This is a genomic window from Pantoea sp. X-Soil-ISGK-259, from assembly GCF_059730705.1.
Genome location: NZ_AP035986.1, coordinates 3,669,595 through 3,900,280 on the forward strand (window position 1 = coordinate 3,669,595; position 230,686 = coordinate 3,900,280).

The window sequence follows — 230,686 nt, forward strand, 5'->3', positions numbered from 1 at the left end:
CCAGCTCAGCAATGGTTTTACCGGTCACGCCTGACAGAATATCCAGCAGGTTAGACACGCCCGCTTTTTCTTTGATGTCGTAGCGCACCACTGGCGGCTCTTCAGAATCAGTAACGGCACGTTTGATCTTCTTCACGACCGCTTTCGGATCTTCCAGCAGGCCGATAACGTTATTGCGGTTATCGTCGGACTTGGACATTTTTTTGGTCGGTTCCAGCAGCGACATGACGCGCGCACCCGATTTCGGAATGAACGGCTCTGGCACTCTGAATATGTCGCCATAGATCGCATTGAAGCGATGTGCGATATCACGGCTCAGCTCCAGATGCTGCTTCTGATCTTCACCCACCGGCACCTGATTGGTCTGATAAAGCAGAATGTCCGCCGCCATCAGCACCGGATAATCGAACAGACCAGCGTTGATGTTCTCTTCGTAACGCGCTGATTTATCTTTGAACTGCGTCATGCGGCTCAGTTCACCGAAGTAGGCGTAGCAGTTCAGGATCCAGCTCAGCTGCGTGTGTTCTGGCACATGCGACTGAACAAAGATGGTGCTTTTTTCCGGGTCGATACCACAGGCCAGATAAAGCGCCAGCGTGTCCAGCGTCGCTTTGCGCAGTGCTGCAGGATCCTGACGCACGGTGATTGCGTGCAGATCAACGATGCAGTAAATGCAGTGAAAATCATCCTGCATCTGCACCCACTGACGCAGCGCTCCCATATAGTTGCCAATGGTCAGTTCGCCGGACGGCTGTGCGCCGCTGAAAACGATGGGTTTCATACTTAAGTCCTGATATTTACAGCCCCAGAGCGGGCAAAAGTTCGTCGAAAGAGTCGAGGGTTAAATCGGGCTGGCTGGTCACAATCGGCTCGCCATAATTATAACCAAAGGTCATACCCACATTCGGTACGCCTGCCGCCTGCGCCGCCTGAATATCATTGCGAGAGTCGCCAACAAACAGCAACTCATTCTGCAATACGCCGAAGGTGCCCAGCACCATAAAGATCGCTGCAGGGTGCGGTTTTTTAACCGGCACATCGTCGCCACCAATAATCAGCGAAAACGCATCGGCAATGCCCAGCGATTCCAGCAACGGTGCCACAAACGGCGTCGGCTTGTTCGTCACAATCGCCATCGGCAATCCGGAAGCCTTTAATGCCTCCAGCGTCTGTTTTACCTGTGGAAACAGCGTGCTACCCGCCTCTACCGTATCGGCGTAGTGCCGGTCAAACAACGCCCGCGCATCACGCTGCTCTTCAGGCTGCGGTTCGCGACCCAGCGCGAAGGTCAGCGCGCGGGCCATCATGATATCGGCACCGTTGCCGATCCAGGTGGAGACCCGCTCAAGGCCCGCCTGCGGCAGGCGGAGATCGCTCAGCGTGCGGTCGATCGCATCAGCAAGACCTGGCGCGCTATCCACCAGCGTGCCATCGAGATCAAACGCCAGCGCACGAATCTCAGTGAAATGAGCCATTGGCTTTCTCCAGTTCATTGCGCATGTCGTCGATCACTTTTTTATAGTCAGGATGACCGAAGATGGCAGAACCGGCGACAAACATGTCAGCACCGGCAGCCGCTATCTCGCGGATATTGTCGATCTTCACGCCGCCATCCACTTCAAGGCGAATGTTGTAACCGCTCTGATCGATACGTCTGCGCGCTTCACGCAGTTTATCCAGGGTGCCGGGAATAAATGACTGACCGCCAAAACCAGGGTTCACTGACATCAGCAGAATGATATCCAGCTTATCCATGACGTAATCCAGATAGCTAAGCGGGGTCGCCGGGTTAAACACCAGACCTGCTTTACAGCCATGCTCTTTAATCAATTGCAGGGTGCGGTCAACATGTTCGCTGGCTTCGGGATGAAAGGTGATGTAAGTGGCGCCGGCTTTGGCGAACTCAGGGATCAGCGCATCTACCGGCTTCACCATCAGATGCACATCGATGGGAGCGGTGATGCCATAGTCCCGCAGTGCTTTTAGCACCATCGGACCCATGGTCAGATTAGGGACGTAGTGGTTATCCATCACGTCGAAGTGCACCACGTCACCTCCGGCCGCCAGCGCTTTGGCTGTGTCTTCGCCCAGACGGGCAAAGTCCGCCGAAAGGATTGAAGGGGCCAGCAAATATTGTTTCATCCGATTCTCCCACTGTTGTGCGCCAGCCCGGAGGCTGGCGTGATGCGTTGGTCGCGGACGAAACAGACTAGCGATAAAGTGCCAGCAGTTCGTCGACCTTGGTGCGACCCGTTATGCTTCGGCTGATAGAACGCCGGGCTTTGACCACATGTAACACTGCATCCTGATACCACAAACGCGTCAGTGCAGTGTCGTGGTTAGAAATCAGAACCGGAATACGGTTCTCCGACGAAGCGAGCTGTGCCGCTAACGCCGCCAGATTCTCCTGCTCACGCAGACTGAAGCTGTTGGTGTGATAAGCCGTGAAATTAGCCGTTGCCGACAGCGGTGCATAAGGCGGATCGCAATAGACCACAGAGCCCTTGCCAGCATTGGTCAGCGTAACATCGTACGATTCACAGACAAACGTCGCTTTTTGCGCGCGCTCGGCAAACCATAACAGTTCTGCTTCCGGAAAGTAGGGTTTGCGATAGCGGCCAAACGGCACGTTGAACTCACCACGCAGGTTATAGCGACAGAGGCCGTTGTAACAGTGACGGTTCAGATAGAGGAACAGCAGCGCACGCTGGTAGGCGTCGGTGCTGGTGTTGAATTCGGTGCGCCGCTGGTAATAACAGATCTCGTTGTTACCTTCCGGCGTAAACAGCAGCTGCGCGTCACGAATGAAATCCGCCGTGCGCGTTTTAACAATGTTGTAGAGATTAATCAGGTCACTGTTGATATCTGCAAGATGGTAGCGATCAAACTCCGTGTTCAGAAACACTGAACCTGCACCCACAAAGGGCTCGACCAGACAGTCGCCTTGCGGCAGGTGACGATGGATCTCTTCTACTAAGGGAAATTTTCCCCCTGCCCATTTCAGGAAAGCGCGATTTTTTTTCATGCTGTCGTGGTTATTACATCTTATTGTGAGGCTGTGGCTTTACCGACAGCAGATCTGCGCTTAAAACGGGGCCAGAACATGGCCCCACATCCGCTATTGGCTGGCTTCTTTCTTCACCTGGCTAACGGGTTTTACCCAGGGATTTTTTGCACGTACTTCCGCAGGCAGCGACGCGACAGCGCGTTTGGCATCCGCCGGTGTGGCATAAGATCCACTCACTAGCACATACCACGGCTGACCGTTACGGGTGGTTTTGTAGACGTGATACCCGCTCAGATTCTGTTGTTTAGCCCAGGCATTCAGGCTTTCCGCCTTCGATGCACCGCTCAGCTGCAGCGTATAGCTGCCGCCTGGCACGGATTTGCTGGCTGAACTGCTGCCGGTGGACGCAGTGGCCGGAGCAGAACTGGCTGGGGAATGCGCTGGCGTGGTATGCGTTTTGCTGTCACGGGTTGCAGGTTTCGACGCCGTTTTATGCGATGAATCATGCGCCGGACGTGCAGAAGCACTGGATTTGTTGGGCGTCTGACGTGAAGGTGCGGCGACAGGATTGGCTGCCGTTCCTGCATTACCGCTGACCGTCGCGGGCGCCGTCGGCAGTGAACTGCCACCCTGCGTTCCCATCGCAGCGTTATCGACCTGCTGCTGCTGATTCGTCAGCGCGCTGTTCAGATCGCCTGGCAGCGTGACGCGCTGCTGATTTGCTGGCGCGTCAACCGGCGCGGCCTGGGTAGGCGTTGACGCCACAGGCGGCATGGAAACGTCACGCTGAGGAGCAGAGGCACCCTCACCGCTGGTCGATGCGTTATTTGCGTCAGGCGCTGGCGTGGTTTGACCTGACGGAGGAGTCTGCCCGGCTGACATGGAAGAGGAGCCGCCCAGATCGATATTCTTCTCGCTACCGGAACCGCCACTGGCGGCAGGAGTCGTGCCCGCAGTCGCTGGCTTTTTCTCATCCGGGCCATTCAGCGCTGAACCAATACCCAGTACCAGTAACAGCAGAACCAGAATCCCGACACCCATCATGATGCGCTGGCGCGACGCCGGTACTTTGGCTGCGGCAGACGGCTTACGCGGGCGCGAGGGACGGCGGTCGCTGGCGTCAGGTTTTAACTCGTCTTCCGGTTTAAACTCATCCATTTTGCCTCCTCCGTAAAGCGGCATTCCGCACTGCGCACCCTGCGCGCCGCGTCACCACTCAACTGCTTAATCTCAGGGTTGCTGACAATCATTAATCGCAGCCAGCACCATATCATGTGCCACGCCACCACGCACTTCAGAGCGACCAATCGACAGCGGGAGTATCAGCCGCAGTTCGCCCGCCAGAACTTTTTTATCGCGCATCATGTGCGGCAGATACATCTCCGCACTCATCGCCTGCGGCCCATGCACCGGTAAACCGGCACGGCGGAACAGCGCAATAATGCGGTCGGTCTCCTGCGCCTGGAACTGCCCCAGACGTTCAGCCGTTCGTGCTGCCATCACCATGCCTGCCGCAATGGCTTCACCATGCAGCCAGTTGCCATAGCCCATATGTGCTTCAATCGCATGACCAAAAGTATGGCCCAGATTAAGCAACGCCCGCTGACCGTTTTCACGCTCATCGGCCGAAACAACCTCGGCTTTCAGCTCACAGCAGCGACGAATGCAGTACGCCAGCGCCTGTTCATCCAGCGCCAGCAGAGCATCAAGATTCTGCTCCAGCCACTCAAAAAATGTCCCGTCGAGAATGATGCCGTACTTAATGACTTCCGCCAGACCCGACGCCAGTTCGCGCGCGGGCAGTGTCTTCAGACAGGCCGTATCAATCACCACCGACGCGGGTTGATAAAACGCGCCGATCATGTTTTTGCCCAGCGGATGGTTAACGGCCGTTTTACCGCCAACCGAAGAATCAACCTGCGACAGTAAGGTGGTCGGTACCTGAATAAAGCGTACGCCACGCTGATAACTGGCCGCAGCAAAACCGGTAAGATCGCCAATGACGCCACCGCCTAAGGCGATAAGCGTCGTATCACGACCGTGCGGCTTTTGCAGAAGTGCGGTAAAAACCTGATCCATTACGGCCAGCGTCTTGTATTGCTCGCCGTCGGGTAAGATCACCTGATCCACTTTTACACCAGCCGCCTTCAGCAGCGCTGTAAGCGGGTCAAGATAAAGCGGAGCCAGCGTCTGGTTTGTCACCACCATGGCGTTTTCGCCCGCGCGTAGCGGCCAAAAAGAAGCCGGATCGTTAAACAGTCCGGCGGCGATAGTGATGGGGTAACTGCGTTCCCCTAGTGAGACGGTGATCTTCTCCATGATGCTCGATACCTGTTAAAGAGCCTTCGAACGTTGGATCAACTTTTTTCCAACATGTGGATAATCTGATTCGCCACCACTTTCGCACTCTGATCATCTGTGCGAATGGTTACATCGGCGATCTCTTCGTAGAGCGGGTTACGTTCGCCAGCCAGCGCTTCGAGCACTTCACGCGGCGGTGAATCCACCTGCAGCAACGGACGTTTTTTGTCACGTTGGGTGCGCGCCAGTTGCTTCTCGATGGTGGTTTCAAGATAAACCACAACACCGCGAGCGGAGAGCCGATTACGCGTTTCCCGGGATTTGACGGAACCCCCGCCTGTCGCCAGGACGATGCCTTGCTTCTCGGTCAGTTCGTTGATGATTTTTTCTTCGCGATCGCGAAAGCCAGCTTCGCCTTCGACATCAAAAACCCAGCCCACATCCGCTCCGGTGCGTCGCTCAATTTCCTGATCGGAATCGAAGAACTCCATGTTGAGTTGCTGAGCCAACTGACGGCCAATAGTGCTTTTGCCGGCACCCATCGGCCCAACCAGAAAGATATTGCGTTTCTCTGCCATTTTGTCGGTATTACTAAGAATTCGTTAATGATACCCCGCGTTCAGCATTCGCTGGCGGGACAGGAACTGAGACCTCATGAGCGTTAGCAAGAGTCAGATGAAAAATTATCTCAACACTCAAGGCTGTTTGGCAACCGATTATATTGCCTTCAGCACATCCATTTCTGAATTGGCCTGTGTTCGCGAAACTGTAACGCGCCAGCGCTGCGTCTTTTACAACGCTGCTTACAGAGAAGTTTTCTGATCTGTTTGCCGGGATTTACCCAGCCTAGACGGTTACACCGTATTGAAAATCGCTAAACCTTGTAAGCTAATTCCTCTCCTGCGTCAACGCAGATGGCCTTAAGGGACGCATTTTCCGTTTTATCCAGCCGTAAGCGCTGCTTCCCTGACCAATCGTGGCGTAATGAAGATCACCAGCTCTCTTTTTTTGCGCTGCTCAGATTGCTGGCGAAATAACCCGCCAATCAGCGGCACATTTCCCAGTAGCGGCACCTTATTCTCGCCACGACTACGCTGCTGCTGAAAGATACCCCCTAACGCCAGTGTTTGCCCGTCACTGACCGTGACCTGAGTCTCAATTTCCTGTTTATCAATGGATAATATGTTGCTGTCACCGGTTCTGATGCTGCGACCCGGCATATTCTGGCTGATACGAATTTTCAGCTGGATGCGGCCATTACCGGAAAGGGTCGGTGTCACCTCCATGCCCAGCACCGCTTCTTTAAACTCAATACTGGTTGCCCCGCTGTTTCCTGCTGACACTTCATAAGGAATCTCCGTGCCCTGCTTAATCGATGCGGTCTGCTGATGTGAGGTAAAGAGGCGCGGACTGGCGATGATTTCAATCTGGTTTTCCTGTTCCAGCGCGCTTAACTCCAGATCCAGAAGCTGGCCGCCTATACGCGCCAGCGCCATCCCCACGCTGATGCCGGGTGAACTCAACGCCAGCGGGATATCCAGACGGGGATGGTGCAGAATGTCAGTCACTGCGGCGTCACCCGCCTGCAATCCCCACTTCACCCCCAACTCCTGCAAATGCTCTTCGCTGATGGTAACGATATGCGCTGAGAGCTCAATCTGCTCCAGTTGCAGATCCAGCGCCCGTATCCAGCGTTCTGTCTCTTTTAAAGCCGCTGCGGTATCGCGCAGTAACAGCGCATTGGTCCGTTTATCGACTGTCACGCTGCCGCGCGCCGTCATCAGCGACTGCCGCTCACTCAGCAGACTGGCATGCACCTCGCTGGCGCTGGCATAACGCAATGTGACCGCGCGCTGCTGTAAAGGGACCTGCTGCAACTGCGCCTGCTGCTCAGCCGCACGAGCCTGCTGTTGCGCCTGTTGCCAGCTTTCCGGATAGACCAGCAGGACATTATCCTGTTCAATCAGCGTCAGCTTTGCCATGCGCGCCACCAGCTCCAGCGCCTGATGCCACGGCAGGTTATCCAGCCGCAGCGATAACGAACCTTCCACCTCTGGCGCAATCATCAGATTGATCTGCTGATAATCAGCCAGCGCCTGCAAAATACGCTCTACCGGTGCATTATCAAATGTCAGGCTGAGCGGTTCCTCATCAGCGGCGTAAACCGGCAGCAGGCAGCTGATGACCAGCAGCAGAGTGGCTATCCAAACCATACGAACGTCCTTTTAAATAGAATGTAGTCTGTTGTGCGGTGCAGCTGTTTTGCACCGCTAAGGTGATGCTGCGGCGGGTCATGTCAGTGAGTTGCCAGGGCGCTACAGGAAAAGGTTTGCCGATGCGGGCGATGACAATCTCTTTATGCGGACCAATCAGCCAGGCATGGAAATGCGCCTCCCGGCCAATAATCCCCTGCAGACGCCAGCCAGTGAGCGGTTCCACTGACGCTTCACACACTGAACCGGCAACCGGCCTGAACGGATCACGCGCCACCACACTGCTACAGCACAGCAGTAAAATCAGCAGGCTATGGCGCATCGTCAGATTCCAGCCAGAGTTGAGCGATCAGGAACTGCGGCTGCGCCAGCAGCAGGAAATGCACCGGAAACGGTGCGGAGGCATCGGCAAGCTCGGCAAAAAGCGACTGGAATGCCGGCCACTGCAGATGCAGCGTCAGCACGCGGGAGGGTGCATCCGGCTGCCACTCTTCCAGTTGGTTACGACGTGCCGCCAGAATCGCTTCCAGTGCCAGGCCTGATGTGCCAGATACAGACCGGGCACGCTGAATTTCCGCCAGTTGCACCTGCAACACCTCATTATCAGGATGCTGACGCCACTGCTGCTGGCGCTGCTGCAGGGTACGGGTCAACTGCAACAGCGCCACCTTTTCAGTTGTCAGCGCCTGCTGCTGTGGCCGCAGCCAGAGAATCCACGAGAGCAGGAGCAGGCAGAATGCGAGGGCGGCGAGCAAGCCGTAACGCGGAAGCGCGGCCATCTGCCACCACCGCTCCCACCACTCATTCATCAGCCACCGCCTGGACCGTTGCCCGCAGTGAAAAACGATAACTGCCATCGGCCTGCCGCTTTACACCGCCCTGCTTAACCTGATCCAGCAGGGCGACCGTAGTTAACTGCTGGCGGAATTGCCGGACCGAGGCCATATCCTGCGCCTGGCCCTCCAGAGTCAGATGATTGTCACGCTTCTCCAGACGGGTCAGCCAGGCGGAATCGGGCATCAACACGGGTAAATTGAGCCAGAACTGCTGCCAGGCAGCCAGTTGCACGGCCTGCTGACGCTGCTTTGCCTGCTGTTTTTGTACGACGGCGAGCCGGGCGAGTAACTGCTTTTGCTGCGCGAGTTGTTGTCCCAGAGCGTCCAGCGCCTGCTGCTGTAAACTGCGCGTCTGCGCCACCTGCTGACGCGCCTGATGGATCTGCCAGGTTTGTTGCACAACAACCAGAAACAACGTACCCAGCATCAGTAACAGCATCACCAGACTCTGCCGCTGCTGCTGTTGCCGACGGTGCTGCCGCCAGGGCAGCAGATTAACCGCCACCATTATTCATCTCCATCACGTAGCGCCAGCCCGGCCGCCAGCGCAAAGGCTCCCGGGTTTTCCGGCAAAGGAGGTTGCTTATAGCGAAAGAGATCAAAAGGGGAAAAGCGGGTGGCTTCGGCGGGCAGTACACCCGGCTCTGCGGCGCACCAGGCAACAAAACTGGCGTCGGGGAAAGCCTGCTGCCGCAGGGCCGCCAGTGTGGCGACTTCGCCGATGTCAGCCGCTGAGTGCGCATCGCTCCAGAGCCAGCGGTTATCCTGCTGCAGAACCAGTACCGCGCCGGATTTCAGTGCTGCCTGCCGGGCTAATCGCTTCAACGCATTAGTGGTCAGTTCAAACACCTGCGGCTTTAATCCTGACTGTAACAGTGGCGCTGCCCACTGATCGATAATCTCCAGCCGCGCGGCCGTGACGCAGAGTTGATCACGCTTTGCATCCGGCCGGTAATCCAGCGCCAGCGCAGTGGGCTCCAGAGGAAAGAGACGGCGCGCGGCCGCCTGCACGTAATGCCCCAGCGCGGGTTCGTTCAGCGCCTGCGCAGGCAGGGGAAGCTGGCGCTGTAACACCAGCCGGGCGGGCAGTGCGACACGCAGCGAATAACGACGCGGCAACCGCTGACGCCATGCCGTTAAGGCCGCCAGTAATTCAGGCGAAGATTGCAGCACGCCGTTTCTTAACGTATCTTGCGGCAGCCGCTGCTGCCACCAGTGGCGTAGCTGCCAGCCATCACGACGAGGCTGGAGGGCAAGGGCACAAATCTGCCTATTCTGAATATCCAGCCCAATTTGCCAGGTATGAAAAGCCATGCGCGCGATCTCCTTATCGTCCGGGAAAATGGACATATCAAAGCGTCTGGCTTGCCTTTATACTACCGCGCGGTTGTTTATAAACTGCTCAAACGACAACAGATGGGAAATTCCAGGTGAAGTTCGTAAAGTATTTATTAATCCTTACAGTGTGTTGCATCCTGTTGGGAGCTGGCTCGATTTATGGTTTATACAAATATATAGAGCCACAGCTGCCCGACGTGAACACGCTGAAAGATGTGCGTCTGCAAACCCCTATGCAGGTTTACAGCGCCGATGGCGACCTGATCGCCCAGTATGGCGAAATGCGCCGTATCCCTTTGACTCTGCAGCAAGTGCCACCTGTCATGGTGAAAGCGTTTATTGCGACCGAGGACAGCCGTTTTTATGAGCACCATGGTGTTGATCCGGTGGGTATTTTCCGTGCGGCCAGCATTGCACTGGTCTCCGGTCATGCTTCACAGGGTGCAAGTACCATCACTCAACAGCTGGCCCGTAACTTCTTCCTGAGTCCGGAACGCACCCTGATGCGTAAAATAAAGGAAGCGTTCCTGGCGATCCGCATTGAGCAGTTGCTGAATAAAGATGAAATCCTTGAGCTCTACCTGAATAAGATCTACCTGGGCTATCGCGCTTATGGCGTCGGTGCAGCCTCACAGGTCTATTTCGGTAAGCCCGTTGACCAGCTGTCGCTGAGTGAGATGGCGATGATTGCCGGTCTGCCGAAAGCGCCGTCTACCTTTAACCCGCTTTACTCGCCGAGCCGCGCCCTGTCGCGCCGCAACGTGGTACTGGCGCGTATGCTGGATCAGCATTACATCACGCAGCAGCAATATGACGAGGCCCGTAATACACCGCTGGTGGCGAAGTATCATGGCCCGGAAATCGCCTTCTCTGCCCCTTATCTCAGCGAGATGGTGCGTCAGGAGATGGTGAAACGCTACGGCAATAATGCCTACACCGACGGTTACAAGGTTTACACCACCGTGACTCGTCGTCTGCAGGAAGCCGCGCAGACCTCGGTGCGCAATAACGTCATGGCCTACGATATGCGTCATGGTTATCGCGGACCGACCAGCGTGCTGTGGAAAGTGGGTGAACCGGCCTGGGATCAGACGAAGATCGAGAAAGCGCTGAAGGTGCTGCCGGTTTATGGCCCGCTCCACCCGGCCGTCGTAACGGAAGCACGCAGCGATGAAGCGACCGTTATGATGCAGGATGGCAGCAATGTGTCGCTGTCATTAGCCGGTGTGCGCTGGGCGCGTGCTTATAAGTCTGACACCGTGCAGGGCCCGACGCCGAAAAGCGTGACGCAGGTCCTGCAGGCTGGCCAGCAGATTTGGGTGCGTAAAGTGGGTGACGACTGGTGGCTGGGTCAGGTGCCGGATGTGAACTCGGCACTGGTCTCACTGGATCCGAATGATGGTGCGGTGCGCGCGCTGGTAGGTGGTTTTGCCTTTAACCAGAGCATGTTTAACCGTGCGACCCAGGCACTGCGCCAGGTCGGCTCTAACATCAAGCCTTTCCTTTATACCGCCGCCATGGATCGCGGGTTGACGCTCGCCTCCATCCTGAACGATGTGCCGATTTCACGCTGGGATGCAGGTGCCGGTGCAGACTGGCGTCCGAAAAACTCACCGCCAACTTACGATGGTCCGATTCGTCTGCGTCAGGGATTAGGTCAGTCGAAAAACGTCGTGATGGTGCGTGCGATGCGTGCGATGGGCGTGGATTATGCCGCAGAGTATCTGCAGCGCTTTGGTTTCCCGGCGCAGAACATTGTTCACACCGAGTCGCTGGCACTGGGTGCGGCCTCATTCACCCCATTACAGGTGGTGCGTGGCTACTCCGTGATGGCGAATGGCGGCTTCCTGGTTGATCCTTACTTCATTACGAAGATTGAGAACGAACAGGGCGGCACCGTCTTTGAAGAGAAACCGAAGATCGCCTGTCCGCAGTGCAATCTGCCGGTGATCTATGGTGAGACCAAAAAAGCGCTGGCGCTGAATGAAGAGAGTGTTGAGAACGTTGCTGCCTCAAATAACAACCAGAATCAGGCAGTTCCTCAGCCTGAACTGGAGCAGGTTCCTGCTCAGGCTCAGCAGGGCGATCAGCAATATGCACCTCACGTGATCAATACGCCGCTCAGCTTCCTCATCAGGAGCGCGCTGAACAGTAATATCTTTGGCGAACCGGGCTGGATGGGAACGGGCTGGCGTGCCGGACGTGACCTTAAACGTAATGATATCGGCGGGAAAACCGGTACCACCAACAGCTCGAAAGATGCCTGGTTCTCGGGTTACGGCCCTGGCGTAGTGACCTCCGTATGGATCGGTTTTGATGATGCGCGCCGTAATCTGGGCCGCAGTACGCTTTCCGGCGCGATTCCCGATCAGATATCGGGCTATGAAGGTGGCGCGAAGAGTGCGCAACCGGCATGGGATGAGTTCATGAAGAGCGCGCTGGACGGTGTACCGGTGCAGCCATTGACACCGCCGGATGGCGTCGTCACGGTGACAATCGATCGCAGTACCGGCAAGCTGGCAAATGGCGGCGGTAACACGCGTCAGGAGTACTTCATCAATGGTACCCAGCCGACCGAATATTCGGTTCACGATGTGGGTACCACTATTATGGATAACGGCGAGAGTCACGAACTGTTCTGATGTGATCCCTGTTATTGCACGATAAAAAAGCCGACATCTGTCGGCTTTTTTATTCATTAAAGCATCCTGTTCAGTAACGCAGCCGTCCCTGTTTCACCAGCCATTCGCGCGCCATAAACAGTGCACTGACATTACGCGCCTCGCGGAAATCGGGTTCGTCCAGCAGCGACAGCATATCGCTGAGCGGCCAGCGGTGGATAATCAGCGGCTCCGGCTCATCACCCTCCAGCTTTTCAGCATAGAGACCTTCCGCGATCACAATATTCATTTTGCTGGAAAAGTAAGAAGGTGCCATGGTGAGCTTGCCCAGCGTGGTCAGCTGATCTGCACCAAAGCCGACTTCTTCTTTCAGTTCGCGCACCGCCGCTTCATTCACGGTTTCGCCTGCATCGATCAGCCCTTTCGGGAAGCCGAGTTCGTAGGTTTCCAGTCCGACGGCGTACTCCTGAATCAGGATCAGATGATCATCAATAATCGGCACAATCATCACCGCTTCGCGCTCTGAAGGCTTCATCCGCTCATAGACGCGATGTGCACCATTGCTGAAAGCCAGATCAACCGACTCGATAGTGAATAACCGTGAACGTGCCACGGCGGTGATATTGAGGATGTCAGGTTTTTTTGGAATTTTCATATCAGCCTCAAATTATTCTGCGCCGGCTATCAGTAGCGAATTAGCATACCTAACCGCAGGCAATTGTGCGACAGTCAGACAGTGACGTTATCGTTGCACAGATTCAGTCGGTTGAATAACAGGCTTTAGTTATCAGTTAAGACTAAATTTGCATTAGTCAATATGCTGCGATAAGTTTCAGATAATACCGATATTTAATCCAGTCTGTGCCGGTTACCATTCGGACAAGGCAGGGTTTAACAAATGCCAATCAGATATACGCTGGCACTATTTCATCGGGTGTCTGACTCCTCAGGGTTATATAATCTTTCGGAATGTCTCTTTTATAGTGAGCATAACCGGGAGCGAAAGTTTAAAGTGAAGGCAGCATTTTGGCTGAATTGAGCAGAGCATGAGCACAATCTTGATGATCCTGGCCATAGTGCTGACCTGTTCAATCCTGGCAGGCATGGGGTTTTGGTACGCTATGCGGCATCGTCCGCCGTTGGCGAAACCACTGCCATTCATCAGTCCGCCCTGCCGTAAGCTCTCTCCGCAGGAACGTGAGGCTGTCGATAAGTATGTCGCCGCGCTGGAAAAACAACTCAGTACGCCTGTCACTACCCATAAGCGAAGCGCGTCTGAACGGCTGACGCTGACAGCGCAGAGCAACAATGTCTATCCGGTTACCCGCGCAATTACCCGTTACGGCCTCTCTACAGACGATCCCCATAAATGGCGCTATTACCTGGATGAGGTTGAAGTTCATCTGCCGCCGCTGTGGGAACAGTACATTACCGACGAAAACTATGTGGAGTTAATCCGCACCCAATCTATTCCGCTGGTGATCTCGCTGAACGGCCACTCGCTGGTTGATTACGCTGTGGATCAGCAATCGCTGCCTGTGCTCATGCGTCCTGTGTCCACCAACGCCTCAATCCGCAAAGCAGAAACAGAAAATGTTGAGCTGCTGCAGGTGCGTAAAGAGACGCCAGAAGAGTATCGTCTGTCGCGGCCAGACGGCACGCGTGAAGCGGTGACGATCTCTCTGGCCTTCTTACTGTTCTTCTTCAGCCTGTTAGTGCCTGCCACGCTGATGATCTGGCTGGTGTTGACGGGGACATTAATGATTGGCGCCAGCCTCTGGCTGCTTTATCGCATTCCCGGCGAGCGCGGGCTGCGTGATATACACTGCCTGCGCGGCGCACCAAAACGCTGGGGTCTGTTCAGTGAATCGAACCAGGAGCAGAGCAATATCACGCTGGGCATTATTGACCTTGCCTATCCGCCACATTGGCAGCCTTACGTCGCACACGATCTCGGTCAGGTAACGGATGTCGAGATCTACCTTAATCGTCAGGTGGTGCGTCAGGGTCGCTTCCTGTCGCTACAGGATGAGGTCAAAAACTTCCCTATCCAGCGCTGGCGGAAAAACGTGGTGCTGGCGTGTGGTTCACTGTTGGTGCTGACTATGCTGGTCACCTGGATCCCGCTCACGATGCCGATTAAACTGAGTCTGGCCTGGGCAAGAGGCACCGACAGCCTGGAGGTCAGCAGCGTTGATAAGCTCAGCAACGTGGCACTGAACATTGGCGATAACCTCAAAGTGAGTGGCACCGGTATGTGTTCAGTGCCGGACAACTATCAGAGCAACCGCAGCTACGCCTACATGCCGTTCGACTGTTCGGCGATCTACTGGAATAACGCGACGCCACTGCCGCAGCCGCAATCGGACATTATTGATAAAGCGGCGGCGCTGCTGGAGACCACCACAAAGCAGCTGCATCCCGAAACCAATACTGACCCTAAACTGAACCCACAGCTGGCTTCCGCGATTCAAAAGTCCGGAATGATTCTGCTGGATGACTTCTCAGATCTGGTGATGAAAACGCAGGATCTCTGCAATCAGCCGCAGGATTGTATGCGGCTGAAAAACGCCCTGGTAAACCTTGGCAATGCCAAAGACTGGGAAGCTTTGATGCGTCGGGCAGATTCCGGTCAGTTAAACGGCATGAATGTGCTGCTGCGCCCGGTGAGTGCGGAAGCGCTGGAAAACCTGGTTAATACCGCTACATCCACCTTCTTTTTCCGCGAAACCCGTCGGGCGGCAGAAAATCTTAACAGCCCGCCGCCAGGGGGATTCCTGATCGTCAGCGACGAAGGTCGCCAGTTAGTGAATCAGCCGCAGCCCACCGTATCGCTGTTTGATCTCGACCCGCCTTCTCAGTGGCGTGAGCTGCAACGACTCTCCACCGTACTGCTGCATACACCTTTCAGCGCCAGCGGCATCATCACCAGCATTTCAACGGATGCCAACGGCACGCGTCACATTGTCCTGCACAATGAACCGGATGCCATGGCGCAGTGGCGCTATCTCGGCACCGTATTGCTGCTTCTGATGCTGCTGACCTGTGGGATAATTAACGGCTTACTGGCGCTTCGCCGCATGCACCGTAATCGCCAGCGCATGATCGATATCCAGCAGTATTATGAAAAGTGTTTCAACCATAACCTTGGCACTTTGCAGGGTGTGCGCTCGATATTCTGAGTCCTGCCCTTCTGTGCTACCCTGTCGCCCGGTTTTTTCACAGGGTGAACCTGGATGCTCAACTGGTCTGAGATTGATACCGTGCTGCTCGACATGGATGGCACGCTGCTGGATTTGGCGTTTGATCGTCACTTCTGGCTGGAGCATGTGCCTGAACAGCTCAGCCAGCAACGCGGCATCAGCCGGGCGGAAGCCGACGCGATCATTGCGGAAAAATATCAGGCCGTCGCCCATACGCTAAACTGGTATTGTCTGGATTACTGGGCAGACGCGCTGAAGCTTGATATCCGTGCCATGACGCTGGCGATGCGTAGCCTAATTGCCCTGCGTGACGATACGCTGCCTTTTTTGCAGGCGCTGCGTCGCGCGGGCAAGTCCACCATCCTGCTGACCAACGCGCATCCTTACAATCTGGACGTCAAACTGGCGCAGACAGGTTTAGCGCCGCACCTTGATTTATTACTTTCCACCCATACCTTTGGGTATCCGAAAGAAGACCAACGTTTATGGCAGGCGGTACAACAGCACACCGGCTTTTCTGCGGCGCGCACGCTGTTTATCGATGACAACGAAGTGATTCTGGATGCTGCAACGTTATGGGGCATCGGCTGGTGCTTAGGCGTGAAGAACCCTGATTCGGGTCGTCCTGAGCAAATCTTTCAGCGTCACCGGGCCACTGGCGATTACCGAACGCTGATCTGAGTCAGGAGCAGCAATGAAAGAGAAAAGCAGCGAAGAGGTCCGCCTCGACAAGTGGCTGTGGGCCGCGCGCTTCTACAAAACCCGGGCGATTGCGCGGGAGATGATTGAAGGCGGCAAAGTCCATTACAACGGCCAGCGCAGCAAACCCGGCAAAGTGGTGGAACTGAATGCGGAACTGACACTGCGTCAGGGCAACGATGAACGCACCGTGATCGTGGCGGACATCAGCGCCCAGCGCCGTCCCGCCAGTGAGGCCCAGCAGCTCTATCGCGAAACCGATGCCAGTATTGAAAAACGCGAAAAAATGGCGCAGGCGCGCAAACTGAATGCGCTGACTATGCCCCATCCCGATCGGCGACCTGACAAAAAAGAGCGTCGCGATTTGATGAAGTTTAAATTATCGGGCGATGAATAACGCCGTCTTCGCTGACGCACCGTCGCCCCGTTCCAGTGAGAGAAAAAATATGTCAGTCCAGGATCAACTGCACCGTTATCTGTTTGAAAATGCCGCCGTGCGCGGCGAGCTGGTGAACGTCTCTGACACCTGGCGTGAAACCGTGAAAAATCACGACTATCCGGCACCGGTTAAAACGCTGCTGGGTGAGATGCTGGTGGCGACCAGCTTACTGACCGCCACACTGAAGTTTGATGGCGAAATCACCGTACAGCTGCAGGGTGACGGTCCGCTGTCGCTGGCCGTGATCAACGGCAACAACAATCAGGAGCTGCGTGGCGTTGCGCGCATCAAAGGCGATATCCCGGACGACAGCACCCTGAAAAGCATGGTGGGCAACGGTTATCTGGTGATCACGATTTCGCCTGAAAAGGGTGAACGTTACCAGGGTGTAGTGGGGCTGGAAGGTGAAACCCTGGCAGCGTGCCTGGAAGATTACTTCATGCGCTCAGAGCAGCTGCCAACGCGTCTGTTTATCCGCACCAGCGACAAAGGCGCCGCCGGTATTCTGCTGCAGGTGCTGCCCGCGCAGGACACAGAGAAAGAGGTCTTCGAGCACCTTGCGACGCTGACCGAAACCATTAAAACAGAAGAGCTGATCGATCTGCCTGCCAATGAAGCGCTCTGGCGTCTCTATCATCAGGAAGAGGTTACCCTCTACGATCCGCAGCCGGTAATCTACAAATGCACCTGCTCGCGTGAACGTTGCGGCGAAGTGCTGACTACGCTGCCACAGGAAGAAGTGGACGAGATCATCGCGGAAGATGGCAAAATCGACATGCACTGTGACTATTGCGGTTCAAACTACGTGTTTGATGCTGTCGATATCGCCGGTATTCGCAGCCACTCCCTTGAGAATGATGACCGTCTGCATTGATTTGATTGTTCGGGCGGCGTCTGCCGCCCCTTCTCCTCTCCCCCTTTCCTATCCCCATAATTTTCCAGACAAATTATCTTTTTTTACTTTCATAACATCTTTTAAACGTTCGAAACATAGCCTTAACGCGCCCTGAGTCGCATTTTTAGATCACTGCCCTTTTTCCCGTAACGCAGAAGAGTAAACTGCGCGCGATCGTGCAAACGCCCGGAAGCCAGAGGCAGATGCCCTGAAAAGTCCGGTTCTCTTTGCAGGCTGTCGTGACGAAGCGCAGTGGACTGTCAGTGATTCGCCGCACCTGATGCAACAGCCGGTTGGCACGATCCCAACCTATCTCTGCTTTGCAGAACAGACACCGATTTAAGGAGCAGTAAAATGCGCGTTAACGGCCTGACCTCGCAAGACCTTGCCGCTTTGGGCATCGTGGATACCACGGAAGTGGTTTACAACCCTGATTACGACACACTATTTCAGGAAGAGACGCGCCCGGACCTCGAAGGTTTTGCTCGTGGCACCCTGACGCAGAGCGGCGCGATTGCAGTAGACACCGGGATTTTCACCGGGCGATCGCCTAAGGATAAGTACATTGTGCGTGATGACACCACGCGCGATACCCTGTGGTGGAACGACCAGGGCACCGGCAAAAACGACAATCAGCCTCTGTCGCAGGAGACCTGGAACGCACTGAAAAGCTGCGTCACCCGCCAGCTTTCCGGCAAGCGTCTGTTTGTTGTGGATGCGTTCTGCGGGGCCAATGCCGATTCACGTCTGAGCGTACGTTTCGTCACCGAGGTCGCCTGGCAGGCGCACTTCGTGAAGAATATGTTCATCCAGCCTGACGATGCTGAGCTGGCCGACTTCAAACCTGACTTTGTGGTGATGAACGGAGCTAAATGCACCAATCCTGACTGGCAGGCGCAGGGTCTTAACTCAGAGAACTTTGTCGCTTTCAATCTGACTGAGCGTATGCAGCTGATTGGCGGAACCTGGTACGGCGGCGAGATGAAGAAAGGTCTGTTCGCCATCATGAACTACCTGCTGCCGCTGAAAGGCATCGCCTCCATGCACTGCTCTGCTAACGTGGGTAAAGCAGGTGATGTGGCGGTCTTCTTTGGCCTTTCGGGTACCGGCAAAACCACCCTATCCACCGATCCTGATCGCCAGCTGATTGGCGATGATGAACACGGCTGGGACGATGATGGCGTGTTTAACTTTGAAGGCGGTTGCTACGCCAAAACCATCAACCTCTCTGAGCAGGCTGAGCCGGAGATCTACCGCGCCATTCGCCGCAACGCGCTGCTGGAAAATGTGGTGGTACGCGAAGATGGCAGCATTGATTACGCAGATGGCAGCAAAACGGAAAACACCCGCGTCTCCTATCCGATCAATCACATCGACAATATCGTGCAGCCGGTCTCAAAAGCGGGCCACGCGAAGAAAGTGATTTTCCTGACCGCCGATGCGTTTGGCGTGTTGCCACCGGTTTCACGTCTGACGCCGGAGCAGACACAGTATCATTTCCTGTCAGGATTTACGGCCAAACTGGCCGGTACCGAGCGTGGCGTGACGGCACCCACCCCAACCTTCTCCGCCTGTTTCGGCGCGGCATTTCTGACGCTGCATCCGACGCAGTACGCTGAAGTGCTGGTGAAGCGAATGGAAGCGTCCGGTGCGCAGGCTTACCTGGTGAACACTGGCTGGAACGGCAGCGGCAAACGCATCTCACTGAAGAATACCCGCGCCATCATCAATGCGATCCTGGCGGGTGAGCTGGATGATGCGCCAACGGAAACGCTGCCGATCTTTAATCTGCAGATGCCGGTTGCGCTGGGCGAGCTGGATAGTGACACGCTGGATCCGCGTCGTAGCTGGGAAAGTGAAGAGAAGTGGACCGCTGCTGCCGAGGGTCTGGCACAGCGCTTTATTGATAACTTCGACAAGTACACCGATAACGCCGCAGGTGCTGCGCTGGTGAAAGCGGGCCCGCAACGCTAAAAGAACCGGCGCGGCAATAACAGTGCCGCGCCGTTTTTTTATCCCGACACGCTGTTGCTGCCGTTGTTGTGGCTCAGCGCCATGCTTTCCACTAACGGCAACCAGGCACGAATACGCAAACCTCCGCGCTCGCTCTCGCCAATCTCCAGCGAGCCCTGATGAGCATCGATAATACGCTGTACAATCGCCAGACCGAGACCGGTACCGCTGGTGCTGCGGGCACTGTCGCCCCGCACAAACGGCTGGAACAGATGCGCCAGCTGATCCGGCTTGATGCCAGGGCCATCATCTTCTACCTGAAACCACGCTCGATGCAGTTCCCGTCCGCTGCTGACCTTGATCCAGCCATTGCCATATCGCGCGGCATTAACCACCAGGTTAGCCAGCGCCCGTTTAATCGACAGCGGGTTGATATCCAGCATAAGCTCTTCTGGCATCACTGCATTTTCGATTTCACGTTCATAGCCACTTTCAGCCGCCACCACTTCGCCCAGCACGCTGTTCAGGTCCGCGCGCTCGGTCTGCATCTCCTGACCAGTGCGCAGATAGTCGATGAACTGCTCAATGATGGCGTTGCACTCTTCGATATCTTTATTAATCGATTCGGCAAGATAGCCATCCTGCTCGCTCATCATCTCGGTGGCGAGGCGAATACGGGTCAGCGGCGTTCGCAAATCGTGGCTGACGCCCGCCATTAACAGCGTGCGGTCATCCGCCAGCTGCTTCACCCCCGCTGCCATCTGGTTAAAGGCACGGGTCACCGATCGCACTTCTGACGCGCCATACTCGCGCAGCGGCGGCGGAATAATCCCGCGCCCGACCTGCAGGGCGGCGTGCTCCAGATCCACCAGGGGTCGGTTCTGGATACGGATAAACAGCCAGGCACCGCCTATCGCCAGTAGCATAATCGCCAGGGTATAGCGGAACAGCGGGGAGAAGTCGCCCTGATGAATCTCAGTCAGCGGCACCCGCACCCAGATGTCGGGCGACAGCCAGGTTTTCAGCCAGACCACCGGCGAGTTTTTGTTAACCTCAACCCGGACATCGGTCGGACCGCCAAGCTGCTGTCCCATCTGCTCGCTCAGGAATTCATAATGCTGCGCCCAGCGCAATCCGCTCTCCTCTGCTGCTGCATTGGTGTAGAGCGAGATCCCCAGTTCGCGATAGATTTCCCGGCGAAACGCCGGTGGCACTTCCAGCTGCGTGCCATCCTCCAGCTGCAACCGGTCGGTCATCAGCATACGAACTTCGTAAGCGAGCACCTTATTGAACTGTTGCAGACTGGGAAGAATGGCGAAGTTCAGCACCACCAGATAGGTCGTTACCAGGCTGACGAACAGCAGGGTAACGATCAGCAGCAGGGTGCGGGCAAACGAACTCCGTGGCGAGAAGCGCAGTCGCTTCATGCTTTACTGCCGTCCGGCACAAAGACGTAGCCCAGACCCCAGACGGTCTGAATATAACGCGGATGCGCAGGATCCTCTTCCACCATACGGCGCAGGCGGGAGATCTGAACGTCAATCGAACGTTCCATGGCGCTGTATTCACGGCCACGCGCCAGGTTCATCAGCTTGTCGCGAGACAGCGGCTCACGCGGGTGGCTTACCAGTGCTTTCAGCACGGCAAACTCACCGCTGGTCAGCGGCATCGGCTCATCTTCACGGAACATCTCGCGAGTGCCGAGGTTCAGTTTGAATTTGCCAAAGGCAATAATCGCCTCTTCCTGCGAAGGTGCGCCTGGCAGTTCATTGGCCTGACGACGCAGTACCGCCCGGATACGCGCCAGCAGCTCACGCGGGTTAAACGGTTTGGGAATATAGTCGTCAGCGCCGATCTCCAGCCCCACGATACGATCCACTTCTTCACCCTTAGCCGTCACCATAATGATCGGCATCGGGTTGCTCTGGCTGCGCAGACGACGGCAGATAGAGAGGCCATCTTCACCTGGCAACATCAGGTCGAGCACCATCAGATGGAAGGATTCACGGGTTAACAGGCGATCCATCTGCTCGGCATTAGCGACACTGCGCACCTGAAAGCCCTGCTCGGTGAGATAGCGTTCAAGCAGTGCACGCAGACGCATATCGTCATCGACGACCAGAATTTTGTAGTTCTCTTGCATTTTCAACTCCCAAAGGCGCTATTGCCTGAACCAACATTGTTAAAAAAAGATGCCTTATAGTGACAGTCATTATTGGTTTATATTCTAGCCAAAATTGTTACAAAGCATATTAAACAGGGGCTTATATTTGATTTAAGGCGTTTCAGGGTCAGTTTTAGCGCTTTTAACCCCGCCCGACAGCCGATACGGCAAATCTGAAAAAACGGCCTTGTTTCTTTGAATCGCTGGCGTTGGAAGCGTGCCAGCTTTTAATCAATGTATTAATTCAGTGAGTTAGCAGATAATTTGACTTAATGATCAGCCATCACTGTGAATATGCTCCAGATAATCTACCTCAACCGCTGTCAGGGAGCATAATATTCCAGCAACCCCGCATAATGCCCGACGCTCCTCTCGGATTAGTTTCAGTCGTGCCATCAGCAAGGCCAGTTGTAATTAAAGTCCTTTAAATCAATCAGTAAAGCCAACTTTTCGCCTTCCCCGTTTTAAACCAGACTGCTCAGGCAACATTCGATGTCTCAACGGGGATTACATACAATGAAAAAAACAATTTTACTGCTGAGCGCGCTGGCATTAGGCAGCGTCAGCCCAGGTTATGCAGCCACTGCAACCGGTGAAGCGGCCGGCGCAGCAGCGACAACAACAGCACAAGGTAACTCTAACGCCATCGGTGTTGGCGCAGTCGCAGCCCTGCTGGGCGTAGCACTGGCCACCATGGGCGGCGGCGGCGGTGACGGTCACAGCACCGGCACATCGACCACCACGGCGACCCACGCCGGAAAATAAGTTTACGCACGCTTTTTCGCCGGCTTCAGATGACTGGCTCTATTTCAATCACAGCACCAACCCTTTCGCCGCCGGGGAAATCAACGTGGGTTTTTAACCTTTAAAAACCCTTTCCCCGACTCTTTTTTGCCGCGCCCTCTTTGCCTTACACTGTCGCTCTTTAGATCTCTCTGGCCGGTATAGCATGAAAACCCGACTCATTACCCGCGAAGGCTTCGACAAACTGAAAGCGGAACTCGACTATTTATGGCGTGAAGAGCGACCGGAAGTGACAAAGAAAGTCACCTGGGCTGCCAGCCTTGGCGATCGCAGTGAAAATGCAGACTACCAGTACAACAAAAAACGGCTGCGTGAAATTGATCGCCGCGTACGCTATCTGACCAAAAGCCTTGAGCAGCTGCGAATCGTTGATTACTCACCCCAGCAGGATGGCAAAGTATTCTTTGGTGCCTGGGTGGAAATTGAAAACGATGAGGGCGACCTCAAACGCTTCCGCATTGTGGGCTACGACGAGATTTTTGGCCGCAAAGATTACATTTCCATCGACTCACCTATGGCGCGGGCGCTGCTGAAAAAAGAGGTCGGTGATGCCGCCACTGTTGAGACACCCGTGGGTCCGGCGCTGTGGTATGTCAACGCCATTGACTACCCGCAATAACGATTCAGATTATCGCTGAAAGCCGCCCGCTTCTCTGGCAATTTTAACCATCAATCCGTATAACTGTCGGCTATTTCTCAACCCGGAAAGCAAGACAGTCCTGATGATGAAAGTTCTGAGCCAGATAATTGCCAGTGAGCTACAGGCGCGACCAGAGCAGGTTGACGCCGCCGTTCGCCTGTTAGATGAAGGGAATACCGTGCCGTTTATCGCACGCTATCGTAAAGAGGTAACCGGCGGGCTGGATGACACCCAACTGCGTCAGCTGGAAACCCGTCTCAGCTATCTGCGCGAACTTGAAGATCGACGCCAGTCGATTCTGAAGTCGATTGACGATCAGGGAAAACTCACTGACGACCTCGCCCGCGCCATCAACACCACCCTCAGCAAAACCGAGCTTGAAGACCTCTACCTGCCCTACAAACAGAAACGCCGGACGCGTGGACAGATCGCTATTGAAGCCGGTCTGGAACCGCTGGCGGACACGCTCTGGCAGGAGCCCTCTCACATCCCTGAGCAACTTGCTGAACAGTATGTCGATGCGGACAAAGGCGTTGCTGACGTCCGTGCCGCGCTGGATGGTGCCCGCTATATTCTGATGGAGCGTTTCGCCGAGGATGCCGCGCTGCTGGCCAAAGTGCGTAACTATCTGTGGAAAAATGCCCATCTGGTGTCACGTGTGGTGGAAGGCAAAGAGGAAGCGGGCGCGAAGTTCCGTGACTACTTTGACCACCACGAAGCGCTGAGCAGTGTGCCATCACACCGTGCGCTGGCGATGCTGCGTGGCCGTAACGAAGGCGTACTGCAACTGTCGCTGAATGCTGACCCGCAGTTTGATGAAGCACCACGTGAAAGCCACGGCGAAACGCTGATCGCTGAACACCTGAATCTGCGCCTGAACAACGCGCCAGCCGACAGCTGGCGTAAAGCGGTGGTGAGCTGGACGTGGCGCATCAAGGTGATGCTGCATCTGGAAACGGAGTTGATGGGTACAGTGCGCGAACGCGCAGAAGATGAAGCCATTAACGTCTTTGCCCGCAACCTGCACGATTTGCTGATGGCGGCGCCGGCGGGCATGCGCGCCACTATGGGACTGGATCCCGGCCTGCGCACCGGCGTTAAAGTCGCGGTGGTCGATGCCACCGGTAAAGTCGTGGCGACCGATACCGTCTATCCGCACACCGGCCAGACCGCCAAAGCCGCCGCTGCCGTCGCCGCGCTCTGCATTAAGCATCAGGTTGAGCTGGTGGCGATTGGCAACGGAACCGCCTCACGTGAAACCGAGCGCTTCTTCCTGGATCTGCAGCAGCAGTTCCCGCAGGTGACGGCGCAGAAAGTGATTGTCAGTGAAGCCGGCGCCTCCGTTTACTCGGCCTCTGAACTGGCGGCGCTGGAGTTCCCGGATCTCGATGTTTCACTACGTGGCGCGGTGTCTATCGCACGACGTCTGCAGGATCCGCTGGCTGAGCTGGTGAAAATCGACCCGAAATCCATCGGTGTCGGTCAGTACCAGCATGACGTCAGTCAGAGCCAGCTGGCGAAGAAACTCGACGCCGTGGTAGAGGATTGCGTGAACGCCGTCGGCGTTGACCTCAACACCGCCTCGGTGCCGCTGCTGACCCGCGTCGCGGGCCTGACGCGCATGATGGCGCAGAACATTGTCGGCTGGCGTGACGAGAATGGCCGCTTCCAGAACCGCCAGCAGTTGCTGAAAGTGAGTCGTCTTGGGCCAAAAGCCTTTGAACAGTGTGCGGGCTTCCTGCGCATCAACCACGGTGATAACCCGCTGGATGCCTCAACGGTTCACCCGGAAGCGTATCCGGTCGTCGAACGTATTCTGGCCGCCACCGAGCAGGCCCTCAGCGATCTGATGGGTAATGCTGGCAGCCTGCGTAACCTCAGCCCGCGCGATTTTATTGATGAGCGTTTTGGTCTGCCGACCGTTACCGACATCATGAAAGAGCTGGAGAAACCGGGTCGCGATCCGCGTCCTGAGTTTAAGACTGCGAAGTTTGCGGAAGGCGTTGAAACACTGAACGATCTGACGCCGGGCATGATCCTTGAAGGTGCCGTCACCAACGTCACTAACTTCGGTGCGTTTGTGGATATCGGCGTGCATCAGGATGGCCTGGTGCATATCTCGTCGCTTTCTGATCGCTTCGTGGAAGATCCCCATCAGGTGGTGAAAGCCGGCGATATCGTCAAAGTGAAAGTGATGGAAGTCGATCTCCAGCGTAAACGTATCGCCCTCACCATGCGTCTTGATGAGCAGCCAGGCGAAGGCAATGCACGGGGTGGCGCGAAGAATGCCGCGCCGCGCGAAGAGAAACGTCCGGCTGCAGGTAAAGGCCGTCCGCGTCCAGCCAGCGCATCCGCAGGCAACAGTGCAATGGGTGATGCACTGGCTGCGGCATTCGGTAAAAAACGCTAAGCTTTTCAGGGGGCCACATCAGGCCCCCTCTTCACACGCTTTCCCCCGGTTGAAAATCCCCATCATCGCGCTACGCTAAAAAGAAGCCTGTCATAAAAACAACACCTGCTGTGGCACCCAATTCACGATGGAAACGATCACCGATCTGATTGATAAGATTTATGCTGGCACATTTCCGGAGGCGACCTTAGCGCGCCTTAAGGCTGACATTGCCACAGCCCGCGAGGCGATTAAGCTGCCGCGCAAGGCCCACTGGGATGAGCAGGATGTGGTGCTCATCACCTACGCCGACCAGTTTCGTGAAACCGATAAACCCACGCTCAACACCTTTTCCCGTTTCTATCAGCAGCACCTGCAATCCACCTTTCCGTTGGTTCACCTGCTACCTTTTTTCCCCTGGTCGTCCGACGACGGATTTTCGGTGATTAATTACCACGAGGTCGATCCGGTGTGCGGCGACTGGCAGGATATTTCGCGTTTGCATCAGGAAACCCGCCTGATGTTCGACTTCGTCTGCAACCATATGTCGGCAAAAAGCGCCTGGTTCAGCCACTTTCTGGCGCAGGATCCCGGCTGGGACGATTTCTTTATCAGCATGCCACCTGCCACGGATCTCAGCGCCGTGACGCGCCCACGTACCTCGCCGCTGCTGACACCGTTTAAGATGGCGGATGGTGATACCCGCTTCATCTGGACCACCTTCAGTGCCGACCAGATTGATCTTAACTTTGCCAATCCTGAGGTATTGTTGCGCATGGTCAACGTGTTGCTCGACTACCTGGTCCGTGGCGCCGACTATGTGCGCCTTGATGCGGTCGGCTATATGTGGAAAACGCCAGGCACGCGCTGTATTCATCTGGAAAAGACCCATCAACTGGTAAAGCTGTTCCGCGCGATTGCCAACCATGTCGCGCCAGGTACGGTGATTATTACCGAGACTAACGTGCCGCATCAGGACAACATCAGCTACCTGGGCAACGGGCACGATGAAGCGCAGATGGTTTATCAGTTTTCGCTGCCGCCACTGGTGCTGCATGCCATTCACACCGGCTCGGCGCGCGCGTTGCGGCAGTGGGCCAGCTCACTGGATCTCAGTAGTAATGACACCACTTTCTTCAACTTCCTGGCGTCACACGATGGTATCGGGCTGAATCCGGCGCGCGGCATCCTGTCTGAAGTGGAGATTGTGTCGCTGGTGCGCGACCTGGCGCTGGAGGGCGCGCTGGTCTCCTATAAAAATAACCCTGACGGTAGCACCAGCCCCTATGAAATTAATGTCACGTTTCTGGATGCGCTGAACCGTGAAGCGGATGATGATGCCACGCGGCTGAAACGCTTCCTGCTGGCCCATGCGATTCTGCTGGTCTTTCCTGGCGTGCCGGCCATCTATGTCCAGAGCATTCTGGGCGGTCGTAACCATTATGATGGCGTGCGGGCCGCCGGACATAACCGGGCGATTAACCGTCAGAAGTATGATTTACAGCAGATTGAAGCGGCCCTGGTGGGTGGTGACTGGCTGCGTCAGCAGATTTATACCCGACTCAGCCAGTTGATCCAGCTGCGTCGTCGTCAGCCCGCATTCCATCCCGATAATCCGATGACGATCTACGACAGCGAAAACGCCCTGCTGGTGCTCAGCCGTCATCAGCCAGAAAGCGGCGGCGGATTGCTATGCGTGTTTAATCTGAGTGGCCGGTCAGTGGAAACGCGATTGCCGGTGGCGCATACGTTGCAGGATGTGGTGAGCGGAGAGAAGATTGATGGCACCCAGCCGGTTAAGCTGGATGCCTGGCAGTTCATGTGGCTGCGTTAATTACTTGTAGACTTCAGCCGTTGCACTGAATTTACCGTGTTCGCGACCGGCGATCACCAGGTAGTATTTCCCGCCTTTTTCGTCAGCGAGCTTAGACAGTACTTTTTTAGCATCCATTGGCGAGGTGGTTTCCGCTGTGGTGTTAACGGTGCCAATTTTCTGCAGGTTCATTGTCTTAACTTCTTCTTTGGTGACTTCCTTCGCTGCCATCGCAGAAAATGAAATCGCGCCCATCATCATTGAAGCCACAACCCATTTAAAAACCTTCATTATGTTTACCCTCATTCATGATCCATTGTGAGATGTAAGCAGCCGCTAAACGCGTAAGGCAGTATGGAACGGCATAGTCATTTCCGTGACTAATCACATAAAATTGCAGCGGCCTTGCTCACAAAGAGAAGTATTGATGCTGTTAACGATTTTTGCCAACCCGTAGCACGACTATCCCTCTAAACTGCTGATAAAATTAATAATGTGCTGACAAAACATCTCTGGATGAGAAATAAAAGGTGCATGTGCTGCTTTTTCGATAATCACAGAGGGCGAGGCTGGCAACATTTCATCAATCTCAGCAGCAATCCGACGCGGCACCAGACCATCCAATGCCCCGTAGAGTCGCAAAAACGGCAATGTGATCTGCGGTAACGCGTCGCGCAGGTCGACCTGACGCAGAATGTCGAGCCCGCCATCCAGCACCGCCACCGCCGGCACGGGTTGTGACAGTACCACCTCTTTCAGCTGTCGCGCATCGGCACGCGCCGTTTCGGTGCCCAGCGTCTGCAGCGCCAGAAAGCGCTCCACCGTGCGCTGAAAATCATTACTGAGCATCTGCTGAAAGTTCTGCAGCGTTTCCGGTTTAATGCCGGGCCAGTGCTCTGTGGCGGTGAAACAGGGTGATGATGCAACGGTAATCAGGGCGTCCAGCTTTTCTGGCGCGGTCAGCGCAAGCTGCGTCGCGACCAGTCCGCCCAGCGACCAGCCCACCACAATGGCCTGCGGTGGCAGGAAAGGCATTATCTGCTCAGCCATCTGCTCCAGTGTCAGCGCGTCAACGTTCTGGCTGCGACCATAACCGGGCAGGTCGACCAGATGCAGACGGTAATGCGCGCTGAGTCGCGGAATAATGCTTTGCCAGACTTCGGCATTCAGTCCCCATCCGTGCAGCAGCACAAGATCGCGTTTTCCTTCTCCGCAGGTGTGCCAGTAGAGCGACGTCATCAGTTACTATCCCGAAAATGATAAGGAGGTCGCTATGCTAGCAATGCCCGCCCTGTGTTGGCTATGCCGGATGCCGTTACGGATAGCCCGGCACGGTATTTGCAGCTTATGTTTACGCAAATTACCGCCATTACCGCGGCTCTGCCCACGCTGTGGGTTACCGGCAGGATCAGAAAAGGTCGCCTGTGGCCGCTGCCAGCTTAAACCGCCCGCCTGGCAGGCGCTGGTCTGCGTTAATGACTATTGTCTGCCGTTCAGCCAGTGGGTTAATCAGCTTAAATTTTCTCACATAACCGCACTCAGGGTGATGCTGGCGCGGCTGATTTTGCTAAGCTGGCTTAATGTTTACCGACGCGGTGATGTGCCGCGTCCTGATCTGCTGCTGCCGGTTCCGCTGCACCAGCGACGACGCTGGCAGCGCGGCTTCAACCAGACTGTCCTGCTGGCCGCACCGCTGGCGCACTGGCTGGGATGTGAATGGCGTGAAGGGCTTTCCCGCACGCGCAGAGGCGCATTACAGCATCAGCTCAGCGCCCGCCAGCGCCGCACTAACTTACGCGGTGCTTTCCGCCTTGAAATGGCGGTGCAGGGACGCCATATCGCTTTGCTGGATGACGTCATTACCACCGGCAGTACCGTAGATGAAATCAGTCGTCTTTTACTGGCGCAGGGTGCTGCCAGCGTGCAGGTCTGGTGTCTGTGCCGTACCTTGTAGCGCGTCATTGATGGGCGTATTATAACCAACTAAATTAGTCAACTATTGAGCAATCGACATGATCCGAATTACTGACTCTGCCCAGGAACATTTTTCTAAACTGCTATCCAAACAAGAAGATGGCACCCAGATTCGCGTATTCGTGATTAACCCGGGTACGCCAACAGCCGAGTGTGGCGTCTCTTACTGTCCGCCCGATGCTGTTGAAGCCACCGATACTGAACTGAAGTTCGAGAAGCTCTCAGCGTATGTTGATGAACTGAGCAAACCTTATCTGGAAGAAGCGGAAATCGACTTCGTGACTGACAATCTGGGTTCTCAGCTGACGCTGAAAGCGCCGAATGCCAAGATGCGCAAAGTCTCTGATGATGCGCCAATGGTTGAGCGTGTTGAGTACCTGCTGCAGGCGCAGATCAACCCACAGCTCGCTGGCCACGGCGGTCGCGTATCGCTGATGGAGATCACCGAAGATGGCTACGCCATTCTGCAGTTTGGCGGCGGCTGTAACGGCTGTTCGATGATCGACGTGACCCTGAAAGATGGTATCGAGAAAGAGCTGCTGGCTGCCTTCCCGGAACTGAAAGGCGTGCGGGATATTACCGAGCATCAGCGTGGCGAACACTCGTTCTACTGATGATAAAGCGCGGCAACCTGACTGCCGCGCTATTTTTATTGCCCTTTCTGTCCTGACTGACGCTGCTCACTGACCACCTTCAGCAGCGTATTCACCTCCTTGTCCGCAAAGATCGCCTCCAGCGTTTTGCTCAGCTTGCGTCGCCAGTTAGGGTACTGATCTACCGTGCCCGGCACGTTGACCGGCGTGGTCATACCGAGCCAGTCCTCAGGCTGCAGGCCAAGCAGCGCACTGTCGGTATCCGCCAGGAAGCGATGGATGGCCCGGTTCAGCGCAGGTGTCATGTTCAGCTTCTCCGCCTTCTTCTGACTGCGGGCCGGTAAGGCACCTGCCTGATGCAGCGCATCCAGCAGCGCCTGTTTCTGCGCGGCACGCTGTTGATGCAGCGCTTTCACTGCATCGCCCGGATAAAGGCCCAGCTTCTCACCCAGATCCAGGTCGCCCTGCTCCCAGAAACCGGTCAGCGTCGGCAGATCATGGGTACTGGCGCTGGCGATAGACTGGCGTGGATAGTCCTGCGGCGCGCGATAACGCTGATCTTTCTCCTGCTCAAACCAGAGCACCTTCCATGAAAAGACACCGCTTTTACGCAGCAGGCTGATAATTTCCTGAGGCACGGTGCCCAGGTCTTCACCAATCACCATGCAGCGCAGCCGGTGGCTCTCCAGCGCCAGGATGCCCAGCAGGTCATTGACCGGATAGGCGACATAGGCGCCTTTATCCGCCGTCTCTCCGGCGGGTACCCACCACAGACGCAGTAGAGACATCACATGGTCGATACGCAATGCCCCGCAGTCGCGCATGTTGGCGCGCAGCATGTCGATGAACGGCTGATAGCCCCGCGCCTGCATCACATGCGGGTCCATCGGCGGCAAGCCCCAGTTTTGTCCCAGCGGACCCAGACGATCGGGTGGCGCGCCCACTGAGGCTTTAAGGCGATAAAGCTCCGGGTCGTGCCAGGTTTCCGCACTGCCCTCTGCTACGCCCACCGCCAGATCACGATAAAGCCCCACACTCATGCCCAGCGCCTGACTGTGCGTCCAGCAGGCCGAGAACTGCTGCTGTGCCAGCCATTGTAGCCACTGCCAGAACGCGATCTCCTCTTCATGCTGCTCACACCACTGCTGCACCTCGGGCAACTGGCTGTTACGCCACGCTTCCGGCCACGCAGGCCAGCCGCCCTGCTGCGTCTTGTCCGCCTGCCGCTCCAGCTGGATACCGTCGTAGGCCGCCTGATAACGCAGGCTGTCGCCGCCTTGACGTACAAAAGCTGCCCAGGATTGATGCTCTTCGCTCTGGTGATCACGCGCCTGGAAATGGGCCCAGGCGTGCCGCAGCGCAGTGAGCTTAAGCGCCATCACGGCCTCGTAGTCTACCCACTCTGCCTCTCGCGCTTTGGTCAGCGCCTTCTGGGTTTTGGCACTTTTCCACCACTTCTGTGCTGCCGCGCTTTGCTGAAAATCGGCGACCTGACTGACGTCGATATAAATCACATTCAGCCAGCGGCGGGATGACGGACTGTATGGACTGGCGAAACCGGCGCTGGCGGGATAGAGCGCATGCAGCGGATTCAGCCCGACAAAATCGCCGCCGCGCTCAGCCAGTTGCACCAGCAGCTGGTCAAGGTCGCCGAAGTCGCCAATGCCCCAGTTCTGTTCAGATCGCACCGTGTAGAGCTGCACCAGCGCGCCCCAGCGTTTCTCTCCGGCCTCCAGCGCTGGTGGCAGATAGCAGCGGCGCGGCGCGACAATAATCCGCGTCTGCCAGCGCTTCTTTCCTTTAGTGAGCGTGAGCTGGTGATAACCCTGTGTCAGCGGCCCCGGCAGCGAAAAAGGCTCTCCGGCGGTTAACTCGCCACTGAACTGCTTGCCCTTTTCGGTCTGCAACTGCCAGCTGTAGACGCCGCTGCCCTGTGGCGTTAATTGCCGTTTGCCACTGCCGCTGAACACCGCGACCGGCGGCAGCGGTGATTTTTTGGCATCCTGCGGATCGTCCATTACCGCCAGCAGCGCGCGTTTGGTCTCATCGCTGATCGCCGCTTTCTCGCCGTTAACGTTGATGTAATCCAGTGAAATTCCCGCGGCACGGGCGGCCTGATCGAGTGCATTTTGCTTCATTGCTGCTCCTTAGCGCGGTGCCTGCCAGATACGTTGCTGATAGTCACGAATGGAACGGTCCGAACTGAACATGCCGGTTCGGGCCGTATTGAGGATAGCGGCGCGGGTCCAGCCTTCCGGGTCACGCCACAGGGCTTCCACCCGTTGCTGTGCCTCGACATAGGCCTGAAAATCAGCCAGCACCAGCCAGGGATCGCCATTTTTGGTCAGGCTCTCCAGCATCAGGTCAAACGCATGTTTATCCCCGCCGCTGAATTTGCCTTTCTCCAGCGATTTCAGTAAATCGTCCAGCGGCTTGTTATGCTTACGCACCTTTTTCGGGTTGTAGCCTTTCGCTTTGAGCGCCTTCACCTCATCCACGGTGTGACCGAAGATAAAGATATTCTCCTCACCCACCTGTTCAGCAATTTCGACATTCGCACCATCCAGCGTGCCAATGGTCAGCGCGCCATTCAGCGCCAGCTTCATGTTGCCAGTGCCGGAGGCTTCATAACCGGCTGTAGAGATCTGCTCGGAGAGATCGGCCGCCGGGATCATCAGTTCAGCCACGGTGATGCGGTAGTCCGGGATAAACACCACTTTGAGCCTGTCACCCACCCGCGGGTCGTTGTTCACCACCTCCGCAACCTTGTTAATGGCGTAGATAATATTTTTTGCCAGGTAGTAACCCGGCGCGGCTTTGGCCCCGAACAGGAACACCCGCGGCGTGAAGGTGACATCTTCCGGGTTGTTCAGAAGCTTCTGATAGCAGTAGAGGATATGCAGCAGGCTGAGGTGCTGGCGCTTGTACTCATGCAGACGTTTGATCTGCACATCGAACAGCGCCGCCGGGTTCACGATGATGCCGGTATGGCGGGCGATATACTCTGTGAGCTGCGCTTTGTTCTGCTGTTTGATGCTGCGATAGCGCTGACGAAACGCCTGATCGTCGGCATACGGCTCCAGACCGGTTAACGCATCAAGGTTATTGGCCCACTCCGTTTTCAGCGTCTCATCAATCAGTGCCGCCAGCGCCGGATTACACTGCTTCAGCCAGCGACGCGGCGTAATGCCGTTGGTGACGTTGTGGAATTTTTGCGGCCAGAGCTGGTGATATTCCGGGAAGAGATCGCTGACCACCAGACGGGAGTGCAGTGCCGCCACGCCGTTGACCGCAAAGCCACTTACCACGCAGAGATTGGCCATGCGCACCTGTCCGTCCGCCACCACCGCCAGCTTGTGCCACATCGCTTTGTCATCCGGCCAGTGCTGTTTCACCTGCTTTTTCAGCCGCTGATTAATCTCTTTGATAATCAGCATATGGCGCGGCAGCAGGCTGCGCATCAGCTTCTCATCCCAGCGCTCCAGCGCCTCGGGCATCAGCGTGTGGTTGGTGTAAGCGAACAAACGGCTGGTGATATGCCACGCCTCATCCCAGCTTAGCTGATGTTCATCCAGCAGCACACGCAGCATCTCCGGGATAGCAATGGTCGGATGGGTATCGTTGAGCTGGATCACCTCGAAGTCTGGCAGACTGTGAATGCTGCGGCCCGCCAGATGGTGACGGCGCAGGATGTCGGCTACGGCGCAGGCACACTGAAAATATTGCTGCATCAAACGCAGCCGCTTGCCGGCCTGATGGTTGTCATTGGGATAGAGCACTTTGGTGAGTTTTGCCGCCTCAATACCAGGCTGCTCCGCCTGAAGGAAATTGCCGTCGTTAAAGGCCGTCAGGTCAAACGGGTGCGCACTCACGGCCTGCCACAGGCGCAGCGGCAGTGTCACGCCGTTGCGGTAGCCGGTCACCGGCAAATCCCAGGCCTCACCACGCAGCGTAAAATCGGGAAGCCAGCGTACACCGCCATCCTCACGCTTTTCCACCCGGCCGCCCATCGCAACGTCCACATCCAGCGCCGCATTGTGACGAAACCACGGATAGCGTTCACGCTGCCAGTCATCGGGCGCTTCAATCTGCTTACCCTCCTCGAAAGACTGGCGGAACAGGCCATACTGATAATTCAGCCCGTGGCCGGTAGCGGACTGCCCCACCGTTGCCATCGAATCCATATAGCAGGCGGCGAGTCGCCCCAGCCCGCCGTTGCCGAGTGCCGGGTCGATCTCCTGCTCCAGCAATTCGGTTAAATCAAGTTGCTGCTCAGCCAGCGCCGCTTTGACCTCGTCATACCAGCCGAGATTCAGCAGATTGTTGCCGGTCAGACGACCAATGAGAAACTCCATCGACAGGTAATTTACGTGACGCTGCTGCTTAGCCGGACGCGGTGCCGGCTGGGTATCGAGCAGTTCTGCCAGTGCCGCACTGACCGCCTGCCACGCCTGGTGCGAGGTCATCTGTTGGGCGGAATGGAGACTCAACTGTTGCCACTGTCGGGTCAGAGCAGCGGTAAAACGGGCTTTATTAAATTTTTGCTGCGGCATATCACTCCCTTCTGTTACGCAATGAGGTGAAGCAAAACAAAAATAGAAAGCGCACGGGCTGGCAACCGGGTGCCAGCAACCGTTAAGTTAAGACGTGAGTGGGGGAAAAAGCGACAACAATCAAAGAAAAACGCCAGCCGGGTGGCTGGCGTCGCAGGAATCAGCAGAGTTCGAGGTGAACCTCATGCTGCTCAATCACTTTCATGACGCTGGCTGGCGGCATTTTATCGGTGTAGAGATAATCCAGCAGACTCATGTTGCCAAGGTTAACCATGGCATTTCGGCCAAATTTCGAATGATCCACCACCAGCATCGCGCAGCGTGAATTTTCTATAATCGCGCGTTTGGTGCGGACTTCGTGATAGTCGAACTCCAGCAGCGACCCATCCATGTCGATGCCGCTGATCCCCAGGATGCCGTAATCGAGCCGGAACTGAGAAATAAAGTCGAGCGTCGCTTCCCCCATCACGGCGCCATCGCGGGTGCGCACTTCACCGCCCGCGATAATCACCCGGAAATCGGGTTTGCCCATTAACAGCATCGCGACGTTAAGGTTATTGGTCACCACACGTAAATTGCTGTGGTTGAGCAGCGCATGCGCCACCGCTTCCGGCGTGGTGCCAATATCAATAAACAGCGTAGCGCCATCCGGGATCTGGCTGGCAACACGCTGCGCAATCCGCGCTTTTTCCGCTGACCACATCATTTTGCGATCGTGCCAGGCGGTATTCTCAGAGCTGGAAGGTAGCGCCGCGCCGCCGTGGTGGCGCTGAATTTTGTTTTGATCGGCCAAATCGTTGAGGTCGCGACGAATGGTCTGCGGGCTGACCTCAAAATGATCTACCAGCTCCTCAGTACTGACATATCCCTGACGACGGACTAAATCGATAATCGCGTCATGACGTTGCGTCTGCTTCACGTTCCTCTCCTGTTAACCCGCTAAACCTGTCTATCGACGCGTGACGTTACGCGTATCGACCAGCGCCATCGCCAGCCCCACCACCAGACCAGCAACGTGCGCCGCGTTGGCAATCGCCAGACCAAAGACGCCGAACCAGCCAATCACCAGCCAGACCACCGCAAAACCGATCAATCCCCGTTCAAGATAGACGCCGCTGTCGGGATCGCGCTCACCGCGTAGCCAGCAGTAACCCATCAGGGCATAGACCACGCCCGACAGACCACCAAACCAGATGCCACTGAACTTCGCCTGCAGCCAGCCGCTGAGCAGCGCCGAAATCAGCATAATTACAAACAGTTTGCCGCTGCCCAGACGCTTTTCAACCGCGCCGCCGAGATACCACCACCACATCAGATTAAACAGGATGTGCAGCAGTGAAAAGTGCAGCAGCGCATGACTGAACCAGCGCCAGACCTGAAGATGCTGGTCGGCATCCGGCCAGGAGAGCCACGCCATCACGGCCTGATCGCCCATGACCTGCATCAGAATAAAGACCGCGATGCAGAGCACCATCAGGGTCATGGTCAGCGGACCGGCACGCTCGCGGATGTTCGCCCAGATATTGCTGCGCTCATAGCGCAAACCGCTGTCAGTCTTGCCGCTGTGCCAGCTGGCGGCCTGATAGCGCGGATGGTTAGGGTCGTGCAGAAACTGCTGAAGTTCGTTTTCGACCACTGCAATCTTGCTCTCATCATCCAGCATGATGACGTAGTGATTTTCATGCTCGATACGCAACGTGATGCCCTGCGTCGCCATGTAGTCAACAAACGCCTGCGCCATGCGCGGCTGATTAAATTGGGTAATGCGCATCATTAACTCTCCATGTGACGAGCAGCAAGCTATTCACTGCCAGAGGCAACCTGCTGAGGGAAGGCGGCACGCCAGGCATCAAAGCCGCCATCAATGCTGTACGCCGCGCTGAAGCCCTGTCCCAGAAGATACTGCGCCGCACTTTTGCTGCTATTACCGTGATAGCACATCACCAGCACGGGCAGGCTTTGATCCGCGCCACTGACAAACTCGCTGAGGTTGGCGTTGGTCAGATGCAGCGCGCCCGCCGCATGGCCAAGGGCATAACTTTGCGGATCACGGATATCCACCAGCAGCGCACCCTGCGCCAGACGCGCCTGCGCCTGCTGCACATCAATACATTCAAACGTTTCCATGGGATCTCTCATAACAGCATCACAATAGCGCGTAGTGTAACCCGATAATCCGCGCCGATAACCTGACAATCGTTACGGCTATCTGTTTTTTTGGTGGGCAGAATGTTAGCTATATCACGCAAAAATGTTTTTACCGGGTTAAAGACTGGCGTAAATGTTGGTTTGCGATTATGATTATGCTCGAAAACGAACATAAGAGAACTATTCCGAACATCGGAGGAGATGACGTGGAAACCAAAGACCTGATCGTGATCGGCGGCGGCATCAACGGTGCCGGCATTGCAGCAGACGCTGCAGGACGCGGACTGTCGGTGTTAATGCTGGAGGCGCGGGATTTGGCTTGCGCGACCTCTTCAGCCAGCTCAAAACTGATTCATGGCGGCTTGCGCTACCTTGAACACTACGAATTCCGCCTGGTCAGTGAAGCACTGGCCGAGCGCGAAGTCCTGCTGAAAATGGCGCCGCACCTGGCGTTTCCGATGCGCTTCCGCTTGCCGCACCGTCCGCATCTGCGTCCGGCGTGGATGATTCGTACCGGCCTGTTCATGTATGACCATCTTGGCAAGCGTACCAGCCTGCCAGGCAGCAAAAGTTTGCGATTTGGCGCGGATTCGGCCCTGAAGCCAGAAATCACGCGCGGATTCGAATACTCCGACTGCTGGGTAGATGATGCCCGCATGGTCGTTCTGAATGCGCAGGAAGTGGTTAAGCATGGTGGCGAAGTGCGTACCCGTACTCGTGTCACCCGCGCCTGGCGTGAAGGTGGCCTGTGGATGGTCGAAGCCGAAGATGTTGATACCGGCAAAACCTTTACCTGGCAGGCAAAAGGTCTGGTCAACGCGGCAGGCCCGTGGGTCAAACAGCTGTTCGACGACAGCCTGAAGCTGAAATCGCCTTACGGTATCCGCCTGATTAAAGGCAGCCATATTGTGGTGCCGCGCGTCCATACCGAGAAACAGGCTTATATCCTGCAGAACGAAGATAACCGCATCGTGTTTGTCATTCCCTGGATGGATGAGTTCTCAATCATCGGCACCACCGATGTGGAATACAAAGGCGATCCGAAAAGCGTCCATATCGACGACAGCGAGACCGAGTACCTGCTGAAAGTGTTCAACGGACACTTTAAAAAGCAGCTGACCGCCGACGATATCGTCTGGTCTTACTCGGGTGTCCGTCCGCTGTGCGATGACGAGTCTGATTCGCCGCAGGCGATCACTCGCGATTACACGCTGGATGTGCGCGATGATAACGGTCAGGCACCGCTGCTTTCCGTGTTTGGTGGCAAGCTGACCACTTATCGCAAGCTGGCAGAACATGCGCTGGAGAAACTGGCGAAGTACTATCCGAAAGCCGGCCCAGCCTGGACCAAAAACTGCGTGTTGCCGGGCGGTAATATCAACGGCACCAGCGATGATTATGCGGTCAGCCTGCGTCGTCGTTATCCGTTCATCACCGAAAACATGGCGCGCCACTTCTCACGCACTTACGGCAGCAGCACTGAAACCCTGCTGGCGGGTGCGAAAAGTCTGGACGATCTGGGTGAGAACTTCGGTCACGACTTCTATGAGGCGGAGTTACGCTACCTGGTGCAGCATGAATGGGTACGTGAGCTTGACGATGCTATCTGGCGTCGTACCAAACAGGGTATGTGGCTGACCAAAGAGCAGCAGGCCCGGGTGGCAGAGTGGCTGGCGGCCAAAGCCAAACCGGCACTGTCCCTGGCGTCATAAGCGAGCAATACAACAACAGAAAGCAGGCTTCGGCCTGCTTTTTTATTGGCTGCTTATTCGGTTAATATTCAGGCCAGCCGCATCCTCACACCTCATCAGAAGAAACGCCTGTCATCGAGCAAACCGGTATGACTGGCTTTGTTCATCATGAATACCGATTCAGGCTTTTGCCCCCCTGCAACCTTTTCTTCATGCTTCCCCGCGTAAACTCAACGCATCCTGACTGCGTATCCCCCTTTTCGCCATTGTTACCTTAAATCTAACGTTCCGTTTTTTTGCTTAATTGAACACCGTTTTAAGAAAGCTCAGACTTCCCTCAGCATAAACGTCAACAGAGCGATTCAAATCCGGAGGTTGAAATGAACACAGGCCAAACGCCTGCCCGGGAGTGGAACACACGCCGCAGTGAAAAAGCGCGTCGTCTGGCCTCCTTTCCCCTTGATGGCAAAGTTATTCCTGCTGAAAGAGCCGTTGAAGCATTTGAACAGTTAATCGCACCAGGCGACCGCGTGGTACTGGAAGGGAATAACCAGAAGCAGGCTGACTTTTTATCCCGCACCCTGGCGGCGGTGAATCCGGCGAAAATTCACGACCTGCATATGATTATGCCCAGCGTCGGCCGCAGCGAACATCTCGATATTTTTGAAAAAGGCATTGCCCGCAAACTCGACTTCTCCTTCTCCGGTCCGCAGAGCCTGCGCATGTCTCAGCTGTTGCAGGATGGTCAGCTGGAAATCGGCGCGATTCACACCTATATCGAACTCTATTCCCGTCTCTACGTTGACCTCAGTCCGAATGTGGCGCTGATTGCCGGCTATAAAGCCGACCGCAAAGGCAACCTTTATACCGGCCCGAGTACCGAAGATACCCCGGCGCTGGTGGAAGCCGCCGCATTTCGTGACGGTATCGTGATAGCCCAGGTCAACGAACTGGTCGATGACGAAACCGACCTGCCGCGCGTCGATATTCCTGGCTCCTGGATTGACTACATCGTGGTGGCAGATAAACCGTTCTTTATCGAACCGCTGTTTACCCGCGATCCGCGCCTGATTAAGCAGGAGCATATCCTGATGGCGATGATGGCGATTAAAGGCATCTACGCCGAGCATCAGGTGCAGTCGCTTAACCACGGTATCGGTTTTAACACCGCCGCGATCGAACTGCTGCTGCCCACCTACGGCGAACAGCTTGGTCTGAAAGGCAAAATCTGTAAGCACTGGGCGCTGAACCCGCATCCGACGCTGATCCCGGCCATCGAGAGCGGCTGGGTGGAGAGCGTGCACTGTTTCGGCGGCGAGCTGGGGATGGAAGAGTATATCCGCGCCCGTCCCGACATCTTCTTTACCGGCAGCGACGGTTCAATGCGCTCTAACCGTGCGTTCTGTCAGCTGGCAGGTCAGTACGCGGTCGATATGTTTATCGGTGCCACCCTGCAGGTTGATGGCCTGGCCAACTCCTCTACCGTCACCCGTGGTCGTCTTTCCGGCTTCGGTGGCGCGCCAAACATGGGTCACGATCCCCATGGCCGCCGCCACGCAACACCCGCCTGGCTGAATATGATCACCGAGCCAGACCCGATGCAGCGCGGTAAAAAACTGGTGGTGCAGATGGTCGAGACCTTCCAGGCCGGTGCAAAACCAACCTTCGTTGAAACCCTCGATGCGGTTGAGGTGGCGAAATCCTCCGGTATGCCACTGGCGCCGGTGATGATCTACGGCGATGACGTGACGCACGTGCTGACCGAGGAAGGTATCGCCTATCTCTATCGGGCAGAAAGCCTTGAGGAACGTCGCGCCATGGTCGCCGCAGTCGCCGGAATTACCGATATCGGTCTGGGTGTGGATGCAGCACGCGTCGCTGCCCTGCGTAAAAGCGGCAAAGTGGTTTACCCGGAGGATATGGGTATTCGTCGCTCCGATGCCACCCGCTCACTGCTTGCCGCTGGCAGCGTCGCTGACCTGGTTGAATGGTCAGATGGCCTGTACAACCCGCCTGCTAAATTCCGGAGCTGGTAATGAAACTCCTGTCACAGACTCATGCCGAGGCGCAGGCCAGTCATCTGGCGACGATTGCGCGCGATTGCCTGATTGATGAAGCACGCCTGAGCCCCAAGCCGGGTCTGGTAGACAGTCGGGGAAACGGCGCACATCGGGATCTGACGCTGGCGCTGATGGAGCGTTCTGCCCACAGCCTGATGCCCACCTTTCTGGCGCTGGCCCGTCACAGCTGGCTTCGTCCCGCCGACATCGCCCTGCGCGAAACAGTCGGTCGGCTCGGCCGCGATGGCGAACAGCAGATGATGGCAGCAACCGGCGGCGTGAACACCCATCGGGGCGCGATCTGGGCGCTGGGATTGCTGGTCAGTGCCGCTGCCATGCAGGGTGGCACAGCCACGGCTGACACGCTGGCCCGCACCGCTGCCGCGCTGGCGAGCCTGCCCGACAGCCACGCCCCCAGAGTGTTCAGCAAAGGGTTAAAAGCGACGCACCGCTATCAGGTACCCGGCGCACGCGAAGAGGCGCAACAGGCATTTCCTCACGTGATGAAGCTGGCGCTGCCGCAGTTGCTGATCAGCCGTGCGGTGGGTGCCAGTGAGAGCGAAGCCCGGCTGGATGCGCTGATGGCAATCATGACTTCACTCAACGATACCTGCGTGCTGTCACGTGCAGGCATGACCGGACTCGACGCCATGCAACAGGGCGCACGCGCCGTGCTGCTGGCAGGCGGCTGCCGTACAGCGGCGGGTCAGAGGGCGCTTCAGCAGCTTGACCGCCGGATGCTGGCGCTCAACGCCTCGCCGGGCGGAGCCGCCGATTTGCTGGCCGCAACGCTGTTTATCGATCGGGTCTGTTCGCCTGAACATTCTTATTTTTAGAGGCCATTATGGAACACATCACATTATCTCTACCTGCTAACCGCCTGCTCAGTGGCAGAGCGCTGGCCGGGGTCGTTGGTTCCGGTGATATGGAAGTGCTGTACACCGCAACTGAAGGCCAGACACTGAACGTCAATATCACCACCTCACTGGATAACAGCGACGCCCGCTGGAAAGCGCTGTTTGACCGCCTGAACTTAATCAACGGCCTGCCCGCCGGAGAGATGATTATCCACGATTTCGGTGCGACACCGGGCGTAGCGCGTATTCGTATTGAACAGGTTTTTGAGGAGGTGAGTCATGCGTAACGATGCCAGTTTTATTGAATTACGAGCCCGCGAACGTGCGCATGCGCTGCTGGATGCGGGCAGCTACCGCGAACTGCTGGATCCTTTTGAGGGCATCATGTCGCCCTGGCTGGCTCCGCAGGGCGTGGTGCCCCAATCCGATGATGGCATGGTCGTGGCACGCGGCACGCTGAACGGTCAGTCTGCGGTGGTGATCGCCATCGAAGGCACCTTCCAGGGCGGCAGCATGGGTGAAGTCTCCGGGGCGAAAATGGCGGCGGCGCTGGAGCTGGCGGCAGAAGACAATCGCAACGGCATCCCGACACAGGCGGTGCTCTGCCTTGAGACCGGTGGCGTGAGGTTACAGGAAGCGAACCTGGGGCTGGCAGCGATTGCCGATATTCATGCGGCGATTGTCGACCTGCGTCGCTACACCCCGGTGATCGGCATCGTCAGCGGCACCGTTGGCTGCTTCGGCGGGATGTCTATCGCCGCCGCGCTCTGCAGCTATCTGATTGTGACCCGTGAAGCCCGTCTGGGCCTGAACGGCCCGCAGGTGATTGAGCAGGAAGCGGGAATGGAAGAGTACGACTCTCGCGATCGTCCGTTTATCTGGAGCATGACCGGCGGCGAAATCCGCTACGCCAGTGGCCTGGTCGATGCGCTGGTGAATGACGGTATCAATGCCGTGAAAACCGCGATGCATGATTTTATTGCCAGGGGCGTTCCGGCGCAGAACCGCAGTGATAAGTATGACGACTTCCTGTCACGTCTGACGCAGTTCGATACCCGCCAGCAGGCGGACACCGCGCAGATTAAACAGCTTTTCGCCCGGGAGGAGAAATAATGACGCAGACAAGCAGCCGTGGTGCAACCTGGCTGGAAAAACTTGCACCTGATGCACAGCGCCTGAGCGGTCTGTGCGCCTCTGTTCAGGTGGCTGACGGCCAGCTTAATGGCGAAGATGTCCGCTTTATCGCCGTCGTGCCCGATGCCCAAAACCACTATCCGCGCGCCGCGCAGGGCGAAGTGGGTCTGCTGGAAGGCTGGACGCTGGCGAAAGTGGTGAATGAAACGCGGGAAGCTGACAAAAACAGCGCTGTGAAACGTCCGATTGTGGCGGTGATCGACGTCCCCAGTCAGGCCTACGGTCGCCGCGAAGAGGCGTTTGGCATTCACCAGGCGCTGGCAGGTGCAGCAGGCGCCTATGCGAATGCGCGCCTTGACGGTCATCCGGTGATTGGTCTGATTGTGGGTAAAGCAATGTCCGGTGCGTTCCTGGCACACGGATATCAGGCCAACCGCCTGATTGCGCTCAACGATCAGGGCGTGCTGGTCCATGCCATGGGCAAAGCGTCAGCGGCGCGCATCACACTGCGTTCGTTAGAGGCGCTGGAGAAACTGGCCGCCACCATTCCCCCAATGGCATATGACGTGAATAACTTCGCCACGCTGGGTCTGCTCTCTGATCTGCTGAACGTTGCCAATCCTGATACGCCGTCTGACGCCGATGTGGCGATGGTTGAGATTGCATTACAGAAGGCGATCAGTGACGCGCGTCAGGATCCTACCCTGAAAAACCGCCTTGGCGCCTCTAATCGTCAAAGCTCCTCCCTGGTTCGCGAACGTATGCGCGCGACCTGGTAATGACATAAAAAAAACCAACCTGCCGAAACCGGTCTGACGGGGCGCATAGCGACGTGCGCCCCGGAGCAGTGGCCGTGTTCAGAATTATAAACATCGCTGTTTTTAAAGAATTTTTCTCTTAATTACAGGTGATTTATGATTTACATAATTGTTCATGCCCTTGCTCCAATTTTTATCATTATGCTGTTAGGTTTCTGGGCCGGTAAGGCCGGAATGGTCAATAACAGAGATGTCTCCCTGCTCAATATTTTCGTGATGGATTTTGCGCTGCCCGCTGCGCTGTTCAGTGCCACCGTTCAGACACCCTGGTCGGGTATCGTGGCGCAGTCGCCATTGATTGTCGTCTTAACCGGGGCGATGTGGATAACCTATGTGGCGCTCTATTTCCTGGCGACCCGCCTGTTTAAAAAGTCGCCTCAGGATGCTGCGGTATTAACGCTGACTGTCGCCCTGCCCAATTACGCCGCGCTGGGGCTGCCGATTCTGGGCAGCGTACTGGGAGAAGGTTCATCAACCTCACTTTCTGTTGCGGTTTCAATTGCCTGCGGCTCGGTGCTGATGACACCCTTCTGTCTGCTGATTCTGGAACGGGAAAAAGCGCGCATTGCCGGTGAGAATGTGGGTTCGACAGTGACCATGCTGCCGGTGCTGATGTGGCGCTCGCTCAAAAAGCCGATCGTTCTTGGCCCGCTGCTGGGTGTGGTGTTGTCGGCGCTGGGCTTCAGAATGCCGGAGCTGGTCATCTCAGCGATTAAGCCGCTGGGGCTGGCAGCCACCGCCGCCGCGCTGTTCCTGACCGGCGTGATCCTCTCCGCACGTCAGCTGAAACTCAACGCCATCGTCGGCGTCGGGACGGTTGCCAAACTGCTGATTCAGCCCTTTATCGCCTGGGGTCTGGTGCTTGCGCTGGGACTTCACGGGTCAGTGGCAATCACCGCTATTCTGATGATAGCGCTGTCAGCCGGTTTCTTTGGCGTGGTGTTCGGCAACCGCTTTGGCGTGCAGTCACCCGATGCTGAGGCCGTGCTGCTGCTAAGCTCAATTCTGTGTATTTTATCTTTACCGTTGTTCATTACGCTGACATCAGGAATGTAATATGCGTGCGCCGCGTCCCCACGATTTGCTCTGGCTGCGACACAGCAGTGCTTTAGCCACGATTCAGGAGAGCTGGGTCAGCCCGTTCTGGCATCCCGACATGCCGGTGGTGGTGCGGCGCGATCGCCATGAATCCGGTTTGATCCTGATTGGCGTGCGCGGTGAGCGACGTGAGCAACGCGCCGCTGGCTGGATCACGTCAGACACTATTATCCGCGTGGTGACGCCAGAATGGCTGGCTGAACGCACACGGCTGCTGGATTCGCCCTTTACGGCTTATGCGCCTGTCAGCGCGGCGATTTCGCTCAGCGAGACCGCCTGGCCGTGGCGCTGGGGCATTACCGGCAGCACCGGTTATGCGCTGGCAACGCAATGCCCTGTGTTGCACGCCGCCAGCGATCTGGATGTCATCATCCGCGCGCCCCAGCCGCTGCCACGCGATGCGCTGCAACGCTGGCAGACAGCGACCGACGCGCTGAGCTGCCGGGTGGATACGCAGGTGGAAACGCCGTCTGGCGCCTTTGCTCTGAACGAGTGGCTACGCGAGGAGCGCGTGCTGTTAAAAACCGACACCGGACCGATACTGACCGCTTCACCCTGGAGCAGGGAGAATCCATGAAAATACTCTTTACCTTCCCCGGCCAGGGCACCCAGCGTGCCGGGATGCTGCAACATCTGCCTGAGGGCGATGCGCTGAAAAGCCGCGTGCGTGCGGTGCTGGGCGAAGAAGCTGACCGGCTCGACAGTGCCGATGCACTGCGCCACACCCGCGCCGTGCAGCTCTGTCTGCTGATTTCAGGTGTTGCCTGGGCGCGCGAACTGATCCGCCGTAGGGTGAAACCCGATATCGTCAGCGGTTTATCGATTGGCGCGTTTCCTGCGGCGGTGATTTCCGGCGCGCTGGATTTCAGCGACGCTCTGCGGCTGGTTGCGCTGCGCGGCGATCTGATGGAGCAGGCGTATCCGCAGGGATATGGCCTGACCGCGATCACTGGCTTAACGCTGAGCCAGCTGGAGAAACTGCTACCCGGCAGCAACACCTACATCGCGAACCTCAATGCGGAAACGCAGATTGTGATTGCTGGCCGCGACGAGGATATGGCAGTGGTCGCGCAGAGGGCGCTGGATGCGGGAGCCAGTAAAGCGATTAAGCTCGCGGTGAGCGTGCCGTCGCACTGCGCGCTGCTGGATAAACCCGCCGCCGAACTGGCTCGCGCCTTTGCGTCCGTCACCCTCTCCCGCCCCGATTGTGCCTACCTCAGCGGCTCAACCGCGCGGGTGATTTGGGAGCCGGAGAAAATTGCCGACGATCTTGCCTTTAATATGGCGCGCACAGTGCAGTGGAATGATGCGATGGTTGCAGCGAATCAGCGTGACGCCCGACTGGCCATTGAGATGCCGCCTGGCAGTGTGCTGACCGGTCTGACGCGTCAGGCGAACTGGCAGGGCGAAGCGATTTGTCTGGAACGTAACAGCGTGGAGGTGGCACTGCATCTCGTTAAACGGTTACATCAGTAAGGCTGCGGGCGTACATTCGCCCTTCTGCCGCCAGGGCCAGCAGGTCATTGTCACGTTCGCGGTGATGTGAGTAGACAATCGAGATCTGCTGACGCATCTGGTAAGGCTCAGCCAGCCTCAGCAGCTGGATGTTATTTTCATACACCTTCTTCATCCGTCCCGGAATCAGCGCCAGACCCACGCCCGCCTGCACCAGGCTTATCATCGAGAAGATGTCATTTACCTGAGTAACCATGCGCGGTTCAAATCCGGCAATCTGAAATGCCTCCTGTGAACCGGCATAAGTGGCGAATCCCTCTGCCAGTGAGACAAAATCACGGTCAGCATAATTACGCAGATCCACCGGTCCGGTTTCGCTCTGCGATTCTTCAGCCGGCATGGCCAGAAAGATGCTGTCTGTGAACAGCGGAATCACTTCAAATTGCGCATCACTGAGTTCGCCCTCATCGGTGGCGATCAGAATCGCATCCAGCGCGTCATCTTCCAGCATATTGAGCAGCATCTGATTCGACCCCATAGTCAGGTCAAGCTCCAGGGCTGGACGACGCAGCTTCATGCCCATGATCAGGCGGGGAATGGTTTCAAGCGTCAGCGAGTAGAGTGTGCCAAGCCGCAGGCGACCCCCGCCGATACCCGCCACTTTGCGCGCCTCTTCAATGCCTTTGCCCATCAGTGTGGTCACGTCGCGACAATAGTCCAGCAGCGTCCAGGCAGCCGGCAGCGGCACCAGGTTGCGGCCTTTATGAATAAACAGCGGGCAGTCGATGCCCTCTTCCAGCGTGTGCAGGGCGCGATGCACGCTGACGCTGCTCAGCTCCAGCGCTTCCGCCGTGCGGGCGATATTGCCTTTGCTCATAAACATCATGAAGACGCTGAGCTTACGGAAGGTAATTTCCTGGTTAATGTTGTCACTCATTGGCTGCGGTTGCCTGTAGGGTCGTTTTGCATGTCCGCATAGTAACGATTCTTCACCAGGGTGTAATGATCACGCTCGCACAACGGGCATTTACAGGCCCGGAGTCGATAAGCGGCTGAATTTTTTAGAGGTGTGTGGCGTGGGAGAGAAGCAGAAAGAGGAAGAGTGCGGCCGATCCCTCGGCCGCAGAGAAAACAAAATTTACTGCAGGAGCCTTACAACCTTACCGGCGAGATATTCCAGATCTCGTCAGCGTACTCCTGAATAGTACGGTCCGACGAGAAGTAGCCCATTCCGGCGATGTTTTTCGCCGCGCGGCGCTGCCACTCATCCGGCTTACGGTAGAGCGCATCCACCTTATCCTGGGTATCTACGTAGCTGCGATAATCCGCCAGTAACTGATAGTGATCGCCGAAGTTAACCAGTGAATCGAACAGATTGCGGTAGCGGCCCGGATCCTGCGGACTAAACAGACCTGAAGCAATCTGGGTCAGCACCTGGTGCAGTTCCTCATCGCCTTCGTAATAGTCACGCGGGTTATAGCCGTTCTTACGCAGCGCTTCGACCTGTGGCGTGGTATTCCCGAAGATAAAGATGTTCTCTTCACCAACGTGATCCAGCATCTCAACGTTAGCCCCATCCAGCGTACCGATAGTCAGCGCGCCATTCAGCGCAAACTTCATGTTACTGGTGCCGGAGGCTTCAGTGCCTGCGGTGGAGATCTGTTCAGAAAGATCGGCCGCCGGAATGATGATCTGCGCCAGACTCACGCTGTAGTTCGGGATGAAAACGACCTTCAGCTTGTTCTTCACCTGCGGATCATTGTTGATCACATTCGCGACATCGTTGATCAGGTGAATAATGTGCTTGGCAACGTAATACGCTGATGCTGCTTTACCGGCAAAGATATTCACGCGCGGCACCCAGTTCGCCTGCGGATCGGCCTTGATTCGGTTGTAGCGGGTGATCACATGCAGCACATTGAGTAACTGGCGTTTGTACTCGTGAATACGCTTGATCTGCACATCGAATAGCGCGTTCGGGTCGAGCACCACGTCCAGATTCTTCGCGACCCAGTCAGCCAGGCGGCGCTTATTCTGATGCTTGGCGACCGCCACTTTTTCAATAAACGCCGGATAGTCGATCTGCGCTTTCAGTTCGCTCAGCTGACTGAGATCGGTGCGCCAGTTACGACCAATCTCCTCATCCAGCACCTCTGACAGCGCCGGGTTGGCCAGCGCCAGCCAGCGACGTGGCGTCACACCGTTGGTTTTGTTACAGAAACGCCCTGGGAAGAGGCGCGAGAAATCGGCAAACAGAGACTGCACCATCAGATTGGAGTGCAGCTCAGACACGCCGTTCACTTTGTGACTGACCACAACCGCCAGCCAGCCCATGCGAATCCGGCGGCCGTCGTTCTCATCAATGATCGAAATGCGCGACAGCAGATCCAAATCATCCGGGTAGTGATCCTGAATGGTCTTGAGGAAGAAGTCGTTAATCTCGAAAATAATGCTGAGGTGACGCGGCAGGATCTTACCGATCATATCAACCGGCCAGGTCTCCAGCGCTTCGGTCATCAGCGTATGGTTGGTATAGGAGAAGACCTGACAGCAGACATCAAAGGCGCTGTCCCAGCTGAACTTATGGTCGTCAATCAGCAGGCGCATCAGTTCAGGGATCGCCAATACCGGATGGGTATCGTTGAGGTGAATGGCGATTTTGTCCGCCAGGTTGTCCCAGGTCTGATGCATCCGCCAGTGACGATTCAGGATGTCCTGCACCGTCGCGGAGACCAGGAAATATTCCTGACGCAGACGCAGTTCACGGCCGGAATAGGTAGAGTCATCCGGATAGAGCACGCGCGACACGTTCTCAGAGTGGTTTTTATCTTCCACTGCCGCGAAATAATCACCCTGGTTAAACTTACCGAGGTTGATTTCGTTGCTGGCCTGCGCACCCCACAGTCGTAAGGTGTTGGTGGCGTCGGTGTCGAAGCCCGGGATGATCTGGTCATAAGCCATCGCCAGAATCTCTTCGGTCTCCAGCCAGCGCACTTTCGTGCCTTCATGCTGCACGCGACCGCCGAAACGCACTTTGTAACGGGTATTGAAACGCTGGAATTCCCACGGATTACCATACTCAAGCCAGTAATCCGGAGACTCTTTCTGCTCACCTTCCACGATGTTCTGTTTGAACATGCCGTAGTCATAGCGGATGCCGTAGCCACGGCCCGGCATGCCCAGCGTCGCCAGCGAATCGAGGAAACAGGCCGCCAGGCGACCGAGACCGCCGTTGCCCAGTCCCGGATCGTTCTCCTCTTCCATCAGCTCGGCCAGATCCAGCCCCATCTCATCCAGCGCCTGGTTGAGATCGTCATAAATCCCCATCGCCAGCAGCGCATTCCCCAGCGTGCGGCCCATCAGGAACTCCATCGACAGGTAATAAACCTGGCGGACATCCTGAGAGAGCTGGGCACGGCTGGAACGCAGCCAGCGCTCAACCATCCGATCACGCACCGCCAGCAGCGAGGCGTTGAGCCACTCGTGCTTGTTGGCGATAGAGGGATCTTTGCCAATGGTAAACATCAGTTTGTAGGCAATCGAATGCTTTAAGGCATCAACCGTCAACGTTGGTGAGGCGTAAGTGAAAGGTGCGTTCATATCCAGTTTTCCCAATCCGTTACATCAAACGTTGGTAGAGATCACGGTAGGCTGTTGCTGCCACCTGCCAGCTAAAGTCCATTGCCATCGCCTGGCGCTGAACATAGCGCCATAACGAAGGACGGGACCACAATACGAACGCACGTCGGATGGCCCGTAACAGCGACCAGGCATTGGCATCTTCGAAACTGAATCCACTGGCGATACCGTCGGCCAGATTCTCTAACGAGCTGTCATTAACGGTATCGGCCAGTCCACCCGTACGTCGCACTAACGGCAACGTACCATACTTCAGGCCATAAAGTTGTGTCAGACCGCAGGGCTCAAAGCGACTCGGCACCACAATGACGTCCGCCCCACCCACAATGCGGTGTGAAAATGCTTCGTGATAGCCAATCTGCACGCCTACACTTCCGGGATGTTCCGCCGCCGCCGCCAGGAATCCCTGTTGCAGTTCGGCATCGCCCTGACCCAGCAGCACCAGCTGTCCGCCCTGCGCCAGCAAGCCAGGCAGCGCCTCTAAAACCAGGTCCAGACCTTTCTGTTTAGTCAGGCGGCTGATCACGCAGAACACCGGCGCTTTATCATCCACTTTCAGGCCCATCGCAACCTGCAGCTGACGTTTATTTTCTGCTTTTGCTTCCAGCGTGTCGCGGTTATAGCGTGCGCTCAGCAGCAGGTCGTGCGCCGGATCCCAGATAGAGGGATCAACGCCATTAAGAATCCCGCTAAGACGACCTTCCCGCATCCGCTGCGCCAGCAGGGTTTCCATGCCGTAAGCATATTCAGCAGAGGTAATTTCATGGGCGTAAGTCGGACTGACCGCCGTGATATGGTCGGCGTAAAAGAGTCCCGCTTTCAGGAAAGAGATCTGACCGAAGAACTCCAGCCCATGCATGTTAAAGAATGACCATGGCAGGCCAATCTCATCCATATGATGCGCCATGAACAGGCCCTGATACGCCAGGTTGTGCACCGTGAACACCGACTTAGCCGGACGTCCTCGTGCTTCCAGATAGGCGCAGGTCAGGCCTGCATGCCAGTCGTGCGCGTGCACGATATCGGGACGCCACATGGAATCCATGCCACACGCCAGTTCGCAGCCAACCCAGCCCAGCAGCGCAAAGCGCAGATAGTTGTCGACATACGCAAACTGCGACTCATCATGATAAGGACTACCAGGACGATCGTAGAGGCCGGGCGCATCAATTAAGTAGATGCCCACACCGTTAAATTCACCAAATAACAGACGTATATGACCAGCAAATGTCTCTCGCTCCGTCACTACCTGGAGATCAGGTATGCCTTTGCGCAATGCGGGAAAAGCAGGCAACAGCACCCGCGTATCCGTACCGCCCGCAATTTGCGCCTGAGGTAATGCCCCGACTACATCAGCCAGTCCGCCCGTTTTCAGCAGCGGGAAAAGTTCTGAACAGACATGTAAAACCTGCATCCTCGACCTCATTAAGTTATCCGGCACGCTCCGCGTGCCGATTGCGTAAGTTCCGCTTATCGCTTACAGCCCCGCTTTGGCCAGTCTGGCCAGCATGGCGCGGGTTACCAGTACGATCCCTTCATCCGAACGATGAAACCGGCGACTGTCTTCATCGGGGTTTTCGCCAATCACCATGCCTTCCGGCAGTTCGCAGGCGCGATCAATCACGCAGCGACGCAGACGACACGATCGGCCAACGACCACATCAGGCAGCAGTACAGTTGAATCGATATTGCAAAACGAGTTAACGCGTACCCGTGGGAACAGCACCGAGTTGACCACCACCGAACCGGAGATGATGCAGCCGCCTGAAACCAATGAATTCATGGTCATCCCGTGACTGCCGGAACGATCCTGAACAAATTTGGCTGGCGGCAGCGGCTCCATATGGGTACGAATCGGCCAGGTGACGTCATACATATCGAGTTCCGGCATCACCGATGCCAGGTCGAGATTGGCGCGCCAGTAGGCTTCCAGCGTCCCGACATCACGCCAGTAAGGTGGCGCGTTGTCGTCGTTCTGAACGCAGGAGAGCGCGAAAGAGTGTGCATAGCCTTCGCCACTTGCCACAATTTTCGGCAGAATATCTTTGCCAAAGTCATGGTTAGAGCCTGGCGTCTGCAGATCTTCCTCCAGCAACGCATAGAGATAGTCCGCGTTAAAAACGTAGATCCCCATGCTGGCCAGCGCCTGCGTGTCATCACCTGGCATGGTAGGCGGCTTCGCAGGTTTTTCCACGAAGTCGATCACCATGTTCTCTTCGTTCACCGCCATCACACCAAACGCCGTGGCTTCATGTACCGGCACGGGCAAACAGGCAATGGTACATTTCGCCTCGTTGACCACGTGATCCAGAAGCATGCGTGAATAATCCATCTTATAAATGTGGTCCCCGGCAAGGATCACGATGTACTGCGCCTGATAGCGGCGAATCACATCAAGGTTTTGCGTCACGGCATCGGCCGTACCGCGATACCACTGTTCGGTCGAAAAGCGCTGCTGCGCTGGCAGCAAATCGACAAACTCATTCATCTCTTCATTGAAGATGGACCAGCCACGCTGGATATGCTGAGTCAGGGTATGGGACTGATACTGCGTAATTACGCCAATCCGTCGGATACCGGAGTTAACGCAGTTGGAGAGGGCAAAGTCGATAATGCGGAACTTGCCGCCGAAATGCACCGCAGGTTTGGCACGCTTAGCCGTTAAATCGACCAGTCGCGTGCCGCGTCCGCCGGCGAGGATCAGAGCAACCGTCTGTGTAGGGAGCTGGCGGGCCAGCATCAGGTGATCTGTTCTATCTAACTTAACCATGTCTGACTCCTTATGATTGCTTTTGGAACACGCACACACCGTGTGCGGGACCATGCCAGACAGTTAACAGGATGGGGTTGTCGTCCCCGGCGAAAGGAGGAAGGGCACGCCATTCTCCGTCTGGTAACACGATGTCATTCACCGTATCCGTGGCGTTTATTGTTATTAACCAGCGGCCGGACAGCAGGATCTGCAATCTGTGCATTCCCTGTGCCCATTCATCGTGTTGCAGTGGCTGGCCACCGGCATTGAGCCACTGCACATTGCCGTCACCGTCCTGCCACCAGCGATCTGCGGTCAGCGCCGGAATGCGCTGGCGCAGAGCAATCAGTGCTGCGGTGAATCCGACTAATCCTTTCTCATCCGCCTGCCAGTCAAGCCAGCTCAGCGCGTTGTCCTGACAGTAAGCGTTGTTATTACCGCGCTGGGTGTGGCCACGCTCGTCACCTGCCAGCAGCATCGGCGTGCCCTGTGACATCAGCAGCGTCGTCAGCAGTGCCCGTACGCTGCGGCGACGGCGTTCAATGACGTCAAAGCTGACGTTCAGCCCCTCTTTGCCGTGGTTGTGACTGTAGTTATCACCATGGCCATCGCGGTTATCTTCCCCGTTCGCCTCATTGTGTTTACGTTCAAAGCTCACCACATCCCACAGCGTAAAGCCGTCGTGGGCGGTGATGAGATTAACCGTGGCGTGTGGCGGCCGGTCGTCGTGCTGGTAGAGATCGCTGGAGGCGGCAAAGCGGCGAACGAACTCGCCATTGCTTAAGCCGCCATGGAGCCAGTATTGACGCGCGGTGTCGCGAAACTTATCGTTCCATTCGGCAAACGGTGGCGGAAAGCGGCCAACCTGATAGCCGTCAGGGCCGATATCCCAGGGTTCCGCAATCAGCTTGACCTGAGAGAGCAGCGGACAGGCGCGTATCGCGTCAAAAAAGGGCGCATCACGCTGGTAATCGGGCGTGCGGCCCAGCACCGGCGCAAGGTCAAAGCGGAAGCCGTCGACGTGGCAGACCCGCACCCAGTAGCGCAGCGCCTCCAGGGCCCACGTCATCACCTGCGGATGGTGGATATTCAGTGTGTTGCCGCAGCCGGTCCAGTTCTGGTACTCACCCTGCTCATCCAGCCAGTAGTAGCTGGCGTTATCGATGCCGCGCATTGAAATCGTCGGGCCAATCACATCCAGTTCGGCTGTGTGGTTAAACACCACATCCAGCACCACTTCGATACCCGCTGCATGCAGGTTTTTAACCGCCTGCTGGAACTCCTGAAGCGGCGTTACGCCCGGCTGACCGGAGGCGTACCGGGGATCCACCGCCCAAAGTGCAAAGGGGTTGTAGCCCCAGTAGTTACTCAGGCCAAGCTGCAGCAGTCGCGGTTCACTGGCGAAATGGGCAACCGGCAGCAGCTCAAGGGTGGTAATCCCCAGATCGCGCAGGTAATTCACCATAACAGGATGACCCAGCGCCGCGTAAGTCCCGCGTAACGTTTCCGGAATTTCCGGATGCTGCTGCGTCAGGCCGCGCACATGGGCTTCATAAATCACTGTGTTACCCCACGGGATACGTGGTGCGACATCACCCTGCCAGTCAAAATCCTCCGCGACGACCCGGGACTTCGGCGCAATCGCTGCGTTGTCATGCGGATCGGGCTGCGCTTCACCGCCATGAAACAGCGGATCATCAGGCACATCGCCTTCCACGGCGCGGGCGCAGGGGTCAACCAGCAACTTCGCCGGATTAAAACGGTGTCCCTGCTGCGGCGCCCAGGGGCCATGCACCCGGTAGCCGTAGCGCTGTCCCGGTTTTAACGCCGGAACATAACCGTGCCAGATATCCCCACTGCGGCCAGGCAGGTCAAGACGCTGTTCCGCGCCCTGTTCATCAAACAGGCAGAGCTCTACGCGCTCTGCATGCTGTGAGAACAGGGTGAAGTTAACGCCTTTGCCATCGTAACTGGCACCCAGCGGTTCGGGATCGCCGGCAGTGATGGTCATTCAGCCTCCCGCACCAGCCATACTGTTGCCAGCGGTGGCAGATTAAGACTCAGCGACTGCGGTCGTCCGTGGCTCTCCTGCTCATCGGTATGTACCCGCTGATTTCGCACGTCACTGCCGTGATAATCATGCTGGTCGGTATTCAGCACCTCGCGCCAGTAGCCCGGCTGGTTGACGCCAAAGCGATAACCCGGGCGCGGCACCGGCGTAAAGTTACTGATCACGATCACTTCGTTGCCTTCACGATCGCGGCGCACAAAGGCGAAGACGGAGTGCTCTGCGTCGTCTACCACTAACCACTCAAAGCCTGCCGGATCAAAGTCGAGCTGATGCAGCGGCGTGTAATATTGATAGGTATGGTTGAGATCACGCACCAGACGCTGAACGCCGTTGTGCCAGTTATCCTCCCCTTCCAGCAAATGCCAGTCGAGACTGACGTCATGGTTCCACTCACGGCCCTGGGCAAATTCATTGCCCATGAACAGCAGTTTTTTGCCCGGGAAGGCCCACATCCAGCCGTAGTAAGCACGCAGGTTGGCGAACTTCTGCCAGGCATCGCCCGGCATACGATCCAGAATCGAGCGTTTACCGTGCACCACTTCATCATGCGATAGCGGCAGCACAAAGTTTTCAGTGTAGTTGTACATCATGCCGAAGCTCATCAAATTGTGATGATGCTTGCGGTAAATGGGATCGACTTTCATGTAGTCGAGGGTGTCGTGCATCCAGCCCAGATTCCATTTGAACCAGAAGCCCAGCCCGCCACCTTCAGTTGGACGCGTCACGCCAGGATAGTCTGTAGACTCTTCAGCCATTGTCACCGACCCGGATGCTACCGTGCCGAGCGTGCGGTTGGTGTAGCGCAGGAACTCAATCGCTTCCAGGTTCTCACGGCCACCGTACTGATTTGGCACCCACTCCCCTTCACTGCGGCTGTAGTCGCGGTAAATCATCGACGCGACCGCATCCACACGAAGGCCATCGATGCCAAAGCGCTCCGTCCAGTAGAGCGCATTACCCGACAGGTAGTTGCTCACTTCGCGGCGGCCAAAGTTGTAGATCAGGGTGTTCCAGTCCTGGTGGAAGCCTTCACGCGGATCGCTGTGCTCATAGAGCTCTGTTCCGTCGTACTTCGCCAGACCGAAATCATCGCTGGGGAAATGGCCTGGCACCCAGTCGAGCAGCACGTTGAGGCCCGCTTCATGGGCAGCGTCAATGAAGGCGCGAAACTCGTCACGCGTACCAAAACGGCGGGTCGGCGCATACATGCCCAGCGGCTGATAGCCCCAGCTGCCGTCAAACGGATGTTCGTTAACGGGCAGCAGTTCGATATGGGTAAAGCCCATCTCTTTAACGTAAGGCACCAGCTGTTCAGCCAGCTCTTTGTAGCTCAGCCAGAAGTTGTTGTCGGTGTGACGACGCCAGGAACCCAGGTGGACTTCATAGATTGAGATGGGCGCGTCGAAAGCGTTGGCGGCCTTGCGCTCCTCTTTCATCTCAACCGGCTCCGGCAGACCACAAATCATCGACGCCGTCTGCGGACGCATCTGTGCCTCAAAGGCGTACGGGTCCGCTTTGATGCGCAGCTCACCATTGGCATCGATAATTTCATATTTGTAGAGCTGGCCATTAACCGCACCTGGCACAAACAGCTCCCAGATACCTAACTCCTGACGCAGACGCATCGGATGACGGCGGCCATCCCAGAAGTTGAAATCGCCAACCACGGAAACGCGACGGGCATTGGGTGCCCAGACGCAGAAACGGGTGCCGAAGACGCCATCAATCACGTCGCCGTGCGCGCCCAGCGTCTCATAAGGGCGCAGGTGCGTCCCTTCCGCCAGCAGCCACAGATCCATCTCCTGCAGCAGCGGGCCGAAACGATAGGCATCATCGACGAGGTTTTGCTGACCATGCCAGTTGACCGCCAGCTGATAACGGAATGGATTTTTACGGCGTGGAATGACGCCACTGAAGAAGCCGCGTGCATCTTCACACACCAGCTGAGCCAGTTTGCGCCCGGTGGAGGTTTCAATGACCCACACTTCAAGCGCTTCGGGGAGCAATGCCCTGACCTCAAGGCCTTGCTGAGTTCGGTGCATCCCTAGTAACGAAAAAGGGTCGGCATAATTACCCGCAAACAGGGCATTGATCGCATCGCGATCGGGAAGCTCTGACATGACTTTCTTCCTGTGATAATTGGCAGCCGAAATGAACGCAACATAGCCTGTCGCGCTTCACCTGCGCTGCTCTTCATTGAGCCATACGTACAACGACAAAGCAGTCAGGCCATTCCATGGGAAAAGTGTTTTTGTCGCGTACCACAACCATTTAATCCGGAAAGCACAAGGGTTACCTGTGGCACATCATGGTTAAATCATAGCTTGGTCACGGCAGTTGCCATGGACTTAAGCAAAATATTCTTTAACGGCTGGCAAAAAACGGAAGCTGATCACTGAGTAAGCGAAACGGCAGGTTGTTTTGCATACGACACAAACAAAAAAGGCCGGGTAAATCCGGCCTTTGGTGATATGTCTGTTTAGCTGATTAACAACCGCAGCATGCGACGTAGCGGTTCGGCTGCGCCCCATAACAACTGGTCGCCCACCGTGAAGGCCGAGAGATATTCCGGCCCCATATTGAGTTTCCGTAACCGGCCAACGGGTGTGGTGAGCGTGCCGGTGACAGCGGCAGGCGTCAGTTCACGCATCGTCAGCTCACGGTCATTTGGCACCACCTTGACCCACTCATTGTGAGAGGCCAGCAGCTGTTCGATTTCCGCCAGCGGCAGATCGCGTTTCAGTTTCAGCGTAAAGGCCTGGCTGTGACAGCGCAGCGCACCGACACGCACGCACAAGCCATCAACCGGAATGACTTTAGAGGTGGCGAGGATTTTGTTGGTCTCTGCCTGGCCTTTCCACTCTTCGCGGCTCTGGCCGTTGTCCAGCTGCTTATCAATCCACGGAATCAGGCTGCCCGCCAGTGGTACGCCGAAGTTGTCGGTCGGTAACGTGCCGGAACGGGTGAAGTCGGTCACGCTACGCTCAATGTCGAGAATGGCGGAAGCCGGGTTCTGCAATGCAGGCGCAACGTGATCGTGCAGCATGCCCATCTGGGTCAGCAATTCGCGCATGTGGCGCGCACCGCCACCCGAGGCTGCCTGATAGGTGGCAACTGAGGCCCACTCAACCAGATCCTGAGCAAACAAACCGCCCAGTGACATCAGCATCAGGCTGACGGTACAGTTACCGCCAACAAAGGTTTTGATGCCACGGTCGATGCCGTCACGAATAACCGCGTGGTTAACCGGATCGAGGATGATGATGGCATCCTCTTTCATGCGCAGCGTGGAGGCCGCATCAATCCAGTATCCCTGCCAGCCGCTGGCGCGCAGCTTAGGATAGACGTCACTGGTGTAGTCGCCACCCTGGCAGGTAATAATGATATCCAGCGCACGCAGCGCCTCAATATCAAACGCATCCTGCAGTGTGCCCTGCTGTTTGCCCGCAAACGCGGGTGCCGCCTGACCATGCTGCGACGTCGAGAAGAAGACCGGATTGATTGCATCAAAATCACGCTCTTCACTCATGCGGGACATCAGCACTGAGCCGACCATGCCGCGCCAACCAACAAAACCTACATTCTTCATGTCGTGTCCGTCTAAGGCAGTTACACCTGCTTTTCATTTCAGAGGAGAGAGCGGCGTGCTATTTTCACGCCGCTCTGCGTAATAATAAGATTTACCTGTGTCCCCTCACTCTACAAAATGCAGGCCGGGTAGCAAGTGAATTAATTCGATTACGCTAACTTTTTCAGCAGCGTAACTAATAACTCTGCTTTTTCGCGAACAACATGGCGTAAAACCGATGACTGAAATGATTTCGGCGACAATATTATTGTTGTTAATTATGGATCCGCTGGGCAATCTGCCGATTTTTATGTCGGTTTTAAAGCATCTGGAGCCGAAAAGGCGGCGGGTTGTGCTAATCCGTGAAATGCTGATTGCCCTGATCATCATGCTGCTGTTCCTGTTTACCGGCGAACGCATTCTGGCATTTTTAAATCTGCGCACCGAAACGGTATCGATTTCTGGCGGGATCATTCTGTTTCTGATCGCCATCAAAATGATTTTTCCGTCGGCGGAAAGCAGCAGTTCGGGCTTACCGGCGGGTGAAGAGCCATTCCTGGTTCCGCTGGCCATTCCGCTGGTCGCCGGGCCATCGCTGCTGGCAACGCTGATGCTGTTGTCGCATCAGTATCCGCATCAGATGACGCATCTGGTGGGCGCGCTGTTGATCGCCTGGGGCGTGACGGTCGGCATTCTGCTGATGTCAGGTCTGTTCCTGCGTCTGCTGGGTGATAAAGGCGTGAATGCGCTGGAGCGGCTGATGGGATTGATACTGATTATGCTGGCCACCCAGATGTTCCTGGATGGCATTCGGGCTTATCTGAAGTTGTAAGCGCACCTGTGTCCTTTTATCCTGGCAGGCGAGCAGGCTGCCGCCTTCATTCAGCCGGCTTATCACAACGTTACGGCATTGAAATGAATAATAATATTTATATAATGCCGCAAAAAGAGATATCCATGGCAGGCAGTATCGAAAATTAGATGCAGCGTCTGAAAACGCGGGGGAAATGTAATGAGGTTGGGCCTGACCGTACTATCCTTCCCGGGCCAGAAAGCGGCGCTGAATGACGCGCAGCTGATGCAGGTTGACGTTACTGATTTTGCCTGGGTTTACTTATCTGCCGCCGCCATCACGCTGGTTCTTTTTGCTCTGATAAGAAGAAAATGGGCATGAACAGTCTGCTGCAGATCATCAAAAGCTGTTTTTTGCGCACCTTTAATTATCAAGGGCGTGAAGGCAGGACGAGCTATTTTATTTTCCTGCTGTTCCAGCTGGCCTGGTTCTGCAGTTATCTGCAATGGTTTACCGGGCCATTGCATGAAATTGGCTTAATCGCGCTGCTGCTGTTTATTTTGCCTGTTTTTTCCTGCGGGGTGAGAAGAATAAATGACGCTGGCTATTCATCCGGCGTCATTGTCCTTTTGGTAGTAGCGCCTTATCTGCTGTTCCCTTTTTTACTCTTCCCCCGCTCGCGGGAAAAAAACTGACGGGCAGTTAGCCCGTCAGGTTGGTCAGGAAAGCAGTTCGAAAGCAATCATCCCGACAACCGCGCCAACAGTGCCAAGAATGGTCTCCATCAGCGTCCAGGTCTTCAGCGTTTCCGCTTCGCTGGCCCCGGTGAAGCGGCCAAACAGCCAGAAGCCGGCATCGTTCACATGGCTGATAATGATTGAGCCACCGCCGATGCAGATCGACAGCGCTGCCAGCTGAGCACCGCTGTAGTGCAGCGGTTCAATCACCGGCATGATTAGCCCGACGGTGGTCAGACAGGCAACCGTTGCCGACCCCTGAATCACCCGCACCGCGCCTGACAGGATAAAGCAGGCCAGCGCAATTGGCAGTCCTGCGCCGGTCAGCGCATTGCCCAGCACCGGGCCAACGCCGGAATCCACCAGCACCTGCTTAAACACCCCGCCCGCACCAATCACCAGCAGGATAATCCCGGCCGGTTGCAGCGCGCTGCCACACACCTGCATCACCCGCTCTTTATCCATACCCTGACGGTAAGCCAGGCCATAAATCGCCACCAGCAGCGCCAGCAGGATCGCAGTGAAAGGATGGCCGATAAATTCCAGCCATTCATACAGCGTGGTGCCTTCGGTTGTGAAGCGTGCGCCGATGGTTTTCAGGCCAACCAGCACCAGCGGGAAGAGGATCAGTGAGAGGCTGAAACCAAATGACGGCAGCTTGCTCTCATCAACATCCGGCTGATGATCTTCCGGCGGCGCGCTGAACGTGACGTGGTTGCCGATAAAGTTGCCAAACAGTGGTCCGGCAATCAGCATGCCGGGAATCGCCGCACACAGACCCAGCAGGATCATCCAGCCAAAGTCCGCGTGCATCTGCGAGGCCAGCAGCATCGGGGCCGGTCCGGGCAGCAGGAAGGCCGCCGATGCCGCAACGCCCGCAAACAGCGGGATCACCAGTTTCACCAGATTGCCGCCGGTACGCCGCGCCACCGCAAACGCAATGCTGATCAGCAGCACCACGGCAACTTCAAAGAAGAGCGGCAGCGCGCAGATCAGACCGGCAATGCCCATCGCATAATGGGCACGACTCTGACCAAAGGTTTTCAGCATCCGGATGGCAATCTGATCGACGGCGCCGGTTTCATGCAGGATTTTGCCGAACATCGCGCCCAGCGCAACCACAATGGCAAGGAAGCCGAGCGTGCCGCCCATCCCCTTTTGCATGGTTTCCGCGATTTTGTTGAGTGGCATGCCGGAGAAAAGTCCGGCACCAATGGAGACTAACATCAGCGCGACAAAAGCGTGCATGCGCGCCTTCATCACCAGAAAAAGCAGCAGCAGGACAGAGCCTGCTGCGGTCAAAACGAGTGTTGCGGTATTCATCTCTAACCCTGGCTGATAGCGTCCTGGATAGTGGCAACCGTAGCTGCCACCACATCGTCCAGTGAATGCGCGATATCCACCACCAGTACATCCGACTCATCGCTGCCTGGCTCTTCCAGCGTGGCAAACTGAGTTACCAGCATCTGCGGCTTGAAGAAGTGGCCTTTACGCGCTTTCAGACGGGCTTCGATAGTGTCGAAATCGCCTTTCAGGTAAACAAAACGCAGGTTGTCATTTCCCTGACGCAGAATGTCGCGATAACTTTTCTTCAGGGCTGAACAGACAATGATAGAGATCGCCTGGGTGCGCTGCATGGCAAACGCGGCATCGTTCAGCGCCTGTAACCACGGCTGACGATCGCTGTCATCCAGTGGATGACCATCGGCCATTTTCAGGATGTTGGCACGCGGGTGGAGAAAATCACCGTCAAGAAAGGCCGTGTTGAGCTGGTGAGAAACCTGGTTGGCGACGGCAGACTTTCCGCTGCCTGAAACGCCCATCAGGATGAAGACGTGATGTGACGGGGATTGCGTTGTCATTTTTCTGCTCCGGCAGGTGAGAATTTGCCAATGTTACCGATAACAATGTCGTTTCTCATTCTCCTGGCCGGTTAACAGCCTGGCAACCTTTTTACCAGGAAAAGCATGAAAGTGTGAGCTGACTCATAAAAACGCCACAATCAGATGCTGCCACCTTCACTGATTTCAAAACCGACATCCAGCAGCCGATTATCGCTGCTTTCACCGGCAATGCGCGCCAGTAGCCGCGTCGCCGCTTCACGCCCCATGCGGTCACGTGGCGTGAGCACGGTCGCCAGTTGTGGCGTCACCACCTGGCTGATGTCATGGCCGTGGAAACCGGCAATGGCCATCTGCGAGGGCACCTGTAATCCCTGCCGCTGGCACTCAAACATCGCCCCGACCGCCAGATCGTCATTGGTACAGAACAGGCTATCCGTTTCAGGATAAAGACGCTGCGCCTCACGCAGCAGATCGCCACCGGCGCTGAATGAAGAAGCCTCTTCCATCATCACGCTGCGTGGCGTCAGTCCCGCTTCGCGCATGGCGATTTCATAACCCTGCTGCTTCTGCAACGTACGTTCATCAAGGCGTGCGCCGAGGTAGACAGTGTGACGATGGCCTTTACTCAGGATAGTCCGCGTCATCTGCCGGGCTGCTTCAACGTTATCAAAGCCGACGGCCATATCCAGGCAGGGTGTGACGCTGTCCATCATCTCTATCACCGGAATACCGGCCACTTCCAGCATGCGCAGCGTGCCTGGCGTATGGGTACGTTCGGTGAGGATCACGCCATCGATGTTCCAGCCCAGCAGCGAGCGCAGTTGCAGCTCCTCTTTTTGCGGGTTGTAACCAAAGTGGGCGACCAGCGTCTGATAGTTCGCTTCGTCGGTGACGGCTTCAATGCCGCGCAATACGTCGGCGAAAACCTGGTTGGTGAGTGACGGCAGCAGCACGCCAATGGCGCGACTGGTGGCGTTAGAAAGCATATCGGGGGCGCGATTGGGGATATAACCCAGCTCATCCAGTGCCACTGCAATCTTGTCCCGCAGGGCAACAGAGACCTGCTCAGGGTTACGCAGGTAACGGCTGACGGTCATTTTAGTAATGCCGACGCGATCGGCAACGTCCTGTAATACCGGTCTTTTCTTCTTCATCGTAGCGCCTGGGATCGCCCTGAAAGCTAAAGTACGATGAGTCTATCACTTTTCTGTCACAAAATTGCCAACCGGGCGCGATGATGCGCGCCCGTAATCTGCTTAGACCGGTGGCAGATCAAACAGCAGGACTTCTGCAGCCGTGCTGGCTTCAATCGTCAGCGCGCTTTCGTCCCAGATCGCCAGGGCGTCACTGGTTGTCACCGCGTTACCGTTAACAGTCACATTGCCTTTGACCACCTGAATCCAGATACGACGTCCTGCCTCAACGGCGACATTGTCCTGCTCACCAGCAGCCAGTACCCAGCGCGATAAGGTCATGTCCTGATAAACTTTCAGCGACCCTTCACGGGCATCCGGGCTTAACACCAGCTGACGCCCTGTAACATCCGGGAAGCGGCGCTGATCGTAGCGTGGCTCAATGCCGGTACGCTCAGGAATGATCCAAATCTGATAAAGGTGCAATGGCTCGCTTTCACTGGCGTTGTACTCAGAGTGACGTACACCCGTGCCGGCGCTCATGATCTGGAACTCCCCTGCCGGGATCTGCTCTTTGTTACCCATGCTGTCCTGATGCTCAACGGTACCGGAAAGCACGTAGGTCAGGATTTCCATATCTTTATGAGGATGGGTGCCAAACCCCTGACCACCATCGATCACATCTTCATTGATGACCCGCAGCGCGGAGAAACCCATGAAGTTCGCATCGTGATAGCTGGCGAAAGAGAAGGTATGCCAGCTATCCAGCCAGCCATGGTTTGCATGACCGCGTTCTTCAGCTTTGCGTACATAGATCATGTTCAATTCTCCTCAATGTTTTTTATAGTGTGTTCCTGAGGCGGTATGATTGATAGCTGAAAAACTTCACTTCTCTGTTCAAATTCGTTGAACAAAATCGGGCTTCTCACTGAAACAGATCGAAGGAAAAGGAGGTGATGCAGGAATGAAAGATATTAAGGGAAAGCCTGAAATAAAGGTTAATCTGATAAACCCGTAAAATAATGAAAGCCGGATAATCCGCGGTTACTTTATTTTCCGTGTCATCAGCCCAGGCTAATTTAGCCTCTGGATTTGACACACACAACGTGATTAACGCATTAAAAATGATACCTTAAAAAATAGAGTCAATAAGGTATTACTTTTGATGCCTTAAAACTTCATCTGTAAATTAAAGAATGTGACCGCCGTAAATAACCCGCCTTCATAAATCCTACTAAAATAGCCGATAAATAAAAACCTTTCGTTTTAAACACCCTCCGATTCATTTTATTTTAAATTATTATCAGGAGCCCGATTATGGATGCCGTTCAAAATACGCTGATATCAGATGAAACGCCACGCTGGAGAAGAAGTGATACCGTCTGGATGCTGGGATTATATGGAACTGCAATTGGTGCTGGCGTTTTGTTTTTGCCGATAAATGCAGGCACTGGCGGTTTGCTGCCGTTAATCATTATGGCTGTGCTGGCTTTTCCGATGACATTCTTTGCCCATCGCGGGCTCACCCGTTTTGTTCTTTCCGGCAAAAATCCGGAGGGAAATATTACTGAAGTGGTGGAAGAACATTTTGGTATCGGCGCGGGAAAACTCATCACTCTGCTCTACTTTTTTGCTATATACCCTATCCTGCTGGTGTATAGCGTCGCGATTACCAACACCGTCGACAGTTTTCTCACCCACCAGCTTCATCTGATATCGCCGCCGCGTGCGGTACTGGCTTTCATTCTTATTGTCGGCATGATGGCTATCGTACGCTTCGGCGAAAAAGCTATCGTGAAGGCGATGAGTATTCTGGTGTTTCCGTTCGTGGCCGCACTGATGCTGCTCGCGCTGTATCTGATTCCACAATGGAACGGCGCTATTCTGGATACGCTCTCGATGAGGGGTTCTGAAACGACCGGTAGCGGATTATGGCTCACACTATGGCTGGCTATTCCCGTCATGGTCTTCTCCTTTAATCATTCTCCCATTATTTCATCATTTGCAGTAGCCAAGCGTCAGGAGTACGGCGATCAGGCGGCGTCAAAATGTTCACGCATTCTGGCCTGTGCTCATATCATGATGGTGCTCACCGTCATGTTTTTCGTTTTCAGTTGTGTGCTGAGTCTCTCTCCGGAACACCTGGCGGAGGCAAAGGCGCAGAATATTTCTATCCTTTCCTACCTCGCTAACCATTTTAACGCGCCGTTAATTGCCTGGATGGCCCCCATCATCGCAATTATCGCGATCACCAAATCTTTTCTCGGCCACTATCTGGGGGCGCGTGAAGGTTTCAATGGCATGGTGATCAAATCGCTTCGCAGCAAAGGCAAGTCGATAGAAATCAATAAACTGAACCGCATCACCGCCCTTTTTATGCTGATCACCACCTGGATTGTCGCCACCCTAAACCCCAGCATTCTGGGCATGATTGAAACCCTGGGCGGACCGGTTATCGCCATGATCCTGTTCCTGATGCCGATGTACGCCATTAATAAAGTCCCGGCGATGCGTAAATATAGCGGTCATTTGAGCAATCTTTTCGTCGTCATCATTGGCCTGATTGCTATCTCCGCCATCGCCTTTTCTTTACTTAACTGATGCCGTCGCTTGCCATACTGGTCAGCGCCTCTTTCATATTGCAATCCGCATGGGTGAATCATGATTAGCGTTTTCGATATTTTTAAAATCAGCATCGGGCCATCCAGTTCGCATACGGTGGGCCCCATGAAAGCGGGTAAACATTTTGTTGATACGCTAAAGGAAAAAGGCCTGCTGGATAGTGTGAGCCGGCTGGTCGTGGATATTTATGGCTCTCTTTCCCTGACGGGAAAAGGCCACCATACAGATATTGCGATTATTCTCGGCCTGAGTGGTTATCTGCCTGACACGGTAAATATCGATCAGATCCCCGCCATCATTCGCGACGTGAATACGCAGCAACAGTTACGTATCGAAGAAGGGCACCGGGAGATTGCCTTCCCGGTGGCAGAGTGCATACGCTTTCACAGCGAGTTTCTGCCGTTACATGAAAATGGCATGAGCATAACCGCCTTTTGTGATGGAAAAAGCGTTTACACCCAGACCTATTATTCTGTCGGAGGCGGCTTTATTGTCACCGAAGACGATTTTGGTAAAAGCCTGGATAGCGAAATCGATATTCCCTTCCCCTTCTATTCCGCCCGTAACCTGCTGGCACATTGCCATAGCAATAACCTTTCGGTTTCGGCCGTCATGATGAAGAACGAGATAGCGCGTCATGGTCGCCGTGAGGTCGAAGAGAACATGGCACAACTGTGGCAAACCATGCGCAATGCGATAACACGTGGCATCAGCACTGAGGGCGTCTTACCCGGTCCGCTGAAGGTGCCACGGCGGGCTTCTTCCCTGCATCGCATCCTGGCGCCACTGAGCCAGTCCATTAATCCCCTGAGTGCCATGGATTGGGTGAATATGTTCGCGATGGCAGTGAGTGAAGAGAATGCCGCTGGAGGACGTGTGGTCACCGCACCCACCAATGGCGCATGCGGGATTATTCCGGCGGTACTGGCTTATTATGATCGCTTCATCAAGCCGGTAACGCCTGAACTCTATATGCGCTATTTCCTCACAGCAGGCGCAATCGGCATTCTTTATAAGATGAATGCGTCAATTTCTGGCGCTGAAGTCGGCTGTCAGGGAGAGGTCGGCGTGGCCTGTTCCATGGCGGCGGCGGGTCTGGCTGAACTGCTGGGGGCCGATGCGGAGAAAGTCTGCATCGCCGCTGAAATTGGCATGGAGCATAATCTTGGTCTGACCTGCGATCCCGTAGCGGGTCAGGTCCAGGTGCCCTGTATTGAGCGGAATGCGATTGCTGCCGTCAAAGCCATTAACTCAACCAGTATGGCGATGTACCGCACCAGCGATCCCAAAGTGTCACTGGATAAGATTATCGAAACCATGTTTGAAACCGGCAAAGACATGAACGCCAAATACCGTGAAACCGCCCGCGGCGGTCTGGCGATCAAAGTGGCGATATGTGAATCGTAACGATCTGAAAACCGCTGGCTGTGAGGCTGGCGGTTTCTTCATTGCTCCGGTTTTGCTGAAGATGGGCTTTGAGCAGGATTATTTTGATTCGTTTTCGCGGGGCAGACTGGACCAGACCATACTTCGCATTTCAGAGGAGGTGTACCACTCATTTATCGTTGCGCTGACAGACTGCTCAGCAACAGCTTCAGTGTTATTCGCCGCCGGTGACTGGCTGCGCTGTTTTTTTCGGATGCGAATACGTGCAGGTGGCGAGTCGGTAAACTGCGCATTAAAGGTTCGCATATGAGAATCGGACAAAATGGACTCCAGCTGATGCAACCGTCCAAGACCCCGCAATATTCCTATTAAGGTGCTCAGCGTAACGGACTCACCTAACTCTGCCCGTTTAATGGTGGCCGTACCAACGCGTGCACGTTCAGCCAGTTCAATCTGAGAGATCCCAAGCTGCATACGGGTTTCTTTAATTCTGCAGCACAATTCAGCAATTATTGCGCCATCGGAAAGAGTATTAAAACGCATAGCAATATCTCATTGCGGGATATACAGAATAAATTATTGAGTAAACCCGCCGGCAAATAAAGAAGATAATTTTAAAATAACAGCACCTGCATCAAAGTAAGTTATTTATTAACAACGTAAGCGATGAAATATAACCTTCAGGCTTTATTTTTATTGAATTATGGCTATGTCTGAAAAGGGGCGAAAAGGGAAACCTGTTCCGCTGTCGGTCAGGCTCATATTACCGGCTTAAAACCAAATGATGAGTGAGCTTACCGCCTCTCTTTGCCAGTCAGTGAGTGGCAGGCAAAAAAAAGCCAGCGGATAAGCTGGCTAAATAATACTGGAAGCAATGTGAGCAATGTCGTGCTTTCTCAGACTGTCGATGACTGCCCGGGAACGCATGACAATAATAATCATTATCATTCGTATCTGTAAAGCTCTTTTCACGTTTTTTTCGCTTGATTATTGTGGTGAATACCTTGATGTTTAAAGGGTTTTTATCGGCAAAAGGAGAGCACATGAGTGACATCGTTATCCGCCACGTTACGCCAGAAGATGCCGCTGCACTGCACAGAATTTATGGTCAGCCAGATACTCAGGCCAGCACATTGCATCTGCCTCACGCATCCCTGCAGATGTGGCATGCCCGTCTCGCTACGCCACAGCCCAATGCGCATCTGCTGGTCGCCTGTATCAACGAAGAGGTTGTTGGTCAGTGTGCGCTGCACGTAGAAGATCGCGCCAGACGCCGTCACGCTGCCTCTTTAGGGATGGGCGTGGATGATCGCTACCGGCAGCGCGGCGTCGGCACGGCGCTGATGCGTGAAATGGTCTCGTTGTGCGACAACTGGCTGCAGGTGAGCCGGATGGAGCTGACGGTGTTTGTCGATAATGGCCCGGCCATCGCCCTTTATCAGCGTTTCGGTTTTGAGATTGAGGGAACGGCTAAAGGCTTCGCTATGCGACACGGTGAACTGATCGACGCGCATTATATGGCGCGGGTTAAAGCCTGACGATTGGAAGCATAAAGGGCACCGAAGGTGCCCTTTATGCTGATAAACCTGCCAGGATTCGCTGTCAGTTAGCGCCTGCGCAGGAAACAGGGTCAGATCGGAAAGATGCAAAAGCTGTCATCCATGACACGCTCGGCCCGCGCCGTCCTGCCGCGGGACGCTTTCCTCTTCTGACCCAGTTCCCTGCACATTGAGCTTATTTATTGCTGTCAGATTCACCTGGGTTTAGGTTTGTCAGCAGTCCTGGAAATTAATAACCCGCACTCAAATCATCAATGCTACGCGGATCAGACGCGCCATACAGCATGCCATCCGGCCCAATCATGATGCTCTGCGTACTGCCCATCGATGGCAGCACCTTCACATGCTGACCTTTGGCTTCCAGCAGACGCAACGTATCAGGACTGAAGCCCTTCTCCACTCGCAGCTGGTCCGGCAGCCACTGATGATGGAAGCGCGGCGCGTTAGTGGCTTCCGCCACATTCATCCCGAAATCGATACTATTTACCACCATCTGCAACACCGTAGTGATAATGCGGCTGCCGCCAGGACTGCCGGTGACCAGCCAGGTTTTGCCGCCTTTGGCGACGATGGTTGGTGACATCGATGACAACGGACGCTTCGCCGGTTGCACCGCATTCGCCTCACCGCCCACCAGTCCGTAGACATTTGGCGTGCCTGGCTTGGCAGAGAAGTCATCCATCTCGTTATTCATCAGGATGCCGCTTTTGCCCGCCACAATTCCGCTGCCGAAATAGGTGTTCAGCGTGTAAGTCACCGCAACCGCATTTCCCTGCTTGTCGACCACCGAGAAATGGGTCGTCTGATTGCTTTCATAAGGTTCGAGCTTGCCGGGTTTGATCTCACTGGAAGGCCGCGCCTTCGCCACATCGATCTGCTGCGCCAGGCTTTTAGCATAGGCTTTACTGGTCAGCGCCTGCCACGGCACCTTCACGAAATCGGGATCGCCGAGATATTCCGAGCGGTCCGCGTAGGCATATTTTTCCGCTTCAGCCATCACCTGCATGGCGTCAGCACTGCCAAAGCCCATCTTCGCCAGATCGAAGTTCTCCAGGATATTCAGAATCTGCACGATATGGATACCACCGGATGAGGGAGGCGGCATTGAGAAGACTTCATAGCCACGGTATGTCCCGCTGACGGGCTTACGCTCGACCGCGCGATAGGCTGCCAGGTCAGCTTTGTTGATCAGGCCGCCGTGTTGCGCCATCTCTCCGGCAATCTCATCTGCAATTTCACCTTTGTAAAAGGCATCCGGTCCCTGACGGGCAATCAATTGCAGGCTGTGCGCCAGGTTCTTCTGCACCAGCCGGTCACCCTTCTGCCACGGCGTGCCGTCCGGTTTATAGAAGATCGCTTTGCTGTTGGGATGGGTAATCAGGACCTCTTTGCCGTAGGTTTTCAGGTCATCCGCCAGTGCGTCATTGACCGGAATACCGTCACGCGCCAGTTTGATCGCCGGTGCCAGCAGAGTGCTCAGCGGCAGGGTGCCATATTTCTGCGCAGCCAGCGCCAGTCCGGCCACAGTGCCCGGCGTACCTGAGGCAAGATGTGATGTCAGCGACAGCTTACTGTCGGCATTACCCTGCTTATCCAGGAACATATCGCGCGACGCGTGGCCCGGTGCCATTTCACGGAAATCAATAGCCGTCGCGCGTCCCGATGCGGTGCGCAGCAGCATAAACCCGCCGCCGCCCAGATTGCCTGCCTGCGGATGGGTCACAGCCAGCGCAAAGCCCACAGCGACCGCGGCATCCACTGCATTCCCGCCCTGACGCAGGATCTCCACGCCGACCTGGGTTGCCATCGCATCCACCGACGCCACCATGCCGTGCTGCGCTTTTACCGGATGAAAGGTGTCACTGTCCACGCCGTAAGAGACCGGCGGTGCCTGAGTGGGTGCGGCGTTCGCCCCTGCCACCACGGTGAAACTCATCACCAGCGACCAGCTAAGCTGACGCACTGTTTGCTGCATTTTCATCCTGCCACCATCCCGTATAGTTATTTACATTTTTTTATCATTTCTGCAAGTCTCTACAAATACAGCAAAATAACCGGGGTTAAGTCAAATCAGGAATACATCTGAAAGTAAGGTCTGTGATATCGGGTAAACTTATGGATGCGACCCTGATATCGGGGTGCGCGATTGTGCACCCAAAACCCTGTCGCGTTTACGGAAGGAGGAGTGATGAAAAAGTGGATAATTGTTTTAGCGGCCCTGCTGCCATTCGCCAGCCAGGCGAACACGCTCAACAGCACCAATGATCCCAATAAACCGGGCTATAACCCGAGCCAGCAGCGGATGCAGTCGCAGATGCAGACCGATCAGCAGCAGCAGCAGCTGAAGCTGCGCCAGGATCAGCAGCGTCAGACGCAGGATATGCAGCGCAAAATGCAGGAACAGCGAAATAGCGCCCAGCAGCGGGTTATTACCTCGCAGCCGGGCCAGCAGAATCAAAACCAGAACTAATGAAAATCGGGGCCAATGATGTCGATGCTGTCAGTACAGATGGCATCGACGCCCCATTTCAGCAATTCCCGCGCCCGATCCGGGTTGTTCACGGTATAAACCAGAATTTTCAGTCCGGCCGCTTTCAGTTCGGCGACCCGCTCAGCGGTCAGCACCTTGTGATTCAGATGGATCGAGACGCAGGCCAGCGCTGTTGTTTTTGCCTGCCACTCGGGATCCCAGCTGTGCGACAACAGACCACGCGGCAGTTGTGGTTCGGCCTGCATTGCTGCCTCCAGCGCCTCAAACGAGAATGAAGAGAGCAACGGCGCGGTCTGTCCCTGCCACAGGATTGCGGCTGCCTGCGCCACCGCACGTCCGGTTTCGGCATCACTGCCGGTGGTCGGTTTGATTTCGATGTTTGCCATCATCTGATGCTGACGGCAGCGTGCTGCCACCTCATCCAGCCGCGCCAGCTTCTCGCCGGTAAACGCCTTATCAAACCAGCTGCCTGCATCGAGCTGCGACAGCTTCTCCCAGGGCAACTGACCTGCCACGCCCCAGCCGTTGCTGGTGCGATCCAGTGTGTCGTCATGCAGCAGGAAGATTTGGGCATCCATTGATAATTTGGCATCAAACTCAATCATTTGATGGCCATATTTCGCACCCGTGTCGATGGCTGCCAGGGTATTTTCCGGTGCCAGTTTACCGCCGCCGCGATGAGCGACGATGCGGGGATAAGGCCAGTGTTGTGTGCTCATTCCAGACGCTTTCCATGGGTTGAATCGAAGAAGTGTAACGCATCTGACGGCAGATGCAGCCACAGCGTACTGCCTGGCTGCGGCCGTTCGCTGTGGTCTAAGCGTACCACCAGTGGCGTCTCCCCGATGCGACCATGTGCCAGATTATCGGCACCCAGCATCTCCAGTGTATCGACCCGCAAAGGCACGCCGCCCTGCTCGCGGCTACTGAGTTGAATATGCTCTGGCCGGATGCCCAGCACCACCGGGCGGTTAGCCCATTTCGCTTTTGTGTCGCTGAGTGGCAGCGCGTGTGAGGCATCAAGCTGGAAGCGCGAGCCGTCACTGCTGAACTGTCCTTTCAGCAGGTTCATGGCGGGCGCACCGATAAACGAGGCCACAAACTGGCTGGCAGGACGTTCATATACGTCGACCGGCGTGCCAAGCTGCTCGACCACGCCTTTGTTCATCACCATCACCCGCTGTGCCAGCGTCATCGCCTCGACCTGATCGTGCGTCACATAGAGACTGGTGGTCTGTAAGCGGCGGTGCAGCTGCTGCAGCTCCAGCCGCATCTGCACCCGCAGGCGGGCATCAAGATTCGACAGCGGCTCATCGAACAGAAACACCGCCGGTTCACGTACGATGGCGCGACCCATCGCCACGCGCTGGCGCTGACCGCCCGAGAGTTCGCGAGGCCGACGCATCAGCAGGTGATCCAGTTCCAGGCTGCGCGCTGCGTCCAGCACCCTCTGGCGAATCTGCTCTTTGCCCATGCCGCGGATTTTCAGGCCATAGGCCATGTTCTCCTCCACCGACATGTGGGGATAAAGCGCGTAATTCTGGAACACCATCGCAATGCCGCGATCTTTTGGCTCTTCCTGAGTGACGCGCCGGTTGTCGATGTAGATATCACCGGAGCTGACGCGCTCCAGTCCGGCTACCATGCGCAGCAGCGTCGATTTACCGCAGCCGGATGGCCCCACCATCACCATAAACTCGCCGTCATTGATGGTGACGTTCAGCGGCTGAATGATCTGATTTTTGCCATCGTAGGACTTGGTTACTGCCTGAAGGGTTACGCCTGCCATCTTATTTCTCACTCTCAACCAGACCGCGCACAAAGGCACGCTGCATGACTAACACCACCACCAACGGCGGGATCAGGGTTAATAACATTGCCGCCATCACTTCATTCCACTGGGTCGGCGATCCACTGGTGGAGATCATACTTTTGATCCCCGCCACCGCTGTGCCGAGGCTGGCGTCATTGATGATCAGCAGCGGCCAGAGATACTGGTTCCAGCCGTAGATAAAGGTGATGACAAACAGCGCCGCCAGATTGGTTTTCGACAGCGGCAGAACAATGTCGATAAAGAAGCGCATTGCGCTGGCACCGTCGATACGCGCCGCTTCTACCAGCTCATCCGGCAGCGACATAAAAAACTGACGGAACAGGAAAGTCGCGGTGGCCGACGCCATCAGCGGCAGGGTTAATCCGCTGTAGCTGTCGAGCATATTAAGGTCGGCTATCACCTGCACCGTGGGGAAGATACGCACCTCAACCGGCAGCATCAGGGTGATGAAGATCAGCCAGAAAAAGAGCGACCGCAGCGGAAAGCGAAACCAGACCAGCGCAAACGCCGACAGCATCGACACCGTAATTTTGCCGAAGGTGATGCCCAGCGCCATGATCATGCTGTTGAGCAGCATCAGGCCAAACGCTGGTCCGCTGCCGTTGACGCCCTGCGTCCAGATGCGCGAGATGTTCTCCCACAGGTGCGTGCCGGGCACCAGGGTCATCGGCACCTGATAGACCGCCTCGTTATCCAGCGTTGCCGCCACAAAGGCGACATAGAGCGGAAAGAGGATAGTGAGCACGCCCAGCACCAGCACGATGTGGCTGAAGATATCCAGCCCGCGTCGATTCTCAATCATTGGTATTGCACCTTACGTTCAACAAAGCGGAACTGAAGCACCGTCAGCCCGATCACCAGCAACATCAGCACCACCGACTGCGCCGCGGAAGAGGAGAGATCCAGACCGGTAAAGCCTTCGCGATAGATTTTGTAGATCAGCGTGGTGGTCGCCTGCACCGGCCCGCCGCCGGTTGCGGCATCGATCACCGGGAAGGTATCGAAGAAGGCGTAGATCAGGTTCACCACCAGCAGGAAGAAGCTGACCGGCGTGATCAGCGGCAGTGAGAGGTTGAAGAAGCGACGCACCGGTCCGGCACCGTCGATGGCAGCGGCTTCCACCAGCGATTTAGGGATAGACTGCAGTGCGGCAAAGAAAAACAGGAAGTTGTAGCTCATCTGCTGCCAGATCGAGGCCAGCACCACCAGGAACATCGCCTGACCGCTGTTCTGCGCGAAGTTCCAGTTGTAGCCGACGTGGTTCAGCAGGTAGCTGAACAGACCCAGGCCAGGGTTAAACAGAAACATCCACAGCACCGCAGCCACCACCGGCGCAACGGCGTAAGGCAGCAGCAGCAGGGTCTGATAGAGGCGGCGCAGTCGCACCACATAATCCACCAGCGCCGCCAGCAGCAGCGAGAAGACCATGCCAAACACCGTGACCATGCCACTGAATTTTATCGTGGTCCAGAAGGAATCCAGATAGTAAGGATCGGCAAATAGCCGTCTGAAGTTTTCCAGCCCGACAAAGCTGCTGGAGATGCCAAAGGGATCGAGGCTTTGCAGCGAGTACCACAGCGCTTCACCCGCAGGCCAGAGAAAGAAGATGGCGGTAATCAGCAGTTGCGGCAGTACCAGAAGATAGGGCAACAGACTGGTGCGAAAGACCGGACGGGATGAAGACATGGCATACCTGGCGTCAGAAAGAGCGGGCCAGCCTGAGCGGGCCCGCAGGAAGAGATTACTTCACCTGCTGCTGAAAGCGGCGCAACAGCTCGTTGCCGCGTTTCACGGCGTTATCCAGTGCGCTTTGTGGCGACTGTTTGCCGGTCCAGACACTTTCCAGCTCTTCGTCGATCACGGTACGAATCTGCGGCATATTGCCCAGACGCATGCCTTTAGTGAAGGGCAATGGCGGCTTGTTCATCATCTGGCGGGTCGCGATATCCGCACCCGGATTTTTGTCGTAGAAGCCCTGCTGTTTCGTCAGCTCGTAGGCGGCGGTCGTAATCGGCAGATAGCCAGTTTTCTGGTGCCATTCCGCAGCGATTTCCGGTTTAGCCAGGAACTGCATGAACTCAGCTACGCCTTTGTACGTTGCTGCATCTTTGCCTTTCATTACCCACAGGCTGGCTCCGCCAATCAGGGCGTTCTGCGGCGCATTCGGTACGGTGTCGTCATACGGCATCATGCCAACGCCGAAGTTGAATTTGGCGTAGTGACGGATATCGGCCAGCGAACCGGATGAGGCGGTGGTGATACCGCAATCGCCGTTATAGAACTTGGCGGTGGATTCATCTTTGCGGCCAAAGTAGGTGAAGTCCCCTTTCTTGTTCATCGCTTCCAGCAGTTCGATATGACGAACCTGCACCGGCTTGTTGAACTCCAGCACCGCATCGAGTCCGTCAAATCCGTTGTTTTCCGTCGCGACCGGCAGAGCATGCCAGGCACTGAAGTTTTCAATCTGGATCCAGCCCTGCCAGCCGCTGGCGTAGCCACAGCTCATGCCCGATTTACGCAGTGCGGCGGCATCTGTCGCCAGCTCCTGCCAGGTTTTAGGCGGCTGGTCCGGGTTCAGGCCCGCTTTTTTAAAGGCGTCTTTGTTGTAGTAGAGCACCGGCGTCGAGCTGTTGAACGGCTGAGAGATCAGCTGACCTTTGCTGTCGCTGTAGTAGCCCGCCACCGTTGGCACGAACTGTTTTTCATCGAAGGGAATGCCGGCGTCTTTGAATACCTGATGCACCGGCACAATCGCCTTTGAGGCCATCATGGTCGCCGTACCGACTTCATAGACCTGCAGCACCGCTGGCGCTTTGCCGCTGCGCACGGCCGCAATCCCTGCTGCCAGGCTCTGCTCGTAGTTACCTTTGTAGGTCGGAACAATTTTGTAATCGGGATGCGTCTCGTTAAAACGCTGTGCCAGCGAATCCACTTCTTTGCCAAGCTCGCCTTCCATGGAGTGCCAGAAAGGGATCTCAGTGGCGGCCATGGCATGGCTGCTGAGCGTCAGACCGAGCAGCGCGCTCATCAGGCTACGACGAAAGGTAACGACGGACATAGAATTTTCCTGTGCAGGTAAATACGCGTGAAATCACGGATTTCTGTTTCGCGAAGTAACATGACACGGGGAAATGACGGATTAATAACAGGGAGATGACAGCAGGATGACAGGCGAAAAAGAGGAAAAGCGGAGCAGCTAACTATTGTTGAGATTGTTGACAAAGTCTGGCTTGCTTTAAGACTGTGCCCTGCACAGAGAACACGGTCAGATCGGAAAGACGCAAAAACCGTCATCCATGACACGCTCGGCCCGCACCGTCCATGGCACGTGACGCTTTCCTCTTCTGCCCGTGTTCCCTGCGCGTTAAGTTTATGTGTTGCGGCCAGATTCACCTGATTTGAGTTTGTCAGCAACCTGAGCTGCTATACATCATTATTACGTCGGATTTATTACCAGAAGCTATAACGGCCTCTGGCAATGGCAGAACTTGCGCCTACTTTCAGGCAAATTTGAAGGCCGTCGGCACCACCACCCACACCGACACTCAAGGCCGTCGGCGGCGCAGGCAGGTTGCGGGCGGACAGCGCGCAGCCACCGGAGCGTACACGTAGTACGTGAGGATGGCGAGCACTGCCCAACCGGAACCTGGCAAGCAAGCCAGGCCGTGCCCCATCAGGCACCCAGGTAAGCGCTGCGGACGGCTTCGTTGGAGAGTAGCGCTGCACCTGTGTCTTCGAGCACCACATGCCCGTTCTCCAGCACATAGCCCCTGTCCGCCAGCTTCAGCGCCTGGTTCGCATTCTGCTCCACCAGGAAGATCGTCATCCCCTCGCTACGCAGTTGCTCAATAGTGTCGAAGATCTGCTGAATAATGATCGGTGCCAGCCCCAGTGACGGCTCATCCAGCAGCAGCAGTCGCGGCTGGCTCATCAGTGCACGGCCAATTGCCAGCATCTGCTGTTCGCCGCCTGACATGGTGCCAGCGCGCTGGATTTTACGCTCTTCCAGACGCGGGAAGAGTTCATAAACGCGTTTGATCCGCGTCAGATAATCCGGACGGCTGGCAAAAAAACCGCCCATCGCCAGGTTCTCTTCCACCGTCATGCGCGAAAACACCCGCCGGCCTTCCGGCACGATGGCAATCGCTTCACGCATAATGCGCGCCGTTTGCCAGTCGGTGATAGCTTTGCCATCAAAGGTAATGGTGCCCTGCGTGGCGCGTGGCTCACCGCACAGCGTACCCAGCAGCGTGGTTTTTCCGGCGCCGTTAGCGCCAATCAGGGTAACGATTTCACCCTGATTGATATAGAGGCTGACATTGTGCAGCGCCTGAATTTTGCCGTAGTGGGCGCTGACGTTCTCAATGGTTAACATCGCATTTGCCATCTCAGGCCTCTCCTAAATAGGCACGGATGACATCCGGATTATTACGAATCTCTTCCGGCGTTCCGTTAGCCAGCGGCGTTCCCTGATTAACCACATAAATACGGTCAGAAATGCCCATCACCAGCTTCATATCATGTTCAATCAGCAGCACTGATACCTTATGTTCGCCACGCAGCTCCGCAATCAGCGCATCCAGCTCGTGGGTCTCTTTAGGGTTAAGGCCTGCTGCCGGTTCATCCAGCATCAGGATCTCCGGGCGCGTCACCATGCAGCGTGCAATCTCCAGCCGACGCTGCTGACCATAGGCCAGATTGCCCGCCTGACGGTTAGCCAGCTCCAGCAGACCGACCCGCTCCAGCCAGGTCGCCGCGCGATCCAGCGCCTCGCTCTCACTACGGCGAAACGCAGGTGTTTTCAGCAGGCCGGAAAACACGCCGCTTTTCAGGTGCTGATGCTGAGCGACCAGCAGGTTTTCAATTACCGTCATCTCACGGAACAGACGCACATGCTGGAAAGTACGCACAATGCCCATCTGCGCAATCTTCTGACCCGTCAATCCTTCCAGATGCTGTTCACGCAGTTTAATCGTGCCGCCAGTGGGCTTATAAAAACCGGTCAGGCAGTTAAACACGGTGGTTTTACCGGCACCGTTAGGGCCAATCAGCGAAACGATCTCCTGCGGACGCAGCTCCAGCGCCACATTGTTCACGGCTAACAAACCGCCGAAGCGCATCATCAGGCCTTCAACGGCTAATAAAGGCTGGATCATGCCTGCTCTCCTTTTTTACCGGTTCTGAGCTTCAGATGCGGACGCTTCATCGGCAATAATCCCTGCGGACGCCAGATCATCATCAGCACCATCAGGCCACCCAGCACCAGCATGCTGTATTCATTCAGATCACGCATCAGCTCGCGCGACACCACCAGCAGAATGGCCGCCAGAATCACTGCAAACTGCGAACCCATTCCGCCCAGAACCACAATCGCCAGCACAAAAGCCGATTCGACAAAGGTAAAGGACTCCGGGCTGACAAAGCCCTGGCGCGCAGCAAACAGCGTGCCCGCGAAACCAGCAAACGCGGCACTGATGGTAAAGGCGGTCAGCTTGATGCGGGTCGGGCTCAGGCCCAGTGAACGGCAGGCAATCTCATCCTCACGCAATGCTTCCCAGGCACGGCCCAGCGGCATCCGCAGCAGCCGGTTGATCACGAACAGCGTCAGCACCACCAGCAGCAGCGCCACCAGGTAGAGATAAATCACGCGGTCGCTGGGATCGTATTTCAGGCCAAAGAAATCGTGGAAGGTGTTCCAGCCCCCTTCAGAGACTTTGCGGCCAAACTCAAGGCCGAACAGTGACGGTTTGGGGATCTGCGCAATGCCGTTGGGACCGCCGGTAATCGCCGTGTTATTCAGCAGCAAAATACGCACAATCTCGCCGAAGCCCAGCGTGACGATCGCCAGATAGTCTCCGCGCAGGCGCAGCACCGGAAAGCCGAGCAGCAGCCCGAACAGCGCCGAGACAATGCCCGCCAGCGGCAGACACTCCCAGAAGCCGAGACCAAAATAGTGGTTCAGAAGAGCAAAGGTGTAAGCGCCAATGGCATAGAAGCCACCATAGCCGAGCACCAGCAGCCCCGACAGGCCGACCACCACATTCAGGCCCAGACCGAGCATCACGTAGATCAGCGTCAGCGTGGCGATGTCTACCGTGCCGCGCGACACGAAAAAGGGCCAGGCCACAGCGACCAGGATCAGCGCCAGCATAAACAGCTTCTGCTTCGGCGTTGAGCCGTCGATGCCAGGCAGCACCAGCGCCGGACCGGAAATCTTTTTCAGACCGCGCTGCCAGAACGGACGCAGCAGCTGAAACAGAAAGACCACGGCACAGCCGACGAAAATCCAGTTCCAGCGCACGTCACCCGCGCTCTGCACCACCAGTCGGGTGCCGTCGAGGCCGAGACGCATGCCCATAAAGAAGCTGGCCAGCACCAGCAGCATGACAGAAGAGAGCAGCGCGTTGATAAAGGAAGATTTCATACTTTCTCAACCTCCGGGCGACCCAGAATCCCGGTCGGCATTACCAGCAACACCACGATCAGCAGAGCAAACGACACCACATCTTTGTATTCCGTGCTGAGATATGCGGAGGTCAGTGCTTCAGCAATGCCCAGAACCAGGCCGCCAATCATCGCGCCCGGAATACTGCCAATGCCGCCCAGCACGGCAGCGGTAAAGGCTTTCATGCCCGCCATAAAGCCGATGAAGGGGTTGATGGAGCCGTAGAACTGGCCCAGCAGCACGCCCGCTACCGCCGCCATGGCAGCACCAATCACAAAGGTCAGCGAGATGACGCGGTCGGTGTTAATTCCCAGCAGGCTGGCCATTTTCAGGTCTTCAGCGCAGGCGCGACAGGCGCGGCCCATGCGGGAATAACGGATAAAGGTGGTCAGCGCCAGCATCGCCAGGAACGTCACCACCCAGATCACAACCTGCATGGTAGAAATTGTGGCGGCAAAACCGTTGCTCTCGCCTACCGTCCACTGTCCGGTGATCAGGCTCGGCAGCGCCAGGTCGCGTGAACCCTGCGTCAGGCTGACGTAGTTTTGCAGAAAGATCGACATGCCGATGGCGGAGATCAGTGCGATCAGACGCTTCGACGATCGCACCGGCTTATAGGCGACGCGCTCTATGCTCCAGCCGTAGGCGCTGGAGATCAGTATCGCCATCACGAAGCCAGCGGCAATCATCAGCCAGCCCGTGTCGATACCCATCATCATCAGGGCGGCAATCACGATAAAAGAGACATAGCTGCCGATCATATAGACTTCGCCGTGGGCGAAGTTGATCATGCCGATAATGCCGTAAACCATGGTGTAACCAATGGCGATCAGCGCGTAGGTGCTGCCGAGAGTGACCCCGTTAAGCATCTGCTGAATGAAATAAAGAAACTGCTCGGACATAGTGAAGACCTGCATGAGAACGGGAAAATCCTCTGCCGACGCGGCAGAGGATTGGTCTGTCGATGGAACGATTACTTAACTGCGGTAGACGAACCGTCTTTGTGCCATTTGAATACGCCGAACTCGAAGCCTTTCAGATCGCCTTTCTGATCCCAGCTCAGGTTGCCCATCACTGTTGGTACCGGCTCACCGGTTTTCAGGTTTTTCGCGATCGCGTCTGGCTCGTCGCTCTTACTGCGTTCGATACCCGCTACCAGCGACTGGATTGCCGCATAAGTGGTCCAGACGAACGGACCGGTCGGATCCTTGCGATTCTGTGCGCTGTTGGTTTTGATGGCCTCAACAATCGCCTTGTTCTCCGGCAACTGGTCGTAGCGCTTCGGCAGCGTCACATAGATACCTTCTGATGCATCACCCGCGATATTGGAGAGTGAAGCGTTACCCACGCCTTCCGGTCCCATAAAGCCCGCTTTCAGGCCAGCCGCTTTCGCCTGACGCAGAATCTGACCCATTTCCGGGTAGTAGCCACCGTAATAAACGAAGTCGACGTTCTCTTTCTTCAGGCGCGTAATCAGCGTAGAGAAATCTTTATCGCCTGCAGTGATGCCTTCAAACAGCACCACGTTGCCGCCTTTCGCTTTCAGCGTTTTCTGTACTGATTCCGCCAGACCCTGACCATACTGCTGCTTGTCATGCACCACGGCGATACGCTTAGGCTTGATCTGATCAAGAATATAGTTCGCGGCAGTCGGGCCCTGATCGGAGTCCAGGCCGGTTGTACGCATAATGGTTTCGTAACCGCGTGCCGTCAGCTCCGGTGCCGTGGCTGCCGGGGTAATCATCAGCACACCTTCATCGTTATAGATGTCGGACGCAGGCTGGGTAGAAGAGGAGCAAAGATGGCCGATAACGTATTTAATGCCGTCGTTAACAACCTTGTTTGCCACCGCCACGGCCTGTTTCGGATCGCAGGCATCGTCATACTCTACGCCGACCAGCTTGTTGCCGTTTATGCCGCCTTTGGCGTTAATGTCCTTAATCGCCTGCGCGGCACCAGTGAACTGCATATCACCGTACTGCGCGACCGGGCCAGTTACGGCACCAACGATAGCGATTTTAATGTCGGCAGCCAGGGCGGCGTGGCTCATTGCCAGCGCAACGCAACCCGCCAGTAATGCGCGGCCTTTACTCATTTTCATGCGGACTTCCCCATCTTGTTGTGACTGTGAGTTGTGGTTTGCTGTTGCTACCGGATAAAGCCGAAAAATGATGTTTATGAATGGTTTAGCGCACTTTTCCGGTATTTTTTGATAATAAGGCTTTATTTTTCAGGTTATTAAACAGGAATTTTCTTCTTTAAATCAACTGACATATTCAGAATTGACTGAGTGAAACAGCATAATACACTGGAGGCAATGGCCGGTTTTTCACCATTTTGCCAGCGCGTTGTGCTGGATTGATCGTCTGATTTCCCTGTTTACAACTATCATCCTGGCATCCAGGCCATCTTTTGACCTGTTTTATTGATGAAAATGTGGTGGCACTCTGGTTGTATACTTTCGCTGCACTTTCCCCTATTACAGAGGTTTTTGTTATGAAGCTCACTATTCAGCGTTTAACCACGCTGACCGCGCAGGACCGCATCGATCTGGGCAAAGTCTGGCCGGATCTGGAGATTGAAAAACTGGAGCAGCACCTGGATGAGCGTCATCGTCTTTATGCCGCACGCTTTAACGATCGGCTGCTGGCGGGTCTGCAGCTGGAAATCTCAGGGATGCATGGCAAGGTCCACCGGCTGACGGTGCGCGATGTCACCCGGCGACGCGGTGTGGGACAATATTTGCTTGAGGAGACGATCAGGCAGAACGGGTCGATATCAGACTGGTGGATTGCCGATGATGGCAGTGACGATCAGCAGGTGCGGGCGGCATTTATGCAGGCGTGTGGTTTCAGGGCGCAGAGTGATGGGTGGATACTGGCGGTAGAGTAGCCTGACGCAGAAAACAAAAAGGGCGACATCATCTGTCGCCCCTTGAGATGTCGAAGTGCGTTACGCTTCGATCGCCATACGCAGTTTCTTCATGGCGTTCTTTTCCAGCTGCCGGACACGTTCCGCTGATACGCCGTATTGATCGGCCAGCTCCTGTAGCGTGGTTTTGTTGTCTTCATCCAGCCAGCGGGCGCGAATGATGTGCTGACTGCGCTCATCCAGACCTTCCATCGCATAGCTCAGCTTGTCAGCGGCATGCGCGTCCCAGTTATCCTCTTCAATGCCGTCAGCAAAGTCAGAGGTTTTATCCTGGAGATAAAGCACCGGCGCCATCGAACGGCCTTCGCTGCTCTCATCGTCGGCAGACATATCAAAGGTCATGTCCTGCGCGGCCATACGCGATTCCATTTCACGCACATCTTTGCTGCTTACGCCCAGCTCACGCGCAACCATCTCGACTTCGTCCTGATTGAACCAGCCCAGACGCTGCTTGGTTTTACGCAGGTTAAAGAACAGCTTACGCTGTGCTTTGGTGGTCGCGACTTTCACGATACGCCAGTTACGCAGCACGTATTCGTGAATCTCCGCTTTAATCCAGTGCACGGCAAATGAAACCAGACGCACGCCCACTTCAGGATTGAAGCGACGCACCGCTTTCATCAGACCGATGTTGCCTTCCTGGACCAGGTCAGCCTGTGGCAGACCGTAGCCGGAGTAATTACGAGCGATATGAACTACAAAGCGTAGGTGAGACAGGATCAGCGTCTTTGCTGCTTCCAGATCGCCCTGGTAATGCAGCCGTTCAGCCAACGCTTTTTCCTCTTCAGCCGAGAGCATCGGCCAGGTATTCGCAGCCCGGACGTAAGACTCCAGGTTGCCAAGAGGAGCAATAGCTAAAGTTTGCATTTCTTTGGTCATTCAAACCCTCACAAATTTAGTGGAATTGCCGCACATTTCCCTGCGCAGACGATACATTACGTCAACGTCGCGCGAAATCCGAAAGCAATCTGTGCTACTTAGAGTGCTAAAGTTATCCACAAGTTCAATTATAGCGGTGAATATTTTACACACAGATGACAGGAAGGGAAGAGGGAGAAATCCTCTGCACCCACCATCGGTAGCAGAGGACCATTATAACAAAAAAATGTTGCAGGCGTTTACTGCGGCGTAAATCGACGTAAATGTTGTACCGTTGCCAGCCACGCAGCCACCCAGCCGATGATTGCTGCAATCAGTAAAAGCAGCAGCGCCTCATCCCAGGAGAAGCCTTCCAGCGAGAAGGTGGTACCAAATACGGTCGCCACACTGGCGACGACGGACTGGAGACGCAGCACCAGCACTTCCGACAGCAGCAGCGACAGCACCGCGCCGCTGAACCCCAGCAGCGCCCCGCCGTAGAGGAAAGGACGCAGGATAAAGCCGTCAGTCGCACCAATCAGCTTCTGCACGTTAATCGTGTCGCGTCGGGCAAAGATGCTGAGACGAACACTGTTACCGATCACCAGGAACACCGCCACGATCATCAGCACACCAATCATCGACGCGATTTGCCCCACCAGTCCGGTCAGTGCAGCCAGCCGCGCAAACCAGCTGTCATCCATCCGCACTTCATCCACGCCCTGCACTTTGGTGACCCGATCGCGCAGGCTCTGCATGGTGTCAGAGTTCTGGAAATTGAGTTTCGGCGTAATGATGGCTACCGCAGGCAGCGGATTCTGCTCCAGCATATCCATTGCGCCGCCAAAGCCTGACCAGTTGCGGAACTCATTCAGCGCCTCTTCCCGTGTCAGGTAGTTAACGTTATCCACGCCTTCGACCTGCTTGAGCTGCGCCACGACGTTTTCTGCTGCCGTGTCATCAAGCGTTTTGGAGAGATAAACGGTTAACTGCGGCGCCGGATACCATTGCGTGGCCGCCTGGCTAACGTTTTTCCACACCATGTAGCAGACGCTGGGCAGCGTCAGGGAGATGGCAATAACCATCACCGTCAGCAGCGTGGCCAGCGGCTGACGCCACATGTCTGAGAGCGTGCCACGCAGTGCATAGCGCCACTGCTCCTGCCAGCCGCCCTTCAGCGCTTTACTCTTCGATGGCTGCTTCGCTTTCGGTGCAGCCGGACGTTTAATGCGTTTATTGACCATCGTGGCCTCCGTGCAGACGTCCCTGATTCAGCGTCATCATCCGGTAATTACGCCGGGCGATCAGGCCGCTGTCATGCGTTGCCATCAGAACGGTGACGCCAACGCGGTTAAACTCTTCGAACAGGCGCAGAATGTCTTCTGACAGCGCGTCATCAAGGTTACCGGTCGGTTCATCTGCCAGCAGCACGGCTGGCTTGTTCACCACCGCCCGGGCGATGCCCACACGCTGCTGTTCACCACCCGAAAGCTGAATCGGATAACTTTTCGCTTTGTCGAGCAGGCCGACTTTATCCAGCGCCGCCGAGACGCGACGACGGATATCTTCGCCGCTGGCACCGGAAATAATCAGTGGGATAGCCACATTGTCGTAAACAGAGCGATCCATCAGCAGGTGGTGATCCTGGAAGATCATGCCAATCTGACGACGCAGGAAAGGCACCTCACTGTTGCGCAGGCGGGAAATGTCATGGCCGCTGAACCAGATTTTTCCGGCACTCGGGCGCTCAATGCCACAAATCAGCTTCAGCAAGGTACTTTTACCGGCACCGGAGTGGCCGGTCAGAAACGCCATTTCGCCAGGACGCAGACGGAAATCTACTCCCTGTAGCGCCTGACGTCCGCCGAGATATGCCTTACTGACCTCTTCAAAGCGAATCATCCTAATTAGTCCTCTCGGGCAAACAATGCCTCAATAAAATCTTCCGCCTTAAACGGCCGTAAATCTTCAATGCCTTCACCGACGCCGATGTAGCGAATCGGAATACCGAACTGATCGGCCACCGAGAAGATGACGCCGCCTTTAGCGGTGCCATCCAGCTTGGTGAGCGCGATACCGGTCACGCCAACCGCTTCGTTAAACAGTCGGGCCTGGCTGACCGCATTCTGTCCGGTGCTGGCATCCAGCGTCAGCATCACTTCGTGTGGCGCTGAATCATCCAGTTTTTTCATCACGCGGGTGATTTTTTTCAGCTCTTCCATCAGGTGCGATTTGTTCTGCAGACGACCGGCCGTATCAGCAATCAGCACGTCAACGCCGCGCGATTTCGCTGCCTGAATGGCATCGAAGATCACCGAAGCAGAATCTGCACCCGTGTGCTGAGCAATCACAGGAATGTTATTACGCTGGCCCCACACCTGCAGCTGCTCAACCGCCGCTGCACGGAAGGTATCACCAGCCGCTAACATCACCGTTTTGCCTTCGGCCTGATACTGGCGCGCCAGCTTACCGATGGTCGTAGTTTTACCCACGCCATTGACGCCAACCATCAGGATGACAAACGGCGTTTTGCCTGAGACTTCCAGTGGCGCATCCACTTTTGCCAGAATCGAGGCCATTTCCGCTTTCAGCAGGCCGTAGAGCGCTTCGGCGTCACGCAGCTGCTTGCGGTTTGCCTGCTGAGTAAGATGGGTAATGATGCGGCGCGTGGTATCCACACCGACATCCGCAATCAGCAGCTGCTCTTCCAGCTCATCAAACAGGTCATCATCAATCTTTTTGCCACGGAACAGACTGATAAAACCGGAACCGAGGTTCTGACGGGTTTTGACCAGGCTGCGCTTCAGGCGGGCAAAGAAGCCCTCTTTGCTGGGACGTTCCTGCTCCTGCACGATGAGTGGCGCGGCGGCCAGCGGAAGATCGCTGACGGTGTCGGATAATGTGTCTGCCGGTTCCGCGTCAGTGACGTCGGCTTCGCCCAGTGCCAGCGCGGTCAGCTCTTCTTCGGTCAGCGGTGATTCCGCTTCACTGTGAGAGATTTCAGCGGTGGGTGCGTCATCCCGTGCCAGCGCGGCCAGCTCTTCTTCGGTCAGCGGTGATTCCGCTTCACTGTGAGAGATTTCAGCGGTGGGTGCGTCATCCCGTGCCAGCGCGGTCAGCTCTTCGTCGCTTAATGGCGCGTCTGCTTCACTGTGTGGCGTTTCAACTATCGGGGCGTCGCCCAGTGCCAGCGCAGTCAGCTCTTCGTCGCTTAATGGCGCGTCTGCTGATGCGTCCGGGATTTCAATGATCGGAGCGTCGCCCAGCGCGGTCAGCTCTTCTTCGCTTAACGGCGCGTCTGCTGATGCGTCGTCCGCGATCGGCGTGACCACATCGTCGGCATCGATAACCGGCGTCGCGTCATGTTCAGGTGCGGAGACGTCCAGTAATGCTTCAGGATCGGCCTCAATCGGCTCAGCCTCATCCAGCACCGCCGGTGCTGATTCGTGCGGCGCAGCCGCGGTGACGTCCGCCTCACGCTGCTGTTCGGCCACCGTTTCGGTGATAGCGACAGTCTCTTCCGCTTGCGCTTCAGCCTGGCTTAATGCCGGCGCTTCCTGTTCAGTCTGCTGCTGTGCGGGTTCTGCGACCTCGTGTGTCTGCTCCTCCGCTACAGGTTGTTTCTCTTCCTCTTTGCCAAATCCCAGCCAGGAAAAAAAGCCACGTTTTTTCTCTTTTGCCATTGTGTGACGACACTCCTCGATGGCTTTGTCCCGGTCGCGCGTGGTTTCCAGGGGTAAATCAATGAAAGTCGGTCAGCGCCAGACCGGCGTAAACCGCAGAATAATGCATGACTTCAGCAACTCAGTAGTCTAACACTTTCCAGCCAGCTCACCACAGCACCCTTTTTTAACGTTTCTTCTCACCGATTCGCCCGTTAAACTACGCAACAAATTATGACGAGTTGTGAGCAAGATGAATAAAAACCCCCGCAGTACAGGCGGTGCCGGGCAGATTCGCATCATTGGCGGCCAGTGGCGCGGACGTAAATTGCCGGTGCCGGACAGTGCCGGACTCCGCCCGACCACCGATCGGGTGCGTGAGACACTGTTTAACTGGCTGGCCCCGGTGCTGCCAGAGGCGCGATGCCTCGACTGCTTTGCCGGTAGCGGTGCATTAGGACTGGAGGCGCTATCGCGTTACGCGGGATCGGCTACGCTACTGGAGCTGGAACGGCCTGTGGCACAACAGCTGACAAAAAATCTGCAGACGCTGCGCGCGAGCAATGGCACTGTGATTCAGACCAATGCGTTAAACTGGCTGGCACAGCCGGGTACCCCGTTCGATGTGGTGTTTATTGATCCGCCGTTTCGTCAGGGATTGCTGGAGCAGACGTTGCAGTTGCTGGAGCAGAATCACTGGCTGGCCGACCAGGCACTGATTTACGTCGAAAGTGAAGTGGAAAATGGCGCACCGCCGGTGCCGCCCGAGTGGGATCTTTATCGCGAGAAAATAGCCGGACAAGTGGCTTATCGTTTGTATCAACGTCAACAGGAGACGCAGGATGTTACTTAATTTGGGGCGTCTGTTGATGCTATGCGTGTGGGGATTTTTACTGGCTAATCTGGTTCATCCCTACCCGAAACCGCTGACGTATTTTATCAACGTTGCGCTGATTTTCATGATCCTGATGCATGGCCTGCAGCTGGTTTTACTGCGCACCACGCAGACCAAAGATGCGCCGCCAATTGACCGCGTCACCCAGGCCAAAGTGTTTCTGTTCGGGGTGTTCGAACTGGTCGCCTGGCAGAAGAAAAACTTCCCACGCAAGAAATAGTGTCGTGCGGGCGCTATGCCCGCCGGTTACTGCAGGGGCGTGAAGCTGATAAAGCGCGTGCCCTGCATCTTCAACTCGCCTCTCGCGCCTTTATCCATCTGATGATATTCCGCCTCCTTCAGCTGCACCTTGATGTCGCTGGCCCCGTTCAGTGGATGAAACAGCACCTCATACCGCATCTCTTCTCCGGCGATCACCTCACGCTGCCGTGAACGGCGATTGGGAGAAGGAAATTCACGTTTAGTTTTGACCTCGGCCTGCAGAGAACGCACCGGTGAGGCATCATTGACCGCCACTTCACGGCGTTGCTTAATGAACTGACGGGTCGCCAGCACGGCGATTATCGCCAGGACAATGATAAAGATTAGCGGCGGTTTGCTCATAGTGCTCTTGTGCCTGCGGGGAAAATTAATCAGGCGGTAAAGCATACAACCAGAGTTGACCGATTGTCACATCTCAGGGGCTTAACCTAAACTGGAAGGGATATTTTGGGATCTTTCACCACTTTGAGTAAAAAAGGGAGAAACAATGCTCTGGTCTTTCCTCGCTGTACTTTTCTCCGGCTGGCTCTATGTCGACGCCACCTATCGCGGCCCTCAGTGGCAACGCTGGCTGTTTAAACCGGTCACACTGCTGCTGCTTGTCGGGCTGGCCTGGCAGGCGCCGGTGCTGCAGACCACGGACTACCTGATTCTGGCCGGTCTGGTCGCGACACTGGTCGGTGATGCGTTAACGCTGCTGCCGCGTCAGCAGATGCTCTATGCCGTCGGGGCTTTCTTCCTGTCGCACCTGCTTTATACGCTCTGCTTCGCCGCCAGCATGACCATGACCTTCTTCTGGCCGATTCCGCTAACGTTGCTCATTATCGGTGCCGCCCTGACTGGCATCATCTGGAGCCGACTGGAAGATCTTCGCTGGCCTGTCTGTACGTTTATCGGCATGACGCTGGTGATGACCTGGATAGCGACCGAGCAGTACTTCTTCCGTCCAACTGATTACAGCTTCTCTATCATGGTCGGTGCCGGCCTGCTGCTGCTGGCAAACGCCGTCTGGTTTATCTCGCACTATCGCCGTCGCTTCACCGCTGACAGCGCGATCGTCGCCGCCTGCTACTTTGCCGGTCATTTTATGATCGTGCGCTCATTGTGGGTCGTCTGAGAAAATAGCCTTGACTCTGGAGTTCACTCCAGAGTGTAGGATAGCGGGATGAGCCGGGTTGCTCATCCCGCTTTTTTTTTACACTCTGGAGGTCATATGCATCAACATCACGCCTGTGGCTGCGGCAAACCGCGTGCCAGCCACGCCGCAGCGAAACCGCTGTGCCAGGTTCGTCAGGCCCGTCCCCTCTCCCTTTCTATTCATGCTGCTACACCCGTAACGGCGGATACAGCGGGCTGTTGCTGTGACAGTAACAGCAGCCCTGGCAATGACGCCGACGCCGCTGAGGAAAGTGACCGGCGAGGCTCCTGGCCCTTTAGCTGGCAGGTCAGCGGGATGGATTGCCCGAGCTGCGCCCGCACCATTGAAACCGCCGTCCGTCAGGTAAAAGGCGTGACCGACGCCCGCGTGCTGTTCAGCAGCGAAAAGCTGGTCGTCAACGCCGATCAGGATGTGCAAAACGCCGTTGAACAGGCGGTGAAAAAAGCCGGTTTTCAGCTCGCCATTCCATCAGCCTCGTCACCCGCCACGGCAGCCACTCCGGGCTGGCAACAGAACCGGATGCTGATTTTGCTGGCATTGCTGGTACTCGTCAGCAGCGTCGTCAGCCAGTTCGCACCCGCCTGGGGCGATCGGCTGTTTGTGCTGACCACGCTGGTCGGCCTGATCCCGGTCGCACGCGGTGCATGGCAGCGCATTCGCAGCGGATCGCCTTTTACCATTGAGACATTAATGACACTGGCGTCAGCCGGTGCGCTGATTATTGGCGCGCACGCTGAAGCCGCGATGGTGCTGGTGCTGTTTCAACTGGGCGAACAGCTGGAAAGCTATGCCGCTTCCAGGGCGCGCAGCGGCGTCACCAGCCTGATGGCCTTGCGGCCTGAGTCGGCTATTCGCCTTGAACAGGGCAAACGTCGTGAAGTACCGCTGGCGGCGCTGCAACCCGGCGATGTGATTGAAGTCGCGGCGGGCAGCCGCCTGCCGGTCGACGGCCGTTTAATCAGCCCGCTTGCCAGTTTCGATGAGAGCGCGCTGACCGGAGAATCATTACCGGTCACGCGGGCCAGCGGCGAAAAGATTCTCGCCGGCGCCACCAGCGTGGATCGGCAGGTAATGCTGGAAGTGGTGTCGAAGCCGGGTGAAAGCGCGATTGACCGTATCCTGCAGCTGATTGAGGAGGCGGAAACGCACCGTGCGCCGGTAGAACGCTTTATCGATCAGTTCAGTCGCATCTATACGCCACTGGTGATGCTGCTGTCGCTGCTGGTGATGGTGGTGCCGCCCCTGCTTTTCGCAGGCGACTGGCAGCCGTGGATCTACAAAGGTCTGACGCTGCTGCTGATTGGCTGCCCCTGTGCGCTGGTGATCTCCACGCCCGCCGCGATTACCTCCGGGCTGGCGGCGGCGGCGCGACAGGGCGCGCTGATTAAAGGCGGTGCGGCGCTGGAGCGGCTGAGTTCGCTGCGCAGAATGGCGTTTGATAAAACCGGCACACTGACGCTGGGCAAGCCACAACTGACGCAGATCCTGCGATTTGGCGAGGCCAGCGAATCAGAGATGCTGGCGCTGAGCGCCGCTGCGGAACAGGGTGCGACCCATCCACTGGCCAGCGCCATCGTGGCGGCCGCGCAGGCGCGTGAGCTGGTGATTCCTGACGCACAGGATCAGCAGGTGCAGGCCGGACGTGGTATCCGTGCGCAGGTCTCAGGCCAGCAGATTCAGCTGCTGACGCCAGGCCATGCTCCCGGTCTGACGCCGAAGCAAAATGCGCAGATAGCGCAACAGGAAGCCGAAGGTGAAACGCTGGTAGTGCTGATGCGCGATGGCGAAGCGCTGGGTGCGCTGGCCCTGCGCGATCAACTGCGCGACGACGCCGTGGAGGCGTTAAAGGCGCTGAAAAAGCTGGGCATTGAGAGCCTGATGCTGACGGGTGACAATCCTCGCGCCGCAGCAACCATTGCCCGCCAGCTCGATATCGATTATCGCGCCAGCCTGCTGCCCGCCGATAAGGTGGCGGCCATCCGTGAACTGAGTCAGCAGCAGCCGCTGGCGATGGTCGGAGATGGTATTAACGACGCCCCGGCGATGAAAGCGGCGACGCTGGGCATTGCCATGGGTAGCGGCACTGATGTCGCGCTGGAAGCGGCCGATGCGGCCCTGACGCGAAATCAGCTCAGCAATCTGGCCCCGATGATTGCGCTGGCACGCCGGACACGGCGCATCATCCGCCAGAATATCGGTATTGCGCTGGGTCTGAAGGCGATTTTCCTGGTCACTACCCTGATGGGCCTGACCGGACTGTGGCTGGCGGTGCTGGCAGATTCCGGTGCGACCGCGCTGGTCACTGCCAACGCCTTGCGGTTACTGCGTCGTCGCGCCTGAGTGTGAGGCTTCTGATCGATGAGTAAAGTTAACGACGGCCCGAACGGCTGTCGTTAACCCGCCATGCCTTTACGAATCAGAAATTGATAAGGCAGCGTGTCGGTCTGCTGCGCCAGCAGGCCATGTTCCATAAAGCGGCAGAAGCCGGGAATGTCGCGCGTCGTCGCCGGATCGTCGGCGATAATCAGCAACGTCTCGCCATCCTGCAGGCCGCGTACGGTTTTGCGCACCATCATCACCGGCTCCGGGCAACGCAGGCCACGGGCATCCAGCTGATGATCGGCAGAGGAAAAAGCATCGCTCATAATCAACTCAGTTCAGCAAAAGGGCGCCTATTCTAGCGCGTGCTGGCGGTGAAGCAAGGCGATAACGATTGCGTTAAAATTAACCATTGCATAAAAAGCACAACGCGGTAAGATGCCGCCGCTTTTTGCTCATAAAACTGCCAGGCGCTGCCCGAACGGCGTCCCGCAATGGGTTCCCTCACCCCAACATTAAAAAGGTTGAATATGCTCGCATTTTCTTCACGTCAGCGCATGCATGCGCTTTTCTGGTTGTCGCTGTTTCACCTGCTGGTGATCACATCAAGTAACTATCTGGTTCAGTTGCCAATTTCTGTCTTTGGCTTCCACACCACCTGGGGTGCATTCAGCTTTCCCTTTATCTTCCTGGCGACCGATCTCACCGTGCGTATTTTTGGCGCACCGCTGGCCCGACGCATTATTCTGGCTGTGATGATCCCGGCGCTGTTTATCTCTTACGGCGTTTCGGCACTGTTTTATCAGGGTGAATGGCAGGGCTGGCAGGCACTGGAAGTCATGAATCTCTTTGTTGCCCGTATCGCCTGCGCCAGCTTCATGGCTTACGCGCTGGGTCAGATCCTCGACGTTCATGTATTCAACCGTCTGCGTCGTCTGCCACAGTGGTGGATAGCACCCGGCTGTGCCATGTTCCTGGGAAATATCAGCGATACGCTGGCCTTCTTCTTCATCGCCTTCTACAAAAGTCCTGATGCCTTTATGGCGCAGCACTGGGTTGAGATTGCACTGGTGGATTACAGCTTCAAAGTGCTTATCTGCATGGTCTTCTTCCTGCCCGCCTACGGCGTACTCCTCAACGCCGCGCTGAAGCGTCTGGCGGAACGCCAGACCGCCCGCCAGGTCAATTTCGGCTGAGCCGGGTTTATCAGACGTTATTGTTGCAGGCAGTCTGGACACGGACAGCGCGGAACAATCCGTAGTACACGTAGTTCGTGAGGATTACTCGCTGCGCTCGCCCCTTCAGGGCCGCCCTGACGGGCGTTCAGGTTGCTAAAGCAGCCTGTGTGAGCACTGCCCAGGTTCAGAATGACAAAAAAATAGTCTGATTGGCCAGGCGCTAAGAGCCCATACCATTTCCGCCATTACCCGCTAAGATCTTCTGACAATCATCAGGTTGCGTTTGCAGCCTGATTCCTGTTGTATTACTGCCTGACTGGAAACTTAAAAAGGGATTCTGATGCGCAATCTGGTGAAATATGTAGGAATGGGTTTACTGGTATTGGGCTTAGCCGCCTGTGACCAGAAGAAAGATGAAGCGGCGAATGACAACGGCGTCAGCGCCAGTCAGTCGGCACAGACTGTCACGCTGATGGATGGCAAACTGAGCTTCTCACTGCCACCAGGCATGTCAGATAAAAGCGGTAAACTGGGTTCGCAGACTACGAACATGCACGTTTACGCAGATGAAACCGGTGCCCGCGCCATTATTGTGATTGCCGGCGACCCGACCAGTGATGGGCTGGATGTGCTGTCGAAGCGCATGGAACAGCAGCAGCGTAACCGCGACCCGCAGCTGCAGGTGGTGTCGAACAAATCTGTGACGCTGAAAGATCAGCCCGCACAGCAGCTGGATACGGTGATTTCTGCCAACAATCAGACCTCATGGTCTTCCGTGGTGCTGGCTAAAGTCGATGGCAAGCTGGTGACACTGCAGATTACGCTGCCAGGCGATAATCAGCAGCAGGCGCAGAGCGATGCAGACAACATTGTGAAAAGCATTACGCTGAAGTAAAACAAAAGGCTGGCTTCCCACGGGGAAGCCAGCCTTTATTCAGAGCAGATTATAAACCTGTATTTTCCCGGATATATTTCCGCGCTTTCACGGCATATTCAAAAGGATTGGCCAGCGCCGGATCCTGCTCCGCTTCCACCACCATCCAGCCTTTGTAGCCGTAATCATCCAGAATTTTAAACACCGGTTTGAAGTCGATCACGCCATCGCCAGGCACGGTAAAGGTGCCCTTTTTCACGCCTTCCAGGAATGAGAGATGATTCTCCCGCACCTCAGCGACCACCTCATCACGCACATCCTTGAGATGAACGTGGAAGATGCGCGGCAGATATTTTTCCAGTACCGCCAGCATCTTCTGCTGAGAGCCTTCGGAGTAGTAAACGTGGCCAGTGTCATAGAGCAAACCCACCTGCTCGTCAGTCATCGCCATAAACCGGTCAATCTCTTCCGTGGTCTGAATGCCAGTGCCCATGTGGTGATGCAGCGTCACGCGCATCCCTTTATCCGCTGCGATGCGGGCGAGTTCGTTGTAGCCTTCTGCCGTTAACTGCCACTCTTCATCGCTGAAAATCGCTTTCTCTTCAAACACCGCAAGCCCGGTGCCCTGAATACTTTTACTCTGCTCAGAACAGCCAATTACCCGTGCGCCCATCGCATGCAGGAAGTTCATGTGCTCGATGAACTGTTCGATGGTTTTCTCTTTGTCACCGTTGGCGAAAAAGGTGCTGAACCAGGCGTTGCAGATCTGGATGCCGCGAATGTCGAGCATCGGTTTCAGAATCGCCGGATCGCGCGGGTATTTGCTGCCCACTTCGCTGCCGGTAAAGCCAGCCAGCGCCATCTCGCTCACGGTCTGCTGGAAAGTATTTTCACTGCCGAGATCCGGCATGTCATCATTGGTCCAGCCGATCGGCGCGATAGCCAGTTTTACGTTCTCTTTGTTCATTTTCTCATTCCCAGGCGGAGAGCGGCCAGGCCGCATAGACAGCTGAATCAGTTATAGAAAGCAGGACGTGGCGGCATCTCTACCGGCTCAATCGCACCACTGTTCTGCGCTTTGATACAGGCATCGGCGGCCACGGAGGCGGCAAAGCCATCCCATGCAGAAGGTCCGGTAAGCTGGCCCGCTTTGATGTCGTTGATAAACGCCTGCAGCTCAACGTCATACGCTTCGATAAAGCGATCTTTCCAGTCCACCAGAATGGTGTTCGACAGGCGCGCATCTTTGCGCAGCTGTACTGATGAAGGCTCCGGCAGACGAGCAATCCCCTCTTCACCGACCACTTCACACTGAATGTCATAGCCGTAAGCGCAGTTAACAAAAATCTCAACGTCGATACGCACCCCTTTGTGGGTTTCGAACAGGACGATCTGCGGATCTTTCAGCTGACCATGCGACTTCGACGTCACGCGCGGGAAGATGACCTGCACGGTTTTATAGTCGTCGTTTGTCAGCCAGCGCAGCACATCCAGCTCGTGGATGAGGGTGTTGGTGATGGCCATCGGCGTGGTGTAGTTCTCTGGCACGGTCGGGTTGCGGTGCGCGCAGTGCAGCATCAGCGGCTCACCGATATCGCCATCGGTAATCACTTTTTTCAGGGCGCGATAGCCCGCATCGTAAGGACGCATAAAGCCGACCTGCACCAGGCGTTTACCGGCCTGAATCTCTGCATCCACCACCCGGCGGCAGCCCTCGGCGCTCATCGCCAGCGGCTTCTCACAGAACACCGGTTTACCGGCGGCAATCGCCGCTAAGGTGAACTCTTCATGGGTTGGATCCCATGAGGTGACCAGCACCGCATCAACATTCGGTGACTGAATCACATCGTGGCCATTTTCGAACACCTCCGCCTCAATGTTCAGGCGCTGCAGTGCAGCACGCGCGCCTTCGACATTGATGTCAGAGACGGCAACCACCTGGGCACCCTGCAGCACATGGCTGCAGCGGCGAATATGTTCCTGACCAATTGCACCTGTACCGATGACACCAAGTTTCAAAGTCATAATTACACCTGTGTAGGGTTCGTACGGAGAAGAGGAAAACGGGCCGCAGCACGGCCCGGAAATTAATATTTGCGCGCCTGATCCAGATGGCTGTTGAGCTTGTCCGCCACCGCCTGAGCGCGTTCGGTCTTCGACGCCTGCGCCACACCGACATGCCACCAGCTGAAATATTTGTGGATCATGGTTTTAGGCAGCACTTTGATGTCGATAAGGGTGGAAACCGTCTGGGTGCGGGCATCTTCCAGCGCCGCTTTGAGCTGCTCCAGCGTGGTGACACGATAGGTTTTGCAGCCATAACCGGCAGCAATCGCGGCGAAATCGACCGGGATAAAACCGCCGTCCAGCTTGCCGCCTTCCGGGTTACGGAAGCGGAACTCGGTGGTGAAGCTGTCCATGCCGTGTTCCATCTGCAGGTTATTGATGCAGCCGTTGGTCATGTTATCCAGCAGCACCACGTTAATTTTCGCCCCTTCCTGAATCGAGGTGACCAGCTCTGAGTGCAGCATCATAAAGGAGCCATCACCGACCAACGCATAGACCTCGCGCTGCGGTTGCGCCAGCTTCACACCCAGCGCGGCATTCACTTCATAGCCCATGCAGGAGTAGCCATATTCAACGTGGTAGGCGTTGTAATCTTTGGTGCGCCAGACGCGCTGCAGGTCACCCGGCAGACTGCCTGCCGCTGCCACGACCACCGCATCTTTTGGCAGTTGCTCGTTCAGTGTGCCGAGTACGCTGCTTTGCGTCAGCAGCGACTGGGTCAGGCGGTTAAATTCAGCGAACACCGCTTCGCGGTCGAGATGGTCAGCAATCTCCGGCACAAAGTCGCCATCGTGATATTCCACCTGGTAGACGCGCTGCGTCTCTTTCAACAGCTGACTCTGCGCCTGCTCAATCTGATTGCCCCAGTCGTTGCTGTAGTGCTGTGAGGCCAGCGCGGCGGTGAGCGCGGTCAGCCCTTCGCGGGCATCGGCCAGCAGCTGCACGCCATCCAGCTTGTAGCTGTCGAAGTTGCTGACATTGATGTTCAGGAAGCTGACATCGGGATGCTGGAAAATCCATTTCGATGCAGTCGTGAAATCGGTGTAGCGGGTGCCGATGCCGATCACTAAATCGGCCTCTTTTGCCAGCAGGTTAGCGGCCAGACAGCCGGTTTCACCCACGCCGCCGACGTTCAGCGGATGGTCAGAAACCAGCGTGCCTTTGCCCGCCTGCGTCTCGGCAAAGGGAATCTGATAACGCTCAGCAAACTGGCGCAGCGCCTCGCCCGCTTCGGAGTATTTCACACCGCCGCCGCAGATAATCATCGGCTTGCGCTTACGATTAATCAGCGTCAGGGCATCTGCCAGCTGCGCCGCCACCGGCAGACGGCGATCCAGACGGTGCACACGTTTCTGGAAGAAGTAGTCCGGATAATCCCAGGCTTCGCCCTGCACATCCTGCGGAAGAGAGAGCGTGACCGCGCCGGTTTCAGCCGGATCGGTGAGTACGCGCATGGCATTAATACAGGCGGACATCAGCTGCTCCGGGCGGCTGACGCGATCCCAGTATTTGCTGACGGCGCGAAAGGCGTCGTTGGTGCTGATGCTGAGGTCGTAGCTCTGCTCAATCTGTTGCAGCACGGGATCGGGCTGGCGGGTAGCGAAGACGTCGCCGGGCAACAGCAGCAGCGGAATGCGGTTAGCTGTCGCCGTCGCGGCGGCAGTGATCATATTCGCCGCACCAGGCCCCACGGATGAACTGCAGGCGATAATCTGACGGCGCAGTGACTGGCGTGCAAAGCCGGTGGCAGCATGGGCCATGCCCTGCTCATTACGGCCCTGATAAACCATCAGATCGCCGCTATCCTGTTCCAGCGCCTGGCCCAGCCCCAGCACGTTGCCATGGCCGAAGATCGCGAAGATACCTTTGACGAACTTCGTTTCAACGCCATCGACATCAATGAATTGATTATCCAGAAATTTAACCAGCGCCTGTGCCGTGGTCAGTCTGATAGTGCTCATATTCTTCCTTACATGCTGGTGGACCCCGACTTCCGCAACAGCACGCCAGGCGTTGTCATGGGCGGAAAAGGCGACCGGAATAACTGAAACGTGAGGCGATTATAAACAAATATTTTTTTCATAAAACACGATTACAGAAGAAACATTTCATTTTGCGAGTGAGATCAAATTTAATGGCGGCTTCAGGTGTGACGGGGGATTGCAGAGGGGAAATCTGGAACGTTTAACAGAGAGTGGCACATGATGAAAAAATTTATTTCAATGCAGCAGCATGCCTGACTGGCGTGCGGATTCCTGCGATCCCCTTCACAACCCTGGCATACCGGACATCGTGCCGACGAAGACTGCGCAGACGGAAGAGAATCAGGAGTTTTACCTGGTTCACAAAATTGCGATGGATATTTCATTTCGTATTGAATATGGAATTTTTATTCCTCATAATTCTCCCATTGTCAGTCAGACACCCACAGACCCGGATGCAGAGCGAATATAGCGTCGACCTTTTCGCCCGCCAGCCCTGCTAATCACAAGAGGAAACCACAGGTATGAGTACACAACAGAAGCCGCTTGATGTGATTTGTATCGGGCGAATTGCCGTTGATTTTTATGGCCAGCAAATTGGAGCGCGGCTGGAAGATGTCACCTCCTTTGCGAAATATCTGGGCGGTTCCTCAGGCAACGTCGCCTATGGCACCGCGATTCAGGGGCTGAAATCAGCGATGCTGGCGCGGGTGGGAGATGAGCATAATGGTCGCTTTCTGCGTGAAGCGTTGCAGCGCGTCGGCTGTAATACCGATGCGCTGATCACCGATCCGCGGCGTCTGACGGCTCTGGTGATCCTGGGCATCAAAGACGAAGAGACTTTTCCGCTGATTTTCTACCGTGATAACTGCGCTGACATGGGGCTGGTGCCGGAAGATATTGATGAAACCTTTATTACCTCTTCCCGCGCGGTAGCGGTAACCGGTACTCACTTATCGCATCCACAAACCCGTGAAGCTGTGCTGAAAGCGCTGGATATCGCCCGCCGCAACGGTCTGCGAACGGCGCTGGATATTGATTATCGCCCGGTATTGTGGGGGCTGACCTCTCTGGGTGATGGTGAAACGCGTTTCATTGAGTCTTCCCAGGTTACGCAACAGTTGCAGGAAGTGGTGCACTATTTCGATTTGATCGTCGGCACCGAAGAGGAGTTTCACATTGCCGGTGGCAGCACCGATACCCTGACTGCTCTGAAGAACGTTCGCAAGGCGAGCCTGGCAACGCTTGTCTGCAAACGCGGTCCGCTGGGTTGCGTGGTATTTGAAGGGGATATCCCGGATAGCTGGGAAGAGACTCAGCTGCACACCGGCGTGCGCGTTGACGTGCTCAACGTGCTGGGCGCGGGTGATGCCTTTATGTCTGGCCTGCTGCGCGGCTGGCTGAATGATGAAGGCTGGGAGCAGGCGTGCCGTTACGCCAACGCCTGTGGGGCGCTGGTGGTTTCACGCCACGGCTGTGCCCCGGCCATGCCAACCAAAGCGGAACTGGATGATTTCCTGAGCCGCGACAAAGAGGTGAAACGTCCCGATCTCGACAGTCGTCTCAACCACCTGCACCGCGTGACCACCCGCAAGCAGGCGTGGCCGGAGCTGAACGTTTTCGCTTTTGATCATCGCAAACAACTGGCGGACATGGCGGAGGAAGCGGGCGTGGATGAAAGCCGTATTCCACAGCTGAAACTGCTGCTGCTGGAAGCCGCTCAGGAGGCCGCCAGAGAGGCGGGATTAGAGAATAAGAGCGGTATTCTGGCGGATACCACCTATGGTCAGAAAGCGCTGAATGCCATCACCGGGAAGAACTGGTGGATTGGCCGTCCGATTGAGCTGCCGAGCTCACGTCCGCTGCGCCTGGAGCATGGCAACATTGGCTCGCAGCTGATCGACTGGCCCGCCGAGCACGTCGTGAAATGTCTGGTGTTTTATCATCCTCACGACAGTGCTGAACTGCGTAAAGAGCAGGATGACGTGGTGCTCGACGTCTGGAATGGCTGTAACAAAAGCGGGCATGAGCTGCTGCTGGAAGTGATTCTGCCGGAGAGCAACCCGGATAAAAATGAAGCCTATTACCTTAATATGCTGGCGCATTTCTACAGTCTGGGCATCCAGCCTGACTGGTGGAAACTGCCACCGCTGTCCGCGGAAAGCTGGCAGGCGATCAGCACGCTGATTGAGCAGCAGGATCCCCACTGTCGCGGCATTCTGTTGCTCGGTCTGGATGCGCCTGAAGAGAAGCTTAAAGCGGGCTTTGCCGCGGCGGCCAACGCGCCCTGGGTGAAAGGCTTTGCGGTGGGTCGCACCATCTTTGGTCAGCCTTCGCGCCAGTGGCTGCAGGGTGAACTGGACGATCAGGCGCTGATTGAGACCGTTAAAGGCAATTATCTGCGGCTGATTGAGTACTGGCGTGCTGCCCGCGCCTGATTTCATGCTCTGCTATAGACTGTCTCAACCGCGATGGCCTCAGACGGCTGACTTACTCAAGGCAGGGTGAAGGTTGCAGCAACAAATAAGCTCAACGCGCAGGTAACATGGTCAGAGGAGGAAAGCGTCCCGCGCCAGGGACGGGGCGGGCCGAGCGGCCATGGATGGCTTAAGCGACTTTCCGATCTGACCATGTTACCTGAGCCTGCGCGAACTCATAGCACGCAGAGACAGACTCTTTCATCACGCTATCCCAACCGGGATGGCGTTTTTTACTGGTTACCCTCCCAGCCTGCTGGCATTTCATCCCGGTTTTCAGCCTGACATTGCCCGCGAAGAGTCACGCCTCGGGCGCTAAAGCTAATCTGTGAACCATTTCATAAAGCCATGAAATAAACTGCGCCGTTAACGCAAAGAAATGAAATTTTCCATCCATCTGGTAATATAGCGCTCATTATGCAGCCATTATTCTAATTATACGGGCAGAAGTGATGAACAATAATCCCACCCAACTTTCTCTCTTGCAGGACGATATTCGTCGCCGCTATGAAACACTGAGCAAGCGTCTTAAACAGGTTGCGCGCTACATCCTTGATAACAGTAACAGTATTGCTTTCGATACCGTCGCTTCGATTGCCCAGCAGGCCGATGTGCCGCCGTCGACGCTGATCCGTTTTGCGAATGCGTTTGGCTTCAGCGGTTTCAACGAAATGAAACAGGTTTTTCGTCAGCACCTGATGGAGGAGACGGTCAACTATACCGAGCGCGCTCGCCTGTTTCGTCAGACCTCAACGGACGACAGCGCCAGTGCCCCTGAAAGCCCAGCGGAGATCCTCAACGTCTTTACGATGGTGAACAGCCAGGCGTTGCAGCAACTGGCGATGCAGGTTAATCCTGAGCAGCTGAACAAGGCAGTGAAACTGCTGAATGAGGCTGAGAACATCTATGTCATCGGCCTGCGTCGCTCCTTTAGCGTCGCCTCCTATCTGGTTTACGCGCTGCGTCACCTGGAGCGTCGCGCGTTTCTGATTGATGGCCTGGGCGGGATGTTTACTGAGCAGCTCAGCCTGGTAAACCCGAAAGATGTGGTGATTGCGATCAGCTACTCGCCTTATGCGCGTGAAGCGGTCGAAGTGGTCGAAATGGGTGCTAAACGTGGCGCGCATCAGATTGCTATTACCGACAGTCAGGTTAGCCCGCTGGCCGCCTTTAGTGATGTCTGCTTTGTGGTGCGTGAAGCGCAGGTCGATGGCTTCCGTTCGCAGGTTGCCTCACTCTGCCTGGCACAGACGCTTGCGGTGTCACTGGCTTTGAACAACGCCGAGAGTTCCGCTCAGTAACCTTCGTTCCGCACAGTAAAAAGGGCAGCCCAATCGGCTGCCCTTTTTGAGGCTATCCACGCACTATGCACGCCTGCTAAAACCGCCGTGATTTACGCGTTGCGCGGATAGCTGTCGCTGTTCACCCAGGCGTGATCTTTCTCCCAGCTGAATTTCCACAACCGCACCGGCCCCGCCATCACGTTCAGATAGTAGTTGTTGTAACCTGCCAGCGTCGCCACCGGATGATAGCCGCGCGGCACCATCACCACGTCGCGATTATAGGGTGCCATGCAGACATCCAGTGAGCGGTCGTCGGTGTAGACGCGTTGCATGGCAAAGCCAGGCTCCGGATCGAAACGGTGATAGTAGGTCTCTTCCAGGTAGGTTTCGTTTTCACTCTCCTCCTGATCGTGCTTGTGGCTGGGATACGAGCTGGTATCGCCCTCGTTGGTATAAACCTCAACCACCAGCAGGCTGTCAGCCGGTTCAGTGTCAGGCAGGATATTATGCACCAGGCGCTGATTGCGCCCTTTTCCGCGATGCTCAACACCCACATCCGCTGGTGCAATCAGTCGTGCAGGCAGATTTCCCTGACCGGGCGCGTTACAGACTGCCAGTTCAAGATCGCTGTCTGCATACACTTCCACTTCATCATCATGCGGCACATAAACGGAATAAGGCGGCACGCGTTCGAAAGGCGACATGCGCTTACCGATACCGGGAAACTCAGCATGGCGGGTTTTCACCGAGGCCAGCCCGGCCACCAGCACCAGACACAGCTCTTTATCACCACTGTTGAGGCGCAGGGTTTCCCCTTTCTTCAGCAGATAAGCATCAAACCCGACATAACGCCAGCCAGCACGCTCAGGTGTGACATGCTGAATACGGCCCTGTGCGTCAGGGGCCTGTGCTTTCGACAGTAAAGACATCCCGATCCTCCTCTCTGTCACGATTAACACGGCGAGTGTCACGCGGGCGCAATGCCAGCGAACAAAGCGACCGGCAGACTATCCTGCCGGTCGCACACCGTGATCGACGTTGAAATAAATTAGCCTAAGGTTGGCATACTGAATTCAGACACGGTCTGCTGACCGGACGGCCAGCGCACGGTGGCGGTTTTCATGCGCGTATAGAAGCGCACGCCGTCCGGCCCGTGGACATTGAGCGCGCCAAATACGGAACGCTTCCAGCCACCGAAGCTGTGGAATGCCATCGGCACCGGAACCGGCACGTTGACACCCACCATGCCCGCTTCAACGTTCTGCACAAACTCACGCGCGGTGTGACCGTTGCTGGTGAAAATCGCACTGCCGTTGCCAAACTCATGGCTGTTAACCAGTTGCAGTGCGCTGTCGTAATCCGGTGCGCGCATGATGCTCAGCACCGGCCCAAAAATCTCTTCACGCCAGATCACCATCTCAGAGGTGACGTTATCAAACAGCGTGCCGCCAACGTAGTAACCTTCTGCGTGACCCGCAACCTGCACGTTACGGCCATCCACCACCAGCTTCGCACCTTCCTGCTCGCCTTTGTCGATGTAACCCAGCACCTTCTTCTGGTGCGCAGCGGAGACCACCGGACCCATCTCATTTTCATCGGCACCCTGACTCATTCCCGGGCCGATACGCAGTGCTTTCACCAGCGGTGTCAGGCGGGCAATCAACTTGTCAGCGGTGTCATCACCCACGGCGACAACAACAGGCAGAGCCATACAGCGTTCACCGGCAGAACCAAACGCACCGCCCATGATGGCGTTAACGGTGGCATCCAGATCGGCATCCGGCATAACGATAGCGTGGTTTTTCGCCGCGCCAAATGCCTGCACTCGCTTGCCGTGGGCGCTGGCGGTCTTATAGATATGCTCAGCTACGCCTGAAGAGCCGACGAAGCTCACCGCGGCAATGCGCGGATCCTTATAGAGCTGCTCAGCATCTTCATTAGAGCTGTGCACCACGTTGAATACGCCATCCGGCAGGCCCGCTTCGGTCAGGAGCTCGGCCATACGCACGGCCGCAGACGGATCCAGCGCCGGTGGCTTCAGGACAAAGGTGTTACCGCAGGCCAGTGCGATCGGGAACATCCACAATGGCACCATGGCCGGGAAGTTGAACGGCGTAATGCCCGCCACGACGCCAACCGGCTGCATCAGCGAGAAGCTGTCAACGCCGCCGCCGACGTTCGGGGAATATTCGCCTTTGAGCAAATGAGGGATCCCGCAGGCAAACTCAATCACTTCAATGCCACGCGTCAGTTCACCCAGTGCATCGGACCAGACTTTGCCATGCTCAGAGACAATCAGCGCTGCCAGCTCATCACGATGCTGCTCCATCAGGGCTTTAAAGTTAAACAGAACGCGGGCGCGACGCAGCGGCGAAGTTTTAGACCAGGCTGAAAATGCGTCATGCGCGACACCAATCGCCTGAGCCACTTCATCAGCGGTACTTTGCGTCAGTTCACGAACCACTTTGCCGGTTGCCGGATCGTAAACAGGAATGGTTTCGTTGCTGGCGCTGAACGTGATTTTACCGCCAATAAAGTTACCTATGGTTGTCATGATGTTGCCTCTTAAGATGGTTAAGTTCCCTGCAGACGGGCCCTGTGGCCTGCCACACTGCCTGACCAGGCAAACCTGAAAGCGTGCTATGAAGCTATTACAGTGGAATAAATTTTTCAAATAGTTATTTTTGGAAAATTTGATTTTAGCGGCACAGATCGCATTTTTATTGTCCACCCTTGTCTGACCGGGTTATGAAAGCAGCAGAGCAATATTACCGGTCAGCCTTAGCGTAACAGGGGAATTGCTGCGGCGTGGATCACGTCTGTTTCTGCGAAGTCGATCCGGCGTTGACGCATCAGCGTGAAACGAAATATGAAATTAATGCGAGGCTGATCTAATAAAATACATTTCATAATTCACTAATTATGAAATAAATGTTTTCTTTAATCGCAACATTCTCCTGTTCCGGAGTTAACGCATGGCCATCGACCCAACCCGTTTCTGTATCAATCGCAAAATTGCGCCCCGGCTCTCGCTGGAAGCCTTCTTTCAGCTGGTTCAGCGTCTGGGCCTGAGCAAGGTTGAACTGCGTAATGATATGCCCGGCGGCAGCGTCACTGACGATCTCAGCACCGATCAACTGCGCGCCCTGGCCGACAGATACCACATTGATATCATCAGCATTAATGCGCTCTATCCGTTTAACCATATTGATGATGCGCTGCTGAGCCGGGCCGAGGCGCTGTTACAGACAGCACAACAGATTGGTGCAAAAGCGCTGGTGATGTGTCCGCTGAATGAGGGGATTACCGTGTCGCCTCAGCAGACACAGGCGGCGATGCAGGCACTGGCGCCGCGCTTTGCCCACTATGGCATTCTGGGGCTGGTGGAGCCACTGGGTTTCCCGGTCAGCTCACTGCGTTCGATCGTGCAGGCGCAGGCGTTAATTGCTGCGGCAGGCGTGCCTTTTAAACTGTTGCTGGATACTTTTCATCATCATCTCTATGAGAAGGCTGAACAGGAATTCCCGGTGGGTATCGATATTGACCAGATTGGACTGGTGCACCTTTCAGGCGTGGAAGATCAACGTCCGACCGCCGAACTGACCGACGAAGAACGCATTATGCTGAGTGACAATGATGTGCTGAAGAGCGTGGTGCAGGTTAAACGGCTGGAGATGCTTGGCTATAAGGGCGTCTACGCCTTTGAGCCGTTCTCCGGTCAGCTCAACAGCTGGACCCCGGCGGAGATTGAACGCCAGATCCGCCACAGTATTGAACTGCTGCAGGCCTGAATCCTGCTGCATCCCGCATTTATCCGTTTATCTGTGTCTGAAAAGACGTTATGGCCCGCTGCTGGGCCATTTTTTTTATTCTGAAGAACCGTCTGCTGCTGACTGCGATGCCTGACGCTTCAGCAGCCGCAGCGTGCAGAAAAACGCGACACAGACCAGCAGCGCCGTAAGCAGATAGACGCGTGAGACATCCGCATAATTCATGATGAATCCGGCCAGTGGCCCGGTTATCCCCAGCGACAGATCCATAAAGGCGGTATAGGTTGCCAGGGCGCTGCCCTGATTCTGCTGCGGCACCACTTTTACCGCCACCACGCCCAGCGCCGGGAACACCAGAGAAAAACCTGCCCCGGTCAGAAAGGCACCCGCGTTTGCCATCCAGGGATTACCCGCAGCGGCGACCAGAAACAGTCCGGCCGCTTCAACCGCCAGACAAACGCTGGCGACCCGCAGACCGCCGTGGCGGTTAATCGCATTGGGAAACAGCAGGCGTGCGCCAACAAAAGCCATGCTGAACAGGGAAAGCGCAAAAGCGGCTCCCTGCCAGCCTTTATCCTGATAGAACAGCGTGATAAAGGTGGCGATAACGCCAAAACCCGCCGATCCCATCGCCAGAATCGCACCAAAACCGGCGATTTTTCCCAGCACAGCCCGAAACGGCAGCGGTCTGGCGCGGCTGGCTTTTACAGCCGGACGCGGCACGGCGCAGACGATGCCCACGACACAGATGGCAACAATGACCAGTGACAGCCACAGCAAACCGCCTGCCTGGAAGATCACTACGCCGAGCGGTGCGCCAATGGCCATCGCGCCATAGGTGACGATCCCGTTCCAGGATATTACCCGACCAATGTGCAGTGAACCCACCCTTGCCACTCCCCACAACGAGGTGCCGGTGCCGGTAAAACTCTGGCCCACGCCCAGAATCAAACGGCCCACGCAGAGCAGGATCAGGCTCCACATCGGTGATGCGATCAGGGCCGCCAGCAGAATACACAATCCGCTGATCAGACAGCCTACCAGGCCCGTCACCACCACTTTTTTGGGTCCCCAGATATCGGCATAGCGACCAGCATGTGGCCGGCTCAGCAGCGTCGCGACATATTGCAGGCTGATCACCAGGCCGGCCCAGAACGCGCTGAAGCCCAGCTGGTCATGCACCCAGCCTGGCAATACCGCCAGCGGCAGGCCAATGGTGAGATAGCTGGCAAAGTTGTAGGCCACAATAGAGAGGATCAGCAGAGAGATATTCAGGTTGCCATGTGGGGTAGTCGGTTCCGCTGCAGGCTGTTCAGGCATGCGTCCTCACGATCGTATTTGGCTGAATGATAAGGTTTATCCCTTAACTATACCCGCTTTCGCCTCCTGCGCATCACAATGGCACGGTTATCTGGCGAACACGACAGCGCGGACATGCTGCAGATAACCGGATGAAAACAGCCACAAGGGAGAGTGGCTGTTCTGTTGCTATAGCTGAGTACTGTGGCGCTAATACTCTCGCCACTTTGCCGCCGCGCTTTACCGTTTCTCTGATAAATCAGATTGTTAATTTTCTTTCAGCTACACTTTCAACAGCCAATTTACGTTATGAGAGAGAGAATGAGCGAGCTGCAACGGGAAAAGATCGGACAAAATATTCTGATAAAACTGGCGATGCTGGTCATCATCCTCGCCGGGGTTCGGGCAGCGTCCGATATTCTGGTTCCGCTTTTGCTGGCGGCGTTCTTTGCAATTGTACTCAACCCACTGGTGACGATGCTGATGCGCCGGGGCTTTCGCCGTGGACTGGCCATTGGCCTGGTTATCACGGTGATCTTCTGCGCACTTGTGCTGCTGGGCGCCATCATCGCCAGCTCAATGAGCGAGTTTTCCGACCTCTACCCGCAACTGCGCGCCACGATGGAGCAGAAGATGACGGTGCTGCAACATCTGGCGGCAGGCTTTCATATCAATATCTCAACAGATGCGCTGGTACAGCGTTTCGATCCTAACACTATGATGAACCTGGCAAGCGTGGCGCTGAGCGGCTTTTCCGGTGCGATGACCAATACTGTGCTGCTGGTGCTGACCGTGGTCTTTATGCTGTTTGAGGTTCATCACCTGCCCTATAAAATGCGTAACGCGCTGGTGAATCCTAAAATCCGCATCGCCGGGCTGCATAAAGCGTTGAAAGGGGTCACGCACTATCTGGCGCTGAAAACGCTGGTGAGCCTGATTACCGGCATCGCGGTCTGGCTGAGCCTCTATCTGCTGGATGTGAAGTTCGCGCTGCTCTGGGGTGTCGTGGCATTTATCCTCAATTTCATTCCCAATATTGGTCCGATTATCGCCGGTATCCCGCCCTTACTTCAGGCGCTGTTACTGAACAGTCTGTTTGATGCCGCGATGGTGGCGGCGCTGTTTACCGCGATTCACATGGTGTTCGGCAATATGCTGGAACCGCGACTGATGGGTCGCGGTCTGGGCTTATCAACGCTGGTGGTGTTCCTGTCGCTGGTGTTCTGGGGCTGGCTGCTCGGGCCGGTCGGCATGCTGCTCTCGGTGCCGCTGACCAGCATTACCAAAATCCTGATGGAAACTACGCCAGGCGGCAGTCGTCTGGCGATTATGCTGGGCACCGGACGACCTAAGCGGGCGCGGGGATTAACCAAGTAGCTGCTGCTGCACGTGCTGCAGATGGTTCTCCATCGCCTGACGGGCAGCCGCTTCATCGCCCGCCACGATGGCCTCGGCGATCTGCTGATGGTCAGCATTCATCTCGCGTGCGAAGCTATTATCAGCATAATGGCGCTCCAGTCGCTGCACATGCGGACTGTGCCGCCGGTTCCATAACTGCTCCAGCAGGTCGCGTAACACATCATTGCCGCTCATCTCGCTGATGAGCAGGTGAAAGCGTTTGTCCTGCTCCAGGAAAGCCGCATCGTTTGCATTGTACTGCTGCAGTTCAGCGGTCAGCGCCAGCAGTGCCGCGCGCTGAACGGCGGTGCCGTTACGTGCGGCAAATCCCGCCAGCATCCCTTCAAAGGCTTCCCGCGCCTGCAGCAGGTCCTGCAGACTGCAACTCTCCTGCGGAACGGCGGCCTGCGGCAGTGGCTGCGCGACGTAGACGCCGTTGCCCGTGCGGATATCGACCCAGCCGGTCATTTCCAGCGCAATCAATGCTTCACGCACTGACGAGCGGCTGACACCCAGCTGTTTTGCCAGCTCGCGCTCTGGCGGCAGTAAGCCTCCTGCCGCAAAGTCACCGCGCGTAATGCCGGCCATAATGACGTTGGCGATCTGACGATACAGGCGCTCAGTTTTAATAACGGGTAGCGTCATCACCCTCTCCTCTTCGTCCGCTTAAAACCGATCACATTGCTGATGCAGTTTGTGATGCTGCGATCCGGATCACGGCCCTGTTTTGTCCACTATCATACTCTTGGCCCAGCGGCCTGACCACTGGGCCACATCACACTAAGGAGTAATAATGGAACATACATGGCGATGGTACGGCCCAAGCGACCCGGTATCCCTGGATGATGCGCGTCAGGCGGGTGCGACCGGCATTGTAACGGCGCTGCACCATATCCCTAACGGCGAGGTGTGGCCGGTTGAAGAGATTAAAGCACGCCAGGCCCTGCTGGCTGAAAAAGGTCTGGTCTGGTCGGTGGTCGAAAGTATCCCGGTCCATGAGGCGATCAAAACTCAGCGGGGTGACTACCTTCGCTACATTGCCAATTACCAGCAGTCGATACGCAATCTGGCTGCCTGCGGCATTGATACCGTCTGCTACAACTTCATGCCGGTGCTGGACTGGACGCGCACCGACCTCGCCTGGACGCTGCCAGATGGCGCAAAAGCGCTGCGCTTTGACGCTGATGCGTTTGCCGCCTTTGAGCTTTATCTGCTGCAGCGCCCGGGCGCGGAGAAGGATTACAGCGCTGCCGAGCAGCAGGCCGCAGCGCAGCGCTTTTCCGCCATGAGCGCAGAAGAGAAAAACACCCTGGTGCGCAATATTATCGCCGGTCTGCCAGGTGCTGAAGAGGGTTACACCCTGGCGCAGTTTCAGGCGCAACTGGCACAGTATGACGGTATTGATAAAGCGAAACTGCGCGAGCATATGGCAACGTTTCTGCGCGCCATCGTGCCGGTTGCGGAAGAGACGGGCGTTAAACTGGCGGTGCATCCGGACGATCCACCGCGTCCTATTCTGGGTCTGCCACGCATTATCTCCACGCAGGAAGATATGCAGTGGCTGAAAGAAACCGTGGACAGTCTGCACAACGGATTCTGCTTCTGTACCGGCTCTTATGGTGTGCGTGCCGATAATGCGCTGGTTGAGATGGCGGAAACCTATGCCGACCGCATCAACTTTGTCCATCTGCGCGCCACGAAGCGCGAAGCTAATCCCGCCAGCTTCCATGAAGCGGCGCATCTGGCGGGCGATGTCGATATGGTCGGCGTGATCAAAGTCATTCTGGCGGAAGAGCAGCGCCGTCGCCGTGCAGGCAACCTGCGGGCAATACCTATGCGTCCCGATCACGGTCATCAGATGCTGGACGACCTGCATAAACGCACGAATCCGGGTTACTCAGCCATTGGACGTCTTAAAGGTCTTGCTGAACTGCGCGGCGTTGAAGTCGCCTTGAAACAGATCTATTTTGCTCATTAAGTCAACGGCTACCCTGTGCCCGATTCTGACGGGCCAGGGTCTCTGCCGGCCGCAATGAGATGTTTTCCTCCGCGTTACTTATCCCTGCCTGATTTCTGCCGAATTCAAATGAAAGCAAAACAACCCCCTCAATTAAGGCTGTGTCGGGTCGATAATTGACCTGAGTCAGTTCTGTTGCTCGCAAAAACGCTAATCTGCCCGGCCCGGAGAAATGCTATGCTGCGCAACTGTTCAGCCCCTGCATAAAACGAATAATACTCAGAGGATTCAGCGGTGCCGCTACTGAAACGAAAACGCGACTATGCCAGGCTGGTGATTATTTTCTCCGGTGTGCTGCCTCTGCTTATTGGCCTTTTTTTTACTGCTCTGGATGCGCGCCACACCGTCCAGCAGCATCAGGTGAATGCAGCCAATACCCTGCTCTCTCAGGCTGAAAGAATGAGTGACAGCGCCTGGGATATGATTAATACGCTGCGCCAGTTTCAGTATCAGCCCTGCAGTCAGATTCAGAATCAGTTACAGCGCATCGGCTCACTGAATCCCTATTTCCGCGCAATCGGTAAAATTGAAGAAAACAGAATTGGCTGTTCGTCAGCATATGGAACCATGCCGGGTTTACTGAAAGATATGATCATGCGCGATGCGCCGGTTACCGGAAAAGCCTGGTGGAGCCTGTCAATTGCCGGCACCTCCGGTGTGCCGGATCGCCCGGCCGTGATTTTTATGCGTGACCTGCCTGATGGCGTGGGATTCTGGGCAGTGGTTGATGGCCAGTATCTGCTTGATCTGATGCGCGCTATCAGCAGCACTCACCGCTATCATTTCAGCATGGCATTCAGCGACGGCGCCCCCATCTCGTTTGGTGACCCACAAATTGCTGCATCCGGCTGGTTTGAGCCTCTGATTTATGAGGCCCGTTCAAACCGCTACCCGCTCTCTGTCACTCTGATTGCCTCGCCCACTGAGCTGATCTCTGCCTGGCGCCAGGTGATTTTTATTATCATGCCGATGGCGGCGATCTTTTCTGTTCTGCTGATGATGCTGACGGCGAACTGGCTGCGACGGCGTATTTCATGGCGCGATGAGATTCGCCGGGCCATCATCTGCGGCCAGTTCAGGGCGCACTATCAGCCAGTCTATGATAACCGGCTGCAACGCTGTAGCGGTGCAGAGGTGCTGCTGCGCTGGACAACGTCCGACGGTAACGGCGTTCGGCCTGATATTTTTATTGGTGCAGCAGAAGCGGAAGGGATGATTGTGCCGCTGACCCGCCACCTGCTCGATTTGATTGCAGAGGATGTGCAGAGCTGGCAGGTGGATCCCCATTTTCACCTTGCGATTAACGTGGCGGCGGAGCATCTGCAGCATCCTGATTTTGTTCGCGATATGCTGCAATTCGCCGACAAAATAAAAGATAAGCAGTTTGTCATTACGCTTGAGCTGACTGAGCGCAGTCTGATTAAAGAGGGTGAAGCGGTGGCGCGTAAGCTGGAGCAGTTACGCCATGCGGGTATGAAGGTTGCGATTGATGATTTTGGTACCGGCCACTGCTCACTGAGTTACTTACAGACCTTCACGCTGGATTATCTGAAAATCGATCGTGGATTCATTAACGCTATCGAATCGCTGGAAGGCGAAACGCCAGTGCTGGATGCGATCATCAATCTCAGTCACAGTCTGGCGCTGGAGGTGCTGGGTGAAGGTGTGGAAACGGAGCTGCAATTTTGCTATCTCCAACAGCGCGGCGTCGTGTTTATTCAGGGTTTTTATTACGCCCGCCCGATGGATAACACATCGCTGGCAGAGTGGCTGGCGCGTCAGGGGGATCAGCGTGTGCTGGCTGACCCGTGTCACGTTTGAACCTCCGCAGCACATCGAAAACCGGACGACACCGAAACCGGGATTGCCACCCGCGGCTCTTGCGCCAGCCCGTTCACCGACGAATAATGTCCAGCCCCCGACCCTTCGCACTGAACCGTCGGACAGGGATCCCTCCCGTTAAGCGCAAATAAACATCACTTGCGCAGACAATCTGCTGAAAAAAACGGCTGTCGTCACGCAGCGTGATAATTTTTTTGCGGTGCTAAACAGTCATAAAGATTGCCGGAACAGGTCAGCATTAGCTCAAACATGACAGATATCACACAAAAACGGTATACTCTGTCGCTGTTTGCAATAATCACAACAGTAATTATTGTGTTCGCTGGCGCGTAATGAGCGCTTAATTACGGCTATGCTTAAATTTCTCAACGCAGCGGTCTGAACGATTTACCACGGCTCGCGCCGTTGAGGACTTTCGTGTTCCATTACAGGGTAATTCTATGAAATTGCGTAGGAAGCGTGTAAAACCAATTGGGATCAATGATGTCACCATCATTGATGATGCTCGTTTACGTAAAGCCATCACTGCGGCCTCTCTGGGTAACGCGATGGAATGGTTTGACTTCGGTGTGTATGGCTTCGTGGCCTATGCGCTGGGTAAAGTCTTCTTCCCGGACGTGTCACCCGGCATTCAGATGATTGCTGCACTGGCAACCTTCTCTGTACCCTTCCTGATCCGTCCGCTGGGTGGCCTCTTCTTCGGTATGCTGGGCGACAAATATGGTCGTCAGAAAATCCTCTCCATTACCATTATCATCATGTCGGTCAGTACCTTCTGTATCGGCCTGATACCGTCCTATGCGTCTATCGGCATCTGGGCACCGATTCTGCTGCTGCTTGCGAAGATGGCGCAGGGCTTCTCCGTGGGCGGTGAATATACCGGCGCCTCAATCTTCGTGGCGGAGTATTCGCCTGACCGCAAACGCGGCTTTATGGGAAGCTGGCTCGACTTTGGCTCAATTGCGGGCTTTGTACTCGGTGCGGGTCTGGTCGTGCTGATCTCTTCTGTTATCGGAGAAGCACGTTTCCTTGAGTGGGGCTGGCGTCTGCCGTTCTTCGTGGCGCTGCCGCTGGGCATTATCGGCCTTTATCTGCGTCATGCGCTGGAAGAGACCCCGGCATTCCAGCAGCATGTGGACAAACTGGAACAGGGTGACCGCGAAGGCCTGCAGGATGGTCCGAAAGTCTCGTTTAAGGAAATTGCAACCAAACACTGGCGCAGCCTGCTCTCCTGTATCGGTCTGGTTATCGCCACCAACGTCACCTACTACATGTTACTGACGTATATGCCGAGTTACCTGTCGCATAACCTGCACTACAGCGAAGACCATGGTGTGATGATTATCATCGCTATCATGATCGGTATGCTGTTTGTTCAGCCTGTGATCGGCATGATGAGTGACCGCTTTGGCCGTCGTCCCTTTGTTATCATCGGCAGTATCGCTCTGCTGGTCTTTGCCATTCCCGCCTTTATGATGATTAACAGTGGCGTGCTGGGACTGATTTTTGGTGGTCTGCTGCTGATGGCCGTTATTCTTAACTCGTTTACCGGTGTCATGGCCTCGTCGCTGCCTGCAATGTTCCCGACCCATATCCGTTACAGTGCACTGGCCAGTGCGTTTAACATCTCTGTACTGGTTGCCGGTCTGACGCCAACGCTGGCCGCCTGGCTGGTTGAAACCACCAACAATCTTTACATGCCAGCCTACTACCTGATGGTGGTGGCGATCATTGGTCTGATTACCGGTCTTTCCATGAAAGAGACGGCAAACAAGCCACTGAAAGGTGCAACGCCAGCTGCGTCCGATATGGAAGAAGCGCGCGAAATCCTGCAGGAACATCACGATAACATCGAGAACAAAATCGAAGATATCGATGCAGAGATCGCCCGCCTGGAAGCGAAACGTAAAAACCTGGTGCAGCAGCATCCGGATATCAACGAGTAATCGTTCTGCTCTCCCGCCGCCCGGCGGGAGAGCGCTTTTCCCTCTCTGTTACCGCACACAAACCTTCATCCCTCGCGGTCAAAGGGAGTAAACTGTTGTTACTTTTTTCACCTGCGTAAGAATGAAAATGTCTGATTATTCCCTTATCCAGCGCCCAAGAAGATTGCGCGCCAGCGCCTCAATGCGTGAAATGTTCCAGGAGTCATCCCTGAGCCTGAACGATCTGGCTCTGCCTATCTTTGTTGAAGAAGAAGTCGACGATTACAAAGCGATTCAGGCGATGCCTGGCGTGATGCGTATTCCGGAAAAGCGCCTCGCCTATGAGATTGAGCGCATCGCCAAAGCGGGCATCCGCTCGGTGATGACCTTCGGTATTTCTCACCACACCGACGCCACCGGCAGCGATGCCTGGAACGAAAACGGTCTGGTGGCGCGCATGTCGCGCATCTGCAAAGATACCGTACCGGAAATGATTGTGATGTCTGACACCTGCTTCTGTGAATACACCAGCCACGGCCACTGTGGCGTGCTCTGTGATCACGGCGTCGATAACGATGCAACCCTGGCAAACCTGGGCAAGCAGGCCGTTGTTGCCGCCGTAGCCGGTGCAGACTTCATCGCCCCGTCAGCGGCGATGGATGGTCAGGTTGAGGCGATTCGCCGCGCACTTGATGCGGCAGGCTTCACCCAGACCGCCATCATGTCTTATTCCACCAAATTCGCTTCATCGTTTTACGGCCCGTTCCGTGAAGCGGCCGGAACGGCGCTGAAAGGCGACCGTAAAACCTACCAGATGAACCCGATGAACCGTCGGGAAGCGATCCGTGAATCGTTGCTTGATGCGGCGCAGGGCGCGGATTCATTGATGGTGAAACCGGCAGGCGCTTATCTGGATATTCTGCGCGATATCCGCGAACGCACCGAACTGCCGCTGGCGGCTTATCAGGTGAGTGGCGAATACGCGATGATTAAATTTGCCGCACAGGCCGGTGCCATTGATGAGCGCAATGTGGTGCTGGAAAGCCTCGGTGCGATTAAACGCGCCGGAGCCGACCTCATTTTCAGCTATTTCGCCCTTGATCTCGCCGAACAAAAAGTGCTCTGATCCCCTCCTCATAAAGAGCGTGGTCGCTGTATCACGCTCTTCTTCGCTGTTAGGCACACACCAGAACCTGGCTTCAGCTAAAAACCAAAGGGCTCTGTGATGAAAGCACCTGAAATCGCCGCCGACGAGGCACAACGTTTATCGCAGTTGCGTGCGCTGAACATAATGAATACGCCAGCGGAAGAACGATTTGATCGTTTAACTCGCCTGGCGCGCCGCCTGTATGACGTGCCTATCGCGTTAGTCAGCCTGCTGGAAGAAGATCACCAGTGGTTTAAATCTGCACAGGGTTATGCGCCTACCGGATCGCCACGGAATATCTCGTTTTGCGGCCACGCTATCCTGCAGGATGAAATCATGATCGTTGAAGATGCGTTACAGGATGAACGTTTTCACGATAATCCGCTGGTGACTGGCGAACCACACATTCGCTTTTATGCGGGCTGTCCGCTGCGTGCGCCGGGCGGTGCCAAAATGGGTACGTTCTGTATTATTGGTCGTGAGCCGCGTCAGTTTAATGAAGAGGATCAGGCCACCATGCGCGATCTCGCCGCCATGGCTGAAGCGGAATTGATCGCCTTTCAGACGGCTACCTGTGATGAACTGACGCAGATTACCAATCGCCGCGGTTTTATGACGCTGGGACAGATGGTGCTTAATGAGTGCCAGAGGAAAAACCGTCCCGCCTGTCTGACTTTTCTCGATCTCGATAAGTTTAAGCAGATTAATGACACACTGGGCCATCGCGAAGGCGATCGCGCGCTGATGGACTTTGCCAATGCGATGAAAGTGGCGTTCAAACATTCCGACCTGTTTGCCCGCCTGGGCGGCGATGAGTTTGTGGTGCTGTTTGATGGCCTGCAGCAGCAGCAGAGTGAAGCGCTGCTCATGCAGTTCGACCGTTATCTGCACCAGCAGTCAGTCAGCCTGAACCGACGTTACCGCCTGCAGTTTTCTCTTCCGGCGTGGTAGAGTTTGACCCGGCCAATCCGCAATCGCTGGAACAGTTACTGCACGACAGCGATAAACAGATGTATCTGACTAAAAATCAGAAACGCATTGCCGTGTAAGGTCAGGCGCCGCAGCGCCTGAGGGGTCAGGGACGGGCCAGATCGTCGAGCAGCGTCTGATTAAACTTAGCCGGATCTTCCATTTGTGGTGCGTGCCCCATGCCAGGAAATTCAATTAAGCGCGCGCCCGGGATACGTTTAGCCGCCTCTTTTCCCAGCACCGCATAATCACCCAACCGGGCTTTCACCTCCGCCGGTGCGATATCACTGCCAATGGCCGTGGTATCTGACGTACCGATTATCAGAGTGGTCGGCACCCTGAGATCGCCGAACTCATAAAACACCGGTTGAGTGAAGATCATGTCGTAGATTAAGGCGGAGTTCCACGCCACCTTCTGATGGCCCGGCCCACTGTTTAGTCCGGCCAGCATATCGACCCACTTATCATATTCGGGTTTCCAGCGCCCGACATAGTAAGTCTGCTGTTCATACTTCTTAATACCCGCCGCGCTGAGTTTGAGTTCGCGCTGATACCACTGATCCACCGAACGCCACGGTGCACCTTTGGCTTTCCAGTCCTCCAGCCCTATCGGGTTAACCAGTACCAGCTTCTGCGTCTGCGCCGGGTACATCAACGCATAACGCGTTGCCAGCATCCCGCCGGTTGAATGACCGACAATGACCGCCTTCTCCACTCCCAGCCGTGCAAGCAGCTGATGGGTGTTCTCTGCCAGTTGCTGAAAACTGTATTGATAGCTGGCGGGCTTGGTCGAGCTGCAGAAGCCAATCTGGTCGGGCGCGATAACGCGATATCCCTGCTGACTCAGTGCGCGAATCGTCTCTTCCCAGGTCGCGCCACAGAAGTTTTTACCGTGCATCAGCACCACGGTTTTGCCGTTGGCACGTTGCACCGGTTTGACATCCATAAAGCCCATGCTCAGCGGTTGCTGCTGAGACTGAAAGTCAAAATGCTGCAGAGGATAGGGATATTGAAACCCCTCCAGCTGTTCGCCATACACAGACGCAGCATGGGCAGGTGCATGAGCCAATAAGGCCAGCGAGGTGAGCAAGGCGGCAAGCGGTTTTTTCAGCGCGTATGTCGGGCTCATCCGGGGGTACTCCATGTTAAAGGTGAGTCGTAAGCCTGGCATGTCATTGTGAAAAATCTATTGCCAGGCGGTGCTATCACGTTAATAACACGGCGGCTGCCAGGATTCATCAGGAGGTGGTCAGCGGCATAGCGCCTGATTTAATTTTTATCTGCCAGATATCAATCATCTATATTTCCCAACAGATTTATCACAATTCATCTAATTTAATAAAAAACGGCTGTTCGGATGAATAATATCAGGAGATAAAAACTCAAAACCTGAAAAATGTTTACGCAAAGAATAAGAACATTAAGGTAGATTTTTCACATTCGTGATGAATTTAACCGTGGAGTCGCTATGAGCGAAAATAAATATAATGAAAGCGCAATCATCTCTGTCACTGAATGGATTAATAATAATCCTGGCCAGCGCCTGAGTGTTGATGATATTGCCATAAAGGCAGGTTATTCCAGATGGTATTTACAGAAACTCTTTGCCCGTTACCATAATGAAACACTGGCGCGTTATATTCGTAAGAGAAAACTTAACGCCAGCATTCATGATTTAAAAAACAGCCAGACACCTATTATCACTCTGGCACTGAAATACCATTTTGAAAGCCAGCAATCTTTTACCCGCTCTTTTAAACAGATTATGGGTTGCACGCCGAGCACCTGTCGCAAACGTCAGATGAACCACAAGGCGAAACAGCAGCTGGCTGAGGTAGCGCATCCCTGTACCTTATGCAGCTTTGTGCGTGAGGAAAGTATAAAGCCGGATGCTGGCGTAACAGTCCGGCCTGTTACGCACTTCACGCACGAATATACGCAGGCAGAGTCATTCCGCGACAGGGGTTAATCAGGCTTCATCCGGCTGATAATATTGCACGCCAATCTGAATGCGCTCACGCCCCTGGGCGACGCGATGACGATTGGTGTCGCGCAGTGAATAGACGCAGCCACAATATTCCTGCTGATAAAAACTCTCGCGCTTACTGATTTCAATCATGCGCGAAGACCCACCGCCTTTACGCCAGTTAAAATCCCAGTACATCAGATCCGGATATGCTGACGCGGCGCGGACACCACAGCTGTTAATCTGCTTCATATCTTTCCAGCGTGAGATCCCCAGGCAACTGGTCATCACCGGGAAGCCGTTCTCATGTGCATAGAGTGCCGTACGCTCAAAACGCATATCAAAGCACATGGTGCAGCGCTCACCCCGTTCCGGTGACCACTCCAGCCCGCGCGCGCGCTCAAACCAGTTATCCCGGTCATAGTCCGCATCCACAAACGGCACACCAAATTTTTCGGCAAAGCGAATATTCTCCTCTTTTCGCAGCTCATACTCTTTGAGCGGGTGAATATTCGGGTTGTAAAAATAGATGGTGTATTCAATACCGGATGCCAGCATCGCTTCCATCACTTCACCCGAACAGGGCGCGCAACAGGAGTGCAGCAGGACTTTTTTATGACCGCCCGGCAGCGGCAGCGGCTGGCGCTGGAAAGGTTCAGACATAAGCACCTTCAATCAATGGCTGAAAAGCAGCAGTGTAATGCTGCAAGCAGTCAGTTGCAAAACGGGTCTGATATGCCTCGTTTGGTGTAATCGTGCTTCATCCGCCCTTATTCCCTGTAGTGCCAACCCGCTGATCTTCGATGTTTTCTTTTTAGCGTAATGCTGTGCAGCACGGGTTATGGCCAGAAGTGTGATCGTCACCACACTGGCATCAACTATGTTTACATAACATTAACAATATTGACATTGAATCGCCTCAAGGAGACTCGCATGGTCGCGACAAAAAAATCGGGAAGTCAGCAGAACCGTTTTACGTGGTTCGTCTGTTTTATGGCTGCGCTGTCAGGCCTGCTGTTTGGTCTGGATATCGGTGTCATTGCCGGTGCCTTACCGTTTCTGGCAAAGGATTTGCAGATAACTAACCATCAGCAGGAGTGGGTGGTGAGTTCAATGATGTTCGGCGCGGCGCTGGGTGCGCTGGCGGCGGGCTGGATGTCATCAAAGCTGGGACGCAAGAAAAGTATGCTGGCAGGCGCAACGTTGTTTGTGATTGGCTCGCTGTGGTCAGCGTTCTCCCCGGATGTCGGGTCACTGGTCTGCGCCCGCGTGATGCTGGGTCTGGCGGTGGGCATCGCCTCTTATACCGCACCATTGTACCTGGCAGAGATTGCGCCGGAACGTATTCGTGGTTCGATGATTTCCATGTACCAGCTGATGCTGACCACCGGCATCGTGGTGGCTTATCTCTCTGATACCGCGTTCAGCTACAGCGGCAACTGGCGTGGGATGCTCGGTGTTATCGCCATCCCAGCGGTGATCCTGTTTATCGGCGTGCTGTTCCTGCCTAACAGTCCGCGCTGGCTGGCAGCACATGGGCGTTTTAACGAAGCACAGCGGGTACTGGATCGGCTACGGAACAGCAGTGAACAGGCCCGGGAGGAGCTGGAAGAGATCCGTGAAAGCCTGCAGGTGAAGCAGCGTGGCTGGTCGCTTTTCCGCTCTAACGGTAATTTCCGCCGCGCGGTATGGCTGGGCATGCTGCTGCAGGTGATGCAGCAGTTTACCGGCATGAATGTTGTGATGTATTACGCCCCTAAAATCTTCAATATTGCCGGCTTCTCCAGCACCAGTGAGCAGATGTGGGGTACGGTGATTGTCGGGCTGGTCAACATGCTGGCTACGCTGATTGCGATTTTCTTTGTTGATCGCTGGGGTCGCAAGCCGATGCTCACCACCAGTTTTCTGGTGATGGCAGTCGGCATGGGCGTCCTGGGCACACTGCTGCATATTGGCGTTGAAACAGATTTCCGCAAATACTTTGCTATTGCGATGCTGCTGATGTTTATCGTCGGCTTCGCGATGGCGGCCGGACCGGTCATCTGGCTGCTCTGCTCAGAAATTCAGCCGCTGAAAGGACGTGATTTCGGCATTACCGCCTCCACCACCACGAACTGGGTCGGTAATATGATTGTGGGTGCGACCTTCCTGACCATGCTGGATCAGCTGGGGAATGCCAATACCTTCTGGCTCTACGGCGCGCTTAATCTGGTGTTTATCGTGCTGACGATGATGCTGGTTCCCGAGACCAAACATGTGACGCTGGAGCACATTGAACGCAACCTGATGAAAGGCAAAGCACTACGTGACATCGGGGCGTAACCGCCCCGTATCAACTTACCATTGCAGCTGCTGGCCGGCGTAATCGACATAGTGATGACCACCACGACCGCGCCAGTGGGTCAGTTGCCGGACGATACCGGCCGCACTCTCTTCTGCTGTCAGTGGCGCACTCTCGCCACCCATATCTGTTTTCACCCAGCCGGGGTGCAGCGTCAGCAGCGTCCCGCTCTGCGCGTCAACTGCCGGAGTCAGTGTGCGGCTCAGCATATTCAGGGCCGCTTTGCTGGCCGAATAAATCGGCATCTGCGCCTGCGGGTTTTCATTCAGGCTGCCGAGCTGAGATGAGGTCAGCGCCAGCACACCTTCCGGCTTCAACAGCGGCAGCAAAATCTCTGCACTGCGAACCGGCGCTATCGCGTTGGTCAGGAACAGCTGCGCCAGATCCTGATCGTCACTCTGCGACACCTTCTGGTGTGAAGGCCCGGAAATCCCGGCGTTAATCAGAATCGCATCGAACGTTTTGCCACTGAGCTGGCTGGCAAGCTGCTGAACCGCCGATGAGTGCGTCATATCCAGCGCATGCCAGTGAATGTCTGGCTTATTACCCTGCTCCGGAATGCCACTGCGATGCGTAGCCGTGACCTGCCAGCCCTCACCCGCAAACGCCTGTGCCACCGCCAGCCCGATACCGCGCGAAGCACCAATAATCAGAACCTCTTTTTGCTGAGCCATATTCACTCCTCGTTGATTGTCTCACTACAAGCTTAACGGGTATTCCGCCAGGACAGCGGCCCGCTGTGCTTTTTAGCGTGGCGACAGCACGGTCGGTAAAAACCTTGCGGCACAACGCTGATGATGGTTTTCCATCATTAAATTGCTTTATCTTTTACTTTTAACCGATTAGAAGAGATAAATAGTCAGGCATGCAGCAGTTAATCGCCATTTTTCCCGTGGAGTCTGAATGAAAAAGCTCACCTTAGAGGTGGTGGCAAAAATGGCGGGCGTCGGGATTGCGACGGTCGATCGTGTGCTGAATGAACGCGGCGGCGTGTCACTGGAGACCAGCCGTAAAGTCCTGAAAGCTGCGCGCGAAGTGGGATTGAAGCGTCTGCTGCCCCAGGAGTACCAGCATCCCTGGCAAATTGAGGTGTTCCTGAGTAATAACGGCTCCTCCTTTTTTCAGCAGCTTACTACCCATTTCAGCGAAGTCGCCAGCCAGCTTGGCTATCGTCGCCTGAAACTGCATAAAACTCTGGTGGCCGAGGCACAGCCTGAGCAGCTGGCGCAAAGTATTATCGCCCGCAGCAGCACGCGCGACGGCATCATTGTCTTTGCACATGATTCACCGCCCATCTACCGGGCGCTAGCGCTGTGCCGCAGCCGCAATGTGCCGGTGATTACCATCGTTACCGATCTGCCTGATGCTGACCGCTTATGTCATGTCGGCATTGACCAGTATCAGGCCGGACGCACGGCGGGATTACTGATGAGTAAAACGGTGAGTCAGCCCGGCGACATTCTAATGGTCAGTGGCCGCTTCGATTATCGCGCCCACCGTCAGCGCATTGACGGATTCCGGGAGGCCATGGCGCAGCGCGCGCCCCAGCGTCATCTGCGTGAGGTGCTGTCGGGTCAGGATCAGCGGGAGACAATCCGCAGCGTGCTGGCCCGCAACCTGCAACCGTCGCAGATGATTGCAGGGGTCTACAACACTGGCATGGGCAATACTGTTGTCAGCGACACACTACGTGCCCACCAGTTGCTGGGTAAATGCACCTATATCACTCATGAACTTTATGATGTGACACGTAAGCTGCTGCTGAACGATGAAGTGGCCTTTACCCTGGATCAACATGCTCAGCAGCATGCCCGGCTGGCGATTGATTTGATGCTGAGTCATCTGGAAACCGGCTATCAACCGGATATCTATCAGGCGGGTAAAGTGGCGTTCAGACTGTTTACGGCGGAAAATATGGCGTGAGGGGGATCGGTTTCCCCTGAGGATGCCACATCATCAGGGGAAACCGATCGGGCTTTCTTAACCCGCAGCGTCCCGGCTTTTATCATCCGGGCTGTCCGCGTCGTCAGTACCCTGACTCTTCTCCACTTCCTGCGGATGTCCCATTGACAGCGCGGCGGCACTGGCGGGATCGAACAGTGACAGACTCTCAATCTGGTCAACCATGATCACTTTGCGGAACGACATCGCATCTTTGGGTTTCGAGTCGAGCGTGATGTCATGCTCGGCGTACCACTTGCTGTAGTTATGTTCCACCGCCAGCTTCAGTGTCTTGCTGTCGCGGTATCCGCTCAGCATCGGGATCAGTACAATGTTTTTGGTGCTCTCATATTCAAACGTCGAGGCATGAATCATGCCGATGTAAATGCGGCGCGACTTCATCGTAATCCACGCGAGTTCGCCCTCTTCCATGCACTGAAACAGCAGTTGTTCAACGCCGTTGGAGCGTGACAGTTGCTGATAAAGGTCTTTACGGCCCGATACGTTCAGCCGTGCACTGCCCGCCCAGTTTGAGCGATACAGGCAGAGCAGAATGGCAAAAGCGAGCATGATCACAACTGGTGCCTGAATCCCCAGGAAACTCCAGTTCATAAACTCGACCTGCCACTTCAGATGCACGCCGGGGATCATCTGGACGGCATTCGCGATGCCGGAAATACAGAGCAGCAGTAACCAGATGATGCCGGTGGCGAAGACACCCTGCAGAACAAAAATACAGCCGTAGAGCGCCACCAGGAAATAGACATCCCAGCCCGACGAGCGACGGATTTTAAAGCGGCTGTTTAAATCGCGGCTGGTGTACCAGTAACCACTCACCATCAACACCATAAATATTGCGGTACCCACCTTATACTCCCTTTAAGGTATTCACGTGCCGGGCAAAATCTTCGTGGACTTCCTCGCTCAGCGTGTTGACTGAAATATTGCCGTTCTCATCAATAATGATGCGCTCACCTTCAGCAATTGAGTCGTTGATATCCTGACGGGTCATAATCTGCAGAAACTTATCGGGACTGGCAAAGACCGACTTAATAAATTTGAACATAGCGATCCCATTGTTGGCCTGAAAAGTGAAGTATGTGACCGAATCGACACTCTCGCCTGTTTAATTTCGGGTGAAATTTCTTAAAATCAATAAATTAGCGAAGCGGCAATCGCCTGTTTAAAGCCGATTTCCGCAGAAATCTTCAACGTAACCAGCAGCCTGCCGTCAAAAACATCCTGTCCAGACTCGTCTGGTCTGCAATAACGCTGGCTCACCTCACCGGCGGAAAAGGCTAAGCTCAATGGTTAGCCCTTTTCTGTCACCCTGTCTGAAACGCATCGAGGAAGGTTTGCATGAAACAACGAACACTGGGCCGTACCGGTCAGCGCGTCTCTGAAATTGGCTTTGGCGCATGGGCCATTGGCGGAACCTGGGGAGAAGTGAGCATGGAGGATGCCAAAGCCGCGCTGAATGCTGCGCTGGATGCAGGCATCACCTTTATTGATACTGCCGATGTCTATGGCGATGGCCGCTCCGAAAAAATTATTGCAGAGGTGCTGAATCAGCGCGGCGGTGAACGCCCGTTTGTGGCCACCAAGCTGGGGCGTCGTCTGTCACCGCACGTGGCTGAGGGCTACAACGCCGAAAACCTCAACGCCTTTATCGATCGCTCACGGGAAAATCTGCAGACCGACACGCTGGATCTGGTGCAGCTGCATTGCCCACCGACGGAGGTCTACTACAACCCGGACGTGTTTGCGGTGATGGATGAGATGGTCGCCGCCGGAAAAATCCGTCACTACGGCGTCTCCGTTGAGAAAGTCGAGGAAGGCCTGAAAGCGCTGGCATTTCCAAACGTCTCGTCGATTCAGCTGATTTACAACATTTTCCGTCAGCGTCCCGCGGAACTGCTGTTGCGTGAAGCGAAACGCCGTGATGTGGCGATCATTGCCCGTGTGCCGCTGGCTTCAGGCCTGCTGACCGGCAAAATGCGCGCCGACAGCGTGTTTGCCGCTGACGACCATCGCACCTTTAACCGTAATGGCGAAGCGTTCGATAAAGGCGAGACCTTCTCCGGTGTGCCTTATGAGGTGGCACTGGAGGCGGTGGAGGAGATTCGCCGCTTTGTTACGGGCGACACCACCATGGCGATGTTTGCACTGCGCTGGATCCTGATGAACGAAGATGTCAGCGTGGTCATTCCTGGCGCGAAAAATCGTGAGCAGGCTGAAGCCAATGCCCGCGCCAGCGACGTCGGTGCACTCTCTGAGGATACGATGGCGGCGCTGAAGCAGATCTATCAGGAGAAGATTGCGCCGCACGTGCATCAGCGCTGGTAAATGCGCGTTACAACGCCTGGGCGCACGCCCAGGCGGAACTCCAGGCCCACTGGAAGTTATATCCCCCCAGCCAGCCGGTGACATCGGCCACTTCACCAATAAAGTACAGCCCCGGCACCGCGCGCGCCTCCATGGTTTTCGAGGAGAGCTGCGTGGTGTCTACGCCGCCCAGTGTCACTTCAGCTGTGCGATACCCCTCGGTGCCGTTTGGCTGAATGCGCCAGGCATGCAGCGTCTGCGCCAGTTCAGTTTGCTGTTTGCTGTTGAGCTGTTTCAGGGTGATATCCGGCACCACTTTGAGTGCCTGCAATACTTCCACCAGACGCTTCGGCAGGATTTTCGCCAGACTGTTTTTCAGGCTGAGATTCGGATGCGCTTCACGCTGCGCCGTCAGAAACGCCTCAAGCGGCGTAGCGGGTAACAGGTCGATGGTGACGAATTCGCCGGGCAGCCAGTAGCTGGAGATTTGCAGTACCGCGGGGCCGGAGAGCCCACGGTGAGTGAACAGCATCGCCTCTTTAAAGCGGGTACCATCCTGCGCATCGATGGTGGTGTCCAGCGCAACGCCTGAGAGCGTCTGTAATTGTTCCAGCAGTGGCTTATGCAGCGTAAAGGGCACCAGAGCCGCCCGGGTCGGATACACATTCAGACCAAATTGCTCTGCAATTTTGTAGCCAAACGGCGTGGCACCCAGGCCTGGCATCGACAGACCACCACTGGCAATCACCAGCTTCTTCGCCTGAACCGTACTGCCGTTGAGTTGCAGGGTGTAGCCGCTTTCATCGCGCTCAACACTGAGCACTTCACTGCGCAGTCGCAGGGTGACATTGCCCTTGTCACATTCGGCCAGCAGCAGATCGACAATTTGCTGAGCAGAGTCATCACAGAAGAGCTGGCCCAGGGTTTTTTCATGCCAGGCGATACCGTGGCGATTAACCAGATCGATAAAATCCCACTGGGTATAACGCGCCAGCGCGGATTTACAGAAATGAGGATTGTGCGACAGATACGCCGCCGGTTCAGTGTAGAGATTGGTGAAGTTGCAGCGGCCACCGCCCGACATCAGAATCTTGCGGCCTGGCTTTTTGCCGTTATCCAGCAGTAACACGCTCAGTCCGCGCTGCCCGGCCTGGGCGGCACAGAACAGCCCTGCGGCTCCGGCACCAATGATGATAACGTCAAACTGTTCCACTGCGTTCACTCACTTAACTGGAAAGGCGCAGATTGTAGTGATCTGCTCACCCGGACGCCAGCGTCAAAAAATTGCCGTAAATGTGTCATATTGTATCTGACTAATATCTAACCCTTTTTCACTGAGTAACCCGTTCGCTCTGCGAAGAAAGGTTAAATTAGCGCTATATTTTCCTTTCCCATACAGCACGTTGTCGCGGATAATGCGCCGCGTTCATGTCCTCCAAAAATGGCGTAACGTTTATGCTACATCTGTTTGCTGGTCTAGACCTCAGTACTAGCCTGTTATTGGTTCTTGCCCTGCTGTTTGTATTGTTTTACGAAGCAATCAACGGTTTCCACGACACGGCCAACGCAGTTGCGACGGTCATCTATACGCGTGCCATGCGTGCCCAGCTTGCTGTGGTTATGGCGGGTGTATTCAACTTCCTTGGCGTACTACTCGGTGGATTGAGTGTTGCCTACGCTATTGTTCATATGCTTCCCACCGATCTGTTGCTGAATGTTGGATCGGCTCACGGTCTCGCCATGGTGTTTTCTATGCTGCTGGCGGCGATTATCTGGAACCTCGGCACCTGGTATCTCGGTCTGCCGGCCTCCAGCTCCCATACACTGATCGGCGCGATTATCGGTATCGGTCTGACCAACGCCCTGATGAGCGGAACCTCGGTGGTTGATGCACTCAACATTCCGAAAGTCCTGAACATCTTCCTTTCTCTGATCCTGTCGCCGATTGTCGGCCTGGTGATGGCGGGCGGGTTAATCTTTATTCTGCGTCGCTACTGGAGTAATACTAAAAAGCGTGCGCGTATTCATATGACGCCTGCTGACCGCGAAAAGATCGACGGCAAGAAAAAGCCGCCGTTCTGGACCCGTATCGCCCTGATTGTTTCGGCAATTGGCGTGAGCTATTCGCACGGTGCGAATGACGGTCAGAAGGGCATTGGCCTGATCATGCTGGTCCTGATTGGCGTGGCGCCGGCTGGTTTCGTCGTGAATATGAATGCCTCCGGTTATGACATCACGCGCACCCGCGATGCCGTCAACCATCTGGAACAGTATTACCAGCAGCACAACGCGTCACTGACACATATCATCCAGATGGCACCGCCTAAGTTGCCAACACCGGAAGAAGTACCGGCAACCAGCCCGCAGGAGTTTCACTGTGACAGCGCGCGAGCACTGCAGGCAGTACAGCGTGCGCAGGTGTTGCTGAATAATCTGCAGAGCTACGATCAGCTGACCGTTGATCAGCGTGGTCAGATGCGTCGTCTGCTGCTGTGTATCTCAGACACCGCCGATAAAGCGGCCCGTCTGCAGGAAACTACGCCAGATGACAAACGCTTCCTCAATAAGCTGAAAAGTGACCTGCTTGGCACCATCGAGTACGCGCCTATCTGGATTATTTTGGCCGTGGCGCTGGCGCTGGGCACCGGTACCATGATTGGCTGGCGTCGTGTTGCCACCACCATCGGTGAGAAGATTGGTAAAAAAGGCATGACCTATGCGCAGGGAATGTCAGCCCAGGTGACAGCAGCGCTGTCGATTGGTATTGCCAGCTATACCGGCATGCCCGTCTCTACCACGCATATCCTCTCTTCATCGGTGGCCGGTACCATGCTGGTCGACGGTGGCGGATTGCAGAGCCGGACTATCAAGAACATCGCCATGGCGTGGATCTTCACCCTGCCGGTTTGTATTCTGCTGTCAGGTTCGCTCTACTGGATTGCCTTGAAACTGGTGTGATGCCAGCTGACAAAAGGGCGACGCAAGTCGCCCTTTTTTAATGCCAGATCGCCAGCGCCACCAGACTGATAACCACCAGCCCACACAGCGCACTGGTCAGAACAAACTGTCCCCGCACCCGTTCACAGCGCCGGATAAACTCATCGTCGTGGTGATCAAGATAGCGTTTTGCCCAGATATAAGTGACCAGCCGCACCTGTTTACTCGGCTGACCGTGAGAGGTGAAAAACCCCGCCCCATCGACATACTGATACAGCAGTGGATCACAACCCCGTAATACCGCCAGTAGCGCGCGCAGCGATGAAAAATAGCGTGCCATATTCACGATACACACCACACAAAGAGCCCAGAAAAGCGCAATAGTGCTGATCATATTCCCCCCTCCCAGCTGGAATCGCAGCAACAGACTCAGTGTCTGGCACTGAATCCGCCTGCAGAAAAAACCAGCCACTGAATCTCCGGACTGCGAAAATTTTCGACCCCCTGAGCGGCTGCGAACCGGACCGCCTTTTCTCAGTGTAGGAGAATTCTTTACATTTTTTCCAACGATGATTTTCGTTCAGCGCGAGTAAATCTGGCATAGCCTTGATCTTATTCATAAGCCAGACGGCAACAGCAGCATTTACAATGAGAGAAGGCTATACTCAGACTATAACAACATCATCACCTGCAACGCAGGTTGACACTTTGGTGGCGCTCATCGCCCGCTCGCGCAAGGGACTTCGCTAAGCTGTGACGCGGCAGGAACACCGGATGCCATCCTTAATCTCGTGAAAGGAGTTTTATCATGGCTTATAAACACATCCTGATTGCAGTAGACCTTTCTCCCGAAAGCCAGTTGCTGGTGGATAAGGCTGTCTCGCTGGCGCGTCCCTACGATGCCAGAATTTCCCTGATTCACGTTGATGTGAATTATTCTGACCTCTATACCGGCCTGATTGATGTCAACTTAGGGGATATGCAGAAGCGTATTTCTGAAGAGACGCATGCCGCACTGAAAGGGTTGTCCGATGCGGCGGGCTATCCGATCAGTGAGACACTGAGCGGCAGTGGTGACCTCGGCCAGGTTCTGGTTGATGCCATCAAGAAATATGACGTTGACCTGGTGGTGTGTGGTCATCATCAGGATTTCTGGAGCAAGCTGATGTCCTCAGCCCGTCAGTTGATCAATACCGTGCATATCGACATGCTGATTGTGCCGTTGCGCGATGAAGACGAGGCGTAATTCAGACGCTTAACGAAATGAATAAAGCCGGCGCGACGCCGGCTTTTTTTATACGTTCAGAGCGGGGGATAGATATCAAAGCGATGGCTTTTGGTGACCACAGCCGCCTGTGTCACGACACCCGCCAGCGGCGGTGCATAGTCTGGTCGTTTGACCACAATACGCTTTTTCGCCAGTCGACGAGCCGGTTCCAGTAACGCATCCGCATCTTCATCCGGCCCGACCAGCGACTGAAACACCCGCATCTCCTTTTTCACCAGTGCACTTTTCTGGCGATGGGGATACATCGGATCGAGATAGACCACATCTGGCTGCGGCGTAATATCGCCCAGGGCCTGCGCGCTGGCCGCATGAATCAGCGTCAGACGATCGCGCAGCCAGGGGCCAATTTCCGCATCCTGATAACCGCGCTGTAATCCATCTTCAAGCAGGGCAGCCACCACCGGATGACGTTCCAGCATCCGCACCCGGCAGCCGAGCGCCGCCAGCACAAACGCATCACGCCCCAGTCCTGCCGTCGCATCCACCACATCCGGCAGATAACCGCCTTTAATACCCACCGCTTTGGCGACAGCTTCGCCGCGTCCACCGCCGAAACGACGGCGATGCGCCATTGCGCCGGTGACGAAATCAACAAAAATACCGCCCAGCTTAGGCTCATCACGTTTACGCAGTTCCAGGTGCGTTGAGGTCTGCACCAGCGCCAGCAGCGCATCTTCATCGTGCTCCAGCTGCCAGCGCTGCGCTAAACGTGATAAGGCGCCGTCTCCGGCGCCTGATTCATCGAGCAAACAGATTTTCACAAACTGACTTATCCCTGAATGCCGTAGTGTTCCAGCATCGCATCGAGCTGCGGTTCACGACCGCGGAAGCGTTTGAACAGCTCCATCGGCTCTTCAGAACCGCCACGCGTCAGGATGTTATCCAGGAAGGATTGACCGGTTTCACGGTTGAAGATGCCCTCTTCTTCGAAGCGGGAGTAAGCATCCGCCGCCAGCACGTCTGCCCACAGATAGCTGTAGTAGCCCGCCGCATAGCCACCGGCAAAGATGTGGCTGAAGGCGTGCGGGAAACGGCCCCATTCCGGACTCGGAACGACCGCAACGCGGCTTTTCACTTCGCGCAGGGTTTCCAGAATCTGCGCGCCCTTCTCCGGATTAAACTCGGTGTGCAGACGGAAATCGAACAGGCCGAACTCCAGCTGACGCAGGATAAACAGCGCGGCCTGGTAATTCTTCGCCGCCAGCATTTTATCCAGCAGTTCTTTCGGCAGCGGTTCGCCAGTCTCAAAGTGACCCGAGATAAACGCCAGCGCATCCGGTTCCCAGCACCAGTTTTCCATAAACTGGCTTGGCAGTTCGACCGCATCCCATGGCACACCGCTGATACCGGAAACGCCAGGCGCTTCGATGCGGGTCAGCATGTGGTGCAGGCCATGACCAAACTCATGGAACAGAGTAATCACTTCGTCATGGGTGAACAGCGCAGGTTTGCCTTTCACCGGGCGGTTAAAGTTACAGGTCAGGTAAGCGACCGGCTTCTGCAGGCTGCCATCGGCTTTACGCATCTGGCCCACGCAGTCATCCATCCACGCCCCGCCACGTTTGTGCTCGCGGGCGTAGAGATCGAGATAGAAGCTGCCGCGCAGTTCGCCGGTTTCATCGAACAGATCGAAGAACTTCACGTCCGGATGGTAAACCTCAACGTCGGTACGCTGCTTCGCGCTGATGCCATAAATGCGTTTAACCACTTCAAACAGACCGGCGACCGCACGCTCTTCCGGGAAGTAAGGACGCAGTTGCTCATCGCTGATGGTATAGAGATGCTGCTTCTGCTTTTCGCCGTAATAGGTAAGATCCCACGGATTCAGTTCAGTGACGCCATGCTCTTTTTGGGCGAAGGCGCGCAGTTGCTCCAGCTCTTTTTCACCCTGCGGACGGGCGCGTTCAGCCAGGTCATTCAGGAAGTCGATCACCTGAGACGGGCTTTGCGCCATTTTGGTCGCCAGTGATTTATCGGCGTAGGAGTCGAAGCCCAGCAGCTGTGCCAGCTCGTGACGCAGCGCCAGCTCTTCCGCCATGATAGGTCCGTTATCCCACTTACCGGCATTCGGACCCTGATCGGAGGCGCGCGTTGCATAGGCGCGATACATCTCTTCACGCAGCGCCGCGTTGTCGCAGTAGGTCATGACCGGCAGATAGCTTGGGATATCCAGCGTCAGCAGCCAGCCGTCCTGCTCTTTGGCTTCAGCCTGGGCTTTCGCTGCCGCCATGGCGCTTTCCGGCATACCGGCCAGTTCACTTTCATCGGTGATCAGCTTGCTCCAGCCCATGGTGGCATCAAGCACATTGTTGCTGTAAGCCGAACCCAGCTCCGAGAGACGCGCGGCGATTTCGCCATAGCGTTGCTGTTTATCTTTTGGCAGGCCAATACCGGAGAGTTCAAAATCACGCAGGGCGTTATCGACCGCTTTCTTCTGCGCCAGATCCAGAGCCGCGTACTGATCACCCTCTTTGAGATTGCGGTACGCCTGATAGAGGCCTTCATGCTGACCGACCCAGGTGCTGTATTCAGAGAGCAGCGGCAATGTCTGCTCATAGGCTTCACGCAGTTCCGGGCTGTTTTTTACCGCATTCAGATGGCTGACCGGTGAAAAAATGCGGCTCAGACGATCGTCGGTTTCCGCCAGCGGCTGAACCAGATTATCCCAGGTATAGGGCGCACCCTGCGCCACAACTTTTTCGACTTCTGCGCGGCATTGGCTCAGCACTTCCGTCACGGCAGGAACAACATGTTCAGGCTGGATGGCAGAAAAAGGGGGAAGCGTAAAAGATGTCAGTAGCGGATTGGTCATAGCGCAGTCCTTTAGAGATGTATGGGGCGCAGCGGGTCGCGCAACGCAATCTAAGTAACATGCGGCTTAGTGTAGCGAAAATCAATGGCAGCCAGGATGAGGTGGGGAAGAAACGCGCGGATGATCGCACGGAAGATGCCTGCTTTTGTCTGATGCCTGAAATCCTGGCGGGCGCGCCGGGCAGATTTTGCGGCCGGTTTACCCGCCTGAAAACCGCAAACTCAGCTCGTCACCCTGAACCGCACTCTGCAATCCCGATTTGTTATCACGCTTCTGGCCCATCAGCGGGTCATCCCTGATATAATCGCCGATTCTCATGCTTTTCCTGCGTCGGTTGCTGTGCGTCGTTCTGTGGGTAATACGTGGGGTAATAATTGGTATAAATTGATTTTTCATCAATTAAAACCTTATACATTCAACAGGATAAACAATGCTGAGTTATCGCCATAGCTTCCATGCTGGCAACCACGCCGACGTGCTGAAGCACACCGTTCTGAGCCTGATCATCACGGCGCTGAAAGAGAAAGAGAAACCGTTTTTCTACCTGGATACCCATGCAGGCGCAGGTCGCTACCAGCTGAGCGGCGAGCACGCCGAGCGTACCGGTGAATATCTGGAAGGCATCTCACGTATCTGGCAGCAGCCCGATGCGCCTGAATTGTTGCAGCCCTATTTTGATGCGATTCGTGCGCTGAACCGCAGTGGCACGCTGCGCTACTATCCCGGCTCGCCGCTGATCGCCCGTCATCTGCTGCGTGAAGATGACAAGCTGCAACTCACTGAGCTGCACTCCAGCGACTATCCGCTGCTGCGTAACGAATTCAGCAAAGATAACCGCGCGCGCGTCGATCGTGCCGACGGTTATCAGCAGTTAAAATCGAAGCTGCCACCGCCGTCGCGTCGCGGGCTGGTGTTGATTGATCCGCCGTATGAGATGAAAAGCGACTACCAGGCGGTAGTGAAAGGCATTCAGGAAGGCCATAAACGCTTTGGCACCGGCGTCTTTGCACTGTGGTATCCGGTGGTGTTACGCCAGCAGATCAAACACATGCTGCGCGACCTGGAAGCAACCGGCATCCGCAATATTCTGCAGATCGAACTGGCGGCCCGTCCGGACAGCGATCAGCGCGGCATGACGGCCTCTGGCATGATCGTGATTAACCCACCGTGGAAGCTGGCCGATCAGATGAATACCCTGTTGCCGTGGCTGCACCAGAAACTGGTTCCGACCGGAACGGGTCACTATGCGGTAAATCAGATCGTTCCTGAATAAGTCCTCATGTGGATTCTGCTGGCAGGTGCGCTGGGCGCCCTGCAACCCGCCCGGCGGCTGGCGCTACTGCTGTTAGCGCTCGTCGCGCTGCTGGGATTTTATCATCAGGTTCTGACCTGGCCGGTCTTGCCGCTGCTGGGCGGGATCGCCGCACTGGTCGCGCTGCGCCGCTTTGACCCGATCCGTTCCCGCCAGCAAATCCTGAGCGAGGCGCTACTGGTGCTGATTTCGCTGGGCTTGTTTCTCCATCTTTTCCCTGGCTTTAACAATCCCCTCCAGGTCGATGAGGTGCAGACGGGTGCCCGGAGCCTGCCGTTCAGTTTCTCCTTCAACGCCGATAAAGCGCTGATCCCCTTTGTGCTGCTGGCCTGCCTGCCGACGCTGTTCCGCGCTCGTGCCTGCCCGCCGCGTTATCCGTGGATTGCCGCACTGACGTTAATCGCCGCCGTGCCGCTGCTGCTGTGTAGTGCCGTGCTGCTGGGTGGCCTGGCATTTGAGCTTCACAATCCACCATGGCTGCCCGCGTTTATGCTGGCGAATCTGTTCTTTGTCTCGCTGGCCGAAGAGGCGCTGTTCCGGGGCTATCTGCAACAGCGGCTGAGAGTGGCGCTGGGAGCGATGCCCGCGCTGCTGATCTGCTCGCTGCTGTTTGGGCTGGCACATATCCAGGGCGGCGTACTGCTGGTGGTATTCGCCTCCCTGGCCGGGCTGATTTACGGTCTGGCGTGGCACTGGAGCGGCCGGTTATGGCTGGCGACCGCCCTGCACTTTGCCCTTAACCTCACCCATCTGCTTTTCTTTACCTATCCGGCACTGCATCACTAAACAGTGAATACGGCCAGATCCGAGGCCAGCTCGGTGCGGGGGAAAATCGTCTGGCACTCCGCCAGCAGGCGGCTCATGTCCTTTGCCAGATAGCGGGAGCTGAAATGGGTGGCGATCAGTCGCTTTGCCCCGGCGCGTTTTGCCACGTCGGCGGCCTGCAGGGTGGTGGAGTGCCCGCGTCCGTTGGCTTTCTCCATCATCGCCGCCTCCAGCGTGGTTTCATGCACCATCAGGTCAACATCCGCCGCCAGTTGCAACGCGACGTCGGTCGGTGCGGTATCGCCAAAGATGGCCAGCTTTTTGCCGGGTGTCGCCGGGCCAAGGTAGTCAGCGCCGTTGATTACCCGCCCATCTTCCAGCGTCACACATTCCCCCTGCTTCAGCTGCTGGAACCACGGGCCACGGGGCACGCCTTCCGCTTTGAGCCGCACGGCATCCAGCAGGCCGGGTTTGTCGTGCTGTTCAATGCGATAGCCAAAACACGCCACCGGATGGCTCAGCGGCCAGGCACTGATACGAAACTCACCGTCATCCAGCGTCCAGCCCGCCTCAATCTCAACAAGGCTCAGCGGATAGTCGGTATAGGAGCCACTGATCGACAGCGCCGTCTCAACAAAGGTCTTTAATCCTTTAGGGCCATAGACCGTCATCGGTGAGGTCAGTCCGGCCATCGACCGGCTGGTGAGTAATCCCGGCAGCCCGAAAATATGATCGCCATGCAGATGGGTGATAAAAATCTTGTCCAGCTTGCCCGGTTTCAGGCTCGAGCGCATAAACTGTAATTGCGTGCCTTCCCCGCAGTCAAACAGCCAGGTTTCACCACTCAGTGCGCGGGTAAAAGCAATGGAGGTCACGTTACGTTGCAGGCTGGGAGCACCGCCGCCGGTGCCAAGAAAAGTAAGGTGCATGGTATGCTTCCCTGTAAGCGAGTGAAAAAACAGAACCCTATTACAATCATAGGCGCAAACTTTGCGTCATTTCGACCTCCAGCGTTACACTCAACCCCAATTTTTTATGCAACCGGATGGATACTTCAATGACCCGACATTTCGACTATCTCGCCATTGGCGGCGGCAGCGGCGGCATCGCCTCAATTAACCGTGCAGCTATGTATGGCCAGAAATGTGCCCTGATTGAAGCAAAAGAGCTGGGCGGCACCTGCGTAAACGTGGGTTGCGTGCCGAAAAAAATCATGTGGCACGCTGCACAAATCGCCGAAGCTATCCATCTCTACGGGCCGGATTATGGCTTTGACACCACGGTGAATCGCTTCGACTGGGCCACACTGGTGAAAAACCGCAGCGCCTACATCGACCGCATCCATAACTCTTACGACAACGTGCTGGGTAAGAACAAGGTTGAAGTGATCAAAGGCTTTGCCCGCTTTGTCGATGCGCACAGCGTTGAAGTTAACGGCGAGATTATTACGGCTAACCATATTCTGATCGCCACCGGCGGTCGTCCGGTTCACCCCAATATTCCGGGTGCGGAGTACGGCATTGATTCCGACGGTTTCTTTGAGCTGGATGCCCTGCCAAAACGCACCGCCGTGATCGGCGCGGGCTACATCGCGGTCGAGCTGGCCGGCGTGGTAAATGCGCTGGGCTCAGAAACCCACCTGTTCGTGCGTAAACATGCACCACTGCGCAGCTTCGATCCGCTGCTTACCGAGACGCTGGTCGAAGTGATGAACACGGAAGGCCCGGCGCTGCACACCGAATCCATTCCAAAAGCCGTGATTAAAAACAGCGATGGCAGCCTGACGCTGCAGCTGGAAAACGGCAGTGAATATATTGTCGATTGTCTGGTCTGGGCGATTGGCCGTGAGCCAGCCAACGATAACCTCAACATCGAAGCTGCGGGCGTGGCGCTGAACGACAAAGGCTATATCAATGTCGACAAGTTTCAGAACACCAATGTCTCAGGCATTTATGCTGTGGGTGACAACACCGGTGCGGTTGAGCTGACACCGGTGGCGGTTGCCGCTGGCCGTCGTCTCTCTGAGCGTCTGTTTAACAACAAACCGGACGAGCATCTGGATTACAGCAATATTCCGACCGTTGTATTCAGCCATCCACCGATTGGTACCGTGGGACTGACTGAGCCACAGGCGCGCGAACAGTATGGCGATGACCAGGTGAAGGTCTACAAATCGTCGTTCACCGCTATGTACACCGCGGTCACCCAGCATCGCCAGCCGTGCCGCATGAAGCTGGTCTGTGTGGGTGCCGATGAGAAGATTGTTGGTATTCACGGCATCGGATTCGGCATGGATGAGATGCTGCAGGGCTTCGCCGTGGCACTGAAAATGGGTGCGACCAAGAAAGACTTCGATAACACCGTGGCGATCCACCCGACCGCAGCGGAAGAGTTTGTGACAATGCGCTAGTAACTCACCTCATGCGCATCCGTTACCCGCTGAAACGTTGTTCTGCGGGTAACGGCCTTAATTAAAATAGGTTTCCCGCAACGGCGTCAGTGCCGCGCCCAGTGCCGAACTGTCTCCCTCAATGGCGCTTAGCAGAATATCCGGATATTCCGCAGAAATGTCCCAGCGTTTACCCGAACACGTCCGCGGCATGGCTAAGAACATTTCGCCCAGCTTACGGGGAATTTCGCCTCCTAATATAATGGCCGCGGGATCGATCACCGCATTCATGGCATCCATTGCCCGATGCAGGTTTGGCGTTACCTCTTCTACCCACTGTTGCGCAATCGGCCAGGCCGGATCGAATTTATGATTGAGATCGCGAATATCTTTAATTTCAATACCGCCGTGACGTAACCGATCGATCAGGATCCCCAGAGCCGGCCGCAGCTTGCCCTCTTCCGGCGTAAAAATACGGCTGATCTCCCCCGCATTACCAAATGCACCCTGGAACGGTTTACCGTTAATCACGATGCCACCGCCGAATCCATAATTAAAAGAGAGATAACCAAACGTATCGTATTTCAGCCCGGCGCCTAAAAAGGCTTCAGCGTGCGCCGCCGTCGTGGCGTTATTTTCAATCCATACCGGTCGATCAAATAACATGGTAATTTCACGACGCAGATCGATACCCATCCAGTTTTTTAAAGGTTCAGGCGGATTGAAATACTTTCGGGAATCATAAAGAAAGCCCGCCATGCTGTATCCCACACCACAGACTTTTTCTGGCGAAATATCGTATTGTTTTAAGGTATCCAGATAGTGATGTTTGATATTGAGTAAGGTACGGGCAGGGTCGCGCGGATGCGTATCCAGTACGCAGTATTCTGTAATACCGCCCCGGAAATTAATCAGGCTGGCGGCAACACTGTCTGAGTTAATAGAGATACCGTAACCATAACGTGCATTCGCATTCAGTGATAACGACGGGCTGGGCTTGCCTCTTCCCTGGGACGGCGATTCCCCCAGGCTGAGAAAGCCATTTTCGGTCAGCGTATCAACAATACGGTGAACAGATGACTGATTCAAAATGGTTTGCGAAACCAGTGAGGAGCGGGAAATGCCATCGTTACGGCGGACAAGCTCCAGAATGAGTTTTTCACTGCGATTAAGTTCGACATCATGACCAGCGGAATATCCATGAACCACAGCGTTGTCCTCACCATATTTAATAATGGGTTCTGTTAATACCCTAGCATGCTTTTATGCATGACGAATAGTAAAGGGCCCTGCCTTTATGTTTTCGTAAAATGTGCTGATTTTCAGCCTCTCCTGCCCTGCTTATCGCGATCATAAAAGCATCATAATAGTGAAACATAGCAGAGAGACACTCTAATATCATGCAGTGAGCATTATATTAAAAGCGAGCCTGATGTCCGGATGGGTATTTTCGCTGTGCACTGGGTTTTGCCTCCATACACACGCTTCTTTTTATGCATCAGGTAAACAATGGAAACGCGCTTAAAGGTTGCTGAACGTATCGCACAAGAGGCTTCACTTTTGGCTCTGGACTATTTCAGACAGCTGAGTGAATTAGAGGTCTGCGAAAAAAGGCCGCAGGATGTCTTCAGTGAAGCCGATCGGGAAGTGGAAAATCTGATCCGGCAGCGTCTGGGAGATCATTTCCCACAGGATCCTGTTATCGGTGAAGAGTATGGCGGTGAGCTCAGCGCCAGCTACTGGTCTGTTGATCCTATTGATGGGACCAGTAACTTCCTGCGCGGCTCGTCATTGTGGGGGATTTCTGTTGGCTATGTGCAGGATGGCGAGCCGGTTATGGGCGTGATCGTCCATCCCGTTTTAAACCTCATGCTGAGCGGCGGCAAAGAGAGAGGTGTTTATGTGAATGGTGAACCCTTTGAACGGCCTGTGATCGCCGGGGGGCTTAAAACCGTGGCGATTGGCGACAGTCCATCATGGGATTTCACCCATCAGCTCTGTATTGAAAAGGCCTATCGGGACGACGGCTGGAATGTTGTGCGCTATCGCTGTGCCACCGTCGGTTTAACCTTTAGCGTGCTGGGTTACGTCGACGGTTATCAGGAATGTTTTAGCAGCATGTGGGACGTTTCTGCGGGCTATGCCCTCTGTAAAGCGGCGGGACTGGATGCGCATCTTGCCGGCACACAGGAAAAAAGCAGCACACATGTGAGTGTCGGCACGCCCGAAATGAACCGCCTTTCTGCCCGGTTTATCCCTTATCCTCGATTTACGCCTGCCTGACCACGCATTGCCCCGGACTTACCTTATCACTGCATTTCAGGACAGCGTCTCCCCGCTGCCCTGCCCGCTGTGCGCGCTCTGCCAGAGCATCTTAACCCTCTGAACTTAATATTAATCATAATGCATTAAAATAATTAGCGCGTTAAACATACGATTTCAAATAAACCTTACATTAACCTGTTAAATATAGGTTTTAAAAACTTAATAAATTCTTAACCTCTCTGAAATTGCTTAAATTCACTACGCCTGATTATTATGCGCATCGCATTAATTAAGAAATCCCTGGCATTTTATGACGGAGCAGACCACGTGAACACGCTAGAAATCCACAATGCCATGCTGACATTTGACGATTTTGTCGCGCTGAACGGCATTTCACTGCAGGCCAAAAAAGGGCAATTTGTTTCCCTGCTTGGCCCCTCTGGCTGTGGCAAAACCACGCTGCTTAAAGTCATTGCCGGCTTTTACAGTCTTGATAGTGGCGAAGTACTGATCCACCAGCAGGACATGCATCATGTCAAACCTGAACATCGCGACACGGCGATGTGCTTTCAGTCCTATGCGCTTTTTCCTCACCTTTCCGTTGCTGAAAATATCGGTTTTGGCCTCAGGCAGATGAAGATGGCAAAAACGGATATTCACGATCGCGTAGCGCAGACCGCTGCTCAGGTATCACTCAATGCGCATTTGCCTAAACTGCCGGCGCAGTTATCCGGCGGTCAGCAGCAGCGCGTGGCGCTTGCCAGAGCGCTGGCCGTGCGTCCGGAAATCGTGTTGTTTGATGAGCCGCTGTCAAATCTGGATGCCAAATTACGGGACAAGGTACGACTGGAGATCAGACAGCTTCAGCGCTCCCATGGATTTACCGCCATTTATGTTACCCATGACCGTGCAGAAGCCCTGTCGATGTCTGACGTTGTGGTGGTCATGAATGCCGGAAAGATCGAACAAATCGGTACGCCGGATGAGATCTATTATTCCCCGATAAACCGCTTTGTCGCCGGTTTTGTCGGTCAGGCTAACGTGATGGAAGCCCGCGTACTGGACGGAGATAGCAGCAGCGGTATTTATCGTATTGCGTGTGTCATGGGCGAAATGGAAATACACAGTCACCAGCCGCCCGTCTCGGACAAGGTCTATACCTTCTGGCGTCCTGAGGATGCCCTGCTGAGCGAACAGGATACGGGGAAAAACACCCGGGCTTTTGAGATCGGTGCCGTGAGTTTTCTTGGCAATATTTCTGAACTCCAGGTTCATCCGATTGGGCATGAAGAAACAGACTATCAGTGGTGTATCCAGTTAGTCGGCAAAAACACCATACAGGAAGGTGATCGGGTTAACTTCTCCATTGCGCCAGACAGAATCCGTTTTTTACAGGAAAGCTGTTCATGAAAATGCGCAACCGCAACAGGCTTAGCTGGCTGCTGGTTTTGCCTGCCGTCGCGCCGGTCGTGCTGACGCTGGTGCTGATTGTCATCATGGCGCTGGCGCAGTCCGTTGGTCTGTTTAATTTTGGCGCGCCGGCGCATTTCACACTTCAGTACTGGCAAACCATCCTGAACGACAGTCAGCTTTGGCGCGCGACAGACTATTCACTCAAAATTGGCGTCATCAGTGCCGTTCTGTCCGTCGCGCTGGCGCTCCCGCTGGCACTGTGGCTGAGAAAACCCTTTCCCGGCTCAATGCTGATGGGCGGTTTGCTTAAAGCCCCGCTGATGGTGCACGGACTGGTTGCCGCGCTGCTGTTTATCAATCTGATTTCGTGGCAGGGTTTTATTAACCTGGGGTTACTTAAACTGGGGATCATCTCTCACCCCATCAGGATGCAAAATGACCGCTGGGGAACGGGCGTGATTATTTTGCAGGTCTGGAAACAGCTTCCCTATGCGCTGCTGATTATTACCGGCAGCCTGCGCGCGATTGGTGACGAAATTTTTAATGCCGCGCGGGATTTGGGTGCCGGCAGAGCTGCCCGGCTGTTACAGATCATTCTGCCTTTATCTATCAAGTCCGTTCAGGTGTCGCTGGTGCTGATTTTCATCGGTGCATTAGGTGACTTTTCATTCCAGGTCGTTGCGGGGCCGACCAGCGTGTTCTCTCTTTCGCAATACATGCTGCGCTTCCCCGAAATCAGCGCCCAGGGCTGGAATCTTGCCGCGGTTGTCGCCGTGATTTTAATGCTGGCGGCTTTTGTCGGTGCAGTCGTGCTTGCCGCCCTGGCGAAGTGGCTACAACAAGCCGGAGAACAGCGATCATGAAAGCCAGAGAGACCTTATCCCCGCTGCGAATCGTCATGATGATCATTATCACCGCCCTGTTTATGCTGTGGCTGGTCATTCCCTTTATGTTGACCGTCCTGTGGTCACTGGTCGATAAAACCCATCCGTGGGCATGGCCAGATGCGCTGCCGCCGGTTGTCTCACTGGGCCGTTGGGTGGAAGTCTGGACCACGACCGCGTTACCGCAGGCGCTCAGGAACAGCTATTTACTGGCGGCAACCGTCTCGGTCTGCACGCTGATGCTGTCTCTGCCTGCCGCGTGGGCGTTTGGCAGAATGTCGTTTACGGGCAAACATTTTTTACAGAATGCGATCTTATTGCCGCTTATCGTTCCGGGCTTTGTCGTGGCACTGTTTTTTTCCATGTTGCTTAACGTGGCGGGCATTCACAGCCGGTTAGGCGGCATTTTGCTGGGGCATATTATTATCCTGATGCCTTATGCCGTGCGCATTCTCACCCTGTCGTGTTCGCAGATACGCCAGGACACGCTTGATGCGGCACGGGATATGGGCGCTTCGGTGATAAACCGTTTTTTAGTCGCCTGCCTGCCCACCATCAGGCCGGGAATATTTGCCGCACTAATTATTGTTTTTACGTTATCAATAGAAGAGTTCGCCATAAGTTTCATTGTTGGCTCACCCGATTTTATTACCGTCCCGGCCATTCTCTATTCTTATCTGGGTTATAACTTTATTCGACCCAATGCGGCGGTCATTTCTTTAATGCTGGTTGTGCCAAATGTCATTTTAATGCTGATTGCAGAAAAATTACTGACAAGAAATCCTGTCGCCGCCTTTGCAGGAAAAGGCTGACAGTCTTTAATTCGCGTTATTGGGGAAACATATGTTCAGATTCGTTGCTGCAATATTATTGCTGGCCGGGGCTTTCTGTAGCCAGGCTCAGGATTTAACTACGATGAACTGGGAACAGATTGTCGAACAGGCGAAAAAAGAAGGGGAATTAACCTGGTATCAATGGTATTACCAGGACCGTTTAAAAGAGCAGGTCAGCCTGTTTGAAAAACAGTACGGTATTAACGTTACCCTGTCTGAAGGCACACTACAGGGTAATATTAATAAACTCATGGCAGACCGGGGACGGGATACGGGTGACATTGATCTGTTTTCGATTGGCGGCGGGGCATTCGGGACCGTATCACCTCAGAAAACGTTTTTTGGCCCGATTAATACACTGCTGCCGGCAGGCAAAACCCTGAACTACACCATTGAGGGAACGGACAGTAAAGGCTATGGCGTGGCATTTTGGGGCAACCAGACCGGTCTGGCCTACGATTCGCGCCGCCTGAAAGAAAGTGAGTTACCGCGAACATTGCCGCAGATTACGGCCTTTCTGCAGCGTCATCGTCAGGAGTTTGGCTTCAACGTTGAAAACGGCGGATCCGGCCCGGCCTTTATTGAATCGGTGACGCGCACACGGGTACCGGGTTTTGATTTCACGAAAGGCGATGCGGATCTAAAAAGCCTGACGGCTCTGCAGCCGGCCTGGAACTGGTTCAAACAGCAGCGCCCCAACTACATCATTACGGCCTCCAACGCCGACAGCGTCACCCGGCTGGTCAGCGGTGAATTCCTGCTGGTCCCCGCCTGGGAAGATTATCTGGTGGGATTAGAAAACCACGGTGAAGTCCCGAAAACGATCCGGCTCTATATCCCCAATTTCGGCATGCCCGGCGGCGGAAATATGGTGGCGATACCTGTAAACGCCCCCCATAAAGCGGCAGCGTTGCTGTTTATCCACTGGCTGACGCTGCCCACCACCCAACGGCTGTTTCAGCAGGTTTATGGCATTACGCCTCAAAACAAAGACGTAAATCGTGATGCCGGACTGATTAACAGCAAAGAGCGTATCCATGGCACCCAGTTCATGCCTAAACCGCTGGGTGATGAAGTCAGAACCGAATTTTCTAACCAGGTTTTGCTCAGGTAGACCTGCGATATAACCCTAACAGAAGGTAACGCCAATAATGTCGACCCAAAAACACCCTGCACGTGTAGTGAACTCCCGTCTGATTGCCCATCGGGGAGCACCGCTACTGGCACCGGAAAACACGCTACCTTCGTTTCTGGCGGCGGTGGAACACGGCGCAACGTGGATAGAGGTGGATGTCAAACTCACCAAAGATATGCACCCGGTCATTATTCATGACGATTCCGTAAACAGGACAACGAATGGCAAAGGCTATGTGGCGAATCTGACCCTGGATGAGATCCGGTCGCTGGAGGCTGGCGTATGTTACGGCCACCTTTTCAGGGGCGTGAAAGTGCCTACACTGGCTGAAACAGTCGGCTTTGTACTGGATAAAGGCGTCGGGCTACAACTGGAAATCAAACCCACCTCCGGGCAGGAAGTGGAGACGGCGGAGATTGCGATCGCTCAGTTGAAATCACTGTGGCCAGCAAGCGAGAAGAAATTATTCATCAGCAGTTTTTCTGAGATTTCGCTGCAGGTTGCCGCACGGCTTATGCCTGACGTACCCCGCGGGCTGGCGGTTTGCGTCCCGCCGAAAGACCCCGCGGCGCTTCTCGCCAGAACAGGTTGCCAGATCCTGCATTTCCTGGGTGACTTCGCGACAGACGAAGACCTGGCGCGACTGGCCCGTTCAGGTATTGAATTCGCGATTGCCACGATCAATGACCCGGTTCTTGCCCGAAAATATATTGATGCGGGCGCGCAAACCGTATTAAGCGATATACCTGACTTAGCCTTTTAATAAAAAATCACCAGGAAATACGCTACCAGAATGTAATAACACCAGGGAAAGTCATTATAAAAAATGGCCATAACCTTTATGGCCGATATCACCATTTCATGATTTAGCGATTAAACAATACGAATGTGAGATTGAAATAAATACCGTCCTGAGCGGTAACCTCCTCATGCTTCAGCTAACTGAAAAGGGCAGATGATATGCACAATAAAATAAAAACAGCCGCGCCGTATGCAATGTTTTTTATGGTCTCATTCTCTGCATGCTCCGCTGGAATTTATAATAAAGATGGAAATAAGCTCGACCTGTACGGTAAAGTCGATGCGCGCCATGTTTTCTCAGATAATATTGCAGAAGATGGCGACAACTCTTATGCACGCCTGGGTTTTAAAGGTGAGACGCAAATTAATGATCAGCTTACCGGTTATGGTCAATGGGAATACAATTTCCAGCTGAATCACAGTGAAGGCGGTAGCGACGCGCAAACGGGGAATGCCACACGTTTAGGCTTTGCAGGTCTGAAAATGGTCGACTTCGGCTCGTTCGATTATGGCCGTAGCTTTGGGGTACTGTATACCGCCTCCGCCTATACGGATATGGCACCGGTCTACGGTTCCGGCACCATGACCACTAACGATAACTTCCTGTCAAAACGCTCAACCGGCCTCGCGACCTGGCACTCTCCGGAGTGGGGTGGATTAAATCTAACCCTGCAGTATCAAGGGAAAAATGACCGCGCAACCGCCAGACTGGCTAACGGGGATGGTTACGGTGCTGGCCTGACTTACAACATTACCGATGGACTGAGCATTGCGGCGGCAGGGATGAAAGCAAAACGGACGCTGACTCAGCAAGCTGACGGTCAGGGAGACGATGCCACCGCCTGGGTAACCTCTGCAAAATATGATGCCAGCCAGATCTATCTGGCCGCCATGTATGGCGAAGCCAGTGACGTTACGCCTTATGGACAGCTGGCACAGGTCGCTGACAAAACCCATAACGTTGAGGCAATTGCGCAGTACCAGTTCCTGAACGGTTTGCGCCCTTCAGTCGGTTTTGTCACGCAGCGTGGCGAAAACCTGCAGGGCGCAGGAAATTTTGCCGGGGGCAGTCAGACGATGCAGAAATATATTGCGGTGGGCACCTATTACTATTTCAACAAGAACATGCTGACCTACGTGGACTATCGCATTAACCTGCTGAAGGAAAACGACTTTACGCGTGCCACCGGCATTTCGACGAAAGACAGTATCGCTATGGGCCTGACCTATCAGTTTTAATCAGGCGGCCTCTGCCTGCACACAAGCTTTAACCTGTGTCGCTTCAATCCTGAAAATCGCTACTGTCGCGAGGCCGGCGAATGCCGGCTTTTTTTACGTCAGTCGCAAGGGGAAGGGTTACAGGGATGAGTCGTGCATGCCCAGGTATGCAACCTGACGGAGGTTTTCCAGCCACTTAACATACGCCTGATCCCATAACGCCGCGGGCGTGCCCGCCTTGCCAAGACCAAATCCATGTCCGCCTTTGCTGATTTGAATCAGCTCAACCGGCACGCGGTTGCGGCGACAGGTGTCGCGCATCAGCTCGGTGTTAAACGGATTTGAGGTGTGATCGTCCTCGGCCTGCGCCAGAAACGTGGGCGGATATTGCCGGGTGACATAGTTCTGCACTGACCAGTTCGCCTCATCCTGCGGCGTGGCATTTTTGCCGACCATCATCAGATGGGTATTAGTGTGCTGATAAGGCGCTTCCAGGGTAATAACCGGATAGATCAGGCCAACACTGTCGACTTTCGGCACCACTTCATCCAGCGGATCGATGGCCGGATACGATGCAAAATCTGGCCGCGCTGCCGCCAATCCCAGCAGATGTCCACCTGCCGAGAAGCCCAGTGCATGCACTTTGCGCTCAAAAGATCGCACCAGCCGGATGGCACGCTGCGCATCCTGCAGCGGTGCCAGCCGTCCCGCCTGCCACTTCTCATGCGGCAACCGGTAGCTGAGCACATAGGCGGTATAGCCACTGGCATTGAGCCAGCGCGCCACCGGCCAGGCTTCGCGGCCCATACCGATCCAGCGATAACCGCCGCCTGCAGCGATTAATACGGCTTCACCATTGGGGTTTTCCGGTTTAAAGCGCTGAATGGCCGGACTGACGATATTTGACCAGGAACCGGTGCTGTTAATATTTAACTGGCCGGATGGGCCGCCGCCGCCGGGCGGATCATCCGGCCAGAGGGGAATAATGTCATCGCGGGCAAATAATTTGCCGGTGGTCATGGAGAGCCCGAGCGCTCCCGTGCCGAGAATAAAGCGTCGACGCGTAATCATAATGCCTGTTGTGTGAAGCCCGAAATGTCAGCAAACCGTTGCGGTAGGCTAAAGAAGTATGAACAAATGCAAGTCTGGTGCACTGGCTGGCGATTATGTACGCAACAGCCCCTGAAAAGCCATAAAAAAACGCGCCCGGCAGGCGCGTTTTATTTCATTCCGTCTGGTTAATCTTCCTGCTGGAACTGCGCCATCACGGCCTGTTCACACTGCTGTTCGTTGACGCGCAGTTTGGCACGCTCATCGTCCCCCAGTTGCAGCCAGGCACTGGCCACTTCACGCGCAGACTCTTCGTCGAATTCGGGCTGATTCATCGCCGACGGTGACTGGCCGCCCGCCACGGTCGATTTCATCTGCTCAACGTAATGATCTGCAGTGGCGACCTTTTTCTCGCCGCTGACGATGTGGCATAACTGACTGGCGTAAACATTCTGCTCAGTGTCAGTGTCATCCGCCGCCAGCGCGCTGCCGGTGGCGAGGATACTCAGCAGCACTATCTGAGTTACTTTCATTCTTAACTCCTGTTCGTTCGGGTTAAACCTTGCGCTGAAGGGCTTCGAGGCGCTTCTGACGCCAGTTCAGCAGCGGCGTCACGGTGGTGCCGTGAACCACCACGCTGCAGACCACCAGCGTTAACGCCATATTGGTCATAATTTCCATCTGCGGGCCTTGCATCCCGTGCGTCCAGGCATAGGCGATGTAGTTCAGACTGCCAATTCCCCGGATGCCCAGCCAGCCAATCAGCAGGCGCTGCCCCAGCGGCAGTCCGGCTCGCATTGTTACCAGCCAGACGGCCAGCGGTCGCACCACCGCAAACAGCACCAGGCCAATCAGCACGCCGTAGATGTTCCAGTGCTGCGCCAGTGTGACGCCCAGCACCACCATCATGCCAGCCGCCAGTAAACGTTCAATAGTATCGCCAAAAGAGAGGGCGTCGCCTACTACAAACCCAATCGATTTGACCATATTCGTGCCGCCCTGATGCGCCAGACGCATGTTAGGATTTACCAGCGCCTCAGAGGGCAATATCCGCTCGTCGTCAGAGAGATCGTCCGGCTGATGGCGACGGAACACGCCCAGTTCTGCGCGGCGTAATCCCAGCCCGGCGGCAAAGGCTGCAAGGAAGCCGGAAGCACCCAGCCACTCCACCAGTGAATAACTCAGTGCTATCAGCGCCAGCGCCAGAAAATCATTGGGTGCGACATCGCCATTGGCATTGCGCAGTCGGGTCGCCAGCATGCCGATCAACTGCCCCAGGACAAACCCGATGACAAGCCCGCCGCCAATCGCCCAGAGCACTTCGACCGCGCCCCAGTGCGCCAGCATCGCGCCATTCAGGCTTTCGCCATTGAACAGCAGCAGCGCCAGCATCAGCAGTGGCAGCGCGGAGCCGTCGTTCATGCCCGCCTCGCTGGATATTGCCACGCGAAGTGAATCATCATCCTGTGCATCATTGACCGAGATTAAGCTCGCCAGCACCGGATCGGTCGGCGCGACAATCGCCCCAAACGCCAGCGCAATCGGCCAGTCTAATCCCACCAGGAAGTGTGCCAGCAGGGTCATTGCGGCGACGGTGAGCAACATGGCGGGAAAGGCCAGCTTCAGCCCGGTGTGCCAGCAGTTATTCTGCAGCGGCTGACGCAGCTTGAGACCGGTGATAAACAGCGAGGCTGCCATGGTGATTTCAGTGATGTGGGCCACGGCTTCGGAATGGGTAACGATATCAAGGTGGATAACATCAAATCCCCACGGGCCGCACAGCATACCCGCGATCAGAAACAGGCCAAATGAGGTAACTGGCCCCCGGTGAATCCAACCGGAAGCCAGCGACATCAGCAGCAGGAGGCCGCCCGTCGCTGCTGTCCAGGCTAAAAAGTTCATAACACTCCAGAATATTTCGGGTTTATGAATAAGCCTGGCACATTTTTTGACGGGCGAGGTGTCAGTTTTTCAGGTGACGACTGGCGAAGCGGACCGCGACAGCGGCTGCACCAGCTATGGTGGCGAGTGCAACCACGCCATTCCAGCCCCAGTGTGCCAGCGCCAGACTGCCCAGCGCCGCACCGGTCGCCATACCGATAAACACCACGGTAAACAGCAGGGCATTAAGGCGACTACGTGCTTCCGGGGCCAGGCCGTAGACCAGCGTCTGATGCGCCACCAGCGTGGCCTGTACGCCTAAATCAAAGCCGATAGTACAGACGACTATCAGCGCCAGCTGCGCCGGCATGGGCAGTAATGGCAGCAGGAACATCAGCGCAAAAGAGATCGTTACCAGCGCGGCACCCGCCTGCGTGACCCTTGCCGGACCAATGCGGTCAGCAAAACTGCCCGCCAGCGGTGCCGCCATGGCGCCCGCTGCACCGGCTAAACCAAAGGCTCCGGCAACGGCACTGTCCAGATGAAAGCGGTCGCTAAGCATTAATGCCAGTGTCGACCAGAAGGCGCTGAAGGCCACTGACAGCAGACCCTGAGCCAGCGCGGCCCGGCGCAGCGTCTGGTGGTGGCGCCACAAATGCACCAGCGACAGCAGCAGGCGCGGGTAGCTTACCGAGGTGCCTGGTGTGAAGCGCGGCAGCACACGCCACAGCGTCAGCGTAATCAGCAGCACCGCCAGCGCGGCAATCATATACATGGTGCGCCAGCCGAAATACTCCGCCACCACCCCACTGACCACCCGCGACAAGAGGATGCCAACCAGCAGCCCGGTCATCACCGTGCCGACCGTTTTACCCCGGCTGCGTTCCGGGGCCAGCGCCGCCGATGCAGGCACAATATCCTGCGCCACCGTAGCCGTCAGGCCGGTGATAAAACTGGCAATCAGCAGCGCGCTGAGCCCACCGGAAAAACCACACAGCAGCAGCGCTGCCACCAGCAGTAAGCCTTTGATAAAGATAATGGTGCGACGGTCATGACGATCGCCCAGTGGCGCCAGCAGCAGAATGCCCAGGGCATAGCCCGCCTGGGTCAGCATCGGCACCATACCGACTGCGCCAATGCCTGCGTTAAACTGTTTGCTGATGATATCCAGCATCGGCTGGCTGTAGTAAATCGACGCAACGCTGAGTCCGGCACCCGCGGCCAGGGTAAACACCAGCGGTGTGGAGAGCGATTCATTTTGAGTCTGGGTTGATATGGCTGACATGCTGTAATCCTCTTCATTTCGTACAACCATTAAAGCGCATCGCGGTTATACGCGGTAGACTGATATCAGGCAAAACCGTTATGCGTGGTACGTATGAACAATCCTAACAGCAGCGATCGCATCGACCTGATGCAGACCTTTATCCGTATCGTCGAGAGTGGCAGCTTATCGGCCGCCGCGGCCCAGCTGGGTACGACACAACCTACCGTCAGTCGTCGGCTGCAGACCCTTGAGCAGCGGCTGGGGCTGAAGCTGATCCTGCGCACCACGCATGCGCTGAAACTCACCGATGATGGTGAACGCTGCTACGCCCAGGCACGGCAGCTGCTGGCGACCTGGCATACGCTGGAAGATGAGCTGACCGGCGCCAGTGCCGATCCGGTCGGTACACTGCGGGTTCGTGCCCCGCACGCCTTTGGTCAGGATCAGCTGATCGCCCCACTGGTGGACTATCTGCATCGCTATCCCCGGCTCAATATTGAGTGGATGCTGAACGATCGCACACCCGACTTTATGGCCGAGAATGTCGACTGCGCCATTCAGGTCGGTGCGCCAACCGATCCCTCGGTGGTGGCGGTTCTGCTGGCCGAAGTGCCGCGCATTGTGGTGGCGGCCCCGCACCTGCTGGCACAGTATCCGCCCATAGCGCAGATTGAACAGCTGCGAGATCTGCCATGGCTGGCCCTCACCAGTTTTTACCGTAACGAAGTGGCATTGCAAAAGATTGACGATGGCCAGCCGGTGAATCTGGCGATTACGCCACGGCTGAGCAGTGACAGTTTGTATGCGGTGCGCAAAGCGGCGCTGGCGGGCATGGGTGCGGCAATTGTCTCCTCCTGGGCGGTACAGGAAGATTTAGCCGATGGCGACCTGGTTCAGCTGGTGCCTGCGTGGCAGGCACCACCGCTGCCGGTGTGGCTGACTTATCCCTGGGCGAGTTACTACCCGGCCAGGCTGCAACACTTTTTTGCGATGATTAAAGAGGTGATGCCGCAGCTGGCGGGCACGCGTCCGGCGTCGCAGCCAGCAGGTCGTTCAGGGAAAACAGATCGGCAGGGATAACGCAGAGGCCCGCGTCAGCGGGCCACCAGGGGGATATTTTACTTTTTATCGTAGCGCGACATTTTGTCCAGCCAGCCCATCACAAAGGCAGAGAGCACAAAGGTCAGGTGGATAATCACGTACCACATGAGTTTGTCGTTTTCGACATTACGCGCTTCCATGAACACCCGCAGCAGGTGAATCGACGAGATGGCAACGATGGAGGCAGCGACTTTGTTTTTCAGCGAGCCGGAGTCCATCTTGCCCAGCCAGCTCAGCTTCTCTTTGTCTTCGTCGATGTCGAGTTTAGAGATGAAGTTCTCATAACCCGACAGCATTACCATCACCAGCAGGCCGCCAACCAGCGTCATATCCACCAGTGAGAGCAGCAGAAGAATCAGATCGTTTTCCGCAATGCTGAAAATGTTGGGCAGCAGGTGGAAAATTTCCTGGAAAAATTTAATGGTCAGCGCCAGTAATCCCAGCGAAAGTCCAATGTAAACCGGAGCCAGCAACCAGCGCGATGCATACATCAGGTTTTCGGTAAAACGTTCCATACAATCCCACGAATAATCAAACAGGACCGGCAGTATAACTGATCCACTGTGAAGTTATTTCAGCCCTTCGTCAGAAATTTCAGGGGCGGGCGGCAGCGGCAGCGAGAGACGAAATGCCGCGCCACCTTCGGGCCGGTTTTCGGCCCAGATCTGGCCGCCATGGCTCTCGATAATGGTTTTACAGATCGCCAGACCCAGCCCGACGCCCGGCACCGCCGACTCTTTATTGCCGCGCCAGAACTTATCGAATATCCGGGTTAAATCCTCTTCGGCAATGCCGGGTCCGCCATCCCAGACCGCAATTTCCAGTCGTGATGCTGCACGCCAGGCGCGGATGCCGCGTGGCGCGCTATTACCGGCATACTTCAGGCTGTTCTCTATCAGGTTAGTGAAAACCCGCTCCAGCAGCGTGCTGTCCCCTTTGATCAGCACGATGTCATCCGGCAGGTCGAGCTGGACCTCATGCCCCTTGAGCGAGGGTGCCATGCTGCTCAGCGCCCCACCAATCACCTCTTCCAGCGCCAGCCACTCTTCCCGCAGATTGAGGCCGCCCGACTGAATGCGCGCCATATCCAGCATGTTGCTTACCAGCCGGATGGTGCTGAGCGTCTGCTCGCGAATCTGGCTGGCCTGCGGCACATATTTTGAGTTGTCACTGGCCAGGTCAAGCATCAGCATTTCTGCCTGACCAAACAGTACGGTCAGCGGGGTGCGCAGGTCGTGTGACAGCGCCGACAGCAACGCATTGCGCAGCTGTTCACGCTCAGCTGAGAGACGGGACGCTGCCTCGCTGTGAGACAGCGCCATCCGCTCCAGGGCATTGGCGATCAGCACCGTAAAGGTTTCCACCAGCCGCTGCTGCTCAGGAATCATCAGCTGACGCAGGTTCTGCGGCTCCACCACCAGCAATCCCCGGCACTGCGCGCCGCTTTTCAGCGGCAGGATCTGATAAGGCACTGCCGGTAAGGTATCGGTGCCCGCGCCTGCAGGCTGGCCTTTGCTGTAACTCCATTTAGCAATCGCGCGATCCGGCTCGCTGGCCGGTAACGCATCGCCCACCGCTTTCAGCTCGCCCTGCTCATCGGGCAGCAGCAGCAGGCAGCGCGCCTGTAGCGTGGCGTCGAGCACACGCTGGCTGGTGGCGGCGATATCCTGCGGTGTCAACGCGCTGCCCAGCGATTTCGCCATCTCATAGAGCTGACGCGCCCGCTGCTCGCGGTAGCGCGCCACCCGCGCCTGATAGCGCACGCCTGCCGTAAGATTCCCGACAATCACGCCGACCGCCAGCATCACGCCAAAGGTCACCAGGTATTGCAGGTCGGAGACCGCCACCGTGCCGGTGGGGGCCACAAAGAAGAGGTCGAAGGCGACGATATTTATCACCGTGGCGATCACCGACGGCCAGCGGCCATAGCGTAGTGCCACGATCACCACCGCCAGCAGGTAGATCATCACGCAGTTGGCGGGATCGAAATTGATCAGCACCGATTGCCCGGCTGCGGTCACCAGGATGCAGAGCACCAGCGCCATCATCACGCCGCGCAGCTGAATGTGCCATTTTTCGCTGTTAACACGACCATCCGGCAGCGGATGCGGCGCATCTTTCAGTGGCTCATCCAGCGCCACGACCAGCAGATCGAGATCCGGGCCAAGCTGGCCCAGTCGTTCAGCAAAACTGTCACGCCGCCAGCGCCGGAGTGGGCGACGGCCAGTGACGATTTTGCCCAGATTGTGTTCGCGGGCATAACCCAGCACCGCTTCCGCTTCATCCGGTTCAGAAAGGGTGGCGGTTTCCGCGCCCAGCTCCTGTGCCAGCTGTAATGTGCGCAGGATGGCCCGTCGCCGTGCTTCCGGCAGCCGGTTGAGCCGGGGCGTTTCAACATAGACCGCGTGCCATTCGCTGCCCAGTCGCGCCGCCAGTCGGGCTGCGGTGCGCACCAGCTTTTCACTGCCGCTGTCGTCGCCAATACAGAGCAGGATAGCGTCGCGGGTGTGCCAGACCCGATCCCGTCCCTGCTGATCGCGCCAGGCGCGCATCTGATCGTCTACCCGATCGGCGGTGCGGCGCAGCGCCAGCTCACGCAGGGCGAAGAGGTTACCTTTACGGAAAAAGTTTTCGATGGCGCGCTCAGCACGATCGCCAATATAAACTTTGCCCTCTTTCAATCGCTGGCGCAGATCGTCAGGCGGCAGATCGACCAGCACCACTTCGTCGGCACTGTCAAAAAAGGGATCGGGCACGGTTTCGCGCACCTGAATGCCGGTGACGCCGCCGACCACATCGTTGAGGCTCTCAAGATGCTGCACGTTGACGGTGGTCAGGACGTCGATGCCCGCTTCCAGCAGCTCCTCGATATCCTGCCAGCGCTTGGGATGGCGCGAGCCCTTAACGTTGGTGTGCGCCAGCTCATCCATCAGGATGACGGCAGGATGGCGGGCCAGCGCGGCATCGAGATCAAACTCTGCATGACGCGAGCGGCCGGTCGCGCGACGCGGCAGCAGGGTTAATCCTGTCAGCAGCTGTGCGGTTTCCGGCCGTTCGTGGGTCTCTACCACGCCAATCAGCACATCCAGACCCTGCGCACGCAGCCGCTGTGCCTCCTGCAGCATGGCGTAGGTTTTGCCCACGCCAGCACAGGCACCAAAGTAAATTTTCAGCTGCCCGCGATGCGTTTCGCGGTTAGCCTGCAGCAGCGCGTCGGGATCGGGACGCTGGGGTTCGTGGTTCATCGCTTCCTTAACACCATTACAGTTCGTTGAGCGCCATATTCAGCTGCAACACGTTGATTGTCGGTGTGCCGAGGAATGGCATCAGTGGACGATGCGTCATCTTTTCAATCAGCGCCTCGACCTGCGCCACCGGCACCTTGCGGCTGGCGGCGACACGCGGCGCCTGCCAGCGCGCGGCCTCCGGCGAAATATCCGGGTCCAGCCCGCTGGCTGAGGCAGTGACCAGCTCGACCGGCACGGCAGCCGATGCCTGCGGGTTCGCGGCCCGCAGCGCAGCGACGCGATCGGCTACCGCTTTATCCAGCGCCGGATTGCTGGCGGCCAGGTTGCTGCCGCCTGAGGAGAGCGGGTTATAGGGTTTATCGCCTGTGGCTGAAGGGCGGCCCCAGAAATAGTTGGGCTGGGTAAAATTCTGGCCAATCAGTGCTGACCCGCGCGCCACGCCATCTTCCTCCAGTAGCGAGCCGCTGGACTGGGACGGAAACAGCCATTGCGCCAGACCAGTAGTAAGCAAAGGATAAACCACGCCGGTGACAAGCGTAAGCAGCAACAACAGTAAAATTGCCGGACGTAACTGACTCATTTTTCTCTCCTCAGGCCATGCCTGAAAACACTAACAGCAGATCGATCGCTTTGATGCCGACAAACGGCACCAGCAGGCCACCCAGACCATAAATCAGCAGGTTGCGGCGCAGCAGCGCAGCGGCGCTCAGTGGGCGGTAGCTGACGCCTTTCAGGGCCAGCGGGATCAGGAAGACAATCACCAGGGCGTTAAAGATCACCGCCGACAGGATTGCGCTGGCGGGCGAGTGCAGCTGCATCACGTTAAGCATGTTGAGCTGCGGATAGGTCGCCGCAAACGCCGCCGGGATAATGGCGAAATATTTCGCCACGTCGTTGGCAATACTGAAGGTGGTCAGCGAACCGCGCGTCATCAGCATCTGTTTACCGATGTGCACCACTTCCAGTAGCTTGGTCGGGTTAGAGTCGAGGTCGACCATGTTGCCCGCCTCTTTCGCCGCCTGGGTCCCGGAGTTCATCGCCACCGCCACATCCGCCTGCGCCAGTGCTGGCGCATCGTTGGTGCCGTCACCGGTCATCGCCACTAAACGGCCTTCGGCCTGATACTGACGGATCAGCGCCAGTTTGGCTTCTGGTGTGGCCTCTGACAGGAAGTCATCTACGCCCGCTTCTGCGGCAATCGCCGCGGCGGTCAGTGGGTTATCACCGGTGATCATCACCGTTTTAATACCCATTTTGCGCAGTTCGGCAAAGCGCTCTTTGATGCCGCCTTTCACGATATCTTTCAGCGCCACCACACCCAGCACATTTGCGCCTTCTGACACCACCAGCGGCGTGCCGCCACTGCGAGCCACCTCTTCCACCTGCGCATTCACTTCCGCAGGGAAACGACCATGGTTCGCTTCGATATGACGGCGAACGGCATCGACCGCGCCTTTGCGGATCAGCCGATCCTGCACATTCACGCCACTCATGCGGGTCTGGGCTGAGAACGGAATAAAGCTGGCGTCCATGCTGCTGAGATCGCGTTCACGCAGGTTAAATCGCTGTTTCGCCAGTACCACGATGCTGCGGCCTTCCGGCGTCTCATCGGCCAGCGAGGCGAGCTGCGCGGCGTCCGCCAGCTGCTCTTCGCTGACGCCTGGCGCGGGCAGGAACTGGGTCGCCTGACGGTTACCCAGCGTGATGGTGCCGGTTTTGTCCAGCATCAGCACATCCACATCCCCTGCGGCTTCCACCGCACGACCGCTGGTCGCGATGACGTTTGCACCCAGCATCCGGCTCATCCCCGCCACGCCAATCGCCGACAGCAGGCCGCCGATAGTGGTCGGGATCAGACAGACCAGCAGTGCCACCAGTACCGTGACGCTGACCGGTGTGCCGCCCCATGCCGAGAACGGCCAGAGCGTCACGGTCGCCAGCAGGAACACGATGGTCAGTGATACCAGCAGGATGGTCAGGGCGATCTCATTTGGCGTTTTGCGGCGTTTTGCGCCTTCCACCATGGCGATCATCCGGTCAAGGAAGGTTTCGCCCGGGTTGGCGCTACAGGTGATCACCAGCCAGTCAGAGAGAATACGGGTACCGCCCGTCACGGAAGCAAAGTCACCCCCTGACTCACGGATTACGGGTGCAGATTCACCGGTAATGGCGCTCTCATCCACTGAGGCACCGCCCTCCATCACTTCACCGTCACAGGGAATGATATCGCCCGCTTCTACCAGCACCGCATCGCCTTTGCGCAGCGCATCGGCACTGACCTGCTGCCACTCGGCACCATAGCGCGCCGCTGAGAGTTTTTTGGCAAAGCTGGTCTTTTTGACGCCTTTCAGGCTGCTTGCCTGGGCCTTGCTGCGCCCTTCTGCCAGCGCCTCTGCCAGGTTGGCGAACAGCACGGTGAACCAGAGCCAGACCGCAATCGCCCCGGTAAAGCTGGCGCTGCCGTTGATGCGCCCGGTCAGCATGCCCACCGCCAGCAGCGAGGTGAGGATGCTGCCGAGGTAGACCACAAACATCACCGGGTTACGGAACTGTACCCGGGGATCGAGCTTTTTCACCGCATCCCAGGCCGAGGTACGCAGCAGGGCTGCGTCAAATAACGCCTGTTGTTGACGACTCATGAGGATTGTCCCTGAACAAGTTGCAGATGCTCAGCCACCGGGCCCAGCGCCAGAGCAGGAATAAAGGTCAGTGCACCCACCAGCAGCACGGTGCCGATCAGCAGTGCAATAAACAGCGGACCGTGAGTTGGCAGTGTGCCGTTACCTACCGGCTGCACTTTTTTAACCGCCATCGCACCGGCAATCGCCATCACCGGGATGATGATGCCGAAACGGCCCAGCAGCATGCAGACAGCCAGTAACAGGTTCCAGAACGGCGTGTTGGCACTCAGTCCGGCAAAGGCACTGCCGTTGTTATTGGAAGCCGAAGAGACCGCATAGAGCACTTCACTGAAGCCGTGGATGCCCGGGTTTGCCATCGCGCTGCGCCCGGCGTCGGTCATCATCGCCAGTGCAGTGCCAATCAGCACCAGCGCCGGGGTAACCAGAATCGCCAGTGCGGTCATTTTCATTTCCCACACATCGACTTTTTTACCCAGGAACTCCGGGGTACGGCCAATCATCAGTCCGGCAATAAAGACCGCCAGCAGTACAAACAGCAGCATGCCGTAGAGGCCGGCACCAACACCGCCAAATACCACCTCGCCCAGCTGCATCAGCCACATCGGCACCATGCCGCCCAGCGCGGTAAAGGAGTCATGCATGGCATTCACCGCACCGCAGGAGGCAGAAGTGGTAATGACCGCGAACAGGCTGCTGTTAAGGATGCCAAAGCGTGTCTCTTTACCTTCCATGTTGATGGCGCTGTCGGCCCCCAGCTGGAGGAAATGCGGGTTGCCCTGCAGTTCGGCCCACATCACGACGGCGACCGCCGCCACAAACATCAGCGTCATCGCCCACAGCAGCATGTGGCCCTGACGACGGTCACGCACACTTTCGCCAAACGCGAAGCAGAGCGCTGCCGGGATCAGGAAGATGCTCAGCATCTGCACCAGATTCGTCAGCACCGTCGGGTTCTCAAACGGATGGGCGGAGTTGGCGTTAAAGAAGCCGCCACCATTGGTACCCAGCATTTTGATCGCTTCCTGCGACGCCACCGGTCCCATCGACAGCGTCTGCTGCACGCCTTCCAGCGTGGAGAAGCTGTGATAAGGCGAGAAGTTCTGGATGCTGCCCTGACTGACAAAAAACAGCGCCATCAGCAGGCTGATCGGCAGTAAGACGTAGAGCGTGATGCGGGTCAGATCGCGCCAGGCGTTACCCAGGGTCGCAGAGCTGCGATTGGCGAAGCCACGGATCAGCGCAAAGGCCACGGCGATACCGGTCGCGGCAGAGAGGAAGTTCTGCACCGTCAGGCCCACCATCTGACTGAAATAGCTCAGGGTGCTTTCGCCACTGTAAGCCTGCCAGTTGGTGTTGGTCACGAAGCTCACGGCAGTGTTCAGCGCCAGATGCCAGCTCAGGCCAGGCAGCTGCTGAGGATTCAGCGGCAGCGAGCCCTGCAGCAGCAATATAGACAGCAGCACCACGAAACCCAGCGCGTTGAACAGCAGAATCGCCAGCAGGTAGTGCGGCCAGCGCATGTCCGACGCCTGCGCGCCCAGCAGGCGCCACAGTGGCGTTTCCAGGCGGGCAAACACCGGCTTGTCCGCCACTAACGAGGCCAGACCCCGTCCGAGCGGCTGCGCCAGTACCATCAGCAGCACCAGATAAAATGCGATGAGTAAAAAAGCATTGGCCGCCATCAGAAGGCCTCCGCATTTAACAGGGCATAGATCAGATAGCCCAGTAACAACACCACCAGCACAATGCCGGTTATTACGCCCACGCTCACAGGAACCTCCAGAGGATTGGATTTATGGCTTAGCTTGCGCGGAGGCGTATAAAGACGGGGTTAAAATGCAGCGGGCGGGCGTAAAAATAGTGTAAAAATGGCGAAAAATCAGGCGACTTCCAGCGCCCAGATACGATTGAGATCGACGTTGTCCCACAGCTTACTGTCCTCTGCACCCACAATACTGTCGGTGCAGAAGCTGTCGCCGAGGTCGAGCTCTTCCGGCTTCATTTCACGCTGGGCGTGCAGCGACCAGAAGACATGCACGCAGGGCCGCATCAGCGATTTTTCGCCTGCTTTCACCACCAGCGCCACCCGGCCGGAAGCCAGACGCACCAGCGATCCCACCGGATAGATGCCAATGGTGCGTACGAAGGTGTGCAGCAAGCCAGGATCGAAATGGCCGCGCCAGCTCAGCATCTGGTGCATCGCCTCTGCGGGTGTCCAGCCGTTGCGATAGGAGCGGGTCGAGGTCACCGCATCATAAACATCACACACCGCCGCCATGCGGGCGTAGAACGAAATCGCCTCGCCTTTCAGGCGGTGCGGATAGCCGCTGCCATCATATTTTTCATGATGATGAAGAGCGATATCGAGCAGATCGTCGTCAGCGTTGGCCTCTATCAGCATCTGCGTGCCGACCACCGGATGCTCACGCATCACCCTGAACTCCTCTTCAGTCAGCTTGCCCGCTTTGTTCAGGATCGCCAGTGGCACAGCCGCTTTGCCGACATCATGCAGTAAACCGCCCATGCCCACCCGGCGCAGCTGCTGCTCATCCAGCCCGAGTTTTTTACCCAGCGCAATCATCAGCCCGCAGACCGCCATAGAGTGCAGATAGGTGTAGTCATCATGATTTTTCAGCCGCGCCACGCTCAGCATGGCGGAGGGTTCACGCGTGATCGATCCGGCGATTTCATCCACCAGGTCCATCATATAATCGAGCTTCAGGCCGTTACCCAGCCGCGCTTCGTTGAACATCGCCCGCACTTTCGGTTTGCCCTGCTGGAAGATCAACTGCGCCTGATCCATTTCCTGAAAAAACGGAGTGCGGCCAATGGTTCTTTTTGCGACCGTGGTGGCGATCGGCGTCTGAACCGATCGATCGAGGTCGATCCAGAGCTGGCGGATCCCTTCGCTGCGTAGCGTGGCAATTTGTCGTGGATCGGTGATCAGCATCTGATTATGAATGCGCTGCTCTTTTATCCACCAGACTTCCAGCTTGTGGATAAACATCCCCGGGCGCAACTCATCAATGGTAATCAGCTTAATCACGCTATCACTCCTTAACATTAACGGTTGGGATAAGGTGATATCGGCAGCCGGGCTGATTTTCTTCAGGCTGTTTTGTGCGAAGTCTGGGGTCGGGAGAGCGGTCAGAGGAGAGGCGAACTCTTCAGACAGAACGATAAATCGTTGTTCAGGTCCAGACTGAGCGGGACAACAAATCCATAATCATCCATGGAAGATTATGGATTTTCCCTTAACAGCCAGATCGTTAAACGGATTATTTATGACTTGATGGATCGTCTTGAGTGCAAGAGTAAAGATTCGAACACTCTCAGTCAGTGTAACGAAACCACTCGTAACCCTAAACAATAGTTTTTGCGTAACTCAATAGAATTATTTATATTTATGACGCATATTTTTTACTTACCAATGGTACTAATAATAGGATCATAACCCTGTTTTAAATGACGGAGAATAGATGCATGGCGAAGAACTTAGCCCCCCGGATATTGTGTAGTGGAATGTCCCGGAACACTTGAATATCAGGCGCGGGAACTGTTCAGAGATACACGTTCACCCGCTACCAGCCTGTTTATGAAACTTAATGCAGATACGCCGTATCTTAAGCCAGGGCAAATCCTGATTGTGGCTGACTCCGATACATCCCCTCAGCTTACAATGCAGTTGCTAACAACGCTCCGTCAGGCTAAGAATAAAACTAATGCGGCATTGATTGGTGTGAACGACGATGACGCCAGTTTTATGCAAAAACATTATGGAACGATTGCCGCACTGACAGGTGCTGGAGACAAGATTTTTAGCACTCCAGGAGATGCGGGTGAAAAATATTTTAATGCTATTAAACAAACTCTGAAAAAAATCGAAGTCAGCTTCCAGAATCAGTTCCGCACGCAGGGTTCTCTGATAGGCCAGCAGTTCTTTGTTGAACGCAATCAGCTATTACAGCAGCTTAAAGAGCTGGTCAATAAGCCGCTGTTAAAATCCCTTGCACGGTATACTGTAAAATTCCAGCAGTATGACAATATGAAGCGCGCATTAAATCTCTCCAGCCGCTCGATAGTGCATGAATGGTCTACTGTTGGAATAGGTGGCATTCCAGGGTATTCATACTATGTCGGTAATGCAGCCAGAGCTGCGCGTTTTTTAAAGACTGGCGGACTCATCGGGATTGGATTCGCTTTTGCAGGCACGACTAATGATGTGGTTGATGCATGCAGCAAAGGGCGCGAGGATGAATGTGGGAAGATTGCCGTTAAAGACTACTCAAAGTTTGCTCTCACTACAGGTGGAGGGATGTTGGGTGGTGTTTGGGGCAGCTCTGCCGCGTTAGCTGGCTGTGCGGCTATTGGAATAGCAACAGCGGGCGCTGGTGGTGTTGCATGTGCAGTTGTAGGGTCGGTCGCCGGTGGTATTGCAGGTAGTTCAGGCGTCGAAACTATAATTAATAAAGTTGCAGAATATTATGATAACTAATAAATTGCTGGCTGGTACTTCATTATTTTTTGGTGGGCTGGGATGCGGCCTTCTGATTCTGTCGCTTATAATATATTTAATCAAACGACAGGATTATTATAACCTGGTCTCTTCTTACAGAGAGAAATATAATTTCCCCGGCCCCTGCTCCTTTTATTATACGACTGGCTTCTTCGGAGTTTTTCCGGTTTTACGGTTTTTCATAAAATTAAGTCGCAGACAGAAAATAAGCTACCTTGCCATCAATGATTCTGGCTATGATTTCTTTGAAAATAATAAACAGAAGATATCTCCCTGGATGAAGATTTATTCTTTTTTTTGGTTTGCCGCTACCTCATGCTATATCTTATTTGCTATCTTTGGACTGCTTTTACCTTAACAGTTAATGGCCCAACTAAGGGCCTTTCTTTAGATCCCGCCAGCCCAACCGAAACACAGTAAACGTTTTTTCGATATTCTCAATCAGCTGCGGTGGCAGAAATTTCCCTTTGTTCAGCACTTTACATTGCTTTAATGCCATCTTCTTTCTCCTGATTGTTAAATGATGCCGGGCGTCCGGTCTCTTCGCCGACGCGTTCAATCGGCCCCATCACCAGCAGGAACAGCAGCGCCGCGACCACGCAGTGTGCCGCCACAAACGCCAGTCCAATGCTGTAGCTACCGGTCAGCCCAACGATGATGCCGAACAGCAGCGGCGTGGTGAAACCGGCAATATTGCCGATGCCGTTAAAAATGGACCCCGCCAGACCCACCGCCTCTTTGGGTGCGGTATCACTGATCACCGTCCAGGTGCCTGCGCCAGCCGCGATGCCTTTGCCAAAAAAGGCGAAGGACATAATGGCGATGATGCCGCCGTTACCAGGAATGATCGCTGCCAGCACCAGGCTGGACGCCATCAGCATGCCGACGATATAGGGCGTTTTACGCGCCCAGGAGACGCTCCAGCCTCGGGCGATTAACTTGTCTGACAGGTAACCGCCACTGATGCCGCCCAGAAAACCGAACAGCGCTGGCGCAATAGTGGCGAATCCCGCTTCCATGATGTTCATGCCGCGCGCCTGCACCAGATAGATTGGAAACCAGGTAATAAAGAAGTAGCTGAGCGCAATGATGCAGTACTGACCGAGATAGGCGCACCAGAGCATGCGATTGGTGAGCAGCTTTCTGAACATCGCTTTGCTGACCGGTGGTCGTGCTTTCAGCGTCTGCGCCGCATCGATATCCACCAGCGCGCCACCGTCGACAATGTGGCGCAATTCACTTTCCGATACGCCGGGGTGGTTACGTGGCTCGCGCATCCAGGCCGCCCAGACCAGGACCGCCACCAGACCGATGCCGCCCAGCACAAAGAATGGCCATTCCCAGCCAAAGCGCGAGACCAGCCAGCCTGAAAGCGGCGAGAAGATAGCGACAGCAAAATATTGCGCCGAGCTGAACAGCGATGATGCGCGTCCCCGTTCTGCGCCCGGAAACCACATAATGACCACGCGCGCATTAGCGGGAAAGCTGGGTGCCTCTATGAGTCCCAGCATAAAGCGCAGCCCAAACATCAGCATCAGCGCGCCGGTCATGCCGCTGGAGAACTCGCCCACAAATCCCATCGCCAGCGTTGAAACTGACCAGAGCGCCAGTGTAACGCCATACACTTTTTTGGCCCCGAAGCGGTCAAGCAACAGTCCGCCAGGAATCTGACCGATGACATAGGCCCAGCTGAAAGCAGAGAGGATCAATCCCAGCTGGATCGCTGACAGACCGAACTCCTCTTTGATTGCCGACCCGGAGATCGAGAGGATCGAGCGGTCGGCGTAAGCCACAACCGACAGAAACAGGATCAGGCAGAGGATCCCGATGCGGACATGGGTCGTCCGTTGAGGCGTTTGTTCTTTAGGCATGAGCTGAATTCCTTAAAAAGCGGCAGGTTGCGCCACGAGGTTTTTTTCAGGAATAACGCTGAGAATTCCCGCTTCTGGAAATATAGATAGGAGGCTAACGATGGGTCACTGTGCAGATGTCAGGATCGTCTGGCCCGATTAAACGGTTTTCTGACAATCCTCACAACTGCCCGTGCGGCACTGCACAAAAGCGCGAAAAGCTGCGGCTCACTACTGCAGAGTGTGCACCAGGTCGGGGATTTCCCCCGCGCTGACCGCTATGACAAGGCGATTTTACGGCAAAATGTGGCGGCGCTAGCAAGAGTGAAAAGGACCGGTTGTCAAACCTGATGGCAGTTTCTAATCTGCAAATGATCCTGCCTTTCCATTTTTATAATAAATGAAAATTCCATTCCATCCGGTAACCTCGGGAGCCTCTAATGAAAAAACATGCATGGGCAATACTCTGTCTGCTCTCTCTTTCAACACCGGCGCTGGCTGAGAAGATAGGTGTCTCGATGGCCTATTTCGACCAGAACTTCCTGACCATCATCCGCCAGTCGATTGAGAAAGAGGCTAAAGTGCGCCAGCTGGAGGCGCAGTTCGATGATGCACGTGGCGACGTAGGGCGTCAGACCGATCAGGTGCAGAGCTTTATCAGCGCCGGGGTGGATGCGATTATTGTCGACCCGGTGGACTCTGCCAGTACGCCAGCCCTGACAAAACTGGCGCAGCAGGCCCATATTCCACTGGTCTATGTTAACCGCTCACCGGGCGATAAAACCCTGCCGCCAGGCGTGGTGTTTGTTGGCTCTGACGAGCGCGAGTCAGGCACGTTGCAGATGGAAGCGCTGGCAAAGCAGGCCGGTTACCGTGGCAACGTCGCCATCATGATCGGCAACCTCAGCGATGCGGGCGCGCTTCAGCGCACCAAAGATGTGGAGCAGGTGGTGGCGAAGTATCCCAATATGAAAGTGGTGCTGAAGCAGACCGCTAACTATGCACGCAATGAGGGGATGGATTTAATGCTCAACTGGCTGTCGAACGGTGAGGATATCGATATTGTCGCCGCGAACAACGACGAAATGGCAATTGGCGCCACGATGGCCATTGCTCAGTCGAAGCCGAAGAAAACCATTCTGGTGGGCGGGATTGATGCCACGCCGGATGGCCTGAAAGCGCTGGCCAGCGGTAAACTGGCCGTAACCGTGTTCCAGGATGCCGTGGGTCAGGGCAAAAAATCGGTTGAAGTGGCGCAGCAGATGATCAAAGGCCAGAAGGTAGATTCTCACCAGTGGATCCCGTTTGAGCTGGTAACGAAGCAGAATATGCAGCACTACAGCAATAAAAATCCGTAATGCAACACGGAGCGGCCGTGATGCCGCTCCGGTTATCACTTCTCGTGCAGCAGCTTCGCCATCATCACCACGTCGCGCAGCTGACCGTCGCGGAGTGCCGCCTGCCGCATCACCCCTTCCCGCTCAAAGCCCAGCCGCTCATAGAGCCGCAGCGCCCGTTCGTTGTCGTGAAACACCTCCAGCTCCATACGGGTAATGCCCAGCCAGTTGCGGGAGTAGTCCATTGCGGTGCGAATCAGCCGCTCACCGACCCCGCGACCGCCGAAATCGGGATGCACGCCCAGTCCAAAACTGATGCAGTGGCGGGTGCGCGGCTTGTTATCGACAAACAGCGTCAGCTCACCGACCAGCTCGTCATCAATTTCTGCCACAAAGGCGATAAACCCCTCGGCGTCCATTCGGGCAATTTTTTTCTCCCAGGTCGCAACGCTGGGAAACGGCAGTTGCAGTGTCCAGGGATAGACATCGGGATGACTGTAGAGGCGCTGATAGGCGGCGGCATCCTGCGGTTCCCGTGCCCGAATAATGATTTCCATATTTTCTCCTTTTAGCCGAACGGGGTTCATGCACTAAGCTGTAGCTCTTTACCGGACGGAAAGAGTATCGCTATGTTGTATCGTCGTTTTGAGCGTTTTATCAATATATTTCATGATGCACCCACCGATTCACCGCCCTCAACGGTCTGGTCGTTTTACCTCTACTACCTGCGCCAGGTCTGGCCCAGTTTCGCAGCACTGCTGGTGGTAGGGCTGGCGTCAGCGCTGATCGAAGTGTCGCTGTTCAGCTATCTGAGCCGCATTATCGATATGGTGAACCACTCCACACCCGCCAGCCTGTTTCAGGATAACTGGCCGATACTCCTGTGGATGGGAGCAGTGGCGCTGATTCTGCGGCCGATTTTTATCGCCCTGCACGACATGCTGGTTCACCAGAGCATCAGCCCGGGCATGACCAACCTGATCCGCTGGCAGAATCACAACTATGTGCTGCGCCAGAGCCTTAACTTCTTCCAGAACGATTTTGCAGGTCGTATCGCCCAGCGCATCATGCTGACCGGCAGTTCACTGCGTGATTCCGCGGTGCAGCTGGTGGACGCTATCTGGCACGTGCTGATCTACGCCGTGACGTCGCTGGTGTTGTTTGCGGATGCCGACTGGCGACTGATGATCCCACTGATTATATGGATGGTCGCTTACAGCGCCTCGCTGCGTTTCTTTGTGCCCCGCGTCAAAGCCCGTTCGGTGGTCTCTTCAGAATCGCGTTCGAAGCTGATGGGCACCATTGTTGATGGCTATACCAATATTGCCACCATCAAGCTGTTCGCCCACAGCGATCTGGAGCGTAAGTATGCGCGTGAGGCGATGCAGGAGCAGACGGAAAAAACTCAGCACGCTGGTCGCATGGTCACCAGCATGGATCTGACGCTGTCAGCACTGAACGGCCTGCTGATTGTCTCTACATCCGCGCTGGCGCTGTGGTTGTGGAGCCAGTCGCTGATCAGCGTAGGCGCCAATGCGCTGTCGACCGGTCTGGTCATCCGCCTGGTCAATATGTCTGGCTGGATCATGTGGGTCGTCAATGGCATCTTCGAAAATATCGGTACGGTTCAGGATGGCCTGAAAACCATTGCGCAGCCGCTGAGCGTGCAGGATGCGCCGCAGGCTAAACAGCTTAAGGTGACGCGCGGCAACATCCGATTCGAGGATGTGCGCTTTGACTATGGCGGTGGCCGTCAGGTGATTAACGGCTTTAATCTCGACATTAAACCGGGCGAGAAGATTGGTCTGATTGGTCCTTCGGGGGCCGGTAAATCGACGTTAGTGAACCTGCTGCTGCGTCTTTATGACCTTAACGGTGGGCGGATTGTGATCGACGATCAGGATATCGCCGCAGTGACGCAGGAGAGCCTCCGTAGCCAGATTGGCATGATTACGCAGGATACCTCGCTGCTGCACCGTTCGATTCGGGAAAACCTGCTCTATGGCCGTCCTGACGCCAGCGAAGAGGAATTACAGCTTGCGATTCACCGCGCCCGCGCCGATGAGTTTATTCCGCTGCTCTCCGATTCACTGGGCCGCACCGGGCTGGATGCACACGTGGGGGAGCGCGGCGTGAAACTGTCGGGGGGTCAGCGTCAGCGTGTGGCGATTGCCCGCGTGCTACTGAAAGATGCGCCGGTGCTGATCATGGATGAGGCCACCTCGGCGCTGGACTCCGAAGTGGAAGCGGCGATTCAGGAGAGCCTGGAGTCACTGATGCAGGGCAAAACCGTTATTGCGATTGCACACCGCCTGTCGACCATCGCGAAGATGGATCGACTGGTGGTGCTGGATAAAGGCGGTATTGCTGAGATGGGCAGCCATCACGAGCTGCTGGCGCAGAACGGTCTGTATGCCCGTCTGTGGCAGCATCAGACCGGTGGCTTTGTCGGCATCGATTAATCGCCGCGTCGATAGGGTAAGGCGTCGCGTGCTTCTTCCGCCCAGCCGCGCACGCCTTCCCGCTCCTGCACCAGAAAATCGGCCACGGCATCGCGCAGGCCGGGATGCAGCAGATAGTGCCAGGAGTGGGTAATCTGCGGCTCAAAGCCGCGCACCAGCTTGTGCTCGCCCTGCGCACCCGCATCAAAGCGCGTCAGCCCTTCATCCAGGGCTAAATCCATTCCCTGATAGAAACAGGTTTCGAAGTGCAGCCGATCAAACTCCGCCAGGCAGCCCCAGTAGCGGCCATAGAGCGAGTGGCTGTCCCGCAGATAAAAAGCCATTGCCGCCGGTTGCTGCTGTAAGCGGGCGATCACCACCACAATATTCTGCGGCATTCGTTCCGCCAGCAGACTGAAGAAGTCGCGCGTCAGATAGGGCCGCTGACCGCGCACCGCATAAGTGTTGGCATAACAGGTATAGACAAAATCCCACTGATCTTCGCGCAGCTCATCACCGCGATAGCGGTCAAACACAAAACCGCTCTGCGCCACCTGTTCACGCTCTTTACGCAGCTGTTTGCGCTTGCGCGACATCAGCGTGTCCAGGAAATCCTGAAAATCGCGGTAGCCGCGATTATGCCAGTGATACTGACAACCGAGCCGTAAGAGCCAGTCGGGCTGATCGGCCAGCAGCGCGTTAGCCTGCGCATCGGTAAAATTGATGTGCGCACCGCTTAAGCCCTGCTGCAACAGGCTTTCCGGCAGGGCTGAAACCAGCTGAGACGCGGCCGAGGCTTCTCCCAGCAGGCGTGCACCGGTGACCGGGCTGAAGGGTATCGCGCCCAGCCATTTCGGGTAGTAGCGGATGCCGGCGCGCTGGCTGGCATCCGCCCAGGCATGATCAAAGACATATTCGCCCTGTGAATGTCGTTTACGGTAGCCCGGCAGCGCGGCGCGGGTCACGCCCTCTTCCCGCCACAGCAGATGGTCAGGCTGCCAGCCCGCCTCAAACCGTACGCTGCCACTCTCTTCCAGCGTCAGCAGAAAGGCGTGGCGCAAAAATGGCTGGTCATCAGGCAACAGCGCATCCCACTCGGCGGCCGGAATCTCCGCCAGTGACGTCAGGTGAATCAGCGACATGAAATACTCCAGTGAACGTCGGGCAGAGAATCAGTCAAGCAGGTTTTCCGCGCCAGCGAAAGGGTTAAGGCACGCAAAGTGAAGGCTGCATCGCCTGGCCACAGCCCCTATACTGCGACTTTACCTCCTCAGGACTTCGCCATGGATCGACTCGATTGTGACCGGATGTTTGTCACGGTGCTGGAAACCGGCAGCTTTTCTGCCGCGGCGTTGCGTCTCGGCACCAGCAGCAGTCAGGCATCAAAACTGGTTTCAAAGCTGGAGCAGCAGCTCGGCGTGCAGCTGTTTAAGCGCAGCACGCGCGCGCTGTCGCCCACCGATGTCGGACGCAGCTATTATGAGCGGGTGAAGAATCTGCTCGATGCCTTTGAGGCGCTGGATGCCAGCGTGCGTGAAAGTGCGACGACGCCCACCGGCAGGCTGAAAATCAGCGCACCCGGCTCCTTTGGCACGGCGGTATTGTCTCAGGTGCTGGTGGCGTTTGCCCGCCGCTATCCGTTGATTGAGCTGGATGTCAGCTTTTCAGACCGGGCCGTGAACATCGTCGATGAAGGTTTTGATATGGCGATCCGCATCGGCACGCTCAGCGACAGCAGCCTGGTGGCGCGCAAGCTGAGCGAAGTACATGTGCGTATCGCCGCATCACCGGTCTATCTGGAGCAGTTCGGCACGCCGCAGCACTGGCGTGACATGGCACAGCATCAGTGCATTATCGACACCAATTTTCGCGATCCCTGGCACTGGCCGTTTACCAGCGGGGACGGCAGCAGTGAAATTGTGACCGTGCCGGTGCGTGGACGTTTGCGCTTCGCCAATACTGAAGCCTCTCTGCAGGCCGCCATCGCCGGTCTGGGCATTGCGCGTTTGCCCGGTTTTATTGCGGCCCCGGCGCTGCAACGTGGGGAGATTGTCCGGCTGCTGGAAAATTTTGAGACGCCACCGCTAGGCTTGTTTGCGGTTTATCCGCCGGCCCGTCATCTGCCACATCGGGCACGCCTGCTCATCGACTTCCTGGTGACGCACTTCACGCACGCTCCACCGGCGTGATTTCTTCCATACTGGAAGAAATCATTGTCTTACAGACCCGATTATCAGTCGTTTAGTCATCAGTTAAGCTACTTCTCTCACCACAGAGGAGTTGCGCGATGTTAGTAGAAGGCAAATGGAGTAGTGACTGGCATCCGGTGCAGGCTACCGATAAACAGGGCGGATTTGTTCGCCAGACATCCGGTTTCCGGCACTTTATCAGTAGCGATGGCTCGACTGAATTCGCCGCCGAACCGGATCGTTACCACCTCTATGTGGCGCTGATCTGCCCGTGGGCGTCACGTGCGCTGATGGCCCGCAAACTCAAAGGGCTGGAGTCAATGATTAGTGTCACGGTGGTTGAGCCGCAGCTCGGGGCTCAGGGCTGGCGCTTCGGCACGTTTCCCGGCGCACAGCAGGACCCGCTGAATAACGCGCAATATCTGCATGAAATCTATACCCGTGTCGCGCCCGATTACACCGGCCGCGCCACCGTGCCGGTGCTGTGGGACAAGAAGACCGGCACCATCGTCAATAATGAGTCCGCTGACATTGTGCGCATGTTTAACAGCGGCTTTGGCGATCTGGCCGATAACCGCATCGATCTCTATCCTGCAGCGCTGCGCCAGGAGATTGACGCGCTGAATGAGAGTCTCTATCAGCGTCTGAATAACGGTGTTTATCGTGCTGGCTTCGCCACTACCGCCCTCAGCTATCAGCAGGCATTTAATGACGTCTTTAGCCAGCTCGATGAACTGGAAGCCCTGCTCAGCGATGGTCGCACCTTCCTGCTGGGAGAACGGCTGACTGAATCCGATATTCGCCTGTTCGTGACGCTGATTCGCTTTGACGCCGCCTACCATGGCCTGTTCAAATGCAACCTGCGCCGGATACGCGACTATACGCTGCTGAATCGCTATCTTAAGAGCATGTTATCGGTCTCCGGCGTACGTGAGACGGTCAGTATCGATCACATCAAACAGGGTTATTACTCGATCAAGGCGCTGAATCCGAACGGGATTGTTCCGGCTGGCCCGGATATGAGTGAATACAATTTGTAAGGGCATAAGCTAAAGGAGCAATGATGGCAAAAGCACTGGTAATTTTTCTGCATGGCGTGGGCAGTAACGGCGACGATCTGGCACCAATTGGCCGTCACTGGGCGACGCTGTTGCCGGATGTGATTTTTGCCTCTCCCAATGCGCCTGAACGTTTTCCCGGTGGTTTTGGCTGGCAGTGGTTCAGCCTGGCGGACATTACACCTGAGAACAGGCCTGCCCGTGTTCGGGCAGCGCGGGCGGCATTTGATGCAACCCTTAGCGAGATTATTGCGCAGCACGGCTTCGCGGAACGCTGGCAGGATGTGGTGCTGGTCGGCTTCTCGCAGGGATCGATCATGGCACTGGATGCCCTGGCGTCAGGCCGTTATCCGCTGGCAGGCGTGGTCGCCTTTTCCGGGCGTCTGGCGGTTGACGGTGAATTAACCCCGCAGGCTCATGTGCCCGCGCTGCTGATTCACGGTCAGGCCGATGAGGTGATCCCGTGGCAGGAGAGCGAATCTGCAGCAGCACGACTCCGGGCAGCACTGGTGCCGGTCGACGCGCGCTTTGAACCCGCCACCGGCCACACTATTTCCGCTCAGGGTGCTATGCACGCCGCCGGATTTATCGGCCAGTGTTTACAGGATTAACCCCAGTAGCGGTTTAACGCCTGCCAGGCATGACGTGCTGCGACGTCGGGCGGCAGGCGTTTCAGCGTATCATTAAAGACTTCGATGCCCACCGGCCCCTGATAGCCCGCACTTTTCAGCTTATCGACGAAGCGTTCAACATCAATAATGCCATCGCCGGGCAACTGACGATGGTGTTTTGCCATCGCCATCAGGCTCTGCTTATCCTGCGCGGGAACCGCGGCCATATCACACAGCTGCACTTCATAAATACGGTCGGCAGGAATGCCGTCCAGCTGCGAGGCGTCACCGCCCAGTGCGCAGATATGGAAAAGATCCACCACCAGCCCGATATTGGGCTGATCGAGCCGCTGCAATCGCTGCCACGCCAGCGGCAGCGTATTGTCCACGCTGCACCAGGCCATCGGCTCATACATAATGCGCATGTTGTAGCGTGCAGCTTCAGAGGCCATCCAGCGCAGGTCATCATCAATCTGGTCGGCGCAGCAATCTTCACGGGTGCTGGCCGGTGCCTGAATCGTGTCGCAGCCCAGCGTCCGGGCAATCTGTATAAACTGGCGAAGCTCTTCGCGCTTCTGGCACCGTAGCGCACCCGGTGCGCCGGTAAAATCGCGCAGCACCTGCAGATTAGTAAAGCCAGGTCCCTTCAGTGCGCTGATCTCAGCCAGTGCTGCCGCACCGCCCTCGTATGCGTCAACATCCTCGCGCCAGATCTCGACCTGATCAAAACCGGCGTCGCGCGCCGCCTGCAGTTTCTGGTCGGGTTCACCGTTTAACAACACCAGGTTAAGGAAGGTAGGATTGGTTCGCATGGCTCGGCTCCTTAATCGTCCGGAATAATCGGTGACGTTCAGCGTTACGCCCGCAATAGCCATGCGGGCGTAAAACCTGAAACAGTATCTACCTCTTAAGCGTTAAGACAAGCGCCGATTAGCCAGATCAGCCCAGCAGCGTGACCAGCGCAAAACCCGCAAACGCCATCAGCAGTGAGCCAATCACATGCACCAGCGCGCTGGCCATCGCCCACATATATTTTCCGGTCTGAAGCAGACCCATTAATTCCGCAGTAAACGAGGAGAATGTTGTCAGGCCGCCACAGAGTCCGGTGACGATCAGCAGTTTCCAGATCGGGTCCACGTCGGGATGGCGCACAAACCAGGCCATTGCGCCGCCGATCACCAGCCCGCCGATCAGATTCACCAGCAGCGTGCCGGGCGGCAGATTAGGAAAGAGCGCATTAAAACGCATAGAGAACAGCCAGCGCAGTACACAGCCGGCAGAGCCGCCGATCATCACAGCCAGTAACGGTTTAAACATGTGTTGCTCCTGATAACAGAGTAATGCCGGGCTGAGGGGAGAAAGGCAGAGATAAACTGCGCCTGACACCTCAGCTCCCGCGAAAGGATTGAGTGTCAGGCGTCATCAGCCGGTGTAAAGCCCACCGGCGGTTGGGAAAGGTGGCACGCCATCACCTTGAGCCGGTGATAATACGACGCCCGTTTCAGGCTGGCAAGCCTGTGCGCATAGCGGATGAATCGCTTGACGCCCTGCCCGCTGGCGGGGTAATGCTGAGAGTTTACAGCCTGTTGCGGAGAGCCTATGCGTACCCTGATTTTTGATACTGATATCGGCGTGGATGATGCCTTTGCGCTGGCTTATGCGGCGCGGACGCAGCATCTGCTGGGAATTACCACCGTGTATGGCAACGTAGCGGTGGGTCAGGCGGTGAAAAATGCCCGGCTGTTCTGCGACAAAATGGCGATTAACGCGGAGGTCTATCGCGGCTGTTCACGGCCGCTGGCGCTGGCGCCCTCTGCGCCCGCCCGGCTGCACGGAGAAGATGGGCTGGGCGATGCGTTTGATAATGCCTGCAGCGATGAGGCGCCAGGCGCGGTGCAGTTTATTATCGACAGCGTGCGGGCGCAGCCGCATCAGATCACCCTGGTGGCGATTGGTCCGCTGACCAACATCGCCACGGCCATTAATCAGGCGCCGGATATTATTCCGCTGGTGAAAGAGCTGGTGATCATGGGCGGCGCGTTTGGCACCGATGGCCACAGCGGCAACGTGACGCCCTTCAGCGAATTTAATATCTGGAAAGATCCGCATGCCGCCGATCAGGTGCTCGCCTCGGCGCTGAACGTGGTGGTCATCCCGCTGGATGTCACGCACAAGGTGTTAATCAGCAGTGATGAGGTTCAGCGTCTGAACCAGCCGGTGCTGAGCGCTATCTGTCGTCCTTATCTGGCTTACAGCCTGGCAAAGGAGGGTTTTGCCGGTATGGCGCTGCACGATACCCTGGCAGTGGCGTGGCTGACGCTGCCGCAGGCCTTTACCCTCACTGAAAGTCCGCTGCGGGTCATCACCGAGGGCATCGCCTGCGGTCAGACTGTGCGTAAGCTCGGCGCACTGGCGTCGCGCGATGATCCCTTTGCCGGTCTGCCCGCCCAGCGTATCGCGCTCGGCGTGGATGCCGACGCGGTGCGGGCGCACTTCTTTGAAACCCTCACCGCGCCCTGAAACGCCGCGTTAGCGGTCGAAGTGAATCACGCCTTTGATCAGTTCGCGATTATTGATGACTTGCGACTCAAAGGTTTCATCCAGCGTGGAGAAAGCCAGGTGATGATTCAGCATCATTTCAGCACGCAGCTGGCCGCTGGCCATCAGTGCACTTACCCGATCAAAATCTTCGCGGGTGGCATTACGGCTGCCCATCAGCGTGGTCTCTTTTTTGTGGAATTCACTGTCAGGGATAACCAGATCGCCTTTGTGCAGGCCGACATAGACGATTGTGCCGCCGTGTCGCATCAGGTTAACCGCATTGTTCATCGCCGCCGGGCTGCCGGTGGCGTCGATCACTTTCAGCGCCAGACGACCACCAAACTGATCCCGTAGCGCGCTGTAAAACGCCTCATCCGCCGGATTCAGTGCCGCCAGACCCAGCTGATCAGCGACATGCTGGCGACGGAATTCGCTGGTGTCCGCCACCACGACCTGCGCGCCACTGGCGGCGGCAATGGCGGCGACACCCAGCCCAATCGGTCCGGCACCCACCACCAGAACCTGCTCATCCGCTACAATGCCTGCACGACGCACCGCATGGGCGCTGATGGCAAAGGGCTCAATCAGCGCGGCCGCTTCCGGGGCCACCTCATCCACCGCCAGCAACGTGCTGACCGGCACGCTTAAGTAGTCGCAGAAACCGCCATCCTGATGCACGCCTATCACCGAGATCTGTTCACAGCAGTTGGTCTTGCCACTCTGGCAGGCGTCGCAGCGCAGACAGGAGATGTAGGGCATTAACGCCACCCGCTGGCCTGGCTGAAAGCCCTCGGCGCCACTACCCAGCGCCACCACTTCCGCACAGATTTCATGGCCCAGCACCCGTGGATAGCTGAAGAACGGCTGATTGCCGGACCAGGCGTGGATATCCGTGCCGCAGATTCCGGCGGTGAGAATTTTAATCAGCGCCTCGCCAGCGGCAGGCGTGGGGGTGTCGCGGGTGGCCCAGACCATCTTACGTGGTTCAGCGATGACCAGTGCTTTCATTGTTGTCATGGTGATTCTCCGGTTGTCCTGCAGGCAGTTACGGCGAATCCTGCCTGATGCGCAGCGTTCGTTTACGGGAAGTGTGAAGCACGGCGATTTTTTTGGGCTTTGAATGGTTTTTAATGCATTAAAAACCGGAGAGTCAGATGAGCCGCAGCCAGAATTTGCGCCAGAACGTCATCAACCAGATGCTGGAGAGTATCGCTCAGCGACATATTCGTTCGCCCCTGCCACCGCAGGCGGCGCTGGCGGAGATGTTCAATATCAGCCGGACCACGGTGCGACATACCCTGCACTATCTGCATCAGTGCGGCGTGCTGGATAAAGTGGATCAAACCTACGTTATCGTGCGTGATCCCCGCGAAGAGGACAGTTTTAGCGCCTTAACGCCGCCGATTGAGCAGCAGGCCAGTCACTTTGAGCAGATGTTTTTTAATATGATCAATCAGCGGCAGCTGGTGCCCGGCGACACCTTCAGCGAGCTGCAACTGGCGCAGCAGGTGAAAGTCAGTCCGGTCGTGGTGCGCGAATTTCTGCTGCGCTTTATGCGCTATGACCTGCTGGAGCCGGTGAAACGCGGTCAGTGGCGCATGAAAAAATTCACTCAGGATTATGCCGAGAAGCTGTTTGAACTGCGCGAGATGCTGGAAACCCACGCCCTGAGCCGCTTCCTGAATCTGCCCGCCAGCGATGAGCGCTGGATGCAGGCGCGGGATCTGCTGGATCGTCACCGATCCATGCGCGACACCATCGCCAGCAACTATCGCCACTTTGCTGCGCTGGACCGTCAGATGCATTCGCTGATTTTATCCGCCGCCAATAATCCATTTTTTAATCAGTCGCTGGAGATCATCTCAGTCATCTTTCACTCGCATTATCAGTGGGATGAAAGCGATCTTAAGCAGCGTAACATTGTCGCGCTGGAGGAGCATATGGCGATACTGACCGCGCTGATTGGCCGTCAGGATATTGATGCGCTCTGTGCATTACATAACCATCTGGCGACCGCTAAAACCTCAATGGTGCGCTCAATCGGTCAGTACAATTAAAAACCGATTAAAAACCACAAAGCATTAGCTCCCGCACGATTCAGAAACATCTTTGCAACATCCTTAACCCTTTGCTCTTAGTCTCGACTGCAACGTCACGGCGGCCTTTTGCCGCTGCGCGCAGACCCCTTCTCACCATAACGATAAGTACCCAGTTTCGGGAGAGTGCAATGGAAAAGACCTCAGTAACCGGTCGCGACAGCGTGACCGGCGACACGCCACCAGGCCAGGATTTCGTGCCAATGCGCAGCGATGTGGTGCGTTCACCGCGTATCCGCAAAGTGCAGATTACGGCGATGCTGCTGTTGCTGTTCGCCGCCATCATCAACTATCTGGATCGCAGCTCGCTGTCGGTCGCGAACATGACCATCCGCGATGAGATGGGGCTAAGCGCCACCGAAATCGGCTTCCTGCTTTCTGCTTTTTCGCTGGCGTATGGCCTGGCGCAGTTGCCATGTGGCGCGCTGCTGGATCGTAAAGGGCCGCGCATTATGCTCGGCATCGGCATGTTTATCTGGTCGCTGTTCCAGGCCGCCTCGGGTCTGGTGCATAACTTTACCCAGTTCATCCTGGTGCGCATTGGCCTGGGCATTGGCGAAGCGCCGATGAACCCGTGCGGCGTGAAAGTGATCAACGACTGGTTCAACATTAAAGATCGCGGCATGCCGATGGGGATGTTCAATGCCGCCTCGATGATTGGGCTGTCGGTGGCCCCGCCGATTCTGGCGGCGATGATGCTGGTGATGGGCTGGCGTGGCATGTTTGTTACCATCGGTATCCTCGGCATGTTCCTCGCTATCGGCTGGTATATGATTTACCGCGACCGCGACAACAACACCCTGAGCGCCGAAGAGATCCACTATCTGCAGGCGGGCAGCGTGGCGTCGCGGAAAGAGCCGATCAGCTTCAAAGAGTGGCGTGGCCTGTTTAAGCAGCGCACCATGTGGGGCATGATGATTGGCTTCAGCGGCATCAACTACACCGCGTGGCTCTATATCGCCTGGCTGCCGGGCTACCTGCAGTCCACCTATCATCTCGATCTGAAAAGTACTGGCCTGCTGGCGGCGATTCCGTTCCTGTTTGGTGCAGCGGGCATGCTGCTGAATGGCTATGTGGTTGACTCGCTGGTGCGTCGTGGCTTTAACGCCGTAAAAACCCGCAAAGTCTGCATCGTCAGTGGGATGCTGCTGTCAGCCGGATTCACCGCCGTGGTGACCCGCGCGACCGATACCACCAGCGCCGTGACGCTGATTGGCATGGCGCTGTTCTGTATCCATTTCGCCGGCACCTCATGCTGGGGATTGATCCACGCCAACGTCACCGCCCGCATGACCGCTTCGGTCGGCAGCATCCAGAACTTTGCCAGCTTTATCTTCGCCTCGTTCGCGCCAGTGATCACCGGCTGGGTGCTCGACACCACCAAATCGTTCAGCCTGGCGCTGATGATCTGTGCCTGCGTCACGCTGGTTGGCGCACTCGCCTACCTGCTGCTGGTGCGCCAGCCCATCACCGACGGCGAATAATCGCAGGACGGCGCGGCGGCTACGTCAGCGCCGTCAGCGTGACGCCATGTTTTGCACCGTAACGTTTAATACCTGCCATCACCTTCTCTGAATTAAGCGGAGGCGGCGGTGGCAACAGCGGTGCCCGTTCACGCAGCGCCGAGTCGAAGCGGGCAAACGTCGCGAAGTCACGCGGGTAGCGGGCTTCATCCACACCAATTAAAACTCCCTCGTCACGCGCATGGGACAGCAGCGCCAGCCAGCGATCAATCTCCGCTAGCCCGATACTGTCGGTACCATGAGAAAAGAGCATCATATCGATGTTACGGAATGGCGGCTGTTTTTCCAGGAAACGTTGCAGCGCTAATGCCGAGGATTCGCTGCTAAAGCTCAGCCAGAACGGAATCGACTGCTGCTGCTGCGTACACCACGGATCCATCAGCAGGAAACTGTCCACCGTCAGCCGGGTCGGTAAGATTCCCGCCGCCAGATACCAGTCGCGGTAGATCTCCGCCACCACATAACTCATTGCTTCCGGATTCTCGTAGCGAATCTCCATCAGCTTCCAGCTCTGCGCTTCGGCAAGCTTTTTCAGCGGTGCGATCAGATAACCATCCAGCCCCCACTCCGCTTCCGGCACCCGGTCGGTAATGGCTGGCGGCGTCCAGCGCTCACGATCCACGCCGTAACGTGCCAGATATTCCGCTACGCGCGGACCGCCCTGCATAAACTCTTTTTCGCTGGCTCCGCCCGGCGCACCAAACTGAAAGAAAGAGCGATCGCTGGTGCGCGTTACCGGCCATTGCTGGGTGCAGTGATTGATAAACAGTGTGGAACCGGCGGGCAGACTGCCCATCAGGAATTCGTTAAAAGCCAGCGGCAGTTCGCGCAGTTTCAGCCGGAAATAGCGCATCTGGTCGAGCATCAGGCGATCCTGATTCGGGTCGTGCATGTGGTGAACCGCCAGCCGTGGCCAGGCAGCCAGCAGCGCGGCGGCCACCTCTTTACCTTGCTCGAAATTCGCTTCTGCATCATCCGGATCGTTACTGGCGGCGCGCACCGGACAGAGAAACGTCTGCGGCAGCCAGGGCACGTTCATTGCCGACGCCAGATGCACCAGCGCGCCGTTCGACGAACCGATAAAGGCCGCCGGATAATCCTGCTGTGGGTACTCACTCACCATCCATTCAGCAATGCCTTCTATATCCAGCTCACCCGCCTGGCGCAGGCTGATGCCTTCTGCCATGCCGCCCAGCGCATAACCCCACTCACGTAGCCCGGTCGGCAGACGATTCAGCGAGGGCAGTAACCGGTCAAGCGTCGGTGACTGGCTCGGACTGGCGAAGGGACGATCGTGAAGCGCATTTGCAAGCGCCAGAAGCATGGCGGCAGCAGAGTCAAAACGGGCGATGCCCTTGGGCGGTTTACTCATGCTGATTCTCCTGCTGAATGCGCGCCACGAACGGGCGGATGGCGTTGCAGAAACTCCACGGATAGACGTAGTGCAGCGTGTGGGTACCATCGCGCAGCGTCAGACGTTCGCTGCGCGGCATCAGCGCGGCGAGCTCATCCAGCCAGCGTGCCGGGCAGACTGGATCACGCGAGCCACGCAGCAGCAGCGTTGGCGCGTTGATGTAAGTGAGGCGATGCTCAATATGGTCGCGCATCATGACGCGTAATGTGCCGAACGCGCGCCATAGCCCGGCCTTGGCGTAGTCGATGCACGCCAGCGAACCCGGCGAGCGATGCGCCTCCAGACCACGATTGCGCCAGTTGCGCCAGAACTGGCGTGTCAGACTGCGCGCATGGCGATCCACCGTCGGCCCTTGCAAGACCAGCCCCGCTACCGCCTGCGGATATTTCACCGCCAGCGCAGCCAGAATCTGGCAGCCAAACGCATTGCCCACCCAGATGGCACGCTGAAACCCGTTGTGCTGCAGCCAGAGCCAGAGCGCATCAGCCTGCTGATCCACCGTCATGATGGGTGCGGAAGGTGGCAGCGTGCTGGCCCCAAAACCGGGCAGATCCGGCACCAGCACGTGATAGTCGCGGCCCAGTGCCAGCGCCAGCGGCTCCATCGCCCGGCCCGACATCACCAGCCCGTGAATCAGCACCACCGGCAGTCCCTGATCCTCATTAGGTGTGACACGCGTAAACATGCGCCAGTCGCCCACCTGCTGGAAATAACCCGCCAGCCCGGCGTGGTGACTGCGCGGCAACACCGGCGGCGTCTGCTTCAGTTGCTGCCAGCGTTTCATACCCCAAAGCGTAGCCGCTACACCTAATCCCACGCCTGCCACAATCGCTGCCTGTTTTCGTCGATGCTTCTGGATCATCCGCTGCTCCTGATTTGGGGAGGATAATTCAGTGTAGGACGGGATTGGGTTGAAGGCGGGTTAATGGTGGGTTGAAGGTTTGGCGTAAGAGGTAATTTCTTAGAGAATGGCAAAATTTGCTGTGTAGCGTCGCTTGCTGTTTTGCGGACAACATGACCCCGACCGTACACTATATTGCAGATGGCAAGTAGCGCATTGCTGCATAATCCTGTTTACGAGTGCTTCGCGCTTTAGAGCTGGATATCAGACATAAAGAGTAGTTATCAGAAAGAGTGCCCTTTGCGGGATTTTTAGTGCCATTATCAGGTAAAGTTATTTAAGCTACACAGGTAATTTTAAGGATAAAAGTCTATGAAATTGAACGAAAAGGCGCTGCTGGATTCCGGCTTTAACTATGCAGATCTTCAGAAGCTTAAAAACAACATTGCTAACTATGGCGGCTCTCTGGATTCGGTTATCCATGACCTTGCTAACCGCTTTATTGCTGCAAAGTGGATTACTATCGTTGCCTTAGCCATTCTCGTTCTCACGTTAGTGCTGGCATCCTCAGATACCAGCATCACGCTCACAGGTACACTTGCAATTGTATTACCTTTTATATGGTATCTAACGCCAGCAACACTTGCCTATAAGGCATGGCGCTATCGTAAATTAACAACTAATTCTGAACAGCGCCCTTAACAGATATAAGGTCAAATATGACTTTGGCCGTAACACCATAACCGACTATGTGCATTGTGAGTTTGGCGCGGCTCATTGTGTTAACTTTTCGGAAATAATCGGATGGCATGTATCTGAATAAACGCCAGGTTCCGGGGCGCCTGAAGAGGCCAAATACGGTATAAGCATTTGCGACCAGCGAGACTGATTTATAGACTGCCAGCCCGCTGTTTGGACTGAACCCCATAAATTGAGCGGAAGACATGGCAGCATCAGCCACTAAACCTTCGGTGTTTTTTATACCCATAACGTAGTTCGAAAATTCTTTGCTTATGCCGTTAGCGCCGTCAATAACCAGCACTGCACCGGCCAGAATACCCATAGGCGTCATAGAACCTATAAGGGTTAGGCCAGTAGCTATTTCGGCACCGGCCATAACAACATTTACAGCAGAAATCACATACCCAACGATATTATTGTTTTCCTTAACAAACTCCACTTTGGCGTAGAGTTTCGCAGCTTTCATGCGCAGCATTCTGTCCTGCTCCTGAAGGTTTTCCATTTCTATCCGCAAATTTCTAATACATGCCACGCACTCTTCGTCAGATTTTGCACGTCGTGCAGCGGCAAATTCCTTCTCAATGAGATCTCTAATCTCCTGAACGAACTTTACCTGAGTCATGCCATTTGAAAGATGGGCCGAGGACACATGATTAGCCGTATTGATCAGCTTTCTGGCCTCAAGATTAATCATTGTTTCAGCCCAGTGCTTATTTCGGCCTGAGCGCATCATATCGAGCAATGCTGCATCCATTTATATTCTCCCTGAACATTATATCGCCGATAAGACCTCATATATTCAGCTATAAGCCGTCGATTACGACAGAATTAAGCTACATGAGATAGCATATTAAAGGATGACCTATCAGAAAAAATTTACAATTTAGAGCGGCACTAAATCATGACACTTTTGCCATGATTCTCACGTTGACGCAGAGACAATCAGCATGAAATCGAAAACCAGGTTACATAAACAAGGAATTACAACCAGCACATAACGCACGGCTGCAAAGGCGTCATTTTGTCGCCAGAAAGTGTTTTTAGCGGAAAGACAACAAGAAGAGTGGCAGAAGCAGATTAGACGCACCAGGAAGTGCAAAACGCGGGTTTACTCAGAAGAAAGCAAAAGCAAAAGGTGATAATCACAGGTCGATCCCTGACCGCGATTATCGAGGGTTTCTTGCGGGGTGCTTAGTACATGGCACCCGGCGGTACGTGTTTGAACGTCTCAACATAAGCGCGGAACACGTGTTTAATGATGCGTTTCATAAAATGCCTGATTCAAATTTAGTTGAACATATACTGAAAAAGTATAGCCGCTGTGCGTTTTAACAGCAAATAAATTTGAAGCAGATCACAAAAATACCGCTTTTATGTGCAAAGGCCCTAGGCGGTGTAGCCAAGATGCTGCAACAGAATGGTGGAGCCGACGGCGATTAACACCACGCCACCCAGTACTTCCGCCCATTTGCCCAGTACCGGACCGATAAAGCGTCCGACTAATACGCCGGTCGTCGCCATCACTGTGGTGGCGGCACCAATGGTCAGCGCGGTGGTGATGATATTCACCTGTAAAAAGGCCAGACCAACGCCGACCGCCAGTGCATCCAGGCTGGTCGCGACGGCAGTGGTCGCCAGGACCATAAAGCCATGACTTTGCGGGGCTTCACAAGGTTCTGCGACGGCTGTCTGACGAAAACCTTCCATCATCATACGGCCACCCAGAAAGGCCAGCAGGGTGAAGGCAACCCAGTGATCCCACGCCATGATGTAACGACTGGCCGCCAGACCAAGTGCCCAGCCAATCAGTGGGGTCAGCGCTTCAATAGAGCCGAAGATCAGACCGGTACGCAGCGCTTCTTTAAAACCAGGACGATGCAATGTGGCACCTTTGCCCAGCGCAGCGGCAAACGCGTCCATCGACATACCCAGCGCAAGAATTAAAGTGGCAATAAAGGTCATGATTTATTCACCTGGGGCGAAAAAGCGGCAATTCACGCTGAATTCACCACACAAAGTGTTCAGTTATGAAAAAGTGGGCGCAGTCTACCACGCAAACCTCAAGATAAAAAGACAGTAAAATCAGGGATTTAAGTATAGCAAAGGCTATAACTCTTATCATTCGCTATGAATGGCGCTAAGTCGATGGTGGCAAAGCATTTTCTGGCCGTTTTCCCTGCCCTGCACTACGCCATGTGGGCGTATTGCGGCACACCACCATTGAACCCTGTCGCCGATTACCGGAAAATGCCGGGCTGATAAATATGGGATACCGGTTATGAATAACCCTTTTGAAACGTTGGTTGTGCCTGGTGGCATTTTGCTGCTGGGCTTTCTCTCGGCGCTGCTGCTGCCCGCGCCCGCTTTTAGCGTGACGGTGGCGCAGCATCTGTTGCAGATGTTCCATTTACAGGATCTGAATCAGCTCTACACAGTGGTGTTTTGCGTCTGGTTTTTGCTACTGGGCGCCATAGAGTTTTTTGTTATCCGCTTTGTCTGGCGTCGCTGGTTCAGGGGCTGACCGCCTGCGCATCGACCAGCGCTTTTAGCCGTTCAGCGCTGCGCGCGTAACCTTCACGCGGCAGATGTGCCGCACCCAGTACCAGACCCGCACCGCGCTGCCCGGCCTGCTGATACCAGACCGACAGCGGCGAGGGGGCCATGCCCCACTCCACCGCCTGCTGCGCAATGGCCTCATCCAGAGTACCGGCGGGTAAGCGGACAATCACCGCCAGCCCGGCGCGTTGCAGGTCGGGAAAGTAAGGATGGAGCGCCGCGATCATCTGCTCCAGTCGCTCATGATAAACGCGCTTCATGCGCCGCAGATGCCGCATAAAGTGTCCGTCCCGCAGAAACTCCGCCACCGCGTTGTGTAACAACCCTGAGGATGCAGGCGAAAGCAACGCGCAGACCTCACCGAAGCGCGCCGTCAGCGCCGGCGGAACCACCATAAAACCGAGCCGCAGTTGCGGCGTCAGCGTCTTGCTGAAGGTGCCGATGTGCAGCACCCGCCCTTCACTGTCGAGCGCGGCGAGAGCAGGGGCCGCGCGATTACCGGGCTGAAGCTCGCCGAGATAATCATCTTCGATAATCCAGCGCTGCTCCCGGCTGGCCCAGTTCAGCAATTCATGACGGCGTACCAGGCTCATGGTCATGCCCAGCGGCGCCTGCTGTCCCGGTGTGACCAGCGCGAAAGCGGCATCCGGCGCGCGGGCAATCCCGGTCGCCACCTGCAACCCTTCGGCATCAACCGGCACGGCAACCGGCGTGACGTGTAGCGCTTCAACCGCGCGACGTGCCACCCAGAATCCGGGGTCCTCCAGCCAGGCCTTTTTGCCCTGAAAATTCATCGCCAGCCCAATCAGGCCCATCGCGCCCGCATAACCGCTGGTGATAATGATCTGATCCGCCTGACAGCGCAGGCCGCGTGCCACCGCGAGGTAGGCCACCAGCGCCTGACGCAGCGCTAAGCTGCCGCGTGGATCGGGATAACTCGCCGGTCTGCTGACCTGCATGCGCGTCTGACGCTGCAGGATGCGCAGCCAGACTTTTGCCGGAAACGCATCGCTGGCCGGAATGCCCATCTGAAAGGTCAGCGGTGGCGCTTCATACTCTTCAATTCCATCAGGATGGAGTGACTTGCAGTTGGCATCATTGCCGGCCGGTTTTAACGGTGGTAATGGACTGACGAAGGTGCCTGCTGCGCCTCTGGCCTGCAGAAACTGTCCATCAACCAGCATGTCATAGCTGGCACGCACGGTGCCACGTGCCACGCCGAGCTGCGCCGCCAGATCGCGGCAGGAAGGTAAACGCGTACCAGGCTGTAAACGCCCTTCACTAATCGCCTGTTCAATCAGCAGTCGCAGCTGCTCGCTTAGCCCCCGTGATGCACCGCGTTGCAGTGTCAGCGTAGAAAGCGGCGATGGGCCAGTCAGACTCTCATTTTTTGGCACTTTATCTGCTCCATTGAAAGGCCGAAAATCACCTCATCAATCCCAGGAGGCAATAAGATGAGCGAACGTATCGATTTTCACCTTGCAGCACCGGCAGGCATGAAAGCGCTGGGCGGCGTATACAGTTATCTGGCACAAACCGATCTGCCACTCACTTTACTGGAACTGCTGTTCCTGCGCATTTCCCAGATTAACGGCTGCGCCTACTGCATTGATATGCATACTAAAGCGCTGAATAAATCGGGTATGAGCTGGGATAAGATCGTGCTAACCCCGGTCTGGCATGAATCGGGGACGCTGTTCAGTGAGAAAGAGAAGGCCGCTCTCCACTGGGCTGAATGCCTGACGCTGATTGCTCAGCAGGGTGCGCCAGACGCCTGCTATGCGGCACTGACAGCCGAGTTCAGTGAGAAAGAGATTGTCGATCTGAACATCGCGATTGGCCTGATGAACACCTATAACCGCATGGCGATAAGTCTGAAAAAGCTGCCTGCCAGCGCGAATCAGTCATAGGTGAATCCGATGCGTGGGCCGATGCGCACGCATTTTCACACTCACAAAAATGTAACATTATTTTTACACAAGCGGCTGTTAAGGCCCTGCCATTCTGATTCCTGTTATTCCTTACTGCGCAATAAATCGCTAAATTTCAGCTAATTAAATAATTCCGCACTGTTCACATCCTTTCCGGCACTGCACCAGTATGGGGCTTTTCCGCAACATCCGCTTTTAGTTAACTCACTGACTTCACTCTAAAAAATCACTAATACGCCGCGCATCGTGATGATTAATTCTTATGCTGAATCATTTCTGCATTTAAAAAATAAACTAATGTTTAATTCAGATGCGAGAATGTTATATTCGGATGACTAAGCATAACGTTCAGTTAACGCGTTATCACCGCTTTAACCCTATACCTGAGACTTAACCTTTGAGAAATAGCGCAACGCGCTCGTAAGAAGCGTGACTATTTCGCCTGCGAAACTGTTGGGCTTCAGGTCAACAGAAGAGGAGATGTCGCCTCATGAGCAATTCAGCTGTAAACCTTGCGCTCGCGATGAGTGCCATGGCAAAGGACACCACTACTGCGCAGGAGCGCAAAGACGTTGACGTGCTGCTGATTGGTGCTGGTGTGATGAGCGCTACCCTCGGTGCATGGCTGCAGGATTTAGAGCCGGACTGGTCCATCGAAATGGTGGAGCGGCTCGATAGCGTGGCCGAAGAATCCTCCAACGGCTGGAATAACGCGGGCACCGGTCATGCGGCGCTGGCGGAGCTGAACTATACGCCTCAGCAGGCGGATGGCAGCATCGACATCTCTAAAGCGATAACGATCAACGAATCGTTTCAGATTTCCCGCCAGTTCTGGGCTTATCAGGTTCAGAAAGGCAACCTGCGCAATCCCAAAAGCTTTATTCATAGCACGCCGCACATGAGCTTTGTCTGGGGCGACGACAATGTCGACTTCCTGCGCAAGCGCTTCAAAGCGTTGCAGAAAAGCACTCTGTTCCGCGGCATGGCCTACTCCGAAGATCCGCAGCAGATTGCCCGCTGGATCCCGCTGGTAATGAATGGCCGTGACCGTCGCCAGAAAGTGGCCGCGACCTGGACAGAGATGGGCACCGATGTGAACTTCGGTGAGATCACCCGTCAGCTGATCGCCTCGTTAGAGAAGAAAGCGAATTTCCAGCTGCGTCTGCGTCAGGAAGTGCGGGATCTCAAAAAGCTTGCCGATGGTCGCTGGCAGGTGACGCTGCAGTGTCTGAACAGCGGCACGCGTCGCACGCTGACGGCGAGCAAAATCTTTATTGGTGCGGGTGGCGCGGCGTTACCGCTGCTGCAGAAAGCCGGTATCCCGGAAGCGAATGGTTACGCCGGTTTCCCGGTGGGCGGTTCATTCCTGGTCACGGAAAACCCGCAGGTCGTCGCGCAACACATGGCTAAGGTTTACGGCAAAGCCAGCGTCGGTGCGCCGCCGATGTCCGTGCCGCACGTTGACACCCGCGTGCTGGATGGCAAGCAGGTGCTGCTATTTGGCCCGTTCGCCACCTTCTCGACCCGGTTCCTGAAACAGGGTTCGTTGATGGATATGTTCACGTCCCTGAACAGCAGCAATATGTTGCCAATGGTTAAAGTGGGGCTGAAAAGCTTCGATCTGGTGAAATACCTCATGGATCAGGTATTGCAAAGCGACAGCGACCGGATGGAGGCGCTGCGTGCTTATGTGCCGCAGGCGAAGCAGGAAGACTGGCGCCTTGTCACAGCGGGTCAGCGTGTGCAGATCATCAAGAAAGATGAGAAAGAGGGCGCCGTGTTGCGTCTGGGCACCGAAGTGGTCGCCTCGCAGGATGGTACGATTTCCGCTCTGCTGGGTGCCTCGCCAGGCGCCTCAACGGCGGCACCCATCATGCTGGAGCTGCTGCACAAGGTCTGTCCTGAGCAAATGGCTTCACCGGAATGGCAGAACAAAATCCGTGCGGTGGTCCCCTCCTGGGGACGTAAGCTTAATGGCGACGTGGCGCTGACAGAAAAAGTGTTAGCCGAGACCAGTCGTGTTCTGCAGCTCGACTATTCGCCGGTTACGCCGATGGCGGCCAACGATGAAGGACGGGAAACCGCGTTCGTCGTCGGCAAGTAATACAGTGCCGTTGATAAAAAGGCTCCGCATAGCGGGGCCTTTTTTATTGGGCGGTTGCCTGGTCGTCCTGAGGATTCTCTATTAGGGTTAAGGCATCTTTTAGCCGAACGATCAGGAGGAACCCGCATGTCTTACTCCCCTGCGTCACCCGAATTTACCCTGCTCGACCGCTACTGGCGGGCAGCGAACTATCTCTCAGTTGGACAGATTTACCTGATGGATAACCCGCTGTTGCGCGAGCCACTCAGGCCGGAACATATTAAACCGCGTCTGCTGGGTCACTGGGGCACCACGCCAGGTCTGAATTTTATCTATGCCCACCTCAACCGTGTTATCCGCAAACAGAACCTGGATATGATCTATATCTGCGGGCCAGGCCACGGCGGTCCCGGCATGGTGGCGAATACCTGGCTGGAGGGCAGCTATAGTGAGATTTATCCGCACATCTCGCAGGATGCGGCGGGTATGCAGCGCCTGTTTAAACAGTTTTCCTTCCCTGGCGGCATTCCCAGCCACGCGGCACCGGAAACGCCGGGCTCAATTAATGAAGGCGGCGAGCTGGGCTATTCGCTCTCTCATGCCTTTGGTGCGGCCTTCGATAATCCCGATCTGGTGGTGCCGTGCGTGATTGGCGACGGCGAAGCGGAGACCGGGCCGCTGGCCTCCAGCTGGCACGGCATCAAATTCCTCAATCCTGAACGTGACGGCGCAGTGCTGCCGATTCTGCATCTTAACGGATACAAGATTGCTAACCCGACGCTACTGGGCCGCAGCAGCGATGAGGATCTGCACCAGCTATTCAGCGGCTACGGCTATGAGCCGCTGTTTGTCTGCGGGCATGAACCGGAAAAAATGCATCCGCTGATGGCGGAGACGCTGGATACCGCCTTCAGTAAGATCGCTGCGTATCAGCGTGAGGCGCGCAGCGGCAACGCCAGCAACGACGTGCCGCGCTGGCCGATGATTATCCTGCGTAGCCCCAAAGGCTGGACCGGCCCTGAAACGGTCGACGGCAAGAAAGTGGAGGATTTCTGGCGGGCGCATCAGGTGCCGGTCGCGGCCTGTCGTGAAGATGAAGGTCATCGCCAGATCCTTGAAACGTGGATGCGGAGCTATCAGCCCGACGATCTGTTTGATGAACAGGGTCGCCTGAAGCCGGAACTGCAGGCGCTGGCACCGGAAGGCGATAAACGCATGGGGGCTTCGCCATATGCCAATGGCGGCCTGCTGCGCCGTGAGCTGGATGCACCTGACATCGCGGAGTTTGCCTGCGATATCAGCGAGCCAGGCACAGAGATAGCGCAGGCCACAGAGCATCTGGGGCGCTATCTCAGCGTGTTGTTCCAGCGTAACCGCGATAATTTCCGCCTGTTTGGCCCGGATGAAACGGCCTCTAACCGTCTGACGCCGGTCTTTGACGTGACCAGCCGCACCTGGCTGGAACGAATAGAGCCGTACGATGAGCAGCTGGCGCGGGATGGCCGGGTGATGGAAATCCTCAGTGAGCATCAGTGTCAGGGCTGGCTTGAAGGCTATCTGCTGACCGGCCGCCACGGGCTGTTCAACTGCTATGAAGCTTTTATTCACATCGTCGATTCGATGTTTAACCAGCACGCTAAGTGGCTGAAAGTGACGCGCAAGCTGGGCTGGCGTAAACCGATTTCGTCGCTGAATTACCTGCTCTCTTCGCACGTCTGGCGTCAGGACCACAATGGCTACAGTCATCAGGATCCGGGCTTTATCGATCATGTTGCCAACAAGAAAGCAGACATCGTGCGCATCTATCTGCCGCCCGATGCCAATACGCTGCTTTGGGTGGGCGATCACTGCCTGCGCACCTGGGACCGCATCAATGTGATTGTGGCGGGCAAACAGCCTGCGCCGCAGTGGCTGGATATGGCCAGTGCCGTGACCCATTGTGAAGCGGGTATGGGCGAGTGGCGCTGGGCGGGCACCACGCCGGCACATGACCAGCCAGATGTGGTGATGGCCTGCGCCGGTGATGTCCCAACTATGGAGACGATGGCGGCGGTCGATCTGCTGCGTGAGATGCTGCCTGAACTGCGCATCCGCGTGGTGAACGTGGTCGATCTACTGGCACTGCAGCCGGAAGATCAGCATCCGCATGGCAAATCTGATGCGGAGTTCGACGCGCTGTTTACCCAGGATAAACCGGTGATTTTTGCTTTCCACGGCTATCCGACGCTGATACATCGCCTGACCTATTCCCGAACCAACCACCGCAACTTCCATGTGCGCGGCTTTAACGAAGAGGGAACCACCACCACGCCATTTGATATGACGGTACTGAACGAGCTTGACCGCTATCATCTGGCGCAGGAGGCGATTCTGCGCGTGCCGGGCCTGGCCGACGCGCATCCTGAGCTGCTGGAGGATTTACAGCAGCGTCTGGCGGAACATCATCGCTATGTCCGTGAGCATGGCGAAGATTTACCGGAGGTGCAGAACTGGAAATGGCCGTCGGCCACTGCACCGGGTGCGCCCGATTAAGCGGCCAGCAGCGCGTCGGTCAGCATCCAGACGGTGGTCGCCACCAGCGACAGCGCCATCAGGCTGTTAAACAGCTGGCGCTTCCAGGCAATCTGCAGATGGCTGCGCAGGCGATCGCCCAGTGCTGCCCAGATCAGGATGCAGGGCAGATTGAGCAGCATAAAGCCGATCATCACCGTCAGGACGCCGCTGCTGCCGCTATAGAGCAGCGCGACGTTGGTGGCCATCAGCCAGGCCTTGGGATTGATCGCCTGGAAGCAGGCGCCGCCCACTATCGTCATTGGCTGAGGACGGGTGCGCGCTTCGGGTGCGGCAGCGCGAAAAATTTTCCAGGATAACCACATCAGATAAGTACAGCCTGCCAGCGTCAGCGGCAGGCGAATCGCCGCCATCCAGTGCAATAACACCTCCAGCGCCATCCCGGCAATCACCGTCTGCACCGCACAGCCCACCAGAATACCGAACACCATTGGCAGAGTGCGCCGCATGCCAAAATTGACCCCGGAGGTCGCCAGCAGCAGATTGTTCGGGCCTGGCGTAATTGACATCACGGTAACGTAACTGAAGAAAGAGGGATCAAGCATGGTGACTCTCCTGAAGGTAGACAGAGTTCTATGCTACGGCGGGGAAAGAGATGGTAACAGGGACACAAAATCACTATTGTTATGGTTACAGTTATCGTTAACAGAAATTGTACCCATTCAGGCCGGAGGCTATTGTGTCCCTTGCTCCCACGACCGAACAACCCCTCTATCAGCAGCTGGCAGAGAGCTTCGCTGAAGCCATCCATCAGGGAACGCTGAAACCCGGTAAACGCCTGCCGGCGATCCGCCGTGTTGCGCAGTCACATCAGGTCAGCGTCAATACCGTGCTGAATGCCTGGCAGATGCTGGAAGATCGCGGGCTGATTGAGGCGCGTCCGCAGTCGGGCTATTACGTGCGCGGCGTGTTGCCTGCCGTCACCCGCCACGGTCAGCATAAGACCCGGGTACGCGATCCCAGCAGCGGTAAACTCGACCTGATCGATAAGGTGTTTGCGGCGCAGAATCATCCCGACTACACCAATATTTCGCTGGCCTGCCCGCAGGACAGTGAGCTTTTCCCGGCGGCACGCATCGCCCGGATTACCGCCTCATTGTTACGTCGTGATCCCAACATGATTGGTCGCTATGCGCTTCCGCCCGGTAGTGAGCGCTTACGGGAGGAGATAGCGCGACGGGCGCTGCACGCCGGACAGACAATTACCGCCGATGAGATCACCCTGACCCACGGCTGCATGGAGGCGCTTCAGCTGGCGCTCAGAGCAGTCACGCAGCCCGGCGACTGCGTCGGGCTGGAGTCGCCTACCTACTTTTTCCTCTTTCCGCTTCTGGCCTCGCTCGGTCTGAAAGCACTGGAAATCCCCACCGATCCGCAGCATGGGCTGTCACTGGATGCGCTGGAGATGCTGCTGCAGGAGCAGCGTATCAAGGCGCTGATTGCGATGCCGAGCGCGCAGAACCCGCTGGGCTGCGGTATGTCCCTGGAGAATAAGAAACGGCTGGCAAAGTTAGTGAATACTTACCACGTTCCGCTGATAGAAGATGGGCTGTATGACGAGTTGCAGTTCGACTGGCCGCTCTCACCCGCCGTGAAAGCCTTCGATCGCGATGGCTGGGTGATCTACTGCACCAGTTTCACCAAAACCGTGGCACCCGATTTTCGTATTGGCTGGACCGCCGCAGGCCGTTTTCATGATGCGATTGCCCGACTGAAAGCGGTCTCCTCAATGGCTGAATCTGCCCTGCTCTCCGAAACGCTGGCGGAGTTTCTGGCTTCCGGCGGTTACGACCACCATCTGCGCACGCTGCGCCGTCGCTATGCAGCTAATCTGGATGAGGCGCGGGGTCTTATCGCCCGCTACTTCCCGGAAGGCACGCGCGCAACACTGCCGCGCGGTGGCTTCGTTTTCTGGGTTGAGCTACCGGGCGGCGTGAATACCACCGAGATGTTTGATCGGCTGCTGCAGGAGCAAATTTGCGTTACGCCTGGCGCACTCTACTCACTGAGCGAGCGCTACAACCATGCGCTGCGACTCTCCTGCTGCTATCCGTTTGATGCGCGCTACAGCCGGGCGATTCAGCGTGCAGGCGAAATCGCCTGTGAGCTGGCAGGAATACCGTGCGGTGAGGCTCAGGGTGTACCGTTGCGGCCCCAGACGGTATAGCCGCGACGTTCAGTCAGGCGCTCGTAATAAGTCCGCACCGCAGGGTAATCGGGATGGTCGAGCGGGGTCTCAAACCAGCGGTTCACCGCCAGGCCAATCGGAATGTCTGCCAGCGTGAAATTACGTCCGGCAACATAGCGGCCGGTTTTTTCCAGCTGCTGATTGAGAATGCTCATAGTGTGCGCCCAGCCTTTACTGGCCGCAGCCAGCAGACGCGGATCCTGATGAGCCGGGGAGTTTCGCACCAGCGACATAAATGCGTAGCGCCATGAGGTGTTGAGTTCGGTAGCTTGCCAGTCTATCCACTGATCGACAGGCGCTCGCGTTTGCGGATCATGAGGATAGAGCCACTCGCCGCCATAGGCGTTCGCCAGATAGCGCAGAATGGTATTGGATTCCCACAACACAAAGTCATCATCTTTCAGAACCGGCACCATCGCATTGGGATTCAGTGCCATGAATTCGGGTAGGTGGGTTGAGCGGAAGCCATCGCCCCACTCTTCGCGCTCAAAATCAAGGTCAAGTTCGTCACACAGCCATAGTACTTTGCGCACGTTGATTGAGGAGGCGCGTCCCAGGATCGTTAGCATTCAGAGTCTCCGGTAAAATCTTTAACTTATTGATAACGCTGTTAGCTGTTATAAGCAATCATCCGGCAGAGAAAAGGCCACACTGAACCCAGAGCAAGGAGTCACAATGAAGGTCGCGTTTAAGCAAGTCGATGTGTTTACCTCGTCCGCCTTTAATGGCAATCCGCTGGCGGTGATCATGGATGCTCAGGGGCTAAACGACAGCCAGCTGGCGGCAATTGCCCGCTGGACGAACCTGTCGGAAACTACCTTTGTGCTGCCGCCGCAGCACGAAGAGGCGGATTATCGGGTGCGTATTTTTACCGTGGAAGGCGAACTGCCGTTTGCCGGTCATCCGACGCTGGGCACCGCACATGTGCTGCTGGAGGCGGGCTGGCCTACCCGAACGCCGGGTGAAATCGTGCAGGAGTGTGGCGTCGGAAACGTGACGGTGAAGATAGGTGAGGCGGGCGAACTGGCATTTGCCGCGCCGGCGGCCACCCTGATGCCGTGGCAGGATGCGCTGATGGGGAACGCTTTAAACAGCGACGCGTTCGATCTGACGCAAAGCCCGACGGTGGTCGATATGGGGATTCGCTGGCTGCTGGTACCGATGGTCAGTGCCGACGCTGTGCTGGCGCTGCAGCCCAATGTCAGCGATTTGCAGCGTCTGGTTAAGCATGCGGGTGTTTCGGGAGTGATGCCGTTTGGCCGGTTGCCTGAGGGCGAGCCTGAGCAGTATGAAGTGCGTGGCCTGCTGGTAGAAAATGGCAGCCTGACCGAGGATCCGGTGACCGGCAGCGCCAACGCCTGTCTGGCGCGTTACTTCGCAGCCGCAGGCCATACCACCGCCTATCGCGTTCGCCAGGGAACGGCCCTGCAGCGTGCAGGCCGGGTGAACGTATCTTTCGCTGGTGAGACCATCTGGATTGGCGGCAATACGGTTACCGTCATCGACGGCACTATTACGCTGTGAAAAGCGGCGGCGTCGTGTTTTCAACGACGCCGCCCGCGGTTAAATCCCCTGCCCGCCTGAAGCCTCAATCCGCTGCGCGGTGATCCAGCCGGTTTCGTCACTGAGGATCGCGCTGATGGCGTCGCCGATATCATCCGGCAGTCCGACCCGACCCAGCGCCGTCAGTCCGGCAATCTGATCGTTAATCTCGCGGGTATCACGCACCCGGCCACCACCAAAGTCAGTCTCTATCGCGCCAGGTGCCAGAATATTGACGCGAATGCGCCGTTCGCCCAGCTCTTTCGCCTGGTAGCGCGTCAGGACTTCCATCGCCCCTTTCATCGACGCATAGGTCGAGGAGCCAGGGTAGACCAGTCGGGTCAGCCCGCTGGAGATGTTCAGGATGCGGCCACCGTCATTGATCAGCGGCAGCAGCTTCTGAGTGAGAAAGTAAGGCCCTTTAAAATGCACATTGACCAGCGCATCAAATTCCGCCTCGGTGGTGTCGGTAAACGGCTTGTAGTGTCCATGACCCGCGTTGTTCACTAAATAGTCAAATCGCTCCCGTTGCCATTGCTGCTGGAGTGCCTGTTTCACCTCTCCAACAAAGCGGTCGAACTGACCGGTTTCGCCGACATCCAGTGCCAGCGCCACGGCGCGCCTCCCCATCGCCGCAATTTCCTTTACGACCGCCTGCGCCTCATCGGCATGGCTGCGGTACGTCAGAATGATATCGGTGCCTCTGGCAGCCAGTTTTAAGGCTCCATTCCGGCCTAACCCACGGTTTCCACCGGTAATTAACGCCACTTTCTGATTCATCGCTCACACCTGTTGAAAAATTGAACACGGGTTAAGGATATTCGCGAATTATTGATCTATAAACAGGGGTAAACGCGCATCACTGTTTCAATAAAAACAACAATCGGTGAACAACATGGACAAAATTCACGCAATGCAGGTCTTCGTGCGGGTGGCAGAAATGGGCAGTTTTACCCGCGCAGCAGAAAGTTTAGGTGTGCCGAAAGGCAGTGTATCCCGGCAGATCCAGGCGCTGGAGAATCAAATGGCAACACGTTTGTTGCATCGCACCACGCGCCGGGTGCAACTCACCCAGGATGGATTAGTCTATTACGATCGCTGTCTTGATTTATTGTCGATGATTGACGATATGGACAGCCTGTTTCAGCACGAACCCGCCTCGCTCAGCGGTAAACTCCGGGTGGATATGTCGGTGGCGATGGCCACCGGTTTTATCCTGCCACGGCTGCCCGAATTTTTGCAGCACTATCCCGGCATAGAGATTGAGCTGAGTAGCAGCGATCGTCAGGTGGATGTGATCCGCGAAGGGTTTGATTGTGTCCTTCGGGTTGGCGAACTCAAAGATTCGGGGCTGATTGCGCGAAAAATTGGTACCCATACCTTGATTAACTGCGCCAGCCCTGGCTACCTTTCGCGGTTCGGCATGCCAATCCGGCTGGAAGAGCTGTCGCAGCATGCGATGGTGCATTACAGCCAGCAGCTCGGTCAGGCATCACCCGGATTTGAATATTTTGATGGCAGGCAGTGCCATTACGTTCATACCGGCGGCGTGGTGACGGTGAACAGCACCGAAACCTATCGCGCCGCCTGCCTGGCGGGCTTAGGGATTATTCAGGTGCCTGCCGCCGGCATTCAGACATTGCTGGAAAGGGGTGAGCTGGTGGAAGTGCTGCATCGCTTTCCCGCCAGGCCGATGCCGATCCATCTGCTCTATCCGCACCGGCGCAATGTGGCACGTCGCGTGCGGGTATTTATGGAGTGGCTGAGTCAGGTGTTACAGGAGTACGTCACCTGAGCGGCTATACTTTGATTTTAATGATAAACAGGACAGTGAAGGTCTATGACAGACAAGCAGGAAAATCCGCAGGATTTGCAGCCACAAAAGCCGCTTATCGATATTAAAACCGGCAACCACACCGTAGATGAATCTATTGTTCGCGTGTCGCGTTTCGCCACCTGGTTTCAGGCTATTCCGGCGGTGGCGCATTTCATTCGCGCCCTTGACCGCTTTAACGATCGGCTCGGCAGCCAGTTTGGCGCGGCGATTACCTATTTTTCGTTTTTATCGCTGATTCCCATTCTGATGGTGTCGTTCGCCGCCGTGGGTTTTGTGCTGGCATCGAATCCGGATTTGCTGACCGATATCATCAACAAAATCGTCAGCAGCATCAGCGACCCGACACTGGCAACCACGCTGAAAAATACTGTGAATACCGCGATTCAGCAGCGTGCCACCGTGGGGATTACCGGTTTACTGCTGGCGCTCTACTCCGGCCTTAACTGGATGGGTAACCTGCGTGAAGCGATTCGTGCCCAGTCGCGCGACGTATGGGAACGCAAACCGGATGACAAGGAGAAGATCTGGAAGCGTTATATTCGCGATCTGCTGTCGCTGGCGGGTCTGATGCTGGCGCTGGTGATTACGCTGTCGCTGACCTCGGTAGCCGGCTCTGCGCAGGCCTCTATCGTCAGTGCGCTGGGCCTGGATGGCATTGACTGGTTGCGGCCTGCCCTGACCATTATCGCCACCTCGATTTCCGTTATGGCGAACTATCTGCTGTTCCTGTGGATTTTCTGGATCCTGCCGCGTCATAAGCCGCGTAAGAAAGCGTTGTTCCGCGGGACACTGCTGGCGGCAATCGGCTTTGAGGTGATTAAGTTTGTGATGACGCTGACACTGCCGAAGATGGCGACCTCGCCTTCCGGTGCCGCCTTTGGTTCAGTGCTCGGCCTGATGGCATTCTTCTACTTCTTCGCTCGTCTGACGCTGTTCTGTGCAGCGTGGATCGCCACTGCCAAATATAAAGACGACCCACAGATGCCTGAAGCGGGCAGCGCGTCACGACACAAATCATCGTAATCCGTTAACAACAGCGGAAAATATTTCCCCTCGGCTATTTTTTAATCAGATAACAGGATGAATAGCTGAGGGGTCACTTTTATTTAGCCCTTTCTTAGAGTATCCCGCCATATATCGTCCGGTTTACCCCGGTATCACCCGGTATTCACAGCACCACAGAAATTATCCTCTTTTTGCCCTCTGAAGCCAGACGCGGCGCGGGTTTTCATCATTGAATGCGCCCTGGCAGATGCGTAAGATTCTTTATCTGTATTTACAAATAAGAAACAGTTATGCAAGCCTCCCTCACAGACACACTCGACAAACAGCAGGATCCCACGCCGGTTAACTCACGCAGTAAAGTGGTAATTGCCTCGCTGGTCGGTACGGCCATCGAATTCTTCGACTTTTATATTTATGCCACGGCTGCGGTAATTGTTTTCCCGCACATTTTCTTCCCGCAGGGTGATGCCACGGTCGCAACGCTACAGTCGCTGGCCACTTTCGCTATCGCCTTTATCGCGCGTCCGATTGGCTCAGCGGTGTTTGGTCACTTTGGCGATCGCGTCGGGCGTAAAGCCACGCTGGTTGCCTCGCTGCTGACCATGGGTATTTCCACCGTGGTGATTGGTCTGCTACCCAGCTATGAGACGATTGGCGTGATGGCGCCGCTGCTGCTGGCGCTGGCGCGTTTTGGTCAGGGACTGGGGCTGGGTGGAGAATGGGGTGGTGCGGCGCTGCTGGCGACGGAAAATGCGCCAGCGAAGAAGCGTGCGCTTTACGGTTCGTTCCCTCAGCTGGGTGCGCCGATTGGCTTTTTCTTCGCTAACGGGACTTTCCTGCTGCTTTCATGGCTGCTGACCGACGAGCAGTTTATGCAGTGGGGCTGGCGCGTGCCGTTTATTCTCTCTGCCGTGCTGGTGCTGGTTGGTCTGTATGTGCGCGTTTCGCTGCATGAGAGTCCGGTGTTTGCCAAAGTGCAGAAAGAGAAGAAGCAGGTTCGGGTGCCGATTGCGGCGCTGCTGAGCAAGCATCTGACCGCCACGATTCTCGGCACTTTTATCATGCTGGCGACCTATACGCTGTTCTATATCATGACCGTCTATTCGATGAGTTATGGCACCACGGCAGCACCGGCGGGTCTGGGCATTCCGCGTAACAGTATGCTGTGGATGCTGATGCTGGCGGTGATTGGCTTTGGGGTGATGGTACCGATTGCTGGTTTGCTGGCTGACCGTTTTGGTCGTCGCAAGACGATGATTACCATTACGCTGATGATTATCGGGTTTTCGTTCCTGTTCCCGGCAATGCTTGGTTCAGGTTCACAGGCGCTGGTGATGGCGTTTCTGCTGCTGGGTCTGAGCATTATGGGGCTGACGTTTGGCCCGATGGGCGCGCTGCTGCCGGAGCTGTTCCCGACTGAAGTGCGTTATACCGGCGCATCGTTCTCCTATAACCTCTCCTCGATTCTGGGTGCCTCCGTTGCGCCTTATATTGCGACCTGGCTAAATGCCCATTATGGTTTGCAGGCGGTGGGGCTGTATCTTGCGTCAATGGCAGTACTGACGCTGATCGCGTTGCTGGCCTGTAAAGAGACGCGTCACCAGACGCTTTATGACGTGTAATCCGGTTGGATGAAGGTCAGTGAAACCCGGCAGATGCCGGGTTTTTTTATGGGTTGGGTTGAGTAAATAAAGGGCGTTTCAGGGAGCATACATCTACTCCGCAGGGTTTAAAGTGTCGCCTTGAGGTCAGGTAGCAGGCTCAGGGCGCATACGCCTGAAGCAAAGACGTAAAAGACGCCATCCCTGGCAGGCTCAGCGCGGCCGATTACGCACCTCATCCCTGAGGTGCGCCCGTAGCCGGGCCAACGCATTGCGTTGTTCAAAAACGCTCCCGGCGTTGTTGTCCCTGGCCCGCGATGCTTTGCTACAGGCGTATGCTCCCATCGCCTGAAGCAGGTTAGCTGTCAGTTTGAAGATCTTGCATAGTGCTAATGAGGCAGGGTGATTCGGGCAGCAATGAAGAAGCTTGAGGGCACTGGCAATACGGGCAGAGGAGGAAAGCGTCCCGCGCCAGGGATGGCGGGTTTTGCGTCTTTCCGATCTGACCGTATTGCCTGTACAGGCTCGATCTTACAGCAAAGCAGGCAGTGCAGGCACCGTTCCTACAGCGAACCTTCCAGGCACTGTTCACAAATAAAAAACCCCGGCGAGCCGGGGTTTGTTTTGCTGAAAACGGTGAAGAGGTTTATTAGCCCGCGACAGCGATACGCTTCATGTCGGTCATGTAGCCACGCAGCTTGCGGCCAACGGTTTCAATCGGATGCTGGCGAACGGCTTCGTTAACGTCACGCAGCTGCGCGTTGTCGACCTGCGTGCCTTCAACCGCTTTACCCAGATCGCCTGGCTGCAATGTGGTCATGAACTCTTTCAGCAGCGGAACTGCGGCGAAGGAGAACAGGTAGTTACCATATTCGGCAGTATCAGAGATAACCACGTTCATTTCATACAGACGCTTACGGGCGATGGTGTTCGCGATCAGCGGCAGCTCATGCAGTGATTCATAGTAAGCAGACTCTTCAATGATGCCGGCGTCTACCATGGTTTCAAACGCCAGCTCAACGCCCGCTTTAACCATCGCTACCATCACAACACCTTTGTCGTAGTACTCCTGCTCTTCAATTTTGCCTTCATACTGTGCGGCGGTTTCGAACGCGGTCTGGCCGGTCTCTTCACGCCAGGTCAGCAGGTTTTTATCATCATTTGCCCAGTCAGCCATCATACCGGAAGAGAATTCACCAGAGATGATGTCATCCATGTGCTTCTGGAACAGCGGCGCCATGATGGTTTTCAGCTGCTCTGACAGCGCATAGGCGCGCAGTTTCGCCGGGTTAGAAAGACGATCCATCATCAGGGTGATGCCACCAAACTTCAGTGACTCGGTGATGGTTTCCCAGCCGAACTGAATCAGTTTTTCTGCGTAAGCCGGATCGGTACCTTCAGCCACCAGCTTGTCGAAGCAGAGCAGTGAACCCGCCTGCAACATGCCACACAGAATAGTCTGCTCACCCATCAGGTCAGATTTCACTTCTGCAACGAAGGAGGATTCCAGCACGCCAGCACGATCGCCGCCAGTCGCAGCTGCCCAGGCTTTAGCAATCGCCATGCCTTCGCCTTTTGGATCATTTTCAGGGTGAACCGCGATCAGCGTCGGCACACCAAAGCCACGTTTGTACTCTTCACGCACTTCAGTACCCGGGCACTTCGGCGCCACCATCACAACAGTGATGTCTTTACGGATGCTTTCGCCCACTTCAACGATGTTGAAACCGTGTGAGTAGCCCAGTGCAGCGCCATCTTTCATCAGCGGCTGAACAGCCTGAACTACAGCAGAGTGCTGCTTGTCTGGCGTCAGGTTAACCACCAGGTCAGCCTGCGGGATCAGCTCTTCGTAAGTACCCACTTTGAAACCGTTATCGGTCGCTTTGCGCCATGAAGGGCGTTTCTCCGCAATCGCTTCAGCACGCAGTGCATAAGCAACGTCCAGACCGGAATCACGCATGTTCAGACCCTGGTTCAGGCCCTGCGCACCACAGCCAACGATAACGACTTTTTTGCCTTTCAGGAAACTGGCACCATCCGCGAATTCATCACGCGCCATGAAACGGCATTTGCCTAATTGCGCCAGCTGGTTGCGCAGGTTCAATGTGTTGAAATAGTTAGCCATGGGTACTCCAGTAAGGTTGTGTTTGCTTTTTTTGTTCAGGAACGGCGAATCGTGCAGCGCCGCGAATGACCCCATCATATGACAGGAATTCTGTTGCTTAAATTGATATATTAACAACGTCACATTGCAATAAATGCAACACCACCCAGAGGCGACGCGCACATGGATTTACGGGATCTGAAACTGTTTCTTCATCTGGCAGAAAGCTGCCACTTCGGGCGCACTGCGCGTGCGATGCACGTCAGCCCTTCCACGCTGTCACGCCAGATCCAGCGGCTTGAAGAAGATGTCGGCCATGCGCTGTTTCTGCGCGATAACCGCACCGTGACGCTGACGGAAGCGGGCGAACGCCTGCGCCAGTTTGCCCAGCAGACGCTGTTGCAGTATCAGCAACTGCGCCATGTGATGGATCTTAACGGCCCGTCACTCAGCGGCGAACTGCGACTGTTCTGTTCTGTGACGGCGGCCTACAGTCATCTGCCGCCCATCCTTGACCGCTTTCGCGCTGAACATCCGCAGGTCGAAATCAAACTGGATACCGGCGATGCCGCGGATGCGGTGGAAAAAGTGCACTCCGGCGATGCCGATCTGGCGATTGCCGGACGGCCTGAAACTCTGCCCGCCAGCATTGATTTTATGCCACTGGGGCTGATCCCGCTGGTGCTGATTGCGCCTGCACTGCCCTGTGCTGTTCGCACTCAGGCCACACAGCCGCAGCCCGACTGGTCAAAAATTCCCTTCATTCTGCCGGTGCAGGGACCCGCACGGCGGCGTATCGATCTCTGGTTCCGTCGTCAGCGCATCCCGAATCCGGTCATTTACGCCACCGTATCGGGGCATGAAGCGATTGTCTCAATGGTGGCGCTGGGTTGCGGTATTGCACTGTTGCCGGATGTGGTGCTGGAGAACAGCCCGGACCCGGTGCGAAACCGCGTGCTGCTGCTGGAGAATATTGACTCGGTTGCGCCGTTCGAACTCGGCATCTGCGTGCAAAAAAAGCGGCTCGGAGAGCCGCTGATCAGTGCTTTCTGGAGCCAGCTGTAATCAGTGGCCTGACAGGAAGAAGCGGAACGCCGGGTTCTGGCTTTCGTCATGAAAGTCGTAACCCAGATCGGTGAGATGCTCCTCGAAACGTGGCTCATCGCTGCCGAGTTCAAAAGCTGCCAGCACACGACCATAGTCGGTGCCGTGGCTGCGGTAATGAAACAGCGAGATATTCCAGTGAGTGCCCAGCGTCTGCAGGAACTTCAGCAATGCGCCAGGTGCCTCCGGGAATTCAAAGCTGAAGAGCCGTTCACGCAGCGGCTTGGAGGGACGTCCGCCCACCATGTAGCGCACGTGCAGTTTCGCCATCTCATCATCTGAAAGATCGACCACCTGATAACCGCCGCTGGTGAGCTCGCTGATGATTTCGCTACGCTCTTCCACGCCACGGGTCAGACGCACGCCAACAAAGATGCAGGCTTTGTCCGCATCCGCGTAGCGGTAGTTGAACTCGGTGATGGAACGTCCGCCCAGCGTCTGGCAGAAGCGCAGGAAGCTGCCCTGCTGTTCCGGGATGGTGACGGCCAGCAGCGCTTCACGCTGTTCGCCCAGCTCACAACGCTCCGATACGTAACGCAGGCCGTGGAAGTTGACGTTGGCACCGGATAACACATGCGCCAGCCGCTCGCCTTTGATCTCATGCTGCTGGATATACTTTTTCATGCCCGCCAGCGCCAGCGCGCCAGACGGCTCCGCCACGGCACGAACATCTTCGAACAGATCTTTCATCGCCGCGCAAATCGCATCGCTATCGACGGTGATAATGTCATCAATGTAAGCCTGACAGAGCCGGAAAGTTTCGCTGCCAATCCGTTTGACCGCTACGCCTTCGGCAAACAGCCCGACGCGTGGCAGATCGACCGGATGACCCGCTTCCAGTGCGGCTTTCAGGCAGGCTGAATCTTCTGACTCCACCGCAATCACTTTGATTTGCGGCATAAGTTGCTTAATCAGCACAGCCACGCCGGCCGCCAGACCGCCGCCGCCAACCGGCACAAAGACCCGGTCGAGGTGCGCATCCTGCTGCAACAGCTCCATCGCCAGCGTGCCCTGTCCGGCAATGACAGCCGGATGGTCAAATGGCGGTACGAAGGTGGAGCCGCGCTGTTCAGCGAGTTCTATCGCTTTGGCTTTCGCCTCATCAAAGTTGGCACCAAACAGGAAAGCCTCACCGCCAAATGCGCGCACTGCATCAACCTTGATGTCTGCGGTCGCCAGCGGCATCACAATCAGTGACTTGATGCCCAGTTTCGTCGCGGAGAGTGCCACGCCCTGCGCATGGTTACCGGCTGACGCCGTCACCACGCCGCGCGCTTTCTGCTCTTCGTTCAGACCGGCAATCATCGCGTAAGCACCGCGCACCTTGAAACTGTGCACCGGCTGGCGATCTTCCCGCTTCACCAGAATGGTGTTGCCGAGACGCGCTGAAATTTTTTCCATAATCTGCAGCGGCGTCACCTGTGCCACTTCATACACCGGTGAACGCAGCACTGCGCGCAAATATTCGGCGCCGCCAGGCGCGTCAGGTAGCGGTTGAGACTCGGCCATTTTTAGCCTCCCAGCTTGCTCTTATCGCGGACGGCGCCTTTGTCAGCACTGGTCGCGAGTAATGCGTAAGCACGCAGCGCAAAGGAGACTTCACGCTGACGATTGACCGGCGTATAGGCCGCATCGCCACGTGCCTGCTGCTCTTCACGGCGGGCGTGCAGTTCGTTATCCGGCACAGCGAGTTTGATGCCGCGATTAGGGATATCGATTTCAATGGTATCGCCATCTTTGACCAGCGCAATGGTGCCGCCGTTAGCCGCTTCCGGCGAAGCGTGGCCGATAGAGAGGCCCGACGTACCGCCGGAGAACCGACCGTCGGTGATCAGTGCGCAGCTTTTGCCCAGGCCCATCGATTTCAGATAGGTGGTCGGATAGAGCATTTCCTGCATGCCCGGCCCGCCTTTTGGTCCTTCGTAGCGGATGACGACCACGTCGCCTGCCACAACTTTGCCGCCCAGAATCGCTTCTACCGCGTCATCCTGGCTTTCATAGACTTTAGCCGGACCCGTGAAGGTCAGGATCTCTTTGTCTACGCCCGCCGTTTTAACGATACAGCCATCTTCGGCGATGTTGCCGTAAAGCACGGCCAGACCGCCATCCTGCGAGTAAGCGTTTTCACGGGTGCGGATACAGCCTTCGGCACGATCATCATCCAGCGTGTCCCAGCGGCAGTTCTGTGAGAACGCCTGGGTAGTACGGATGCCTGCCGGGCCAGCGCGGAACATATCTTTCACCGCCTGATCTTTGGTCAGCATGATGTCGTACTGATCCAGCGTTTCACGCATCGTCTGCTGCAGAATATTACGGGCGCTGCTGTCGAACAGGCCTGCGCGATCCAGCTCGCCCAGAATCGCAAAAACACCACCCGCGCGATGCACATCTTCCATGTGATATTTCGGGGTACTTGGCGCGACTTTACAAAGCTGAGGCACTTTACGTGACAGGCGATCGATGTCGGAGATATTAAAGTCGATGTCGCCTTCCTGTGCCGCCGCTAGCAGGTGCAATACGGTGTTGGTGGAACCGCCCATGGCGATATCCAGCATCATGGCGTTCTCGAAAGCGGCCTTGTTAGCGATGTTACGTGGCAGCATGTTGACGTCATCCTGCTCGTAGTAGCGCTTGGTCAGACTGACGATGCGCTTACCGGCATTGATGAACAGCTCTTTGCGATCGGCGTGCGTGGCCAGCAGTGATCCGTTGCCAGGCTGCGACAGGCCCAGAGCTTCGGTCAGACAGTTCATCGAGTTGGCGGTGAACATACCGGAGCAGGAGCCACAGGTCGGGCAGGCAGAGCGTTCGATCTGATCGCTGTCGGCATCGCTGACGTTCGGGTTGGCACCCTGAATCATCGCATCCACCAGATCCAGCTTGATGATTTTGTCAGAAAGCTTGGTTTTACCCGCTTCCATCGGTCCACCGGAAACAAAGATCACCGGAATATTCAGGCGCAGTGACGCCATCAGCATTCCCGGCGTGATTTTATCGCAGTTAGAGATGCAGACCATGGCGTCTGCGCAGTGCGCGTTGATCATGTACTCGACCGAGTCGGCAATCAGTTCGCGCGAAGGCAGTGAATACAGCATGCCGCCATGACCCATGGCAATACCGTCATCCACCGCGATGGTGTTGAACTCTTTAGCCACACCACCTGACGCTTCAATCTGCTCAGCGACGAGTTTACCCAGGTCGCGGAGGTGAACGTGGCCAGGGACAAATTGGGTGAATGAGTTAACCACAGCGATAATCGGCTTGCCGAAATCGTCGTCGGTCATTCCTGTCGCGCGCCATAAGGCACGGGCACCTGCCATATTGCGGCCGTGGGTGGTAGTGGCGGAACGGTACTTAGGCATGCTCTATTTACTCCAGTAAGAATAAGCTCGCGGACGTCAGATGACGCCCGCGCTGTATCTGATTATGGGTTAACCGGATCTAACCAGCCCCACTTGTCTTCTGTTTCGCCAGTGAACAGACCAAAGAAGGCCTCCTGGATGCGTTTGGTGACCGGACCACGTTTGCCTTCGCCGACCTGAATGCGATCCACGCTGCGTACCGGCGTGATTTCTGCGGCGGTGCCAGACATAAAGACTTCGTCAGCCAGATAGAGCGACTCACGCGACAGCGTCTGCTCACGCACTTCAATGCCCATATCGCGCGCCAGCGTGATGATGGCATCGCGGGTGATACCCGGCAGTGCAGAGGAGGTGAATGGCGGCGTAAACAGCACACCATCTTTAACTTCAAACAGGTTCTCGCCAGCACCTTCTGAAATCAGGCCATTGGTGTCCAGCGCGATACCTTCCTGATAACCGTGACGACGGGCTTCGCTGCCCACCAGCAGTGAGGAGAGGTAGTTACCACCCGCTTTCGCGGCGGTTGGCAGGGTATTTGGCGCAACGCGGTTCCATGAGGAGACCATCGCATCGATGCCGTTTTCCAGCGCTTCTGCGCCCAGGTATGCGCCCCACGGGAAGGCAGCAATGATCACATCGGTGGTGAAGCCGTCTGGCGGGTTCACGCCCAGGCCCACATCGCCAACAAAGGCCAGCGGACGGATATAAGCACTTTTCAGTTTGTTCAGGCGGATGACTTCGCGGCACGCTTCCATCAGCTCATCAACGCTGCTTTTAATCGGGAAGCGGTAGATTTTGGCGGAGTCGTGCAGACGTTGCATGTGTTCGCGATGACGGAACACAACCGGTCCTTTGTGAGAGTCGTAGCAACGCACGCCTTCAAATACCGACGTACCGTAGTGCAACGCGTGAGACATGACGCTGACCTTCGCATCTTCCCACTTAACCATCTCGCCATTGAACCAAATAAAGTCTGCTTTCTTCGTGCTCATTGTTATTTCCTCTCGCGGCTACGCGCGGATTTGTTGTGTTGTCTGTTGTTGAATCTGAACGCATGCAACGTCGATCAATTTACTTAACTGCGAAGACAGTAAATCGACGGAGCGCTGGCTGGCAACGGTCATTTCAATATTAATGTTTTCTGCGTTAGCGACTGAGGCCATGTTCATAGAACAGACCTGAAAACCGCGGTGACGCACGACGCGTAAAATGCGCTCTAATATTTCAGGGCGGAAACGGGCTTCGATAGACAATTGATGCTGGTTCATACGGTTTTCTCCATCATGTTTGCATTGCTGGCACCCGGCGGTACCAGTGGCCAGACGTTTTCATGCTCATCTATTGCAACATGCAGGAAGTAAGGACCTTCGCTGTTCAGCAGAGCATCAAGGGCGGCGTCGACCTGATCTTTACGGGTAATGCGCTGGCCAGGAATGTTGAACGCGCTGGCCAGCGTGAGGAAGTCGGGATTATCGGACAGATTGGTTTCGCTGTAGCGACCGTCAAAAAAGAGCTGCTGCCACTGGCGCACCATGCCCAGACGCTGGTTATCCATCAGTACGATTTTAACCGGCAGCTTGCCGCGCTTGATGGTGCCCAGTTCCTGAATGTTCATCATGATGGAGCCATCGCCCGAGACACAGATAACCGTATCTTCCGGGCGTGCGACCTGTGCGCCGATAGCAGCAGGCAAACCAAAGCCCATCGTGCCCAAACCACTGGAGGTGATGAAGTTCTCCGGTGCGCTAAATGCCATGTGCTGTGCCGTCCACATCTGATGCTGACCAACGTCAGTGGTCACAACAGTATTGGCCGGTTTGCGATCGGAAAGCTGCTTCAGCAACAGCGGTGCATAGATCGCTTCACCTGGATGGTCATAGCGCCATGAGTGACTGGCTTTAAGCGCTTTCACCTCATCACGCCAGGCGTTGATATGCAGCGGCTGGCTCAGAGCAGGCAGCAATTCGTTGAGGTCGCCCTGCAGAGAGACGTGTGCGCGACGTAATTTGTTTAACTCAGCGGGATCGATGTCGAGATGAATCACGCTGGCGTGGGGTGCAAAGGTATCCAGCTTGCCGGTGACGCGGTCGTCGAAGCGCGCACCGACCGCGATCAGCAGGTCACATGCCTGTACGGCCAGGTTAGCGGCTTTGGTGCCGTGCATCCCCAGCATGCCCAGATAGACCTCACTGCGTGGATCCACACTGCCTAAGCCTTTCAGGGTAGCCACTGCCGGAATACCGGTTTCTTCTGCCAGCGCACGCAGTGCCGGAACAGCCTGCGCCAGACCGACGCCACCGCCAACGTAGAGCATGGGTTTTCTGGCCTGCGCCATCAGTGCACGTGCTTCGTGAATTGCCTGATGTGGCATCGCGCTTCCCTCTTCTACCGGCACCAGATGCGGTGCGGGCTCACCCTGCGCAATCTGAATGTCTTTCGGGATATCAACCAGCACCGGACCCGGACGACCCGACTGCGCCAGCGCAAAGGCTTCCGCCATGATAGCGGGCAGCTCATCCAGCGACTCGACCAGGAAGCTGTGCTTGGTACAGGCCAGCGAGAGTCCCAGAACGTCGATCTCCTGGAAAGCATCGGTGCCGATGAAGGCAGAGGTTACCTGACCGGTGATTGCCACAACCGGAACCGAATCCATCATGGCATCCGCCAGGCCCGTAATCAGGTTAGTCGCGCCAGGGCCTGAAGTGGCGATACAGACGCCAGTTTTGCCGGTTGAGCGGGCATAGCCAATCGCCGCCATCACTGCGCCCTGCTCATGACGACACAGTAGGTGTTCCACGCCGCCATCATAGAGCGCGTCGTATACCGGCATGATTGCGCCACCAGGGTAACCAAATACGGTATTAACCCCCTGCGCGCGTAAAGCCTGAACTACCCACTGTGCACCTGTCATCGCTATTCTCCTGTGTCCTGACCGGAACAACAGAATTTTATGCTACTGTTCATTGTTTGTTCCTTGTGGATTTACTGATATTTCCTCGGGTCGAAAAAAAACCCCCGGACCTTTCGGTGCGGGGGTTTTTTCGGATTCGAGGCTTGATTTTTAAGCCTTTCTTTCTCCAAGCGTTGCCCCGCACGGTAGGTTAATAACCACCACCACGCTAATCACGACCAGGCTAATCACTTGTAGAAGGGCTTTCATGTGTTGTTCAATTCTTTTACGTGTTCGAAGTAATGCCTACAGAGTTATCATAGTCAGGGGTTATGGCACAACTTTTTTTACAGACTTTTTTTAACCACTGGCGCTGGATAACGACCTATCAACCTGTATTACAAGAAATAATTACGTGATGATAATTATTCATCACTTTAGTGGCGTAATCATGTTTTGATGAATTTGCGCGCAGTCGCACAAGGTTTCAATACGCCTTGAAAAAAACGCTGATGAGCTGGACGATGGCCCGAACAGTGCTGATCATCCCCTCGCTTTCATTTGACGCTGTCACCAGACTGGCGGCAACAAGGAGCGAGTATGTCATTATCAAAAGTTCTGACCCGGGCAGCATTAGGCGTAGAAGCCCCGCTGGTGACCATTGAGGCGCATATCAGTAACGGCCTGCCAGCGTTAACACTGGTGGGTTTGCCTGAAACCACCGTGAAAGAGGCACGTGAGCGGGTCCGCAGCGCCATTATCAACAGTGGTTTTACCTTTCCGGCTAAGCGCGTCACCATCAATCTGGCCCCGGCAGATTTACCCAAAGAGGGCGGGCGGTATGACTTACCTATGGCGATCGCCATTCTGGTCGCCTCTGAGCAGCTTCCTGCCGATAAGCTGACGCACTATGAGTTTCTGGGTGAGCTGGCACTCGACGGCGCAGTGTGCGGTGTACAGGGCGCGATTCCAGCGGCTATGGTGGCGATACAGGCGGGAAGGCAGCTGGTGCTCTCCGTTGAAAATCAGGGTGATGCCGGACTCATCCGTCAGGGGTTGTCGCTGGTCGCCTCTCACCTCAGCGAGGTATGCGCCTTTCTGCGTAATGCGCTCACATTACCGACGGCCCAATACCCTGAACAGCAGGGCGACGTGCCGGCTGATGATCTCGCTGATGTCATTGGTCAGGAGCAGGGGCGCAGAGCACTGGAGATCACAGCGGCAGGCGGTCATAACCTGCTGCTGATTGGGCCACCGGGCACGGGTAAAACCATGCTCGCCACCCGACTGCCTGGCATAATGCCTTCTCTTAGCGATCAGGAAGCTCTGGAGTGCGCGGCAATCGACAGCCTGGTGAACAACAATACCCTGCACCGACAGTGGCGCACGCGGCCTTTCAGGTCACCTCACCATAGCGCATCTCTCTATGCTTTGATTGGTGGCGGATCATTGCCACGGCCCGGTGAGATATCCCTCGCGCACAATGGCGTACTGTTTCTGGATGAGTTACCGGAATTTGATCGCAAGGTACTGGACTCCCTGCGCGAGCCATTAGAGTCGGGCGTCATCGCTATTTCCCGTGCCCGGGCAAAAGTTACCTATCCGGCACGGTTTCAGCTGATCGCTGCGATGAATCCCAGTCCAACCGGGCATTATCAGGGACAACACAACCGCTGCTCACCCCAACAGGTTTTGCGGTATCTCAGCAAGCTATCAGGCCCTTTTTTGGATCGTTTTGATCTTTCGCTGGAGGTGCCGCTACTGCCGGGTGGGATGCTCAGCGGTCAGCGCACCAGAGCGGAAGCGTCTGAGCAGGTACGTCATCGGGTGGTCGCGGCACGTAACATTCAGCTGGCCCGCACAGGCAAGATCAATGCGCATTTAAACAATGCAGAGATTATGCGCTGGTGTCAGCCTGCCAAAGAAGACGCGGAGTGGCTGGAGTCCGTGCTGGAGAAACTGGGTTTGTCTGTGCGGGCATGGCAGCGGATTTTGAAAGTGGCGCGTACCGTTGCCGATCTCGCGGGGGATACGGATATTAGCCGGTCACATCTGCAGGAAGCGGTCAGTTACCGTACAATAGATCGATTAATGATTCATCTGCACAACAGCCTGCAATAAAAAAAGGGGCTTTCGCCCCTTCTCTGTTAATCGTCGCTGTCGGTAAAGTCTTCAACGGTGTCCATCTGCGGTTTACCGCCAGAGAGCGTATGAAAACGCTTAGGACGCTTAATGCGGGTCATATACTTAGACCACACGCGCTCAGCTTCCGTTTGCGGCTCACGCACGCCACGACACACTTCAATAAACAAACGTTCTTCTTCAGTTACAGGCTCACGCTTTGATAAATCCAGCTCATTAAAAGCAAAACCGTGGCGTTCAAGAAGCTGAGCCTCTTTAATAGTAAAGTCACCGTGGCGTGAGAAACCACGCGGGTAATGTTTGTTATCAAAGAAACGATTCTCTGTTGAGAAGCTTTCCGCCATGTTACACGCTCCTGATTTTCTAATGCCGTGCTGTTAATGGCGCGGAGTATTAGATAGGCTTGACAGAGTGTAAAACAAAACATTTAAATCTATACGACAAACATTTTTTGGGAGAACGCTGTGGATACGGAATTACTGAAAACTTTCCTGGAAGTGAGCAGGACACGTCATTTTGGGCGTGCTGCAGAAGCACTTTACCTTACGCAATCTGCTGTCAGTTTTCGCATCCGTCAGTTAGAAAATCAGCTTGGCGTTAATCTTTTTACACGGCATCGCAATAACATACGTCTGACAGCGGCAGGAGAGCGACTGCTTCCCTATGCTGAAAGCCTGATGAGCACCTGGATGATGGCGAAGAAGGAGGTTTCTCATACTCAGCAGCATCATGAGCTTTCTATAGGTGCCAGTGCATCTCTATGGGAAGCCTATCTGACGCCATGGCTACAGACGCTGTATGAGAATCGGGAGAGCCTGCATTTAGAAGCGCGCGTGGCACAGCGGCATCTGCTGGTTAAACAGCTTCATGAGCGCCAGCTGGATCTGTTGATTACCACTGAAGCGCCTAAGATGGATGAGTTAACCAGTCAGCAGATTGGTCATATTTCACTGGCGCTGTTCTGCGCCCGGCAGAGCGAAAAGCGCGACAAATATGATTACATTAAGCTGGAATGGGGAGCTGATTTTCATCAGCATCAGAGCTATCTCTCGGGGGCTGATGATGTGCCGGTACTCTCCACAACGTCAGCGCATGTCACCCGTGAACTGCTGCATACCACCGGCGCATGTGCGTTTCTGCCCGACTTCTGGCAGAGTGTTTACAGTGAGTTGATGATGATTCCGGATACACCCGTTGCCGTTCGTCCGCTCTATGCTGTCTGGTTGCAGAACAGCGATCAGCAGGCACACATCCGCCAGTTGCTTAAATTCCCGATTCTGATCAGGCAAAACAGCTGAATTTACGGGAAAAAGAGGTGAGCAGGGAAGATCAGAGGCCAGTTAGCGTTAGCTGGTTTTTCTTTTTTGCTTTTTTAAAGGCAAAAAAAAATCCTTTGCCGAAGCAAAGGATCGTTTTCTGGCAGGGGCGGAGGGACTCGAACCCCCAACACCCGGTTTTGGAGACCGGTGCTCTACCAATTGAACTACGCCCCTAATAGGGTGGCGGAACGGACGGGGCTCGAACCCGCGACCCCCTGCGTGACAGGCAGGTATTCTAACCAACTGAACTACCGCTCCACCGATTCTTTCACGGTTCTCAGCAACCGGCTGAGAGCCGTCTGTTCCTGTTGCTTTCCTTGTCAGGGGAAAAGGAACGAATTTAATGCCTGGCAGTTCCCTACTCTCGCATGGGGAGACCCCACACTACCATCGGCGCTACGGCGTTTCACTTCTGAGTTCGGCATGGGGTCAGGTGGGACCACCGCGCTAAAGCCGCCAGGCAGATTCTGTTCTCCGCGCCGCCCCTTAAGGCCGCGCAGATATATCCGGTACAGGCTGAAAATCGTGTCTCTCAAAAACGCCTCTGGCGTTGTAAGGTTAAGCCTCACGGGTCATTAGTACCGGTTAGCTCAACGCATCGCTGCGCTTACACACCCGGCCTATCAACGTCGTAGTCTTCAACGTCCCTTCAGGACTCTCAAGGAGTCAGGGAGAACTCATCTCGGGGCAAGTTTCGTGCTTAGATGCTTTCAGCACTTATCTTTTCCGCACTTAGCTACCGGGCAATGCCATTGGCATGACAACCCGAACACCAGTGGTGCGTTCACTCCGGTCCTCTCGTACTAGGAGCAACCCCCCTCAATTCTCCAGCGCCCACGGCAGATAGGGACCGAACTGTCTCACGACGTTCTAAACCCAGCTCGCGTACCACTTTAAACGGCGAACAGCCGTACCCTTGGGACCTACTTCAGCCCCAGGATGTGATGAGCCGACATCGAGGTGCCAAACACCGCCGTCGATATGAACTCTTGGGCGGTATCAGCCTGTTATCCCCGGAGTACCTTTTATCCGTTGAGCGATGGCCCTTCCATTCAGAACCACCGGATCACTATGACCTGCTTTCGCACCTGCTCGAGCCGTCACTCTCGCAGTCAAGCCAGCTTATGCCATTGCACTAACCTCACGATGTCCGACCGTGATTAGCTGACCTTCGTGCTCCTCCGTTACTCTTTAGGAGGAGACCGCCCCAGTCAAACTACCCACCAGACACTGTCCGCAGCCCGGATCACGGGCCTACGTTAGAACATCAAACATTAAAGGGTGGTATTTCAAGGTTGGCTCCACGCGAACTGGCGTCCGCGCTTCAAAGCCTCCCACCTATCCTACACATCAAGGCTCAATGTTCAGTGTCAAGCTGTAGTAAAGGTTCACGGGGTCTTTCCGTCTTGCCGCGGGTACACTGCATCTTCACAGCGAGTTCAATTTCACTGAGTCTCGGGTGGAGACAGCCTGGCCATCATTACGCCATTCGTGCAGGTCGGAACTTACCCGACAAGGAATTTCGCTACCTTAGGACCGTTATAGTTACGGCCGCCGTTTACCGGGGCTTCGATCAAGAGCTTCTCCTTACGGATAACCCCATCAATTAACCTTCCGGCACCGGGCAGGCGTCACACCGTATACGTCCACTTTCGTGTTTGCACAGTGCTGTGTTTTTAATAAACAGTTGCAGCCAGCTGGTATCTTCGACTGGCTTCGGCTCGGGGAGCAAGTCCCTCCACCTACGCGCCAGCGTGCCTTCTCCCGAAGTTACGGCACCATTTTGCCTAGTTCCTTCACCCGAGTTCTCTCAAGCGCCTTGGTATTCTCTACCTGACCACCTGTGTCGGTTTGGGGTACGATTCTGTGTTACCTGATGCTTAGAGGCTTTTCCTGGAAGCTGGGCATTTATCACTTCAGCACCGTAGTGCCTCGTCGTCACGCCTCAGCGTTAATAAGGGACCGGATTTACCTGGACCCTCCGCCTACACGCTTAAACCGGGACAACCGTCGCCCGGCTGATATAGCCTTCTCCGTCCCCCCTTCGCAGTAACACCGAGTACAGGAATATTAACCTGTTTCCCATCGACTACGCCTTTCGGCCTCGCCTTAGGGGTCGACTCACCCTGCTCCGATTAACGTTGAACAGGAACCCTTGGTCTTCCGGCGAGCGGGCTTTTCACCCGCTTTATCGTTACTTATGTCAGCATTCGCACTTCTGATACCTCCAGCATGCCTCACAGCACACCTTCAACGGCTTACAGAACGCTCCCCTACCCAACAACACATAGTGTCGCTGCCGCAGCTTCGGTGCATGGTTTAGCCCCGTTACATCTTCCGCGCAGGCCGACTCGACCAGTGAGCTATTACGCTTTCTTTAAATGATGGCTGCTTCTAAGCCAACATCCTGGCTGTCTGTGCCTTCCCACATCGTTTCCCACTTAACCATGACTTTGGGACCTTAGCTGGCGGTCTGGGTTGTTTCCCTCTTCACGACGGACGTTAGCACCCGCCGTGTGTCTCCCGTGATAACATTCCTCGGTATTCGCAGTTTGCATCGGGTTGGTAAGCCGGGATGGCCCCCTAGCCGAAACAGTGCTCTACCCCCGAGGATGAGTTCACGAGGCGCTACCTAAATAGCTTTCGGGGAGAACCAGCTATCTCCCGGTTTGATTGGCCTTTCACCCCCAGCCACAGGTCATCCGCTAATTTTTCAACATTAGTCGGTTCGGTCCTCCAGTTAGTGTTACCCAACCTTCAACCTGCCCATGGCTAGATCACCGGGTTTCGGGTCTATACCCTGCAACTTAACGCCCAGTTAAGACTCGGTTTCCCTGCGGCTCCCCTATACGGTTAACCTTGCTACAGAATATAAGTCGCTGACCCATTATACAAAAGGTACGCAGTCACCCCCATAAAGAAGGCTCCCACTGCTTGTACGTACACGGTTTCAGGTTCTGTTTCACTCCCCTCGCCGGGGTTCTTTTCGCCTTTCCCTCACGGTACTGGTTCACTATCGGTCAGTCAGGAGTATTTAGCCTTGGAGGATGGTCCCCCCATATTCAGACAGGATACCACGTGTCCCGCCTTACTCATCGAGCTCACAGCACGTGTGCTTTTGTGTACGGGAGTATCACCCTGTACCCTGCGACTTTCCAGACGCTTCCACTAACACACATGCTGATTCAGGCTCTGGGCTGCTCCCCGTTCGCTCGCCGCTACTGGGGGAATCTCGGTTGATTTCTTTTCCTCGGGGTACTTAGATGTTTCAGTTCCCCCGGTTCGCCTTGCAGCACTATGTATTCATGCTGCAATGATGCACAGAGTGCACCGGGTTTCCCCATTCGGACATCGACGGCTGTAGCGGTTCATATCACCTTACCGTCGCTTTACGCAGATTAGCACGTCCTTCATCGCCTCTGACTGCCTGGGCATCCACCGTGTACGCTTAGTCGCTTAACCTCACAACCCACAGGCGTTTTACAACGCTGCGAGCTGCAAGCATTTGAGAGACTCGAACATGTCGCATTTTTCATTCTTATTACGGAGAATGAAAACGACACGTCGTTTCAATTTTCAGCTTGTTCCGGATTGTTAAAGAGCATAATACTTCGCAGCACACCGTTGCCGGTACGCTCTGAAGTATTCAGAAAAAACAGATAAACGGTATGGTGGAGCTAAGCGGGATCGAACCGCTGACCTCCTGCGTGCAAGGCAGGCGCTCTCCCAGCTGAGCTATAGCCCCATACAGTTACTGCAGAGACCACTACTACCACTCAACCGAGTACACTTCGTGAGAAATGCAATTCGTGCTCAGGCAGGGCATGTTTCCGCGAAGCATAGTCAACTATGCGAGCCGGAGACATAACGCAGCGTGAGTGCGAATTTGGTAGGCCTGAGTGGACTTGAACCACCGACCTCACCCTTATCAGGGGTGCGCTCTAACCACCTGAGCTACAAGCCTGTAGAGGTTTTTTCTGCTCGTTACTTTTTATCAGACAATCTGTTGTGGACACTGCGCGGGAAGGTATCTTCAGGTAAGGAGGTGATCCAACCGCAGGTTCCCCTACGGTTACCTTGTTACGACTTCACCCCAGTCATGAATCACAAAGTGGTAAGCGCCCTCCCGAAGGTTAAGCTACCTACTTCTTTTGCAACCCACTCCCATGGTGTGACGGGCGGTGTGTACAAGGCCCGGGAACGTATTCACCGTGGCATTCTGATCCACGATTACTAGCGATTCCGACTTCACGGAGTCGAGTTGCAGACTCCGATCCGGACTACGACGCACTTTGTGAGGTCCGCTTGCTCTCGCGAGGTCGCTTCTCTTTGTATGCGCCATTGTAGCACGTGTGTAGCCCTACTCGTAAGGGCCATGATGACTTGACGTCATCCCCACCTTCCTCCGGTTTATCACCGGCAGTCTCCTTTGAGTTCCCGCCATCACGCGCTGGCAACAAAGGATAAGGGTTGCGCTCGTTGCGGGACTTAACCCAACATTTCACAACACGAGCTGACGACAGCCATGCAGCACCTGTCTCAGAGTTCCCGAAGGCACCAAAGCATCTCTGCTAAGTTCTCTGGATGTCAAGAGTAGGTAAGGTTCTTCGCGTTGCATCGAATTAAACCACATGCTCCACCGCTTGTGCGGGCCCCCGTCAATTCATTTGAGTTTTAACCTTGCGGCCGTACTCCCCAGGCGGTCGACTTAACGCGTTAGCTCCGGAAGCCACTCCTCAAGGGAACAACCTCCAAGTCGACATCGTTTACGGCGTGGACTACCAGGGTATCTAATCCTGTTTGCTCCCCACGCTTTCGCACCTGAGCGTCAGTCTTTGTCCAGGGGGCCGCCTTCGCCACCGGTATTCCTCCAGATCTCTACGCATTTCACCGCTACACCTGGAATTCTACCCCCCTCTACAAGACTCAAGCCTGCCAGTTTCAAATGCAGTTCCCAGGTTAAGCCCGGGGATTTCACATCTGACTTAACAGACCGCCTGCGTGCGCTTTACGCCCAGTAATTCCGATTAACGCTTGCACCCTCCGTATTACCGCGGCTGCTGGCACGGAGTTAGCCGGTGCTTCTTCTGCGGGTAACGTCAATCGGTAAGGTTATTAACCTCACCGCCTTCCTCCCCGCTGAAAGTACTTTACAACCCGAAGGCCTTCTTCATACACGCGGCATGGCTGCATCAGGCTTGCGCCCATTGTGCAATATTCCCCACTGCTGCCTCCCGTAGGAGTCTGGACCGTGTCTCAGTTCCAGTGTGGCTGGTCATCCTCTCAGACCAGCTAGGGATCGTCGCCTAGGTGGGCCATTACCCCGCCTACTAGCTAATCCCATCTGGGTTCATCCGATAGTGAGAGGCCCGAAGGTCCCCCTCTTTGGTCTTGCGACGTTATGCGGTATTAGCCACCGTTTCCAGTGGTTATCCCCCTCTATCGGGCAGATCCCCAGACATTACTCACCCGTCCGCCACTCGTCACCCAAGAGCAAGCTCTCTGTGCTACCGTCCGACTTGCATGTGTTAGGCCTGCCGCCAGCGTTCAATCTGAGCCATGATCAAACTCTTCAATTTAAGTTTGATTTGCTTAAACAAGTTAAGCGGTGCTCATCTGTAAAACGTCATAATGAATTTCATTATGTGTTCACTCGTGAGGCTTTGATATTTTGTTGCGTCCGGAGACGCTGATATCAATCCTGCGAGTGCCCACACAGATTGTCTGATAAATTGTTAAAGAGCATGCCGCGATTTACTGCGGCGCGGGCTGCGTATAATACGCTTTCCGCATTGTCAGTCAAGCATTTATTTTCGCTTAACTCACTGGTTCGTATGATTTCGAACCTACTCAACCCGGCGCTTCGTAAGCCGTTGTGCCGTGTCAGTGGAGGCGCATTATAGGGAGTTCTCGGAGGCTGACAAGTGCTAATTTCAAATAAAATTTCGAGTGCTTCTTTTTTCAGCGAAAAGCCGCTAAAGCGCCAGTTTTTCAAGCAACGGGAAACCATAACGCTGTAAAACGGGTGATAATTGTACCGCTTCACCATCCAGCTCCGTGCAGAATGCGACGTTCTGTTGCGAAGAATTTACTTCAGGTGCTTCATGTTCCAGTAGCCAGGCTGTTCGTCGGGCAATTGCCGCACCGGAATCAATCAGACGCGTCCCTTCAGGTAACACCTGCTGCAGCTCTTCGCGCAGTAAAGGGAAGTGCGTACAGCCTAAAACAACCGTGTCCGGTGGTTCAGCCATCCGCAGCCACGGCTGAACAATACGGCGCACCTCATCCAGTGCAACCTCAGCACCGTGTAGCTTAGCTTCAGCCAGTTCCACCAGCTCCGCCGATCCCAGCATCTCGATGTTGCAGGAACCGGCGAATTGCGCCACCAGCTCGTGGGTATAAGGACGGCGCACCGTAGCCCGCGTCGCCAGCAACCCGACCACACCATTTCGCGTCAGGCGCGCGGCAGGTTTGATCGCCGGAACCACACCCACGACAGGAAACGCAAAGCGTTCACGTAAAGCAGGCAATGAAACCGTGCTGGCCGTATTGCAGGCGATGATGACTAATGAGAGAGGATAACGCTGTGTAATGGCCTCAACGATAGCGACCACGCGTTCCACGATGAAGGTTTCGCTTTTCTCGCCGTAAGGGAATCCAGCGTTATCGAAGGCATAGAGATAATGAAGATCCGGCAACAGCTGACGGACCTCATCATAGACAGAAAGCCCACCGACGCCGGAATCAAACACCAGCACGGTGGGACGCAAATCAGAAGTTGTAGCTGCCGCTGAGGTAATACTCTCGTCCTGGAGTCTGATAGCCATACACTGTCTCGTAATCTTTATCGAACAGGTTGGCAATTCTACCACGAACCGTGAGTTGTGAAGTGACAGGATATGAGACGGCGAGATCCCACAGGCTGACACCGCCTAATTTCACACGACGGCTGGGCGTGCTGTTGAAGTCGGTATCATAACGGTCGCCCAGATAGTGATAAGTCACGGACCAGTCAAACTCATGCAGTGTCCAGTCAAGCTGATACTTTACCTGCTGCTTAGCCCGGCGAACGAGCGGCTGATCGGTGCTGCCATCCCGCGCATCGACATAATCATATGAGAGCTGATGCGTCAGCGGCCCGGTATCGAATCCAGCGGTGGCTTCAACGCCTTTAATACGTGCCTTCTCAATGTTGTAGTAGCGGAAGGTCTGCGGATCGCCTTCAATCAGGTCATCAATGTCGTTGCGATAGCCCGACACGCGCCAGTTCACCGGCCCGGTCAGCCCCTCAAAGCCGCCTTCCCACTGCTTACTTTTTTCAGGATCGAGGTCGCGGTTGCCATAAAATGGGCTGTATACCTGCGACAGATTAGGCGCTTTGAAAGCAGTACCATACGAAGCGAACGCGCGGTACCCGGAAATAAACTCCCATGACGCCGCCGTCTGCCAGGTGTTATGCCAGCCGAACTGATTGTTGTCGTCACCACGTACCGCACCCTCAAGAGTGACGCTGCCGAACTGTTGCTGCCCGGTCACGTAGAGGCCGGTATTACGCTGTTCATAGCCATCTGATAAATAGTTCGTGCCCGGTTCCGTTGTCTCTTTCTGCCAGTCAACACCCGCACTGACGGCGCCCTGCCCCACCTGCACAGTATTGCCCCACTGCAGATTGTACTGAGTGACATCATCAAAGGTGGATGCAGCGCCGTAGCGGCCATTGCGCGGATCGTAGTTAATGTCTTTGGTATGGCCATAACTGGCAATAAGCTGGGTGGAGTAGACGTCGCGGTTGAAGCGTAACCCGGTGTCCCAGGTCTGGCTGTAGAGCTGACGGGTATCCGCCAGGCCGATGATATTCGTGAAGCTGTCATCATACGTGCAAGACCCGTCATAGGCAGTGCGGTTATCAAAGCCATAGCCGCGCACAAAACCACTGAGTTCATCGCTGAACTGATGCTCAAGGTTGCCATACAGGGTTTTGCTCATGAAGCCGTCGCGATCGTGCTGCGCCGGGCCATAGTCATTGGGATAGCCCGCCACCACGTCATACCCTTTGGTGTAGGTATAGTTGCCTGCCAGGGTAAGCTTTGTCGCGTCGCCCAGCATCTGCTGGGTTGAGCCGTCATACGATTGATAGCCGTTGGATCCCATGCCCGCCGTCAGCGTCGTGCCCGGTTGCGAACGGCCCGTAATAATATTCACCACGCCGCCAATGGCATCAGAACCGTAAACCGCGGAACGTGCGCCGCGAATATATTCGATGCGTTGCACCAGCGACAGGGGGATCTGGCTGAGGTCGGACGAACCGGTAATACCCGCCTGATTAAGCCGGATACCATCAATCAGGATCAGCACATGTCTGGACTCAGTACCCCGAATAAACAGCGAACTCTGCTGCCCTATCCCGCCGCTTTGCGCGACATCGACACCCGGCAGACGGCGCATCACATCTGTCAGACTTTTGGCCTGCCAGCGATCAATCTCATCACGCGTGACGACGGTTGTCGGCGCCAGCACCCCGGAAACAGGCTCGGCAAAACGGTTGGCAGTGACGATTTGCGTATCATCATTCCCCTGCGCAAAACCGTTTTGCGCCCAGAGAGAAATCGCCGTTGCGCTCAGAGCGAACAGCGATGCAGTTTTTTTTGTCATTTTAATCGCATCCATAAGACGAAGCAGGATGCCGCAGGCCGACAATCAATAGAACGCGATGATTGTACGAGTAGCGACGTTACACCGGCAGGTCTTCGGGCTGGGAACCATAAATGATGATGACTTCCCATCCCGGAGGACAGTGTCTGCAATTGCACTCATCACGACATTCCTTACCGCTGCGCGTCAGCTCCAGATTCACACTGGATTCCCTATTAACTCGGGCTTGAGGCCGGCGTCTGCAGTCTACGGAGTGGAGATACGGAAGTCCAGACTGCTAAATATCTTATCGCTGTGGGACTGGACATCAGCAAGTGAATGCCTACAATCGCCCGCTGGTAAGCTATTAATCAGGATTACTCATGACACCCGAACATCTCCCCATTGAAGACTATGACGCACAGCTGGCGGAAAAAGTCAGTCGTTTAGAGACGATGATGACACCGTTTGCTGCGCCCGACGTGGAGGTGTTCCGTTCGCCGGTCAGCCACTATCGGATGCGCGCCGAATTCCGCCTGTGGCACGACGGTGATGATATCTATCACATCATCTTTGATCAGCAGACGCGCGAGCGGATCCGGGTCGATCAGTTCCCGGCAGCCAGCCAGCTGATCAATCAGCTGATGCCAAAGATGATCGCCGCGATCCGTGATAACCGTACCCTGCGTCACAAGCTGTTCCAGATCGACTATCTGTCAACCATGAGCAATCAGATTGTGATTTCACTGCTCTATCATCGCAAGCTGGATGATGAGTGGCAGCAGGCCGCCGCCGCGCTGCGTGATCAACTGCGTGCGGAAGGTCTGGATGTGCAGTTAATTGGCCGTGCGACCAAAACCAAAATCTGTCTGGATCGCGACTATGTGGATGAGTGTCTGCCGGTTGCAGGTCGCGAGATTATCTATCGTCAGGTCGAGAACAGTTTTACCCAGCCTAACGCGGCAATGAATATTCAGATGCTGGAGTGGGCGCTGGATGTGACGCAGGATTCACAGGGTGACCTGCTGGAACTGTACTGCGGTAACGGCAACTTCTCGCTGGCGCTGGCGCGCAATTTCCGCCGCGTTCTGGCAACGGAAATCGCCAAGCCTTCTGTTGCGTCGGCCCAATACAACATTGCCGTGAACCAGATTGATAACGTGCAGATCATTCGCATGGCGGCGGAGGAGTTTACTCAGGCGATGAATGGCGTGCGCAGCTTTAATCGTCTGGAAGGGATTGATCTGACCAGCTACGAGTGCGAGACGATATTTGTCGATCCACCACGTAGCGGCCTGGATGAAGAGACGGTGAAAATGGTGCAGGCGTATCCGCGCATCCTTTATATCTCCTGCAACCCACAAACCCTGAGCGACAATCTGCAAACGTTGTCAGAAACGCACGACGTGACGCGGCTGGCGCTGTTTGATCAGTTCCCCTACACCCACCACATGGAATGCGGTGTGCTGCTGACGCGTAAAGCGTAAACAAAAACGGGAACCCTGAGGTTCCCGTTTTTTTCCCTGCCGATATCCCTACTGATTACGCTTGCGCTTAAACCGCGTCGCAATCCAGAACACCAGCGCGACCATCAGAACGGTGGGAACGAAATTAGAGCCAATGTCCGGGTATTCTGCCCGCACCAGCGCGCTATAAACCAGAATCCCCAGCAGGAAAAACGCCGCCGCCAGGCCTGGCATGCCGTCAGGCATGTTGGTGTTGAGATACCGCTGATGCAGACACCAGGCCGCCAGACCCAGCGCAATCAGCGGAAAAATCGAAAAGGGAACAAAGGCGCTGAACAGCACAGAAAACGAACCGTTAATCGCTAAGCCGGTAATAAAAGCCAGTGCCAGAGTGCTTTTATCGCGGGTACCTGGGTGGGTCATGAACTGATCCTTACTCATTGCTCTTCGGGTTTTTCCAGGGTGACCGCCAGTCGTTCCTGCTCACGGCGGTACCAGTAATAAGCGCCTTTGGCGATCATCCGCAACTGTAACACCAGCCGATCCTCAAGCTTACGTCGCTGCTCAGCATCAACGTCCAGTGCTTCTGCACCGGCGCTGAAGACAATGGTCACCATCGCTTCAGCCTGCGCTTCGGTAAAACTGCGCGGCATGCGATTTTCGACCTCAAGATAGTCAGCCAGTTCAGCGATAAAGTGCTGAATTTCACGCGCCACGGCGGCACGGAAAGCAGCAGAGGTGCCGGAACGTTCACGCAGTAACAGGCGGAAAGCGTTGGGGTTGTTGCCGATGAACTCCATAAAGGTCGACACCGACGTTTTAATGATGCTGCCGCCTTTGGCGATACGCTGTCGTGCCTGACGCATCAGCTGTCGCAGCATCAGCCCACTTTCGTCCACCATCGTCAGGCCAAGCTCATCAACATCCTTGAAATGACGATAAAAGGAGGTGGGTGCAATCCCCGCTTCACGGGCAACTTCCCGCAAACTCAAACTGGCAAAACTGCGTTCGGCGCTGAGCTGACTGAACGCTGCTTCAATCAGTGTACGTCGTGTACGTTCTTTTTGTTGCGCTCTGACGCCCATTCTCTCTGCCTTTAGCGGTGTTAAGCGGGCACTATAGCAAAATTTTCAGCGTACAGATTGGCATTCTTTGTCACTGCCTGTGAACCTCACACTTTGTCAAAATGTGATGAAAATCGCTGATAGAATTCAGAAGTGCGCGACGAGATGTTAGAATCTCGTTGTAAAAATGTATAAATAATAGGACGTATCGGTATGCAAAAGTCTTACGATTACGATGCCATTGTGATTGGCTCAGGGCCCGGCGGTGAAGGGGCGGCGATGGGGCTGGTAAAACAGGGAGCGCGCATCGCCGTGGTCGAACGCTACCACAACATCGGCGGCGGCTGTACACACTGGGGAACCATCCCTTCCAAAGCCCTTCGCCACGCCGTCAGTCGCATTATCGAATTCAACCAAAACCCGCTCTACAGCGATCATACCCGACTGCTTCGCTCCTCTTTCGCCGACATTCTTAATCACACTGAAAGCGTAATCAGCCAGCAGACAGCCATGCGCCAGGGCTTCTACGAGCGTAACCGCTGTGAGCTTTATCAGGGCGATGCCCATTTTGTTGATGCCAATACGATTGAGATTGAACAACCTGATGGCACGCGTGAGACGCTGACGGCAGAGAAGTTTGTTATCGCCTGTGGTTCACGGCCTTACCATCCTGATAATGTCGACTTTACGCATCCCCGCGTCTACGACTCCGACTCTATCCTTAATCTGCACCACGAACCGGGTCACGTCATTATTTACGGCGCTGGCGTCATCGGCTGTGAATATGCATCGATTTTCCGTGGTCTCAACGTCAAAGTTGACCTGATTAATACCCGCGATCGCCTGCTGGCATTTCTCGATCAGGAGATGTCGGATTCTCTCTCATACCACTTCTGGAATAGCGGCGTAGTGATTCGTCACAATGAAGAGTTTGAGAAGATCGAAGGCGTGGAAGATGGCGTCATCATGCATCTGAAGTCGGGCAAGAAAGTGAAAGCGGATTGCCTGCTGTACGCCAACGGCCGCACCGGTAACACCGATTCCCTTTCGCTGGAAAACGTCGGTCTGGAAGCCGATGGGCGTGGCCTGCTGAAAGTGAACAGCATGTATCAGACAGCGCAGCCGCACATTTATGCCGTCGGTGACGTGATTGGCTATCCAAGCCTGGCCTCAGCCGCCTACGATCAGGGCCGTATTGCCGCACAGGCGATTATCAAAGGGGAAGCGTCAGCACACCTGATTGAAGATATCCCAACCGGTATCTACACCATTCCTGAAATCAGCTCCGTGGGTAAAACCGAGCAGCAGCTGACGGCAATGAAGGTGCCTTACGAAGTGGGCCGCGCGCAGTTTAAACATCTGGCACGCGCGCAGATTGTGGGCATGAACGTTGGCAGTCTGAAGATTCTGTTCCATCGGGAAACCAAAGAGATTCTGGGGATCCACTGCTTTGGCGAGCGTGCCGCTGAGATCATTCACATCGGTCAGGCGATCATGGAGCAAAAAAATGGTGGCAACACGATTGAGTACTTCGTGAATACCACCTTTAACTATCCGACGATGGCCGAAGCCTATCGCGTTGCGGCGTTAAACGGCTTAAACCGCCTGTTTTAACGCAGCGTCGAAATAGTGTGCCATGTGGGTTTTAATTGCCTCTGCCAGCTGTTCATAACGGCTGCGCAGAGGTGAACCCGGACGATAGACCAGCGCGATCGTGCGCTGTGGCACCGGTTTGTAGCAGGTGAGATAGCAGACACCGTCGCGAATACGCTCTGGTGGAACTGCCAGCGCCGGTAACAGCGTAATGCCACTGCCTGCCGCCACCATATTGCGCAGTGTCTCAAGACTGGTCGCCCGGAAATGGGTATCTTCATCGGCACCCGCCTCAAAGCAGAATCCCATCGCCTGGTCACGCAGACAGTGTCCATCTTCCAGCATCAGCAATTTCTCGCCGGCCAGATCGGACATTGGCACACGATCGCGATCGCACCACGGATGATCGGCATAGACAGCCAGCTTCATTGGCTCATCAAACAGCGGCACTTCGATAAAGGCCTGGCTCTCTTTGACCAGCGCAACAATCGCACAGTCGAGCTTGCCACTGTCGAGCTGTGACAGCAGCTGTTGCGTCTGCGCTTCGTGCAGATACATCTCCAGTTTCGGGAAGGTCTGGTGCAGCGTCGGGATAATCTGTGGCAGTAAATACGGCGCGGTGGTCGGGATGAGGCCGATATGCAGCGGACCTGACATCGCTTCCCCTTGCTGACTGGCCATCTCTTTCAGCACTTTCACTTCACGCAGCACCGTACGCGCCTGATCCACCAGCAGTAAACCTGCCTGCGTGAACAGCACTTTACGGCTGGTGCGCTCCAGCAGCATCACACCCAGCTCATCTTCCAGCTTACGGATCTGCCCGCTTAACGTGGGCTGACTGACATGACATGCATCCGCCGCACGGCGGAAATGACGGTGTTCAGCAAGCGAAACCAGATATTCAAGATCACGAATATTCATTATTACCCTCCAAACCACGATAGCCCGTGGCGATAGATAGAATAGCAATGAACGATTGGCCCTATCAAGGGTGGTTGGGAATAATGCGCGCAACAAAAAACTCAGGAGTCTGTCTTCATCTCTATAAAGCCAGCTGCGGCTTCTGTGCGCAGGCCATACAGAGGCTGAGTGAGCATGTCATTGAGTACGAAAATTGTGATGGGACAGGATTCGACAACCGTCAGTTCAGGAGCCGTTTCAGGCCGGGCGACGGTACTGCAGGTATTCATGGGCGGTCGTCATGCTGGCGGCAGTGAAGATCTGCGTCAATACTTGCTGTCAGCGTAAGAGAGTCTGAGCGTCGGCCGGGAGAGCGGGCGCTTTGATGATGTGCCTATAAAAAATAGTAGTTCTGAAGCTAGAGGTTGGCGGGCATTTTAATGTGCCCGCTTTTTTTTACCTGCTGATCACGCCAGACGCTGTTTAGCGTCACCGATAGCGCGGGCAACCTGCTGCGGAGAAACACCGCCCTGCGCATTACGCTTATCCAGACACGATTGCAGCGCCAGAATCGGATAGACATCCTCGCCAATCACCGCGCTGAACTGCTGAAGTTGTGCCAGCGACAGCGCTTCAAGTGCTACGCCCTGCCCGATAGCCGCCACGACAACTTCGCCAACGATATGGTGTGCTTCACGGAACGGCACGCCTTTGGCGACCAGATAGTCGGCCAGCTCAGTAGAGTTTGCGTAGCCCTGTTCAGCGGCTTCCTGGCAACGCGGACGTTTAACCTGCAGGCCATCCAGCACCAGCACTGACATATGCAGACAGTCGAGCCAGGTATCCAGCGCGTCAAACAGCCCTTCTTTGTCTTCCTGCATATCTTTGTTGTAGGCCAGCGGCAGACCTTTTAGCGTCATCATCATGCCGGTCAGTGCACCCTGCACACGACCACATTTGCCGCGAATCAGCTCCAGCGCATCCGGATTTTTCTTCTGCGGCATCAGTGATGAGCCTGAGGTCACTTTATCTGACAGCTCAATAAAGCCTGCTTCGCCGGTGTTGAAGAAAATCATATCTTCCGCAAAGCGCGACAGATGCACCATGCCAATGGCCGCGTCAGAGAGCAGTTCCAGCACGTGATCGCGGTCTGATACGGTATCCAGACTGTTACGTGTGGCGGAAGCGAAGCCCAGCCAGCCTGCCAGCTGCTGACGATCAATCTCGTAAGCGGTACCGGCCAGTGCGCCACAGCCCAGCGGGCTGACATCAAGACGCTTCAGGGTATCCTGCAGACGGCTCTCGTCACGCGCCAGCATTTCAACGTAGGCCAGACACCAGTGCGCAAACGTCACCGGCTGCGCACGCTGCAAGTGGGTGTAGCCTGGCATCACTGCATCCTGATTGGCTTCAGCGGTAACCACTAACGCCTGCTGCAGCTCACGTGTGGCGCCCAGCAGGGCTTCGATCTGTACCTTGCACCACAGTTTCAGATCGGTCGCGACCTGATCGTTGCGGCTACGGCCGGTGTGCAGCTTTTTGCCCAGCGAGCCGACTTTGTCGATCAGCTTACCTTCAACCCAGCTGTGAATATCTTCGGCATCGCTCTGCAGAATCTGTTCAGGATTTTCACGCACTTCATTCAATAGCGAATTCAGGGCCGCTTCAAGTTGCTGCTGCTCATCCTGAGTCAGCACATTGACCGTCACCAGCGCTTTGGACCAGGCAACAGAGCCAATGATGTCCTGCTCTGCCAGGCGGTAATCGAAGCGCAGCGAGTCATTGAACTGTTTAAAACGTTGATCCGCTGCCTGAGTAAACCGTCCACCCCAAAGTGCCATGTGAAAACTCCTCTGAATCGTTAAACAAGAGGCGGCATAAATGCCGCCCCTGAATCAAAACTGTGAGGCGAGGCGCACCCCGCCTGAAAAATTACTTCTTCTGCTCGTTCAGGGCGCGGATACGCGAAGAGAGCGAGAACAGACGGATAAAGCCGCCCGCGTGACGGTGATCGTAAACTTCATCTTCACCGAAGGTAGCGAACTCTTCCGAGTAGAGGCTGTTCGCAGAACGCTTCTGAGTGGCTGTCGCCTGGCCTTTGTAGAGCTGCAGCACCACTTCACCGTTAACTTCTTCCGCCAGCGATTCGGCAGCAGCCTGAATCGACTTACGCAGCGGAGCGAACCAGCGACCATCATAAACGACGTAAGACATCTCGTGGCCCAGCTGCTCACGCCATTTGAAGCTATCGCGATCCAGGACCAGCTGCTCAACCGCACGCAGCGCATTCACCATGATGGTGCCGCCAGGGGTTTCGTAGCAGCCGCGGGATTTAATGCCTACCAGACGGTTTTCAACGATATCGATACGGCCGACGCCATGTTTTGCGCCCAGCACGTTCAGTTTTTCCAGACACTGGAACGGACTCAGTTTTTCGCCGTTAACCGCCACAACACGACCTTTCTCAACGGTTACAGTCACGTCTTCAGGCTGGTCAGGCGCTTCCAGCGGATCGACAGTCCAGACCCAGCAATCTTTATTTGGTGCATTGGCCGGGCTTTCCAGCACGCCGCCTTCGGTGGAGATATGCCAGGCGTTTTCGTCACGGCTGTAGATTTTTTCCAGCGAAGCGGTGGTCGGAATGTTGCGCTCTTTCAGATAGTCCAGCAGTGCTTCACGTGAACGCAGGTTCCATTCACGCCACGGTGCCACGACTTTCAGCTGTGGTGCCAGCGCGGTGTAGGTGGTTTCGAAACGCACCTGGTCATTGCCTTTACCGGTTGCACCATGACACAGCGCATCCGCGCCTACTTTCAGTGCCAGCTCAACCTGCGCTTTTGCGATGATAGGACGCGCCATAGAGGTGCCCAGCAGATAGGTTCCTTCATACAGAGCACCGGTCTGCAGTACCGGATAAACGTAGTCGCTGATGAACTCTTCACGCAGGTCAACCACGTGACATTCAGAGGCGCCAGACTGCAGGGCTTTCTTCTCAACACCTTCCAGATCGCCGCGCTCCTGACCAATATCCGCTACAAATGCGACCACTTCACAGCCGCCGTAGTTCTCTTTCAGCCATGGAATGATGGCCGAAGTATCAAGACCACCGGAGTAAGCCAGAACGATTTTTTTGATGTTTTGCGTTTGCATTTCGTAATCCTTGAATCAGAGTCGTTAAGCGAGAATCCGGGTGCCAATCGACACGCCGTTAAAAAGATCAGTCAGCCGCTCAGCGTGACGCCAGCTGGCAATATCGACCGGGCGACCCAGTGTACGCGCCGCATCAAGTGCCGCGTGGACTTTAACAATCATGCCATCGGTAATAATGCCCTGGGAAATCAGCTGCTCAGCTTTGTCGGCGGTCATCTCTTCGATGCGCTGACCTTTGCCGTCGAGAATACCACTGACGTCGGACAACAGAACCAGATCGGCACCCAGCGTCGAGGCCAGCGCGGTTGCCGCCTGGTCAGCGTTGACGTTCATCAGGTCGCCGCTGTCAGTAATACCAATTGAGCTCACCACCGGCATGTAACCCGCCGCCAGCAGCGTGTTCAGCAAGGCCGGATTACCCGGCGTTGCGTGGCCAACATGGCCAAGTTCGTCATCAAACGGAGCGACATTCACAATGCCCGCATCGCCCAGGCAGAGGCCGACCGCGTTGATGCCCGATTTTTTTGCCCAGGCCAGCAGCGTTTTGTTTGCGGTTCCCGCCAGTGCACCAGTAATGATGTCGATCTGATCGGGTGGGGTGACGCGCAGGCCATTTTTCTTCATGACTGGCAGCGCCAGCTTTTTCATCAGTTCATCGACCAGGCAACCGCCGCCGTGGACAATGAGCAGCGGACGCTGATGGGCGCTGCGATATTTCAGCAGCGCTTCAAACAAACGGGCCAGCGCTTCTTCGCTGTCTAACAGCACACCGCCCAGCTTAATAATCAATGGATTGGTCATGGTAAAGTTGTCCGTTAAATCAGTGACTGCGTTTCAGGGAAGCCGAACCGGATGTTCAGGCACTGTACCGCCTGCGATGCCGCGCCTTTCAGCAGATTATCTTCGGCGGCGACGACAATCAGATGTTCGCCCTGTACTTCAAAACCGATATCACAGTAAGGCAGGCCCACAACGGCTTTCAGCGCTGGCACGCCCTTATCATAGAGCCGCACCAGTGGCTTATTGTCATAGGCGCGATGGAAAACAGCGGCGATATCTTCGCGGCTGACACCCGCTTTCAGACGGCAGGTAATCGTTGCCAGAATACCGCGCGGGAAACTGCCCAGATGCGGCGTAAAGATCACGGGTGTACCGAGGTGCGCAACAATTTCCGGGTGGTGACGATGGTTAAACAGGCCATAAGGATGAAGACTTACTTCGCAGAAACTGGTGCCGACATTGGCTTTACGTCCGGCACCGCTCACGCCACTGGTGGCGTTAATGACTGGCCACTGCGCATCGTTCAACAGTCCGGCATCCACCAGGGGTTTCAGTGCCAGTTGCGCAGCGGTCGGGTAGCAACCCGGTACCGCTACCAGCTGCGCCTGCTGAATTTTCTCATGCTGATATTCCGCCAGGCCGTACACGGCTTTGTCCAGCCAGTCACCATGCTGATGGGTAAAGCCATAGAAACGGGTATAAAAATCAGCGTCATTAACGCGGAACGCGCCTGACAGGTCGAACACGACACAACCGGCCTTAAGGAATTCCGGCGCCAGATCGTGGCTGACTTCATGCGCCGTCGCCAGGAACACCACATCCACTTTGTCTGCCCACTCAGCTGCGCTGCTCAGCGGCTGTAGCGGTAAATCCACTACGCCTTTCAGCTGTGGATGGAGGTCAGAGAGGCGCTTGCCAGCATCAGGGCTTTGCGCAGAAACCGCCAAAGCGGTTATGTTGATATGTGGATGGCGATTCAGGAAGGTGGCAAGCTCTACACCGGCATAACCACTGGCACCAACGATCAGCGTATTCAACATCAGGCTGTAACCCTTTTTACAGTCGCACGTTCCGGGTCGCGGCCTTGCCCCGTTACCCACCCTGTCATCTGCAGTGATTTATGGTTCCCTTGCAGAGGACGTTAATGTATTTTTATTCACTATTACTGCATGAATATGGATACATCCTAACCCAAGGACCGCCAACAGTGAAGACAAAATTACCGCCTTTTATTGAACTGTACCGCCAGTTGATCGCCACGCCGTCGATCAGCGCAACCGATGCCGCACTGGATCAGAGTAATGAAACTTTAATCAATTTGCTGGCCGGCTGGTTCCGCGACCTTGGCTTCAGCGTTGAAGTGCAGCCGGTGCCCGGCACCCGCAATAAATTTAATATGCTGGCGCGAACCGGCACCGGTGCGGGCGGCCTGCTGTTAGCCGGTCATACGGATACCGTTCCCTTTGATGATGGCCGCTGGACGCGCGATCCCTTTACTCTGACTGAGCATGACAACAAGCTCTACGGCCTGGGCACAGCAGACATGAAAGGCTTCTTCGCCTTTATTCTCGACACGCTGCGCGATGTGGATGTCAGCACGCTGAGCAAACCGCTCTATATCCTCGCCACGGCCGATGAAGAGACCACCATGGCTGGCGCCAAATATTTCTCTGAATCGACGCAGCTGCGTCCCGACTGTGCCATCATCGGTGAACCGACTTCGCTTAAACCGGTGCGCGCGCACAAAGGCCATCTGTCGAATGTGATTCGCATCGAGGGGAAATCGGGCCATTCCAGCGATCCGGCACGCGGTGTCAACGCCATTGAACTGATGCATGAGTCGATCACTCATCTGATGCAACTGCGCACGACGCTGCAGGAGCGTTATCACCATGACGGCTTCGCTATCCCTTATCCGACCATGAATTTCGGCCATATTCATGGCGGAGACGCCGCGAACCGTATCTGCGCCTGCTGTGAACTGCATATGGATATTCGTCCGTTGCCGGGCCTGTCGCTGAGCGATCTGGATGGGTTGCTGAACGAGGCGCTGGCACCGGTGAGTGCACGCTGGCCGGGCCGGGTCACCGTGGCCGAACTGCATCCGCCGATTCCGGGCTATGAGTGTCCGGTAAATCATGAACTGGTGAGTGTGGTTGAGAAATTACTGGGTACGCCAACCGAGGTGGTGAATTACTGTACCGAGGCGCCGTTTATTCAAACACTCTGCCCAACACTGGTCCTGGGCCCGGGCTCAATCAATCAGGCGCATCAGCCCGACGAATTTATTGATACGGCATTTATTAAGCCGACACGGGCGCTAATCAGTCAGGTTGTGCAGCATTTTTGTCACTGATTGACAGCAAATGGGGCATTTCACTGTATTAACAGCAAAATGCCCCCGCAATCTGCGGGATTTAACAATAAGAATAACTTATCCCGCTTCTTTCTCTATAAATTCTACGAATTTCCGTTAGTTAGCCACATCTTCAGTGCACTTTAACGCATTTGACGAACGCAGCATTACGTGGCTAGATAAAAGACGATGTTATGCCCACCGGGTGATTATCCAGAACGTTTCAGAATGTGGACAGGCGGCAACGGAGCCGGTTCCCTGTAGATTATCGGGGACACAATGTTGCTGATTTTTCTGCTGCCTGAAAGGTCGGGTGTATGAGTTTTTCAAGACGATAAGGGTGTCAGGGTCCAATGAACGAACAATATTCCGCAATGCGAAGTAATGTCAGTATGCTCGGCAAACTGCTCGGGGATACGATTAAGGATGCACTGGGAGAGAACATCCTCGACCAGGTTGAAACCATCCGTAAGCTCTCCAAGTCATCCCGTGCAGGAAATGACACTCATCGTAAAGAACTGCTCAATACGCTGCAGAACCTCTCCAACGAGGAGCTTCTGCCGGTTGCACGCGCTTTCAGCCAGTTTCTGAACCTCACTAACGTGGCTGAGCAGTATCAGACCATCTCGCAAAGTGGTGAGGGTGAGAACCATCCTGAACTGCTGAAAAAGACCTTTGATACCCTGAAACAGCAGAAAGATATCAGCGAAAGCGACATCCTTGCGGCCATTGAATCACTGTCTCTGGAGCTGGTGCTGACTGCGCACCCGACCGAAATCACCCGTCGTACACTGATTCACAAGCTGGTTGAAGTTAACAGCTGCCTGAAGCAGCTTGATCACAGCGATGTCTCCGACTACGAACGCAACCAGATTATGCGCCGTTTGCGCCAGCTGGTGGCGCAGGCGTGGCACACCGATGAGATCCGTAAATATCGTCCGACCCCAGTAGACGAAGCCAAATGGGGCTTTGCCGTCGTAGAAAACAGCCTGTGGGAAGGCGTTCCTGCTTTCCTGCGTGAGCTGAACGAGCAGGTCGAAGAGGCGTTTGGCATCAGGCTGCCGGTCGATTTCGTGCCGGTTCAGTTCACCTCGTGGATGGGTGGCGACCGCGACGGTAACCCGAACGTCACGGCGTCGATTACCCGCCATGTGATGCAGCTGAGCCGCTGGAAAGCCACTGACCTGTTCCTGCGCGATATCGGCGTGTTGATCTCCGAGCTGTCGATGTCCGAGTGCAGTGAAGAGATCCGCGAACTCAGCGGCGAGCCGGAAGCGCTGGAACCTTACCGTGTGATCCTGAAACGTCTGCGCAGTCAGCTGATGACGACCCAGTCGTTCCTGGAACGCCGCCTGAAAGGCGAACGCCTGCCGCGTCCGGCCGATCTGCTGGTCTCCAACGATCAACTGTGGGACCCGCTGTTTGCCATCTATCAGTCACTGCAACAGTGCGGCATGGGCATTATCGCTAACGGTCAGTTGCTTGATACGCTGCGCCGCGTGAAATGCTTCGGCGTGCCGCTGGTGCGTATCGATCTGCGTCAGGAGAGCACCCGTCACACAGAGGCGATTGCCGAAGTGACCCGTTATCTGGGCCTCGGCGATTATGAAAGCTGGTCTGAAGCGGACAAGCAGGCGTTCCTGATCCGTGAACTGAATTCCAAGCGCCCGCTGCTGCCTCGTACCTGGGAACCCAGCGATGAGACGCGTGAAGTGCTGGAGACGTGTCGTGTCGCGGCGGAAGCCCCGCAGGGTTCTATCGCCGCCTATGTTATTTCGATGGCGAAAACCCCTTCCGACGTGCTGGCCGTGCATCTGCTGCTGAAAGAAGCGGGCATCGGTTATGCCATGCCGGTTGCACCGCTGTTTGAAACGCTTGATGATCTGAATAACGCGAACGACGTGATGAGCCAGCTGCTGAGCATCGACTGGTATCGCGGCTTTATTCAGGGCAAACAGATGGTGATGATTGGCTATTCTGACTCGGCGAAAGATGCCGGTGTCATGGCCGCCAGCTGGGCGCAATATCAGGCACAGGATGCCCTGATTAAAACCTGCGAGAAAGCCGGTATTTCACTGACGCTGTTCCACGGACGCGGCGGCAGCATTGGTCGTGGCGGCGCGCCCGCCCATGCCGCACTGCTGTCACAACCGCCAGGCAGCCTGCGCGGCGGTCTGCGTGTAACTGAACAGGGTGAGATGATCCGCTTTAAATATGGCTTACCGGCCGTGACCATCGCCAGCCTGTCGCTCTACACCGGCGCAATTCTGGAAGCAAACCTGATGCCACCGCCAGAGCCAAAACGCGAATGGCGCGACATTATGGATCAGCTCTCAGCTGACTCCTGTGCGATGTATCGTGGTTATGTGCGTGAAAACGCTGACTTCGTCCCTTATTTCCGTTCGGCGACGCCGGAGCAGGAGTTGGGTAAATTACCGCTGGGATCACGTCCGGCCAAACGCCGGCCTACCGGTGGCGTAGAGTCGCTGCGTGCGATTCCATGGATTTTTGCCTGGACGCAGAACCGTCTGATGCTGCCTGCCTGGCTGGGTGCCGGTGCTGCATTGCAGCAGGCGATGGCAGCCGGTCATCAGGATCAGCTGGAAGCGATGTGTCGCGACTGGCCATTCTTCTCCACCCGTCTGGGGATGCTGGA

The 230,686-nt window shown here is 55.7% G+C and carries 198 protein-coding genes, 4 tRNA genes, 3 rRNA genes, 2 pseudogenes and 2 riboswitches (2 of these 209 running past the window's edge); of the genes and pseudogenes, 88 read left to right on the plus strand and 119 right to left on the minus strand.

Annotated features, from left to right (window positions below):
- From trpS to pilM, 12 genes are all read right to left on the minus strand, one after another.
- Positions 1 to 781 carry the 5' portion of a tryptophan--tRNA ligase gene (trpS, locus tag AC6I77_RS17535; protein ID WP_003852975.1) on the minus strand. It extends 221 nt beyond the left edge of the window, so only the first 781 of its 1,002 coding nucleotides appear in the window; it begins with the start codon at positions 779 to 781; the stop codon falls past the left edge of the window.
- A gap of 16 nt (positions 782 to 797) precedes the next feature.
- Positions 798 to 1,475, minus strand: a complete 678-nt coding sequence (locus tag AC6I77_RS17540) for a phosphoglycolate phosphatase (protein WP_039660818.1) — start codon at positions 1,473 to 1,475, stop codon at positions 798 to 800.
- Positions 1,459 to 2,142, minus strand: a complete 684-nt coding sequence (rpe, locus tag AC6I77_RS17545) for a ribulose-phosphate 3-epimerase (RefSeq protein WP_003852981.1) — start codon at positions 2,140 to 2,142, stop codon at positions 1,459 to 1,461. The genes AC6I77_RS17540 and rpe overlap by 17 nt, the downstream gene beginning before the upstream one ends.
- A gap of 67 nt (positions 2,143 to 2,209) precedes the next feature.
- Complete coding sequence (gene dam, locus AC6I77_RS17550; RefSeq protein ID WP_039660819.1) at positions 2,210 to 3,025, minus strand: adenine-specific DNA-methyltransferase; 816 nt, start codon at positions 3,023 to 3,025, stop codon at positions 2,210 to 2,212.
- A 93-nt stretch (positions 3,026 to 3,118) separates the two neighbouring features.
- Positions 3,119 to 4,165: an SPOR domain-containing protein gene (locus tag AC6I77_RS17555; protein ID WP_337028769.1), complete on the minus strand. Its 1,047-nt coding sequence runs from the start codon at positions 4,163 to 4,165 to the stop codon at positions 3,119 to 3,121.
- Between the two features lie 72 nt (positions 4,166 to 4,237).
- Entirely contained in the window at positions 4,238 to 5,326 is a 1,089-nt protein-coding gene (gene aroB, locus AC6I77_RS17560; protein ID WP_039660822.1) for a 3-dehydroquinate synthase, read from the minus strand.
- 38 nt (positions 5,327 to 5,364) lie between these two features.
- Complete coding sequence (aroK, locus tag AC6I77_RS17565; protein WP_003852989.1) at positions 5,365 to 5,886, minus strand: shikimate kinase AroK; 522 nt, start codon at positions 5,884 to 5,886, stop codon at positions 5,365 to 5,367.
- A gap of 363 nt (positions 5,887 to 6,249) precedes the next feature.
- A complete protein-coding gene (gene hofQ, locus AC6I77_RS17570; RefSeq protein WP_497817172.1) occupies positions 6,250 to 7,521 on the minus strand; it encodes a DNA uptake porin HofQ in 1,272 nt (423 codons plus the stop codon).
- On the minus strand, positions 7,460 to 7,843 hold the full coding sequence (locus tag AC6I77_RS17575) for a HofP DNA utilization family protein (protein ID WP_003852993.1): 384 nt from the start codon (positions 7,841 to 7,843) through the stop codon (positions 7,460 to 7,462). Before AC6I77_RS17575 ends, hofQ begins: the two co-directional genes overlap by 62 nt.
- Positions 7,833 to 8,330, minus strand: a complete 498-nt coding sequence (locus AC6I77_RS17580; protein ID WP_008926267.1) for a HofO family protein — start codon at positions 8,328 to 8,330, stop codon at positions 7,833 to 7,835. The genes AC6I77_RS17575 and AC6I77_RS17580 overlap by 11 nt, the downstream gene beginning before the upstream one ends.
- Entirely contained in the window at positions 8,323 to 8,865 is a 543-nt protein-coding gene (locus AC6I77_RS17585) for a PilN domain-containing protein (RefSeq protein ID WP_003852996.1), read from the minus strand. Before AC6I77_RS17585 ends, AC6I77_RS17580 begins: the two co-directional genes overlap by 8 nt.
- Complete coding sequence (gene pilM, locus AC6I77_RS17590) at positions 8,865 to 9,671, minus strand: pilus assembly protein PilM (protein WP_140916367.1); 807 nt, start codon at positions 9,669 to 9,671, stop codon at positions 8,865 to 8,867. Before pilM ends, AC6I77_RS17585 begins: the two co-directional genes overlap by 1 nt.
- A gap of 116 nt (positions 9,672 to 9,787) precedes the next feature.
- Between pilM and mrcA the strand changes: the two genes are divergently transcribed.
- Positions 9,788 to 12,337, plus strand: a complete 2,550-nt coding sequence (mrcA, locus tag AC6I77_RS17595) for a peptidoglycan glycosyltransferase/peptidoglycan DD-transpeptidase MrcA (protein ID WP_008926270.1) — start codon at positions 9,788 to 9,790, stop codon at positions 12,335 to 12,337.
- Positions 12,338 to 12,407: 70 nt separating this feature from the next.
- Here the strand turns inward: mrcA and nudE are convergent, their stop codons facing one another.
- A complete protein-coding gene (gene nudE, locus AC6I77_RS17600; protein ID WP_003853003.1) occupies positions 12,408 to 12,971 on the minus strand; it encodes an ADP compounds hydrolase NudE in 564 nt (187 codons plus the stop codon).
- A 391-nt stretch (positions 12,972 to 13,362) separates the two neighbouring features.
- Here nudE and AC6I77_RS17605 point away from each other — a divergent pair, with 391 nt between their 5' ends.
- The 5 genes from AC6I77_RS17605 (at position 13,363) to pckA (ending at position 19,526) form a co-directional block, all read left to right on the plus strand.
- A complete protein-coding gene (locus AC6I77_RS17605) occupies positions 13,363 to 15,498 on the plus strand; it encodes an intracellular growth attenuator family protein (protein ID WP_033743308.1) in 2,136 nt (711 codons plus the stop codon).
- 54 nt (positions 15,499 to 15,552) lie between these two features.
- Positions 15,553 to 16,200, plus strand: a complete 648-nt coding sequence (gene yrfG / locus AC6I77_RS17610) for a GMP/IMP nucleotidase (RefSeq protein WP_003853007.1) — start codon at positions 15,553 to 15,555, stop codon at positions 16,198 to 16,200.
- Positions 16,201 to 16,213: 13 nt separating this feature from the next.
- Positions 16,214 to 16,615, plus strand: coding sequence for a ribosome-associated heat shock protein Hsp15 (gene hslR, locus AC6I77_RS17615; RefSeq protein ID WP_003853009.1), 402 nt, complete (start codon positions 16,214 to 16,216; stop codon positions 16,613 to 16,615).
- Between the two features lie 49 nt (positions 16,616 to 16,664).
- On the plus strand, positions 16,665 to 17,531 hold the full coding sequence (gene hslO, locus AC6I77_RS17620; RefSeq protein WP_003853011.1) for an Hsp33 family molecular chaperone HslO: 867 nt from the start codon (positions 16,665 to 16,667) through the stop codon (positions 17,529 to 17,531).
- A 375-nt stretch (positions 17,532 to 17,906) separates the two neighbouring features.
- Positions 17,907 to 19,526, plus strand: a complete 1,620-nt coding sequence (gene pckA, locus AC6I77_RS17625) for a phosphoenolpyruvate carboxykinase (ATP) (RefSeq protein ID WP_039660825.1) — start codon at positions 17,907 to 17,909, stop codon at positions 19,524 to 19,526.
- A 38-nt stretch (positions 19,527 to 19,564) separates the two neighbouring features.
- Here the strand turns inward: pckA and envZ are convergent, their stop codons facing one another.
- Positions 19,565 to 20,932: a two-component system sensor histidine kinase EnvZ gene (gene envZ, locus AC6I77_RS17630; RefSeq protein ID WP_003853013.1), complete on the minus strand. Its 1,368-nt coding sequence runs from the start codon at positions 20,930 to 20,932 to the stop codon at positions 19,565 to 19,567.
- Entirely contained in the window at positions 20,929 to 21,648 is a 720-nt protein-coding gene (ompR, locus tag AC6I77_RS17635) for an osmolarity response regulator transcription factor OmpR (protein WP_003853014.1), read from the minus strand. The genes envZ and ompR overlap by 4 nt, the downstream gene beginning before the upstream one ends.
- 537 nt (positions 21,649 to 22,185) lie before the next feature.
- On the opposite strand from ompR, the gene yjbE reads away from it, so the two are divergent.
- The 4 genes from yjbE (at position 22,186) to AC6I77_RS17655 (ending at position 27,336) form a co-directional block, all read left to right on the plus strand.
- Entirely contained in the window at positions 22,186 to 22,434 is a 249-nt protein-coding gene (gene yjbE, locus AC6I77_RS17640) for an exopolysaccharide production protein YjbE (protein ID WP_003853015.1), read from the plus strand.
- A gap of 184 nt (positions 22,435 to 22,618) precedes the next feature.
- The gene (greB, locus tag AC6I77_RS17645; RefSeq protein WP_003853016.1) at positions 22,619 to 23,092 is read left to right on the plus strand and encodes a transcription elongation factor GreB; all 474 of its coding nucleotides are present in this window, start codon (positions 22,619 to 22,621) and stop codon (positions 23,090 to 23,092) included.
- 103 nt (positions 23,093 to 23,195) lie between these two features.
- Positions 23,196 to 25,523 (plus strand): Tex family protein, encoded by a 2,328-nt coding sequence (locus AC6I77_RS17650; RefSeq protein WP_497817173.1) that lies wholly within the window; start codon positions 23,196 to 23,198, stop codon positions 25,521 to 25,523.
- 127 nt (positions 25,524 to 25,650) lie between these two features.
- Complete coding sequence (locus tag AC6I77_RS17655; RefSeq protein WP_003853018.1) at positions 25,651 to 27,336, plus strand: alpha-amylase family glycosyl hydrolase; 1,686 nt, start codon at positions 25,651 to 25,653, stop codon at positions 27,334 to 27,336.
- On the opposite strand, the gene AC6I77_RS17660 is transcribed toward AC6I77_RS17655, so the two are convergent.
- Both AC6I77_RS17660 and bioH read right to left on the minus strand, forming a co-directional pair.
- Positions 27,337 to 27,606 carry a YdgH/BhsA/McbA-like domain containing protein gene (locus AC6I77_RS17660; RefSeq protein ID WP_003853019.1) on the minus strand — a complete coding sequence of 90 codons (270 nt, stop codon included), beginning with the start codon at positions 27,604 to 27,606 and terminating at the stop codon, positions 27,337 to 27,339. It lies immediately after the preceding gene.
- Positions 27,607 to 27,777: 171 nt separating this feature from the next.
- A complete protein-coding gene (gene bioH / locus AC6I77_RS17665) occupies positions 27,778 to 28,554 on the minus strand; it encodes a pimeloyl-ACP methyl ester esterase BioH (protein ID WP_039660828.1) in 777 nt (258 codons plus the stop codon).
- A gap of 34 nt (positions 28,555 to 28,588) precedes the next feature.
- Between bioH and gntX the strand changes: the two genes are divergently transcribed.
- Both gntX and nfuA read left to right on the plus strand, forming a co-directional pair.
- Entirely contained in the window at positions 28,589 to 29,269 is a 681-nt protein-coding gene (gene gntX, locus AC6I77_RS17670; protein WP_003853023.1) for a DNA utilization protein GntX, read from the plus strand.
- Between the two features lie 58 nt (positions 29,270 to 29,327).
- Complete coding sequence (nfuA, locus tag AC6I77_RS17675; RefSeq protein WP_419140396.1) at positions 29,328 to 29,903, plus strand: Fe-S biogenesis protein NfuA; 576 nt, start codon at positions 29,328 to 29,330, stop codon at positions 29,901 to 29,903.
- Between the two features lie 35 nt (positions 29,904 to 29,938).
- Here nfuA and malQ read toward each other — a convergent pair whose 3' ends face one another.
- From malQ to glpE, 5 genes are all read right to left on the minus strand, one after another.
- Complete coding sequence (gene malQ, locus AC6I77_RS17680) at positions 29,939 to 32,020, minus strand: 4-alpha-glucanotransferase (protein WP_497817174.1); 2,082 nt, start codon at positions 32,018 to 32,020, stop codon at positions 29,939 to 29,941.
- Positions 32,021 to 32,029: 9 nt separating this feature from the next.
- Positions 32,030 to 34,435 (minus strand): maltodextrin phosphorylase, encoded by a 2,406-nt coding sequence (gene malP, locus AC6I77_RS17685; protein WP_497817175.1) that lies wholly within the window; start codon positions 34,433 to 34,435, stop codon positions 32,030 to 32,032.
- A gap of 160 nt (positions 34,436 to 34,595) precedes the next feature.
- Complete coding sequence (locus AC6I77_RS17690) at positions 34,596 to 35,354, minus strand: DeoR/GlpR family transcriptional regulator (RefSeq protein ID WP_003853028.1); 759 nt, start codon at positions 35,352 to 35,354, stop codon at positions 34,596 to 34,598.
- 30 nt (positions 35,355 to 35,384) lie between these two features.
- Positions 35,385 to 36,206, minus strand: coding sequence for a rhomboid family intramembrane serine protease GlpG (gene glpG / locus AC6I77_RS17695; protein WP_033743324.1), 822 nt, complete (start codon positions 36,204 to 36,206; stop codon positions 35,385 to 35,387).
- Between the two features lie 29 nt (positions 36,207 to 36,235).
- The gene (gene glpE, locus AC6I77_RS17700; protein ID WP_003853030.1) at positions 36,236 to 36,562 is read right to left on the minus strand and encodes a thiosulfate sulfurtransferase GlpE; all 327 of its coding nucleotides are present in this window, start codon (positions 36,560 to 36,562) and stop codon (positions 36,236 to 36,238) included.
- Positions 36,563 to 36,789: 227 nt separating this feature from the next.
- On the opposite strand from glpE, the gene glpD reads away from it, so the two are divergent.
- The 9 genes from glpD (at position 36,790) to mdcH (ending at position 45,717) form a co-directional block, all read left to right on the plus strand.
- Positions 36,790 to 38,295 carry a glycerol-3-phosphate dehydrogenase gene (gene glpD / locus AC6I77_RS17705; RefSeq protein ID WP_003853033.1) on the plus strand — a complete coding sequence of 502 codons (1,506 nt, stop codon included), beginning with the start codon at positions 36,790 to 36,792 and terminating at the stop codon, positions 38,293 to 38,295.
- A 359-nt stretch (positions 38,296 to 38,654) separates the two neighbouring features.
- On the plus strand, positions 38,655 to 40,310 hold the full coding sequence (mdcA, locus tag AC6I77_RS17710) for a malonate decarboxylase subunit alpha (RefSeq protein ID WP_003853034.1): 1,656 nt from the start codon (positions 38,655 to 38,657) through the stop codon (positions 40,308 to 40,310).
- A complete protein-coding gene (locus AC6I77_RS17715; protein ID WP_438476563.1) occupies positions 40,310 to 41,170 on the plus strand; it encodes a triphosphoribosyl-dephospho-CoA synthase in 861 nt (286 codons plus the stop codon). The genes mdcA and AC6I77_RS17715 overlap by 1 nt, the downstream gene beginning before the upstream one ends.
- A gap of 8 nt (positions 41,171 to 41,178) precedes the next feature.
- Positions 41,179 to 41,478 carry a malonate decarboxylase acyl carrier protein gene (gene mdcC / locus AC6I77_RS17720; RefSeq protein ID WP_008926277.1) on the plus strand — a complete coding sequence of 100 codons (300 nt, stop codon included), beginning with the start codon at positions 41,179 to 41,181 and terminating at the stop codon, positions 41,476 to 41,478.
- A complete protein-coding gene (locus AC6I77_RS17725; protein WP_497817176.1) occupies positions 41,471 to 42,304 on the plus strand; it encodes a biotin-independent malonate decarboxylase subunit beta in 834 nt (277 codons plus the stop codon). The genes mdcC and AC6I77_RS17725 overlap by 8 nt, the downstream gene beginning before the upstream one ends.
- Positions 42,304 to 43,104 carry a biotin-independent malonate decarboxylase subunit gamma gene (mdcE, locus tag AC6I77_RS17730; protein ID WP_039660833.1) on the plus strand — a complete coding sequence of 267 codons (801 nt, stop codon included), beginning with the start codon at positions 42,304 to 42,306 and terminating at the stop codon, positions 43,102 to 43,104. Before AC6I77_RS17725 ends, mdcE begins: the two co-directional genes overlap by 1 nt.
- Before the next feature lie 135 nt (positions 43,105 to 43,239).
- Complete coding sequence (locus AC6I77_RS17735) at positions 43,240 to 44,199, plus strand: AEC family transporter (protein WP_039660834.1); 960 nt, start codon at positions 43,240 to 43,242, stop codon at positions 44,197 to 44,199.
- Position 44,200: 1 nt separating this feature from the next.
- Positions 44,201 to 44,818, plus strand: coding sequence for a malonate decarboxylase holo-ACP synthase (locus AC6I77_RS17740; RefSeq protein WP_497817177.1), 618 nt, complete (start codon positions 44,201 to 44,203; stop codon positions 44,816 to 44,818).
- Positions 44,815 to 45,717: a malonate decarboxylase subunit epsilon gene (mdcH, locus tag AC6I77_RS17745; protein WP_497817178.1), complete on the plus strand. Its 903-nt coding sequence runs from the start codon at positions 44,815 to 44,817 to the stop codon at positions 45,715 to 45,717. The genes AC6I77_RS17740 and mdcH overlap by 4 nt, the downstream gene beginning before the upstream one ends.
- Here mdcH and AC6I77_RS17750 read toward each other — a convergent pair.
- The 7 genes from AC6I77_RS17750 to asd all read right to left on the minus strand — a co-directional run bounded on the left by AC6I77_RS17750 (position 45,698) and on the right by asd (position 57,747).
- Positions 45,698 to 46,633, minus strand: coding sequence for a LysR family transcriptional regulator (locus AC6I77_RS17750; protein ID WP_497817179.1), 936 nt, complete (start codon positions 46,631 to 46,633; stop codon positions 45,698 to 45,700). The genes mdcH and AC6I77_RS17750 overlap by 20 nt on opposite strands.
- A 215-nt stretch (positions 46,634 to 46,848) precedes the next feature.
- The gene (glgP, locus tag AC6I77_RS17755; protein WP_008926283.1) at positions 46,849 to 49,296 is read right to left on the minus strand and encodes a glycogen phosphorylase; all 2,448 of its coding nucleotides are present in this window, start codon (positions 49,294 to 49,296) and stop codon (positions 46,849 to 46,851) included.
- A 19-nt stretch (positions 49,297 to 49,315) separates the two neighbouring features.
- Positions 49,316 to 50,749, minus strand: coding sequence for a glycogen synthase GlgA (gene glgA, locus AC6I77_RS17760; protein ID WP_003853048.1), 1,434 nt, complete (start codon positions 50,747 to 50,749; stop codon positions 49,316 to 49,318).
- A 63-nt stretch (positions 50,750 to 50,812) separates the two neighbouring features.
- Positions 50,813 to 52,105, minus strand: a complete 1,293-nt coding sequence (gene glgC, locus AC6I77_RS17765; protein ID WP_003853050.1) for a glucose-1-phosphate adenylyltransferase — start codon at positions 52,103 to 52,105, stop codon at positions 50,813 to 50,815.
- 10 nt (positions 52,106 to 52,115) lie between these two features.
- Positions 52,116 to 54,098: a glycogen debranching protein GlgX gene (glgX, locus tag AC6I77_RS17770; RefSeq protein ID WP_497817180.1), complete on the minus strand. Its 1,983-nt coding sequence runs from the start codon at positions 54,096 to 54,098 to the stop codon at positions 52,116 to 52,118.
- A complete protein-coding gene (gene glgB / locus AC6I77_RS17775) occupies positions 54,095 to 56,278 on the minus strand; it encodes a 1,4-alpha-glucan branching enzyme (RefSeq protein WP_039660836.1) in 2,184 nt (727 codons plus the stop codon). Before glgB ends, glgX begins: the two co-directional genes overlap by 4 nt.
- 359 nt (positions 56,279 to 56,637) lie before the next feature.
- Entirely contained in the window at positions 56,638 to 57,747 is a 1,110-nt protein-coding gene (gene asd, locus AC6I77_RS17780) for an aspartate-semialdehyde dehydrogenase (protein ID WP_003853053.1), read from the minus strand.
- 217 nt (positions 57,748 to 57,964) lie between these two features.
- On the opposite strand from asd, the gene AC6I77_RS17785 reads away from it, so the two are divergent.
- The 3 genes from AC6I77_RS17785 to AC6I77_RS17795 all read left to right on the plus strand — a co-directional run bounded on the left by AC6I77_RS17785 (position 57,965) and on the right by AC6I77_RS17795 (position 59,214).
- Positions 57,965 to 58,558 (plus strand): YhgN family NAAT transporter, encoded by a 594-nt coding sequence (locus AC6I77_RS17785; RefSeq protein WP_008926285.1) that lies wholly within the window; start codon positions 57,965 to 57,967, stop codon positions 58,556 to 58,558.
- Between the two features lie 180 nt (positions 58,559 to 58,738).
- A complete protein-coding gene (locus tag AC6I77_RS17790) occupies positions 58,739 to 58,900 on the plus strand; it encodes a hypothetical protein (protein ID WP_003853055.1) in 162 nt (53 codons plus the stop codon).
- Complete coding sequence (locus AC6I77_RS17795) at positions 58,897 to 59,214, plus strand: DUF805 domain-containing protein (RefSeq protein ID WP_003853056.1); 318 nt, start codon at positions 58,897 to 58,899, stop codon at positions 59,212 to 59,214. Before AC6I77_RS17790 ends, AC6I77_RS17795 begins: the two co-directional genes overlap by 4 nt.
- Positions 59,215 to 59,238: 24 nt before the next feature.
- Here AC6I77_RS17795 and gntU read toward each other — a convergent pair whose 3' ends face one another.
- From gntU to AC6I77_RS17815, 4 genes are all read right to left on the minus strand, one after another.
- Positions 59,239 to 60,579 carry a gluconate transporter gene (gene gntU / locus AC6I77_RS17800; protein ID WP_008926287.1) on the minus strand — a complete coding sequence of 447 codons (1,341 nt, stop codon included), beginning with the start codon at positions 60,577 to 60,579 and terminating at the stop codon, positions 59,239 to 59,241.
- 2 nt (positions 60,580 to 60,581) lie between these two features.
- A complete protein-coding gene (gene gntK / locus AC6I77_RS17805) occupies positions 60,582 to 61,118 on the minus strand; it encodes a gluconokinase (protein ID WP_003853059.1) in 537 nt (178 codons plus the stop codon).
- A 140-nt stretch (positions 61,119 to 61,258) separates the two neighbouring features.
- Positions 61,259 to 62,254, minus strand: coding sequence for a gluconate operon transcriptional repressor GntR (gene gntR, locus AC6I77_RS17810; protein ID WP_497817181.1), 996 nt, complete (start codon positions 62,252 to 62,254; stop codon positions 61,259 to 61,261).
- A gap of 102 nt (positions 62,255 to 62,356) precedes the next feature.
- Positions 62,357 to 63,052 carry a pirin family protein gene (locus AC6I77_RS17815; protein ID WP_003853063.1) on the minus strand — a complete coding sequence of 232 codons (696 nt, stop codon included), beginning with the start codon at positions 63,050 to 63,052 and terminating at the stop codon, positions 62,357 to 62,359.
- Between the two features lie 498 nt (positions 63,053 to 63,550).
- Between AC6I77_RS17815 and AC6I77_RS17820 the strand changes: the two genes are divergently transcribed.
- Together AC6I77_RS17820 and AC6I77_RS17825 are read left to right on the plus strand one after the other, a co-directional pair.
- Positions 63,551 to 64,834, plus strand: coding sequence for an HAAAP family serine/threonine permease (locus AC6I77_RS17820; RefSeq protein ID WP_192378199.1), 1,284 nt, complete (start codon positions 63,551 to 63,553; stop codon positions 64,832 to 64,834).
- 60 nt (positions 64,835 to 64,894) lie between these two features.
- The gene (locus tag AC6I77_RS17825; protein WP_003853069.1) at positions 64,895 to 66,262 is read left to right on the plus strand and encodes an L-serine ammonia-lyase; all 1,368 of its coding nucleotides are present in this window, start codon (positions 64,895 to 64,897) and stop codon (positions 66,260 to 66,262) included.
- A 78-nt stretch (positions 66,263 to 66,340) separates the two neighbouring features.
- Here AC6I77_RS17825 and AC6I77_RS17830 read toward each other — a convergent pair whose 3' ends face one another.
- Positions 66,341 to 66,784 (minus strand): helix-turn-helix domain-containing protein, encoded by a 444-nt coding sequence (locus AC6I77_RS17830; RefSeq protein ID WP_003853070.1) that lies wholly within the window; start codon positions 66,782 to 66,784, stop codon positions 66,341 to 66,343.
- 500 nt (positions 66,785 to 67,284) lie between these two features.
- Between AC6I77_RS17830 and AC6I77_RS17835 the strand changes: the two genes are divergently transcribed.
- Positions 67,285 to 67,779: a GNAT family N-acetyltransferase gene (locus tag AC6I77_RS17835; protein WP_497817182.1), complete on the plus strand. Its 495-nt coding sequence runs from the start codon at positions 67,285 to 67,287 to the stop codon at positions 67,777 to 67,779.
- Positions 67,780 to 68,029: 250 nt separating this feature from the next.
- Here the strand turns inward: AC6I77_RS17835 and ggt are convergent, their stop codons facing one another.
- Positions 68,030 to 69,781, minus strand: a complete 1,752-nt coding sequence (ggt, locus tag AC6I77_RS17840; protein WP_033743311.1) for a gamma-glutamyltransferase — start codon at positions 69,779 to 69,781, stop codon at positions 68,030 to 68,032.
- 207 nt (positions 69,782 to 69,988) lie between these two features.
- On the opposite strand from ggt, the gene AC6I77_RS17845 reads away from it, so the two are divergent.
- Complete coding sequence (locus AC6I77_RS17845) at positions 69,989 to 70,270, plus strand: DUF2756 domain-containing protein (protein ID WP_003852222.1); 282 nt, start codon at positions 69,989 to 69,991, stop codon at positions 70,268 to 70,270.
- Here AC6I77_RS17845 and ugpQ read toward each other — a convergent pair.
- From ugpQ to AC6I77_RS17895, 10 genes are all read right to left on the minus strand, one after another.
- A complete protein-coding gene (gene ugpQ / locus AC6I77_RS17850) occupies positions 70,267 to 71,010 on the minus strand; it encodes a glycerophosphodiester phosphodiesterase (protein ID WP_003852221.1) in 744 nt (247 codons plus the stop codon). The two genes, AC6I77_RS17845 and ugpQ, sit on opposite strands and share 4 nt — an antisense overlap.
- On the minus strand, positions 71,007 to 72,080 hold the full coding sequence (locus tag AC6I77_RS17855; RefSeq protein WP_497817183.1) for a sn-glycerol-3-phosphate import ATP-binding protein UgpC: 1,074 nt from the start codon (positions 72,078 to 72,080) through the stop codon (positions 71,007 to 71,009). Before AC6I77_RS17855 ends, ugpQ begins: the two co-directional genes overlap by 4 nt.
- Position 72,081: 1 nt before the next feature.
- On the minus strand, positions 72,082 to 72,927 hold the full coding sequence (gene ugpE, locus AC6I77_RS17860) for a sn-glycerol-3-phosphate ABC transporter permease UgpE (RefSeq protein ID WP_078805121.1): 846 nt from the start codon (positions 72,925 to 72,927) through the stop codon (positions 72,082 to 72,084).
- Positions 72,924 to 73,811 carry a sn-glycerol-3-phosphate ABC transporter permease UgpA gene (gene ugpA, locus AC6I77_RS17865; protein WP_003852215.1) on the minus strand — a complete coding sequence of 296 codons (888 nt, stop codon included), beginning with the start codon at positions 73,809 to 73,811 and terminating at the stop codon, positions 72,924 to 72,926. The genes ugpE and ugpA overlap by 4 nt, the downstream gene beginning before the upstream one ends.
- A 55-nt stretch (positions 73,812 to 73,866) precedes the next feature.
- The gene (gene ugpB, locus AC6I77_RS17870) at positions 73,867 to 75,183 is read right to left on the minus strand and encodes a sn-glycerol-3-phosphate ABC transporter substrate-binding protein UgpB (protein ID WP_003852214.1); all 1,317 of its coding nucleotides are present in this window, start codon (positions 75,181 to 75,183) and stop codon (positions 73,867 to 73,869) included.
- 615 nt (positions 75,184 to 75,798) lie between these two features.
- Entirely contained in the window at positions 75,799 to 76,512 is a 714-nt protein-coding gene (gene livF / locus AC6I77_RS17875) for a high-affinity branched-chain amino acid ABC transporter ATP-binding protein LivF (protein ID WP_008926291.1), read from the minus strand.
- A 1-nt stretch (position 76,513) separates the two neighbouring features.
- A complete protein-coding gene (gene livG, locus AC6I77_RS17880; protein WP_003852209.1) occupies positions 76,514 to 77,281 on the minus strand; it encodes a high-affinity branched-chain amino acid ABC transporter ATP-binding protein LivG in 768 nt (255 codons plus the stop codon).
- Positions 77,278 to 78,549 carry a high-affinity branched-chain amino acid ABC transporter permease LivM gene (locus AC6I77_RS17885; RefSeq protein ID WP_003852208.1) on the minus strand — a complete coding sequence of 424 codons (1,272 nt, stop codon included), beginning with the start codon at positions 78,547 to 78,549 and terminating at the stop codon, positions 77,278 to 77,280. Before AC6I77_RS17885 ends, livG begins: the two co-directional genes overlap by 4 nt.
- Positions 78,546 to 79,472 (minus strand): high-affinity branched-chain amino acid ABC transporter permease LivH, encoded by a 927-nt coding sequence (livH, locus tag AC6I77_RS17890; protein WP_008926292.1) that lies wholly within the window; start codon positions 79,470 to 79,472, stop codon positions 78,546 to 78,548. Before livH ends, AC6I77_RS17885 begins: the two co-directional genes overlap by 4 nt.
- A gap of 71 nt (positions 79,473 to 79,543) precedes the next feature.
- Entirely contained in the window at positions 79,544 to 80,671 is a 1,128-nt protein-coding gene (locus tag AC6I77_RS17895) for a branched-chain amino acid ABC transporter substrate-binding protein (RefSeq protein ID WP_003852205.1), read from the minus strand.
- Between the two features lie 395 nt (positions 80,672 to 81,066).
- Between AC6I77_RS17895 and panM the strand changes: the two genes are divergently transcribed.
- Positions 81,067 to 81,462, plus strand: a complete 396-nt coding sequence (panM, locus tag AC6I77_RS17900; RefSeq protein ID WP_008926293.1) for an aspartate 1-decarboxylase autocleavage activator PanM — start codon at positions 81,067 to 81,069, stop codon at positions 81,460 to 81,462.
- 60 nt (positions 81,463 to 81,522) lie between these two features.
- Here panM and rpoH read toward each other — a convergent pair whose 3' ends face one another.
- The 4 genes from rpoH to ftsY form a co-directional block, all read right to left on the minus strand.
- Entirely contained in the window at positions 81,523 to 82,380 is an 858-nt protein-coding gene (gene rpoH / locus AC6I77_RS17905; RefSeq protein WP_003852201.1) for an RNA polymerase sigma factor RpoH, read from the minus strand.
- 239 nt (positions 82,381 to 82,619) lie between these two features.
- Positions 82,620 to 83,603: a permease-like cell division protein FtsX gene (gene ftsX, locus AC6I77_RS17910; RefSeq protein WP_003852199.1), complete on the minus strand. Its 984-nt coding sequence runs from the start codon at positions 83,601 to 83,603 to the stop codon at positions 82,620 to 82,622.
- The gene (ftsE, locus tag AC6I77_RS17915; protein ID WP_003852197.1) at positions 83,593 to 84,261 is read right to left on the minus strand and encodes a cell division ATP-binding protein FtsE; all 669 of its coding nucleotides are present in this window, start codon (positions 84,259 to 84,261) and stop codon (positions 83,593 to 83,595) included. The genes ftsX and ftsE overlap by 11 nt, the downstream gene beginning before the upstream one ends.
- A 5-nt stretch (positions 84,262 to 84,266) precedes the next feature.
- On the minus strand, positions 84,267 to 86,042 hold the full coding sequence (gene ftsY / locus AC6I77_RS17920) for a signal recognition particle-docking protein FtsY (protein ID WP_497817184.1): 1,776 nt from the start codon (positions 86,040 to 86,042) through the stop codon (positions 84,267 to 84,269).
- Positions 86,043 to 86,274: 232 nt separating this feature from the next.
- Between ftsY and rsmD the strand changes: the two genes are divergently transcribed.
- Both rsmD and AC6I77_RS17930 read left to right on the plus strand, forming a co-directional pair.
- A complete protein-coding gene (rsmD, locus tag AC6I77_RS17925; protein WP_003852194.1) occupies positions 86,275 to 86,874 on the plus strand; it encodes a 16S rRNA (guanine(966)-N(2))-methyltransferase in 600 nt (199 codons plus the stop codon).
- A complete protein-coding gene (locus tag AC6I77_RS17930; RefSeq protein ID WP_003852192.1) occupies positions 86,864 to 87,136 on the plus strand; it encodes a DUF1145 family protein in 273 nt (90 codons plus the stop codon). Before rsmD ends, AC6I77_RS17930 begins: the two co-directional genes overlap by 11 nt.
- Positions 87,137 to 87,162: 26 nt before the next feature.
- Here the strand turns inward: AC6I77_RS17930 and AC6I77_RS17935 are convergent, their stop codons facing one another.
- Entirely contained in the window at positions 87,163 to 87,519 is a 357-nt protein-coding gene (locus tag AC6I77_RS17935) for a DUF2500 domain-containing protein (protein ID WP_110410949.1), read from the minus strand.
- A 145-nt stretch (positions 87,520 to 87,664) separates the two neighbouring features.
- Here AC6I77_RS17935 and AC6I77_RS17940 point away from each other — a divergent pair, with 145 nt between their 5' ends.
- Positions 87,665 to 88,294: a lysoplasmalogenase gene (locus AC6I77_RS17940; protein WP_003852187.1), complete on the plus strand. Its 630-nt coding sequence runs from the start codon at positions 87,665 to 87,667 to the stop codon at positions 88,292 to 88,294.
- 96 nt (positions 88,295 to 88,390) lie between these two features.
- The gene (locus AC6I77_RS17945) at positions 88,391 to 90,676 is read left to right on the plus strand and encodes a zinc/cadmium/mercury/lead-transporting ATPase (protein ID WP_497817185.1); all 2,286 of its coding nucleotides are present in this window, start codon (positions 88,391 to 88,393) and stop codon (positions 90,674 to 90,676) included.
- Between the two features lie 53 nt (positions 90,677 to 90,729).
- Here AC6I77_RS17945 and tusA read toward each other — a convergent pair whose 3' ends face one another.
- Positions 90,730 to 90,981, minus strand: coding sequence for a sulfurtransferase TusA (gene tusA / locus AC6I77_RS17950; protein WP_003852184.1), 252 nt, complete (start codon positions 90,979 to 90,981; stop codon positions 90,730 to 90,732).
- 204 nt (positions 90,982 to 91,185) lie between these two features.
- On the opposite strand from tusA, the gene AC6I77_RS17955 reads away from it, so the two are divergent.
- Positions 91,186 to 91,851: a 7-cyano-7-deazaguanine/7-aminomethyl-7-deazaguanine transporter gene (locus AC6I77_RS17955; RefSeq protein ID WP_003852182.1), complete on the plus strand. Its 666-nt coding sequence runs from the start codon at positions 91,186 to 91,188 to the stop codon at positions 91,849 to 91,851.
- 322 nt (positions 91,852 to 92,173) lie between these two features.
- Positions 92,174 to 92,728, plus strand: coding sequence for a DcrB family lipoprotein (locus AC6I77_RS17960; RefSeq protein WP_003852180.1), 555 nt, complete (start codon positions 92,174 to 92,176; stop codon positions 92,726 to 92,728).
- 49 nt (positions 92,729 to 92,777) lie between these two features.
- Here AC6I77_RS17960 and iolE read toward each other — a convergent pair whose 3' ends face one another.
- The 3 genes from iolE to iolD all read right to left on the minus strand — a co-directional run bounded on the left by iolE (position 92,778) and on the right by iolD (position 96,735).
- A complete protein-coding gene (gene iolE / locus AC6I77_RS17965; protein WP_003852179.1) occupies positions 92,778 to 93,674 on the minus strand; it encodes a myo-inosose-2 dehydratase in 897 nt (298 codons plus the stop codon).
- Between the two features lie 47 nt (positions 93,675 to 93,721).
- Positions 93,722 to 94,732 (minus strand): bifunctional inositol 2-dehydrogenase/D-chiro-inositol 1-dehydrogenase, encoded by a 1,011-nt coding sequence (gene iolG / locus AC6I77_RS17970; RefSeq protein WP_003852177.1) that lies wholly within the window; start codon positions 94,730 to 94,732, stop codon positions 93,722 to 93,724.
- Positions 94,733 to 94,794: 62 nt separating this feature from the next.
- On the minus strand, positions 94,795 to 96,735 hold the full coding sequence (iolD, locus tag AC6I77_RS17975; RefSeq protein WP_008926298.1) for a 3D-(3,5/4)-trihydroxycyclohexane-1,2-dione acylhydrolase (decyclizing): 1,941 nt from the start codon (positions 96,733 to 96,735) through the stop codon (positions 94,795 to 94,797).
- Between the two features lie 545 nt (positions 96,736 to 97,280).
- Between iolD and AC6I77_RS17980 the strand changes: the two genes are divergently transcribed.
- Positions 97,281 to 99,194, plus strand: coding sequence for a bifunctional 5-dehydro-2-deoxygluconokinase/5-dehydro-2-deoxyphosphogluconate aldolase (locus AC6I77_RS17980; RefSeq protein ID WP_033762672.1), 1,914 nt, complete (start codon positions 97,281 to 97,283; stop codon positions 99,192 to 99,194).
- Positions 99,195 to 99,685: 491 nt separating this feature from the next.
- On the plus strand, positions 99,686 to 100,534 hold the full coding sequence (locus AC6I77_RS17985; RefSeq protein ID WP_003852174.1) for a MurR/RpiR family transcriptional regulator: 849 nt from the start codon (positions 99,686 to 99,688) through the stop codon (positions 100,532 to 100,534).
- Positions 100,535 to 100,626: 92 nt separating this feature from the next.
- Here AC6I77_RS17985 and iolB read toward each other — a convergent pair whose 3' ends face one another.
- The gene (gene iolB, locus AC6I77_RS17990; RefSeq protein ID WP_039660847.1) at positions 100,627 to 101,445 is read right to left on the minus strand and encodes a 5-deoxy-glucuronate isomerase; all 819 of its coding nucleotides are present in this window, start codon (positions 101,443 to 101,445) and stop codon (positions 100,627 to 100,629) included.
- A 119-nt stretch (positions 101,446 to 101,564) separates the two neighbouring features.
- Positions 101,565 to 103,070: a CoA-acylating methylmalonate-semialdehyde dehydrogenase gene (locus tag AC6I77_RS17995; RefSeq protein WP_039660848.1), complete on the minus strand. Its 1,506-nt coding sequence runs from the start codon at positions 103,068 to 103,070 to the stop codon at positions 101,565 to 101,567.
- Positions 103,071 to 103,491: 421 nt separating this feature from the next.
- Here AC6I77_RS17995 and AC6I77_RS18000 point away from each other — a divergent pair, with 421 nt between their 5' ends.
- Positions 103,492 to 104,307 (plus strand): TIM barrel protein, encoded by an 816-nt coding sequence (locus AC6I77_RS18000; protein ID WP_039660850.1) that lies wholly within the window; start codon positions 103,492 to 103,494, stop codon positions 104,305 to 104,307.
- A gap of 75 nt (positions 104,308 to 104,382) precedes the next feature.
- Here the strand turns inward: AC6I77_RS18000 and AC6I77_RS18005 are convergent, their stop codons facing one another.
- Entirely contained in the window at positions 104,383 to 105,606 is a 1,224-nt protein-coding gene (locus tag AC6I77_RS18005; RefSeq protein ID WP_008926303.1) for an MFS transporter, read from the minus strand.
- 300 nt (positions 105,607 to 105,906) lie between these two features.
- Here AC6I77_RS18005 and AC6I77_RS18010 point away from each other — a divergent pair, with 300 nt between their 5' ends.
- The gene (locus AC6I77_RS18010; protein WP_003852166.1) at positions 105,907 to 106,962 is read left to right on the plus strand and encodes an AI-2E family transporter; all 1,056 of its coding nucleotides are present in this window, start codon (positions 105,907 to 105,909) and stop codon (positions 106,960 to 106,962) included.
- Here AC6I77_RS18010 and AC6I77_RS18015 read toward each other — a convergent pair.
- Positions 106,951 to 107,628, minus strand: a complete 678-nt coding sequence (locus AC6I77_RS18015) for a FadR/GntR family transcriptional regulator (RefSeq protein ID WP_003852164.1) — start codon at positions 107,626 to 107,628, stop codon at positions 106,951 to 106,953. The genes AC6I77_RS18010 and AC6I77_RS18015 overlap by 12 nt on opposite strands.
- Positions 107,629 to 107,776: 148 nt before the next feature.
- Between AC6I77_RS18015 and uxuA the strand changes: the two genes are divergently transcribed.
- From uxuA to AC6I77_RS18040, 5 genes and pseudogenes are all read left to right on the plus strand, one after another.
- Complete coding sequence (gene uxuA, locus AC6I77_RS18020) at positions 107,777 to 108,961, plus strand: mannonate dehydratase (protein ID WP_003852162.1); 1,185 nt, start codon at positions 107,777 to 107,779, stop codon at positions 108,959 to 108,961.
- Positions 108,962 to 109,234: 273 nt separating this feature from the next.
- On the plus strand, positions 109,235 to 110,821 hold the full coding sequence (locus AC6I77_RS18025; protein WP_008926305.1) for an EAL domain-containing protein: 1,587 nt from the start codon (positions 109,235 to 109,237) through the stop codon (positions 110,819 to 110,821).
- A 461-nt stretch (positions 110,822 to 111,282) separates the two neighbouring features.
- Complete coding sequence (proP, locus tag AC6I77_RS18030; RefSeq protein WP_003852158.1) at positions 111,283 to 112,788, plus strand: glycine betaine/L-proline transporter ProP; 1,506 nt, start codon at positions 111,283 to 111,285, stop codon at positions 112,786 to 112,788.
- A 127-nt stretch (positions 112,789 to 112,915) separates the two neighbouring features.
- Positions 112,916 to 113,893 (plus strand): porphobilinogen synthase, encoded by a 978-nt coding sequence (gene hemB / locus AC6I77_RS18035; protein WP_497817186.1) that lies wholly within the window; start codon positions 112,916 to 112,918, stop codon positions 113,891 to 113,893.
- A gap of 99 nt (positions 113,894 to 113,992) precedes the next feature.
- Positions 113,993 to 114,963, plus strand: a pseudogene (locus AC6I77_RS18040) (GGDEF domain-containing protein).
- A gap of 26 nt (positions 114,964 to 114,989) precedes the next feature.
- Here AC6I77_RS18040 and AC6I77_RS18045 read toward each other — a convergent pair.
- Positions 114,990 to 116,012 carry an alpha/beta fold hydrolase gene (locus AC6I77_RS18045; RefSeq protein ID WP_003852152.1) on the minus strand — a complete coding sequence of 341 codons (1,023 nt, stop codon included), beginning with the start codon at positions 116,010 to 116,012 and terminating at the stop codon, positions 114,990 to 114,992.
- Positions 116,013 to 116,351: 339 nt separating this feature from the next.
- On the opposite strand from AC6I77_RS18045, the gene AC6I77_RS18050 reads away from it, so the two are divergent.
- On the plus strand, positions 116,352 to 116,852 hold the full coding sequence (locus AC6I77_RS18050) for a helix-turn-helix domain-containing protein (RefSeq protein ID WP_497817187.1): 501 nt from the start codon (positions 116,352 to 116,354) through the stop codon (positions 116,850 to 116,852).
- Here the strand turns inward: AC6I77_RS18050 and AC6I77_RS18055 are convergent, their stop codons facing one another.
- Entirely contained in the window at positions 116,853 to 117,512 is a 660-nt protein-coding gene (locus tag AC6I77_RS18055) for an epoxyqueuosine reductase QueH (RefSeq protein WP_003852147.1), read from the minus strand.
- Positions 117,513 to 117,782: 270 nt separating this feature from the next.
- Between AC6I77_RS18055 and AC6I77_RS18060 the strand changes: the two genes are divergently transcribed.
- Positions 117,783 to 119,171, plus strand: a complete 1,389-nt coding sequence (locus AC6I77_RS18060; protein WP_039660856.1) for a sugar porter family MFS transporter — start codon at positions 117,783 to 117,785, stop codon at positions 119,169 to 119,171.
- 15 nt (positions 119,172 to 119,186) lie between these two features.
- Here AC6I77_RS18060 and AC6I77_RS18065 read toward each other — a convergent pair whose 3' ends face one another.
- Positions 119,187 to 119,864, minus strand: coding sequence for an SDR family oxidoreductase (locus AC6I77_RS18065; protein WP_485526169.1), 678 nt, complete (start codon positions 119,862 to 119,864; stop codon positions 119,187 to 119,189).
- Positions 119,865 to 120,093: 229 nt separating this feature from the next.
- Between AC6I77_RS18065 and AC6I77_RS18070 the strand changes: the two genes are divergently transcribed.
- Positions 120,094 to 121,113 (plus strand): LacI family DNA-binding transcriptional regulator, encoded by a 1,020-nt coding sequence (locus AC6I77_RS18070; RefSeq protein ID WP_457172390.1) that lies wholly within the window; start codon positions 120,094 to 120,096, stop codon positions 121,111 to 121,113.
- 57 nt (positions 121,114 to 121,170) lie between these two features.
- Here the strand turns inward: AC6I77_RS18070 and AC6I77_RS18075 are convergent, their stop codons facing one another.
- Together AC6I77_RS18075 and AC6I77_RS18080 are read right to left on the minus strand one after the other, a co-directional pair.
- Entirely contained in the window at positions 121,171 to 121,998 is an 828-nt protein-coding gene (locus tag AC6I77_RS18075; RefSeq protein ID WP_182630258.1) for a hypothetical protein, read from the minus strand.
- A gap of 1 nt (position 121,999) precedes the next feature.
- Positions 122,000 to 122,197, minus strand: a complete 198-nt coding sequence (locus AC6I77_RS18080; RefSeq protein WP_003852137.1) for a hypothetical protein — start codon at positions 122,195 to 122,197, stop codon at positions 122,000 to 122,002.
- Between the two features lie 293 nt (positions 122,198 to 122,490).
- Here AC6I77_RS18080 and AC6I77_RS18085 point away from each other — a divergent pair, with 293 nt between their 5' ends.
- Complete coding sequence (locus AC6I77_RS18085) at positions 122,491 to 123,477, plus strand: aldo/keto reductase (RefSeq protein WP_008926310.1); 987 nt, start codon at positions 122,491 to 122,493, stop codon at positions 123,475 to 123,477.
- A 7-nt stretch (positions 123,478 to 123,484) separates the two neighbouring features.
- On the opposite strand, the gene AC6I77_RS18090 is transcribed toward AC6I77_RS18085, so the two are convergent.
- Positions 123,485 to 124,669 (minus strand): BaiN/RdsA family NAD(P)/FAD-dependent oxidoreductase, encoded by a 1,185-nt coding sequence (locus tag AC6I77_RS18090; RefSeq protein ID WP_072040370.1) that lies wholly within the window; start codon positions 124,667 to 124,669, stop codon positions 123,485 to 123,487.
- A 242-nt stretch (positions 124,670 to 124,911) separates the two neighbouring features.
- On the opposite strand from AC6I77_RS18090, the gene pitA reads away from it, so the two are divergent.
- On the plus strand, positions 124,912 to 126,414 hold the full coding sequence (gene pitA / locus AC6I77_RS18095) for an inorganic phosphate transporter PitA (RefSeq protein ID WP_497817230.1): 1,503 nt from the start codon (positions 124,912 to 124,914) through the stop codon (positions 126,412 to 126,414).
- A gap of 37 nt (positions 126,415 to 126,451) precedes the next feature.
- On the opposite strand, the gene uspB is transcribed toward pitA, so the two are convergent.
- A complete protein-coding gene (gene uspB, locus AC6I77_RS18100) occupies positions 126,452 to 126,787 on the minus strand; it encodes a universal stress protein UspB (RefSeq protein ID WP_003852126.1) in 336 nt (111 codons plus the stop codon).
- A 414-nt stretch (positions 126,788 to 127,201) separates the two neighbouring features.
- Between uspB and uspA the strand changes: the two genes are divergently transcribed.
- Complete coding sequence (gene uspA / locus AC6I77_RS18105) at positions 127,202 to 127,639, plus strand: universal stress protein UspA (RefSeq protein ID WP_003852123.1); 438 nt, start codon at positions 127,202 to 127,204, stop codon at positions 127,637 to 127,639.
- 56 nt (positions 127,640 to 127,695) lie between these two features.
- Here the strand turns inward: uspA and rsmJ are convergent, their stop codons facing one another.
- Both rsmJ and prlC read right to left on the minus strand, forming a co-directional pair.
- The gene (gene rsmJ, locus AC6I77_RS18110) at positions 127,696 to 128,442 is read right to left on the minus strand and encodes a 16S rRNA (guanine(1516)-N(2))-methyltransferase RsmJ (protein ID WP_003852121.1); all 747 of its coding nucleotides are present in this window, start codon (positions 128,440 to 128,442) and stop codon (positions 127,696 to 127,698) included.
- Between the two features lie 8 nt (positions 128,443 to 128,450).
- The gene (prlC, locus tag AC6I77_RS18115; RefSeq protein WP_497817188.1) at positions 128,451 to 130,493 is read right to left on the minus strand and encodes an oligopeptidase A; all 2,043 of its coding nucleotides are present in this window, start codon (positions 130,491 to 130,493) and stop codon (positions 128,451 to 128,453) included.
- A gap of 430 nt (positions 130,494 to 130,923) precedes the next feature.
- Between prlC and AC6I77_RS18120 the strand changes: the two genes are divergently transcribed.
- Positions 130,924 to 131,766, plus strand: coding sequence for a 23S rRNA (adenine(2030)-N(6))-methyltransferase RlmJ (locus AC6I77_RS18120; protein ID WP_078805112.1), 843 nt, complete (start codon positions 130,924 to 130,926; stop codon positions 131,764 to 131,766).
- Positions 131,767 to 131,772: 6 nt separating this feature from the next.
- Positions 131,773 to 132,591 (plus strand): CPBP family intramembrane glutamic endopeptidase, encoded by an 819-nt coding sequence (locus AC6I77_RS18125; protein WP_039661156.1) that lies wholly within the window; start codon positions 131,773 to 131,775, stop codon positions 132,589 to 132,591.
- Here AC6I77_RS18125 and rnz read toward each other — a convergent pair.
- Positions 132,588 to 133,499, minus strand: a complete 912-nt coding sequence (rnz, locus tag AC6I77_RS18130) for a ribonuclease Z (RefSeq protein ID WP_497817189.1) — start codon at positions 133,497 to 133,499, stop codon at positions 132,588 to 132,590. The two genes, AC6I77_RS18125 and rnz, sit on opposite strands and share 4 nt — an antisense overlap.
- A 128-nt stretch (positions 133,500 to 133,627) precedes the next feature.
- Between rnz and gorA the strand changes: the two genes are divergently transcribed.
- Positions 133,628 to 134,980, plus strand: coding sequence for a glutathione-disulfide reductase (gene gorA, locus AC6I77_RS18135; protein ID WP_008926318.1), 1,353 nt, complete (start codon positions 133,628 to 133,630; stop codon positions 134,978 to 134,980).
- Positions 134,981 to 135,037: 57 nt separating this feature from the next.
- Here the strand turns inward: gorA and AC6I77_RS18140 are convergent, their stop codons facing one another.
- A complete protein-coding gene (locus tag AC6I77_RS18140; protein ID WP_008926319.1) occupies positions 135,038 to 136,168 on the minus strand; it encodes an ROK family transcriptional regulator in 1,131 nt (376 codons plus the stop codon).
- 300 nt (positions 136,169 to 136,468) lie between these two features.
- Here AC6I77_RS18140 and AC6I77_RS18145 point away from each other — a divergent pair, with 300 nt between their 5' ends.
- The 7 genes from AC6I77_RS18145 to AC6I77_RS18175 all read left to right on the plus strand — a co-directional run bounded on the left by AC6I77_RS18145 (position 136,469) and on the right by AC6I77_RS18175 (position 143,529).
- Complete coding sequence (locus AC6I77_RS18145; protein WP_497817190.1) at positions 136,469 to 137,242, plus strand: inositol monophosphatase family protein; 774 nt, start codon at positions 136,469 to 136,471, stop codon at positions 137,240 to 137,242.
- Positions 137,243 to 137,497: 255 nt separating this feature from the next.
- Positions 137,498 to 138,634 (plus strand): ABC transporter ATP-binding protein, encoded by a 1,137-nt coding sequence (locus AC6I77_RS18150; RefSeq protein ID WP_050556837.1) that lies wholly within the window; start codon positions 137,498 to 137,500, stop codon positions 138,632 to 138,634.
- Positions 138,631 to 139,500 (plus strand): ABC transporter permease, encoded by an 870-nt coding sequence (locus AC6I77_RS18155; protein ID WP_497817191.1) that lies wholly within the window; start codon positions 138,631 to 138,633, stop codon positions 139,498 to 139,500. Before AC6I77_RS18150 ends, AC6I77_RS18155 begins: the two co-directional genes overlap by 4 nt.
- Positions 139,497 to 140,333: an ABC transporter permease gene (locus AC6I77_RS18160; protein WP_187513126.1), complete on the plus strand. Its 837-nt coding sequence runs from the start codon at positions 139,497 to 139,499 to the stop codon at positions 140,331 to 140,333. The genes AC6I77_RS18155 and AC6I77_RS18160 overlap by 4 nt, the downstream gene beginning before the upstream one ends.
- A gap of 31 nt (positions 140,334 to 140,364) precedes the next feature.
- On the plus strand, positions 140,365 to 141,468 hold the full coding sequence (locus AC6I77_RS18165) for an extracellular solute-binding protein (protein WP_497817192.1): 1,104 nt from the start codon (positions 140,365 to 140,367) through the stop codon (positions 141,466 to 141,468).
- A 37-nt stretch (positions 141,469 to 141,505) separates the two neighbouring features.
- Positions 141,506 to 142,252, plus strand: a complete 747-nt coding sequence (locus AC6I77_RS18170) for a glycerophosphodiester phosphodiesterase family protein (protein ID WP_003852105.1) — start codon at positions 141,506 to 141,508, stop codon at positions 142,250 to 142,252.
- Positions 142,253 to 142,449: 197 nt separating this feature from the next.
- Positions 142,450 to 143,529: a porin gene (locus AC6I77_RS18175; RefSeq protein WP_052250662.1), complete on the plus strand. Its 1,080-nt coding sequence runs from the start codon at positions 142,450 to 142,452 to the stop codon at positions 143,527 to 143,529.
- Positions 143,530 to 143,646: 117 nt separating this feature from the next.
- Here the strand turns inward: AC6I77_RS18175 and AC6I77_RS18180 are convergent, their stop codons facing one another.
- The 4 genes from AC6I77_RS18180 to AC6I77_RS18195 all read right to left on the minus strand — a co-directional run bounded on the left by AC6I77_RS18180 (position 143,647) and on the right by AC6I77_RS18195 (position 147,724).
- Positions 143,647 to 144,579 (minus strand): alpha/beta hydrolase, encoded by a 933-nt coding sequence (locus AC6I77_RS18180; RefSeq protein ID WP_003852102.1) that lies wholly within the window; start codon positions 144,577 to 144,579, stop codon positions 143,647 to 143,649.
- Between the two features lie 167 nt (positions 144,580 to 144,746).
- On the minus strand, positions 144,747 to 145,091 hold the full coding sequence (locus tag AC6I77_RS18185; RefSeq protein WP_008926325.1) for a hypothetical protein: 345 nt from the start codon (positions 145,089 to 145,091) through the stop codon (positions 144,747 to 144,749).
- Between the two features lie 22 nt (positions 145,092 to 145,113).
- A complete protein-coding gene (locus tag AC6I77_RS18190) occupies positions 145,114 to 146,460 on the minus strand; it encodes a cation:proton antiporter (protein WP_003852099.1) in 1,347 nt (448 codons plus the stop codon).
- A 61-nt stretch (positions 146,461 to 146,521) separates the two neighbouring features.
- Positions 146,522 to 147,724, minus strand: a complete 1,203-nt coding sequence (locus AC6I77_RS18195; protein ID WP_008926326.1) for an MFS transporter — start codon at positions 147,722 to 147,724, stop codon at positions 146,522 to 146,524.
- A gap of 93 nt (positions 147,725 to 147,817) precedes the next feature.
- Between AC6I77_RS18195 and AC6I77_RS18200 the strand changes: the two genes are divergently transcribed.
- Positions 147,818 to 148,786 carry a LysR family transcriptional regulator gene (locus tag AC6I77_RS18200; protein WP_003852095.1) on the plus strand — a complete coding sequence of 323 codons (969 nt, stop codon included), beginning with the start codon at positions 147,818 to 147,820 and terminating at the stop codon, positions 148,784 to 148,786.
- Positions 148,787 to 148,824: 38 nt separating this feature from the next.
- Here the strand turns inward: AC6I77_RS18200 and AC6I77_RS18205 are convergent, their stop codons facing one another.
- The 7 genes from AC6I77_RS18205 to AC6I77_RS18235 all read right to left on the minus strand — a co-directional run bounded on the left by AC6I77_RS18205 (position 148,825) and on the right by AC6I77_RS18235 (position 157,743).
- Positions 148,825 to 149,322: a TIGR00645 family protein gene (locus AC6I77_RS18205; RefSeq protein WP_003852093.1), complete on the minus strand. Its 498-nt coding sequence runs from the start codon at positions 149,320 to 149,322 to the stop codon at positions 148,825 to 148,827.
- 54 nt (positions 149,323 to 149,376) lie between these two features.
- A complete protein-coding gene (kdpD, locus tag AC6I77_RS18210; protein ID WP_497817193.1) occupies positions 149,377 to 152,052 on the minus strand; it encodes a two-component system sensor histidine kinase KdpD in 2,676 nt (891 codons plus the stop codon).
- A gap of 16 nt (positions 152,053 to 152,068) precedes the next feature.
- On the minus strand, positions 152,069 to 152,635 hold the full coding sequence (gene kdpC, locus AC6I77_RS18215; RefSeq protein ID WP_039661149.1) for a potassium-transporting ATPase subunit KdpC: 567 nt from the start codon (positions 152,633 to 152,635) through the stop codon (positions 152,069 to 152,071).
- 10 nt (positions 152,636 to 152,645) lie between these two features.
- Positions 152,646 to 154,694: a potassium-transporting ATPase subunit KdpB gene (gene kdpB / locus AC6I77_RS18220; protein WP_105099943.1), complete on the minus strand. Its 2,049-nt coding sequence runs from the start codon at positions 154,692 to 154,694 to the stop codon at positions 152,646 to 152,648.
- Positions 154,691 to 156,379 carry a potassium-transporting ATPase subunit KdpA gene (gene kdpA, locus AC6I77_RS18225; RefSeq protein ID WP_003852084.1) on the minus strand — a complete coding sequence of 563 codons (1,689 nt, stop codon included), beginning with the start codon at positions 156,377 to 156,379 and terminating at the stop codon, positions 154,691 to 154,693. Before kdpA ends, kdpB begins: the two co-directional genes overlap by 4 nt.
- On the minus strand, positions 156,379 to 156,468 hold the full coding sequence (gene kdpF, locus AC6I77_RS18230) for a K(+)-transporting ATPase subunit F (protein ID WP_010253443.1): 90 nt from the start codon (positions 156,466 to 156,468) through the stop codon (positions 156,379 to 156,381). Before kdpF ends, kdpA begins: the two co-directional genes overlap by 1 nt.
- 108 nt (positions 156,469 to 156,576) lie before the next feature.
- A complete protein-coding gene (locus AC6I77_RS18235) occupies positions 156,577 to 157,743 on the minus strand; it encodes an HD-GYP domain-containing protein (RefSeq protein ID WP_497817194.1) in 1,167 nt (388 codons plus the stop codon).
- Positions 157,744 to 158,214: 471 nt separating this feature from the next.
- On the opposite strand from AC6I77_RS18235, the gene AC6I77_RS18240 reads away from it, so the two are divergent.
- Positions 158,215 to 159,192 carry a hypothetical protein gene (locus tag AC6I77_RS18240; protein ID WP_497817195.1) on the plus strand — a complete coding sequence of 326 codons (978 nt, stop codon included), beginning with the start codon at positions 158,215 to 158,217 and terminating at the stop codon, positions 159,190 to 159,192.
- A gap of 500 nt (positions 159,193 to 159,692) precedes the next feature.
- Here the strand turns inward: AC6I77_RS18240 and AC6I77_RS18245 are convergent, their stop codons facing one another.
- Positions 159,693 to 161,084 carry an MFS transporter gene (locus AC6I77_RS18245; protein ID WP_003852073.1) on the minus strand — a complete coding sequence of 464 codons (1,392 nt, stop codon included), beginning with the start codon at positions 161,082 to 161,084 and terminating at the stop codon, positions 159,693 to 159,695.
- A gap of 419 nt (positions 161,085 to 161,503) precedes the next feature.
- Here AC6I77_RS18245 and AC6I77_RS18250 point away from each other — a divergent pair, with 419 nt between their 5' ends.
- Positions 161,504 to 162,421, plus strand: a complete 918-nt coding sequence (locus tag AC6I77_RS18250; RefSeq protein WP_497817196.1) for a sugar ABC transporter substrate-binding protein — start codon at positions 161,504 to 161,506, stop codon at positions 162,419 to 162,421.
- 35 nt (positions 162,422 to 162,456) lie between these two features.
- On the opposite strand, the gene AC6I77_RS18255 is transcribed toward AC6I77_RS18250, so the two are convergent.
- The gene (locus tag AC6I77_RS18255; RefSeq protein WP_003852070.1) at positions 162,457 to 162,957 is read right to left on the minus strand and encodes a GNAT family N-acetyltransferase; all 501 of its coding nucleotides are present in this window, start codon (positions 162,955 to 162,957) and stop codon (positions 162,457 to 162,459) included.
- Positions 162,958 to 163,029: 72 nt separating this feature from the next.
- Between AC6I77_RS18255 and AC6I77_RS18260 the strand changes: the two genes are divergently transcribed.
- On the plus strand, positions 163,030 to 164,862 hold the full coding sequence (locus tag AC6I77_RS18260; protein WP_497817197.1) for an ABC transporter ATP-binding protein: 1,833 nt from the start codon (positions 163,030 to 163,032) through the stop codon (positions 164,860 to 164,862).
- Here the strand turns inward: AC6I77_RS18260 and AC6I77_RS18265 are convergent.
- On the minus strand, positions 164,859 to 165,983 hold the full coding sequence (locus AC6I77_RS18265; protein ID WP_078805100.1) for a GNAT family N-acetyltransferase: 1,125 nt from the start codon (positions 165,981 to 165,983) through the stop codon (positions 164,859 to 164,861). The genes AC6I77_RS18260 and AC6I77_RS18265 overlap by 4 nt on opposite strands.
- A 141-nt stretch (positions 165,984 to 166,124) precedes the next feature.
- Here AC6I77_RS18265 and AC6I77_RS18270 point away from each other — a divergent pair, with 141 nt between their 5' ends.
- From AC6I77_RS18270 to AC6I77_RS18280, 3 genes are all read left to right on the plus strand, one after another.
- Complete coding sequence (locus AC6I77_RS18270) at positions 166,125 to 167,030, plus strand: LysR family transcriptional regulator (RefSeq protein ID WP_110410929.1); 906 nt, start codon at positions 166,125 to 166,127, stop codon at positions 167,028 to 167,030.
- 98 nt (positions 167,031 to 167,128) lie between these two features.
- On the plus strand, positions 167,129 to 168,070 hold the full coding sequence (locus AC6I77_RS18275; protein WP_008926338.1) for a glutathione S-transferase family protein: 942 nt from the start codon (positions 167,129 to 167,131) through the stop codon (positions 168,068 to 168,070).
- Positions 168,071 to 168,093: 23 nt separating this feature from the next.
- Positions 168,094 to 168,699 carry an alpha/beta hydrolase gene (locus tag AC6I77_RS18280; RefSeq protein ID WP_078805098.1) on the plus strand — a complete coding sequence of 202 codons (606 nt, stop codon included), beginning with the start codon at positions 168,094 to 168,096 and terminating at the stop codon, positions 168,697 to 168,699.
- Here AC6I77_RS18280 and AC6I77_RS18285 read toward each other — a convergent pair.
- Together AC6I77_RS18285 and crcB are read right to left on the minus strand one after the other, a co-directional pair.
- Positions 168,696 to 169,511 (minus strand): sugar phosphate isomerase/epimerase family protein, encoded by an 816-nt coding sequence (locus AC6I77_RS18285; protein ID WP_039661130.1) that lies wholly within the window; start codon positions 169,509 to 169,511, stop codon positions 168,696 to 168,698. The genes AC6I77_RS18280 and AC6I77_RS18285 overlap by 4 nt on opposite strands.
- Before the next feature lie 127 nt (positions 169,512 to 169,638).
- On the minus strand, positions 169,639 to 170,016 hold the full coding sequence (crcB, locus tag AC6I77_RS18290) for a fluoride efflux transporter CrcB (RefSeq protein ID WP_003852055.1): 378 nt from the start codon (positions 170,014 to 170,016) through the stop codon (positions 169,639 to 169,641).
- A gap of 89 nt (positions 170,017 to 170,105) precedes the next feature.
- Positions 170,106 to 170,181, minus strand: a riboswitch (Fluoride riboswitch).
- Between the two features lie 117 nt (positions 170,182 to 170,298).
- Here crcB and AC6I77_RS18295 point away from each other — a divergent pair.
- Complete coding sequence (locus tag AC6I77_RS18295) at positions 170,299 to 171,219, plus strand: nucleoside hydrolase (RefSeq protein WP_078805097.1); 921 nt, start codon at positions 170,299 to 170,301, stop codon at positions 171,217 to 171,219.
- A 9-nt stretch (positions 171,220 to 171,228) separates the two neighbouring features.
- On the opposite strand, the gene AC6I77_RS18300 is transcribed toward AC6I77_RS18295, so the two are convergent.
- A complete protein-coding gene (locus tag AC6I77_RS18300) occupies positions 171,229 to 172,257 on the minus strand; it encodes a zinc-binding alcohol dehydrogenase family protein (protein WP_140034142.1) in 1,029 nt (342 codons plus the stop codon).
- A gap of 137 nt (positions 172,258 to 172,394) precedes the next feature.
- On the opposite strand from AC6I77_RS18300, the gene AC6I77_RS18305 reads away from it, so the two are divergent.
- Both AC6I77_RS18305 and AC6I77_RS18310 read left to right on the plus strand, forming a co-directional pair.
- The gene (locus AC6I77_RS18305) at positions 172,395 to 173,297 is read left to right on the plus strand and encodes a GntR family transcriptional regulator (protein ID WP_140034141.1); all 903 of its coding nucleotides are present in this window, start codon (positions 172,395 to 172,397) and stop codon (positions 173,295 to 173,297) included.
- Between the two features lie 170 nt (positions 173,298 to 173,467).
- On the plus strand, positions 173,468 to 174,820 hold the full coding sequence (locus AC6I77_RS18310) for an MFS transporter (protein ID WP_003852047.1): 1,353 nt from the start codon (positions 173,468 to 173,470) through the stop codon (positions 174,818 to 174,820).
- Between the two features lie 19 nt (positions 174,821 to 174,839).
- On the opposite strand, the gene AC6I77_RS18315 is transcribed toward AC6I77_RS18310, so the two are convergent.
- Entirely contained in the window at positions 174,840 to 176,231 is a 1,392-nt protein-coding gene (locus AC6I77_RS18315; RefSeq protein WP_497817198.1) for a hypothetical protein, read from the minus strand.
- A complete protein-coding gene (locus AC6I77_RS18320) occupies positions 176,224 to 177,135 on the minus strand; it encodes an alpha/beta fold hydrolase (RefSeq protein ID WP_110410926.1) in 912 nt (303 codons plus the stop codon). The genes AC6I77_RS18315 and AC6I77_RS18320 overlap by 8 nt, the downstream gene beginning before the upstream one ends.
- Positions 177,136 to 177,486: 351 nt before the next feature.
- On the opposite strand from AC6I77_RS18320, the gene AC6I77_RS18325 reads away from it, so the two are divergent.
- A complete protein-coding gene (locus AC6I77_RS18325) occupies positions 177,487 to 177,816 on the plus strand; it encodes a hypothetical protein (protein WP_003852044.1) in 330 nt (109 codons plus the stop codon).
- On the opposite strand, the gene AC6I77_RS18330 is transcribed toward AC6I77_RS18325, so the two are convergent.
- From AC6I77_RS18330 to mntP, 3 genes are all read right to left on the minus strand, one after another.
- Positions 177,794 to 178,609 carry a DUF4225 domain-containing protein gene (locus tag AC6I77_RS18330; RefSeq protein ID WP_105099932.1) on the minus strand — a complete coding sequence of 272 codons (816 nt, stop codon included), beginning with the start codon at positions 178,607 to 178,609 and terminating at the stop codon, positions 177,794 to 177,796. The genes AC6I77_RS18325 and AC6I77_RS18330 overlap by 23 nt on opposite strands.
- 437 nt (positions 178,610 to 179,046) lie before the next feature.
- Positions 179,047 to 179,124, minus strand: coding sequence for a stress response protein AzuC (azuC, locus tag AC6I77_RS18335; RefSeq protein ID WP_123809971.1), 78 nt, complete (start codon positions 179,122 to 179,124; stop codon positions 179,047 to 179,049).
- 117 nt (positions 179,125 to 179,241) lie between these two features.
- Positions 179,242 to 179,817, minus strand: a complete 576-nt coding sequence (gene mntP, locus AC6I77_RS18340) for a manganese efflux pump MntP (protein ID WP_003852038.1) — start codon at positions 179,815 to 179,817, stop codon at positions 179,242 to 179,244.
- A 316-nt stretch (positions 179,818 to 180,133) separates the two neighbouring features.
- Here mntP and AC6I77_RS18345 point away from each other — a divergent pair, with 316 nt between their 5' ends.
- Positions 180,134 to 180,376: a DUF1158 domain-containing protein gene (locus tag AC6I77_RS18345; RefSeq protein ID WP_078805093.1), complete on the plus strand. Its 243-nt coding sequence runs from the start codon at positions 180,134 to 180,136 to the stop codon at positions 180,374 to 180,376.
- Here AC6I77_RS18345 and pdxR read toward each other — a convergent pair.
- Entirely contained in the window at positions 180,366 to 181,808 is a 1,443-nt protein-coding gene (pdxR, locus tag AC6I77_RS18350) for a MocR-like pyridoxine biosynthesis transcription factor PdxR (protein WP_442844120.1), read from the minus strand. The two genes, AC6I77_RS18345 and pdxR, sit on opposite strands and share 11 nt — an antisense overlap.
- Before the next feature lie 57 nt (positions 181,809 to 181,865).
- Here pdxR and AC6I77_RS18355 point away from each other — a divergent pair, with 57 nt between their 5' ends.
- The 3 genes from AC6I77_RS18355 to AC6I77_RS18365 all read left to right on the plus strand — a co-directional run bounded on the left by AC6I77_RS18355 (position 181,866) and on the right by AC6I77_RS18365 (position 186,957).
- Complete coding sequence (locus tag AC6I77_RS18355) at positions 181,866 to 182,321, plus strand: carboxymuconolactone decarboxylase family protein (protein ID WP_008926347.1); 456 nt, start codon at positions 181,866 to 181,868, stop codon at positions 182,319 to 182,321.
- 511 nt (positions 182,322 to 182,832) lie between these two features.
- On the plus strand, positions 182,833 to 184,446 hold the full coding sequence (gene mqo / locus AC6I77_RS18360) for a malate dehydrogenase (quinone) (RefSeq protein ID WP_003852028.1): 1,614 nt from the start codon (positions 182,833 to 182,835) through the stop codon (positions 184,444 to 184,446).
- 126 nt (positions 184,447 to 184,572) lie between these two features.
- Positions 184,573 to 186,957 (plus strand): phosphoketolase family protein, encoded by a 2,385-nt coding sequence (locus AC6I77_RS18365; RefSeq protein WP_140034139.1) that lies wholly within the window; start codon positions 184,573 to 184,575, stop codon positions 186,955 to 186,957.
- Here AC6I77_RS18365 and AC6I77_RS18370 read toward each other — a convergent pair.
- A complete protein-coding gene (locus tag AC6I77_RS18370; RefSeq protein WP_003852024.1) occupies positions 186,954 to 187,541 on the minus strand; it encodes a LysE family translocator in 588 nt (195 codons plus the stop codon). The genes AC6I77_RS18365 and AC6I77_RS18370 overlap by 4 nt on opposite strands.
- Before the next feature lie 134 nt (positions 187,542 to 187,675).
- On the opposite strand from AC6I77_RS18370, the gene AC6I77_RS18375 reads away from it, so the two are divergent.
- Complete coding sequence (locus AC6I77_RS18375; protein ID WP_078805091.1) at positions 187,676 to 189,163, plus strand: aminotransferase-like domain-containing protein; 1,488 nt, start codon at positions 187,676 to 187,678, stop codon at positions 189,161 to 189,163.
- Here the strand turns inward: AC6I77_RS18375 and AC6I77_RS18380 are convergent.
- Positions 189,130 to 189,753 (minus strand): glutathione S-transferase family protein, encoded by a 624-nt coding sequence (locus AC6I77_RS18380; protein WP_003852022.1) that lies wholly within the window; start codon positions 189,751 to 189,753, stop codon positions 189,130 to 189,132. The two genes, AC6I77_RS18375 and AC6I77_RS18380, sit on opposite strands and share 34 nt — an antisense overlap.
- A gap of 106 nt (positions 189,754 to 189,859) precedes the next feature.
- Between AC6I77_RS18380 and AC6I77_RS18385 the strand changes: the two genes are divergently transcribed.
- On the plus strand, positions 189,860 to 190,708 hold the full coding sequence (locus tag AC6I77_RS18385; RefSeq protein ID WP_110410923.1) for a PhzF family phenazine biosynthesis protein: 849 nt from the start codon (positions 189,860 to 189,862) through the stop codon (positions 190,706 to 190,708).
- 39 nt (positions 190,709 to 190,747) lie between these two features.
- Here AC6I77_RS18385 and AC6I77_RS18390 read toward each other — a convergent pair whose 3' ends face one another.
- Positions 190,748 to 191,506 (minus strand): SDR family NAD(P)-dependent oxidoreductase, encoded by a 759-nt coding sequence (locus tag AC6I77_RS18390; protein ID WP_008926351.1) that lies wholly within the window; start codon positions 191,504 to 191,506, stop codon positions 190,748 to 190,750.
- 115 nt (positions 191,507 to 191,621) lie between these two features.
- Between AC6I77_RS18390 and AC6I77_RS18395 the strand changes: the two genes are divergently transcribed.
- The 3 genes from AC6I77_RS18395 (at position 191,622) to AC6I77_RS18405 (ending at position 195,190) form a co-directional block, all read left to right on the plus strand.
- Positions 191,622 to 192,521: a LysR family transcriptional regulator gene (locus AC6I77_RS18395; RefSeq protein WP_008926352.1), complete on the plus strand. Its 900-nt coding sequence runs from the start codon at positions 191,622 to 191,624 to the stop codon at positions 192,519 to 192,521.
- A gap of 45 nt (positions 192,522 to 192,566) precedes the next feature.
- Complete coding sequence (gene yhjD / locus AC6I77_RS18400; protein WP_003852018.1) at positions 192,567 to 193,586, plus strand: inner membrane protein YhjD; 1,020 nt, start codon at positions 192,567 to 192,569, stop codon at positions 193,584 to 193,586.
- Positions 193,587 to 193,858: 272 nt separating this feature from the next.
- Positions 193,859 to 195,190, plus strand: a complete 1,332-nt coding sequence (locus AC6I77_RS18405; RefSeq protein WP_003852017.1) for an MFS transporter — start codon at positions 193,859 to 193,861, stop codon at positions 195,188 to 195,190.
- A 628-nt stretch (positions 195,191 to 195,818) separates the two neighbouring features.
- On the opposite strand, the gene ilvC is transcribed toward AC6I77_RS18405, so the two are convergent.
- Positions 195,819 to 197,294 (minus strand): ketol-acid reductoisomerase, encoded by a 1,476-nt coding sequence (ilvC, locus tag AC6I77_RS18410; protein ID WP_008926354.1) that lies wholly within the window; start codon positions 197,292 to 197,294, stop codon positions 195,819 to 195,821.
- 162 nt (positions 197,295 to 197,456) lie between these two features.
- Here ilvC and ilvY point away from each other — a divergent pair, with 162 nt between their 5' ends.
- The gene (ilvY, locus tag AC6I77_RS18415) at positions 197,457 to 198,338 is read left to right on the plus strand and encodes an HTH-type transcriptional activator IlvY (RefSeq protein WP_008926355.1); all 882 of its coding nucleotides are present in this window, start codon (positions 197,457 to 197,459) and stop codon (positions 198,336 to 198,338) included.
- Here ilvY and ilvA read toward each other — a convergent pair whose 3' ends face one another.
- The 6 genes from ilvA to ilvL form a co-directional block, all read right to left on the minus strand.
- Positions 198,339 to 199,886 (minus strand): threonine ammonia-lyase, biosynthetic, encoded by a 1,548-nt coding sequence (gene ilvA / locus AC6I77_RS18420; RefSeq protein ID WP_497817199.1) that lies wholly within the window; start codon positions 199,884 to 199,886, stop codon positions 198,339 to 198,341.
- A 2-nt stretch (positions 199,887 to 199,888) separates the two neighbouring features.
- Positions 199,889 to 201,739, minus strand: a complete 1,851-nt coding sequence (ilvD, locus tag AC6I77_RS18425) for a dihydroxy-acid dehydratase (protein WP_497817200.1) — start codon at positions 201,737 to 201,739, stop codon at positions 199,889 to 199,891.
- Between the two features lie 62 nt (positions 201,740 to 201,801).
- The gene (locus AC6I77_RS18430) at positions 201,802 to 202,731 is read right to left on the minus strand and encodes a branched-chain amino acid transaminase (protein ID WP_008926358.1); all 930 of its coding nucleotides are present in this window, start codon (positions 202,729 to 202,731) and stop codon (positions 201,802 to 201,804) included.
- Between the two features lie 18 nt (positions 202,732 to 202,749).
- Positions 202,750 to 203,007, minus strand: a complete 258-nt coding sequence (gene ilvM / locus AC6I77_RS18435) for an acetolactate synthase 2 small subunit (protein WP_008926359.1) — start codon at positions 203,005 to 203,007, stop codon at positions 202,750 to 202,752.
- Complete coding sequence (ilvG, locus tag AC6I77_RS18440) at positions 203,004 to 204,650, minus strand: acetolactate synthase 2 catalytic subunit (protein ID WP_497817201.1); 1,647 nt, start codon at positions 204,648 to 204,650, stop codon at positions 203,004 to 203,006. Before ilvG ends, ilvM begins: the two co-directional genes overlap by 4 nt.
- 150 nt (positions 204,651 to 204,800) lie before the next feature.
- The gene (ilvL, locus tag AC6I77_RS18445) at positions 204,801 to 204,899 is read right to left on the minus strand and encodes an ilv operon leader peptide (protein WP_072101316.1); all 99 of its coding nucleotides are present in this window, start codon (positions 204,897 to 204,899) and stop codon (positions 204,801 to 204,803) included.
- A gap of 330 nt (positions 204,900 to 205,229) precedes the next feature.
- Between ilvL and AC6I77_RS18450 the strand changes: the two genes are divergently transcribed.
- Positions 205,230 to 206,750 (plus strand): YifB family Mg chelatase-like AAA ATPase, encoded by a 1,521-nt coding sequence (locus AC6I77_RS18450; protein WP_485522379.1) that lies wholly within the window; start codon positions 205,230 to 205,232, stop codon positions 206,748 to 206,750.
- Between the two features lie 26 nt (positions 206,751 to 206,776).
- On the opposite strand, the gene AC6I77_RS18455 is transcribed toward AC6I77_RS18450, so the two are convergent.
- Positions 206,777 to 207,115, minus strand: a complete 339-nt coding sequence (locus AC6I77_RS18455) for a MaoP family protein (protein WP_008926362.1) — start codon at positions 207,113 to 207,115, stop codon at positions 206,777 to 206,779.
- 120 nt (positions 207,116 to 207,235) lie between these two features.
- On the opposite strand from AC6I77_RS18455, the gene hdfR reads away from it, so the two are divergent.
- Complete coding sequence (gene hdfR, locus AC6I77_RS18460) at positions 207,236 to 208,069, plus strand: HTH-type transcriptional regulator HdfR (protein ID WP_497817202.1); 834 nt, start codon at positions 207,236 to 207,238, stop codon at positions 208,067 to 208,069.
- 119 nt (positions 208,070 to 208,188) lie between these two features.
- Here hdfR and AC6I77_RS18465 read toward each other — a convergent pair.
- The 9 genes from AC6I77_RS18465 to btuB all read right to left on the minus strand — a co-directional run bounded on the left by AC6I77_RS18465 (position 208,189) and on the right by btuB (position 216,742).
- Positions 208,189 to 208,264, minus strand: a tRNA-Trp gene (locus tag AC6I77_RS18465).
- Between the two features lie 7 nt (positions 208,265 to 208,271).
- Positions 208,272 to 208,348: transfer RNA gene (locus tag AC6I77_RS18470), tRNA-Asp, on the minus strand.
- A gap of 87 nt (positions 208,349 to 208,435) precedes the next feature.
- Positions 208,436 to 208,551: ribosomal RNA gene (rrf, locus tag AC6I77_RS18475) — 5S ribosomal RNA — on the minus strand.
- A 93-nt stretch (positions 208,552 to 208,644) separates the two neighbouring features.
- Positions 208,645 to 211,552, minus strand: a 23S ribosomal RNA gene (locus AC6I77_RS18480).
- A gap of 207 nt (positions 211,553 to 211,759) precedes the next feature.
- Positions 211,760 to 211,835, minus strand: a tRNA-Ala gene (locus AC6I77_RS18485).
- Positions 211,836 to 211,977: 142 nt separating this feature from the next.
- A tRNA-Ile gene (locus AC6I77_RS18490) sits at positions 211,978 to 212,054 on the minus strand.
- 74 nt (positions 212,055 to 212,128) lie between these two features.
- A 16S ribosomal RNA gene (locus AC6I77_RS18495) occupies positions 212,129 to 213,669 on the minus strand.
- Together the 16S, 23S and 5S rRNA genes with 4 tRNA genes alongside form the textbook arrangement of a ribosomal RNA operon.
- Before the next feature lie 396 nt (positions 213,670 to 214,065).
- Positions 214,066 to 214,917 carry a glutamate racemase gene (gene murI, locus AC6I77_RS18500; protein ID WP_033762375.1) on the minus strand — a complete coding sequence of 284 codons (852 nt, stop codon included), beginning with the start codon at positions 214,915 to 214,917 and terminating at the stop codon, positions 214,066 to 214,068.
- Positions 214,862 to 216,742 (minus strand): TonB-dependent vitamin B12 receptor BtuB, encoded by a 1,881-nt coding sequence (gene btuB, locus AC6I77_RS18505; protein ID WP_497817203.1) that lies wholly within the window; start codon positions 216,740 to 216,742, stop codon positions 214,862 to 214,864. The genes murI and btuB overlap by 56 nt, the downstream gene beginning before the upstream one ends.
- Before the next feature lie 69 nt (positions 216,743 to 216,811).
- Positions 216,812 to 216,994: riboswitch (cobalamin riboswitch) on the minus strand.
- A 110-nt stretch (positions 216,995 to 217,104) separates the two neighbouring features.
- On the opposite strand from btuB, the gene trmA reads away from it, so the two are divergent.
- A complete protein-coding gene (gene trmA, locus AC6I77_RS18510; protein ID WP_008926930.1) occupies positions 217,105 to 218,208 on the plus strand; it encodes a tRNA (uridine(54)-C5)-methyltransferase TrmA in 1,104 nt (367 codons plus the stop codon).
- A 48-nt stretch (positions 218,209 to 218,256) separates the two neighbouring features.
- Here trmA and AC6I77_RS18515 read toward each other — a convergent pair whose 3' ends face one another.
- Both AC6I77_RS18515 and fabR read right to left on the minus strand, forming a co-directional pair.
- Positions 218,257 to 218,610, minus strand: a complete 354-nt coding sequence (locus tag AC6I77_RS18515; protein ID WP_003851197.1) for a YijD family membrane protein — start codon at positions 218,608 to 218,610, stop codon at positions 218,257 to 218,259.
- A gap of 14 nt (positions 218,611 to 218,624) precedes the next feature.
- Entirely contained in the window at positions 218,625 to 219,272 is a 648-nt protein-coding gene (gene fabR, locus AC6I77_RS18520; protein ID WP_003851200.1) for an HTH-type transcriptional repressor FabR, read from the minus strand.
- Between the two features lie 192 nt (positions 219,273 to 219,464).
- Between fabR and sthA the strand changes: the two genes are divergently transcribed.
- Positions 219,465 to 220,865, plus strand: coding sequence for a Si-specific NAD(P)(+) transhydrogenase (gene sthA, locus AC6I77_RS18525; RefSeq protein WP_003851201.1), 1,401 nt, complete (start codon positions 219,465 to 219,467; stop codon positions 220,863 to 220,865).
- Here sthA and oxyR read toward each other — a convergent pair.
- Positions 220,848 to 221,765, minus strand: coding sequence for a DNA-binding transcriptional regulator OxyR (oxyR, locus tag AC6I77_RS18530; protein WP_003851204.1), 918 nt, complete (start codon positions 221,763 to 221,765; stop codon positions 220,848 to 220,850). The genes sthA and oxyR overlap by 18 nt on opposite strands.
- Positions 221,766 to 221,855: 90 nt before the next feature.
- Between oxyR and AC6I77_RS18535 the strand changes: the two are divergent.
- Positions 221,856 to 222,092, plus strand: a pseudogene (locus tag AC6I77_RS18535) (glutaredoxin domain-containing protein); the annotation flags it as partial.
- A gap of 119 nt (positions 222,093 to 222,211) precedes the next feature.
- Here the strand turns inward: AC6I77_RS18535 and argH are convergent.
- From argH to argC, 4 genes are all read right to left on the minus strand, one after another.
- Entirely contained in the window at positions 222,212 to 223,585 is a 1,374-nt protein-coding gene (argH, locus tag AC6I77_RS18540; protein WP_003851207.1) for an argininosuccinate lyase, read from the minus strand.
- A 91-nt stretch (positions 223,586 to 223,676) separates the two neighbouring features.
- The gene (locus AC6I77_RS18545; RefSeq protein ID WP_003851209.1) at positions 223,677 to 224,894 is read right to left on the minus strand and encodes an argininosuccinate synthase; all 1,218 of its coding nucleotides are present in this window, start codon (positions 224,892 to 224,894) and stop codon (positions 223,677 to 223,679) included.
- Positions 224,895 to 224,918: 24 nt separating this feature from the next.
- On the minus strand, positions 224,919 to 225,695 hold the full coding sequence (gene argB, locus AC6I77_RS18550) for an acetylglutamate kinase (protein ID WP_008926932.1): 777 nt from the start codon (positions 225,693 to 225,695) through the stop codon (positions 224,919 to 224,921).
- Positions 225,696 to 225,709: 14 nt separating this feature from the next.
- Positions 225,710 to 226,714 carry an N-acetyl-gamma-glutamyl-phosphate reductase gene (argC, locus tag AC6I77_RS18555; protein WP_003851214.1) on the minus strand — a complete coding sequence of 335 codons (1,005 nt, stop codon included), beginning with the start codon at positions 226,712 to 226,714 and terminating at the stop codon, positions 225,710 to 225,712.
- A gap of 167 nt (positions 226,715 to 226,881) precedes the next feature.
- Here argC and argE point away from each other — a divergent pair, with 167 nt between their 5' ends.
- The gene (gene argE, locus AC6I77_RS18560; RefSeq protein ID WP_003851216.1) at positions 226,882 to 228,030 is read left to right on the plus strand and encodes an acetylornithine deacetylase; all 1,149 of its coding nucleotides are present in this window, start codon (positions 226,882 to 226,884) and stop codon (positions 228,028 to 228,030) included.
- A 353-nt stretch (positions 228,031 to 228,383) separates the two neighbouring features.
- Positions 228,384 to 230,686: the 5' portion of a phosphoenolpyruvate carboxylase gene (ppc, locus tag AC6I77_RS18565; protein ID WP_008926935.1), read on the plus strand. 349 nt of this gene lie beyond the right edge of the window; 2,303 of the gene's 2,652 nt are visible here — the first part of the coding sequence; the start codon lies at positions 228,384 to 228,386; its stop codon lies off the right edge, out of view.

Excerpts from the sequence above, each read along its gene's own strand:
- AC6I77_RS17540 (WP_039660818.1), bottom strand. The coding sequence starts at position 1,475 with ATGGCTCATTTCACTGAGATTCGTGCGCTGGCGTTTGATCTCGATGGC.
- rpe (WP_003852981.1), bottom strand. The coding sequence starts at position 2,142 with ATGAAACAATATTTGCTGGCCCCTTCAATCCTTTCGGCGGACTTTGCC.
- dam (WP_039660819.1), bottom strand. The coding sequence starts at position 3,025 with ATGAAAAAAAATCGCGCTTTCCTGAAATGGGCAGGGGGAAAATTTCCC.
- AC6I77_RS17555 (WP_337028769.1), bottom strand. The coding sequence starts at position 4,165 with ATGGATGAGTTTAAACCGGAAGACGAGTTAAAACCTGACGCCAGCGAC.
- aroB (WP_039660822.1), bottom strand. The coding sequence starts at position 5,326 with ATGGAGAAGATCACCGTCTCACTAGGGGAACGCAGTTACCCCATCACT.
- aroK (WP_003852989.1), bottom strand. The coding sequence starts at position 5,886 with ATGGCAGAGAAACGCAATATCTTTCTGGTTGGGCCGATGGGTGCCGGC.
- hofQ (WP_497817172.1), bottom strand. The coding sequence starts at position 7,521 with ATGGTTTGGATAGCCACTCTGCTGCTGGTCATCAGCTGCCTGCTGCCG.
- AC6I77_RS17575 (WP_003852993.1), bottom strand. The coding sequence starts at position 7,843 with ATGCGCCATAGCCTGCTGATTTTACTGCTGTGCTGTAGCAGTGTGGTG.
- AC6I77_RS17580 (WP_008926267.1), bottom strand. The coding sequence starts at position 8,330 with ATGAATGAGTGGTGGGAGCGGTGGTGGCAGATGGCCGCGCTTCCGCGT.
- AC6I77_RS17585 (WP_003852996.1), bottom strand. The coding sequence starts at position 8,865 with ATGGTGGCGGTTAATCTGCTGCCCTGGCGGCAGCACCGTCGGCAACAG.
- pilM (WP_140916367.1), bottom strand. The coding sequence starts at position 9,671 with ATGGCTTTTCATACCTGGCAAATTGGGCTGGATATTCAGAATAGGCAG.
- nudE (WP_003853003.1), bottom strand. The coding sequence starts at position 12,971 with ATGAAAATTCCAAAAAAACCTGACATCCTCAATATCACCGCCGTGGCA.
- AC6I77_RS17605 (WP_033743308.1), top strand. The coding sequence starts at position 13,363 with ATGAGCACAATCTTGATGATCCTGGCCATAGTGCTGACCTGTTCAATC.
- yrfG (WP_003853007.1), top strand. The coding sequence starts at position 15,553 with ATGCTCAACTGGTCTGAGATTGATACCGTGCTGCTCGACATGGATGGC.
- hslR (WP_003853009.1), top strand. The coding sequence starts at position 16,214 with ATGAAAGAGAAAAGCAGCGAAGAGGTCCGCCTCGACAAGTGGCTGTGG.
- hslO (WP_003853011.1), top strand. The coding sequence starts at position 16,665 with ATGTCAGTCCAGGATCAACTGCACCGTTATCTGTTTGAAAATGCCGCC.
- pckA (WP_039660825.1), top strand. The coding sequence starts at position 17,907 with ATGCGCGTTAACGGCCTGACCTCGCAAGACCTTGCCGCTTTGGGCATC.
- envZ (WP_003853013.1), bottom strand. The coding sequence starts at position 20,932 with ATGAAGCGACTGCGCTTCTCGCCACGGAGTTCGTTTGCCCGCACCCTG.
- ompR (WP_003853014.1), bottom strand. The coding sequence starts at position 21,648 with ATGCAAGAGAACTACAAAATTCTGGTCGTCGATGACGATATGCGTCTG.
- yjbE (WP_003853015.1), top strand. The coding sequence starts at position 22,186 with ATGAAAAAAACAATTTTACTGCTGAGCGCGCTGGCATTAGGCAGCGTC.
- greB (WP_003853016.1), top strand. The coding sequence starts at position 22,619 with ATGAAAACCCGACTCATTACCCGCGAAGGCTTCGACAAACTGAAAGCG.
- AC6I77_RS17650 (WP_497817173.1), top strand. The coding sequence starts at position 23,196 with ATGATGAAAGTTCTGAGCCAGATAATTGCCAGTGAGCTACAGGCGCGA.
- AC6I77_RS17655 (WP_003853018.1), top strand. The coding sequence starts at position 25,651 with ATGGAAACGATCACCGATCTGATTGATAAGATTTATGCTGGCACATTT.
- AC6I77_RS17660 (WP_003853019.1), bottom strand. The coding sequence starts at position 27,606 with ATGAAGGTTTTTAAATGGGTTGTGGCTTCAATGATGATGGGCGCGATT.
- bioH (WP_039660828.1), bottom strand. The coding sequence starts at position 28,554 with ATGACGTCGCTCTACTGGCACACCTGCGGAGAAGGAAAACGCGATCTT.
- gntX (WP_003853023.1), top strand. The coding sequence starts at position 28,589 with ATGCTAGCAATGCCCGCCCTGTGTTGGCTATGCCGGATGCCGTTACGG.
- nfuA (WP_419140396.1), top strand. The coding sequence starts at position 29,328 with ATGATCCGAATTACTGACTCTGCCCAGGAACATTTTTCTAAACTGCTA.
- malQ (WP_497817174.1), bottom strand. The coding sequence starts at position 32,020 with ATGAAGCAAAATGCACTCGATCAGGCCGCCCGTGCCGCGGGAATTTCA.
- malP (WP_497817175.1), bottom strand. The coding sequence starts at position 34,435 with ATGCCGCAGCAAAAATTTAATAAAGCCCGTTTTACCGCTGCTCTGACC.
- glpG (WP_033743324.1), bottom strand. The coding sequence starts at position 36,206 with ATGCGCATTACCCAATTTAATCAGCCGCGCATGGCGCAGGCGTTTGTT.
- glpE (WP_003853030.1), bottom strand. The coding sequence starts at position 36,562 with ATGGAAACGTTTGAATGTATTGATGTGCAGCAGGCGCAGGCGCGTCTG.
- mdcA (WP_003853034.1), top strand. The coding sequence starts at position 38,655 with ATGAACACAGGCCAAACGCCTGCCCGGGAGTGGAACACACGCCGCAGT.
- AC6I77_RS17715 (WP_438476563.1), top strand. The coding sequence starts at position 40,310 with ATGAAACTCCTGTCACAGACTCATGCCGAGGCGCAGGCCAGTCATCTG.
- mdcC (WP_008926277.1), top strand. The coding sequence starts at position 41,179 with ATGGAACACATCACATTATCTCTACCTGCTAACCGCCTGCTCAGTGGC.
- AC6I77_RS17725 (WP_497817176.1), top strand. The coding sequence starts at position 41,471 with ATGCGTAACGATGCCAGTTTTATTGAATTACGAGCCCGCGAACGTGCG.
- mdcE (WP_039660833.1), top strand. The coding sequence starts at position 42,304 with ATGACGCAGACAAGCAGCCGTGGTGCAACCTGGCTGGAAAAACTTGCA.
- AC6I77_RS17735 (WP_039660834.1), top strand. The coding sequence starts at position 43,240 with ATGATTTACATAATTGTTCATGCCCTTGCTCCAATTTTTATCATTATG.
- AC6I77_RS17740 (WP_497817177.1), top strand. The coding sequence starts at position 44,201 with ATGCGTGCGCCGCGTCCCCACGATTTGCTCTGGCTGCGACACAGCAGT.
- mdcH (WP_497817178.1), top strand. The coding sequence starts at position 44,815 with ATGAAAATACTCTTTACCTTCCCCGGCCAGGGCACCCAGCGTGCCGGG.
- AC6I77_RS17750 (WP_497817179.1), bottom strand. The coding sequence starts at position 46,633 with ATGAGTGACAACATTAACCAGGAAATTACCTTCCGTAAGCTCAGCGTC.
- glgP (WP_008926283.1), bottom strand. The coding sequence starts at position 49,296 with ATGAACGCACCTTTCACTTACGCCTCACCAACGTTGACGGTTGATGCC.
- glgA (WP_003853048.1), bottom strand. The coding sequence starts at position 50,749 with ATGCAGGTTTTACATGTCTGTTCAGAACTTTTCCCGCTGCTGAAAACG.
- glgC (WP_003853050.1), bottom strand. The coding sequence starts at position 52,105 with ATGGTTAAGTTAGATAGAACAGATCACCTGATGCTGGCCCGCCAGCTC.
- glgX (WP_497817180.1), bottom strand. The coding sequence starts at position 54,098 with ATGACCATCACTGCCGGCGATCCCGAACCGCTGGGTGCCAGTTACGAT.
- glgB (WP_039660836.1), bottom strand. The coding sequence starts at position 56,278 with ATGTCAGAGCTTCCCGATCGCGATGCGATCAATGCCCTGTTTGCGGGT.
- asd (WP_003853053.1), bottom strand. The coding sequence starts at position 57,747 with ATGAAGAATGTAGGTTTTGTTGGTTGGCGCGGCATGGTCGGCTCAGTG.
- AC6I77_RS17785 (WP_008926285.1), top strand. The coding sequence starts at position 57,965 with ATGACTGAAATGATTTCGGCGACAATATTATTGTTGTTAATTATGGAT.
- AC6I77_RS17790 (WP_003853055.1), top strand. The coding sequence starts at position 58,739 with ATGAGGTTGGGCCTGACCGTACTATCCTTCCCGGGCCAGAAAGCGGCG.
- AC6I77_RS17795 (WP_003853056.1), top strand. The coding sequence starts at position 58,897 with ATGAACAGTCTGCTGCAGATCATCAAAAGCTGTTTTTTGCGCACCTTT.
- gntU (WP_008926287.1), bottom strand. The coding sequence starts at position 60,579 with ATGAATACCGCAACACTCGTTTTGACCGCAGCAGGCTCTGTCCTGCTG.
- gntK (WP_003853059.1), bottom strand. The coding sequence starts at position 61,118 with ATGACAACGCAATCCCCGTCACATCACGTCTTCATCCTGATGGGCGTT.
- gntR (WP_497817181.1), bottom strand. The coding sequence starts at position 62,254 with ATGAAGAAGAAAAGACCGGTATTACAGGACGTTGCCGATCGCGTCGGC.
- AC6I77_RS17815 (WP_003853063.1), bottom strand. The coding sequence starts at position 63,052 with ATGATCTATGTACGCAAAGCTGAAGAACGCGGTCATGCAAACCATGGC.
- AC6I77_RS17820 (WP_192378199.1), top strand. The coding sequence starts at position 63,551 with ATGGATGCCGTTCAAAATACGCTGATATCAGATGAAACGCCACGCTGG.
- AC6I77_RS17825 (WP_003853069.1), top strand. The coding sequence starts at position 64,895 with ATGATTAGCGTTTTCGATATTTTTAAAATCAGCATCGGGCCATCCAGT.
- AC6I77_RS17830 (WP_003853070.1), bottom strand. The coding sequence starts at position 66,784 with ATGCGTTTTAATACTCTTTCCGATGGCGCAATAATTGCTGAATTGTGC.
- AC6I77_RS17835 (WP_497817182.1), top strand. The coding sequence starts at position 67,285 with ATGAGTGACATCGTTATCCGCCACGTTACGCCAGAAGATGCCGCTGCA.
- ggt (WP_033743311.1), bottom strand. The coding sequence starts at position 69,781 with ATGAAAATGCAGCAAACAGTGCGTCAGCTTAGCTGGTCGCTGGTGATG.
- AC6I77_RS17845 (WP_003852222.1), top strand. The coding sequence starts at position 69,989 with ATGAAAAAGTGGATAATTGTTTTAGCGGCCCTGCTGCCATTCGCCAGC.
- ugpQ (WP_003852221.1), bottom strand. The coding sequence starts at position 71,010 with ATGAGCACACAACACTGGCCTTATCCCCGCATCGTCGCTCATCGCGGC.
- AC6I77_RS17855 (WP_497817183.1), bottom strand. The coding sequence starts at position 72,080 with ATGGCAGGCGTAACCCTTCAGGCAGTAACCAAGTCCTACGATGGCAAA.
- ugpE (WP_078805121.1), bottom strand. The coding sequence starts at position 72,927 with ATGATTGAGAATCGACGCGGGCTGGATATCTTCAGCCACATCGTGCTG.
- ugpA (WP_003852215.1), bottom strand. The coding sequence starts at position 73,811 with ATGTCTTCATCCCGTCCGGTCTTTCGCACCAGTCTGTTGCCCTATCTT.
- ugpB (WP_003852214.1), bottom strand. The coding sequence starts at position 75,183 with ATGTCCGTCGTTACCTTTCGTCGTAGCCTGATGAGCGCGCTGCTCGGT.
- livF (WP_008926291.1), bottom strand. The coding sequence starts at position 76,512 with ATGGCAAATGCGATGTTAACCATTGAGAACGTCAGCGCCCACTACGGC.
- livG (WP_003852209.1), bottom strand. The coding sequence starts at position 77,281 with ATGATCCAGCCTTTATTAGCCGTTGAAGGCCTGATGATGCGCTTCGGC.
- AC6I77_RS17885 (WP_003852208.1), bottom strand. The coding sequence starts at position 78,549 with ATGAAATCTTCCTTTATCAACGCGCTGCTCTCTTCTGTCATGCTGCTG.
- livH (WP_008926292.1), bottom strand. The coding sequence starts at position 79,472 with ATGTCCGAGCAGTTTCTTTATTTCATTCAGCAGATGCTTAACGGGGTC.
- AC6I77_RS17895 (WP_003852205.1), bottom strand. The coding sequence starts at position 80,671 with ATGAAAATGAGTAAAGGCCGCGCATTACTGGCGGGTTGCGTTGCGCTG.
- panM (WP_008926293.1), top strand. The coding sequence starts at position 81,067 with ATGAAGCTCACTATTCAGCGTTTAACCACGCTGACCGCGCAGGACCGC.
- rpoH (WP_003852201.1), bottom strand. The coding sequence starts at position 82,380 with ATGACCAAAGAAATGCAAACTTTAGCTATTGCTCCTCTTGGCAACCTG.
- ftsX (WP_003852199.1), bottom strand. The coding sequence starts at position 83,603 with ATGGTCAATAAACGCATTAAACGTCCGGCTGCACCGAAAGCGAAGCAG.
- ftsE (WP_003852197.1), bottom strand. The coding sequence starts at position 84,261 with ATGATTCGCTTTGAAGAGGTCAGTAAGGCATATCTCGGCGGACGTCAG.
- ftsY (WP_497817184.1), bottom strand. The coding sequence starts at position 86,042 with ATGGCAAAAGAGAAAAAACGTGGCTTTTTTTCCTGGCTGGGATTTGGC.
- rsmD (WP_003852194.1), top strand. The coding sequence starts at position 86,275 with ATGAATAAAAACCCCCGCAGTACAGGCGGTGCCGGGCAGATTCGCATC.
- AC6I77_RS17930 (WP_003852192.1), top strand. The coding sequence starts at position 86,864 with ATGTTACTTAATTTGGGGCGTCTGTTGATGCTATGCGTGTGGGGATTT.
- AC6I77_RS17935 (WP_110410949.1), bottom strand. The coding sequence starts at position 87,519 with ATGAGCAAACCGCCGCTAATCTTTATCATTGTCCTGGCGATAATCGCC.
- AC6I77_RS17940 (WP_003852187.1), top strand. The coding sequence starts at position 87,665 with ATGCTCTGGTCTTTCCTCGCTGTACTTTTCTCCGGCTGGCTCTATGTC.
- AC6I77_RS17945 (WP_497817185.1), top strand. The coding sequence starts at position 88,391 with ATGCATCAACATCACGCCTGTGGCTGCGGCAAACCGCGTGCCAGCCAC.
- tusA (WP_003852184.1), bottom strand. The coding sequence starts at position 90,981 with ATGAGCGATGCTTTTTCCTCTGCCGATCATCAGCTGGATGCCCGTGGC.
- AC6I77_RS17955 (WP_003852182.1), top strand. The coding sequence starts at position 91,186 with ATGCTCGCATTTTCTTCACGTCAGCGCATGCATGCGCTTTTCTGGTTG.
- AC6I77_RS17960 (WP_003852180.1), top strand. The coding sequence starts at position 92,174 with ATGCGCAATCTGGTGAAATATGTAGGAATGGGTTTACTGGTATTGGGC.
- iolE (WP_003852179.1), bottom strand. The coding sequence starts at position 93,674 with ATGAACAAAGAGAACGTAAAACTGGCTATCGCGCCGATCGGCTGGACC.
- iolG (WP_003852177.1), bottom strand. The coding sequence starts at position 94,732 with ATGACTTTGAAACTTGGTGTCATCGGTACAGGTGCAATTGGTCAGGAA.
- iolD (WP_008926298.1), bottom strand. The coding sequence starts at position 96,735 with ATGAGCACTATCAGACTGACCACGGCACAGGCGCTGGTTAAATTTCTG.
- AC6I77_RS17980 (WP_033762672.1), top strand. The coding sequence starts at position 97,281 with ATGAGTACACAACAGAAGCCGCTTGATGTGATTTGTATCGGGCGAATT.
- AC6I77_RS17985 (WP_003852174.1), top strand. The coding sequence starts at position 99,686 with ATGAACAATAATCCCACCCAACTTTCTCTCTTGCAGGACGATATTCGT.
- iolB (WP_039660847.1), bottom strand. The coding sequence starts at position 101,445 with ATGTCTTTACTGTCGAAAGCACAGGCCCCTGACGCACAGGGCCGTATT.
- AC6I77_RS17995 (WP_039660848.1), bottom strand. The coding sequence starts at position 103,070 with ATGACAACCATAGGTAACTTTATTGGCGGTAAAATCACGTTCAGCGCC.
- AC6I77_RS18000 (WP_039660850.1), top strand. The coding sequence starts at position 103,492 with ATGGCCATCGACCCAACCCGTTTCTGTATCAATCGCAAAATTGCGCCC.
- AC6I77_RS18005 (WP_008926303.1), bottom strand. The coding sequence starts at position 105,606 with ATGCCTGAACAGCCTGCAGCGGAACCGACTACCCCACATGGCAACCTG.
- AC6I77_RS18010 (WP_003852166.1), top strand. The coding sequence starts at position 105,907 with ATGAGCGAGCTGCAACGGGAAAAGATCGGACAAAATATTCTGATAAAA.
- AC6I77_RS18015 (WP_003852164.1), bottom strand. The coding sequence starts at position 107,628 with ATGACGCTACCCGTTATTAAAACTGAGCGCCTGTATCGTCAGATCGCC.
- uxuA (WP_003852162.1), top strand. The coding sequence starts at position 107,777 with ATGGAACATACATGGCGATGGTACGGCCCAAGCGACCCGGTATCCCTG.
- proP (WP_003852158.1), top strand. The coding sequence starts at position 111,283 with ATGAAATTGCGTAGGAAGCGTGTAAAACCAATTGGGATCAATGATGTC.
- hemB (WP_497817186.1), top strand. The coding sequence starts at position 112,916 with ATGTCTGATTATTCCCTTATCCAGCGCCCAAGAAGATTGCGCGCCAGC.
- AC6I77_RS18045 (WP_003852152.1), bottom strand. The coding sequence starts at position 116,012 with ATGAGCCCGACATACGCGCTGAAAAAACCGCTTGCCGCCTTGCTCACC.
- AC6I77_RS18050 (WP_497817187.1), top strand. The coding sequence starts at position 116,352 with ATGAGCGAAAATAAATATAATGAAAGCGCAATCATCTCTGTCACTGAA.
- AC6I77_RS18055 (WP_003852147.1), bottom strand. The coding sequence starts at position 117,512 with ATGTCTGAACCTTTCCAGCGCCAGCCGCTGCCGCTGCCGGGCGGTCAT.
- AC6I77_RS18060 (WP_039660856.1), top strand. The coding sequence starts at position 117,783 with ATGGTCGCGACAAAAAAATCGGGAAGTCAGCAGAACCGTTTTACGTGG.
- AC6I77_RS18065 (WP_485526169.1), bottom strand. The coding sequence starts at position 119,864 with ATGGCTCAGCAAAAAGAGGTTCTGATTATTGGTGCTTCGCGCGGTATC.
- AC6I77_RS18070 (WP_457172390.1), top strand. The coding sequence starts at position 120,094 with ATGAAAAAGCTCACCTTAGAGGTGGTGGCAAAAATGGCGGGCGTCGGG.
- AC6I77_RS18080 (WP_003852137.1), bottom strand. The coding sequence starts at position 122,197 with ATGTTCAAATTTATTAAGTCGGTCTTTGCCAGTCCCGATAAGTTTCTG.
- AC6I77_RS18085 (WP_008926310.1), top strand. The coding sequence starts at position 122,491 with ATGAAACAACGAACACTGGGCCGTACCGGTCAGCGCGTCTCTGAAATT.
- pitA (WP_497817230.1), top strand. The coding sequence starts at position 124,912 with ATGCTACATCTGTTTGCTGGTCTAGACCTCAGTACTAGCCTGTTATTG.
- uspB (WP_003852126.1), bottom strand. The coding sequence starts at position 126,787 with ATGATCAGCACTATTGCGCTTTTCTGGGCTCTTTGTGTGGTGTGTATC.
- uspA (WP_003852123.1), top strand. The coding sequence starts at position 127,202 with ATGGCTTATAAACACATCCTGATTGCAGTAGACCTTTCTCCCGAAAGC.
- prlC (WP_497817188.1), bottom strand. The coding sequence starts at position 130,493 with ATGACCAATCCGCTACTGACATCTTTTACGCTTCCCCCTTTTTCTGCC.
- AC6I77_RS18120 (WP_078805112.1), top strand. The coding sequence starts at position 130,924 with ATGCTGAGTTATCGCCATAGCTTCCATGCTGGCAACCACGCCGACGTG.
- AC6I77_RS18125 (WP_039661156.1), top strand. The coding sequence starts at position 131,773 with ATGTGGATTCTGCTGGCAGGTGCGCTGGGCGCCCTGCAACCCGCCCGG.
- rnz (WP_497817189.1), bottom strand. The coding sequence starts at position 133,499 with ATGCACCTTACTTTTCTTGGCACCGGCGGCGGTGCTCCCAGCCTGCAA.
- gorA (WP_008926318.1), top strand. The coding sequence starts at position 133,628 with ATGACCCGACATTTCGACTATCTCGCCATTGGCGGCGGCAGCGGCGGC.
- AC6I77_RS18145 (WP_497817190.1), top strand. The coding sequence starts at position 136,469 with ATGGAAACGCGCTTAAAGGTTGCTGAACGTATCGCACAAGAGGCTTCA.
- AC6I77_RS18150 (WP_050556837.1), top strand. The coding sequence starts at position 137,498 with ATGCGCATCGCATTAATTAAGAAATCCCTGGCATTTTATGACGGAGCA.
- AC6I77_RS18155 (WP_497817191.1), top strand. The coding sequence starts at position 138,631 with ATGAAAATGCGCAACCGCAACAGGCTTAGCTGGCTGCTGGTTTTGCCT.
- AC6I77_RS18160 (WP_187513126.1), top strand. The coding sequence starts at position 139,497 with ATGAAAGCCAGAGAGACCTTATCCCCGCTGCGAATCGTCATGATGATC.
- AC6I77_RS18165 (WP_497817192.1), top strand. The coding sequence starts at position 140,365 with ATGTTCAGATTCGTTGCTGCAATATTATTGCTGGCCGGGGCTTTCTGT.
- AC6I77_RS18170 (WP_003852105.1), top strand. The coding sequence starts at position 141,506 with ATGTCGACCCAAAAACACCCTGCACGTGTAGTGAACTCCCGTCTGATT.
- AC6I77_RS18175 (WP_052250662.1), top strand. The coding sequence starts at position 142,450 with ATGCACAATAAAATAAAAACAGCCGCGCCGTATGCAATGTTTTTTATG.
- AC6I77_RS18180 (WP_003852102.1), bottom strand. The coding sequence starts at position 144,579 with ATGATTACGCGTCGACGCTTTATTCTCGGCACGGGAGCGCTCGGGCTC.
- AC6I77_RS18185 (WP_008926325.1), bottom strand. The coding sequence starts at position 145,091 with ATGAAAGTAACTCAGATAGTGCTGCTGAGTATCCTCGCCACCGGCAGC.
- AC6I77_RS18190 (WP_003852099.1), bottom strand. The coding sequence starts at position 146,460 with ATGAACTTTTTAGCCTGGACAGCAGCGACGGGCGGCCTCCTGCTGCTG.
- AC6I77_RS18195 (WP_008926326.1), bottom strand. The coding sequence starts at position 147,724 with ATGTCAGCCATATCAACCCAGACTCAAAATGAATCGCTCTCCACACCG.
- AC6I77_RS18200 (WP_003852095.1), top strand. The coding sequence starts at position 147,818 with ATGAACAATCCTAACAGCAGCGATCGCATCGACCTGATGCAGACCTTT.
- AC6I77_RS18205 (WP_003852093.1), bottom strand. The coding sequence starts at position 149,322 with ATGGAACGTTTTACCGAAAACCTGATGTATGCATCGCGCTGGTTGCTG.
- kdpD (WP_497817193.1), bottom strand. The coding sequence starts at position 152,052 with ATGAACCACGAACCCCAGCGTCCCGATCCCGACGCGCTGCTGCAGGCT.
- kdpC (WP_039661149.1), bottom strand. The coding sequence starts at position 152,635 with ATGAGTCAGTTACGTCCGGCAATTTTACTGTTGTTGCTGCTTACGCTT.
- kdpB (WP_105099943.1), bottom strand. The coding sequence starts at position 154,694 with ATGAGTCGTCAACAACAGGCGTTATTTGACGCAGCCCTGCTGCGTACC.
- kdpA (WP_003852084.1), bottom strand. The coding sequence starts at position 156,379 with ATGGCGGCCAATGCTTTTTTACTCATCGCATTTTATCTGGTGCTGCTG.
- AC6I77_RS18245 (WP_003852073.1), bottom strand. The coding sequence starts at position 161,084 with ATGCCTAAAGAACAAACGCCTCAACGGACGACCCATGTCCGCATCGGG.
- AC6I77_RS18250 (WP_497817196.1), top strand. The coding sequence starts at position 161,504 with ATGAAAAAACATGCATGGGCAATACTCTGTCTGCTCTCTCTTTCAACA.
- AC6I77_RS18255 (WP_003852070.1), bottom strand. The coding sequence starts at position 162,957 with ATGGAAATCATTATTCGGGCACGGGAACCGCAGGATGCCGCCGCCTAT.
- AC6I77_RS18260 (WP_497817197.1), top strand. The coding sequence starts at position 163,030 with ATGTTGTATCGTCGTTTTGAGCGTTTTATCAATATATTTCATGATGCA.
- AC6I77_RS18265 (WP_078805100.1), bottom strand. The coding sequence starts at position 165,983 with ATGTCGCTGATTCACCTGACGTCACTGGCGGAGATTCCGGCCGCCGAG.
- AC6I77_RS18270 (WP_110410929.1), top strand. The coding sequence starts at position 166,125 with ATGGATCGACTCGATTGTGACCGGATGTTTGTCACGGTGCTGGAAACC.
- AC6I77_RS18275 (WP_008926338.1), top strand. The coding sequence starts at position 167,129 with ATGTTAGTAGAAGGCAAATGGAGTAGTGACTGGCATCCGGTGCAGGCT.
- AC6I77_RS18280 (WP_078805098.1), top strand. The coding sequence starts at position 168,094 with ATGGCAAAAGCACTGGTAATTTTTCTGCATGGCGTGGGCAGTAACGGC.
- AC6I77_RS18285 (WP_039661130.1), bottom strand. The coding sequence starts at position 169,511 with ATGCGAACCAATCCTACCTTCCTTAACCTGGTGTTGTTAAACGGTGAA.
- crcB (WP_003852055.1), bottom strand. The coding sequence starts at position 170,016 with ATGTTTAAACCGTTACTGGCTGTGATGATCGGCGGCTCTGCCGGCTGT.
- AC6I77_RS18295 (WP_078805097.1), top strand. The coding sequence starts at position 170,299 with ATGCGTACCCTGATTTTTGATACTGATATCGGCGTGGATGATGCCTTT.
- AC6I77_RS18300 (WP_140034142.1), bottom strand. The coding sequence starts at position 172,257 with ATGACAACAATGAAAGCACTGGTCATCGCTGAACCACGTAAGATGGTC.
- AC6I77_RS18305 (WP_140034141.1), top strand. The coding sequence starts at position 172,395 with ATGAGCCGCAGCCAGAATTTGCGCCAGAACGTCATCAACCAGATGCTG.
- AC6I77_RS18310 (WP_003852047.1), top strand. The coding sequence starts at position 173,468 with ATGGAAAAGACCTCAGTAACCGGTCGCGACAGCGTGACCGGCGACACG.
- AC6I77_RS18315 (WP_497817198.1), bottom strand. The coding sequence starts at position 176,231 with ATGAGTAAACCGCCCAAGGGCATCGCCCGTTTTGACTCTGCTGCCGCC.
- AC6I77_RS18320 (WP_110410926.1), bottom strand. The coding sequence starts at position 177,135 with ATGATCCAGAAGCATCGACGAAAACAGGCAGCGATTGTGGCAGGCGTG.
- AC6I77_RS18325 (WP_003852044.1), top strand. The coding sequence starts at position 177,487 with ATGAAATTGAACGAAAAGGCGCTGCTGGATTCCGGCTTTAACTATGCA.
- AC6I77_RS18330 (WP_105099932.1), bottom strand. The coding sequence starts at position 178,609 with ATGGATGCAGCATTGCTCGATATGATGCGCTCAGGCCGAAATAAGCAC.
- azuC (WP_123809971.1), bottom strand. The coding sequence starts at position 179,124 with ATGAAACGCATCATTAAACACGTGTTCCGCGCTTATGTTGAGACGTTC.
- mntP (WP_003852038.1), bottom strand. The coding sequence starts at position 179,817 with ATGACCTTTATTGCCACTTTAATTCTTGCGCTGGGTATGTCGATGGAC.
- AC6I77_RS18345 (WP_078805093.1), top strand. The coding sequence starts at position 180,134 with ATGAATAACCCTTTTGAAACGTTGGTTGTGCCTGGTGGCATTTTGCTG.
- AC6I77_RS18355 (WP_008926347.1), top strand. The coding sequence starts at position 181,866 with ATGAGCGAACGTATCGATTTTCACCTTGCAGCACCGGCAGGCATGAAA.
- mqo (WP_003852028.1), top strand. The coding sequence starts at position 182,833 with ATGAGCAATTCAGCTGTAAACCTTGCGCTCGCGATGAGTGCCATGGCA.
- AC6I77_RS18365 (WP_140034139.1), top strand. The coding sequence starts at position 184,573 with ATGTCTTACTCCCCTGCGTCACCCGAATTTACCCTGCTCGACCGCTAC.
- AC6I77_RS18370 (WP_003852024.1), bottom strand. The coding sequence starts at position 187,541 with ATGCTTGATCCCTCTTTCTTCAGTTACGTTACCGTGATGTCAATTACG.
- AC6I77_RS18380 (WP_003852022.1), bottom strand. The coding sequence starts at position 189,753 with ATGCTAACGATCCTGGGACGCGCCTCCTCAATCAACGTGCGCAAAGTA.
- AC6I77_RS18385 (WP_110410923.1), top strand. The coding sequence starts at position 189,860 with ATGAAGGTCGCGTTTAAGCAAGTCGATGTGTTTACCTCGTCCGCCTTT.
- AC6I77_RS18390 (WP_008926351.1), bottom strand. The coding sequence starts at position 191,506 with ATGAATCAGAAAGTGGCGTTAATTACCGGTGGAAACCGTGGGTTAGGC.
- AC6I77_RS18395 (WP_008926352.1), top strand. The coding sequence starts at position 191,622 with ATGGACAAAATTCACGCAATGCAGGTCTTCGTGCGGGTGGCAGAAATG.
- yhjD (WP_003852018.1), top strand. The coding sequence starts at position 192,567 with ATGACAGACAAGCAGGAAAATCCGCAGGATTTGCAGCCACAAAAGCCG.
- AC6I77_RS18405 (WP_003852017.1), top strand. The coding sequence starts at position 193,859 with ATGCAAGCCTCCCTCACAGACACACTCGACAAACAGCAGGATCCCACG.
- ilvC (WP_008926354.1), bottom strand. The coding sequence starts at position 197,294 with ATGGCTAACTATTTCAACACATTGAACCTGCGCAACCAGCTGGCGCAA.
- ilvY (WP_008926355.1), top strand. The coding sequence starts at position 197,457 with ATGGATTTACGGGATCTGAAACTGTTTCTTCATCTGGCAGAAAGCTGC.
- ilvA (WP_497817199.1), bottom strand. The coding sequence starts at position 199,886 with ATGGCCGAGTCTCAACCGCTACCTGACGCGCCTGGCGGCGCCGAATAT.
- ilvD (WP_497817200.1), bottom strand. The coding sequence starts at position 201,739 with ATGCCTAAGTACCGTTCCGCCACTACCACCCACGGCCGCAATATGGCA.
- AC6I77_RS18430 (WP_008926358.1), bottom strand. The coding sequence starts at position 202,731 with ATGAGCACGAAGAAAGCAGACTTTATTTGGTTCAATGGCGAGATGGTT.
- ilvM (WP_008926359.1), bottom strand. The coding sequence starts at position 203,007 with ATGAACCAGCATCAATTGTCTATCGAAGCCCGTTTCCGCCCTGAAATA.
- ilvG (WP_497817201.1), bottom strand. The coding sequence starts at position 204,650 with ATGACAGGTGCACAGTGGGTAGTTCAGGCTTTACGCGCGCAGGGGGTT.
- ilvL (WP_072101316.1), bottom strand. The coding sequence starts at position 204,899 with ATGAAAGCCCTTCTACAAGTGATTAGCCTGGTCGTGATTAGCGTGGTG.
- AC6I77_RS18450 (WP_485522379.1), top strand. The coding sequence starts at position 205,230 with ATGTCATTATCAAAAGTTCTGACCCGGGCAGCATTAGGCGTAGAAGCC.
- AC6I77_RS18455 (WP_008926362.1), bottom strand. The coding sequence starts at position 207,115 with ATGGCGGAAAGCTTCTCAACAGAGAATCGTTTCTTTGATAACAAACAT.
- murI (WP_033762375.1), bottom strand. The coding sequence starts at position 214,917 with ATGGCTATCAGACTCCAGGACGAGAGTATTACCTCAGCGGCAGCTACA.
- btuB (WP_497817203.1), bottom strand. The coding sequence starts at position 216,742 with ATGACAAAAAAAACTGCATCGCTGTTCGCTCTGAGCGCAACGGCGATT.
- trmA (WP_008926930.1), top strand. The coding sequence starts at position 217,105 with ATGACACCCGAACATCTCCCCATTGAAGACTATGACGCACAGCTGGCG.
- AC6I77_RS18515 (WP_003851197.1), bottom strand. The coding sequence starts at position 218,610 with ATGACCCACCCAGGTACCCGCGATAAAAGCACTCTGGCACTGGCTTTT.
- fabR (WP_003851200.1), bottom strand. The coding sequence starts at position 219,272 with ATGGGCGTCAGAGCGCAACAAAAAGAACGTACACGACGTACACTGATT.
- sthA (WP_003851201.1), top strand. The coding sequence starts at position 219,465 with ATGCAAAAGTCTTACGATTACGATGCCATTGTGATTGGCTCAGGGCCC.
- oxyR (WP_003851204.1), bottom strand. The coding sequence starts at position 221,765 with ATGAATATTCGTGATCTTGAATATCTGGTTTCGCTTGCTGAACACCGT.
- argH (WP_003851207.1), bottom strand. The coding sequence starts at position 223,585 with ATGGCACTTTGGGGTGGACGGTTTACTCAGGCAGCGGATCAACGTTTT.
- AC6I77_RS18545 (WP_003851209.1), bottom strand. The coding sequence starts at position 224,894 with ATGCAAACGCAAAACATCAAAAAAATCGTTCTGGCTTACTCCGGTGGT.
- argB (WP_008926932.1), bottom strand. The coding sequence starts at position 225,695 with ATGACCAATCCATTGATTATTAAGCTGGGCGGTGTGCTGTTAGACAGC.
- argC (WP_003851214.1), bottom strand. The coding sequence starts at position 226,714 with ATGTTGAATACGCTGATCGTTGGTGCCAGTGGTTATGCCGGTGTAGAG.